This window comes from Gordonia spumicola, assembly GCF_009932475.1.
In the GTDB taxonomy this organism is placed as follows: Bacteria; Actinomycetota; Actinomycetes; order Mycobacteriales; family Mycobacteriaceae; genus Gordonia; species Gordonia spumicola.
Window position 1 is genome coordinate 1836181 of record NZ_BJOV01000005.1, and the last position, 228596, is coordinate 2064776.

General features: G+C 68.9%; 225 protein-coding genes, 2 tRNA genes and 2 pseudogenes (2 of these 229 only partly in view). 84 read left to right on the top strand and 145 right to left on the bottom strand.

Going from position 1 to position 228596, the window contains the following annotated elements; translation table 11 throughout:
* The 4 genes from GYB83_RS19775 to GYB83_RS19790 form a co-directional block, all read left to right on the top strand.
* Positions 1 to 2301, top strand: partial view of a hypothetical protein gene (locus GYB83_RS19775; protein WP_161897018.1) — the 3' portion only. It extends 120 nt beyond the left edge of the window; the window shows 2301 of its 2421 coding nt (coding positions 121-2421); the start codon falls outside the window, past its left edge; it ends in the stop codon at positions 2299 to 2301.
* 25 nt (positions 2302 to 2326) lie between these two features.
* Entirely contained in the window at positions 2327 to 2656 is a 330-nt protein-coding gene (locus GYB83_RS19780) for an ArsR/SmtB family transcription factor (protein ID WP_161897019.1), read from the top strand.
* On the top strand, positions 2653 to 3060 hold the full coding sequence (locus GYB83_RS19785) for a Fur family transcriptional regulator (RefSeq protein ID WP_161897020.1): 408 nt from the start codon (positions 2653 to 2655) through the stop codon (positions 3058 to 3060). Before GYB83_RS19780 ends, GYB83_RS19785 begins: the two co-directional genes overlap by 4 nt.
* Positions 3061 to 3181: 121 nt before the next feature.
* Positions 3182 to 4093: a type IV toxin-antitoxin system AbiEi family antitoxin domain-containing protein gene (locus GYB83_RS19790; RefSeq protein WP_228461645.1), complete on the top strand. Its 912-nt coding sequence runs from the start codon at positions 3182 to 3184 to the stop codon at positions 4091 to 4093.
* Here the strand turns inward: GYB83_RS19790 and GYB83_RS19795 are convergent.
* From GYB83_RS19795 to hrcA, 12 genes are all read right to left on the bottom strand, one after another.
* Entirely contained in the window at positions 4090 to 4800 is a 711-nt protein-coding gene (locus GYB83_RS19795; protein WP_161897021.1) for a Clp protease N-terminal domain-containing protein, read from the bottom strand. The genes GYB83_RS19790 and GYB83_RS19795 overlap by 4 nt on opposite strands.
* A gap of 51 nt (positions 4801 to 4851) precedes the next feature.
* Positions 4852 to 5649 (bottom strand): isoprenyl transferase, encoded by a 798-nt coding sequence (locus GYB83_RS19800; RefSeq protein WP_161897022.1) that lies wholly within the window; start codon positions 5647 to 5649, stop codon positions 4852 to 4854.
* A complete protein-coding gene (gene recO / locus GYB83_RS19805) occupies positions 5649 to 6431 on the bottom strand; it encodes a DNA repair protein RecO (protein ID WP_161897023.1) in 783 nt (260 codons plus the stop codon). The genes GYB83_RS19800 and recO overlap by 1 nt, the downstream gene beginning before the upstream one ends.
* 62 nt (positions 6432 to 6493) lie before the next feature.
* Positions 6494 to 6934, bottom strand: coding sequence for a phage holin family protein (locus tag GYB83_RS19810; RefSeq protein WP_161897024.1), 441 nt, complete (start codon positions 6932 to 6934; stop codon positions 6494 to 6496).
* A gap of 23 nt (positions 6935 to 6957) precedes the next feature.
* Complete coding sequence (gene era, locus GYB83_RS19815; protein WP_161897025.1) at positions 6958 to 7875, bottom strand: GTPase Era; 918 nt, start codon at positions 7873 to 7875, stop codon at positions 6958 to 6960.
* Positions 7872 to 9248, bottom strand: coding sequence for a hemolysin family protein (locus tag GYB83_RS19820; RefSeq protein WP_161897026.1), 1377 nt, complete (start codon positions 9246 to 9248; stop codon positions 7872 to 7874). Before GYB83_RS19820 ends, era begins: the two co-directional genes overlap by 4 nt.
* A gap of 4 nt (positions 9249 to 9252) precedes the next feature.
* Positions 9253 to 9798, bottom strand: a complete 546-nt coding sequence (gene ybeY, locus GYB83_RS19825; RefSeq protein WP_161897027.1) for an rRNA maturation RNase YbeY — start codon at positions 9796 to 9798, stop codon at positions 9253 to 9255.
* On the bottom strand, positions 9795 to 10826 hold the full coding sequence (locus GYB83_RS19830) for a PhoH family protein (RefSeq protein ID WP_371865347.1): 1032 nt from the start codon (positions 10824 to 10826) through the stop codon (positions 9795 to 9797). Before GYB83_RS19830 ends, ybeY begins: the two co-directional genes overlap by 4 nt.
* A gap of 109 nt (positions 10827 to 10935) precedes the next feature.
* Positions 10936 to 11709, bottom strand: coding sequence for an alpha/beta hydrolase family protein (locus GYB83_RS19835; RefSeq protein ID WP_308469691.1), 774 nt, complete (start codon positions 11707 to 11709; stop codon positions 10936 to 10938).
* Positions 11706 to 12458, bottom strand: coding sequence for a 16S rRNA (uracil(1498)-N(3))-methyltransferase (locus GYB83_RS19840; RefSeq protein ID WP_161897029.1), 753 nt, complete (start codon positions 12456 to 12458; stop codon positions 11706 to 11708). The genes GYB83_RS19835 and GYB83_RS19840 overlap by 4 nt, the downstream gene beginning before the upstream one ends.
* Positions 12455 to 13612 (bottom strand): molecular chaperone DnaJ, encoded by a 1158-nt coding sequence (gene dnaJ, locus GYB83_RS19845; RefSeq protein WP_161897030.1) that lies wholly within the window; start codon positions 13610 to 13612, stop codon positions 12455 to 12457. The genes GYB83_RS19840 and dnaJ overlap by 4 nt, the downstream gene beginning before the upstream one ends.
* A gap of 25 nt (positions 13613 to 13637) precedes the next feature.
* Positions 13638 to 14672: a heat-inducible transcriptional repressor HrcA gene (gene hrcA, locus GYB83_RS19850; protein ID WP_161897031.1), complete on the bottom strand. Its 1035-nt coding sequence runs from the start codon at positions 14670 to 14672 to the stop codon at positions 13638 to 13640.
* A gap of 76 nt (positions 14673 to 14748) precedes the next feature.
* Between hrcA and GYB83_RS19855 the strand changes: the two genes are divergently transcribed.
* Complete coding sequence (locus tag GYB83_RS19855; protein WP_161897032.1) at positions 14749 to 15183, top strand: type II toxin-antitoxin system VapB family antitoxin; 435 nt, start codon at positions 14749 to 14751, stop codon at positions 15181 to 15183.
* Positions 15184 to 15419: 236 nt separating this feature from the next.
* Here the strand turns inward: GYB83_RS19855 and hemW are convergent, their stop codons facing one another.
* A complete protein-coding gene (gene hemW / locus GYB83_RS19860) occupies positions 15420 to 16640 on the bottom strand; it encodes a radical SAM family heme chaperone HemW (RefSeq protein WP_371865261.1) in 1221 nt (406 codons plus the stop codon).
* A gap of 324 nt (positions 16641 to 16964) precedes the next feature.
* Between hemW and GYB83_RS19865 the strand changes: the two genes are divergently transcribed.
* The 5 genes from GYB83_RS19865 to GYB83_RS19885 are packed head-to-tail and all read left to right on the top strand — an operon-like array spanning position 16965 to position 22389.
* Positions 16965 to 18695: a nitrite/sulfite reductase gene (locus tag GYB83_RS19865; protein WP_161897034.1), complete on the top strand. Its 1731-nt coding sequence runs from the start codon at positions 16965 to 16967 to the stop codon at positions 18693 to 18695.
* On the top strand, positions 18692 to 19432 hold the full coding sequence (locus GYB83_RS19870; RefSeq protein WP_161897035.1) for a phosphoadenylyl-sulfate reductase: 741 nt from the start codon (positions 18692 to 18694) through the stop codon (positions 19430 to 19432). The genes GYB83_RS19865 and GYB83_RS19870 overlap by 4 nt, the downstream gene beginning before the upstream one ends.
* On the top strand, positions 19429 to 20367 hold the full coding sequence (gene cysD, locus GYB83_RS19875; RefSeq protein WP_161897036.1) for a sulfate adenylyltransferase subunit CysD: 939 nt from the start codon (positions 19429 to 19431) through the stop codon (positions 20365 to 20367). Before GYB83_RS19870 ends, cysD begins: the two co-directional genes overlap by 4 nt.
* A gap of 1 nt (position 20368) precedes the next feature.
* Positions 20369 to 21670 (top strand): sulfate adenylyltransferase subunit 1, encoded by a 1302-nt coding sequence (locus tag GYB83_RS19880; RefSeq protein WP_161897037.1) that lies wholly within the window; start codon positions 20369 to 20371, stop codon positions 21668 to 21670.
* Positions 21670 to 22389 carry a sirohydrochlorin chelatase gene (locus tag GYB83_RS19885; protein WP_161897038.1) on the top strand — a complete coding sequence of 240 codons (720 nt, stop codon included), beginning with the start codon at positions 21670 to 21672 and terminating at the stop codon, positions 22387 to 22389. The genes GYB83_RS19880 and GYB83_RS19885 overlap by 1 nt, the downstream gene beginning before the upstream one ends.
* Positions 22390 to 22447: 58 nt before the next feature.
* On the opposite strand, the gene GYB83_RS19890 is transcribed toward GYB83_RS19885, so the two are convergent.
* Positions 22448 to 23371, bottom strand: coding sequence for an alpha/beta hydrolase (locus GYB83_RS19890; protein WP_161897039.1), 924 nt, complete (start codon positions 23369 to 23371; stop codon positions 22448 to 22450).
* Between the two features lie 181 nt (positions 23372 to 23552).
* Here GYB83_RS19890 and GYB83_RS19895 point away from each other — a divergent pair, with 181 nt between their 5' ends.
* The gene (locus tag GYB83_RS19895) at positions 23553 to 23948 is read left to right on the top strand and encodes a DUF4189 domain-containing protein (RefSeq protein ID WP_161897040.1); all 396 of its coding nucleotides are present in this window, start codon (positions 23553 to 23555) and stop codon (positions 23946 to 23948) included.
* 82 nt (positions 23949 to 24030) lie between these two features.
* Here GYB83_RS19895 and GYB83_RS19900 read toward each other — a convergent pair whose 3' ends face one another.
* The 8 genes from GYB83_RS19900 to GYB83_RS19935 form a co-directional block, all read right to left on the bottom strand.
* Positions 24031 to 25026: a sulfate/molybdate ABC transporter ATP-binding protein gene (locus GYB83_RS19900; RefSeq protein WP_161897041.1), complete on the bottom strand. Its 996-nt coding sequence runs from the start codon at positions 25024 to 25026 to the stop codon at positions 24031 to 24033.
* Between the two features lies 1 nt (position 25027).
* Positions 25028 to 25897 (bottom strand): sulfate ABC transporter permease subunit CysW, encoded by an 870-nt coding sequence (gene cysW, locus GYB83_RS19905; protein ID WP_161897042.1) that lies wholly within the window; start codon positions 25895 to 25897, stop codon positions 25028 to 25030.
* A complete protein-coding gene (cysT, locus tag GYB83_RS19910; protein WP_371865263.1) occupies positions 25894 to 26733 on the bottom strand; it encodes a sulfate ABC transporter permease subunit CysT in 840 nt (279 codons plus the stop codon). Before cysT ends, cysW begins: the two co-directional genes overlap by 4 nt.
* The gene (locus GYB83_RS19915) at positions 26730 to 27746 is read right to left on the bottom strand and encodes a sulfate ABC transporter substrate-binding protein (protein WP_228461779.1); all 1017 of its coding nucleotides are present in this window, start codon (positions 27744 to 27746) and stop codon (positions 26730 to 26732) included. The genes cysT and GYB83_RS19915 overlap by 4 nt, the downstream gene beginning before the upstream one ends.
* Positions 27747 to 28070: 324 nt before the next feature.
* On the bottom strand, positions 28071 to 28271 hold the full coding sequence (locus tag GYB83_RS19920; RefSeq protein ID WP_161897044.1) for a hypothetical protein: 201 nt from the start codon (positions 28269 to 28271) through the stop codon (positions 28071 to 28073).
* A 56-nt stretch (positions 28272 to 28327) separates the two neighbouring features.
* Positions 28328 to 30367: a M3 family metallopeptidase gene (locus GYB83_RS19925; protein ID WP_161897045.1), complete on the bottom strand. Its 2040-nt coding sequence runs from the start codon at positions 30365 to 30367 to the stop codon at positions 28328 to 28330.
* Between the two features lie 49 nt (positions 30368 to 30416).
* Entirely contained in the window at positions 30417 to 32261 is a 1845-nt protein-coding gene (gene lepA, locus GYB83_RS19930; protein ID WP_161897620.1) for a translation elongation factor 4, read from the bottom strand.
* 116 nt (positions 32262 to 32377) lie between these two features.
* On the bottom strand, positions 32378 to 33148 hold the full coding sequence (locus GYB83_RS19935; protein WP_161897046.1) for a DUF3592 domain-containing protein: 771 nt from the start codon (positions 33146 to 33148) through the stop codon (positions 32378 to 32380).
* Positions 33149 to 33183: 35 nt separating this feature from the next.
* Between GYB83_RS19935 and GYB83_RS19940 the strand changes: the two genes are divergently transcribed.
* Both GYB83_RS19940 and GYB83_RS19945 read left to right on the top strand, forming a co-directional pair.
* On the top strand, positions 33184 to 33843 hold the full coding sequence (locus tag GYB83_RS19940; protein WP_161897047.1) for an alpha/beta hydrolase family protein: 660 nt from the start codon (positions 33184 to 33186) through the stop codon (positions 33841 to 33843).
* Positions 33810 to 34232, top strand: a complete 423-nt coding sequence (locus GYB83_RS19945) for a type II toxin-antitoxin system PemK/MazF family toxin (protein WP_161897048.1) — start codon at positions 33810 to 33812, stop codon at positions 34230 to 34232. The genes GYB83_RS19940 and GYB83_RS19945 overlap by 34 nt, the downstream gene beginning before the upstream one ends.
* Before the next feature lie 49 nt (positions 34233 to 34281).
* Here the strand turns inward: GYB83_RS19945 and GYB83_RS19950 are convergent, their stop codons facing one another.
* Positions 34282 to 35370, bottom strand: coding sequence for a sulfotransferase (locus GYB83_RS19950; protein WP_161897049.1), 1089 nt, complete (start codon positions 35368 to 35370; stop codon positions 34282 to 34284).
* Positions 35371 to 35552: 182 nt separating this feature from the next.
* Here GYB83_RS19950 and rpsT point away from each other — a divergent pair, with 182 nt between their 5' ends.
* A complete protein-coding gene (rpsT, locus tag GYB83_RS19955) occupies positions 35553 to 35813 on the top strand; it encodes a 30S ribosomal protein S20 (RefSeq protein WP_161897050.1) in 261 nt (86 codons plus the stop codon).
* Between the two features lie 156 nt (positions 35814 to 35969).
* On the opposite strand, the gene holA is transcribed toward rpsT, so the two are convergent.
* The 5 genes from holA to GYB83_RS19980 form a co-directional block, all read right to left on the bottom strand.
* Positions 35970 to 36929: a DNA polymerase III subunit delta gene (gene holA / locus GYB83_RS19960; RefSeq protein WP_161897051.1), complete on the bottom strand. Its 960-nt coding sequence runs from the start codon at positions 36927 to 36929 to the stop codon at positions 35970 to 35972.
* Positions 36898 to 38412: a ComEC/Rec2 family competence protein gene (locus GYB83_RS19965; RefSeq protein WP_161897052.1), complete on the bottom strand. Its 1515-nt coding sequence runs from the start codon at positions 38410 to 38412 to the stop codon at positions 36898 to 36900. Before GYB83_RS19965 ends, holA begins: the two co-directional genes overlap by 32 nt.
* On the bottom strand, positions 38412 to 39344 hold the full coding sequence (locus GYB83_RS19970; protein ID WP_161897053.1) for a helix-hairpin-helix domain-containing protein: 933 nt from the start codon (positions 39342 to 39344) through the stop codon (positions 38412 to 38414). Before GYB83_RS19970 ends, GYB83_RS19965 begins: the two co-directional genes overlap by 1 nt.
* A 98-nt stretch (positions 39345 to 39442) precedes the next feature.
* On the bottom strand, positions 39443 to 40294 hold the full coding sequence (locus GYB83_RS19975; RefSeq protein WP_161897054.1) for a DegV family protein: 852 nt from the start codon (positions 40292 to 40294) through the stop codon (positions 39443 to 39445).
* Positions 40295 to 40327: 33 nt separating this feature from the next.
* On the bottom strand, positions 40328 to 41197 hold the full coding sequence (locus tag GYB83_RS19980) for a TetR/AcrR family transcriptional regulator C-terminal domain-containing protein (RefSeq protein ID WP_161897055.1): 870 nt from the start codon (positions 41195 to 41197) through the stop codon (positions 40328 to 40330).
* A gap of 96 nt (positions 41198 to 41293) precedes the next feature.
* On the opposite strand from GYB83_RS19980, the gene GYB83_RS19985 reads away from it, so the two are divergent.
* Positions 41294 to 42508, top strand: a complete 1215-nt coding sequence (locus tag GYB83_RS19985) for an FAD-dependent monooxygenase (protein WP_161897056.1) — start codon at positions 41294 to 41296, stop codon at positions 42506 to 42508.
* Here GYB83_RS19985 and octT read toward each other — a convergent pair.
* From octT to GYB83_RS20030, 9 genes are read right to left on the bottom strand one after another with little or no spacing between them, the layout of a single operon-like run.
* Positions 42489 to 43199, bottom strand: a complete 711-nt coding sequence (gene octT / locus GYB83_RS19990; RefSeq protein ID WP_161897057.1) for a diglucosylglycerate octanoyltransferase — start codon at positions 43197 to 43199, stop codon at positions 42489 to 42491. The two genes, GYB83_RS19985 and octT, sit on opposite strands and share 20 nt — an antisense overlap.
* Before the next feature lie 17 nt (positions 43200 to 43216).
* The gene (locus tag GYB83_RS19995) at positions 43217 to 43933 is read right to left on the bottom strand and encodes a histidine phosphatase family protein (RefSeq protein WP_161897058.1); all 717 of its coding nucleotides are present in this window, start codon (positions 43931 to 43933) and stop codon (positions 43217 to 43219) included.
* A complete protein-coding gene (gene rsfS / locus GYB83_RS20000; protein ID WP_161897059.1) occupies positions 43930 to 44346 on the bottom strand; it encodes a ribosome silencing factor in 417 nt (138 codons plus the stop codon). The genes GYB83_RS19995 and rsfS overlap by 4 nt, the downstream gene beginning before the upstream one ends.
* A complete protein-coding gene (nadD, locus tag GYB83_RS20005) occupies positions 44343 to 44996 on the bottom strand; it encodes a nicotinate-nucleotide adenylyltransferase (protein WP_161897060.1) in 654 nt (217 codons plus the stop codon). The genes rsfS and nadD overlap by 4 nt, the downstream gene beginning before the upstream one ends.
* 33 nt (positions 44997 to 45029) lie before the next feature.
* Positions 45030 to 46445: a vWA domain-containing protein gene (locus tag GYB83_RS20010; protein ID WP_161897061.1), complete on the bottom strand. Its 1416-nt coding sequence runs from the start codon at positions 46443 to 46445 to the stop codon at positions 45030 to 45032.
* Between the two features lies 1 nt (position 46446).
* Positions 46447 to 47343 carry an AAA family ATPase gene (locus GYB83_RS20015; protein ID WP_161897062.1) on the bottom strand — a complete coding sequence of 299 codons (897 nt, stop codon included), beginning with the start codon at positions 47341 to 47343 and terminating at the stop codon, positions 46447 to 46449.
* Entirely contained in the window at positions 47340 to 48599 is a 1260-nt protein-coding gene (locus GYB83_RS20020) for a glutamate-5-semialdehyde dehydrogenase (protein ID WP_161897063.1), read from the bottom strand. The genes GYB83_RS20015 and GYB83_RS20020 overlap by 4 nt, the downstream gene beginning before the upstream one ends.
* The gene (locus GYB83_RS20025; RefSeq protein ID WP_161897064.1) at positions 48596 to 49735 is read right to left on the bottom strand and encodes a sensor histidine kinase; all 1140 of its coding nucleotides are present in this window, start codon (positions 49733 to 49735) and stop codon (positions 48596 to 48598) included. Before GYB83_RS20025 ends, GYB83_RS20020 begins: the two co-directional genes overlap by 4 nt.
* Positions 49732 to 50424 carry a response regulator gene (locus GYB83_RS20030; protein ID WP_161897621.1) on the bottom strand — a complete coding sequence of 231 codons (693 nt, stop codon included), beginning with the start codon at positions 50422 to 50424 and terminating at the stop codon, positions 49732 to 49734. Before GYB83_RS20030 ends, GYB83_RS20025 begins: the two co-directional genes overlap by 4 nt.
* Positions 50425 to 50594: 170 nt before the next feature.
* On the opposite strand from GYB83_RS20030, the gene GYB83_RS20035 reads away from it, so the two are divergent.
* Complete coding sequence (locus tag GYB83_RS20035; protein ID WP_161897065.1) at positions 50595 to 51206, top strand: DUF305 domain-containing protein; 612 nt, start codon at positions 50595 to 50597, stop codon at positions 51204 to 51206.
* An 8-nt stretch (positions 51207 to 51214) separates the two neighbouring features.
* On the opposite strand, the gene GYB83_RS20040 is transcribed toward GYB83_RS20035, so the two are convergent.
* The 3 genes from GYB83_RS20040 to GYB83_RS20050 all read right to left on the bottom strand — a co-directional run bounded on the left by GYB83_RS20040 (position 51215) and on the right by GYB83_RS20050 (position 55934).
* Positions 51215 to 51946, bottom strand: coding sequence for an HNH endonuclease family protein (locus GYB83_RS20040; protein WP_161897066.1), 732 nt, complete (start codon positions 51944 to 51946; stop codon positions 51215 to 51217).
* An 83-nt stretch (positions 51947 to 52029) separates the two neighbouring features.
* Positions 52030 to 54291: an ATP-dependent DNA helicase RecG gene (recG, locus tag GYB83_RS20045; protein WP_228461781.1), complete on the bottom strand. Its 2262-nt coding sequence runs from the start codon at positions 54289 to 54291 to the stop codon at positions 52030 to 52032.
* A complete protein-coding gene (locus tag GYB83_RS20050; RefSeq protein WP_161897068.1) occupies positions 54291 to 55934 on the bottom strand; it encodes a DAK2 domain-containing protein in 1644 nt (547 codons plus the stop codon). The genes recG and GYB83_RS20050 overlap by 1 nt, the downstream gene beginning before the upstream one ends.
* A 253-nt stretch (positions 55935 to 56187) precedes the next feature.
* Between GYB83_RS20050 and rpmB the strand changes: the two genes are divergently transcribed.
* Entirely contained in the window at positions 56188 to 56376 is a 189-nt protein-coding gene (gene rpmB / locus GYB83_RS20055; protein WP_161897069.1) for a 50S ribosomal protein L28, read from the top strand.
* An 88-nt stretch (positions 56377 to 56464) separates the two neighbouring features.
* Entirely contained in the window at positions 56465 to 57262 is a 798-nt protein-coding gene (locus tag GYB83_RS20060; RefSeq protein WP_161897070.1) for an enoyl-CoA hydratase/isomerase family protein, read from the top strand.
* Positions 57263 to 57316: 54 nt separating this feature from the next.
* Here GYB83_RS20060 and GYB83_RS20065 read toward each other — a convergent pair whose 3' ends face one another.
* From GYB83_RS20065 to thiL, 3 genes are read right to left on the bottom strand one after another with little or no spacing between them, the layout of a single operon-like run.
* Positions 57317 to 57994: a uracil-DNA glycosylase gene (locus tag GYB83_RS20065; RefSeq protein WP_161897071.1), complete on the bottom strand. Its 678-nt coding sequence runs from the start codon at positions 57992 to 57994 to the stop codon at positions 57317 to 57319.
* On the bottom strand, positions 57994 to 58515 hold the full coding sequence (locus tag GYB83_RS20070) for a gamma carbonic anhydrase family protein (protein WP_161897072.1): 522 nt from the start codon (positions 58513 to 58515) through the stop codon (positions 57994 to 57996). The genes GYB83_RS20065 and GYB83_RS20070 overlap by 1 nt, the downstream gene beginning before the upstream one ends.
* A 20-nt stretch (positions 58516 to 58535) precedes the next feature.
* Positions 58536 to 59507: a thiamine-phosphate kinase gene (gene thiL / locus GYB83_RS20075; RefSeq protein WP_161897073.1), complete on the bottom strand. Its 972-nt coding sequence runs from the start codon at positions 59505 to 59507 to the stop codon at positions 58536 to 58538.
* Positions 59508 to 59551: 44 nt separating this feature from the next.
* On the opposite strand from thiL, the gene GYB83_RS20080 reads away from it, so the two are divergent.
* Both GYB83_RS20080 and GYB83_RS20085 read left to right on the top strand, forming a co-directional pair.
* Positions 59552 to 60103: a DUF3515 domain-containing protein gene (locus GYB83_RS20080; RefSeq protein WP_161897074.1), complete on the top strand. Its 552-nt coding sequence runs from the start codon at positions 59552 to 59554 to the stop codon at positions 60101 to 60103.
* A 4-nt stretch (positions 60104 to 60107) separates the two neighbouring features.
* Complete coding sequence (locus GYB83_RS20085; RefSeq protein ID WP_161897075.1) at positions 60108 to 61394, top strand: vWA domain-containing protein; 1287 nt, start codon at positions 60108 to 60110, stop codon at positions 61392 to 61394.
* Positions 61395 to 61476: 82 nt separating this feature from the next.
* Here the strand turns inward: GYB83_RS20085 and GYB83_RS20090 are convergent, their stop codons facing one another.
* A complete protein-coding gene (locus GYB83_RS20090; RefSeq protein ID WP_161897076.1) occupies positions 61477 to 62490 on the bottom strand; it encodes an NAD(P)H-dependent glycerol-3-phosphate dehydrogenase in 1014 nt (337 codons plus the stop codon).
* A gap of 118 nt (positions 62491 to 62608) precedes the next feature.
* Here GYB83_RS20090 and cofC point away from each other — a divergent pair, with 118 nt between their 5' ends.
* From cofC to GYB83_RS20105, 3 genes are read left to right on the top strand one after another with little or no spacing between them, the layout of a single operon-like run.
* Entirely contained in the window at positions 62609 to 63262 is a 654-nt protein-coding gene (cofC, locus tag GYB83_RS20095; protein ID WP_228461651.1) for a 2-phospho-L-lactate guanylyltransferase, read from the top strand.
* 47 nt (positions 63263 to 63309) lie between these two features.
* On the top strand, positions 63310 to 65505 hold the full coding sequence (locus tag GYB83_RS20100) for an RNA degradosome polyphosphate kinase (RefSeq protein ID WP_371865269.1): 2196 nt from the start codon (positions 63310 to 63312) through the stop codon (positions 65503 to 65505).
* A complete protein-coding gene (locus GYB83_RS20105) occupies positions 65502 to 66428 on the top strand; it encodes an NUDIX hydrolase (protein WP_161897079.1) in 927 nt (308 codons plus the stop codon). Before GYB83_RS20100 ends, GYB83_RS20105 begins: the two co-directional genes overlap by 4 nt.
* A 309-nt stretch (positions 66429 to 66737) precedes the next feature.
* Here the strand turns inward: GYB83_RS20105 and GYB83_RS20110 are convergent, their stop codons facing one another.
* The 4 genes from GYB83_RS20110 to leuC all read right to left on the bottom strand — a co-directional run bounded on the left by GYB83_RS20110 (position 66738) and on the right by leuC (position 70708).
* Positions 66738 to 67937: an alpha/beta fold hydrolase gene (locus tag GYB83_RS20110; RefSeq protein ID WP_228461653.1), complete on the bottom strand. Its 1200-nt coding sequence runs from the start codon at positions 67935 to 67937 to the stop codon at positions 66738 to 66740.
* Positions 67938 to 67975: 38 nt separating this feature from the next.
* Positions 67976 to 68491 carry an HU family DNA-binding protein gene (locus tag GYB83_RS20115; protein ID WP_161897080.1) on the bottom strand — a complete coding sequence of 172 codons (516 nt, stop codon included), beginning with the start codon at positions 68489 to 68491 and terminating at the stop codon, positions 67976 to 67978.
* A gap of 181 nt (positions 68492 to 68672) precedes the next feature.
* A complete protein-coding gene (gene leuD / locus GYB83_RS20120; protein ID WP_161897081.1) occupies positions 68673 to 69260 on the bottom strand; it encodes a 3-isopropylmalate dehydratase small subunit in 588 nt (195 codons plus the stop codon).
* Between the two features lie 11 nt (positions 69261 to 69271).
* Complete coding sequence (leuC, locus tag GYB83_RS20125; RefSeq protein WP_161897082.1) at positions 69272 to 70708, bottom strand: 3-isopropylmalate dehydratase large subunit; 1437 nt, start codon at positions 70706 to 70708, stop codon at positions 69272 to 69274.
* 79 nt (positions 70709 to 70787) lie between these two features.
* Here leuC and GYB83_RS20130 point away from each other — a divergent pair, with 79 nt between their 5' ends.
* Positions 70788 to 71489: an IclR family transcriptional regulator gene (locus GYB83_RS20130; RefSeq protein ID WP_161897083.1), complete on the top strand. Its 702-nt coding sequence runs from the start codon at positions 70788 to 70790 to the stop codon at positions 71487 to 71489.
* Between the two features lie 19 nt (positions 71490 to 71508).
* Positions 71509 to 72006 (top strand): pyridoxamine 5'-phosphate oxidase family protein, encoded by a 498-nt coding sequence (locus GYB83_RS20135; protein WP_161897084.1) that lies wholly within the window; start codon positions 71509 to 71511, stop codon positions 72004 to 72006.
* Between the two features lie 137 nt (positions 72007 to 72143).
* Here the strand turns inward: GYB83_RS20135 and GYB83_RS20140 are convergent.
* The 3 genes from GYB83_RS20140 to gltX form a co-directional block, all read right to left on the bottom strand.
* Positions 72144 to 72216, bottom strand: a tRNA-Glu gene (locus tag GYB83_RS20140).
* Between the two features lie 69 nt (positions 72217 to 72285).
* Positions 72286 to 72357 (bottom strand) — tRNA-Gln (locus tag GYB83_RS20145).
* Between the two features lie 99 nt (positions 72358 to 72456).
* Positions 72457 to 73941, bottom strand: coding sequence for a glutamate--tRNA ligase (gene gltX / locus GYB83_RS20150; protein ID WP_161897085.1), 1485 nt, complete (start codon positions 73939 to 73941; stop codon positions 72457 to 72459).
* Between the two features lie 90 nt (positions 73942 to 74031).
* On the opposite strand from gltX, the gene GYB83_RS20155 reads away from it, so the two are divergent.
* Both GYB83_RS20155 and GYB83_RS20160 read left to right on the top strand, forming a co-directional pair.
* Positions 74032 to 74391, top strand: coding sequence for a GntR family transcriptional regulator (locus tag GYB83_RS20155; RefSeq protein WP_161897086.1), 360 nt, complete (start codon positions 74032 to 74034; stop codon positions 74389 to 74391).
* Complete coding sequence (locus tag GYB83_RS20160; RefSeq protein WP_161897087.1) at positions 74378 to 75364, top strand: hypothetical protein; 987 nt, start codon at positions 74378 to 74380, stop codon at positions 75362 to 75364. The genes GYB83_RS20155 and GYB83_RS20160 overlap by 14 nt, the downstream gene beginning before the upstream one ends.
* 5 nt (positions 75365 to 75369) lie before the next feature.
* Here the strand turns inward: GYB83_RS20160 and GYB83_RS20165 are convergent, their stop codons facing one another.
* Entirely contained in the window at positions 75370 to 76203 is an 834-nt protein-coding gene (locus tag GYB83_RS20165) for an alpha/beta fold hydrolase (protein ID WP_371865272.1), read from the bottom strand.
* Complete coding sequence (locus GYB83_RS20170; protein ID WP_161897088.1) at positions 76200 to 76970, bottom strand: fumarylacetoacetate hydrolase family protein; 771 nt, start codon at positions 76968 to 76970, stop codon at positions 76200 to 76202. The genes GYB83_RS20165 and GYB83_RS20170 overlap by 4 nt, the downstream gene beginning before the upstream one ends.
* An 85-nt stretch (positions 76971 to 77055) precedes the next feature.
* Here GYB83_RS20170 and GYB83_RS20175 point away from each other — a divergent pair, with 85 nt between their 5' ends.
* Positions 77056 to 78273, top strand: coding sequence for an MFS transporter (locus GYB83_RS20175; protein ID WP_161897089.1), 1218 nt, complete (start codon positions 77056 to 77058; stop codon positions 78271 to 78273).
* A gap of 195 nt (positions 78274 to 78468) precedes the next feature.
* On the opposite strand, the gene GYB83_RS20180 is transcribed toward GYB83_RS20175, so the two are convergent.
* Complete coding sequence (locus GYB83_RS20180; protein WP_161897624.1) at positions 78469 to 79479, bottom strand: 3-isopropylmalate dehydrogenase; 1011 nt, start codon at positions 79477 to 79479, stop codon at positions 78469 to 78471.
* A 26-nt stretch (positions 79480 to 79505) separates the two neighbouring features.
* On the bottom strand, positions 79506 to 81101 hold the full coding sequence (gene serA / locus GYB83_RS20185) for a phosphoglycerate dehydrogenase (RefSeq protein ID WP_161897090.1): 1596 nt from the start codon (positions 81099 to 81101) through the stop codon (positions 79506 to 79508).
* A gap of 300 nt (positions 81102 to 81401) precedes the next feature.
* Between serA and GYB83_RS20190 the strand changes: the two genes are divergently transcribed.
* Positions 81402 to 82070, top strand: coding sequence for a trypsin-like serine protease (locus tag GYB83_RS20190; protein WP_161897091.1), 669 nt, complete (start codon positions 81402 to 81404; stop codon positions 82068 to 82070).
* A 63-nt stretch (positions 82071 to 82133) separates the two neighbouring features.
* Here GYB83_RS20190 and GYB83_RS20195 read toward each other — a convergent pair whose 3' ends face one another.
* Complete coding sequence (locus tag GYB83_RS20195) at positions 82134 to 82580, bottom strand: SRPBCC family protein (protein WP_161897092.1); 447 nt, start codon at positions 82578 to 82580, stop codon at positions 82134 to 82136.
* Between the two features lie 139 nt (positions 82581 to 82719).
* Entirely contained in the window at positions 82720 to 83550 is an 831-nt protein-coding gene (locus GYB83_RS20200) for a hypothetical protein (RefSeq protein WP_161897093.1), read from the bottom strand.
* Positions 83551 to 83704: 154 nt separating this feature from the next.
* Between GYB83_RS20200 and GYB83_RS23420 the strand changes: the two genes are divergently transcribed.
* Both GYB83_RS23420 and GYB83_RS20210 read left to right on the top strand, forming a co-directional pair.
* The gene (locus tag GYB83_RS23420; RefSeq protein WP_186349817.1) at positions 83705 to 84055 is read left to right on the top strand and encodes a hypothetical protein; all 351 of its coding nucleotides are present in this window, start codon (positions 83705 to 83707) and stop codon (positions 84053 to 84055) included.
* A 57-nt stretch (positions 84056 to 84112) separates the two neighbouring features.
* Complete coding sequence (locus GYB83_RS20210) at positions 84113 to 84613, top strand: hypothetical protein (RefSeq protein ID WP_161897094.1); 501 nt, start codon at positions 84113 to 84115, stop codon at positions 84611 to 84613.
* A gap of 56 nt (positions 84614 to 84669) precedes the next feature.
* Here the strand turns inward: GYB83_RS20210 and GYB83_RS20215 are convergent, their stop codons facing one another.
* From GYB83_RS20215 to GYB83_RS20230, 4 genes are all read right to left on the bottom strand, one after another.
* Positions 84670 to 85107, bottom strand: coding sequence for an SRPBCC family protein (locus GYB83_RS20215; RefSeq protein ID WP_161897095.1), 438 nt, complete (start codon positions 85105 to 85107; stop codon positions 84670 to 84672).
* Between the two features lie 101 nt (positions 85108 to 85208).
* Positions 85209 to 86210 carry a ketol-acid reductoisomerase gene (ilvC, locus tag GYB83_RS20220; protein ID WP_186349872.1) on the bottom strand — a complete coding sequence of 334 codons (1002 nt, stop codon included), beginning with the start codon at positions 86208 to 86210 and terminating at the stop codon, positions 85209 to 85211.
* A 67-nt stretch (positions 86211 to 86277) separates the two neighbouring features.
* Positions 86278 to 86781: an acetolactate synthase small subunit gene (gene ilvN, locus GYB83_RS20225; RefSeq protein WP_161897097.1), complete on the bottom strand. Its 504-nt coding sequence runs from the start codon at positions 86779 to 86781 to the stop codon at positions 86278 to 86280.
* Positions 86778 to 88664, bottom strand: coding sequence for an acetolactate synthase large subunit (locus tag GYB83_RS20230; RefSeq protein WP_161897098.1), 1887 nt, complete (start codon positions 88662 to 88664; stop codon positions 86778 to 86780). The genes ilvN and GYB83_RS20230 overlap by 4 nt, the downstream gene beginning before the upstream one ends.
* Before the next feature lie 296 nt (positions 88665 to 88960).
* Between GYB83_RS20230 and GYB83_RS20235 the strand changes: the two genes are divergently transcribed.
* Both GYB83_RS20235 and ilvD read left to right on the top strand, forming a co-directional pair.
* Complete coding sequence (locus GYB83_RS20235; RefSeq protein WP_161897099.1) at positions 88961 to 89377, top strand: PH domain-containing protein; 417 nt, start codon at positions 88961 to 88963, stop codon at positions 89375 to 89377.
* A 174-nt stretch (positions 89378 to 89551) separates the two neighbouring features.
* Positions 89552 to 91396 carry a dihydroxy-acid dehydratase gene (ilvD, locus tag GYB83_RS20240; RefSeq protein ID WP_161897100.1) on the top strand — a complete coding sequence of 615 codons (1845 nt, stop codon included), beginning with the start codon at positions 89552 to 89554 and terminating at the stop codon, positions 91394 to 91396.
* A 74-nt stretch (positions 91397 to 91470) separates the two neighbouring features.
* On the opposite strand, the gene GYB83_RS20245 is transcribed toward ilvD, so the two are convergent.
* On the bottom strand, positions 91471 to 92592 hold the full coding sequence (locus GYB83_RS20245) for a DoxX family protein (protein ID WP_228461655.1): 1122 nt from the start codon (positions 92590 to 92592) through the stop codon (positions 91471 to 91473).
* An 82-nt stretch (positions 92593 to 92674) separates the two neighbouring features.
* Here GYB83_RS20245 and GYB83_RS20250 point away from each other — a divergent pair, with 82 nt between their 5' ends.
* Together GYB83_RS20250 and GYB83_RS23725 are read left to right on the top strand one after the other, a co-directional pair.
* The gene (locus GYB83_RS20250; protein ID WP_161897102.1) at positions 92675 to 93808 is read left to right on the top strand and encodes a PQQ-dependent sugar dehydrogenase; all 1134 of its coding nucleotides are present in this window, start codon (positions 92675 to 92677) and stop codon (positions 93806 to 93808) included.
* 514 nt (positions 93809 to 94322) lie between these two features.
* Positions 94323 to 94517 carry a hypothetical protein gene (locus GYB83_RS23725; RefSeq protein WP_267130344.1) on the top strand — a complete coding sequence of 65 codons (195 nt, stop codon included), beginning with the start codon at positions 94323 to 94325 and terminating at the stop codon, positions 94515 to 94517.
* A 47-nt stretch (positions 94518 to 94564) separates the two neighbouring features.
* Here the strand turns inward: GYB83_RS23725 and gatB are convergent, their stop codons facing one another.
* The gene (gene gatB / locus GYB83_RS20260; protein WP_161897103.1) at positions 94565 to 96073 is read right to left on the bottom strand and encodes an Asp-tRNA(Asn)/Glu-tRNA(Gln) amidotransferase subunit GatB; all 1509 of its coding nucleotides are present in this window, start codon (positions 96071 to 96073) and stop codon (positions 94565 to 94567) included.
* A 128-nt stretch (positions 96074 to 96201) separates the two neighbouring features.
* On the opposite strand from gatB, the gene GYB83_RS20265 reads away from it, so the two are divergent.
* Positions 96202 to 96393: a PspC domain-containing protein gene (locus GYB83_RS20265; protein WP_161897104.1), complete on the top strand. Its 192-nt coding sequence runs from the start codon at positions 96202 to 96204 to the stop codon at positions 96391 to 96393.
* A 15-nt stretch (positions 96394 to 96408) separates the two neighbouring features.
* Here the strand turns inward: GYB83_RS20265 and GYB83_RS20270 are convergent, their stop codons facing one another.
* The 3 genes from GYB83_RS20270 to GYB83_RS20280 all read right to left on the bottom strand — a co-directional run bounded on the left by GYB83_RS20270 (position 96409) and on the right by GYB83_RS20280 (position 99407).
* Complete coding sequence (locus GYB83_RS20270; RefSeq protein ID WP_161897105.1) at positions 96409 to 97440, bottom strand: ATP-dependent 6-phosphofructokinase; 1032 nt, start codon at positions 97438 to 97440, stop codon at positions 96409 to 96411.
* 88 nt (positions 97441 to 97528) lie between these two features.
* Positions 97529 to 98170 (bottom strand): LuxR C-terminal-related transcriptional regulator, encoded by a 642-nt coding sequence (locus tag GYB83_RS20275; RefSeq protein ID WP_161897106.1) that lies wholly within the window; start codon positions 98168 to 98170, stop codon positions 97529 to 97531.
* Between the two features lie 10 nt (positions 98171 to 98180).
* Positions 98181 to 99407 carry a sensor histidine kinase gene (locus tag GYB83_RS20280; protein ID WP_161897107.1) on the bottom strand — a complete coding sequence of 409 codons (1227 nt, stop codon included), beginning with the start codon at positions 99405 to 99407 and terminating at the stop codon, positions 98181 to 98183.
* A 166-nt stretch (positions 99408 to 99573) separates the two neighbouring features.
* On the opposite strand from GYB83_RS20280, the gene GYB83_RS20285 reads away from it, so the two are divergent.
* Positions 99574 to 100182 carry a phospholipase A2 family protein gene (locus GYB83_RS20285; protein ID WP_161897108.1) on the top strand — a complete coding sequence of 203 codons (609 nt, stop codon included), beginning with the start codon at positions 99574 to 99576 and terminating at the stop codon, positions 100180 to 100182.
* A complete protein-coding gene (locus GYB83_RS20290) occupies positions 100179 to 101348 on the top strand; it encodes an alpha/beta-hydrolase family protein (protein WP_161897109.1) in 1170 nt (389 codons plus the stop codon). Before GYB83_RS20285 ends, GYB83_RS20290 begins: the two co-directional genes overlap by 4 nt.
* Here GYB83_RS20290 and gatA read toward each other — a convergent pair.
* Together gatA and gatC are read right to left on the bottom strand one after the other, a co-directional pair.
* Positions 101318 to 102817 carry an Asp-tRNA(Asn)/Glu-tRNA(Gln) amidotransferase subunit GatA gene (gene gatA / locus GYB83_RS20295; protein ID WP_161897110.1) on the bottom strand — a complete coding sequence of 500 codons (1500 nt, stop codon included), beginning with the start codon at positions 102815 to 102817 and terminating at the stop codon, positions 101318 to 101320. The two genes, GYB83_RS20290 and gatA, sit on opposite strands and share 31 nt — an antisense overlap.
* Positions 102814 to 103128 carry an Asp-tRNA(Asn)/Glu-tRNA(Gln) amidotransferase subunit GatC gene (gene gatC / locus GYB83_RS20300; protein ID WP_161897111.1) on the bottom strand — a complete coding sequence of 105 codons (315 nt, stop codon included), beginning with the start codon at positions 103126 to 103128 and terminating at the stop codon, positions 102814 to 102816. The genes gatA and gatC overlap by 4 nt, the downstream gene beginning before the upstream one ends.
* A gap of 132 nt (positions 103129 to 103260) precedes the next feature.
* Here gatC and GYB83_RS20305 point away from each other — a divergent pair, with 132 nt between their 5' ends.
* Both GYB83_RS20305 and GYB83_RS20310 read left to right on the top strand, forming a co-directional pair.
* Complete coding sequence (locus GYB83_RS20305; protein ID WP_161897112.1) at positions 103261 to 103659, top strand: YbjQ family protein; 399 nt, start codon at positions 103261 to 103263, stop codon at positions 103657 to 103659.
* Positions 103660 to 103665: 6 nt separating this feature from the next.
* Complete coding sequence (locus tag GYB83_RS20310) at positions 103666 to 104322, top strand: ACT domain-containing protein (RefSeq protein ID WP_228461659.1); 657 nt, start codon at positions 103666 to 103668, stop codon at positions 104320 to 104322.
* A gap of 7 nt (positions 104323 to 104329) precedes the next feature.
* Here the strand turns inward: GYB83_RS20310 and ligA are convergent, their stop codons facing one another.
* Positions 104330 to 106426: an NAD-dependent DNA ligase LigA gene (gene ligA, locus GYB83_RS20315; RefSeq protein WP_161897113.1), complete on the bottom strand. Its 2097-nt coding sequence runs from the start codon at positions 106424 to 106426 to the stop codon at positions 104330 to 104332.
* Between the two features lie 106 nt (positions 106427 to 106532).
* Between ligA and GYB83_RS20320 the strand changes: the two genes are divergently transcribed.
* Complete coding sequence (locus GYB83_RS20320) at positions 106533 to 107843, top strand: hypothetical protein (RefSeq protein WP_161897114.1); 1311 nt, start codon at positions 106533 to 106535, stop codon at positions 107841 to 107843.
* Between the two features lie 21 nt (positions 107844 to 107864).
* Positions 107865 to 108251 (top strand): MmcQ/YjbR family DNA-binding protein, encoded by a 387-nt coding sequence (locus tag GYB83_RS20325; protein WP_161897115.1) that lies wholly within the window; start codon positions 107865 to 107867, stop codon positions 108249 to 108251.
* 80 nt (positions 108252 to 108331) lie between these two features.
* On the opposite strand, the gene GYB83_RS20330 is transcribed toward GYB83_RS20325, so the two are convergent.
* The 10 genes from GYB83_RS20330 to GYB83_RS20375 all read right to left on the bottom strand — a co-directional run bounded on the left by GYB83_RS20330 (position 108332) and on the right by GYB83_RS20375 (position 121949).
* Positions 108332 to 109357 (bottom strand): uroporphyrinogen decarboxylase/cobalamine-independent methonine synthase family protein, encoded by a 1026-nt coding sequence (locus GYB83_RS20330; RefSeq protein ID WP_228461661.1) that lies wholly within the window; start codon positions 109355 to 109357, stop codon positions 108332 to 108334.
* Entirely contained in the window at positions 109354 to 110457 is a 1104-nt protein-coding gene (gene mnmA / locus GYB83_RS20335) for a tRNA 2-thiouridine(34) synthase MnmA (protein WP_186349818.1), read from the bottom strand. Before mnmA ends, GYB83_RS20330 begins: the two co-directional genes overlap by 4 nt.
* Positions 110457 to 111680, bottom strand: coding sequence for a cysteine desulfurase family protein (locus GYB83_RS20340; protein WP_161897116.1), 1224 nt, complete (start codon positions 111678 to 111680; stop codon positions 110457 to 110459). The genes mnmA and GYB83_RS20340 overlap by 1 nt, the downstream gene beginning before the upstream one ends.
* A gap of 61 nt (positions 111681 to 111741) precedes the next feature.
* A complete protein-coding gene (locus GYB83_RS20345; RefSeq protein ID WP_186349819.1) occupies positions 111742 to 113121 on the bottom strand; it encodes an FAD-binding oxidoreductase in 1380 nt (459 codons plus the stop codon).
* 118 nt (positions 113122 to 113239) lie between these two features.
* The gene (locus GYB83_RS20350) at positions 113240 to 116689 is read right to left on the bottom strand and encodes an ATP-binding protein (RefSeq protein ID WP_228461663.1); all 3450 of its coding nucleotides are present in this window, start codon (positions 116687 to 116689) and stop codon (positions 113240 to 113242) included.
* A gap of 8 nt (positions 116690 to 116697) precedes the next feature.
* Positions 116698 to 118176, bottom strand: coding sequence for an MFS transporter (locus GYB83_RS20355; RefSeq protein ID WP_161897118.1), 1479 nt, complete (start codon positions 118174 to 118176; stop codon positions 116698 to 116700).
* Between the two features lie 81 nt (positions 118177 to 118257).
* Positions 118258 to 119127: a lysophospholipid acyltransferase family protein gene (locus GYB83_RS20360; RefSeq protein ID WP_161897119.1), complete on the bottom strand. Its 870-nt coding sequence runs from the start codon at positions 119125 to 119127 to the stop codon at positions 118258 to 118260.
* A 6-nt stretch (positions 119128 to 119133) separates the two neighbouring features.
* Complete coding sequence (locus GYB83_RS20365) at positions 119134 to 119955, bottom strand: GNAT family N-acetyltransferase (RefSeq protein WP_161897120.1); 822 nt, start codon at positions 119953 to 119955, stop codon at positions 119134 to 119136.
* A gap of 205 nt (positions 119956 to 120160) precedes the next feature.
* Positions 120161 to 121117, bottom strand: a complete 957-nt coding sequence (locus GYB83_RS20370) for an electron transfer flavoprotein subunit alpha/FixB family protein (protein ID WP_161897121.1) — start codon at positions 121115 to 121117, stop codon at positions 120161 to 120163.
* A gap of 46 nt (positions 121118 to 121163) precedes the next feature.
* The gene (locus GYB83_RS20375; protein WP_161897122.1) at positions 121164 to 121949 is read right to left on the bottom strand and encodes an electron transfer flavoprotein subunit beta/FixA family protein; all 786 of its coding nucleotides are present in this window, start codon (positions 121947 to 121949) and stop codon (positions 121164 to 121166) included.
* 166 nt (positions 121950 to 122115) lie between these two features.
* Here GYB83_RS20375 and GYB83_RS20380 point away from each other — a divergent pair, with 166 nt between their 5' ends.
* The 3 genes from GYB83_RS20380 to GYB83_RS20390 are packed head-to-tail and all read left to right on the top strand — an operon-like array spanning position 122116 to position 125700.
* Positions 122116 to 122892, top strand: a complete 777-nt coding sequence (locus GYB83_RS20380; protein ID WP_161897123.1) for a class I SAM-dependent methyltransferase — start codon at positions 122116 to 122118, stop codon at positions 122890 to 122892.
* A gap of 7 nt (positions 122893 to 122899) precedes the next feature.
* A complete protein-coding gene (locus GYB83_RS20385; RefSeq protein ID WP_161897124.1) occupies positions 122900 to 124444 on the top strand; it encodes a 1,4-alpha-glucan branching protein domain-containing protein in 1545 nt (514 codons plus the stop codon).
* Between the two features lie 11 nt (positions 124445 to 124455).
* Positions 124456 to 125700, top strand: coding sequence for a glycosyltransferase family 4 protein (locus tag GYB83_RS20390; RefSeq protein WP_161897630.1), 1245 nt, complete (start codon positions 124456 to 124458; stop codon positions 125698 to 125700).
* A 73-nt stretch (positions 125701 to 125773) separates the two neighbouring features.
* Here the strand turns inward: GYB83_RS20390 and GYB83_RS20395 are convergent, their stop codons facing one another.
* A complete protein-coding gene (locus tag GYB83_RS20395) occupies positions 125774 to 126532 on the bottom strand; it encodes an acyltransferase (RefSeq protein ID WP_161897125.1) in 759 nt (252 codons plus the stop codon).
* 116 nt (positions 126533 to 126648) lie between these two features.
* On the opposite strand from GYB83_RS20395, the gene GYB83_RS20400 reads away from it, so the two are divergent.
* Entirely contained in the window at positions 126649 to 127944 is a 1296-nt protein-coding gene (locus tag GYB83_RS20400) for an outer membrane protein assembly factor BamB family protein (protein WP_161897126.1), read from the top strand.
* Positions 127945 to 127950: 6 nt separating this feature from the next.
* Positions 127951 to 129171: a THUMP-like domain-containing protein gene (locus GYB83_RS20405; RefSeq protein ID WP_161897127.1), complete on the top strand. Its 1221-nt coding sequence runs from the start codon at positions 127951 to 127953 to the stop codon at positions 129169 to 129171.
* Here the strand turns inward: GYB83_RS20405 and GYB83_RS20410 are convergent.
* From GYB83_RS20410 to GYB83_RS20420, 3 genes are all read right to left on the bottom strand, one after another.
* On the bottom strand, positions 129158 to 129796 hold the full coding sequence (locus GYB83_RS20410) for a hypothetical protein (RefSeq protein ID WP_161897128.1): 639 nt from the start codon (positions 129794 to 129796) through the stop codon (positions 129158 to 129160). The genes GYB83_RS20405 and GYB83_RS20410 overlap by 14 nt on opposite strands.
* Positions 129797 to 129914: 118 nt before the next feature.
* A complete protein-coding gene (locus tag GYB83_RS20415) occupies positions 129915 to 130904 on the bottom strand; it encodes a class I SAM-dependent methyltransferase (protein WP_161897129.1) in 990 nt (329 codons plus the stop codon).
* A gap of 10 nt (positions 130905 to 130914) precedes the next feature.
* Positions 130915 to 131706, bottom strand: coding sequence for an enoyl-CoA hydratase/isomerase family protein (locus tag GYB83_RS20420; RefSeq protein WP_161897130.1), 792 nt, complete (start codon positions 131704 to 131706; stop codon positions 130915 to 130917).
* A 71-nt stretch (positions 131707 to 131777) separates the two neighbouring features.
* Here GYB83_RS20420 and ligD point away from each other — a divergent pair, with 71 nt between their 5' ends.
* Positions 131778 to 132737 (top strand): non-homologous end-joining DNA ligase, encoded by a 960-nt coding sequence (ligD, locus tag GYB83_RS20425; protein WP_161897131.1) that lies wholly within the window; start codon positions 131778 to 131780, stop codon positions 132735 to 132737.
* Positions 132738 to 133009: 272 nt separating this feature from the next.
* On the opposite strand, the gene GYB83_RS20430 is transcribed toward ligD, so the two are convergent.
* Positions 133010 to 133819 carry an NUDIX hydrolase gene (locus GYB83_RS20430; protein WP_161897132.1) on the bottom strand — a complete coding sequence of 270 codons (810 nt, stop codon included), beginning with the start codon at positions 133817 to 133819 and terminating at the stop codon, positions 133010 to 133012.
* A gap of 194 nt (positions 133820 to 134013) precedes the next feature.
* On the opposite strand from GYB83_RS20430, the gene GYB83_RS20435 reads away from it, so the two are divergent.
* The gene (locus GYB83_RS20435) at positions 134014 to 135480 is read left to right on the top strand and encodes an NAD-dependent succinate-semialdehyde dehydrogenase (protein ID WP_161897133.1); all 1467 of its coding nucleotides are present in this window, start codon (positions 134014 to 134016) and stop codon (positions 135478 to 135480) included.
* A 59-nt stretch (positions 135481 to 135539) separates the two neighbouring features.
* Here GYB83_RS20435 and GYB83_RS20440 read toward each other — a convergent pair whose 3' ends face one another.
* Positions 135540 to 136379, bottom strand: coding sequence for an HpcH/HpaI aldolase/citrate lyase family protein (locus GYB83_RS20440; protein WP_161897134.1), 840 nt, complete (start codon positions 136377 to 136379; stop codon positions 135540 to 135542).
* A gap of 217 nt (positions 136380 to 136596) precedes the next feature.
* Here GYB83_RS20440 and GYB83_RS20445 point away from each other — a divergent pair, with 217 nt between their 5' ends.
* Both GYB83_RS20445 and GYB83_RS20450 read left to right on the top strand, forming a co-directional pair.
* Entirely contained in the window at positions 136597 to 136986 is a 390-nt protein-coding gene (locus GYB83_RS20445) for an SRPBCC family protein (protein WP_161897135.1), read from the top strand.
* Positions 136987 to 137128: 142 nt separating this feature from the next.
* Positions 137129 to 138451 (top strand): purine-cytosine permease family protein, encoded by a 1323-nt coding sequence (locus GYB83_RS20450; protein ID WP_161897136.1) that lies wholly within the window; start codon positions 137129 to 137131, stop codon positions 138449 to 138451.
* Here the strand turns inward: GYB83_RS20450 and GYB83_RS20455 are convergent.
* Positions 138425 to 139987, bottom strand: a complete 1563-nt coding sequence (locus GYB83_RS20455) for a UbiD family decarboxylase (RefSeq protein WP_161897137.1) — start codon at positions 139985 to 139987, stop codon at positions 138425 to 138427. The two genes, GYB83_RS20450 and GYB83_RS20455, sit on opposite strands and share 27 nt — an antisense overlap.
* Before the next feature lie 14 nt (positions 139988 to 140001).
* Positions 140002 to 140592, bottom strand: coding sequence for a UbiX family flavin prenyltransferase (locus GYB83_RS20460; protein WP_161897138.1), 591 nt, complete (start codon positions 140590 to 140592; stop codon positions 140002 to 140004).
* Positions 140593 to 140660: 68 nt separating this feature from the next.
* On the opposite strand from GYB83_RS20460, the gene GYB83_RS20465 reads away from it, so the two are divergent.
* The gene (locus GYB83_RS20465; RefSeq protein ID WP_161897139.1) at positions 140661 to 141104 is read left to right on the top strand and encodes a MarR family winged helix-turn-helix transcriptional regulator; all 444 of its coding nucleotides are present in this window, start codon (positions 140661 to 140663) and stop codon (positions 141102 to 141104) included.
* Here GYB83_RS20465 and GYB83_RS20470 read toward each other — a convergent pair.
* The 3 genes from GYB83_RS20470 to GYB83_RS20480 all read right to left on the bottom strand — a co-directional run bounded on the left by GYB83_RS20470 (position 141057) and on the right by GYB83_RS20480 (position 144898).
* Positions 141057 to 142301, bottom strand: coding sequence for an MFS transporter (locus GYB83_RS20470; RefSeq protein WP_161897140.1), 1245 nt, complete (start codon positions 142299 to 142301; stop codon positions 141057 to 141059). The two genes, GYB83_RS20465 and GYB83_RS20470, sit on opposite strands and share 48 nt — an antisense overlap.
* An 84-nt stretch (positions 142302 to 142385) precedes the next feature.
* Positions 142386 to 144065 carry an amidohydrolase gene (locus GYB83_RS20475; RefSeq protein ID WP_161897141.1) on the bottom strand — a complete coding sequence of 560 codons (1680 nt, stop codon included), beginning with the start codon at positions 144063 to 144065 and terminating at the stop codon, positions 142386 to 142388.
* 89 nt (positions 144066 to 144154) lie between these two features.
* Complete coding sequence (locus tag GYB83_RS20480) at positions 144155 to 144898, bottom strand: sulfite exporter TauE/SafE family protein (protein ID WP_161897142.1); 744 nt, start codon at positions 144896 to 144898, stop codon at positions 144155 to 144157.
* Between the two features lie 227 nt (positions 144899 to 145125).
* On the opposite strand from GYB83_RS20480, the gene GYB83_RS20485 reads away from it, so the two are divergent.
* From GYB83_RS20485 to GYB83_RS20515, 7 genes are read left to right on the top strand one after another with little or no spacing between them, the layout of a single operon-like run.
* A complete protein-coding gene (locus tag GYB83_RS20485; RefSeq protein ID WP_228461665.1) occupies positions 145126 to 146463 on the top strand; it encodes an MFS transporter in 1338 nt (445 codons plus the stop codon).
* A gap of 27 nt (positions 146464 to 146490) precedes the next feature.
* The gene (locus tag GYB83_RS20490; RefSeq protein WP_161897144.1) at positions 146491 to 147141 is read left to right on the top strand and encodes a GntR family transcriptional regulator; all 651 of its coding nucleotides are present in this window, start codon (positions 146491 to 146493) and stop codon (positions 147139 to 147141) included.
* 14 nt (positions 147142 to 147155) lie between these two features.
* Complete coding sequence (locus GYB83_RS20495) at positions 147156 to 147971, top strand: carbon-nitrogen family hydrolase (protein ID WP_161897145.1); 816 nt, start codon at positions 147156 to 147158, stop codon at positions 147969 to 147971.
* Positions 147968 to 148651: a DUF2848 family protein gene (locus tag GYB83_RS20500; protein WP_161897146.1), complete on the top strand. Its 684-nt coding sequence runs from the start codon at positions 147968 to 147970 to the stop codon at positions 148649 to 148651. Before GYB83_RS20495 ends, GYB83_RS20500 begins: the two co-directional genes overlap by 4 nt.
* Positions 148652 to 148653: 2 nt before the next feature.
* Complete coding sequence (locus GYB83_RS20505) at positions 148654 to 150117, top strand: 4-hydroxyphenylacetate 3-hydroxylase family protein (protein WP_161897147.1); 1464 nt, start codon at positions 148654 to 148656, stop codon at positions 150115 to 150117.
* Positions 150118 to 150146: 29 nt separating this feature from the next.
* On the top strand, positions 150147 to 150494 hold the full coding sequence (locus tag GYB83_RS20510; RefSeq protein ID WP_161897148.1) for a cupin domain-containing protein: 348 nt from the start codon (positions 150147 to 150149) through the stop codon (positions 150492 to 150494).
* A 9-nt stretch (positions 150495 to 150503) separates the two neighbouring features.
* Complete coding sequence (locus tag GYB83_RS20515) at positions 150504 to 151025, top strand: flavin reductase family protein (protein WP_161897149.1); 522 nt, start codon at positions 150504 to 150506, stop codon at positions 151023 to 151025.
* Between the two features lie 85 nt (positions 151026 to 151110).
* On the opposite strand, the gene GYB83_RS20520 is transcribed toward GYB83_RS20515, so the two are convergent.
* A complete protein-coding gene (locus GYB83_RS20520; RefSeq protein WP_161897150.1) occupies positions 151111 to 152247 on the bottom strand; it encodes a PucR family transcriptional regulator in 1137 nt (378 codons plus the stop codon).
* Between the two features lie 133 nt (positions 152248 to 152380).
* On the opposite strand from GYB83_RS20520, the gene GYB83_RS20525 reads away from it, so the two are divergent.
* Together GYB83_RS20525 and GYB83_RS20530 are read left to right on the top strand one after the other, a co-directional pair.
* Complete coding sequence (locus GYB83_RS20525; RefSeq protein WP_228461667.1) at positions 152381 to 153358, top strand: 5-oxoprolinase subunit B family protein; 978 nt, start codon at positions 152381 to 152383, stop codon at positions 153356 to 153358.
* Positions 153355 to 154353 carry a 5-oxoprolinase subunit C family protein gene (locus GYB83_RS20530; protein ID WP_161897151.1) on the top strand — a complete coding sequence of 333 codons (999 nt, stop codon included), beginning with the start codon at positions 153355 to 153357 and terminating at the stop codon, positions 154351 to 154353. The genes GYB83_RS20525 and GYB83_RS20530 overlap by 4 nt, the downstream gene beginning before the upstream one ends.
* Positions 154354 to 154467: 114 nt before the next feature.
* Here GYB83_RS20530 and GYB83_RS20535 read toward each other — a convergent pair whose 3' ends face one another.
* The 15 genes and pseudogenes from GYB83_RS20535 to GYB83_RS20600 all read right to left on the bottom strand — a co-directional run bounded on the left by GYB83_RS20535 (position 154468) and on the right by GYB83_RS20600 (position 165406).
* The gene (locus GYB83_RS20535) at positions 154468 to 155442 is read right to left on the bottom strand and encodes a 5-oxoprolinase subunit C family protein (protein WP_161897152.1); all 975 of its coding nucleotides are present in this window, start codon (positions 155440 to 155442) and stop codon (positions 154468 to 154470) included.
* Positions 155435 to 156334, bottom strand: coding sequence for a 5-oxoprolinase subunit B family protein (locus tag GYB83_RS20540; protein ID WP_228461669.1), 900 nt, complete (start codon positions 156332 to 156334; stop codon positions 155435 to 155437). Before GYB83_RS20540 ends, GYB83_RS20535 begins: the two co-directional genes overlap by 8 nt.
* On the bottom strand, positions 156331 to 157575 hold the full coding sequence (locus GYB83_RS20545) for an acetyl-CoA carboxylase biotin carboxylase subunit (protein ID WP_267130336.1): 1245 nt from the start codon (positions 157573 to 157575) through the stop codon (positions 156331 to 156333). Before GYB83_RS20545 ends, GYB83_RS20540 begins: the two co-directional genes overlap by 4 nt.
* Before the next feature lie 13 nt (positions 157576 to 157588).
* Positions 157589 to 157693 (bottom strand): annotated as a pseudogene (locus GYB83_RS23920) (biotin carboxylase N-terminal domain-containing protein); the annotation flags it as partial.
* An 11-nt stretch (positions 157694 to 157704) separates the two neighbouring features.
* Positions 157705 to 157950 (bottom strand): acetyl-CoA carboxylase, encoded by a 246-nt coding sequence (locus GYB83_RS20550; RefSeq protein WP_161897154.1) that lies wholly within the window; start codon positions 157948 to 157950, stop codon positions 157705 to 157707.
* Positions 157951 to 158000: 50 nt separating this feature from the next.
* On the bottom strand, positions 158001 to 158729 hold the full coding sequence (locus GYB83_RS20555) for a 5-oxoprolinase subunit PxpA (protein WP_186349820.1): 729 nt from the start codon (positions 158727 to 158729) through the stop codon (positions 158001 to 158003).
* 54 nt (positions 158730 to 158783) lie between these two features.
* Positions 158784 to 158993, bottom strand: coding sequence for a tautomerase family protein (locus tag GYB83_RS20560; RefSeq protein ID WP_161897155.1), 210 nt, complete (start codon positions 158991 to 158993; stop codon positions 158784 to 158786).
* Between the two features lie 37 nt (positions 158994 to 159030).
* On the bottom strand, positions 159031 to 159366 hold the full coding sequence (locus GYB83_RS20565) for a Rieske 2Fe-2S domain-containing protein (RefSeq protein ID WP_161897156.1): 336 nt from the start codon (positions 159364 to 159366) through the stop codon (positions 159031 to 159033).
* 11 nt (positions 159367 to 159377) lie between these two features.
* Positions 159378 to 160457, bottom strand: coding sequence for a 2Fe-2S iron-sulfur cluster-binding protein (locus tag GYB83_RS20570; protein ID WP_161897157.1), 1080 nt, complete (start codon positions 160455 to 160457; stop codon positions 159378 to 159380).
* 2 nt (positions 160458 to 160459) lie between these two features.
* Entirely contained in the window at positions 160460 to 161452 is a 993-nt protein-coding gene (locus GYB83_RS20575) for an aromatic/alkene monooxygenase hydroxylase subunit beta (protein ID WP_161897158.1), read from the bottom strand.
* Between the two features lie 23 nt (positions 161453 to 161475).
* Positions 161476 to 161784, bottom strand: a complete 309-nt coding sequence (locus GYB83_RS20580; RefSeq protein ID WP_161897159.1) for an MmoB/DmpM family protein — start codon at positions 161782 to 161784, stop codon at positions 161476 to 161478.
* Between the two features lie 4 nt (positions 161785 to 161788).
* A complete protein-coding gene (locus GYB83_RS20585) occupies positions 161789 to 162049 on the bottom strand; it encodes a toluene-4-monooxygenase system B family protein (protein WP_161897160.1) in 261 nt (86 codons plus the stop codon).
* Positions 162050 to 162080: 31 nt separating this feature from the next.
* Complete coding sequence (locus GYB83_RS20590; RefSeq protein ID WP_161897161.1) at positions 162081 to 163574, bottom strand: ferritin family protein; 1494 nt, start codon at positions 163572 to 163574, stop codon at positions 162081 to 162083.
* 73 nt (positions 163575 to 163647) lie between these two features.
* Positions 163648 to 164373, bottom strand: a complete 726-nt coding sequence (locus tag GYB83_RS20595; RefSeq protein WP_161897162.1) for a hypothetical protein — start codon at positions 164371 to 164373, stop codon at positions 163648 to 163650.
* A gap of 256 nt (positions 164374 to 164629) precedes the next feature.
* On the bottom strand, positions 164630 to 165406 hold the full coding sequence (locus GYB83_RS20600; RefSeq protein ID WP_371865349.1) for an ABC transporter ATP-binding protein: 777 nt from the start codon (positions 165404 to 165406) through the stop codon (positions 164630 to 164632).
* A 131-nt stretch (positions 165407 to 165537) separates the two neighbouring features.
* Here GYB83_RS20600 and GYB83_RS20605 point away from each other — a divergent pair, with 131 nt between their 5' ends.
* Complete coding sequence (locus GYB83_RS20605) at positions 165538 to 166539, top strand: LLM class flavin-dependent oxidoreductase (RefSeq protein WP_186349821.1); 1002 nt, start codon at positions 165538 to 165540, stop codon at positions 166537 to 166539.
* Between the two features lie 12 nt (positions 166540 to 166551).
* Here the strand turns inward: GYB83_RS20605 and GYB83_RS20610 are convergent, their stop codons facing one another.
* Complete coding sequence (locus GYB83_RS20610; protein ID WP_161897164.1) at positions 166552 to 167283, bottom strand: peptidyl-tRNA hydrolase; 732 nt, start codon at positions 167281 to 167283, stop codon at positions 166552 to 166554.
* A 4-nt stretch (positions 167284 to 167287) separates the two neighbouring features.
* Complete coding sequence (gene serB / locus GYB83_RS20615) at positions 167288 to 168508, bottom strand: phosphoserine phosphatase SerB (protein WP_161897634.1); 1221 nt, start codon at positions 168506 to 168508, stop codon at positions 167288 to 167290.
* 145 nt (positions 168509 to 168653) lie between these two features.
* On the opposite strand from serB, the gene GYB83_RS20620 reads away from it, so the two are divergent.
* Positions 168654 to 169814: a polysaccharide deacetylase family protein gene (locus tag GYB83_RS20620; protein WP_186349823.1), complete on the top strand. Its 1161-nt coding sequence runs from the start codon at positions 168654 to 168656 to the stop codon at positions 169812 to 169814.
* 64 nt (positions 169815 to 169878) lie between these two features.
* Here the strand turns inward: GYB83_RS20620 and ctaD are convergent, their stop codons facing one another.
* Positions 169879 to 171591: an aa3-type cytochrome oxidase subunit I gene (ctaD, locus tag GYB83_RS20625; protein WP_161897165.1), complete on the bottom strand. Its 1713-nt coding sequence runs from the start codon at positions 171589 to 171591 to the stop codon at positions 169879 to 169881.
* A 338-nt stretch (positions 171592 to 171929) separates the two neighbouring features.
* Here ctaD and GYB83_RS20630 point away from each other — a divergent pair, with 338 nt between their 5' ends.
* From GYB83_RS20630 to GYB83_RS20645, 4 genes are all read left to right on the top strand, one after another.
* Positions 171930 to 172889: an ABC transporter substrate-binding protein gene (locus GYB83_RS20630; RefSeq protein WP_228461671.1), complete on the top strand. Its 960-nt coding sequence runs from the start codon at positions 171930 to 171932 to the stop codon at positions 172887 to 172889.
* A 57-nt stretch (positions 172890 to 172946) separates the two neighbouring features.
* Positions 172947 to 175784: a DEAD/DEAH box helicase gene (locus GYB83_RS20635; protein WP_161897637.1), complete on the top strand. Its 2838-nt coding sequence runs from the start codon at positions 172947 to 172949 to the stop codon at positions 175782 to 175784.
* Complete coding sequence (locus GYB83_RS20640) at positions 175781 to 176533, top strand: SWIM zinc finger family protein (RefSeq protein WP_161897166.1); 753 nt, start codon at positions 175781 to 175783, stop codon at positions 176531 to 176533. The genes GYB83_RS20635 and GYB83_RS20640 overlap by 4 nt, the downstream gene beginning before the upstream one ends.
* Before the next feature lie 70 nt (positions 176534 to 176603).
* Complete coding sequence (locus GYB83_RS20645) at positions 176604 to 177659, top strand: hypothetical protein (protein ID WP_161897167.1); 1056 nt, start codon at positions 176604 to 176606, stop codon at positions 177657 to 177659.
* Position 177660: 1 nt separating this feature from the next.
* On the opposite strand, the gene GYB83_RS20650 is transcribed toward GYB83_RS20645, so the two are convergent.
* Entirely contained in the window at positions 177661 to 178602 is a 942-nt protein-coding gene (locus tag GYB83_RS20650) for a hypothetical protein (RefSeq protein WP_161897168.1), read from the bottom strand.
* A gap of 92 nt (positions 178603 to 178694) precedes the next feature.
* Entirely contained in the window at positions 178695 to 179696 is a 1002-nt protein-coding gene (gene nrdF, locus GYB83_RS20655) for a class 1b ribonucleoside-diphosphate reductase subunit beta (protein WP_161897169.1), read from the bottom strand.
* A gap of 197 nt (positions 179697 to 179893) precedes the next feature.
* Here nrdF and GYB83_RS20660 point away from each other — a divergent pair, with 197 nt between their 5' ends.
* Entirely contained in the window at positions 179894 to 180292 is a 399-nt protein-coding gene (locus GYB83_RS20660) for a hypothetical protein (RefSeq protein ID WP_161897170.1), read from the top strand.
* Positions 180289 to 181032 (top strand): CPBP family intramembrane glutamic endopeptidase, encoded by a 744-nt coding sequence (locus GYB83_RS20665; protein WP_228461673.1) that lies wholly within the window; start codon positions 180289 to 180291, stop codon positions 181030 to 181032. Before GYB83_RS20660 ends, GYB83_RS20665 begins: the two co-directional genes overlap by 4 nt.
* A 127-nt stretch (positions 181033 to 181159) precedes the next feature.
* On the opposite strand, the gene GYB83_RS20670 is transcribed toward GYB83_RS20665, so the two are convergent.
* A complete protein-coding gene (locus GYB83_RS20670; protein WP_161897171.1) occupies positions 181160 to 182326 on the bottom strand; it encodes a zinc-binding dehydrogenase in 1167 nt (388 codons plus the stop codon).
* A gap of 93 nt (positions 182327 to 182419) precedes the next feature.
* On the opposite strand from GYB83_RS20670, the gene GYB83_RS20675 reads away from it, so the two are divergent.
* From GYB83_RS20675 to GYB83_RS20685, 3 genes are read left to right on the top strand one after another with little or no spacing between them, the layout of a single operon-like run.
* Positions 182420 to 183490 carry an alpha/beta hydrolase family protein gene (locus GYB83_RS20675; protein WP_161897172.1) on the top strand — a complete coding sequence of 357 codons (1071 nt, stop codon included), beginning with the start codon at positions 182420 to 182422 and terminating at the stop codon, positions 183488 to 183490.
* Positions 183487 to 184641 (top strand): saccharopine dehydrogenase family protein, encoded by a 1155-nt coding sequence (locus GYB83_RS20680; protein WP_161897173.1) that lies wholly within the window; start codon positions 183487 to 183489, stop codon positions 184639 to 184641. The genes GYB83_RS20675 and GYB83_RS20680 overlap by 4 nt, the downstream gene beginning before the upstream one ends.
* Positions 184626 to 185447, top strand: coding sequence for a PaaX family transcriptional regulator C-terminal domain-containing protein (locus GYB83_RS20685; RefSeq protein ID WP_161897174.1), 822 nt, complete (start codon positions 184626 to 184628; stop codon positions 185445 to 185447). Before GYB83_RS20680 ends, GYB83_RS20685 begins: the two co-directional genes overlap by 16 nt.
* Before the next feature lie 6 nt (positions 185448 to 185453).
* Here the strand turns inward: GYB83_RS20685 and GYB83_RS20690 are convergent, their stop codons facing one another.
* The 8 genes and pseudogenes from GYB83_RS20690 to GYB83_RS20720 all read right to left on the bottom strand — a co-directional run bounded on the left by GYB83_RS20690 (position 185454) and on the right by GYB83_RS20720 (position 193726).
* Positions 185454 to 185969: a TrmH family RNA methyltransferase gene (locus GYB83_RS20690; protein ID WP_161897175.1), complete on the bottom strand. Its 516-nt coding sequence runs from the start codon at positions 185967 to 185969 to the stop codon at positions 185454 to 185456.
* A gap of 111 nt (positions 185970 to 186080) precedes the next feature.
* On the bottom strand, positions 186081 to 186860 hold the full coding sequence (locus GYB83_RS23925) for an aromatic ring-hydroxylating oxygenase subunit alpha (RefSeq protein WP_308469732.1): 780 nt from the start codon (positions 186858 to 186860) through the stop codon (positions 186081 to 186083).
* A pseudogene (locus GYB83_RS23930) lies at positions 186849 to 187055 on the bottom strand (Rieske 2Fe-2S domain-containing protein); the annotation flags it as partial. The pseudogene GYB83_RS23930 and the gene GYB83_RS23925, both read right to left, overlap by 12 nt.
* A 71-nt stretch (positions 187056 to 187126) precedes the next feature.
* Positions 187127 to 189547 carry a cytochrome P450/oxidoreductase gene (locus GYB83_RS20700; protein WP_161897176.1) on the bottom strand — a complete coding sequence of 807 codons (2421 nt, stop codon included), beginning with the start codon at positions 189545 to 189547 and terminating at the stop codon, positions 187127 to 187129.
* A gap of 237 nt (positions 189548 to 189784) precedes the next feature.
* A complete protein-coding gene (gene nrdE / locus GYB83_RS20705; RefSeq protein WP_161897177.1) occupies positions 189785 to 192013 on the bottom strand; it encodes a class 1b ribonucleoside-diphosphate reductase subunit alpha in 2229 nt (742 codons plus the stop codon).
* A 16-nt stretch (positions 192014 to 192029) separates the two neighbouring features.
* On the bottom strand, positions 192030 to 192512 hold the full coding sequence (nrdI, locus tag GYB83_RS20710) for a class Ib ribonucleoside-diphosphate reductase assembly flavoprotein NrdI (RefSeq protein WP_161897178.1): 483 nt from the start codon (positions 192510 to 192512) through the stop codon (positions 192030 to 192032).
* A gap of 10 nt (positions 192513 to 192522) precedes the next feature.
* Complete coding sequence (gene nrdH, locus GYB83_RS20715; RefSeq protein ID WP_161897179.1) at positions 192523 to 192756, bottom strand: glutaredoxin-like protein NrdH; 234 nt, start codon at positions 192754 to 192756, stop codon at positions 192523 to 192525.
* A 412-nt stretch (positions 192757 to 193168) separates the two neighbouring features.
* Positions 193169 to 193726 carry an NAD(P)H-dependent oxidoreductase gene (locus GYB83_RS20720; RefSeq protein ID WP_161897180.1) on the bottom strand — a complete coding sequence of 186 codons (558 nt, stop codon included), beginning with the start codon at positions 193724 to 193726 and terminating at the stop codon, positions 193169 to 193171.
* 161 nt (positions 193727 to 193887) lie between these two features.
* Here GYB83_RS20720 and GYB83_RS20725 point away from each other — a divergent pair, with 161 nt between their 5' ends.
* Complete coding sequence (locus GYB83_RS20725) at positions 193888 to 194532, top strand: TetR/AcrR family transcriptional regulator (protein WP_443093434.1); 645 nt, start codon at positions 193888 to 193890, stop codon at positions 194530 to 194532.
* A 6-nt stretch (positions 194533 to 194538) separates the two neighbouring features.
* On the opposite strand, the gene eccB is transcribed toward GYB83_RS20725, so the two are convergent.
* Positions 194539 to 195891, bottom strand: a complete 1353-nt coding sequence (eccB, locus tag GYB83_RS20730; RefSeq protein WP_267130337.1) for a type VII secretion protein EccB — start codon at positions 195889 to 195891, stop codon at positions 194539 to 194541.
* A 121-nt stretch (positions 195892 to 196012) separates the two neighbouring features.
* Between eccB and GYB83_RS20735 the strand changes: the two genes are divergently transcribed.
* Positions 196013 to 197068, top strand: a complete 1056-nt coding sequence (locus tag GYB83_RS20735; protein WP_161897182.1) for a type VII secretion protein EccE — start codon at positions 196013 to 196015, stop codon at positions 197066 to 197068.
* A 4-nt stretch (positions 197069 to 197072) separates the two neighbouring features.
* Here GYB83_RS20735 and manA read toward each other — a convergent pair whose 3' ends face one another.
* Genes manA through GYB83_RS20750 form a run of 3 tightly spaced genes read right to left on the bottom strand, consistent with a single transcriptional unit; the run spans position 197073 to position 199915 of the window.
* Positions 197073 to 198317, bottom strand: a complete 1245-nt coding sequence (gene manA, locus GYB83_RS20740) for a mannose-6-phosphate isomerase, class I (protein WP_161897183.1) — start codon at positions 198315 to 198317, stop codon at positions 197073 to 197075.
* Positions 198317 to 199438, bottom strand: a complete 1122-nt coding sequence (locus tag GYB83_RS20745; protein WP_161897184.1) for a hypothetical protein — start codon at positions 199436 to 199438, stop codon at positions 198317 to 198319. The genes manA and GYB83_RS20745 overlap by 1 nt, the downstream gene beginning before the upstream one ends.
* 48 nt (positions 199439 to 199486) lie before the next feature.
* On the bottom strand, positions 199487 to 199915 hold the full coding sequence (locus tag GYB83_RS20750; RefSeq protein WP_161897185.1) for a DUF3499 domain-containing protein: 429 nt from the start codon (positions 199913 to 199915) through the stop codon (positions 199487 to 199489).
* Between the two features lie 60 nt (positions 199916 to 199975).
* On the opposite strand from GYB83_RS20750, the gene GYB83_RS20755 reads away from it, so the two are divergent.
* On the top strand, positions 199976 to 200494 hold the full coding sequence (locus GYB83_RS20755) for a metallopeptidase family protein (RefSeq protein WP_161897186.1): 519 nt from the start codon (positions 199976 to 199978) through the stop codon (positions 200492 to 200494).
* 107 nt (positions 200495 to 200601) lie between these two features.
* Here GYB83_RS20755 and GYB83_RS20760 read toward each other — a convergent pair whose 3' ends face one another.
* Positions 200602 to 200931, bottom strand: coding sequence for a WhiB family transcriptional regulator (locus GYB83_RS20760; RefSeq protein ID WP_161897187.1), 330 nt, complete (start codon positions 200929 to 200931; stop codon positions 200602 to 200604).
* 188 nt (positions 200932 to 201119) lie between these two features.
* Between GYB83_RS20760 and cofD the strand changes: the two genes are divergently transcribed.
* The 3 genes from cofD to GYB83_RS20775 are packed head-to-tail and all read left to right on the top strand — an operon-like array spanning position 201120 to position 204042.
* A complete protein-coding gene (gene cofD, locus GYB83_RS20765) occupies positions 201120 to 202136 on the top strand; it encodes a 2-phospho-L-lactate transferase (RefSeq protein ID WP_161897188.1) in 1017 nt (338 codons plus the stop codon).
* Positions 202133 to 203473, top strand: coding sequence for a coenzyme F420-0:L-glutamate ligase (locus tag GYB83_RS20770; RefSeq protein ID WP_161897189.1), 1341 nt, complete (start codon positions 202133 to 202135; stop codon positions 203471 to 203473). Before cofD ends, GYB83_RS20770 begins: the two co-directional genes overlap by 4 nt.
* A complete protein-coding gene (locus GYB83_RS20775; protein WP_161897190.1) occupies positions 203470 to 204042 on the top strand; it encodes an NUDIX hydrolase in 573 nt (190 codons plus the stop codon). The genes GYB83_RS20770 and GYB83_RS20775 overlap by 4 nt, the downstream gene beginning before the upstream one ends.
* Positions 204043 to 204054: 12 nt before the next feature.
* Here the strand turns inward: GYB83_RS20775 and glgC are convergent, their stop codons facing one another.
* The 11 genes from glgC to GYB83_RS20830 form a co-directional block, all read right to left on the bottom strand.
* On the bottom strand, positions 204055 to 205272 hold the full coding sequence (gene glgC / locus GYB83_RS20780; protein WP_161897191.1) for a glucose-1-phosphate adenylyltransferase: 1218 nt from the start codon (positions 205270 to 205272) through the stop codon (positions 204055 to 204057).
* Between the two features lie 43 nt (positions 205273 to 205315).
* Positions 205316 to 206158, bottom strand: coding sequence for a putative RNA methyltransferase (locus GYB83_RS20785; RefSeq protein ID WP_371865350.1), 843 nt, complete (start codon positions 206156 to 206158; stop codon positions 205316 to 205318).
* Positions 206155 to 206322, bottom strand: coding sequence for a DUF3117 domain-containing protein (locus tag GYB83_RS20790; RefSeq protein WP_161897192.1), 168 nt, complete (start codon positions 206320 to 206322; stop codon positions 206155 to 206157). The genes GYB83_RS20785 and GYB83_RS20790 overlap by 4 nt, the downstream gene beginning before the upstream one ends.
* Before the next feature lie 80 nt (positions 206323 to 206402).
* On the bottom strand, positions 206403 to 206747 hold the full coding sequence (locus GYB83_RS20795) for a DivIVA domain-containing protein (protein WP_161897193.1): 345 nt from the start codon (positions 206745 to 206747) through the stop codon (positions 206403 to 206405).
* A 14-nt stretch (positions 206748 to 206761) separates the two neighbouring features.
* A complete protein-coding gene (locus GYB83_RS20800; RefSeq protein WP_161897194.1) occupies positions 206762 to 207712 on the bottom strand; it encodes a glucosyl-3-phosphoglycerate synthase in 951 nt (316 codons plus the stop codon).
* Positions 207709 to 208521, bottom strand: a complete 813-nt coding sequence (gene folP / locus GYB83_RS20805; RefSeq protein ID WP_228461785.1) for a dihydropteroate synthase — start codon at positions 208519 to 208521, stop codon at positions 207709 to 207711. The genes GYB83_RS20800 and folP overlap by 4 nt, the downstream gene beginning before the upstream one ends.
* A 130-nt stretch (positions 208522 to 208651) precedes the next feature.
* Entirely contained in the window at positions 208652 to 210421 is a 1770-nt protein-coding gene (locus GYB83_RS20810; RefSeq protein WP_161897195.1) for a long-chain-acyl-CoA synthetase, read from the bottom strand.
* A gap of 41 nt (positions 210422 to 210462) precedes the next feature.
* Positions 210463 to 211011 carry an LOG family protein gene (locus tag GYB83_RS20815; protein WP_161897196.1) on the bottom strand — a complete coding sequence of 183 codons (549 nt, stop codon included), beginning with the start codon at positions 211009 to 211011 and terminating at the stop codon, positions 210463 to 210465.
* Positions 211008 to 211817 carry an LOG family protein gene (locus GYB83_RS20820; protein ID WP_161897197.1) on the bottom strand — a complete coding sequence of 270 codons (810 nt, stop codon included), beginning with the start codon at positions 211815 to 211817 and terminating at the stop codon, positions 211008 to 211010. The genes GYB83_RS20815 and GYB83_RS20820 overlap by 4 nt, the downstream gene beginning before the upstream one ends.
* Before the next feature lie 36 nt (positions 211818 to 211853).
* The gene (locus tag GYB83_RS20825; protein ID WP_161897198.1) at positions 211854 to 212300 is read right to left on the bottom strand and encodes a nitroreductase family deazaflavin-dependent oxidoreductase; all 447 of its coding nucleotides are present in this window, start codon (positions 212298 to 212300) and stop codon (positions 211854 to 211856) included.
* An 11-nt stretch (positions 212301 to 212311) separates the two neighbouring features.
* A complete protein-coding gene (locus GYB83_RS20830) occupies positions 212312 to 212662 on the bottom strand; it encodes a DUF2568 domain-containing protein (protein ID WP_161897199.1) in 351 nt (116 codons plus the stop codon).
* A gap of 113 nt (positions 212663 to 212775) precedes the next feature.
* On the opposite strand from GYB83_RS20830, the gene GYB83_RS20835 reads away from it, so the two are divergent.
* On the top strand, positions 212776 to 213477 hold the full coding sequence (locus tag GYB83_RS20835; protein ID WP_161897200.1) for a TetR/AcrR family transcriptional regulator: 702 nt from the start codon (positions 212776 to 212778) through the stop codon (positions 213475 to 213477).
* A gap of 1 nt (position 213478) precedes the next feature.
* Here the strand turns inward: GYB83_RS20835 and dapE are convergent, their stop codons facing one another.
* Positions 213479 to 214582 carry a succinyl-diaminopimelate desuccinylase gene (dapE, locus tag GYB83_RS20840; RefSeq protein ID WP_186349824.1) on the bottom strand — a complete coding sequence of 368 codons (1104 nt, stop codon included), beginning with the start codon at positions 214580 to 214582 and terminating at the stop codon, positions 213479 to 213481.
* 213 nt (positions 214583 to 214795) lie between these two features.
* On the opposite strand from dapE, the gene GYB83_RS20845 reads away from it, so the two are divergent.
* The 4 genes from GYB83_RS20845 to GYB83_RS20860 are packed head-to-tail and all read left to right on the top strand — an operon-like array spanning position 214796 to position 219553.
* The gene (locus tag GYB83_RS20845; protein ID WP_161897201.1) at positions 214796 to 216883 is read left to right on the top strand and encodes an MMPL family transporter; all 2088 of its coding nucleotides are present in this window, start codon (positions 214796 to 214798) and stop codon (positions 216881 to 216883) included.
* Positions 216880 to 217905, top strand: a complete 1026-nt coding sequence (locus GYB83_RS20850; protein WP_161897202.1) for a hypothetical protein — start codon at positions 216880 to 216882, stop codon at positions 217903 to 217905. The genes GYB83_RS20845 and GYB83_RS20850 overlap by 4 nt, the downstream gene beginning before the upstream one ends.
* Entirely contained in the window at positions 217902 to 218543 is a 642-nt protein-coding gene (locus GYB83_RS20855; RefSeq protein WP_161897203.1) for a hypothetical protein, read from the top strand. Before GYB83_RS20850 ends, GYB83_RS20855 begins: the two co-directional genes overlap by 4 nt.
* Positions 218540 to 219553 carry a hypothetical protein gene (locus GYB83_RS20860; protein ID WP_161897204.1) on the top strand — a complete coding sequence of 338 codons (1014 nt, stop codon included), beginning with the start codon at positions 218540 to 218542 and terminating at the stop codon, positions 219551 to 219553. Before GYB83_RS20855 ends, GYB83_RS20860 begins: the two co-directional genes overlap by 4 nt.
* Here GYB83_RS20860 and GYB83_RS20865 read toward each other — a convergent pair.
* From GYB83_RS20865 to GYB83_RS20875, 3 genes are all read right to left on the bottom strand, one after another.
* Positions 219536 to 221170 carry a sulfatase family protein gene (locus GYB83_RS20865; protein ID WP_161897205.1) on the bottom strand — a complete coding sequence of 545 codons (1635 nt, stop codon included), beginning with the start codon at positions 221168 to 221170 and terminating at the stop codon, positions 219536 to 219538. The two genes, GYB83_RS20860 and GYB83_RS20865, sit on opposite strands and share 18 nt — an antisense overlap.
* Before the next feature lie 159 nt (positions 221171 to 221329).
* Positions 221330 to 222019: a response regulator transcription factor gene (locus tag GYB83_RS20870; protein ID WP_161897206.1), complete on the bottom strand. Its 690-nt coding sequence runs from the start codon at positions 222017 to 222019 to the stop codon at positions 221330 to 221332.
* The gene (locus GYB83_RS20875) at positions 222016 to 223188 is read right to left on the bottom strand and encodes a sensor histidine kinase (protein ID WP_161897207.1); all 1173 of its coding nucleotides are present in this window, start codon (positions 223186 to 223188) and stop codon (positions 222016 to 222018) included. Before GYB83_RS20875 ends, GYB83_RS20870 begins: the two co-directional genes overlap by 4 nt.
* 97 nt (positions 223189 to 223285) lie before the next feature.
* On the opposite strand from GYB83_RS20875, the gene dapD reads away from it, so the two are divergent.
* Positions 223286 to 224251: a 2,3,4,5-tetrahydropyridine-2,6-dicarboxylate N-succinyltransferase gene (gene dapD, locus GYB83_RS20880; protein ID WP_161897208.1), complete on the top strand. Its 966-nt coding sequence runs from the start codon at positions 223286 to 223288 to the stop codon at positions 224249 to 224251.
* Positions 224252 to 224316: 65 nt separating this feature from the next.
* Here dapD and GYB83_RS20885 read toward each other — a convergent pair whose 3' ends face one another.
* The 5 genes from GYB83_RS20885 to dapC form a co-directional block, all read right to left on the bottom strand.
* The gene (locus tag GYB83_RS20885) at positions 224317 to 224976 is read right to left on the bottom strand and encodes an NUDIX domain-containing protein (protein WP_161897209.1); all 660 of its coding nucleotides are present in this window, start codon (positions 224974 to 224976) and stop codon (positions 224317 to 224319) included.
* Positions 224973 to 226295 (bottom strand): adenylosuccinate synthetase, encoded by a 1323-nt coding sequence (locus GYB83_RS20890; protein ID WP_228461678.1) that lies wholly within the window; start codon positions 226293 to 226295, stop codon positions 224973 to 224975. Before GYB83_RS20890 ends, GYB83_RS20885 begins: the two co-directional genes overlap by 4 nt.
* Complete coding sequence (locus GYB83_RS20895) at positions 226292 to 227266, bottom strand: hypothetical protein (protein ID WP_161897210.1); 975 nt, start codon at positions 227264 to 227266, stop codon at positions 226292 to 226294. Before GYB83_RS20895 ends, GYB83_RS20890 begins: the two co-directional genes overlap by 4 nt.
* Positions 227267 to 227301: 35 nt before the next feature.
* Positions 227302 to 228291, bottom strand: coding sequence for an adenylate cyclase (locus GYB83_RS20900; RefSeq protein ID WP_161897211.1), 990 nt, complete (start codon positions 228289 to 228291; stop codon positions 227302 to 227304).
* A 252-nt stretch (positions 228292 to 228543) separates the two neighbouring features.
* Positions 228544 to 228596, bottom strand: partial view of a succinyldiaminopimelate transaminase gene (gene dapC, locus GYB83_RS20905; protein WP_308469722.1) — the 3' end only. Its footprint extends 1051 nt past the window's final position; 53 of the gene's 1104 nt are visible here — the last part of the coding sequence; its start codon lies beyond the right edge, outside the window — the gene reads right to left on this strand; it ends in the stop codon at positions 228544 to 228546.

Here is a 228596-nt window from a genome sequence, read left to right on the forward strand (position 1 = left end):
GGACGGACCGCGGCACGCCGCCGATTCGAGGACCTGCAGTTCGGCGTCGCCTGGCCCGGCGCGCGGACCGTTCAACTCGTCCTGGCGAGCGGCCTGTCCGCGACTCCCGCCGACGCGGTCACCGCCTGTCGGTTCACCCGATCGTGGGTCAGCGAATGCGGACTCGCGGCACCGGTCGCCGAGGCAGTGATCGCCCGCGGCGAGGCGTGGGCGACGGAGTTCGTCGCACGCACGACCGCGCTCGCGTTCAACGACCCCGAACGCGGCAACCGCAGGGAGGCCGCCCAGATCATCAGCGGCGTCGTCGAGTGGTTCGGGCTTCCGCTGCCGTCGGCCCCGCTGTACGTCGAGGGCTGGGCCGCCGCGCTCACCCATGCCAAGCACCGCCTGTCCGGGACGTGGGGCCGCGACGCCGACCCGCCGGTCGGACTCCTGTCGGTGGTCGACGGGCGGCTCCGCAGCGTCCACCTGTCGTCGCGCCCCGACCTCGTCGGACTGCTGCGGTCCACGCCACGACTCCCGGAGATGCTCCTCGCGGCGGCCGCACATCCGGGAACGTTCACCGGCCTCACGTCGAGCCCGCGCGAGGGATGGCGACTCGACGAGGCGATCGCCGCGATCCTCGCCGACGGCGGGGTCGACAGGTCGGCCGTCGTGGCCGCCGCGCTCGGAGCACTCGCGCAACCGCAGCCGCCGTACGGTCAGCGCGCATCGGCGGCGATCCTCGCCGGCTGCTCGTTCGGACCCGGCGACGTCGCCGCGCACGAGCCCGAGGTGATCGGCCTCCTGTCGACCGTCCACGCGTACGCGCTGCCGGTGCTCGCCGCCGCCGCGACCGCGGCCGACCTCACCCCGGAAGCCCTGTTCGACACGGCGTCCGTCCTCCTAGTCCGCAAGGAGAAGGGCCCCAAGAAGGCGCTTGTCGACAGGCTTCTCGCACGATCGGCCGAGTCGAGAGACCTCCTCGAGCTGGCCGCCGACAATGTGGACGGCGCGCTCCGCGGCAGGGTGCTCGCCGCGCTCGGCGGCGCGGCCCCGAAGGACGATCCCGCCGACATCGGCGGATGGCTCCCGGCGACGCACAGCCGCGACGCCGGGCCGCTCGAACCCGTCACCGCCGACGTCGAGGGCCTCACCGCGCTGACCGCCGAGACCGACGTCTACGCGTCGATCACCGACGAATCCCGGACCCTCGACGCCGTGTCACGCCTCCTCGAGCGTGGACGGTCGCACGCCGAGTCGGTCCTCGCCCAGCTGCCGGCTGCGGGCGAGTACGGCAATCAGACGCGCTACGTCACCGATCAATGGCTGGCGGACGGGATCGTCACGCACTCGGCGACCTGGCGATCGTCCGCATATCAGTTCACGACCAGGCTCATCGATGAGACGCTCACTCGCGGGACCCGGCCGGTGTCGACGTCCACTCGCACCGACGGGACGCTCACCCTCGACGATCTGCGCGACCGCCTCACCTCCGAGCCGATCGGTCCGTACGACTTCGTCCAGGCCCTCCTACGTCTGCGACCGGGTGACACCGGCGCCGTCCGGCTGCACGTTGACGGCGTCCCGAATGCCGCCGACCTGCTGCGACGGTGGGTCGACGGCGGCGGGACCGCCCGATGGCGGGCGTCCGGTCAGTCGATCGCGGCGTACCTGCAGCTGCCCCCGCACGTCGCCGGACTCCCGCGCCTCGGCGCCGTCGGGCTCGACGCTCACAAAGTCCCCGACTACGAGCTGATCCCGTATCTCGGCGTCCTCCCGTTCGACGGCGACGCCCTCGCCGCACCCGACGGCCGCTCGGGGATGGCCGTCAATCGCCTGCTGCCGCACCTGGCTGCGGCGCCCGGTGTGGACGGCCACGGCGTACTGCCGTTGATCCTCAGCCACGTGAATCACACCCGCGCCGATTGCCGGCTGCGCGCGGGCGAAGCCCTGATCGAGATGTACCGGGTCGGACGGCTCGACCCGGCCGCGCTGGCACCGATCGTCACGGCGCGCGCCGCGGGGAGATCGCTCGCGCTGTCGCGATTCGCTCATGTCGCGGACGATGTCGCTCGAGCGGACGCGCTCGGCATCGTGTGGCCCGCCTGGTCCGCCCTCCTCGACTGGGCGTGCGGTGTTCCCCGGAAGCCTGCCGGACTGTCGACGCTGCTCGCCTCACTCGGGCCGCACCTGCCGACGGTCGTCGCCAACGTCGGGCCGAGCCCGCTGCCCGATGCGGTGCGTGCACTCGCCCGTGCCGCGGGCTCGACGGCCGCCGTCGCCGAAGCGCGGACGTTGGTCGCCGCCGAAGGCAAATGACAATCACTTCCTTTAGCATGGACGCATGGCGCATCCGATCCTCAGACCGTCGACGACGGACCATGCCGGGCACACCGCTGCCGCCGACCTGTTGCGGGCCCTCGCCGCTCCGGCACGCGTCGCGATCGTCCTGAGTCTGCGTGAACGGTCGATGTGCGTGCACGAACTGGTCGACGCCCTCCATCTCAATCAGCCCCAGGTCAGCCAGCACCTGAGCGTGCTCAAGAAGTCCGGTGTCGTCGTCGGCACCCGCCGCGGCCGCGAGATCGACTACGCGCTGGCGGACGATCACGTCGCCCACATCGTCGTCGACGCCCTGGTGCACGCCGCGGAACTGCGCGAGGCACGATCGTGACCGAGAAGCAGGCGAAGCCCGTCACCGGCCAGCGGTCGACGAAGCAGCGCGCCGCGATCGCCGAACTGCTGTCGGCGACGGACGACTTCCTGTCCGCACAGCAACTCCACGACAAGCTGCGCGAGCGCGGCGAGTCGATCGGACTGACGACCGTGTACCGGAATCTGACCGCCCTCACCGAGTCGAAACAGATCGACGCGATCTGGGACGGTTCGGGCGAGACCCGATACCGTCACTGCTCCACCGGACACCATCATCACCTCGTGTGTCGCGAATGCGGGACGACCGTCGAGGTCCAGGCCGATCCCGTCGAGCGATGGGCGTCGCGCATCGCCGCCGACAACGGGTTCACCGACATCACCCACACCGTCGAGATCTTCGGCACCTGCGCCGACTGCTCCTGACATCGGTCTGTCCATCGGGAATCGGCGACAATGTGCCGTCCGACCTCGATGATCGGACCGATCTTCGGAGTATCCACAGTCGGGGTGGAACCGAAAGCCCGGCACGTGCGTCCGACCTTGTATGAAGGACTCCGGGATCTACACCCGTGCCGAGCTGCTGGCGATGGACTACGACGACGAACGGCTCCGTCGCGCGGTGAAGGCGGGCGACCTCGTCCGACTGCGCCCCGGCTGGTACGCGGCGCGCGTTCACGACCCCGTCGTCGCGGCGGCGGTCCGAGACGGCGGAGTCTCGACATGCGTGGACGCCCTCACTTTCCATGACCTGTGGGTCCCTCCCGGCCACGACGGCCTCCATCTGCGCCGAAGTCCTCACCTGCACGGAAAGCATCCCGAGTGCAGGCCACTCATCGGACGCACGCGGATCGCGAACCGGGCCGTCGATCCGATCCCGATCGCGCTGAACCACGCGACGCGATGCCTGACGAACGACGAGTGGATCGCAGTCTGCGACGCGTACCGCAACACGACGGGCGCGAGCATCGGCGACATCGCGTCCGACATGGGACGCACCGGAGCGACGGTCCTCGAGATGCTGTCCAGGACGGACCGTCGTTCCCAGTCGGGCACCGAGAGCATCGCCCGTGTGCGGCTGCGGGCGGTCGGCTATGACGTCGTCGTGCAGCCATCGGTCGCAGGTGTCGGGCATGCCGATCTCCGGATCGGGAAGCTGCTCATCGAATGCGACAGCGTCCTCCATCATTCGTCCAAAGAGGACTACGAGCGCGACCACCACCGTGATCGACGCGCACTCGTCGACGGTTGGCTGACCCTGCGACTGACGTACGACGACATCCTGTACGACTGGGACGGCGTCCTCGAGGACATCCGATCGATCACTCGCGCAGGCCGACACCGCGCACGCGGAGCGAAGGACCGGGCGATGGTCCAAAGATCGGTTCAGTCATCGCTGTTCAACGGCGACGCGCCGCCCGAGTTCGATGACTGGACCGATCTTCGGGGAGTCAGCTAGGGGGTCATCGCGGCCAGCACGTCGCGGAGGTCCGATTCCAGCGCCGCGCGGTCGACGCCTGCCGCGGCGAGCGGGCCGTCGCCGTTCTCCACGTCGAGGAGGGCGAGCAGGATGTGCTCGGTGCCGATGTACGAGTGGTCGAGCCGCAGGGCGTGGCGGAAGGTCAGTTCCAACGCTTTTCGGGCGGTCGAGTCGTACGGAACCAGGTCGAGCGGCTCTCCGTCCACGACCGGCGACGCCTGCGCCACCGCACGGCGCACCTGCGCGGCGTCCACCCCCTGCCGGACCAACAGCAAGGTGGCGAGGGACGTCTCGTCGTCGAGCAGTGCGGCCGCGAGATGCGCGGCCGTCACCTCGGGGTTGCCCGCGGATGCGGCGTCGTTGTGAGCCGCCGCCAGCACGTTGCGGGCCCGTTCGGTGAATGCCGCGAAGCCCTTGGCCGGATCCAGTCGCGGCGCGCCAGGGGTGAATCGTTTCTGCGCGGCTTGTTTGGTGACACCGAGGCACTGCCCGATGTCCGTCCACGACGCTCCGGAATCACGCGCCGCGTCGACGAAATGGCCGATCAGATGGTCGACGAGGGCGTCCATGTGCGCGCCCGTCAACACCGCCGAGGTCAGACGCTCCAGCGGATCGTCGGAGGCGGCGTCGATGCCGCGGATCAGATCGTCGAGGTTGGCCGTGTCGAGGCGAGTCGGTTCCGTCATGCGTCAACCATAGGTTGACGAACACAGAATCGTCAACCCTTAGTTGACGATCTAGGCGCTGCCGAAACGGCGGTCCCGCTTCGCGTACTCAAGGCACGCGTCCCAGAGGTCGCGGCGGTCGAAGTCGGGGAACAGCTTCTCCTGGTAGACCATCTCGGCGTACGCCGACTGCCAGAGCAGGAAGTTCGAGAGTCGCTGTTCCCCCGACGGGCGGAGGAACAGGTCGACGTCGGGCATGTCGGGCTCATCGAGGTACTTCGCGAAACTCGACTCGGTGATGCGGTCCGGATCGATCTCGCCGCGGGCGGCTCGACGCGCGATCTCGCGGGCGGCGTCGGCGATCTCCGCGCGTCCGCCGTAGTTGACGCACATCGTGAGTGTCATGACCGTGTTGTTCTTCGTCAGTTCCTCGGCCGCTTCGAGTTCCTTGATGACGCTGCGCCACAGCCGGGGACGACGGCCCGCCCAGCGGACGCGGACGCCCATCTCGTTCATCTCGTCGCGTCGACGTCGGATCACGTCCCGGTTGAAACCCATCAGGAACTTCACCTCGTCCGGGCTGCGCGACCAGTTCTCGGTGGAGAACGCGTAGGCCGACAACCACTTGACGCCGATCTCGATGGATCCGCACACCGAGTCCATCAGGACGGCCTCACCGCGCTTGTGCCCTTCGGTGCGTGGCAGTCCGCGTTCCTGCGCCCACCGGCCGTTGCCGTCCATCACGAGCGCGACGTGGTTGGGCACGAACTCGGCGGGGATCGCGGGCGGCACGGCGCCCGACGGGTGCGGATCGGGCGGTCGGACGACCACCGGCTCCGTCGTCGCCGGACGTCGGGTGAAGCGTGCCATCAGCTGACCTGGCCTTCCATCGGATGTTCTGGGGCGGCGATCGCGTGCGGCGCTTGCCGTTCGATCAGGGGCAGGGTGCGCAACTGTCGTTCGAGGTGCCATTGGAGGTGCGCCGCAGTGAGTCCGGTGGCCTGCCTGCGCTGCGAATCGGTCGCGGCGGTGACATGGTCCCATTCACCGCGCGCGAGGGCGTCCATCACGTCGAGCACGCCCACCGACGGCGTCGCCGCTCCGGCCGGCCGACAGTGGACGCACACCGCTCCCCCGACCGCGACATGGAACGCTCGATGCGGACCCGGCTGCGCGCAACGTGCGCAGACGTCGAGCGCGGGCATCCACCCGGCGGACGACATCGCACGCAACAGGAACGCGTCGAGGATCCACTGACGGTCGCGGCGGTCCTCGGCCAAGGCCTGCAGGGCGCCGACGGTGAGCCGATGCAGCTGTTTCGCGGGTGCGCGCTCCTCGCCTGCCAGACGTTCCGCCGTCTCCAGGACCGCGCACGCGGTCGTGTAGCGACCGTAGTCGGAGGCTATGTCGTCGGAGAACGCGTGCAGACTGTGCACCTGCGTGATGACGTCCAGGTTGCGACCGGGATAGAAGTGGACGTCGACGTGTGCGAACGGTTCGAGCCTCGCGCCGAACTTGGAGCGGGTACGACGAATCCCCTTCGCGACCGCGCGCACGAGACCGTGCTCGGCGGTGAGGAAGGTGATGATGCGGTCGGCTTCGCCCAGCTTGTGCTGGCGCAGCACCACCGCTTCGTCGGAGTAGAACCTCACCGCGTCATCATCCCACCCGCCGCCGACATTCGACGTATCCGACCCGCTGGGGCCGCCGCGGGCTACTTTCCGGCGCGCCTGTCGAGGGCTGCCTCGATGGCCTGGTCCTTCGCCTGTGCCGTGCGTCGGCCGTCCCACCACTTGGTGATGATGAAGAATCCGATGCACCACGTGCCGAGGGCGGTGATCAGCCAGATCACGACGGTCGACGAGATCCACGCGGCCACGCCGGAGATGCTGAGCGAACTACCGACGATCGACGTGATGATCAATGACAGCAGTGTCGAGACGAGGCCGATGCCGCCGAGCACTGCCGACGCGTACTTGCGGGCCATGTTGAACACGAACGGACCGAGCACGGCCTGCAGGACCGTGAAGATCGCGACGGCGATGAAGAAGCCGCTCAGCCGCAGATCGAAGCCGTCGATCAGCCACTGCGCGACGAGCAGCGCGATGGCCGACGAGACGAGACTGACACCGGCGTTGAGGAGGAAACGCACCATCTGAGGAGACCTTTCGTCGGTGGTCAGAAGCCGAGACGGCCGAGCTGTTTGGGATCACGTTGCCAGTCCTTGGCGACTTTCACGTGGAGATCGAGATACACCTTGGTACCCAACAGGCGCTCGATCTGGCCGCGGGCGACGGTCCCGACCTCTTTGAGGCGGGCGCCCTTGCGGCCGATGATGATGCCCTTCTGGCTGTCGCGTTCCACGAACAGGTGCGCGTACACGTCGACGATCTCGGAACCGTCCCGCGGGACCACCTCCTCGATGACGACGGCCAGCGAATGCGGCAGTTCGTCGCGGACCCCTTCGAGGGCGGCTTCGCGGATGAACTCGGCCATCAGCACCTGCTCGGGTTCATCGGTCAGCTCGCCGTCCGGGTAGAACGCGGGACCCTCGTCGCACAGGGAGACGAGGACGTCCGACAGCGTGTCGAGCTGTCGGCCCGACTTGGCCGAACACGGCACCACTTCGGCGTCGGGGCCCATCAGCGCCGACAACGCCATCAACTGCGACGCGACCTTCTCCGGGCCGACGCGGTCGATCTTGGTGACGACGCCGACCTTGCGCGTCTTCGGCGCGATGGTCTGCACCTGTTCGACGATCCGCCGGTCGCCGGGACCGATCGCCTCGTCGGCGGGGATGCACACGCAGATCACGTCGACCTCCGAGTACGTGTCGCGGACGACGTCGTTGAGACGCTGCCCGAGGAGGGTGCGCGGACGGTGCAGGCCGGGTGTGTCGATCAGGATGAGCTGCGCGTCCGGCCGGTTGACGATCCCTCGGATCGCGTGACGCGTCGTCTGCGGCCGGTTGGACGTGATGGCGATCTTGTCGCCGACGAGCGCGTTCGTCAGCGTCGACTTGCCCGTGTTGGGCCGGCCCACGAAACAGACGAAGCCGGACCGGAACTCGGGGGTCTGCGACGACGGTGTGCTCAAGCGGATTCTCCGATCGGATCAGCGGGTGTTCCCGGTAGCCTATCGCCTGCCCGGGTGTCGGCGGGTTCGTCGTCCGCCCAATCGTCGCGAATCGACCCGTCGGTGTGCTTCTTCGCACGTCGGACGACGACCGTCGTGATCCGCTGCCTGCCGAGCCGGTTCGGTCCGCCCTCGGCCGTCATCTTGAGACCGTGCGACTTGACCTTGGCTCCGGGCAGCGGCACGCGACCGAGCCGCAGTCCGAGGAGACCGCCGACCGTCTCGACCTCGTCGTCGTCGATCTCGATGCCAAACAGTTCCCCGAGATCTTCGACGGGCAGTCGCGCCGACACCCGGTAGCGGTCCTCGCCGAGCTTCTGAATCGGAGCCACCTCGTCGACGTCGTACTCGTCGGAGATCTCGCCGACGATCTCCTCGAGGACGTCCTCGATGGTCACCAGACCCGCGATGCCGCCGTACTCGTCGACGAGCAGCGCCATGTGGTTGCGTTTGGCCTGCATGTCGGAGAGGACATCGTCGAGGGGCTTCGAATCGGGGACGAATTCGGCTCCGCGCATCACGTCTGCGACGGTGAACCCGGCGATCGGGAGCTTCGGGAGGATGCGTTCCACCAGGTCTTTCAGGTAGACGACGCCGACGATGTCGTCAGGGTTCTCGCCGATCACCGGGATGCGGGAATGCCCGGAACGGACGGCGAGGCTCATCGCCTGGGTCGCGGACTTGTCGTTCTCGATCCAGATCATCTCGGTCCGCGGGACCATCACCTCGCGGGCGTTGGTGTCGCCGAACTCGAAGACCGACTGGATCATCCGACGCTCGTCGTCGTCGACGACGCCGCGTTCCTGCGCGAGGTCCACCACTTCACGGACTTCGACTTCGGTGGCGAACGGCCCGTTGCGGTAGCCCTTGCCCGGCGTCAGGCCGTTGCCCACCAGGATCAACAGCCTGGTCACCGGGCGCAGCAGTACACCGATCGCGGTGAGCACCGGCGCGGCGACCAGGCCGATCGAGTACGCGTGCTGGCGGCCGAGCGTTCGCGGGCCGACCCCGACGGCGATGTACGAGACGAGGGTCATGCCGACGACTGTCGCGCCGAGTCCCCAGCCGACGTCGAGCGCGTCGACGGCGATGACGGCGACGAGTCCCGTCGCGGCCGTCTCGCAGACCACGCGCATCAGCACTGACAGTCCGACGTACGTGGCACGGTGGTCGAGCACCGTCCGCAGTCGTTTCGCTCCGGGACGAGACTCCTTCACCATGTCGTCGACTCGGGCCGTCGACACCGTCTGCACGGCGGTGTCGATGGCGGCGAAGAGTCCCGCGAGGACGGTGAGCGCGATGGCGGCACCGATGAACACGATGTCGCGAGTCATGTGATCAGCTCCCGGCCGGGTCTTCGGAGAAGCCGGTGTTGCGGAGCAGGCGAGTGTCGCGCTGTGCCTGCTCCTGCAGTCGAGCGCGGTCGTCGCGGGCCGAGTACCAGTCGACGATGATCTGCCCCTGCAGGCCGAACATCTCCTTCTCGTCCTCGGGTTCGGCGTGATCGAAGCCGAGGAGGTGCAGGACGCCGTGCACCGTGAGCACCGCGATCTCGTGTTCGAAGCTGTGCCGCTGACTCTTGGCCTGGTCGGCGGCGAACTCGGGGCACAGCACGATGTCGCCGAGCATGGCCGGTCCGGGGTCGGCCGCGTCGGGGCGCCCACCGGGCGTCAACTCGTCCATCGGGAAGCTCATGACATCGGTCGGCCCGGGCAGGTCCATCCATTGGACGTGCAGGTCGGTCATCGTCTGCAGGTCGACGAGCTGGATCGACAGCTCGGCGGCCGGGTGGACGTCCATCCGCGCCATCGCGAAGCGCGCCGCTTCGATGATCAGCTGCTCGGGGACGTCGACGCCCGACTCGTTGAACAGTTCGATGCTCATCGGCGTCGTCCTCCCTGTCGCAGACCCTCGCGACGCAGCGCACGATTGCCCTGTTCTTCCTCGGCCCGACCGTAGGCGTCGACGATGTCGGCGACGAGCTTGTGCCGGACCACGTCCGCGCTTGTCAGTTCCGCGAAATGGATGTCATCGATGCCGTCGAGGATGCGGGTCGCGACACGCAGCCCACTCGTCGCACCGCCCGGCAGATCCACCTGCGTGACGTCACCGGTGACGACCATCTTCGCGCCGAAACCGAGCCGCGTCAGGAACATCTTCATCTGCTCGCCGGTGGTGTTCTGCGCCTCGTCGAGGATGATGAACGCGTCATTGAGGGTCCGGCCCCGCATGTACGCCAGCGGCGCGACCTCAATGACGCCCGCCTCCATCAACTTCGGGATGGCCTCGGGGTCGATCATGTCGTGCAGGGCGTCGTACAGGGGACGCAGGTAGGGATCGATCTTCTCGCTGAGGGAGCCGGGCAGGAAGCCGAGCCGCTCGCCCGCCTCGACGGCCGGGCGGGTGAGGATGATCCGGCTGACATCCTTGGACTGCAGGGCCTGCACGGCCTTCGCCATCGCCAGATACGTCTTGCCGGTGCCCGCCGGACCGAGGCCGAACACGATCGTGTTCTTGTCGATGGCGTCGACGTAGTGCTTCTGGTTGAGCGTCTTCGGTCGAATCACCTTGCCGCGCCGCGACAGGATGTCGAGGCTGAGGACCTCGGCGGGCGACTGCGAGGTCTCGGTCCTCAGAATCGACATGCTCTGGCGGACGAGGTCGGGTGTCAGCTGCGTCCCGGTGCGGACGATCTTGATCAGTTCGGAGATCACCCGCTCGGATCCCGCGACGTCGGCGGGCGAACCGGTCAACGTGATCCGGCTGCCTCTGGCGTGGACATCGGCGGGAAGCTGCTGTTCCAGGGTCCGCAGGTTCACATCGGTCGGCCCGAACAGGCCGACCGCGAGATCCTGCGGAACATCGATACGGGACGTCGCCACGGCGTCGGCCTTCGCCTCTCCGCGGTCAATGTCACTCACTTATTTCGTCACTCCTCGACGTTCGTCTTCTCCCCGCGCGGGCGGGGGTGCTACCAGTCTATCGCCGACGCGCACGAGCGCATCCGACTTACCGCGCCGGTCAGACGCCCAGCACTCGGAAGGTCTGCCGGGTGGCGTCCGAGCGCGGGTCGACGAACGCGTCGTGCCCGCCGGTCTGGACTTCGTACAAGACCGCCGACTGTCCCCGCTCGACGGCGTCTGCGACGTACGCTCGGCTCGCCTCGATCGGGATGGAGGCGTCGTCGACGGTGTGGATCACGGCGACCGTCGAATCGAAGGGCTGTTGCTCCGACGGCGACGCTTCCCGGAAGCGGTCGCCGAACGTGTCGAACGTCCCGCCCATGAGGTCGACGACCGACGGCCTGTCGAACGCGCCGGTCTCGGTGAAGTCGAGCACCGGGGACTGCGCGATCACCGTCGGGAATCGGAAGCGCTTGGTGGCGCCGCCGAGGCGGGCCGCCGCGTAGACGGCGAGCTGTCCTCCTGCCGAATGGCCGACCATCGACGCGTTGGCGGCGTCGACGACGATCCCGGCGGTCGCGAGGGCCTCGCAGACGGGCCCGTCGAGGGCTCTCACCGCGGCGATCACATCGCGGCCCGTGGTCGGCCAGCCGCCGCCCGCCTCACCGAGCCTGCGGTACTCGACGTTCCACACGACGACGCCGCGATCGGCGAGCGCACGGGCGACTCCCGTGTAGACGACGAGCGAGAAGTCGACGGACCAGTAGCCGCCGTGCACCAGCACGACGAGCGGCGCGCGGCCGTCGACGCGCTTGTCGGCGTCGGGGAGGTACAGGTGACCGAATGTGCTCGGCGCGTCGCCGTACTGGATCTTGGTGCGGCGCACCGTCACCGGCTCCAACGATCGGTCGCGGCGCCGAGCGCTCCGAGCGCGACGGCTCCCGCGGCGGCGGTCCGCAGCACTTCCGGCCCGAGGACCACCGGTGTGCCGCCCAACGCGGTCAGGTCGGCGATCTCCGCGTCGTCGAGTCCGCCTTCCGGACCGATCACCAGCACCACCTCCGGCGCCGACGCGAAGTCGATCGAGCGGAACGACGTCGAACCCGCCTCGTGCAGGAGCGCGACGACGCCGCCCGCCGCTACGGTCCGCGAGCAGAGGTCGCGCACATCGGTGGTCGTCGCGAGGTCGGCGACGTCCGGTATCCACGGGCGACGAGCCTGCTTGGCCGCGGTCGCCGCCGTCGCACGCCACTTCTCGACACCGCGATCGGCCTTCGACCCGGCCCACCTGGCGACGCACCGCGACGCCTGCCACGGCACGACCGCGTCGACGCCCGCCTCGGTCATCAAATCGACGGCCAGTTCGCTGCGTTCGGACTTCGGCAGCGCCTGCACGACGGTCACCAGCGGCTTGGGTCGCGTGACGTATTGGACACGGCCGACACGCACCGTGAGGCGGTCCTTGCCGGACACGTCGGTCACCTCGCAGTCGGCGAGCGTTCCGCGACCGTCGCCGAGGATCACCGACTGTCCCGGACGGATCCGGGTGACAGTCACCGCATGCCTGCCCTCCGGGCCCGACACGGTCGCGGCGTCACCCGCGGCCGGGACGTCGTCCACCCAGAAGAGCGGCGGGGTCATCGGCCCACGAATGCGTTGCGCAGCTTGGAGAACAGTCCGCCCGACGCCGACTTCGACGACGCCGTCACCACTTCGATGCCGTCGTCGAGGGCACTGCGGAGCTTGCGGAGCAGATCTGTCTGCGCCGTGTCGACCTTGCGCGGCACCACCACTTCGAGGTGAGCGTGCAGATCGCCGCGCATACCCGTGTTCAGATGCGGCATGCCGTGGCCGCGCACGCGGACCACGGTCCCCGGCTGCGTGCCCGCTTCGATCGTGACGGTGGCCGTGCTGCCGAGGACAGTCTCCACCTCCACTTCGCCGCCGAGTGCCGCGTCGACCATCGGGACGCGGACAGTGCAGTGCAGATCGTCGCCGTCACGGACGAAGACGTCGTCGGCGGCCTCGCTGACCTCGACGTACAGGTCGCCTGCGGGACCGCCGCCCGGACCGACCTCACCCTGACCGGTCAGCCGGACGCGCATGCCGTCCTGCACTCCGGCCGGGATCTTCACCGTCATCGTGCGGCGCGAACGGACGCGTCCGTCGCCGCCGCACTTGAGGCACGGGTCGGGGATCGTCTCGCCCGCACCGCGACATTCGGGGCACTCGCGCACCGTCATCACCTGGCCGAGGAACGACCGCTGGACCGACTGGATCTCGCCAGCGCCCTTGCACGTTCCACATGTCACCGGCTTGGAGTCGTCGCGCGTGCCGGAACCGGTGCACGAGTCGCACAGGATCGCGGTGTCGACGGTGATCTCCTTGCGGGCGCCCTCGGCGACCTCGTCGAGGGTCAGCGTCACGCCGACGAGCGCGGGCTCGCCTGGACGCACTCGGCCGCGCGGGCCTCGGCCGCCTCCGCCGCCGAAACCTCCGCCTCCCCCGCCGAAGAACGTCTGGAAGATGTCACCGAGGCCGCCACCGCCGAACGGGTCGCCGCCGAAACCGCCGGCTCCGGGCCCGCTGAGCGGATCACCTCCCGCATCGACGATGCGACGCTTCTCCGGGTCGGACAGCACCTCGTACGCGGTGGTCACCTCTTTGAACTGGTCCTCGGCGTCGGGGTTGACGTCGGGGTGCAGTTCGCGCGCGAGTTTGCGGTATGCGCGCTTGATCTCCTGATCAGTCGCGCCCTGCGCCACGCCGAGAATGCCGTAGTAATCACGAGCCACGGTGGAAAACGTCCTTACACATCAACTATCGGTCGGCGAGCACTTCGCCGACGTACTTCGCAACCGCAGCGACCGACGCGATTGTTCCCGGATAGTCCATCCGAGTGGGGCCCACCACGCCGACGCTGCCGAATACGGTGCCCGAAGCACCGTACCCGGTGGAGACGACGGAGGTGCTGCGCAGGTTCTCGGTGTTGGTCTCCTCACCGATCTGCACTGTCACCGTCCCGGTCCGCTGCGTGTGCGCCAACAGTTTCAACACGACGACCTGTTCTTCGAGCGCCTCGAGCACCGTGTCCATGCCACCCGTCGCGGGCGTGAAGTCGGCGGCCGACCGCGCCAGATTCGACGTCCCGCCGAGGACGAGTCGGTCTTCGCCGCGTTCGACGAGCGTCTCGACCAGCACGGTCGCGATGGTGACGACCGGCTCCTGCAGTTCCCGCGGAGCATGAGTCGCGAGTTCGGCGACGGCCACCGACGCGTCTTCGAGCCGTTGACCGTCGAGCGCCTTCGAGAACATGTCGCGCAGCAGGGCGACGGTCTCCTCGTCGATCGGGTTCCGCAGCGTCGCCATCCGCTGCTCGACACGCCCGGTGTCGGTGATGACCACGAGGAGCAGACGCGACGGGCTGAGCGCCACCACTTCGAGGTGTCGGACGCTGGCCGTCGACAGCACCGGGTACTGGATGACGGCAACCTGGCGGGTGAGTTGCGCGAGCAGTTTCACCGATCGGCGGAGGACGTCGTCGAGGTCGACGCCCGAGTCGAGGACCGAGAGGATCGCACGCCGTTCCGCCGAGGAGAGCGGCTTGATCTCGCTGATCCGGTCCACGAACAGGCGATATCCCTTGTCCGTCGGCACACGTCCCGAACTCGTGTGCGGCTGAGTGATGTAGCCCTCGGCTTCGAGGAACGCCATGTCGTTGCGAACCGTCGCGCTCGACACGCCCAGTTGATGACGCTCCACGAGAGCCTTCGAACCGATCGGCTCCTGGGTGTCCACGAAGTCGGTGACGATGGCGTGCAATATCTCGAACCGACGGTCGTCTGCGGCCGACACCGGGCACCTCCTCGCGCGGTTGCATAGAGTGAACGTGACCATTCTACGAAACGGCAGAACAGAACCAGGGCGGGCGATGATCTTCAAGGGCGTTCACGACGGGAAGCCCTACCCCGATCATGGCCTCACCCCGCGCGAATGGGCGAAGATCCCGCCCCGCCAGTTCCGGTTGGACCAGCTCACGCCCGTCACCACGGTCCTCGCCCTCGACAAGCTCCTCTCGGAGGACTCGACGTTCTACGGCGATCTGTTCGCCCACATCGTGCAGTTCGAGAGCGTCATGTACCTGGAGGACGGCCTTCACCGAGCCGTCCGCTCGGCTCTGCGGAACCGTACGACGATCCACGCCCGCCTCTTCGATCTCGACGACCACCTCGAACGTCTCGGCACCGTCCCTGGTCAGGACGACTCCGGCCTCGAGACCACCGCTCCGCTGCGCCCGGTGCCGTCTCCCCTCCCCGTCCACCCTCGCCGCCGCGTCCGCACCGAAGGCGTTCATCGCCTCGACTGAGCGCCACCCGTTCGTCGAGCGCCACCCGTTCGTCGAGCGCCCCCGGCCGTCGAGCCCGCCCCCGGCCCGTCGAGCGCAGTCGAGACGAGGGTCCGCTCGCTTTCGCTGCCTCGTGCGGTCACTCCCCTGCCTCATCTCGCACTCCCCCGCTTCATTTCGTCTCCCCTGCCTGAGCTCAGGCAGGGGAGTCCAGTTGAGGCAGGGCGGTGCGAGATGAGGCAGAGCAATGGGCGCGGTCAGTCGAGAATGTCGCGGACAACGCCGTCCGCGAGGAGTCGGCCGCGGTCCGTGAGGACGTACGCGTCCGACGCGACGACGAGGAGTCCGGCCGCCACCGCGACGTCGGCACGTGCGCGCTCGGCATCGTCGAGCATGCTCACAGGCAGTCCCCCACGCATCCGGAGGCGCAGCATGACGGCTTCGGTGTGGACGTCGTCGGCGGTGAGCATCTCCTGGCCTGCGATCGGCAGCGCGCCGCCCGCGAGCGACGCCGAGTACGTCGCCGGATGTTTCTGATTCCAGAAGCGGACTCCGTTGACGTGCGAGTGGGCGCCGGGACCGATGCCCCACCAGTCGTCGCTACGCCAGTAGGCCTCGTTGTGCCTGCACACCGAATCCGTTTGCGGCAGAGCCCAGTTCGACACTTCGTACCAGGTTAGGCCCGCCGCGGACAGACGCGCGTCGAGCATCTCGTACCGTGCGGCGAGAACGTCGTCATCGGGCATCGGCACCTCGCCGCGACGGACCTTCCGAGCGAATGCCGTGCCGTCTTCGACGATCAGCGCATAGGCGGAGACGTGGTCGACCGGCACCGACAGCACAGCGTCGATGGAGGCGGCGAGATCGGCGTCCGACTCCCCTGGCGTCCCGTAGATCAGGTCGAGGTTCAGGTGCTCGAATCCCGCGGCCGCGGCTTCGCGGGCCGCATCCAGGGCCCGCCCCGGGGTGTGATTGCGTTCCAACACCGACAACACGTGCGTCGCCGCGGACTGCATGCCGAGCGAGATCCGTGTGTAGCCCGCACTGCGAAGCCTGTCGAAGAACTCGGGCGACGTCGACTCCGGATTCGACTCCGTCGTCACCTCGGCCCCCGGGGCCAAGGTGAACGAGTCGCGGACCGCGTCGAGCAGCTCGGCCAACCCGTCGCCGCCGAGCAGCGACGGAGTGCCCCCGCCGACGAAGACCGTCTCGACCGGACGCTCGGGGGCGAGCATCGACGCCGCCGCGTCCAACTCGCGGCGGACGCCCTCCATCCACGACTGCGGGGACGACGACGATCCCAGTTCGCCCGCCGTGTACGTGTTGAAGTCGCAGTAGCCGCAGCGCGTCGCGCAGAACGGGACATGCAGGTACAGGCCGAACGGACGATCGACGTCGACCGCCCCGAACGCCGCGAGCGCGTGATCGGAGAGTCGTTCCGGGGCCTGCCTGTTCACCACCGCCCCATCATCCCGCATCTGTCCATTGACCTGCGAATCACCGTCGACCGGTAATTAACATCACCCTGATCGAAAATAACCCCAAGTAGACGGCCCCACGCGCCGCGTGGCACTATGGACGACGTGACTTCCCCAGGAGTGTGGCTCGCCGAACGGCGACACATCGACCTCAAGCGCGTCTGCAGCGCTTTCTGTCGGCTCTAGCCGACGATTCCACCGTGCCGTCGGCACGGTCGTGAACGGTCCGCCGCAGCCCCGGCCCGACCGATTCCTCTCGTCACCGATGATCTTCAGCCCATCTCGTCGTGCCGCGATGCCCGCTGCACGCCACCAGGAGAGTTCATGACGCTCACGTCAACCGAGTCGGCCGACGCCGCACCCGCCGCAGAAGCTCCGCCCGCCCCCCGGAAGCGGGCCCGACCGGTCAAGCGCAAGTCCGAGGGCCAGTGGGCCCTCGGCTACCGCACGCCGCTCAATCCCAACGAGCAGACCAAGCGCGACGACAACCCGCTCAATGTGCGCGCCCGCATCGAGAACATCTACTCGAAGCAGGGATTCGACTCGATCGACAAGGCCGACCTTCGCGGCCGTATGCGCTGGTGGGGCCTGTACACACAGCGTGAACAGGGCTACGACGGCACGTACACCGGCGACGAGAACATCGACCTCCTCGAAGCGCCGTACTTCATGATGCGAGTGCGCTGCGACGGCGGAAAGCTCGACGCCGCACAGCTGCGGACCCTCGGCGGGATCTCGACCGAGTTCGGCCGCGACACGGCCGACATCTCCGACCGCGAGAACGTCCAGTACCACTGGATCGAGATCGAGAACGTCCCCGAGATCTGGAAGCGTCTGGAAGCCGTCGGGCTCAAGACCACCGAGGCGTGCGGCGACTGCCCGCGCGTGGTGCTCGGCTCGCCGCTCGCCGGCGAGTCGTTCGACGAGGTCCTCGACCCGACGCCCGCAATCGACGAGATCGTCCGCCGGTACATCGGCGATCCGGCGTACTCGAATCTCCCCCGCAAGTTCAAGACCGCGATCTCCGGACAGCAGGACGTCGTCCACGAGATCAACGACGTCGCGTTCATCGGCGTCGAGCACCCCGAGCACGGCCCCGGTCTCGACCTGTGGGTCGGCGGCGGCCTGTCGACCAACCCGATGCTCGCCAAGCGCGTCGGTGTCTGGGTTCCGCTCGACGAGGTGCCCGACGTGTGGGAAGGCGTCGTCTCGATCTTCCGCGACTACGGCTACCGGCGCCTCCGCGCCAAGGCGCGCCTGAAGTTCCTGATCAAGGACTGGGGCATCGAGAAGTTCCGGCAGGTCCTCGAGGACGAGTACCTCGGCCGCAAGCTGATCGACGGCCCCGCCCCCGAGCAGCCCGCCCGCCCCATCGACCACATCGGCGTGCAGAAGCTGCGCAACGGCCTCAACGCTGTCGGCTTCACCCCGATCGCTGGACGCGTCTCCGGCACGATCCTGACGAAGGTCGCCGACGCGATGGAGCGGGTCGGTTCCGACCGGGCGTCGTTCACCCCGTACCAGAAGCTGATCGTGCTCGACGTCCCCGACGACCAGGTCGAGTCGCTGATCGACGAGCTGGCCCCGCTCGGACTGCAGGCCCGCCCGTCGCACTGGCGGCGAAACCTGTTGGCGTGCAGCGGGATCGAGTTCTGCAAGCTGTCGTTCGTCGAGACCCGCAAGCGCTCTCAGGTGCTCGCCCCCGAGCTCGAGCAGCGTCTGGCCGACATCAACGCGCAGCTCGACGTGCCGATCACCATCAACATCAACGGCTGCCCGAACTCGTGCGGCCGCTCGCAGATCGCCGACATCGGGTTCAAAGGTCAGCTCGTGGACAACGACCTCGGCGAGCAGGTCGAGGGCTACCAGGTGCATCTGGGCGGCAGCCTCGGACTCGACTCCGGATTCGGCCGCAAGCTGCGCCAGCACAAGGTCCTCAGCGAGGACTTGGGCGACTACATCGAACGCGTCGTCCGCAACTTCGTCGACAACCGCGAGGACGGCGAACGATTCGCCGTCTGGGCCGTCCGAGCAGAAGAGGAGCATTTGCGATGACCGATCTCGACTACGCTCGGGAGACCGCCGAGGACCTCCGCGCGATCGCCGAGGCCGGAGCGGCACAGCTCGGCCCCGACGCGACCGCCGCCCAGCTCCTGGCCTGGACCGCCGAGACCTTCGGGTCCGACTTCCTGATCGCCGCGAACATGCAGGACGCCGTCCTCATCGACGTCGCCGACAAGGCGATCACCGACAAGGACGCCGTCGGCGGCAGGCTGAAGGCGCTGTTCCTCGACACCGGCTACCACTTCGCCGAGACCCTCGGCACGCGTGACGCCGTCGAGGCGGTCTACGACCTCGAACTGATCAACGTGACGCCGGAGCAGACCGTGGAGCAGCAGGACGAGCTCGTCGGACGCAACCTGTTCGCGTCCGATCCCGGCGAGTGCTGCCGACTCCGCAAAGTGGTTCCGCTCAAGGCGTCTCTCGCCCCGTACCGGGCGTGGGTCACGGGCATCCGCCGCGTCGAGTCGCCCACCCGCGCGAACGCGCCGCTCATCTCGTTCGACGACGGTTTCGGGCTGGTGAAGATCAACCCGCTCGCCGCGTGGACGGACGAGGAGTTCCAGGAGTACATCGACGCCAACGGCGTCCTCGTCAATCCGTTGGTCGACGAGGGCTACCCGTCGATCGGGTGCGAACCGTGCACCGTCAAACCGAAAGCCGGAGAAGATCCGCGCAGCGGCCGTTGGGCCGGGCGCGCCAAGACAGAATGCGGGCTGCACGCATCATGACCATTTCCGAGAATCCCACCCGGTCGATCGACCGCGACATCGATTCATTCGACACGTTGGATGCGCTGGAGTCGGAGTCGATCCACATCTTCCGCGAGGTCGCGGGCGAGTTCGACCGCCCGGTGATCCTGTTCTCCGGCGGCAAGGACTCCACCGTCCTGCTGCACCTGGCGTTGAAGGCGTTCTGGCCCGCGCCGCTCCCCTTCTCGCTGCTGCACGTGGACACCGGCCACAACCTGCCGGAGATCATCGAGTTCCGCGACGAGATCGTCGAGCGCCACAACCTGCGCCTGCACGTCGCGAAGGTCGAGGACTACATCGCGGACGGTCGCCTGACCGAACGCCCGGACGGCATCCGCAACCCGCTGCAGACCATTCCCCTCCTCGACGGAATCACCGAGAACCGGTTCGACGCCGTGTTCGGCGGAGCCCGACGCGACGAGGAGCGGGCCCGTGCCAAGGAGCGGATCTTCTCCCTGCGCAACGCGTTCGGCCAGTGGGATCCGAAGCGTCAGCGTCCCGAGCTGTGGAACTTGTACAACGGCCGCCACGCGCCGGGCGAACACGTCCGCGTGTTCCCGCTGAGCAACTGGACCGAGCTCGACATCTGGCGGTACATCGCCCGCGAGCAGGTGCTGCTCGCTCCCCTGTACTACGCGCACGAGCGTGAGGTGTACGAGCGCGACGGCATGTGGATGACGTCCGGACCGTGGGGCGGGCCGCGCGAAGGCGAGGACGTGCAGACCCGGACCGTGCGTTACCGCACCGTCGGCGACGGCTCCACGACGGGCGCCGTCCTGTCCGAGGCAGCCGACAACGAAGCCGTTCTGGCCGAGGTCGCGGCGTCGCGCCTCACCGAGCGCGGCGCCACCCGCGGAGACGACCGCGTCTCCGAAGCCGCCATGGAAGACCGCAAGCGCGAAGGATATTTCTGACATGAAGCACGCCCCCGACCTTCTGCGCATCGCGACGGCAGGTTCCGTCGACGACGGCAAGTCGACCCTCGTCGGCCGCCTCCTGTTCGACACCAAGTCGGTGCTCGCGGACCAGATCGACGCCGTCACCAAGGCGTCCGTCGACCGCGGTATGGACACTCCGGACCTGTCGCTGCTGGTGGACGGCCTGCGGGCCGAGCGCGAGCAGGGCATCACGATCGACGTGGCCTACCGCTACTTCGCGACGCCTGCGCGTTCGTTCGTCCTCGCCGACACTCCCGGTCACGTGCAGTACACCCGCAACACGGTGTCCGGCGCATCGACGGCCCAGCTGGTGATCCTGCTCGTCGACGCCCGCAGCGGCGTCGTCGCCCAGACCCGCAGGCATGCCGCGGTGATGGCACTCCTCGGCGTCACCCGCCTGGTCCTGGCCGTCAACAAGATCGACCTCGTCGACAACCCCGCCGAGGTGTTCGCCGCGATCTCCGCCGAGTTCAACGAGATCACCGCGTCTCTCGGGTACACGGCCGACCAGGTGCAGGAGATCCCCGTCTCCGCGCTGCACGGCGACAACGTGGCGATCCGCTCCGAGAACACCCCGTACTACGACGGTCCGACGCTCATCGAGCACCTCGAGACCGTGCCGAACGAGATCGACCGCGCGCCCGTCGGTCTGCGGTTCCCCGTCCAGTACGTGATCCGCCCGCGGACCGCCGAGTACCCCGACTACCGCGGATACGCCGGTCAGATCGCCGCCGGTCGAGTGTCGGTCGGCGACGAGATCATCGTCCAGCCGTCCGGGATCCGGTCGACGATCGCGAAGATCGACACCGCGGACGGCGAACTGCGGACGGCGCACACCGGCCGCAGCGTCACCCTGCTGCTGACCGACGACGTCGACATCTCGCGCGGCGACATCATCGCGTCGGTCGCCGACGCGCCCGAGCCCGCACAGCAGTTCACGGCCACCCTCTGCTGGCTGGCCGAGAAGGCACTGCGCCCCGGCGCACGCCTGCTGCTCAAGCACGGCGCCAAGACGACACAGGTGATCATCTCCTCGCTCGACGCCCTGTTCGACGAGCAGAACCTCGCCGTGCAGGACGCGCCGGAGTCGGTGGAGCTCAATCAGATCGGGCGGATCTCGCTGATGACGGCCGAGCCGATCGCCGCCGACGACTATCAGGTGAACCGCGAATCGGGCAGCTTCCTGATCATCGACCCGCAGGGCGGCAACACGCTCGGTGCGGGCCTGATCGGTGACGCCCTCGCTCCGCTGCACCTGTCCGAGGCCGCAGCGGTCTGATGACCGTCGTCCTCGTCGCGCACGGCAGTCGCGACGCCCGTTTCGCTCTCACCGCGCGCCGTGTCGCGGCCGCGGTGAGAGCGGAACTGTCCGGGGTGCGCGTCGAACTCGCGTACCTCGATCTGAACGAACCCCTCGTCGGCGACGTCCTCGCGGCCTTGTCCGACGACGTGACCGTCGTCCCGCTGCTGTTCGGCGACGGTTTCCACTCCAAGATCGACCTGCCGGCGATCATCGCCGACGCACGGCGGCGCAACCCCGCGGTGCGCCCGTTCCAATCGGCGGTCCTGGGTGTCCACTCGCCCGTGCTCGGCCTCGTCGACAGGCTCGTCGAGGCCGGTCTCCGCGACGACGACGGCGTCCTGATGTACGCCGTCGGATCGTCGGACGCATCGTCGGACGAGTCGATCCGCGCCCGCGGCCGCGAACTGTCCCGTGTGCTCGGTATGCCGGTCGAGACGGTGTTCGCGACACGACTCGGCCCCGAGGGCGCCGCGGTGCGCGGCGCCGTCGACCGACTCCACGAAGCAGGTGCTCGACGCATTGCCGCGTCTCCGCTGTTCCTGTCGGCGGGACTGCTGACCGACCGCGTTGAGGCCAGCCTCGACGCCTATGCTCCCGACTCGCTCGTCGCGGGCCCGATCGGCGCCCACCCCGCCCTCATCGCCGCCGTCCGCTCCCTCGCTGTTCCTCACCTCGCTCCCCTTCCCGCTCCCTGAGGGCCCTCAACCCGGTCCTCAGCCCAGTCTTTGAGCGGGTGGAGGAACCCCTCAGCCCTCAGCGGTCGAACACGCCGTCCAGGTACTCCCCGATGTCGTTGACAGCGGTCTTCCCGAGCCCGGTGACGGCGGCGATGTTGGCGACGAAACCGTGGACCTGACCGTCGTAGCGGCGAGCCTGGACGTCGACGCCCGCCTCGGCGAGGCGCTGCGCATACACCTCTCCCTGGTCGCGGAGCGGGTCGAACTCGGCCGTCACGACGAAGGCGGGCGGAAGCCCGGACAGATCGTCGACCAGCATCGGCGACGCACGCCAGTCGAGCGGGTCGGCCTTGTAGCCCTCGCCGAACCAGCGGAGGACGTCGACAGTGATGAAGTATCCGCGGCCGTTCTCGCGCAGTGACGGGTACGGCTTCGAGATGTCGGTGGCCGGGTAGATCAACACTTGCGCGGCGAGCGACGGGCCTCCGTTGTCGCGCGCATCGATCGCGACGACGGTCGCGAGGTTTCCACCGGCACTGTCACCCGCGACGGCGACGCGGGTCGGATCTCCACCGAGGTCGGCCGCGTGTTCGCCGACCCAACGGGTCACGGCGATCGCGTCGTCGACCGCGGCCGGGAACGGGTCCTCGGGCCCCTTCCGGTAGTCGACCGAGACGACGATCGCACCGATCTGCTTGCACCACACCGAAACCGGGCCGTGGACGGTCGACGGGTCGCCGACGACGAACCCGCCGCCCGGAAAGTAGATCAGCACCGGGAACGGACCGTCGCCCGCCGGCGTGTACACCCGGATTCCGATGTCGCCCGCCGGGCCCGGAACGGTGCGCTCACCGATGTCGGCGACGTCGACGGGCGGCAGTCCTGACCTGGTGCTCAGCTTGTCGAACGCGATCCGGGCGTCGTCGACGGTCATCTCGTGGAGCCCTCGTCCGTGCGCGATCGCGTCGAGGAACGCTTGGGTCTTCGGGTCGACTGGCACTGGATGATCTCCGATCGTCTCGACGTCGCTGTCTTCAGGTCAGTGTGCCCCACCGCCGTCCGCGACGATCGCGTCGAGTCGGTTTCCGCGGGAAGACGTACGCCACCAGCCATCATTCACACGATCGACGACGCGGCACACAGTGTGTGGATTCTGTGAATCCACTGAGTATGATCAGCGCATGAAACTTCGCCAGCTGTTTGCAGCCTTCGCGATCGTCGGGGCTCTCGCAACATCCGCAACATTCGTCCCCGCAGCCACCCCGGAGGCGGACGCCGCCCGCAGCGGCTACTGGGGAGCCGTCAGCTGGGCCTACAACGGGGCGACGGGCTACGCCGTCAACTACCCGACCCAGCAGTCGGCCATCCGGGCCGCCAAGGGCCGCTGCGGTTCGCGGTGCGGTTACATCAGCTTCTACCGCTCCTGCGGCGCGGTGGCCTACCGCTTCACGCCGTACCGCACCTACGTCGGCACGGCCCGCGGCTACCGCACTCGCGCAGGCGCCGAACGCGCGGCACGCGGCCAGGCCGGATACGGTTCGCACGTCCGCGGCTGGGCCTGCACCAGCGGCCGCTAGGAACCCCGAATACGACACTGACCTGTCGTTCACTGTCACCTGGTGACAGTGAACGACAGGTCAGTGTCGTATTCGGGGACGTTCAGTCGTTCGACAGCTGCGGGACCTTCGTGGCACGAGCGAAGATCGACTCCCCCGCCTGCAGGTGCAGGGCGTTCTGGTCGCCTCGCGTGATCTGGGCGACGAACTCTTCGCCCGTCGTCGCGGCCTTGAGCTCCACCCTGGTCTCGAAACCGAGGTTGACCACACGCTCGACTGTCGCTTTCACGACGCCGGTGTCGAGCGAGGTGTCGGGTCCGGGGAACACCATCTCGGCGGTGCGCCCCAGACGGATGTCGTGCGGGCGTACCAGTTCGCCGTTCAACCGCGACACCGAGCCGAGGAACGATGCGACGAACACGTTCTCCGGACGGTCGTACAGGTCGTCGGGGGCGCCGATCTGCTCGATGCGGCCCTTGTTGAGCACGGCGATCCGATCGGACACGTCGAGCGCCTCCTGCTGATCGTGCGTGACGAGCACCGTCGTCACGTTCACCTCGTCGTGCAGCTTGCGGAGCCACTTGCGCAGATCCTCGCGGACCTTCGCGTCCAAGGCGCCGAACGGCTCGTCGAGCAGCAGCACCTGCGGGTCGACGGCGAGGGCCCGGGCCAGCGCCATGCGCTGACGCTGGCCGCCCGACAGCTGGGCCGGGTACCGCTTCTGGAAGACGGTGAGGCCGACGATGTCGAGGAGCTCGTCCACCTTCTTCTTGATCTCGTCCTTCGGGCGCTTGCGGATCTTGAGGCCGAACGCGATGTTCTCACGCACCGTGAGGTGCTTGAACGCGGCGTAGTGCTGGAAGACGAAGCCGATGTCGCGCTGCTGAGGCGACGCCCCGGACACGTCGCGACCGTTGATCTTCACCGTGCCCGAATCGAGCTGGTCGAGGCCGGCTATCGCGCGCAGCAGCGTCGACTTGCCGGAGCCGGACGGGCCGAGCAGCGACGTCAGCGACCCTTCCGGGATGTCGATCGACACGTCGTCGAGGGCAGCGAACTCGCCGTAGCGCTTGTTCGCGCCGATCACCGAGATGGACATGTCAGATCTTCTCCTGCGCTTGGTTGTTGGCATCGGAATCGACGACGGTCGCGCTCGCATCGGCCACACGGCCCTGGACGCGTCGTTCGACGATGGTCATGACGACGAGGACGACGATGGCGACAAGCATCAGCAACGTCGCGGCCGCGTAGGCCCCGAACTCGTTGTAGTCGTCGGTGTAACGGGAGTGGACGAGCAGCGTGAGCGTCTGCGAGACACCCGGGAAGTTCGACGACACCATGGTGACGGCGCCGTACTCGCCGAGGGCTCGGGCGACCGTAAGCACCACACCGTAGGTGAGGCCCCAGCGTATCGCGGGGAGCGTGATCCGCCAGAAGGTCTGCCAGCCGGTCGCTCCGAGGGTGGACGCCGCCTCCTCCTGCTCGGTGCCGATCTCGCGGAGCACCGGCTCCACCTCGCGGACGACGAACGGCAGCGTGACGAAGATCGTCGCCAACACCATGCCGGGCAGCCCGAAGATGATCCGGAACCCGAGCGATTCGATCCCGCCGAACCAGCCGTCGACGCCCCACAGGGCGATCAGCGCGACGCCGACGACCACCGGGGAGACCGCGAACGGGAGGTCGACGACGGCCTGCAGCACGCCCTTGCCGCGGAAGCGTCCACGGGCCAGGGCGAGCGCGGTGACCACGCCGAATATCACGTTGAGCGGGACGACTATCACCACGATGAGCAATGACAACTGCAGCGCGGAGATCGCGGCCGGCGTTGTGATCCAGTCCCAGAACTGGCCGAAGCCGTGCTCGAACGACCGCCAGAAGATGAGTCCGACGGGGACGAGCAGCAGTACGAACAGGTAGACGAGGGCGACACTGCGCAGGCCGAGCCGCGTCCATTTCGACACGATCATTCTTCCGAGCCCTCTCGCGACGTCTGGATGCGCGAGACGACGCGCAGGATGAACAGCACCAAGAACGCGATGACGAGCAACGCCACCGACACGGCCGCGGCGTTGACCGGCTCGTCGACCTCGATCTGCTGCTGGATGTACTGCGAGGCGACCTGCGTCTTGCCCGGGATGTTCCCGCCGATCAGGACCACCGAGCCGAACTCGCCGATGGCCCTGGTGAAGGCCAGACCCGCGCCGGTGAGAATGGACGGGAGCAGGGCGGGCAGGACGATCTTGACCCAGATGGTTCGGTTGTTGGCGCCGAGGACCGCCGCCGCCTCCTCCACGCTGGTGTCCAGTTCCATGAGGACCGGCTGCACCTGGCGGACGACGAACGGCAGCGTCACGAACGTGAGCGCGATGATCACCGCAGGCTGCGTCGCCGACAGGTGGATGCCGACCGGGCTGTTCGGTCCGTACAGCGACAGCAGGACGAGGCTGGCGACGATCGTCGGCAGAGCGAACGGCAGGTCGATGATCGCATTGACGAAGCCCTTGCCGGGGAAGTCGTCGCGGACGAGGACCCACGCGATGATCGTGCCGAACACGACGTTGACGATCGACACCACCAGCGACACGAAGATCGTGATGCCGAGGGTGTCGAGCGCCGCGGAGTCGGTGATCGCGTCCCAGAAGCCGCCGAACCCGTCGTCGAACGACTGCGCGGCGATGGCCGCCAACGGCAGCAGGACGATGATGCTCAGCCACAGGCCCGCGACGCCGACCGTGAGGCCGGTGCCCGCGCGCCGACCGCGTCCGAGCGCGGTCGTGGGCGAGGCGATGGTGTCGGTGCTCAACTGCCCGCCTCCTTCTTGTAGATCGCGGTGATCTCACCTTCGGATCCGAACAGTTGCTTGTCGACGGCCTTCCAGCCGCCCAAGTCCTTGATGGTCCACAGTTTGCTGATGTCGCCGGGGAACAACGACGCGGTCTCCGCCTTGACGCCGTCGTCGACGGGCCGGAAGCCCGCCTGCGCCCACAGCCGCTGGGCGTCCGGCGTGAACAGGAACTTCACGAACGCGCGCGCCGCGTCGATGTCGTCGCTGGTGTTGACGACGGCGACCGGATTGTCGATGCGGAACGTCTCCGACGGCACGATGTAATCGACGCGCTCGTTCGGTTCGGCTTCGCCGTTCTTCCGCTTGAGCATGATCGCTTCGTTCTCGTAGCTGATCAGGACGTCGCCCTGGCCCTTCTCGAACGCGGTGGTCGCCTCGCGGCCCGACTTCGGCAGCACCTTGACGTGATCGCGCACGAGATCGGTGACGTACGCCAGGCCGGCCTCCGGGTTCTTCCCGCCGTCGCTCTTCGCGGCGTACGGCGCCAGGAGGTTCCACTTGGCCGACCCCGAGCTGCCCGGGTTCGGGGTGACGACCTCGATGCCGGGCTTGAGCAGGTCGTCCCACGAGTGGACGTTCTTCGGGTTGCCCTGTCGGACGACGAGCGCGACCACCGAGCCGAACGGCACCGACTTGTTCGGCTCCTGCGACTCCCAGTCCTCGTCGACGAGTCCGGCCTTGACCAGACGCGTCACGTCCGGAGCGACCGAGAAGTTGACGACGTCGGTCGGCAGGCCGCGCGCCACCTTGCGCGACTGGTCGCCGGACGCGCCGTACGACTGCGAGAAGCCGATGTCGCTGCCGACCTCGGTCTTTCGGAACGCCGGGATCAGCTTGTCGAAGCCGGTCTTCGGAGTCGCGTACGCGACGAGGTTGAGGTGCCGCGAGCCCGACGAGATGTCGACGCCCCCGGGCTTGTCGGTGGACCCGCCGCCGCACGCGGCCACCGATCCGACGAGTGCTGCGGCCATAGCCAGGCAGCCGATGATCCGGCGCGGACGCCGCACGCGCCGATAGGTCTTCTCCGTTTTCACGAGGTGAAACATAGCCGCGTTCGGACGGTCAGCTCAACGTCTGGATTCGCCGTGCGCCGAACATCGTGACCAGCACCGATGGGTGTGCTTGGCGACGCGGTTCCGCGTGAACTGCGGTTATCCGGCCGATCGGGGCCGACGACGCCCGTTCACGGTTTTTCGTTCACACTGATTGAAAGTCAGCGCATGAGGAACCAGGCGAGGATCACCAGGATCAGGAGGGCGACGAGCGCGAGCGTCACTTTGGAACGAAACATGAGTTCAGATACCCAATCCGTGATCGTCGCCCACGTCCCGACGGGCCAGGAGCGCGACGAGCTTTCGGACGAGGAAGTTGACGGCGACCGCGATGAGCGTGGCGAGCGGAATGACCACCAGCAGCGTCACGATGAGCTGCGGAACGAACGGAAGGCCCGTGAGCCACTCCTCCACCGAGTCCCACCATGACAGCAGACCGTCCACGCGCGCAGGTCACCTCGTCTCGTCGCCTGAGGACCCGGCCGGGCCCCTCGTGAACTCTACTCGCCCGCGCTGACCAGCCCTCGACGCGTGAGGAGTGGTGTGATCTGGGCTGCACGTCCGAGCATCGCGGCGTGCGCCCGCACCGGGTCGACGCTGTCGCCCTTCGACAGGACCGCGTCGGCGAACGCGCGCCCCAGCTCGCGGTCGAGGCCGCCGCCTGCCAGGAACCACTGCTGCGTCTCGGCGTCGAGCACCTCGGACCAGATGTACGAGTAGTACGCCGACGAGTAGCCGCCGCCGAACACGTGATTGAAGTAGGTGCTGCGGTAGCGCGGCGGGATCTGCGCTGACGCCAGCCCGGCGTCGGCCAGCGCCCGCGCCTCGAATGCCAGGATGTCGGTCGGGATCTCGTCGGGACCGAGGCGATGCCACGCGAGGTCGAGGGCCGCGGCGGCGAGGTATTCGATCGTCGAATGCGCAGTCTCGGTCGCCGTCGCCGCGAGCACGGCGTCGACGAGGCCCGCGGGTGCGGGTTCGCCGGTCCGATGGTGTCGCGCGTACCGCGAGACGACGTCCGGGTGCAGCGCCCACATCTCGTTGACCTGAGAGGGGAACTCGACGAAGTCGCGCGGCACCGACGTCCCCGACTGCGACACGTAGTCGACGTCGGACAGCAGCCCGTGGATCGCGTGGCCGAACTCGTGGAACACGGTGATCAACTGGTCGAGCGTGAGCAGGCACTTCTCGCCGGGCTCGGGTTTGGTCAGGTTCGACACGTTGACGATGATCGGCGACGTCCCCAACGTGCGGGACTGGTCGACGATGTTGTTCATCCAGGCTCCGCCCCGCTTGGACGGGCGTGCGTAGAAGTCGCCGAGGAACAGTCCGACGCCCTCCCCGTCCCTGGCGACCTCCCACACCCGCACGTCGGGGTGATAGCCGCGCAGATCCGGCCGCGGTGTCATGGTCAGGCCGTACAGCGCCTCGGCTGCCGCGAAGACACCGTCCTCCAGGACCGCCTCCAGTTCGCAGTACTGCTCGAAGTCATCGATGTCCACCTCACCGCCGGACGCCCGCTGGTCGGCGGCGAGCGCGTAGGTGACGTCCCACGGGTCGAGGCGGCGGCCGCCTGCGATCCGGTCGAGCTCCGCGGCACCCGCCGTCATGGCCGCCGTCCCGAGGTCCCGAAGCAGCTCGGCGACGGTCTGCGCGTCTGGTGCGGTCTCCTCGGCGATCGTGTAGTCCGCATGAGTGTCGTACCCGAGCAGTCGTGCGCGACGGGCGCGCAGTTCGACGATCTCGCGGATCATGTCCCGGGTGTCGTGCTCGCCTCCGCGTGCACAGCGGTTCACCGACGCGTCGAACACCCGGCGCCGGGTGGTCGGCGACGTCAGCTTCGCGACGCTCCCCTGGCTCGTCGGGAGTTCCAGCGCGATCAGCCAGCCCGCCTCGTGCCCGGCCGCCGCCGCGGCGCGTCGGGCCGCGGCGATCTCCCCGTCCGACAGTCCGGCGAGCTCGGCGACGTCGTCGAACAGCACCGCCGAGGCGTTCGTGTCGTCGAGCAGACGCTGCCCGAAATCGGTGGTGAGCGTCGCCAGGCGTGACGACCACTCGCGCATCCGAGCCTGCCCGTCTCCGTCGAGTGCGGCACCGGCCCGCACCGCGTCACGGTGGCGCTGTTCGACGAGCCTGCGCTGCGGCCCGGTGAGTCCGGACGTCTCCCGGGCCGCATGCACCGTCTCGATCCGGGCGAACAGTTCGGGATTCATCGCGATGGCGTTGCCGTGCTCGGTGAGGCGAACAGCCAGCGTCTGCGCGATCTGTGCTCGCTGCGGATTGCTGTCCGGTCCCTCGAGGTTGAAGAAGATCCCGTTCGCTCGCGCCAACGCGCGCCCCGAGTCCTCCAGGGCCTCGATCGTGTTCGCGAACGTCGCAGCCTCCGCGTTCGACGCGATCGCCTCGACCTCCGCGAGATGTGCGGCGAGCGCGACGTCGTACGCCGGCAGGAAGTCGTCGTCGGAGATCGCCGCGAAATCCGGCAACCCGTACGGGAGGTCCGAGTCGGCCAGGACCGGGTTCATCGAAGCGTTGGACATGCCGACCAGCGTGCCACAGCGCCGCAGAGGACGAATGAGGGCCGCGGCTCTACTTGCCCTTCGGCTTGTCGCCCGCCTCGTCGGTCGAGAGCGCGGCGACGAACGCCTCCTGGGGGACCTCGACGCGACCGATGGTCTTCATGCGCTTCTTGCCCTCCTTCTGCTTCTCGAGGAGCTTGCGCTTACGGCTGATGTCGCCGCCGTAGCACTTGGCGAGGACGTCCTTGCGGATGGCGCGGATGTTCTCGCGGGCGATGACCTTGGAACCGATCGCGGCCTGGATCGGCACCTCGAACTGCTGACGCGGAATCAGCTCCTTGAGCTTGTTCGTCATCTTGTTGCCGTAGCCGTACGCCGAATCCTTGTGGACGATCGCACTGAACGCGTCGACGGCCTCGCCCTGCAGCAGGATGTCGACCTTCACGAGGTCGGCCTCCTGCTCGCCCGCCTCCTCGTAGTCGAGGCTGGCGTAGCCGCGCGTGCGCGACTTGAGGGCGTCGAAGAAGTCGAAGATGATCTCCGCCATCGGCAACGTGTAGCGCATCTCGACGCGCGTCTCCGACAGGTAGTCCATCCCGCCGAGCTCACCGCGCCGCGACTGGCACAGCTCCATGATCGAACCGATGAACTCGCTCGGCGCGATGACCGTCGTCTTCACGATCGGCTCGTAGATGTTGCGGGTCTTGCCCTGCGGCCAGTCGGACGGGTTGGTGACGACCTGCTCGCTTCCGTCGTCCATCACCACCCGGTAGACCACGTTGGGCGCCGTCGAGATGAGATTCAGATCGAACTCGCGCTCGAGGCGCTCACGGGTGATCTCCATGTGCAGCAGACCGAGGAAGCCGCAGCGGAAGCCGAACCCGAGGGCCACCGAGGTCTCCGGTTCGAACGTGAGAGCGGCGTCGTTGAGCTGCAGTTTCTCGAGCGCCTCGCGCAGCACCGGGTAGTCCGAGCCGTCCACCGGGTACAGGCCCGAGTACACCATCGGCCGCGGTTCACGGTAGCCGGTGAGAGCCTCCGTCGCGCCCTTGCGCGCACTGGTGACGGTGTCGCCGACCTTCGATTGGCGCACGTCCTTCACACCGGTGATCAGATAGCCCACCTCGCCGACGCCGAGCCCCTTGCTGGCCTTCGGCTCCGGCGAGACGATACCGACCTCGAGCAGTTCGTGCTGGGCTCCGGTCGACATCATCGCGATCTTCTCGCGCGGGACGATCTTGCCGTCCACCACGCGGACGTAGGTGACGACACCGCGGTACGTGTCGTACACGGAGTCGAAGATCATGGCCCGAGCCGGGGCGTCCGGGTCGCCGACCGGGGCGGGCACCTGACGGATGACCTCGTCGATCAACGCGCCGACACCCTCGCCAGTCTTGCCCGAGACCCGCAGCACGTCGTCGGGTTCGCAGCCGATGATGTGCGCGATCTCCGCCGCGTAGCGGTCCGGATCGGCCGCGGGCAGATCGATCTTGTTGAGGACCGGGATGATCGTCAGATCGTTGTCCATCGCGAGATACAGGTTCGCGAGCGTCTGCGCCTCGATGCCCTGTGCCGCGTCGACCAGCAGGACCGCGCCCTCACACGCTTCGAGCGCACGCGACACCTCGTACGTGAAGTCGACGTGCCCGGGCGTGTCGATCAGGTGCAGGACGTAGTCCTCGCCGTCCTTGTTCCACGGGAGACGGACGTTCTGCGCCTTGATCGTGATGCCGCGTTCGCGCTCGATGTCCATGCGGTCGAGGTACTGGGCGCGCATCGCGCGCTCCTCGACCACGCCCGTGAGCTGCAGCATCCGGTCGGCGAGCGTCGACTTGCCGTGGTCGATGTGCGCGATGATGCAGAAGTTGCGGATCTTCGCGGGATCGGTGAACGTCGTATCAGCGAACGTGGAAATCTCTACTGCTCCTTGGCATGATCGTCGGCCCGGGTTCGGTCACTGCGTGAGCAGCCGACGACAGGGTTCACACCAGTCTCCCACGACTGCGCCCCGTGCTGCGATTCGCCGTGCGATCACGGAACCGCGACGACGTACTTCTCGCGGTCGGCGGGATCGACGAACACCACGATCCGATCGCCTTCCGGAGGAGTCACCGACGGCACTCCGCTGTACGCGTGCGTGAAGCGGTGGACCCGACCCGTCATCGGATCGTCGTACCGCGCGACGAGCGTCCACACCGTCCGCACCGATCCCTCGGAGTCGGTGCTCACCGACGACCGCACGGCCTCGACGACCGCGGTCAACCGGTCGCCCGTCTCGATGACGGCGATGTCGCGGCGCCGCGTGCGGACCCGCCAGATCCAGAAGCCGACGCCGAGCGCACCGAACACGACGCCGAGCAACGTCAACACGCCCGGCCCCACCCATTCGACGATGCCCGCCGTCCCGCCGAGGATCGCGTCCGACGGGTCGTCCGCTCGATAGTGGACGGTCACCGTGTCGCCGACGGACGGCGCCGGACTCTGCCCGCCCGACGGCGTGTACTCGTAGTCGTGCCCGTCGACGGTGTACCTCACCGTGATCACATAGGTGCGGTTGCTCGACTCACCGATGCTCTGGTCGGAACCGTGCGCGATCCGCCCGATCACCGTGCCCTGCGTCGTCTCCGACCCGACGAGCGACGACATCACGAACCCGCCCCACACCAGCCCCGCGATCAGCATCGGGAGCCCGACCGCGGTGAACACGATTCCGACGATCCCGTGCGCGCCCAGCTTGCGCGCCTGAACGAGCGCGGCCTGTTTGTCGTGATCGACCATCGGGTCGGCGGGAGAGTAGTCCACGGCGCTTCCTCTCGGTCGGCGATAGGCTCGGGCGCATGGAGCACACGACGTCGGAGATCGACGCGGACGGCGTCCGCGCAGACATCATCGCACCCGGCGAGCCTCGTGGAACGGTGATCCTGGCGCACGGCGCGGGCAGCGACCGCTCGTCGGCGCTTCTCCGGGTACTCACCGACGCACTGGTCTCGACGGGACTCGCGGTCGCGCGAATCGACCTCCCCTACCGACAGCAGCGCCCGAAAGGCCCTCCGTCACCGGCCCGCTCGGGAGCCGACCGCGACGGGATCCGTGCGGCGGTCGACGCCATCGGGGGACGGTTCGACGGTCCGCTGATCATCGGCGGGCAGTCGTACGGGGGACGACAGGCGTCGATGGTCGCCGCCGAGGATCCGTCGGTGTGCGACGGGCTGTTGCTGACGTCGTATCCGTTGCATCCACCGGGCAGACCGGAGAAGGCCAGGACGGAGCACCTGCCGCTGATCGCTGTGCCCACCCTGATCGTCCACGGTCGCAGCGACGTCTTCGGCACGTCCGACGAGTTCGCCGAGGCCATCGCCCTGATCGGCAGCCCCGTCCGGTTGCTCGAGATCGACAAGGCCGACCACAGCCTCAAACCGGATCGCAGTGGAGTCGGCGAGGCGACGGCCGCCGCCGTCGACGAATGGCTGCTGCCCGCGATCGAGGGCGCTCGGTGACCGGGCGACCGACCGCCGACTACGCGCGGACCGTCGTCTACGCGCCCGATCTCGACGGAGCCGCCGATCCAGGCGAGATCGTGTGGACGTGGGTGCCGTTCGAGGAGGACCCAGCGCAGGGCAAGGACCGCCCGGTCCTGGTGGTCGGGCGCGACGGCGATCACCTCCTCGGCCTCATGTTGTCCAGCAAGGACTACCACCGCGACGATCCCGACTGGCTGTCCATCGGGAGCGGATCGTGGGACGCCGATCGCCGCGAGAGCTTCGTCCGTCTCGATCGGGTGCTGCCGGTGGCCGAGCGGGGCATCCGACGCGAGGGGTCGGTCTGCGAACCCGACCGGTTCGAGGTCGTGGCGGACACGCTCCGCTCGCGCTTCGGCTGGCGCTGAACGTTGGTGACGTTTTCGGGTGCGGGCCCGGAAAACGTCACCAACGTTGTCAACGCTTGAGGGCGAGCGCGCGACGACGGACCGCTCGGACCACGTTTCCGACCCTGGTCTTGAACCTGATCGGCGGATCGACGATCTCCGACGTCTTCACCCACTGGGCGATCGCGTCGAGCGCGGACTCGAACGCCTCGTCACGGGTGACGGGCACCGCCGCGTCGTCGCCGACGGTCACCAACAGGTCGTCGAGACCGCCGTACACCCGATAGCCGCCCTCCAGAAGGGCGTCGACCATCCGCTTGGACCGGCTCACCGCCCATTCCTGCTGGTCCGGACCGAGCCCGATCGGCTCACCGCCGTCGATCGCGAGCATCACTTCGCTGATCAGCACGTTCTTGACGAGCCGCTCGTAGCGGTGCCAGGCGACGTCGTCGGGCTGCAGGCGGGTGTTGAGATTCCGCAGGAACTCGGTTTGGGCGGCCGACAGCGAGCTGTTGTCGCCCGCGGCCCGAGCCGGCAGCGCGGCCGGGTCGACGGAGAGCACCGCGAGGAATCGCTCCCACAGCCCGTCGCCCGGCGTCGACGCCCCCTTGGCAGGCACCGTGACGACGTGGACGTGATCGGGCCCGACCACGGATGCCCAGTCCGCCGCGATGCGGACGTAGTCCTGGAACTCCCAGAACGGTTCCTCGCCGTCGTCCGAGTCGATCGAGTCGACGAACTCGTCGAGCGTCGCCCGACGTTGGTTCTTCACGTTCTCCTGCCACACCGACGGGACCTGACGCCCGAGGTCGCGGACGGTCAGGATCACGTGCACGTTGGCGAACGACAGGTCGTCGACGAGACGCCTGACGTGCTCGGGTCCCGCGTTCGCGAACAATTCGTGGGAGACCACCGACCGCCCGGTCCACGACCGCATCTGGGCGATCATGGCAGGCCAGGCCCCTGCGTGTTCGGGAGCCGCCCAGTCGAGGTACCGCTCGGGCTGTAGGTGCGCGGCAGCGTGGAAGTGGTCGTCGATGCGCCGTCCCGGATACAGGAGGCCTTGGGCCATCGCGTGATCGCGGTTGCGCCAGAGTCTGCCCTGCAGATACGTGGTGCCGGTTTTGGGCAGACCCACGTGGATGAAAACTGTTGACATGATCCCTTGACGGTACTATCAGTCCATTCGGACACCCGACGATTTGGGCGCTCACCGTCCCGCTGGTAAAGTCGTCTGCTGTTGCGCTCAACGCCGACCGACAGGTGGTCGCGGAGTGCTGCCCGAAACCAGAAAACGCACGACCGACCCGGTCGCGGAGTTACGACGAGAAGGATAATCGCGTGGCAAACATCAAGTCGCAGATCAAGCGGAACAAGACCAACGAAGCACGCCGTCAGCGCAACCAGTCGATCAAGTCGGCCCTGCGCACCGCGATCCGCAACTTCCGCGAGACCGTCGCCTCGGGCGACAAGGACAAGTCGGCGGAGCTGCTCGTCAGCACCAGCCAGCAGCTCGACAAGGCTGTCACCAAGGGTGTCATCCACAAGAACCAGGCCGCCAACAAGAAGTCGGCCATGGCTCTCGCCGTCAACAAGCTCTGACGCGTCGCGGGGGTCGCCCCGCATGCGGACGGCATGTCCGCACCCATATCTGAACAGTTCGACGAGAACCCCGGTGGTGTCCACGCGACCATCGGGGTTTTCGTGTCCCCTCGACTCCGCTCGGGAGGCAGGGCTCCGCTCGGGAGCGTGGCTAGGTCAGCGGCGCCGGGGGCGGAGCTGTGCGACAGCCGAGACCGCATGCTCGAGGGCGTAGTCCATGTCGGCGGCCTGCCCCTTCACGTCGCCGTTGAGCTGCGCGACGATGAGCATCGCCGCGCCGATCGACTCCGAGTCCCACGCGCGGGCCTGGGCCTGGATCTTTCCGACACGGCCCGGCGGCATGCCCAGCTCGGACGCGACGGTGAACTTGTCCGCTCCGCCCATCGATCGGACTCGGGCGATCCCGAACACGGCTTCCGCCAGCGCGTCGGCCAGCAGCACGCGTGCCGTCCCCCGGTGCACGGCCCATGCGAGGGACTCCATGGCGCCGGCCACGTCGCCGGTGACGGCCTTGTCCGCCACTTCGAAGCCGGTGACCTCGGCGCGCCCCGTGTAGTAGGTGCGGACCGCATCGGCGTCGACCTTGCCGCCGGTGTCCGCAGCGAGTTGGTGGACCGCGGCGGACAGTTCGCGCAGATCGGATCCGACCATGTCGGTGACGAGTTCCACCACCTCCGCGCTCACCCTGACACCGATCTCACGGAACTCCGACCGGACGAAGTCGACTCGCTCGTTGGGCCACTTCGGCGCGACACACGCGAACTCCTGCGCACCGGCCTTCTGCAGCAGTCCGACCATCGACTTCTGGCGTCCGCCGCCGGAGTGAATGACGACCATCGTGATGCCCTCCGGGATCGAGGTCGCCGTCGCCGAGATCAATCCCGCCGGTTCCTTGCCCGCCGCGTCGGCCGCCTCGATCACCACGATCCGCTCGTCGGCGAACAATGACGGACTGAGGAGTTCGGCGAGCTCGGGCGCGGTGACCTCCCCGGCCCTGACTCGGGTGACCGGGACGTCGACGCCCGCCTCGCGTCGACGCTCGGCGGTGATCCGGGAGATCACTCGACCGGTCAGGAAGTCGTCGTCACCGAGGAGGAGGAACAGGCGGTCGCTCACGCGTCCATCCTTCCAGACCGCCGCCGTCGGCCGCCCGGCGCAGGGCCAGCCGCACCCCGATCGCTCCCCCGACCGCGACGAGCACCGACGCCGCGAGCGGCCCCGGGACCTCCGGAGCGACCCATCCCGGCCCGCCGAGTCGATCCGCGACGCCGAGCAGCCATCGCACCGGCGGCCCGGTCGCTCGGACGAGGAGCTCCGCGGGCACCTGCGCGGGACCGTGCCTCGGTCCGACGGCTCCGATCACCGCAGCCGCGGTCCCCGCGACCCCGATGAGCGGGATCACCGGTGCGACGAGCAGGTTCGCGAGCACCGCGAACACGCTGACGCGCCCGGTCGTGGCGATGACGATCGGCGTGGTCAGGATCTGCGCGGCCAGGGTCATCGCGGTCACCGACGCGAGCCAGTCGCCGACTCCGCGGTCGAGCAGCGCGAACCGGATGGGAGCCGACCACAGCACGAGTCCGAGCGTCGCCGCGACCGACAGCGCGAAGCCCGGAGCCAACGCCATCTGCGGCCACCACAGCAGGACGACGATCACCGCGGCCCCGAGCGCCGGCAGCGCCTGCGAGCGACGCGACGCCAGACCCGCGGCGAGGCCGACCGATCCCATGATCGCCGCCCGCAGCACGCTGTCCGTCGGGCGTACGAGGATGACGAACCCGACCACCGCGACGACTCCCGTTGCGAACACCGTCCGCGGCGACGCCCCGCACGCGCGCACGCCGAAGATCACCGCGCCGACGGTCAGCACCAGATTCGACCCGGAGACCGCCACCAGATGCGACAGTCCGGCGGCGCGGAACGTCTCCGTCGTCTGCTGATCGAGGCCGCCGGTGTCACCGAGGACCAGCCCGGGCAGCAGTCCGCCCTGGCGTCCGCCCAGTGCCCGAGCCGCGAGTTCGCGCAGTCGTAGACGCACGTGGCCCGCCGACCGCTGCCACCACGGCGCGTCCGCGGTTCGTCTGACGTCCCCGATCGCACTGAGTCGGGCGGCGATCAGCCGGTCGCGACCGGGGGCCGCGGCCGACCGCGCTTTCACCCGCGCCGTCAGACGTTCGCCCGGAAGCAGGTCGCCGATGTCTGCGTCGAGCGACAGCAGGGCCGCGACCGGCCGGATGCGGCGCTCGGCGAGTCGGTCCACCCGCACGGGCACCGTGATGCGTCGTCCGGCCGCCGATCCGACCGGGTCGCCGGTGACGACCACCTCGACGACCGGTTTCCCGCCCGCGATTCGGATCGGTGACGCGTCGACGGCCGCGATCCGCAACAGCACGATCACCCCGGCCGTGACCGACACCCCGCAGACCGCGGCCACCGTCACGGCGACGGCCGCACCGCGCCTCGCCCGGCGCACGACCGCGGTCGCGGCCGCCGCGAGCGAGACGACCACCGCGACGGTCACCGGTACCGGCGCGAGCAACGCGACGGCGGTGGTGAGCCAGCAGCCCGCGGCGGGTGCGGCGAGCCGCAGGTCGGCCATCAGCCGACGGTGACGAGCGGCCGGAGCTTGGCGAGACGGCCCGGACCGATCCCGTCGACCTCGGCCAACTGGTCGACGGACCCGAATCCGCCGTGAGCGTCCCGCCACGCGACGATCGCCTGCGCCGTCACCGGGCCGACTCCCGGCAGTTCGTCGAGTTGTTCCGGCGTCGCCGTGTTCAGATTCACCGGAGCGCCGTCGCTGTGCGGCCGGTCCGACCCCGTGCTCGTCGCACCTCCCGAACCGACGACGGCGCTGCGGACCTGATCACCGCCGCCGCGGCCGACGAGGACCTGATCGCCGTCGTTGACCACCTGGGCGAGGTTCAACGACAGCAGGTCGGCGCCCTCGCGCGCACCCCCGGCTCGCTCGACGGCGTCGGCGACCCGCGATCCGGCGGGCAGCCGGATCAGTCCCGGTCGGACGACCATTCCGACAACGCTCACGACCACCTCCGTCGGCGTCGGGTCCGTCGGGGGCGGTGTCGTCCCCGACGGGACGCCCGACCGCACCGGTTCGTCGAACGCCACGAGCGGCGCGACGGGTTCGTTGGCGCGCAGCAGGGAGTATCCCGCGACGCCGCATCCGACGAGTCCGACGAGCACCAGGCCGATCGCCGCGCGCGGCAGCATCGTCCATCGGTTGCGTGGGGCGACCCAGTCGTCGTCGTCCTCCTCGTCGGTGTGCCCGTGCGCGCGGTCGAGGTCGTCGTCCAGGCATTCGAACGACGCCGACTCGCGCTGCGACCAGCGCCGCCGCCCGGCGCCGGAGTCGAGCCAGTCGGGCATCGCGGTGACGCCCCAGCGTTCGACCGCGCCGTCGTCGTCCGGCTCGTCGTCCGGCTCCCCGGGTGGCTCCGGCGGACGCATCAAACGCGCCAGTCGATCCGATCCGGCCTCGCGGCTTCTGCCCGCCCGCACATCCATCCCCATGACCGCAACGGTAGGTCCAGAAACGGGCCGTCAGCCCGCCCTGGCGACGTTGTGGACAATTCCGGGCAGCGCCGGACGTTGTCCACAGCGGTGGGGCGTCAGAACTCGATAGGTTCGAGTCCGTGCGCGATGGCGACACCGACCGCGCCGGGACCGACGTGGGTGCCGAGGACTTGGCCCAGGTCGACGGTCAGCGTAGAAGGCACGTCCTCGAGACGCGCGACGACGGAGTCGAGCACTTCCGACGCCAGGCCGGGGTTCTGGCAGTGCTGCACTCCGACGGTCACCGATTCGCCCGCCGCGAGCTCGACGACGGTGTCGACCATCTTCGCGATCGCCTTCGTCATGGTCCGGTGACGCTCGCGCAGCGCGAGGACGCCGTCGGCCATGTGCAGGATCGGCTTGATCGACAGGGCCGAGCCCAGGATGTGACCGGTCGCGCTGAGTCGTCCGCTGCTGCGGAGGTTGTCGAGGTTCTGCACACACAGCAGCGACTCCGCGGTCGCGCCCGCGCGAACGGCGGCCTCGTACACGTCGTCGCGGGCGGCGCCCGCCTGTGACGCCTGCACCGCGGCCATCGTCGTGAGTCCGAGTGACACGCCGACCGATCGGGAGTCGACGACCCGGACCGCGCCGTCGAGTGCGTCGGATGCCAGTCGGGCGGCGCTCCACGTCCCCGAGAGCCTGCGAGACATGTGGACGGCCACGACGCCGTCGCCGTCGCTGAGCTCGAGCGCCTGCTCGTAGGCCCGGCGCAGATCGGCGAGGCTCGCGCCCGACGTCGTGACGCCGGGGGTCGACACGACGTCCGGCGGGATGTCGTCGACGCCTTCGAGGTACTCGGTTCCGTCGGCGAGGGTCACGTGGAGCGGGACCTGCAGTATCCCGAACGTGCTCATCAGTGACGCGGGCAACCGCGACGATGAATCGGTGACGATGACGACAGGCACCCCCATAGGTTAGCGGGTGCCCTCGGGCGTCGATCACACCAGGCGCGTCTGGATTCCGTCGAGAAACCTTCGCAACCCGGACTCGAGGAGGACGTCCACGTCGTACGGGTAGCCGACCTCCATGATCCGAGCCATGTTCGGGTGGGTCGACTCCGGTGCGATCCGGCGGAGCTCGCCCACCCTGGCGTCCATCCACTCGTCGTTGTCCAGCCCCGTCTCCGCGCGGTCGGCGAGCTCGGGTTCGAGCGTCGAGCCGAGCCCGCGGATGAGGTTGAGCAGGCAGAGATAGTCGGTGAACGCCTGCACCGGATCGAGCCCGGCGGCGTGCAGGCATCCGAGCATCCGCTCCGCGAGCGGCATCGCGTTCGGCATGGATGCGGGCCTCGTCATCGACAGGGCCCCGGCGAACCACGGATGCGCGACCATCGACCGCCACATCGCCATGCACGATCCGTGCAGATCGACGCGCCAGTCGCCGGTCTGTGGCCGCAGGTCGACCTCGCCCATGACGCTGTCGAGCATCGCCAGTTCGAGCTCCTCACGGCTCGGCACGTAGCGGTACAGCGCCATCGTCGGGATGTCGAGTGTCGACGCGAGACGGCGCATCGACACCGCGCCCAGCCCCTCGGCGTCGGCGATCGACATCGCCGTCGCGATGACGCGGTCACGGGTGAGGACTGCGGAGCCGACGCCGTCGGCGGCCCGGACGACGCTTCCCCGCCCCGGCGTGGACTCGATTAGCCCGTCGTCCTGCAGCAGCACGAGCACGCGGCTGGCGGTCGCCATCGCGACGTTGTGGTCGCGCATGATCGCCCGGGTCGACGGAACGGCGTCTCCCGGTCCCAGCCTGCCGGTCGCGATGCGCCCACGCAGGATGTCGGCGATCTGTTCGGCTCGGGTCATCGGCGACGCCCACCCAGGAGCGCACTAGTGCACTTTTGCGGAATACCCACGTGAACACCGTATCGCAGAGCACCATGTACGGCGTACGTTCGCACTATGAACAAGTCATTGAACGTCCTCGTCAGCGGCGCGTCGATCGCGAGACCCGCCACCGCACTCCTCCTCGCCCGCCTCGGCCACACCGTCACCGTCGTCGAACGAGCGCCTGCCCTCCGCACCGGCGGCCAGACCGTCGACCTCCGCGGCGCGGGGCGGACCGTCGTCGACCGCATGGGATTGACCGCGGTGACCGACGCCAAGCTCCTGCACCAGCGCGGCGTCGCGACAGTCGACACCCGTGGACGTCACTTCAGCGAGCTGTCCGTCGAGGCGTTCGACGGCAACGGCATCGTGTCCACCCACGAGATCCTTCGCGGCGACCTCGCCGAGAGCATCGTCGGCGCGGTCCCGTCCTCCGTCGAATGGATCTGGGACGACACCGTGACCGCCGTCGAGCGGGCCCGCGATCACGTCGACGTCTCGTTCGAGAAGACCGACGACCGCCGCTTCGATCTCGTGGTGGGCGCCGACGGACTCAACTCCGCTGTCCGACGGGCCTGCTTCGGCCCCGACGAGGCGTACCTCGACCCGATCGGACTCCGCTACGCGTGGTTCACGGCCACCATCGACCAACCGCTCGACGACTGGTACCTCATGCACAACCACGTCGGCGGACGCGTCGTCTCCTGCCGCCCGTCGCGGGTCGACGGCACCGTCAAGGCGTCCCTCGCGATCCGCGGAACCGACGAGACTCCCCTGCGTGACCGCGCCGCGCAGTGGGACATGTTCGACGACGCGTTCGCCGAGGTCGGATGGGTGGCGCCGCAGCTACTGGAGCAGATGCGGGACGCCGACGACTGGGCGTACGCGGACCTCGCCGCCGTGCGCATGGACTCGTTCGCCCGCGACCGCGTCGCCCTCGTCGGCGACGCCGGGTACTGCCCCACCCCGCTGACCGGTCTCGGCACCACTCTGGCGCTGGTGGGCGCGTACGTGCTCGCGGGCGAGATCGAACGGGCCGACGACCTCGACACCGCCCTGGCCGGCTACGAGACCGTGATGCGCCCGTTCATCGACCGCTGCCGACAACTGCCGCCCGGCGGCGCATCCGGATACGCGCCGTCGAGCCGACTCGCCGTCGTCCTCGGACGCTGGACGTACCGGTCGATGAACCGGTGGCCGATGCGGAACCTGCTCGCCCCGCAGTTCGCCAAGGCCGACGGGATCGACCTTCCCGACTACCGGCCCGCCGCTACAACGCCGCGCGTATGACGGGGGCGACGGCGTCCGCGATCGCGGCGTGCGCGTCGACACTCCAGTGGATCCCGTCGGGGTTCATGACTGCGTCCGGATCGTCGTACGCCGCCGAGGTGACCTCGTAGAAGCCGGTGGTGGTCGCGATGCCGTGCTCGTGCGCCCACCGCCCGATCGCCGACGTCAACGGAACCCGTCCGGGATGCGCGTGACCGTAGTACGGGCTGTCGTGCGTGGACGGCAGGCACACCACGATCGGCAGGTCGGGACGCAGATGCGCGACGGCTCCGCGGATCTTCTCGAAGTAGTCGACCGTGACCGCGACGGGCAGGGCCATCGGCCAACCGAGCGGCGACAGCCGGGGCTGCAGCCACGAGTAGCCGTCGCGCACCACCTGGCGCAGACGAGCGGGCCGCAGGTAGCGGATCTGCTCGCGCAGCGCGGTCGGCAGCGGCGACGGCAGCGAGTCCATGCCGCCGAACGCGAGTACCAAGACGTCGGCCTTCGGCAGCGCCGCCCAGATCCGCGGATCCTGCGTGATCGCCCACCACACGTCGCGGCTCGTCCAGCCGATGCGGGCGAACAGGTCCACCTCGCGTCCCACCTGCTCGCCGACGAGGTTCGGCCAGATCCTCGGATCGTCGGACGGCAGACCGCCCGTCTCGTCGTAGTACGACAGCGAGTCGCCCAGCACCATGATCGAACCCACGGAGGTCACAAACCTTTCTATTGAACGCCCAGGTCGGCCGATTCGGCCGACGCGTTCCACACGTCCAGACGCCACACCGGCGCTTCGTCGTCGCTCGCCGAATGGCCGGACAGCTGCACCCAGCTGGTGTTGGCGAGTCCCCCGAACACCGGCCAGTTCGCCACGGGCAGTCCGAGCAGGCCCGCGGTCAGCGCGGCGATGCAGCCACCGTGCGCGACGAGGACGACGGGAGCGTCGGCGACGTCGCCGCGTCCCCAGTCGTCGAGGCCCGCGACGAGTTCGTCGACGACCGGGAGCATGCGCTGCGCCACCTGCACGCGACTCTCGCCGTTCGGGGGCGTCCACGTCGAATCGTCGCGCCAGACCCGACGCGCACCCGGCATCTCGGCGTCGACCTCGTGGTGAGTCATGCCCTGCCAGTCGCCGAGATGAGTCTCGCGCAGGCGCACGTCGGTCGCCACGTCCTGACCGGTCACCGCGCCGATGGCCCGTGCCGTCTCGTGCGCGCGACGCAGATCAGACGACAGGATCACCAGCGGCGACCGCGTCGCGATCGCTCGCCCGGCGACCCTCGCCTGCTCGACGCCGACGTCGGAGAGGTCTGTGTCGAGCTGGCCCTGCATCCGCTGCGTCGCGTTGTACAGGGTCTGTCCGTGCCGGAGCAGGATCAACCGCCGGACGACCGGCGTCAACCGTTCGACGCTGGAGTCCCCCGGATCCGGTTCGCCGATCATTCCGCGGGGATGACGGCGTCGTCGTCCGTGTCGCCCTCGGGTCGCGTCGCGGGCTCCACGCCCTCGATGTCCAGGAGCGGGCAGTCCTTCCAGAGGCGTTCGAGGCCGTAGAAGTCGCGCTCGTCGTCGTGCTGCACGTGGACGACGATGTCGCCGTAGTCGAGCAGCGCCCAGCGTCCCTCACGGGTGCCTTCGCGACGCAACGGCTGGTGACCGCCTTCGCGGAGCTTGTCCTCGATCTCTTCGACGATCGAGTTCACCTGGCGCTCGTTGTCGGCCGAGCAGATCAGGAACACGTCGGTGATGACGAGATGCTCGGACACGTCGATCGCGGCCACGTTGGTCGCGAGTCGCTCGACCGCGGCGTGTGCGGCGATCGTCGTCATCTCGAGGGACTCGGCGGAGACGCTCACTGGGATTCCTTTCGGTACAGACCGTGCTTGTTGATGTACTGGACGACGCCGTCGGGCACGAGGTACCAGACGGGACGTCCAGCGCCCGCTCGCGCCCGGCAGTCCGTCGACGAGATCGCCAGGGCGGGGATCTCGATCAGCTGGAGCGCGTCGGCGGGCTTGGACGCCAGATGCTCGGTCAGATGGGTGGCATTGAGTTCGTATCCGGGCCGCGACACTCCGATGAAGCGCGCGAGCTCGAACAAGTCCTCCCAATCATGCCAGTTCAGAATCGTTTCGAGGGCATCGGCACCGGTGATGAAGAACAGGTCGTCACCCGGATACGCCCGCCTCAGGTCGCGCAGGGTGTCGACCGTGTAGGTGACGCCGGCCCGTTCGATGTCCACACGGCTCACCGTGAACTGCGGATTCGAGGCCGTCGCGATCACGGTCATCAGGTACCTGTGCTCGGCCGGGCTGACGTGCCGCGACGGGTCCGCCGCGTGCTCGCCCTCCTTCTGCCACGGCCGCCCGGTGGGCACGAAGATCACTCCGTCGAGCTTGAAGCGATGCGCCACCTCGCTCGCCGCGACGAGGTGCCCGTTGTGGATGGGATCGAAGGTTCCGCCCATCACGCCGATGCGGCGCGGCTTCGCGGTGCCGGGTGACATGTGTCCTGACATTACGCGTCGGCGTCAGTCGGGTTACACCGGCAGCAGGTCGGCGATCACCTTGCCGAGTTGATCGACGTTGCGGCACTCGAACATGTCGATCGCGTCGCCGTACGCCGAAGCCGCCGAGTCGCCCGAGTCCCAGTGCTCCTTGCGTTCCGGGTTCAGCCAGTACGCGTTGCGGACCTTGTCGCGGATCTTCGACAGCGAGTCGACGTGCGTCGGCCGGAAGTTGTTGCGGGCGTCGCCGAGGATCAACAGTGCGCTGCGATGCGTCAACGAGTCGAGGTAGAGGTCGGCGAACCCCTTCAGCATGTGCCCGTAGTCGGAGTGGCCGTCGCGCAGGCTGATCTGCGCCTGCGTGAGCATCGTCGTCATGCGTTCGCCGAACTGCGCGTCGTCGTTGCCGCGCGCGAAGAAGTCGGTCACCTCGTCGACCGTGTCGACGAACGCGAACACCCGCACGTTGGAGAACTGCTGACGCAACGCGTAGACCAGTTGCAACGTGAACTGGCTGAACCCGGACACCGAACCGGACACGTCGCAGATCACGATCAGCTCGGGCTTCCCCGGCCGCGGCTTGCGGCGACGCAGGTCGATCGGCACGCCGCCGGTCGACATCGACGCGCGCAGCGTGGCTCGCACGTCGACGGCCGCGTGCTTGTTCCGACGACGACGGAACTCGAGTTTGGACGCCAGGAGCCGCGCGATCGGGTCGATAGTGCGACGCATCTTGATCATGTCCTGCGGATTCGCCGAGAAGAAGTCGATGTTCTCCGGCAGCTTCGGAACCGCGTACTGGGCGACGGCGTCACGCCCGCGCACCTGTGCCATCCGACGCTGCGTCTCCGTCTCCACGGCCTGGCGCAGACGTGCGGTCGCATCGCGTGCGGCCTGGCGGTTGAGCGGGTCGGTGCCGGGACGTTCCCCGTCTCTCCCCTGGCCGCCGGCCATCGCCGCGGCGATCCGTGCGATCAGCGTCTGCGGGGAGATCACCGACATCGCCTGGTACACCGAGTACGACTCGCCCTGCGCCGACTCGTACCGCCCCATCTCGGCGACGATCAGCGCCACCATCTGGTCGAACCGGCCGTCGGCCATCGCTTCGGGATCGGCGAGGGTCTGCGTGACGAGTTCCCGGATCGCGTCGACGTCCACTTCGCCGTCGGCGTCGCGCTTGATCACGGTGCTGGCCACCCGTGCCTCGTTGCCGAGCGGGAACCACAGTTCGAAGCACCTGTCGAACGTGTCGCGATGCAGATGATCGGACAGGATCGTCGCCGCCAGCCCTTCCCGCAGCGCCTCGCGATCGAGCAGGTCGAGCACCGTCATCGCCTGTCCGGCGTCGATCAGGTTCGACGGGCCGACGGTGATCCCCCGGCCCCGCAGGTCCTCCACGAAACCGGTGAGCGTGTCGACGACCTTCTCGACTCCGGCGCCACTGCGCACGTCAGCCGAGTTTCAGTTCGCGGATCGCGGTGGTCACGTCGGGACGGTGCTTGAGCACCACCCCGAGGGTCTTCGCGATGAGCGACTCGTCGAGCCGGCCGCCCTTGACCGCGTCCTCGCCGGACGTCATCGCCAGGAGCGTATTGCCCCAGTCGATGGTCTCGGCGACCGACGGCTTCTTCTTGATGTCCAGGCCGCGCAGGACGCCGATCACCCGGACGATCTCGGTCGCGACCTTCTCCGGCAGATCGGGGACGCGCGACGCCAGGATCTGACGTTCGAGGGCGGCGTCCGGGAAATCGATGTAGAGGTACAGGCATCGACGCTTGAGGGCCTCGGACAGTTCCCGGTTGGCGTTCGAGGTGAGGAGCACGATCGGGCGTCGCTGGGCCGTGACGGTGCCCATCTCCGGGATCGTGATGGCGAAGTCGCTGAGCACTTCCAGGAGCAGTCCCTCGATGTCGACGTCGGCCTTGTCGATCTCGTCGATCAGCAGGACGGTCGGCTCCGTGCGGCTGATCGCCGTCAGCAGGGGCCTCGCCAGCAGGAACTCTTCGGAGAAGATGTCGTTCTTGGTCGCGTCCCAGTCACGGCTGCCCGCGGCCTGGATCGCGAGGATCTGCTTGGCGTGATTCCACTCGTACAGCGCGCGGGCCTCGTCGATGCCCTCATAGCACTGTAGTCGGATCAGTTCCGCTCCCGTCGCCTGCGCGATGGCCCGCGCCAGCTCGGTCTTGCCGACGCCCGCCGGGCCCTCGACGAGCAGCGGCTTGCCGAGACGATCGGCGAGGAACGTCGTCGTGGACGTGGCCGCGTCGGCGAGGTACCCGGTCTCCTTGAGGCGGGCGTTCACGTCCGCGGTGTCGATGAACGCGGGTGTCACGTCGGCCGCGATCATGCCGGACGCACCTGACCGTCGCCCCAGACCAGCCATTTCGTGGACGTGAGCTCGGTGAGTCCCATCGGACCGCGCGCGTGCAGCTTCTGCGTCGAGATGCCGATCTCCGCGCCGAACCCGAACTGCTCGCCGTCGGTGAACGCGGTGGAGGCGTTCACCATCACGGCGGCGGCGTCCACGCGGGCGGTGAACTCGTTGGCCGCGGTCAGCGAGCCGGTGACGATGGCCTCCGTGTGCCCGGTGCCGTACTCGGCGATGTGGTCGATCGCGGCGTCGAGTCCGTCGACCACCTTGAGGGCGATGTCGAGCGAGAGGTACTCGCGGTGCCAGTCGTCCTCGGTGGCGGGTTCGAAGCCTGGTTCGTCGCTGTGGATCACGACGCCCTGAGCCTGCAGAGCCGTGGTGATCGGGCCGAGTGCGGCGTCGGCCGCCGCCTTGTCGATCAGTACCGTCTCGACGGTGTTGCACACGCTCGGCCTGCGGGTCTTGGCGTTCATGATGATGCGGGTCGCGATGTCGACGTCGGCGTCGGCGTGCACGTAGATGTGGCAGTTCCCGGTGCCCGTCTCGATCGTCGGGACGGTCGCGTCGCGGACCACAGCCGAGATCAGCCCGGCACCGCCGCGCGGGATCACGACGTCGACCAGGCCGCGGGCGCGGATGAGCGCGGTGACGCTGTCTCTCGTCTCGCTCGGCAGCAGGGCGACGGCGTCAGCGTTCACCTTGTGCGTGGTCAGGACCTCACGGAGGATCGCCACGAGCGCGGCGTTCGAGTCGGCGGCCGACGACGAGCCGCGCAACAGCACCGCGTTGCCCGCCTTGAACGAGATGCCGAACCCGTCGACGGTCACGTTCGGGCGAGCCTCGTACACGAATCCGACCACTCCGAGCGGAACCCGCACCTGACGGAGGTCGAGGCCGTTGGGCAGCGTCTTGCCCGCCGTGACCTGTCCGACCGGGTCGGGCAGGGCGGCGACCTGACGCAGCCCGCCGGTGATGCCCGCGATGCGCTCGGGCGTCAACCGGAGTCGGTCGACGAGGGACGCCTCGGTGCCCGCCGCTTCGGCGCGTTCCACATCGGTCGCGTTGGCGGCGAGGACGGTGTCGGCGGCGGCGTCGATCGCGTCGGCCGCCGCCTCCAGCACCGAGTTCTTCTGGGCGGTGGTCAGTGTCGCGAGGCTGCGGGACGCCTGCTTGGCGGCGGTCGCGAGGTCGGTGACGACAGCGGTGACGTCCTCGAGGGTTGGTGCGCTCATGGGTCCAGGTTAGCGCTGCCCTCCGACATCCCCGACGCGGGCAGCGACACCGTGAACACGGCACCCGACGCGGGGCCGTCGCTCGTCGCCGAGATGTCGCCGCCGTGCGCGTCGACCAGGCTCCGAGCGATCGTCAGCCCGATTCCGCTGCCCCCGTCGGGCCCGCTCCCTTCCCGTCTGCCCCGCGCGGTGTCGGCACGGTAGAACCTGTCGAACACGTGCGGCAGGTGGTCGGCCGCGATGCCCTCCCCGGTGTCGGCGACGGTGAACACCGCGCGATCTCCGTCCCCGCGGGCGGCGATCGTCACCGTTCCACCCGACGGGGTGTGCCTGCGGGCGTTGTCGAGGAGGTTGCCGAGCACCTGACCGATGCGAGCGGGGTCCGCGTGCACCGCGACGGCCGGTCCGGCGTCGACGACCAGGGCGATCCCCGCGTCGGAGTACGCCTTCCCGGCAGCCGTGACGGCCGCGCGGACCAACTCGTCCGACGTCGTGGGTTCGGGCCGGACGGCGTCGAGCCCCTCCTGCACCCGCGACACCGCGTTGACGTCCTCGGCGAGTCGCGCCAGGCGCCGCGTCCCTGTCCGGAGCACGCGGATCAAGTCGGCGTCGGCCACCCGCACACCGTCCTCGAGGGCCTCGAGATGCGATTCGATGGTCGCGATCGGGGTCCGCATCTCGTGACCTAGATCGGCGAGCATGCGCCTCCGGGTGGTCTCGGTCTCGCCGAGCCGATGCGCGAGCCGATTGACGGCATCGGCCAAGTCGGCGAATTCGCGGCCGAGGCCGGCGTCGACGACAGTCGTGTCGTATCGTCCGCGCGCGATGTCACCCGCGGACTCGGCGAGCGCCGCGACCGACCGGTCGACGCGTCGTGCGAGCCACCAGCTGACGGCGAGCGCGATGAGCACGGCGACGACGGCCGCGATGCCCCATGCCGGGAACAGCGTGCCCCGGAAGGCCATCTCGATGTGCGCGGCCAGGTCCGAGTCCTCGGATATCCCCGCCTGCATCAGATGGTCGTGGAAGAGGCTCGGCGCGATCAGCACCGACATCACCGCGGCCGTCGCCAGGCACCCGATCAAGACGAGCGACGACGCCAGGAACAAGCGCGTGCCGAACCCGATGCGTCTCATCGGCCGTCGCCCATCCGGTAGCCGACGCCGCGGACGGTGACCACATAGCGCGGGTTGGACGCGTCGTCGCCGAGTTTGCGACGAAGATGGCCGACGTGGACGTCGACGAGGTGATCTGCGCCCTTCCATCCGGTCCGCCAGACGGCGTCGATCAACGCCGACCGGGTCACGACGACGCCGGGATCGGCCGACAGGACGGCGAGTACGTCGAACTCGGTGCGTGTGAGGTGAACCGGCTCGTCTGCCACCGTCACCTCGCGGGCCGCGACGTCGATCGTCAGGTCGCCTAACGTACGGAGCTCTCGGGGCGCGGTCCGCGCGGCCGGGCCGCCGAGCCCGCCGCGCGGGCGACGGATCCGGGCCTGGATGCGGGCCGACAGTTCGCGGGGACTGAACGGCTTCGTCATGTAGTCGTCGGCGCCGACCGACAGTCCGATCAGCGTGTCGACCTCGTCGCTGCGCGCGGTCAGGATCACCACGTACGCGTCGGAGAACTCCCGCACGCGCCTGCACACCTCGACTCCGTCCAGCCCGGGGAGACCGAGGTCGAGCACCATCACGTCCGGGTCGACGTCACGAGCCCGATCGACCGCCCGCATGCCGTCGCCCACCGTCGTCACGTCGAAACCGTCGCGTTCGAGATAGGAGGTGACGAGACTCGCGAGATCGGGCTCGTCCTCGACGACCATCGCTCTCAGTGCGTGTCGCACGGGTTGACTCATGCCGTCCATCATGGCGGTGCCGGACGCTCGCAGTCGAAGGGCTTGAGGAGATCTTGAGGCGAGCTACAGCCGAAACCCGGTGCGGGACGTGCACACTCGGTCGAGTACCCCGAACAGCCCTGGAAAGGTGATGTCCCATGAACACCCGTCCGATCGCCGCCGCCATCGCAGTCGTCGCCGCCGTCGCAGCCCTCAGCGCATGCTCGTCGTCCGACGACTCCACGTCCGGCCACGAAGGCCACGACATGGCATCGATGTCGACGTCCGCGGCGAACGCGTCGGCGTCCGACTCCGCGCACAACGCCGCCGACGTGATGTTCGCGCAGATGATGCTCCCCCACCACGAGCAGGCGTTGGAGATGAGCGACATCCTCCTCGCCAAGGACGGCGTCCCCACCGACGTCCGGGCCCTCGCCACGTCGATCAAACAAGCGCAGGGCCCCGAGATCACCCAGCTGACATCCTGGCTGACCGCGTGGGGCGAGCCGACGACCGCCGACATGTCGGGCCACACGATGGACGGCATGGTGTCGGCCGACGACATCGCGAAGCTCAAGGACGCCTCGGGACCCGACGCCGCGAAGCTGTATCTGACCCAGATGATCGCGCACCATGAAGGCGCCGTCAGCATGGCGCAGTCGCAGGTGACCGGGGGGAAGAACGCCGACGCCGTCGCGATGGCACGCAGCATCGTCGAGTCTCAGACCGCCGAGATCACCACGATGAAGGCGATGCTCGGAACGAGCTAGTGCCCTAGTCAACACGACTCGAGCGCCCGGCCGAGCGCGGTCTTCGACGGGGCGTCGACGGGCAGTCCGTACCGGGCCAGGACCGTCACGAACTGGACCGCGTACTGGCAGTGGAAACTGCGCAGGGTCGGCATCCAGCGTGCCGGTTCGGCGTCCGACTTCGTCTGATTGCTCGCCCCGTCGACGGCGACCAGGTTCGACGGGTCGTTGGCGAAGGTCGCACGGCGGTCCGCGTCCCACCGCGACGCGCCCATGTCCCACGCGTAGGAGAGCGGCACGATGTGATCGATCTGGATCGCGCTCGATCCGCGACCACGCTCGAAGACGACGGGCCTCCCCGTGTAAGGGCTGGTCAGGACTCCGGCGGCGACCGCGCGGGGACACGTGCTCGCCGACGTCAGGCCCGACACCCGCACGTCGCGCGCGAGGATGTCGTTTCGGGTGTCGCAGCCGTTGCCCGCGCCCGCGGCCTGCGTGTCGTCGGTCCACGCCGAACCGAACGCCTCACGCTGATATCCGGAGTCGTGCGGTGGACGCGCGCCGATCACCCGCAGACCGTCGAACGCCCGCCGCGCCGCGTCGACCTGAGCGGCGGGCACCGGGTGCGGTTCACGGACGGGTCCGACCCCGAACGCGACCACGACCGCCACCGCCGCGAACACCACGAGGCCGAGCCACTGCCTGCCGGTCAGGCGGACACGGTCGGTCCTCCTGTGCGCGTGCCGATCCGCCCACCGCATCGTGTCTCCCGTCCCCGAATCCGATCCTCACATAAGGTCAGACGCATAGAACGCACGTTCGGTTCCGCGACACGCGCAGGACGTCAGGACTTCTCCAAATACTGCGCACGGGACGGCAGGAGGACAGCGTCGACGAGATCGGCGAGCGCCGGATGATCCGCCAGGGCCCGGTCGGCCGCGACGATCGACTCCGACAACGCGCGGGCGTCGGCGATCACCTCGACGTCGTCGAGCAGGGACAGGAAGTGCAACGACGACTTCCCACCCGACTGCAATGACCCGAGCACGTCGCCTTCCCGGCGTTGCCGCAGGTCGACGAGCGCGAGTTCGAAACCGTCGTTCGACTTCTCGACCGCTCGCAGCCTCTCCATCGACTGCGACATCTCGTTCGCCGACGTCATCAGCAGACAGAGGCCCGCGTGTCCGCCTCGTCCGACACGACCGCGGAGCTGGTGCAGCTGACTCACGCCGAACCGCTCGGCGTTGACGATCGCCATCATCGTCGCATTGGGCACGTCGACGCCGACCTCGATGACCGTGGTCGCGACGAGGACGTCGATCTCACCGCGCGTGAACGCGTCCATCACGTCGTTCTTGTCGTCCGCGTGCATCCGGCCGTGCAGGACGCCGATCCGACGCCCGGGCAGCCACCGAGTCTCCAACAGTTCGGCCTGCTGGAGGACCGAGACCGTGTCGTCCTCCTTCTCCGGCTCGTCCTTCTTCGAGGACTTCTTCTTCGGCTTCGACTCCTCGTCGCCGATCCGGGTGCACACCACGTACACCTGCCGTCCGGCGTCGATCTCCTCGCCGGCCCGAGCCCACGCCCGGTCGATCCACCTGGCGTTGCTCATCGGCACCACGCTCGTCGTGATCGGCTGACGGCCGCGCGGGAGTTCGGTCATCACCGAGGTCTCGAGATCGCCGAACGTGGTCATCGCCACCGTCCGCGGGATCGGTGTCGCCGTCATCACCAAGAAATGCGGACGCTTGTCGTCGCGCCCCTTGGTGCGGAGGACGTCACGCTGTTCGACGCCGAACCGATGCTGCTCGTCGACCACGACCATGCCGAGGTCGAAGAACTCGACGTTCTCCTCCAGCAGTGCGTGCGTGCCGATCAGGATCCCGGCGTCGCCGGTCACCGCGTCGAGCAGGGTTGTCCGTTTCGCCGCGGTGTTCAACGACCCGGTCAGGAGTCCGACGCGGGTGGCCCCGTCCGCGGCGCCCAGTTCGCCGCCGCGCGCGAGATCGCCGAGCATCGTCATCACGGTCCGGTAGTGCTGTGCGGCGAGCACCTCGGTCGGCGCGAGGATCACGCACTGGTGGCCGTTGTCGACGACGCGCAGCATCGCCAGCAGCGACACCAGGGTCTTCCCCGAACCCACCTCGCCCTGCAGCAGGCGGTTCATCGGATGCGCGACGGCCAGGTCGGAGCCGATCTCCTCGATCACCGTCTTCTGTCCGTCGGTCAGCTCGAACGGCAGTCGGGCAAGCAACTGGTCCTCCAGGCCGCCCGGCACGTGAACGGACACCGTCGACTTTTCGGCGCCCTGATCGGCGCGCTTCTGCGCGAGCGCGGTCTGCACGGCGAGCGCCTCGTCGAACTTCAACCGCTCGCGCGCCCGATCGATCGACTCCATCGACTCCGGCAGGTGGACGTGGCGGATGGCCTCGTCGCTCGTGATCAGGCCGCGTCCGGTGCGCTGGGCCTCGGTGAGCGGGTCGGCGGCCGGCAGCGTGTCGCCGAGCACGTGCCGAACGGCCCGCCAGATCTCCCACGTCTGCACGTCGCGCGTGGCCGGGTACATCGGGATGATCGACCGACGGAAGCTCTCGACGTCGTCGGAGGTTCCCGTCGACACCTCTTGTTCCTTGTCTGAGTCGATCTCGTCGGCGAGGAGTTCCTCCATCATGCCGGTGCCTCGGACGTCGACGCCGTCGTCGGGCAGCACCAGCCAGTCCGGATGCGACAGTTGAACCTGATTGTTGAAGTACTTCACCTTGCCCGCGAGCGCCACCCGCACCCCGGGTTTGAGCACGTGTTTGATGTAGCCCGCGTTGAAGAAACTGGCCTCGTACTTCCGGTTGCTGTCCGCGACGACGATCTTGAGGAACTTCCCGTACCTCCGCTTCATCGTGATCATCTGGGCGTGTTCGACACGCCCGATGACGGTGATCCACTCGTCCGGCTCGGGCCGCTCGGCCGACGACGCCTGACCTTGCCGGATGTAGCGGCGCGGAACGTACCGCAGCAGTTCGCCGACGGTAGTCAGCTCGAGGCCTGCCAGCTTCTCGACCAGCTTCGTGTCGAGGTCGGTCTCGGCGAGCGGCGTCGTGTTGGTGAGCATCATTCGACGCCGACCTGCATCAGGTGCGAGGTCTGACCGGTCTCGTGCACTTCGAGTTCGATGCCGCTGTGGTGTTTGCGGATGTGCTCCTCGATGGCGGCGCGCGTGTCGTCGTCGAGGTTGCCGCCCGCAAGGACGCTGACCATCTCGCCGCCGGTGGCGAGCATCAGGTCGAGCAGGGCGGTCGCGGCGTCGGACGGCTCCTTGCCGATGACGAGCACGTCCGACCCGATGAGCCCGAGGGTGTCGCCGACGTCGCAGGTGCCCGCGAGCGTGGTGATCCTGCTCGGCGAGATCACCAGCGATCCCCACCTGGTGGCAGCGGCCGCCTCGGCCATCGCGAAGGCGTCGACGTCGGGCTCCTCGCCCGGATCGTGGACGGCCATCGCCGACAGGCACTGCACCATCGACAAGGTCGGGAGGAACACGACCGACCGCTGCGTCGACCGGGCGTCGGCTCCGACCGCGACCAGGTCTTGCGACGACATCATCCCGTTTCCCATGACGATCACGTGTGCGCTGTCCGTGGCCCGGATGGCCTCGGCCAGCGTCGCCGAATGGACTCCGTGGTCGGCACGCACGACGGAGGCCCCTGCGGCGGCGAACAGTTCCTCCGCGCCGTCGCCCGTGACGAGCACGACGACGGCGCGTTTGAATCGCGGCGGCGGCTCGTTCGCTCCGGGAGCGGCCTTCAGCGCGTCGAGCACGAAGCAGCTGATCCGGATGTCCCGGATGTCGCCGAGTGCCAGTCCGGCCTCGACCGCCGCCCCCGGCTCGTCGGTGTGCACGTGCACCGAGAAGCGTTCCGACACATCGGAGCTGTCACCGACGATCACGATCGAGTCGCCCAGTTCACCGAGCCTGTCGCGCAGGCCCGCGATCTGCTTCGCGTCCGCGCCCTCCAGCAGGTACATCACCTCGAAAGCGGTGTCGCCGTCGGCCGAGCACGACTGATCCACCAATCCGCCGGGGCCGACGGTCGACCCGCGGTAGACGCGCCGTTTGTTGGCGACGCCGGTGACGACCGAGACCATGGCGTCGACGATGGCGAGGAATCCACGCGCACCCGCGTCGACGACGCCTGCGTTCGCGAGTTCGGGCATCTGCTCGGTCGTCAGGTCCAGGGCCTCGGCCGAGTCGTCGGCGATGGCGCGGACGAGGTCGGCCGGCGACTGGGCGATGTGCGCCGAGGCCGTCGCCGCGGCGACCTTCAGCAGGGTGAGGACGGTGCCCTCCCGCGGTTCGCTGACCGCGCGTCGCGCGGACAGCGCCGCGAGCCGGAGACCGTTGGTGCAGAGTCTGTTGAAGCTCAGATCGTCTTCGGCGATGCCGAGGTCGGCGGCGTCGGCGAGTCCGACGAAGAGCTGCGCGAGGATCACGCCCGAATTGCCCCGTGCGTTGGACACGCAGCCGTCGGCGAGCGCGCGGGTGACCGTCGAGAGGTCGGCGTCGGACGCCGTCTCATCGAGCACCGCGACCGCCCCGGCCATCGTGTTCGCCATGTTGCTTCCGGTGTCCGAATCGGGAATCGGGAACACGTTGAGATCGTTGATCTCCCCGCGGATGGCGGAGAGTCCCGCCGCGCACGCGTGCGCCCAGTCCCGGATCAGCTGCGGGTTGACCGCGTTCGCACTCTTCGTCATACGTCCACCAGCACTCTCTCGCGCACACGACCACGTCTGCCATCGGCGCCTGCGGCCGATGCGAGTTGTGCCTGAAAGGGTACCGTCGACCCCCGACACTCCCGTGGATCACCGGCGGTCCACGGACCGATTTGGCCCCGACAGGTCGAACCGGTTACTCTTGTCGGGTTGCCCGTCGGCGGTGAGGGACATCCATGTCTCCGCGATCGACCGGGCAAGACCACGATCAAAGATTTCTACCAAGGAGTTCGCTATGGCTGCCGTTTGTGACGTTTGCGCCAAGGGCCCCGGCTTCGGCAAGTCGGTCTCGCACTCGCACCGCCGCACCAACCGCCGCTGGAACCCGAACATCCAGTCCGTGCGCGTCGAGGTCGCTCCGGGCAACAAGAAGCGCAAGAACGTGTGCACCTCGTGCCTGAAGGCCGGCAAGGTCAACGCCTGATTCGCTCAGCCTTTCGACTTTCGAGAACGCCGTCCGGGTTCGCCCGGGCGGCGTTCTCGTCGTCTGCCGTCCACCGTAGACTCCGGGAATGACCTCTCCCGCTTCGGAACTCATCACGCTCGACGCCGACGGCGTCCTCACGCTGCCCGTCTCGACCGCCGACAACGGCACGGCACTCGACCACGACTTGATCCTCGCCGGAACGCGGGCCCTCCTCGAGGTGACGCGCGGCGTACGGGAGGCGGGCGCGATACTCCTGACCGGCACGGGCAAGAACTTCTGCGCGGGCGGCAACGTCGCACGGTTCGCCGCCGCGGACGATCGCGGCGAGTACCTTCGCGGGCTGGCCGACGACCTGCACTACTTCATCAAGGTGCTCTATCAGACGCGGGTGCCCGTCGTGGCCGCCGTCAGCGGTTGGGCCGCCGGCGCGGGTATGAGTCTGGTCCTGCACGCCGACATCGCGATCGGCGGAACCGGCACCCGACTGCGTCCGGCCTACCCCGGCATCGGGCTCTCGCCCGACGGCGGAATGTCATGGGCGCTCCCCCGCACCGTCGGCGCGGCCCGCGCTCGGCACATCATCATGACCGATCAGATCCTCGATGCTCAGCGCGCACTCGACCTCGGCATCCTGGCCGAGGTGGTCGACGACGCCGATGTCGCCTCCACCGCACAGGCGACCGCGGCGACACTCGCCGCGGGTCCGCGCGGATCGTTCGCCGCCGTCCGCGACCTCGTCCACGCGTCCGCGGGCCGGACTCTCACCGATCAGATGGACGCCGAGTCGGCGTCCATCGCGGGCCTGTCGGTGACGTCCGAGGGCGTCGAGGGCGTCGACGCGTTCCTTGCCAAGCGCGCTCCCGACTTCCGCGGGGTGCGCTGACCACGTCTCGACTGCGCTCGACGGACCGGCGGTCGCGTCTCGAGGAACGCGACACTACGGAAGGCGCCAGTCGACGGGGTCGGCTCCGAGGTCGAGGAGCTCCTCGTTGGCGCGGCTGAACGGCTTGGAGCCGAAGAAGCCGCGGGATGCCGACAGCGGCGACGGGTGCACCGACTCGATGGTCGGCACGTCGGGCAGCCACTCGGTGAGACTGCGGGCGTCGTTGCCCCACAGGATCGCCACCAGCGGCTCATCGCGAGACGCCAACGCCCGGATGGCGCACTCGGTGACCGCCTCCCAGCCCTTGCGGCGGTGCGAACCGGCGTCGCCCGGCGCGACCGTGAGCACCCGGTTGAGCAGTAGGACACCCGCGTCCGCCCACGGGGTGAGGTCGCCGTTGGTCGGCTGCGGATAGCCGAGGTCGGAGCAGTACTCGGCGTAGATGTTCTGCAACGACCGCGGGATGGGCCGGACCTCGGGCGCGACGGAGAAGCTCAGCCCGACGGCGTGCCCCGGCGTCGGATACGGGTCCTGTCCGACGATGAGGACGCGGACGTCGTCGAACGGCTGCGTGAACGCCCGCAGGACGTTCTTGCCCGCGGGCAGGTATCCGCGTCCGGCCGCGTTCTCCGCGCGCAGGAAGTCGCCCATCGCGGCGATCACGTCCTCCACGGGTGCGAGCGCCCGCGCCCATCCCGGGTCGAGGAGGTCGATGAGCGGGGTGCGTGCCATCAGTCGATCCTTCGCAGGTTGTCGCGGTAGAACTGGGCGTTCTGGAAGTACAGCTCGGTGTTCTGAGCGACGTGTCCCTCGGGGACGACGTGTCCTTCCCGGATCTTCGCGGGGACGCCGAGGGCCATCGACCGGTCGGGCATCGTGAAGCCGTACGGGACCACCGCGCCCGCGCCGACGACCGAACCGGCTCCGATCGTCGACCCGTTGAGGACCACCGAGCCGGACGCGATCAGACAGTCGTCGCCGATCGTCGCACCCTCGATGTGCGCGTTGTGGCCGACGACGCATCCGGCCCCGATGACGGTCGCGTCGACGAACGTGCAGTGGATGACGGTGCCGTCCTGGATGTTGGTGCGGGCGCCGATCGAAATGGTCCCGTAGTCGCCGCGGAGCACGGCTCCGGGCCACACGGACACACCGTCGCCGAGCGTCACCGCGCCGATCACCGTCGCGTCTGGATGGATGAACACGTCGTCACCGAGAGTCGGCTCGCGATCGCCGAGCGCATAGACAGCCATGCGTCGATCTAAGCACTCGATCAGGTCTCGGTGAACGACTGCCAGCCCCGAACGGCGCCGACGGGCTCGCCGTCCACGTGGGCTCCGCTCCCCTCGGACACCGCTCCGATCACGACCCAGCCGGCCGGCACGGCTCCGGCGGTGAACGTCGCCAGCAGGACGTGGTCCTCGCCGCCGCCGAGCGCCCACCGCACCGGGTCGACGCCGAGTGCCGCGCCCGCGGCGTCCAACCAGTCGGCCCGGGGGACGGCTGCCGAGTCGACGTCGAGCCGGACGCCCGACGACGCGGCCACCGTGACGATCTCCTCCACGAGGCCGTCGGACACGTCCGTCATCGCGGAGACGCCGGTGCGGGCCGCGGTGGGACCCGCGGTGAGATCGGGCTGTGGGAGCCGGTACGCGGCGACGGCCTCGGCGTGATCGACGACGAGCGACGGGTCGGCCCCGTGCTCGGTTGCGGCGAGGACAGCGAGCCCGGCCGCCGCGCCCCCGAGCGGGCCGCTGACCGCGAGCACGTCGCCCGGCCGCGCCCCGGCGAGGGTCGCGGGCGCGACGTCGTCGAGGACGCCGATCGCGGTGACCGTGATGACGACCGTCGGCGACGACACCAGGTCGCCGCCGAGCACCCGTGCGTCGTACGCGTGGGTCTGTCCGACGATGCCCGCGTTGAGGGCGAGGAGACGGTCGACGGCCGTCTCCGGGGGGCAGCCGATCGACACTGTCACGCCGGTGAGTCGTCCGCCCATGGCGGCGATGTCGGCCGCGCTCTGGACCACGGCGCGGGCGCCGATCTGATCGGGCGTCGACCAGTCGAACCGGAAGTGCCTGCCCGCGACGGCGGTGTCGGTGCTGACCACGACCGGGCCCTGCGCGAGGAACACCGCGGCATCGTCGCCCGACCCGATCACCACGTCGTCCGTCCGCGTGCGGGTCGCGGCCCGCGTGAACCGCGCGATCAGTTCGCGTTCGCCGATCTCGCCCACAGTCGTCACGGCCCGATCCTACGGGCCCGCACCGGCAGTCCTACGCTGGACGCATGGCGACTACCCCCGATGACGACGACGTCCGCGCGGACGCACGACTGAGCCCGGCGCTGATCGCGACGCTCGTGGCCGTTCCGGTCGCGGTGATCGCCCTCTTCATCACCTTCGCGGCGATCAAGGGTTCGCGGCACGCCGACCCCGATCCGATCCCCGTCGACAGCTATTCGACGACAGGCGCCGAGGGGGCGGACAAGTGTCCGGCATTCATCGACCTGCTGCCGGACGCCCTCGGCGATTTCGGCGGCAAGACCGTCGACGGGACGACCGTTCGGTGGACGAAGGACGACTCCGAACCGATCGTGCTTCGGTGCGGCGTCACCCGGCCCGGCGAACTCGCCCCGACGAGTTCATTGCAGGTGATCGATCCGGTGCAGTGGTTCATGACCGACACCATCGAGGGTCGCGGCCAGGTGTACGTGTGCGTCGATCATCGCCCGTACATCGCGATGTGGGTCCCCGCCGGGGCGGGCAACGCGCCGATCACCGACGTGTCGAACCTGATAGCGAAGCATCTCGTCCGTGCCCCTCTCGACTTCGGAAAGTAGCGCCATGCCTGCACCGCTCGCTCGCGGCCAGAACGTCACCTTGCCCGCCGCCGCCGGTCGACTCACGATCACGGTGAGCGGCGCGAACGCCGACATCCTCGCCTTCGCCCTGCGCGAGGATCGGCGGGTCCGGTCGGACGCCGACTTCGTGTTCTTCAATCAACCGCGGTCGCCCGAGGGCTCGATCACGTTGGACGGCCCGTCTCAGGTCACCGTTCATCTCGGCGCGATTCCCGCCGATGTCGAGCGCGTCGCGATCGCCGTCGCTGCCGACACGCCGTTGTCGTCGTCGCCCGTGACGACCACGATCGCCTGCGACGACGGGTCGGTGATCGTCGCCCCGGCCGAGGGACTCACGACCGAGCAGGCGGCGATCCTCGTCGAGGTGTACCGCCGGAACGGCCAGTGGAAGGTCCGCAGCGAGTCCGCCGGTTGGACCGCGGGTTTCGCGGCCCTCGTCCGCGAACTCGGTGTCACGGTCGACGAGGAGCCCGCCCCGTCAGCGCCCGCCCCCGCGCCTGCGGCCCCGCAGCCGCCTGCCGCCCCGACCGTCCGCATGGTCAAGGGCGAGGAGAAACTGTCGCTCGAGAAGCGGCAGACGCTGAACCTGCGCAAGGAGGCCGTCCACAAAGTCCTGCTGACCAAGGGCGCGGCGGGTGCGACGGCCCGCGTGATCATGGTGATCGACAAGACCGGATCGATGTCGTCGCTGTATCGGCGGGGCACGGTCCGCCGGGCCGTCGAGCGCATGGTTCCGGTGGCGACGCAGCTCGACAGCGACGGCGCTCTCGAGGCCTACCTGTACGCGAAGTCGTACGTGAAGCTACCGGACGTGACGGTCGCCGAGGCCGATCTGTGGATCGACACGTTCGTCCACCTCAACGGCACGCACGGCGCCCCGTTGTCCGCACCGATCGAGTACAAGCGCATCGGCGCGGTCAACGAGGAACTGCCGATCATGCAGGCGATCCTCAACGATCTGCCCGACCGCCAGCCCGTCCTGGTGCTGTTCTTCACCGACGGCGGCTTCTACTCGAAGGTCCCGCTGATCAGGAGTCTCATCGGCGACGCCGCGCGCCTCCCGGTGTTCTGGCAGTTCATCGGGCTCGGGAAGAACAACTTCGGCGTCCTCACCGAGCTCGACACCCTGGCCGGACGCGTCGTCGACAACGCGGGATTCTTCCAGATCGACGACCTCGACCGCATCAGCGACGCCGATCTCTACGCCCGTCTCCTCGGCGAGTTCCCCGACTGGCTCCGCGCCGCCCGCGCGCAACGGATCATCGACTGACTCACGCCCCGAGCATCGCTTCCCGCTCACGGACTGTCCGTGGTCGGGAAGCGAGAGCAGGAGCGGGAAGGAACCGACGGCGTCAGCCGCGTCCTTCGTACACTTCCGGTTTGGGGCTGCGGCCGAGGAGTGCGACGGCCATCTCCTGGACCGTCATGCCTTCGTTGCAGACCTGGTAGACGGCTTCGGTGAGGGGCATCTCGACGCCGTGCTGCTGCCCGAGAGCACGGACCGAGCGGCACGACTTCACGCCCTCGGCGACCTGGCCGTTGGTCGCGGCCTGCGCTTCGTCGAGGGTGGCGCCTTCGCCGAGGCGTGCGCCGAACGTCCGGTTGCGCGACAGCGGCGACGAGCAGGTCGCGACGAGGTCGCCGATGCCCGCGAGGCCCGCGAGGGTCGTGATGTCGGCGCCGAGCGCGGCGCCCAGGCGGATCGTCTCGGCGAGGCCTCGGGTGATGATGGTGGCGATCGTGTTCTGGCCGTAGCCCATGCCCGCCGCGATTCCGCAGGCCAACGCGATGACGTTCTTCGCGGCGCCGCCGATCTCGGTGCCGACGACGTCGGTGTTGGTGTACGGGCGGAAGTAGCCCGTCGCGAACGCCTCCTGCACGCGTTTGGCCTGATCCTCGTCGACGCACGCGATGACCGTCGCCGCGGGCTGCTCCTGAGCGACCTCCTTCGCGAGGTTCGGGCCCGACAGCACCGCGATCTGACGCGCCGGGAATCCGCTGACCTCGGCGATCACCTCGCTCATCCGCTTCCCGGTGCTCACCTCGACACCCTTCGCCAGCGACAGCAGGATCGCGTCGGGCGACAGGTGCTCGAGCCACTGCGCGAGGTTGTCGCGCAACGACTGCGACGGCACCGCGCACACGACGAGCTCGCGGTCGGCGAGGGCGGCCGCCGGATCGCTGACCGCGGTCAGGTTCGCGGGCAGGGTGACGCCGGGCAGGTAGTCGCCGTTCTCGTGACCGGTGGTGATCTGTTCGGCCAGTTCGGGGCGCCGCGCCCACATGACGACGTCGTTGCCCGCATCGGCGAGGACTTTCGCCACCGCCGTGCCCCACGATCCGGAACCCATCACCACAGCACGCACACGCACTCCTCTGCCGATCCTCGTTGCAAGTGGTGACCAGCCTAGTCGGACGCCACCGGCCGATCGGGAGAATCACCCGAGCCGACGTCGGCCGAACACATGCTGCACCATGGTCGACATGCGAGTTCCATCCACGCTCGACGACGCGGCGGTCGTGCTCGCGGTGAAGGCGCTCGACGACGCCAAGAGCAGACTGCGCCCGCTTCCGCGCGCGCACGACGACCGTCCGACGCTGGTCGCGGCCATGCTGGCCGACACGTTGGACGCGGTCACCGCGATCGGGCCACGACGAGTCGTCGTCGTCAGCCCGGACGCCAGGGTCCACGAGATCGCCGCCGGTGCCGGGGCCACCGCCGTCGACGAGCCGGTCGACGCGCCCGCGGGGTGGACGCCGCTGAACGCCGCCCTCGCCCGCGGCGCGGCGGCGACCGACGCCTCGGTGATCGTCTACCTGCAGGCCGACCTGCCCGCCCTCGGTCCGGACTCGCTGCGCGCCGCGCTGGACGCCGCGGCCAGCCTCGACGACGCGCCCGCCGCGTTCGTCGCCGACCGCGACGGATCGGGCACCGCGATGCTCGTCGCCGTCCGCGGGTTCGCGCCGCTGTTCGGCGGCGGTTCGGCACGGGCGCACCGCGCCGCCGGCGCCGTCGAACTCGACCCCGACCGTCTCCGATGGCCCGACCTGCGGACCGACATCGACACCCCCGCCGACCTCGCCGCGGCCCGGTCGCTCGGCCTCGGTCCACGGACCCGACACGCCCTCGGCGGCTGACCCGCCGTCGGCGAGACAACCCGCGAACCATGCGGCACAATGATCCGGTGAGCCCAGCTGACGACATCGACGACGAGTCCCTCGCCGACCTGCCCGCGGCACTCCCCGCGGAGACCGTGGTCCCCGATCTCGACGCGGACCTCCCCGAGGACCGCTACCTGAACCGCGAGCTGAGTTGGCTCGACTTCAACTCGCGGGTCCTCGCGCTGGCCGAGGACGTGTCGATGCCGCTCCTCGAACGGGCCAAGTTCCTGGCGATCTTCGCGTCCAACCTCGACGAGTTCTTCATGGTCCGAGTCGCCGGACTCAAACGCCGCGACGAGACCGGCCTGTCGGTCCGTTCCGCCGACGGACGGTCGCCGCGGGAGCAGCTGCAGATGATCGCCGCCCGGTCGCAGAAGATCGCCGCCCGACACGCAGGCGTGTTCCTCGAGTCGGTGACCCCGGCGTTGGCCGCCGAGAACATCCACATCGTCGAATGGGCCGATCTCACCGACGACCAGCGCAGGCGACTGCGCGAGCACTTCCACAACGAACTGTTCCCGGTCCTGACCCCGCTCGCGGTCGACCCCGCGCACCCGTTCCCCTACATCTCCGGCCTGAGCCTGAATCTCGCGGTGACGGTCCGCGACAGCGGCGACGCGGGCGAACACTTCGCCCGCGTCAAGGTTCCCGACAACGTGAGCCGCTTCATCCGCGTCGACTCCCTCACCGGCGAAGCGGACCGCATCGGCGAGGACGGAACCACTGCCGCCGCCCTGTTCCTGCCGCTGGAGAAGCTCATCGCGGCGAATCTGCAGGAGCTGTTCCCCGGCATGCAGATCGTCGACCACCACGTGTTCCGGGTGACGCGCAACGCCGACTTCGAGGTCGACGAGGACCGCGACGAGGATCTCCTGCAGGCCCTCGAGCGGGAACTCGCCCGGCGTCGTTTCGGTTCGCCGGTGCGCCTCGAGGTCGGCGAGGACATGAGCGAGCACATGCTCGAGATGCTCTTGCGCGAGCTCGACGTCGACCCGGCCGACGTCATCACCCTGCCCGGCCTGCTCGATCTGACCGGCCTGTGGCAGATCTACGGCATCGACCGTCCCGTCCTGAAGGAACGCCCGTTCGTCCCGAAGACGCACCCCGCGTTCGGTGAGCGTGAGACGCCCAAGAGCGTCTTCTCCACGCTCCGTGACGGCGACGTCCTCGTCCATCACCCGTACGACTCGTTCTCCACCAGTGTGGTCCGGTTCATCGAGCAGTCGGCCGCCGACCCGCAGGTCCTCGCCATCAAGCAGACGCTGTACCGCACGTCGGGCGACTCCCCCATCGTCAACGCGTTGATCGACGCGGCGGCCGCGGGAAAGCAGGTCGTCGCCCTCGTCGAGCTCAAGGCCCGTTTCGACGAGCAGGCGAACATCAAGTGGGCACGCAAACTCGAGCAGGCGGGTGTGCACGTGGTGTACGGCCTCGTCGGCCTCAAGACGCACTGCAAGACCTGCCTCGTGGTCCGGCGCGAAGGGTCGACGATCCGCCGCTACTGCCACATCGGCACCGGCAACTACAATCCCAAGACCGCGCGACTCTACGAAGACGTCGGCCTGTTCACCGCGGCGCCCGAGATCGGCGCCGACCTCACCGACCTGTTCAACACCCTCACCGGGTACTCCCGCAAACAGGACTACCGCAATCTGCTGGTGGCGCCCGCGGGCATCCGCAAGGGCATCGTCGAACGGATCAACGGTGAGATCGCGGCCCGTCAGGCCGGCGATGAGAACGCTCGCGTGCAGCTGAAGGCGAACGCGCTCGTCGACGAGAAGGTGATCGACGCCCTGTACCGCGCGTCGCAGGCAGGCGTCCCGGTGGACGTCATGGTCCGCGGCATCTGCGCCCTCAAGCCGGGCGTTCCGGGGATCAGCGACAACATCGTCGTCCGGTCGATCCTCGGCCAGTTCCTCGAACACTCGCGCATCCTGCACTTCGGATCGCAGGACGAGTACTGGATCGGCAGCGCCGACATGATGCACCGCAACCTGGACCGCCGGGTGGAGGTGATGGTGCAGGTTCGCGACCAGCGTCTGGTCGCCGATCTCCAGGACATCTTCGACTCGGCGATGGACCCGCGGACCCGCTGCTGGGAGCTGCGGGCCGACGGCGCGTGGGAGGCACTGCCCGCGGTCGGCGAGGAGGTCAGGGACCACCAACGGCGGATGGCGCAGCGCACGCGCCACCACCTGGAGCCGAACCCGGCCGGATGAGTTCGCCGCGGAGAGTCGTGTGGGCCGCCGGAGGCGTTCTCTGGCGGCACGGGGCCGTCGGCGTCGAGGTGGCGATCGTGCATCGTCCCCGCTACGACGACTGGTCGTTGCCCAAGGGCAAGGCCGAGCCCGGCGAGCTGCTGGTGGCGACCGCGGCCCGCGAGATCGTCGAGGAGACGGGGTACGAGGTTCGGATGGGCCATCGACTCTGCACCGTCGAGTACCGCCTCCACTCCGGCGCGCAGAAGAAGGTCGGGTATTGGGCGGTCGCGGCCGTGGGCGGCGACTTCGTGCCGAATCACGAGTGCGACGAACTGCGGTGGGTCGGGGTGGAGCAGGCGACCGCTCTCGTCAGCTACTCCGCCGACCGCCGTGTGCTGCACGACTTCGCGTCGGTGGACATCGTCGGTCTCCGCACGTTGATCCTGGTCCGCCACGCGAAAGCGGGCCGCAAGGCTCGGTACCGCGGCGACGACCGGCAGCGCCCGCTGGACGCCGAGGGACGACGCCAGGCCTCGGCCCTCGTCGACGTGCTCGGCCTGTACGGTGTGCACCGTCTCCACGCCGCCGACCGGCTGCGGTGCATTCAGACGCTCGAGCCGATGGCCGACGCGCTCCGCACGGACATCGTCACCGAACCGCTGTTGTCCGAGGAGGCCTACGCCGACGATCCGGACGCGGCGTTCGGACGGCTCCTCGCCATCGCCTCCCGCAGCGGCGGGGCCCTGCCCGAGTCGAAGGGCCCGGTGCACGCCGTCTGCAGTCAGGGCGGGGTCATCCCGCCCGTGCTCACTCGGTGGGCCGAACGCGACGGGGTGGACCTGCCCGCCTCGCGCAACCGGAAGGGCAGCGTGTGGGTGCTGACCTCGACCGGCGACGCCCTGATCTCGGTCGATCACATCCCGAGCCCGTTCGCCGACTAGTGTCCCGAACCATTAATCCGTTGCATAAATAGTCGTACCTTCATGCTGGTTGAGCCGGACCGGAGCGATAGCGGAGGGCCGAGTCGAAACCTGGTGAGGTCGGCTCGAACTCGGTGACATCGCTCAATGAATTCAATGGTCACGCCTGTTTCGTCGTGACGATTCAGCGTAGTCGGACTGCAGCTACAGCGAATGTCACCGGGTTTCGACACGACCCTCCGCTATCGCTCCGGCCCGGCTCAACCACCATTGGACTATGAATACTTATTCAACGGATTAACGGTTCGGCATACTAGGGCGCCCTGACTCTCAGGCTCCGACGGAGTTCAGCCACGCCGTCAACGCGGGCAGCGACAGGTACGCGACGGTGCCGTGATCGCCGTCGGCGGCCGAGTGGTAGGTGACGTTCATACCCTGCTGCTTCTCGTGCGCGACGAACCGCTCGGTGTCGGCGGGGAGCACGAGTTTGTCCTTCGCGCCCTGGGCGACGAAGAGCGGCGCGGTGAACGTCCGACCGCCCGCGGAGTTCTCTCGCAGGAGCGTCGCCCACGGTTCGACGCTCTCCGGGTTGTGGGCGAAGAACGTGCCGACGACCGGCGCGGCGATCCGGTGCAGCTCCTTGTTCTGGGTGAGCAGGCAGAGTGCGTTCATCTGCGGGAGTATCCCGATCGCCGCGGGCGTCAGGACGGTGTCGAGTCGTGCGCCTCGTCCCGCGTAGACCTGCGAGTACGCCGAGAACGCGTACGAGCCGATGGTGGTTCCGGACAGATCGTCGAGGTGACTGCCGAGCAGGGCGGTCAGATCGGCGGCGGGAGCGGCTACGGCGGCCGCCAGCACGGTCAGTTCTGGCGCGTAGGTCTTCGCGCGTTCGGCGGCGAACAGCACGGCCTGGCCGCCCTGCGAATGACCCCACAGGACGGTCTTCGAGCCCGCGTGCGCACCGTCGAGGGCACGCGCGGCACGGACGGAGTCGAGCACGCTGTTCCCCGCGGTCACGCCGACCAGATAGGAGTCGGGCCCTTCGGTCCCCATCCCGACGTAGTCGGTGGCGACGACGGTGTATCCACGGTCCAGCATCACGCGGATGCCTTCGACGTCGAGGTAGGGATCGAACATGCGCGACGGCGTGCATGCGTCGGCGACACCGGTCGTCGGGTGCGCCCACGCCAACACCGTCCGCCCGTCGTGCGGCGCGGTCCCGTCCGGCGTCGCGACGATGCCGGTCGCGACCACCGGTCGGCCGTCGACGTCTCGGGTGCGGTACATGATCCGCCACGCGGTGGTGCCGAGCAGCGCGCCGTCGAGCCGCTCACTGCGCACGAGGGTGCCGGGCGCGCCGTCGGCGGCGCCCTCCGGCTGGGTGTAGAACTCGGCGACGTGGTCGCGTTCCGCCTCGTCGCCGATGAGGCGGGGTCCGAGCATCACGGCGGCGATCGCCACGAGGGCGACGACCGCACCGAGGGCGGCCAGCAGCGTCGCCCGACCGAATCTGCGGGTCCGACCGAGCACCGGCACTCAGCTCCCCGACCGGAACGACGCGGTCACGTTCATTTCGAGGCGGCCTTCTTGGCCGCGCTCTTCGTGGCCGGAGCCTTCTTCGCTGCCGTCTTCTTGGCTGCCGTCTTCTTGGCTGCGGTCTTCTTGGCTGCGGTCTTCTTGGCTGCGGTCTTCTTCGCCGGACTCTTCTTCGCTGCGCTCTTCTTCGCGGGGGCCCGCTTCGCCGCCGCGGGCGCCTCTGGCTCCGGTGTCGCACGTTTGACGGCCGGCTGGTCGTCGGAGATCTCCTGATCCCCGGCGATGATCGCCTTGAACTGGGCTCCGGGCCGGAACGACGGGACGTCGGTCGCCTCCACGCGAACCGTCTCACCCGTCCGCGGATTCCGCGCGACGCGAGCCGCGCGCGACCGCTTCTCGAACACCCCGAATCCGGTGATCGTCACGCTCTCTCCACGGTGGACAGCCCGGACGATGGTGTCGATCAGCTGCTCGACCGCCGCCGTCGCGGTCTTGCGATCGGCGTCGAGGCGCTTGGTGAGTTCCTCGACGAGCTCTGCCTTGTTCATCCAAACCTCCGCGGATCACGCCGACCGGCCGGCCCAGTCATGACGGCTACGTCACACCGTAGAGAGTTCTTGTGTTGTGTCAGAGCGACTTCGGGAAATTTGATGCACTCGCCCGAACGCACGAACACCCGCCACGACACCGGGATTCGGCGTCGGGCGGGTGTTCGCAGCTATCGCGAGGCTACAGTGTGACCGGCTTGAACGACGGCCGCTTCGCCTCGTACGCGTCGATCGCATCCGTCTGCCGCAGGGTGAGACCGATGTCGTCGAGGCCTTCCATCAGCCGCCAGCGTGTGTAGTCGTCCACCTGGATCGGGACCACGAGGTCGCCCGCGGTGGCCGTCATGTCCTCGAGACTGACGGTCACCTCGAGGCCCGGTTCGGCGTCGAGACGCTTCCACAGCAGTTCGACGTCGGCCTGCTCCACCTGCGCGGCGACGAGTCCGGCCTTGCCCGAGTTGCCGCGGAAGATGTCGGCGAAACGCGACGAGACGACCACGCGGAAGCCGAAGTCCATGAGTGCCCAGACTGCGTGCTCGCGGGAGCTGCCGGTGCCGAAGTCGGGTCCGGCCACCAGGACCGACCCGTTCGACCACGGCTCGTTGTTCAGGATGAATCCGGGATCGGCGCGCCATCCGGCGAACAGTCCGTCCTCGAAGCCCGTGCGGGTGACGCGCTTGAGGTAGACGGCGGGGATGATCTGATCGGTGTCGACGTTGCTGCGCTGCAGCGGGACGCCGACGCCGGTGTGGGTGATGAACGGTTCCATGTCAGTCCTCCTCAGACCAGATCCGCGGGAGCGGCCAGGGTGCCGCGCACGGCGGTCGCCGCGGCGACGGCGGGCGACACCAGGTGGGTGCGTCCGCCCTTGCCCTGACGCCCCTCGAAGTTGCGGTTGGACGTCGACGCGCAGCGCTCGCCCGCCGACAGTTGGTCGGGGTTCATGCCGAGGCACATCGAGCAGCCCGCCATCCGCCATTCCGCGCCGGCCTTGGTGAAGATCTCGCCGAGCCCCTCGTCGTCGGCCTGCGCCCGCACCTTCATCGAGCCGGGGACGATGAGCATGCGCATGCCCTCGGCCACGGTGCGTCCGTCGAGGATCTCGGCGACCGCGCGCAGGTCCTCGATGCGACCGTTGGTGCACGAGCCGACGAACACGGTGTCGACCTTGACCTCGCGCAGCGGAGTGCCGGGCGTCAGGCCCATGTACTCGATGGCGCGGGCCGCGGCCAGCGACTCCGTCTCGTCGACGATGTCGGCGGGATCCGGGATGCTGGCGCCGAGCGGCAGGCCCTGACCCGGGTTGGTCCCCCACGTCACGAACGGGGTGAGTTCGGACGCGTTGATGTGGACCTCGCGGTCGAAGACGGCGTCGTCGTCGGTCCGCAGGCCGCGCCAGTACTCGACCGCGGCGTCCCAGTCGTCGCCCTGCGGCGCGTGCGGGCGACCCTTCAGGTAGTCGAAGGTGATGTCGTCGGGGGCGATCATGCCCGCGCGGGCTCCCGCTTCGATGGACATGTTGCACATGGTCATGCGCGCTTCCATCGACAGCTTCTCGATCGCCGGTCCTCGATACTCCAGGACGTGCCCCTGGCCGCCGCCGGTGCCGATCTCGGCGATGACCGCCAGGATCAGATCCTTGCTCGTCACACCGTCGGGCAGCTCGCCGTCGACGGTGATCGCCATCGTCCGGAACGGTCGCAGCGACAGCGTCTGCGTCGCCATCACATGCTCAACCTCGGAGGTGCCGATGCCCATCGCGAGCGCGCCGAACGCGCCGTGTGTGGAGGTGTGGCTGTCGCCGCAGACCACCGTCATGCCGGGCTGCGTGAGGCCCAGCTGCGGTCCGACGACGTGCACGATGCCCTGTTCGGCGTCGCCCATCGGGTGCAGGCGGACACCGAACTCCTCGCAGTTGCGGCGCAGCGTCTCCACCTGCAGCGCCGACACCTGATCGGCGATCGGGCTGAAGATGTCGACCGTGGGGACGTTGTGGTCCTCGGTCGCGATCGTCAGGTCGGGGCGACGGAGCTTGCGTCCGGCCACCCGGAGCCCGTCGAAGGCCTGCGGGCTCGTCACCTCGTGCACCAGGTGCAGATCGATGTAGATCAGATCGGGGTTGGTGTTGCCGCTCGCGTCGACCTCGCCCGGGACGACGACGTGGTCGTCCCACACCTTCTCGGCCAGGGTCCGCGGCTTGGCAGTCGTGTCATTCATGCGCCACTTGCCTCTCCAAACGCCTCCGGGGGCTGCCGTCAGCATTTGATCTCAGTATTTGGACAGCTAGTATCGTCCTATGGGAAAGGATAGCGGAATCGGCGTGCTCGACAAATCTGTCGCGGTCCTGACGACCGTCGCGGCCGCGCCACGCAATCTCAACGAGCTCTGCGAGGCCACCGGACTGCCGCGCGCAACGGCGCACCGCCTCGCCGTCGGACTCGAAGTACACGAGCTGCTGACCCGCGACGACACGGGTCGCTGGACGCCGGGACCTGCGCTGGCCCGGCTCGCCGCGACGGCCCGAGACGACGTCCGTGAGGCGGCGCTCCTCGTCCTGCCTCGGCTGCAGGAGGCCACCGGCGAGTCGGTCCAGTTGTACCGCAGGGAGGGTTCCGAACGAGTCTGCATCGCGGCGTCCGAGCCGCCGACCGGCCTGCGCGACACCGTCCCGGTCGGCACGCGCTTCACGATGGCCGCGGGATCGGCGGCGAAGGTCCTCGCGGCCTGGGCCGAACCCGACCTCCGGGCGGCGTTGGTCCCCGATTCCGCGTACACCGAGCGATCGCTCGCGGAGATCCGACGCCGAGGCTGGGCGCAGAGCGCGGCCGAACGCATCGAGGGGGTCGCCAGTGCGTCCGCTCCCGTCCGTGACTCGTCCGGCGCCGTCGTCGCCGCCGTCTCCATCTCCGGTCCCATCGGACGGCTCGGGCGTCGGCCCGGCGAGCGTTTCGCGCCCGAGTTGATCCGAGCGGCGGACGCCATCAGCGCCCGACTGTGACGTCCGCTACGGTTCGAGAATGGGAACAAAGCAGCGCTCACAGATCGTGATGAGCGACGACGAGATCGCCTCGTTCATCGCGCAGCACCGCACCGCCAACCTCGCCACCCACGGCCGAGACGGCATCCACCTCCTCGCGATGTGGTACGCCGTGATCGACGGTGAACTCTGGTTCGAGACCAAGGCCAAGTCGCAGAAGATCGTCAATCTCCGCCGTGATCCGCGCGCGACCGCCCTCATCGAGGACGGTCTCACCTACGACGCGTTGCGCGGCGTCAGCATCGAGGGCGCCGTCGAGATCCACGACGACCCCGACACCTGCCTGAAGGTCGGCATCAACGTCTGGGAACGCTACAACGGCCCGTACACCGACGATCTCAAGCCAGCCGTCGAAGCCATGATGAACAAGCGCGTCGCCGTCCGCCTCGTGCCCACCCGCATCCGCTCCTGGGATCACGGCAAACTCGGTCTCCCCGCCCTCCCCCTCGGCGGCACCACCGCGGAGTTCTACAGCTGACCCATCCCAAACGCGAGTCCGCTCCCCTCGTCGACATCCGCTCCCCTCCCGAAGTGAGCGGATGTCGACGAAGTGAGCGAACTGCTCCACATACGAATGAAGACCCGGACCAAATGGTCCGGGTCTTCATTTCTCTGTAGCCCCGACGGGATTCGAACCCGCGCTACCGCCTTGAGAGGGCGGCGTCCTAGGCCGCTAGACGACGGGGCCCTAGAACAACATTTTCAGTTGTGACACACGCTGATCCACTATACACGATCGTGAACTTTGCGAATATCGCTGGGGTACCAGGACTCGAACCTAGAATGGCGGTACCAGAAACCGCTGTGTTGCCAATTACACCATACCCCAAGGGTTTGATCCGATCGTCGCCGGGCGCTTGGCGTCCGGCTCCTCTCGGGCCGTGGAGTACATTACCAACAACCCCACCCCAAACCACAAATCGACTGGTCAGACGGCCTTTTCGGCGACCTGTCGGGCGAGCGTCAGGCGTGCGAGGGTCTTCTCGCGGCCGAGCAGCTCCATCGACTCGTACAGCGGCGGGCTCACCGCGGCGCCCGTGACGCCCACGCGGACCGGTCCGAACGCCTTGCGCGGCTTGAGCTCCAGACCGTCGATCAGAGCGGCCTTGAGCGCACCCTCCAGCGTCGGGGTGTCCCACTGCTCCACGGACTCACAGGCGGCGATCGTCGCGTCGAGGACGGCCACCGCGTCGGCGCCGAGATTCTTGGCCGCGGCCTTCTCGTCGAACGCGAAATCGGCGTCGTCGATGTACAGGAACTCGATCAGACCCCACGCATCGCCGAGCACCTGGATTCGCGTCTGCACGAGATCGGCGACGACGGCGAACTGCGCGTCGTCGATCGGCTCGACCAGGTCGCCGCGGGCGACGAGGAAGGCGCGCAGGCGCGCCGCGAAATCGGCGGGCTCGAGACGACGGATGTGCTCGGCGTTGATCGAGTCGGCCTTCTTCTGGTCGAAGCGCGCCGGATTCGAGTTGACGTTGGCGACGTCGAACGCCTCGGTCATCTGATCGAGGGTGAAGATGTCCTCGTCGCTCGAGAAGCCCCAGCCGAGCAGTGCGAGGTAGTTCAGCAGCCCCTCGGGGATGAAGCCGCGGTCCCGGTGATGGAAGAGGTTCGACTCCGGGTCGCGCTTGGACAGCTTCTTGTTGCCCTCGCCCATCACGAACGGCAGGTGCGCGAACTCGGGCACGAGGTCGGCCACGCCGAGGCGGATCAGGGCCTGGTACAGGGCGATCTGACGCGGCGTCGACGACAGCAGATCCTCACCACGCAGCACGTGTGTGATCTTCATCAGCGCGTCGTCGACCGGGTTGACCAGCGTGTACAGCGGGTCTCCGTTCGCTCGGGTGAGCGCGAAGTCGGGCACCGTCCCGGCCTTGATCGTGGTGGTGCCGCGGACCAGGTCGTCCCATGCGATGTCCTCGTCGGGCATCCGGAGGCGGACGACGGGACTGCGACCCTCCGCGACGTAGGCGGCGCGCTGCTCATCGGTCAGGTCGCGGTCGAAGTTGTCGTAGCCGAGCTTCGGGTTGCGTCCCGCCGCGAGGTGGCGCGCCTCCACCTCCTCGGGAGTCGAGAACGCCTCGTACGCCTCACCCGCCTCCAGGAGCTTCGCGACGACGTCGAGGTGCAGCTGCTTGCGCTCGGACTGCCGGTACGGCGCGTACGGGCCGCCGACCTCGGGGCCCTCGTCCCATTCGAGCCCGAGCCAGCGCAGGGCGTCCAGGATCGCGTCGTACGACTCCTGGCTGTCCCGCGCGGCGTCGGTGTCCTCGATGCGGAAGACGAACGTGCCGCCCGTGTGACGGGCCTGCGCGAAGTTGAAGAGCGCCGTCCGAGCGAGCCCGACATGCGGGGTTCCGGTGGGTGACGGACAGAATCGGACGCGAACGTTTTCACCGGTGGTCATGCAGGTCAGCCTATGTCATCAGGCCGCGGGCCCGCTTACCAGGTCGCCGGATCATTGACTTAGTTGTTCTAGTTGAACTAGAACTATCTCATGCTCGTCCACATCGACCCCGCCAGCGACGCACCGATCTTCGAACAGATCGCGGCGAGCATCCGCGCCGACGTCGTGAGCGGACGCTCCCACCCCGGGGACCGCCTGCCCGCCGCCCGACAGCTCGCCGACGCCCTCGACGTGAACACCCACACCGTGCTGCACGCCTACCAGGCGTTGCGGGACGAAGGGCTCGTCGAACTGCGACGGGGCCGCGGGGCCGTCCTCACCGACGCCGCGGGAGCCCTCGGCGACGTCCGCGAGGACATCGTGGCTCTCGCCGCCAAGGCCGCGGCCGCCGGAATCACCCCCGAGACCCTGTCCGCGCTCATCAAGGAGGCCATCCATGCCCAGTACTGACCATGCCCGCCGCACCCGCGCCTATCTCGCCGGCGGCCTCGGCGTCCCGATCGTCGCGACCCTCGCGGCGATCGCCGTCCAGACACTGTCGACGCCGCCGTCGACGCGGATCGGCGTCCATTGGAATCTGCACGGCGACGTCGACCGATGGGCGGCGGCGTGGACCGTCCTCGTCGCCACCCTCATCGCCGGGCTGGCGCCCGCGGGTCTCGCCGTCGCCAACTACCTGCCGCTGCGCGACGGCACCCCCGGACAGTTCTTCCGCTGGGTGTCGACGACGGCCGCGAGCCTGTCCGTCTCCCTCACGGTCCTGCTGACGGGCGTGGTGATCGCGCAGACAGACGGCGCGGCGCCGTCGCCGATGGTCCTCGTCGCCGTCGCCGCCGCCTGCGGGTCGATCACCGCCGCGATCGCCTGGACACTCCAGCCGAACGACCTCGCCCCCGCCGAAGCTCCCCGCCACGTCGAGCCGATCGCGATCGGAGCCGGAGACCGAGTGGCGTGGCTGCGCACGCAGACCTCGAGTCGCGGGCTCCTCGCGCTCACCTGGCTGATCGCCGGACTCTCGATCGGGACCGCAGTCGTCGGCTGGGCCTGCGGACTCCCCATGACCGCCGTGTGGGCGAGCGCCGTCGCATCGCTCATCGTGGTCCTCGCCCTGACCTCGTCACTGTCGTTCCACGTCCGGGTCGACGCGTCGGGATTGACGATCCGGTCGATCGCCGGATTCCCGCGGTGGCACGTCGCGGCGGCCGACATCACCGACGTGCGAGTGATCTCGGTGCGGGCCATCGGTCAGTTCGGCGGCTACGGCGTCCGGCTGGCGAATGGGCGGACCGGCGTGATCCTCCGCTCCGGCGAGGCACTGGAGGTGCACCGTCGCACGGGTCGATCGATCGTCCTCACCGTCGACGATGCGGCCACCGCCGCCGCCGTGCTCACGGCAGTCGGCTCGGCCGGCTCTCGGCCCTGAGAGTGTCAGCGCTGAGAGTCGAGATACCCGACGAGGAGCGCGTTCACCGCGTCCGGCCGTTCCAGGTAGCCGAAGTGACCGGCATCCGGGATCTCCTCGTACCGCGATCCGGGAATCGCATCGGCCACCTCACGAGCCAGGTGGACCGGCAGCGTCCGGTCGTCGGCGAACCCGACGACCAGCGACGGCCGAGAGATCGCCCGATAGGCGGCCAGGCGGTTCTCGTCCCGCTCGGGGAGGCTCAGCTGCGCCCGCACGCCCGGCGTGGACGACTGGCCGCCGAACCCGATGATGTCGAGCCAGTCACGCGCGGACCGGTCGTCGGCCAGCGTCGTCGGCGACAGGTTCATATGCGCCGTGACGGCGGCGAAGAACGGCGCGGGCAGGTCCCGACCGGCGTCCAACAGCGCGATCTCGCCCTCGTTGTACGCCTTGAGCAGCGGCGTGGTCCGGCCGTACGTTCCGAGCATCACCGCGGCGCGAACGAGGTCGGGCCGCGCCAGCGTCAACTCCTGCGTTATTCGGCCGCCGAGCGACGTCCCGACCACGAAGGCCGGTCCGCCGAAGTGCTCGATGACGGCCGCGGTGTCGGCGACCATGTCGGCGAGGGTGAAACCCGATGCGCACTCGCTCGACGGAGCGATGCCCCGGTTGTCGAAGGTGACGACCCGGTACCCGGCCTTGATCAGGGCGGGCTGCTGGTTGGCGTGCCACACACGGCCGGGGCTTCCGGTGCCCATCACCATGACGACGAGCGGGCCGTCGCCCGCGGCCGTGCACGACAGGATCGCGTCGCCGTTGCGGACCTCGACCGGTGCGACGCGACCGGGGCGGGTCACTTGTCGATCACCGGGTTGCTGAGCGTGCCGATACCCTCGACCGTCACCGACACCGTCTGCCCTGCGGTCATCGGGCCGATGCCCTCGGGCGTGCCGGTCAGGATCACGTCGCCCGGCAGCAGGGTCATCACGCGCGAGACCCATTCGACGATCTCACCGACGGAATGCAGCATCGACGACGTGCGGCTCGACTGCTTGGTCTGGCCGTCGAGTTCGGTGCGGATCGCGACGTCGGACGGGTCGAAGTCGGTGACGATCCACGGGCCGAGCGGGCAGAACGTGTCGTACCCCTTGGCTCGCGCCCACTGGCCGTCGATCGCCTGCTGATCCCGTGCGGTCACGTCGTTGGCGACCGTGTAGCCGAGGATCACGTCCTTCGCCTTGGCGGCGGGCACGTCCTTGCAGGGGCGGCCGATCACGATGGCGAGTTCGCCCTCGAAGTCGACGCGGTCGGACGACGGCGGCCGCACGATCGGCACGTTCGGACCGATGATCGACGTGTTGGGCTTGATGAAGATCACCGGGTCCGCGGGAGCCTCCGACCCCATCTCGGCCGCGTGCGCCGCGTAGTTCTTGCCGATCGCGATGATCTTCGACGCCAGGATCGGCGCGAGGACGCGCGTGTCCGAGAGCTTCCACGTGCGCCCGGTGAACGTGGGATCGCCGAACGGGTGCTCCGCGATCTCCCGGGCCGTCTCCTGGCCCTCTTCTCCTTCGATGGCGACGAATGCGACGCCGTCCGGACTTGCGACACGACCCAGTTTCATACCCCGAAGGTTAACGCACCCGATTTCGTGTTCTAGAATATGAAACGATAGTTCCACTATTTGAGATTCAGAGCGAGGTGTTCAGATGACCGAGACCATGTCAGCGACCCGACGGTGGACGATGCTCGTCTGTTCGCTCGTCGCCGCAATGACGACCACCTGCGCCACCGCCGGAGTCGCGTACGTGATCCCCGTCCTGCACCGGGACCACGGGATGTCGCTGACCGACGCGGCCACCCTCGCCGCCGTGCCGACCATCGGCCTGACGTTGACGATCATCGCCTGGGGGGCCGCGCTCGACAGGTTCGGCGAGCGGCGCGTTCTGCTCGCGTCGTTGGCCGTGACACTGGCCGGCACCGCCGGAGCCCTGATCGTCGCCGCCGTCGGCGGCGGGTTCTCGGCCCTCGTGATCCCACTGCTGATCGGGGGTCTGGGATCGGGCGCCGCGAACGGCGCGAGCGGGCGGATCGTCGTCGGATGGTTCCCCGCCGATCAACGCGGAACCGCGATGGGCGTGCGGCAGATGGCCCAGCCGCTCGGCATCGGCGTGTGTGCGTTGACGATGCCCGTCTTCGCCGACAGGTGGGGCCTGGCCGCCGCCTTCACGGTACCCGTCGCGGTGACCGTCGTCGGGTTCGTCGCGGTGGCCGCGGCGGTCGTCGATCCGCCCCACCCGGCGAGCTCGGCAGCGGCGATCTCGGGGAACCCGTACCGCGGGTCCCGCTTCCTGCAGCGCGTCCACGCCGTCAGCGTTCTGCTCGTGATCCCGCAGTCGATGCTGTGGACGTTCGTCCCGGCGTGGCTGATCGTCGGACACGGCTGGTCGGCGTTCGGCGCGGGCGCACTCGTCACGGCGACACAGGTGACCGGCGCATTCGGCCGGATCGCCGCCGGTCGCCTGTCCGACGTCATGGGATCCCGCATGCGACCCGTCCGCTGGATCGCCGTCGCCGCGGGAGCGACCACCGCACTGCTCGCGTTGACCGATTGGATCGGCAGCCCGGTCGCGGCTGCCGTCATGGTGGTCGCGTCCATCAGCACCGTCGCCGACAACGGTCTGGCGTTCACCGCGATCGCCGAGTTCGCCGGACCGTCGTGGAGCGGCCGCAGCCTCGGTGTCCAGAACACCGCGCAATACGTCACCACCGCGGCCACCACTCCCCTGTTCGGCGGCGTCATCGAGGCCGCGGGCTATCCGGCGGCCTTCGCCGTCGCCGCCGTCGCGCCACTGATCGCCATCGGGCTGGTTCCACGCGACGCCGTGCGCGGCCGCGAGGAGCCGGTTGCCGTCGACGAGCCTTAGGTTGGCCTGCGACTCAGCTTCAAAGACGCTCGGACAGCACGAGGAACTCGACCCCGCGTCGTTCCCTTGCGTCTCGCTGAGTGGACTCCCCTGGCAGTCGACAATGTTCGCGTCTCAATGAGGCACCTGCCAAAGCACGAACAAACAAAAGGACCGCACCGACAGCAAACCGGTGCGGTCCTTCGTTGAATCCGATCAGACGAGCGCGAGGATGCGGTCGCCCACCTCGGTGGTGGAACCGCGCGTCTCACCGCGGGAGGCGACGTCGGACGCGACGGCCGCCTCGACGCGAGCGGCGCCCTCGTCGTCGCCGAGGTGACGCAGGAGCAGCGCGACGGACAGGATGGCCGCGGTCGGGTCGGCGATGTTCTGGCCCGCGATGTCCGGGGCGCTGCCGTGGACCGGTTCGAACATCGACGGGTTGACGCGATTCGCGTCGATGTTGCCCGATGCCGCGAGTCCGATGCCGCCCGACACCGCTGCCGCGAGGTCGGTGATGATGTCGCCGAAGAGGTTGTCGGTGACGATCACGTCGAAGCGGCCCGGGTCGGTGACCATGAAGATCGTCGCCGCATCGATGTGCAGGTAGTCGGTGACGACGTCGGGGAACTCCCGACCGACCTCATCGACGGTCCGCGCCCACATGGAACCGGCGAACGTCAGCACGTTGGTCTTGTGGACCAGCGTGAGCTTCTTGCCGCGAGCCTGAGCACGGGCGAAGGCGTCGCGGACGACGCGCTCGATGCCGAAGCGGGTGTTGACGCTGACCTCGGTGGCGACCTCGTTCGGCGTGCCGACGCGGATCGCGCCGCCGTTGCCGGTGTACGGGCCCTCGGTGCCTTCGCGGACGACGATGAAGTCGATCGTCGGGTCGCCCGCCAGCGGGGATTTCACACCGTCGAAGAGGATCGACGGCCGCAGGTTCACGTGGTGATCCAGGATGAAGCGGAGCTTCAGCAGGAACCCGCGCTCGAGGACGCCCGACGGGACCGACGGGTCGCCGATCGCTCCGAGGAGGATCGCGTCGTGCTCACGGAGCGAGGCGACGTCCTCGTCCGTGAGGAGTTCGCCGGTCGCGTGGTAGCGGCGGGCGCCGAAGTCGTACTCGGTTGTCGTCACGTCGGGATGCAGCTTACGCAGCACCTTCAGCGCCTGTGCGGTGACCTCGGGGCCGATTCCGTCACCGCCGATGACTGCCAGTTTCAGGGGCGAGCGAAGCGACGGGGAATTGCTCACGAGAGGTCCACCTGCTTGATGAGGGTCGCGGAGACGGCGTCGCCGATGGAGGCGAGGAGCGCGTCGTCGAGCTCGCGGTCCACGCGGAGGAGCATGGTCGCCCCCTCACCGTCGGCGTCCTGTGCGAGTGCCGCGGCGACGATGTCGACGCCGCCGTCGCCCAGGAGCGAACCGATCTTGCCGAGCGAGCCCGGCTGATCCGCGTAGCTGACAAGCAGGTTGCGGCCTTCGGCACGCAGGTCGAGGTTGCGACCGTTGACGTTGACGATCTTCTGGACCTGACGCGGGCCGGTCAGGGTGCCCGCGACGTTGACGGTGCTGCCGTCGGCGAACACGGCCTTCACGTCCACCTGACTGCGGTGGTTGGGGCTCTCCGACTCGGTGATCACCTCGTGGCTGACGCCGCGCTCGCTCGCCACGGCGGGCGCGTTGACGAAGGTGACCGGCTCGTCGACGACTGCGGAGAAGAGGCCGCGGACGGCCGAGAGGCCGAGGACGTCGACGGGGCTCGCGGCGAGTTCGCCGCGGACCTCGACGGTCAGGTTGGTGGGCATGCCGCCCGCGACGACGCCCGCGAGGACGCCGAGCTTGCGGGACAGTTCCAGCCACGGGGCGACCTCGTCGTCGACCGGTCCGCCGGTGATGTTGACGGCGTCGGGGACGAAGTGGCCCGCGAGCGCGAGCTGGACGCTCTTGGCGACGTCGGTGCCCGCGCGGTCCTGGGCCTCGGCGGTCGATGCGCCCAGGTGCGGGGTGACGACGACCTGGGGCAGCTCGAACAGCGGCGAGTCGGTGCACGGCTCGGTGTCGAAGACGTCGAGGCCCGCGCCGCGGACGCGGCCTTCGGTGATGGCGTCGGCGAGCGCCTGCTCGTCGATCAGTCCGCCACGCGCGGCGTTGACGATGATGACGTCCTTCTTCACCTTCGCGAGCTGCTCGGCGCCGATGAGACCCGCGGTCTCCTTAGTCTTCGGCAGATGGATGGTGATGAAGTCGGCGCGCTCGAGGAGTTCGTCGAGGGTGACCAGTTCGATGCCGAGCTGTGCGGCGCGGGCAGCGGACACGTAGGGGTCGTACGCGATGATGTGCGTCTCGAACGCGGCGAGGCGGGCGGCCGCGAGCTGACCGATGCGGCCGAGGCCGACGACGCCGACGGTCTTGTCGAAGAGTTCGACGCCGGAGAACGACGAACGCTTCCAGGTGTGCTCGCGCAGCGTCGCGTCGGCCGCGGGCACCTGACGTGCGGTCGACATGAGCAGCGCGACGGCGTGCTCGGCTGCCGAGTGGATGTTGGAGGTCGGCGCGTTGACGACCATGACGCCGCGCGCGGTGGCGGCGGGGACGTCGACGTTGTCGAGGCCGACGCCCGCGCGGGCGATGATCTTCAGCTTCTTGCCCGCGTCGAGGACCTCGGCGTCGACGGTCGTCGCCGAGCGGACCAGGATGGCGTCGGCGTCGACGACGGCCTCGAGGAGCTTCGGGCGGTCCGGGCCGTCGACCCAGCGGACCTCGACGTCGCCGCCGAGTGCTTCCACGGTCGAGGGGGCGAGCTTGTCGGCGATCAGGACGACTGGGCGGCCGGCATCGGTCACAGTGTTCTCCAGAGTGTCGGGGTGCGGCATCGTCGATCCGATGTCACGCGTCGGTTCAGCAGTCCCGATTCTAGAGGCCGAGGGCGGTGTGCTCACACCCGCCCATCTGCGATTGTGGCGGCGGCCACGCCGCACAGGTACATTGCGATCGGCGTATCGATTTTGTCACGACCAACCCGCTGTCCGTTTCTGGCCTGGGGTTATGTCGGTGGGTGTGCCTATTGTGGGGAGGGTCTGCGGCGCGCCGTGGGGATCTTTCGTTTCAAGGACGTGCGTTTCAAGAACGTGAGTGGAGTGAAAATGAAGAAGCTGATGGTGGTTCTCGCCGTCGTGGCGGCGATGGTGTCGTCACTCATCGGTGTCGGCGCTGCCGACGCCGCGCCCCGTGTGCCGCTTGGTGGCGGCTCGGGCATCTTGGTCTTGAAGGGCGGCAATACCGCTGCGGCGTGCACGGTGACGATGGTGGGTCGTCCGACGTCGGGCGCGCATCGCGGTGAGCTCATCGCGGTGACCGCCGGTCATTGCGGCAAGCCGGGTCAGCGGGTGTTCTCGGAGCGTTTCCAGCAGCGCGGTCAGATCGGCACGATCGTGTACAGCGCGTCCGACGTCGACGTCGCGATCATCCGTCTCGACGCGTCGAAGGTCGCTCCGACGCGCACGGTCGACGGTGTGACGATCCGTTCGATCGACACCCGTCCGGTGGCATTCCCGACCGTTCTGTGCAAGACCGGTCGTACGACGGGCAAGACGTGCGGCGTCACCTGGTTCTCGGATGGTCAGAGCCACTTCAGCCAGATGTGCGTGATCGAAGGCGATTCGGGCAGCCCGGTCGTCGTCGGCAACCGCCTGGTCGGCATGGTGAACGCGTACTACTTCCTCTCGTGCGTCGGTCCGGAGACCGGTACGAGCAGCAAGACGATCCTGACCCGCCTGACCCGCCAGGGCTACGGCAACGTCAAGGTCGCGTAGCACCCAGCGAATGCGAAAGCGGGCGGGCCCTCGACACGAGGACCCGCCCGCTTTTCTCGTCTCTCAGGCCGAGGCCCCTTCGACGGCCGCGCGGAGCGCGGTCTCCGTCTGACGCACGGCACCGCCGACGACGGGTTCGATGAGGGAGCCGAGGGCGCGGCCCGCCAGTCCTCCGGGGAGTTGGTAGTCGAAGTTGACGTCGACGGTGGTGGTTCCGTCGTCGGCGTCGGCGAATCGCCAGCCGGTCTGGACGTCGAACCCTGCGATGGAGGTGAGGACGACGACGCGTCCCGCTTCCCATTCGGTGACGCGGAGGGTCGATTTGAGGTTCTTGGGTCCGATCTTCATGGTGGCGTCGTAGGTCGCGCCGAGGCCGGAGGTCTGGTCGGTGACGGGTTCGAAGCGGGTGACGCCGAACATCCATTGGGGGACGTTGCGGTAGTCGTCGACGTAGGCGAAGACGTCGTCGCGCGGAGTGTCGGTCGTGACGGTGTGGCGGACGCCGGGCATGTGGTCTCCTGGTTCGGGCGGTCGTCGATCAGGAAAGCTCTTGTTCCTGATGTTATGCAGACCACAATGCCATGACTCGATGGCACAGTCGACGTCGGGGTGCAGTCACCCGGCGAATCTCCAGCCACCTCGGGCGCGGTCAGATGCACCGACCGTCGCGCTCGACGAGCGATCCGTCGCGGAGCCGGGCGAGCACTCGATCGTCCGACAGTTCGGAGCGCGCTTCCGGGTGACGCCAGTAGAAGTCGACGAGCCAGAACGTAGCGCGGGCGCCGATCGTGAGATCGTCGGGGAAGATCACCAGACTCGGCTCGGCGCGGGATCCGGTCACGATGATCTTGAGTCGCCGCGCCCTGTCGCCTCGTCCGTCGTCGGGTGTCACACTGGTGATGTCGTCCCAGCGGATGTCCTGGACGCTTGTGAACGACTTGTCGACCGAGATCCTGGTCGGGGTGAGTCCCACCGTCCCACTGTCGAGGACCGAGAGGCGGAAGGCGACGTCGCGCACGATGGCGATCGCCGTCACCGTGCCGACCGCAGGGAACAGCATCCTTCGCCACACGTTCATGTCCGACCCGCCGGTGCGAAGCCATGCCTCGACGGACAGGGAAAGCGTCGCCGCCGCCACCAGCGCCGACATGACCGTTGCGGCCAGCGCCCACCCCCTAGGTGTGGCGAGGCGCAGTCCGTCCCGGCCTGGTGACGACGGAAGTCCGGCCGGAATGCCCGTCCCCTTCCTCGACGCCGAACGACGCACTATCGCCGCGACGGCGATGAGGATCGCCGGCCCTGCGAGCAGTCCGGCTCCGGCCTGGAACCAGCGGCCGATCACGACCCCTTCGACGCCGAGGACGATGCACGCAACTCCCACGGCGAAGGACACGACCCCGGCCGCCACGACACCCACACGAGCCGGCCTCGACCACGCGATCGGGTTCGGATAGTGGACCTGCGGATCCGCAGCCGTCACGATTCCCTCCATTTCAGGTTTGTCGGAATCATCCTCGCACCACCCATCGTGCCGGTCGGGGCCAGACGGTCGTTCGATGGAACGACGTCGTCGCCCGGCCGGGATACCGTTGCGCAGTCCACGGCTGTACGTCCGTCCGAAGAGAGCGATCCCGATGACCTACCCGTCGAACCCGAGCCCGTACGGCAATCCGCAGGCGAATCCGTTCCCCTACGGTGCCCCGGCGCCCCAGTGGCAGGGCGGGTACTCCCCCGGACCGCCGGTGTACACGGCCGTGTTCCGGAAGCAGACGGGCATGGTCATCATGGCGCAGACCACGCCGGTCCAGACGACGGGCACATATGCCGACATCCGGGCGGCCTTCTGGCGTGCGCAGACGCATTGCCTGATCTTCGGCTGGTGGGGAGTGTTGTCGCTGCTGGTCTACAACTGGGTGTCGTTGATCCAGAACACGAGTGAGCTGTCGCGGATCAAGCGCGCCGCACGTATGAACGGCGACGCCTGACCGATCAGGCCACCTCCACCGCCTCCGCGGCCCACCGTCATTGGATAGGCTCACCCGATGACAGCGATGTACGAGCGCACATCCGGTCGGATCACCATGGCAGAGCTTCCCGAACAGATGCGATCAGCGATCGCCGCGCACGCGGACGGACGCCAACTCGTCATCGATCCCGCATCACCCGTCTGGCTACATCACAGCGTGAACCGTCCGTCCTCGTCGGCTGTCGGACGGCTCCTCGGACGACGCGCGAACAGCGCCGACCCCGACGCCGAGCACGACGTCGCCGTGGTGCTGCATCGGACACATGTGCTGATCACGACGGCAGGCGCTCGACGCGGGGTCGCAGTCCTGTCGCTGCCACTCGTCCAGGCCTCCGTGTCGCCCGGTACCCGCGTGCAACTCCCCGGCGCCGACGTCGATGCCGGATTCTCGATCTCAGGCTTCCCCGGAGACGAGGGCCGCCCCGGCAGCTTCTTCATCGGCGTCGGCCCGGAGCCCGCAGGAACCGAATGTCAGGAAGCGATCCGGACGGCCGTCACCGCCGCCAAGAATCCCTGACCCGCTCCGCTCGACGGGGGCCTTTCCCCGTCGACCCCCGGATACGGAGGGCGCGATCACTCGACGGCGGCGCGGATCTTCGACTCGACGTGCTTGACCGCCTGATCGGCGAAGGGACCGATGAGACCGCCGAGGATCTTGCCTCCGAGGCCGCCGGGCAGGGTGAAGTCGAAGACGACGCTGAGCACCGAGGTGCCCGGCTCGTCACCGTCGCGGAACGACCATTCCGTGTTCGCGCCGAAACCGGAGACGGACTCGAGCTTGATCAACTCGTTCTCGACCCACTCGGTGCATTCGACCGTCGACTTGAGCTCCTTGGGACCGATCTTCAACGCCGCGGCGAACACCGACCCCTTACCGTGGTCGACATCGGTCGTCGGCTCGAAACTGGTGATGCCGAGCATGTACTCGGGGACGTTCTTGTAGTCGTCGACGTACGCGAACAGCTTGTCGCGGGGCGCTGTGGTGACGGCTTCGTGCCGGACTTCGGTCATCGCGATATCCCTCTTCCTCCAGTAGACGAGAGGATAGTAGCGAGAACGACGAACGGCCCCGCGTCCAGGAGTGGACGCGGGGCCGTTCGGGTCGTTCAGACTCAGGCGGTCTCGGTGATCGGGCGGTCGACCCAGCTCATCAGATCGCGGAGCTTCTTGCCGGTGACCTCGATCGGGTGCTCGGCGTTCGCCTTGCGGAGGCCCTCGAGTTCGGTGTTGCCGTTCTCGACGTTGGCGACGAGGCGACGGGTGAACTCGCCCGACTGGATGTCGGCGAGGATCGCCTTCATGCGCTCCTTGGTGTCGGCGTCGATGACGCGCGGGCCCGACAGGTAGCCGCCGAACTCAGCGGTGTCCGACACCGAGTAGTTCATGCGCGCGATGCCGCCCTCGTACATGAGGTCGACGATGAGCTTGAGCTCGTGCAGGACCTCGAAGTACGCCATCTCCGGCGCGTAGCCTGCCTCGACCATGACCTCGAAACCGGTCTTGACCAGTTCCTCGGTGCCGCCGCAGAGCACGGCCTGCTCGCCGAAGAGGTCCGTCTCGGTCTCTTCCTTGAACGTGGTCTTGATGATGCCCGCACGACCGCCGCCGATGGCGGAGGCGTAGCTCAGCGCGAGGGCCTGGCCCTCACCCGTCGGGTCCTGGTCGACGGCGATCAGGCAGGGCACGCCCTTGCCGTCGACGAACTGGCGGCGGACCAGGTGACCCGGGCCCTTCGGTGCGACCATCGCGACGGTGACGTCGGCCTGCGGCTTGATCAGGTCGAAGTGGATGTTCAGGCCGTGGCCGAAGAACAGCGCGTCGCCCGCCTTCAGGTTCGGCTCGATGTCGTTGGTGAAGATCGACGCCTGGCTGGTGTCGGGCGCCAGGACCATGATGACGTCGGCCCATGCGGACGCCTCGGCCGCGGTGAGGACCTTCAGGCCCTGCTCCTCTGCCTTGGCGCGCGAGGCCGAGCCCTCACGGAGGCCGAGGACGACGTCGACGCCCGAGTCGCGGAGCGACAGCGAGTGGGCGTGGCCCTGGCTGCCGTAGCCGATGACGGCGACCTTGCGGCCCTGGATGATCGACAGATCTGCGTCTGCGTCGTAGAACATCTCGACTGCCACAGTGTTTCCCTTCGAAAGGTGGTTGATAAGAAGTGGGTTGCTTGTAATTGTCGCGCTAGCGGTTCGCGGACATGCTCTTGGGTCCTCGTCCGAGCGTGACACCGCCCGACTGGGCGATCTCGCGGATGCCGTACGGGTCGAGCATCTTGAGGAGCGCTTCGAGCTTCTCGGACGTGCCGGTCGCCTCGACGGTGACCGATTCGGGCGAGACGTCGATGACCTTCGCGCGGAACAGGTTGACCACGTCGATGATCTCGCCGCGGTTGGCCGCGTCGGAGCGGACCTTGATCATCATCAGTTCGCGGGAGACCGAGTTCGACGGCTCCTGCTCGACGATCTTGATGACGTTGATCAGCTTGTTGAGCTGCTTCGTCACCTGTTCGAGGGGGAAGTCGTCGACGGTGACCATGATGGTCATGCGCGAGATCCCTTTGAGTTCGGTCGGGCCGACCGCGAGCGACTCGATGTTGAAGCCGCGGCGCGAGAACAGTCCGGACACGCGCGCGAGCACGCCCGGCCGGTCCTCGACCAGAACGCTCAGCGTATGGGTGGTGCTCACAGCGAATCCTTCCCGTTCATGACTTCGTGGACCTCGACGGGTCCGCCCGCCGACTCCTCGTCGTCGAACAGCGGCCGGATGTCCCTGGCCGCCATGATCTCGTCGTTGCCGGTGCCCGCGGCGACCATCGGCCACACCTGGGCGTCCTTGCCGACGATGAAGTCGATGAGGACGGGACGGTCGTTGATCTCGCGGGCCTTGGCGATGGCGGGCGCGACGTCCTCTTCCCGTTCGACACGCATCGACACGCAGCCGAGCGCCTCGCCGAGCTTGACGAAGTCGGGGATCATCCGCGAGTGCGTCGCCAGGTCGGTGTTGGAGTACCGCTCGTCGTAGAACAACGTCTGCCACTGGCGGACCATGCCGAGGTTGCCGTTGTTGATGAGGGCGACCTTGATCGGGATGCCCTCGATCGCGCAGGTCGCCAGCTCCTGGTTGGTCATCTGGAAGCAGCCGTCGCCGTCGATGGCCCAGACTTCCTTCTCCGGTGCGGCCGCCTTGGCGCCCATCGCGGCGGGAACCGAGTAGCCCATCGTGCCCAGGCCGCCCGAGTTGAGCCACGTGCGGGGCTTCTCGTACTTGACGAACTGCGCGGCCCACATCTGGTGCTGGCCGACGCCCGCGACGTACACGGCGTCCGGTCCGGCGATCTCACCGAGCTGCTGGATCACGAACTCGGGCGACAGCGAACCGTCCGACTGGCCGTCGTAGCTGAGCGGGAACCGCGAACGGATGTCGCTCAGGTACTCCCACCACGCGGCGAGGTCGGGCTTGGAACCGCCGGTGGCGTGCTCGGCGCGCAGGGCCTCGATGAGGTCGACGATCACGGCTTGCGCGTCACCGACGATCGGGACGTCGACGTCGCGGTTCTTGCCGATCTCGGCCGGGTCGATGTCGGCGTGGATCACCTTGGCGTCCGGGGCGAACGAGTCGAGCTGGCCGGTCACGCGGTCGTCGAAGCGCGCGCCGAGGGTGATCAGCAGGTCGCTGCGCTGCAGGGCGGCGACGGCTCCGACGGTGCCGTGCATGCCCGGCATGCCCATGTGTTGCGGGTGGCTGTCGGGGAACGCGCCGCGCGCCATCAGCGTGGTGACGACGGGGATCCCGGTGAGTTCGGCGAGCTCCATCAGCTCGGCGGACGCCTCCGACTTGATGACGCCGCCGCCGACGTACAGGACCGGCTGCTTGGCCTGCTGGATGAGGCGCGCGGCCTCCCGGATCTGCTTGCCGTGCGGCCGGGTGACCGGACGGTAGCCGGGCAGGTCGAACTGCGGCGGCCACGAGAACGTGGTCTGCGCCTGCAGGATGTCCTTGGGGATGTCGACGAGGACGGCGCCGGGGCGGCCGCTCTCGGCGATGTAGAAGGCCTCGGCGATGGTGCGCGGGATGTCCGCGGCCGAGCTGACCAGGAAGTTGTGCTTCGTGATCGGCATCGTGATGCCGCTGATGTCGGCCTCCTGGAAGCCGTCGGTGCCGATCAGCGCCCGACCGACCTGGCCGGTGATCGCGACGACCGGGACCGAGTCCATCTGCGCGTCGGCGAGCGGCGTGACGAGGTTCGTGGCGCCGGGGCCCGACGTCGCCATCATGACGCCTGCCTTGCCCGCGACCTGGGCGTAGCCGGTCGCGGCATGGCCCGCACCCTGCTCGTGACGGACCAGGACGTGACGGACCTTGGTCGAGTCGAGGAGCGGGTCGTACACCGGGAGGACGGCACCGCCCGGAATGCCGAAGACCACTTCGACGCCGAGCTCTTCGAGCGTGCGGACCACCGACTGTGCGCCGGTGACGCGCTCGGGTGCGACGCTCGCGCCGCCCGATCGCATGGATTCCGTCGACGGCGACTGCGGCCGCGGCGAACCGTGTGCTGTTGGATTACTCACTGCACGTTCCTCATCCTCGTGTGCCAGTAATGTGTCCGACACTCTCGCCCAAGATCGGCGACGCGGTGGTCACCGGGTCCTGGCAAGAAAAAACCCCCGACAGCGGGTGCTGGTCGAGGGGCGCGTCGTTGGTGTTTCGGAAGGGTCTACGAAGTGACCGATCAGGCGTTGACGCGCCGACCGAGTACTACGAGAATCTTCTGATCCATCACACGGAACAAAGTAGAGCAGCGCGACGGATCTAGTCAAATCCGCCCGCGACGCGTCCGCGTCCGCTATTCGGGCCACATGGAACAATGAGTGCCGTGACCGATTCGGCCTTCGACTTCAAGATCTCGCGGCTCGCGTACGCCGCCGTCCCCGTCACCTTGTTCGTGGTGGTGATTCTGATGGGCGGTTCCGTGTGGTTCGCGTTCGCCGCCGTCATCCCGTTCGCGATCGCGTGGTGGATCCATCACCTGCGCACGCACGTCGACTCCGACGGGATCATCGCCGTCGGAACCCTGCGGACCACCACCCTCGCGTGGGACGAGGTGGCGGGCCTCCGCTTCCGGAAATGGGGTTCGGTCCAGGCCGTCACCACCGACGGCCGCGAGATCCGCCTGCCCGCAGTCGGCTTCGGCGACATGCCGATCATCTCCGCGGCCAGCGGCGGGCGCGTCCCCGATCCCTTCGCCGCCGAACGCGAGGCGCGTCGAGCCGCGCGGGACTGACCAGGCGCGCCCAACCAGCTCGGCACGACGGCGTCGAATGGTCGGCGCACCTCGGCGACGTCGAAGACGGCGGGAATAGCCTGCATGCCACGCGCGTAAAGTAGAAGGACAGTCCCCGGCCGTCAGCCCGGCAGGGGCAGGGACAACTATTCAGCGATTCGTAGCGAGGAACTCATGCCAGCCCTTCGGTCTCGGACCACCACGGTCGGCCGCGAAGCAGCCGGCGCACGCGCCCTGTGGCGTGCCACCGGAATGACCGACGACGACTTCGGGAAGCCGATCGTCGCCATCGCCAACTCGTACACGCAGTTCGTGCCCGGTCACGTTCACCTCAAGAACGTGGGCGAGATCGTCGCCGAGGCCGTCGTCGCGGCGGGCGGCGTGGCGAAGGAGTTCCACACGATCGCCGTCGACGACGGCATCGCGATGGGCCACGGCGGCATGCTGTACTCGCTCCCCAGCCGCGAGATCATCGCCGACTCGGTCGAGTACATGGTCAACGCGCACACCGCCGACGCCCTCGTCTGCATCTCGAACTGCGACAAGATCACGCCCGGCATGCTGAACGCGGCGATGCGCCTGAACATCCCCACTGTGTTCGTCTCCGGCGGCCCGATGGAAGCCGGAACGTCGGTCGTCATCAACGGCGTCGTCCGACCGGGCACCGATCTGATCGACGCGATCGTCGCCTCCGCCGACAGCAACGTCAACGATCAGGAACTGCTCGAGGTCGAGCGGTCGGCGTGTCCGACGTGCGGCTCGTGTTCGGGCATGTTCACCGCCAACTCGATGAACTGCCTCACCGAGGCGCTCGGACTCTCGTTGCCCGGCAACGGTTCGACCCTCGCCACCCAGGTGGCCCGCCGCGACCTGTTCTCCCGCGCGGGAGAACTGGTCGTCGACATCGCCAAGCGGTACTACCAGGACGACGACGAGTCGGTCCTCCCCCGCAACGTCGCTACCCGCCAGGCCTTCGAGAACGCGATGGCGCTCGACGTCGCCATGGGCGGTTCGACCAACACCGTCCTGCACATCCTGGCCGCGGCGCAGGAGGGCGAGGTCCACTTCGACCTGCACGACATCGACCGCATCTCGCGCAACGTCCCGTGCCTGGCGAAGGTCGCACCGAACTCGCCGAACTACTACATGGAGCACGTGCACCGGGCGGGCGGCATCCCCGCCATCCTCGGCGAGCTGAACCGCGCCGGCCTGCTGAACCGCGACGTCCACCCCGTCCACGCCCCGTCGTTGGAGGCGTACCTCGCCGATTGGGACATCCGCAGCGGAACCGCGACAGACGAGGCGATCGAGCTCTTCCACGCGGCGCCGGGCGGCGTCCGGACCGTCGAACCGTTCTCCACGTCTAACCGGTGGGAGTCGCTCGACACCGACGCCGCCGACGGCTGCATCCGCGACAAGGAACACGCCTACACCGTCGAGGGCGGCCTCGCCGTTCTGCACGGCAACATCGCGCAGAACGGAGCCATCCTCAAGACGGCAGGCGTCGACGAGGCGCTGTGGCACTTCCAGGGCCCGGCGCGCGTCGTCGAGAGCCAGGAGGACGCCGTCCACGCCATCCTGTCGAAGGAACTGCAGGCAGGCGAAGTGCTCGTGATCCGCTACGAGGGCCCCGCCGGCGGCCCCGGCATGCAGGAGATGCTGCACCCGACGGCCTTCATGAAGGGCACCGGCATGGGCAAGAAGTGCGGCCTGGTCACCGACGGCCGGTTCTCGGGCGGCTCATCGGGCCTGGTCATCGGCCACGCCTCCCCCGAAGCGGCAGCAGGTGGCGACATCGGTCTGGTCGAGAACGGCGACGAGATCCTCATCGACGTCAAGACCCGCACGCTGAAGGTGCTCCTCGACGACGAGACGCTCGCCGAGCGTCGCGCCAAGATGGAGGCCTCCGAGCATCCGTGGCAGCCGAAGGAACGCCAGCGTCCCGTCACGAAGGCTCTGCGCGCCTACGCGAAGCTCGCGACGTCGGCCGACAAGGGCGCCGTCCGCGTCGTCGACTGACCTCGGCTCCGGCAACGACGAAGCCCCTGCACTCGACGGCGAGTGCAGGGGCTTCGTTCGGCAGACGGGGGTGATCAGTTCCGGACCAGCGGGTTGGCTCCGTTGAACACGACCCACACGGCGACCGCCGCGCCGACTCCGATGAGCAGCCACACGAACGATCCCCATGCCGGACGACGCGCCCATCCCCATCTGCGGTCGCCCGAGTAGAGACCGGGGCCGGTCAGGATGAGGGCCGCGGCGGCGGCCGCGAGCACGATCTCGAATTCGACGCCGTTTCCGCCGCCGTCGCTCGCGAAGAACCAGACGCCGCCCGCGAGGGTCGCCTTGTAGGTCATCGCGACGAGGATGCTGCCGAGGACGGCCGATCCGGCGATCGGGGTGAGCAGACCCAGCACGAGCAGGATGCCGCCCGCGGTCTCGCTGACCCCTGCCGTGAGGGCCAGCCACTTGGTCACGTCGGGGTCGAAGCCGCGGCTCGGATCGGCCGCGTTCTGCAGGAAGTCGGCGAATCCGTCGAGCCCCGGACCGTTCATCCAGCCCGTCAGCTTCTGCAGGCCGTGCACGGTGAACACTCCGCCTACGGCGAGCCGCAGGATCAGCAGGCCGAGGTCGAGGGTGCCGCGTCGCACCGGTGCGGGTTCGGCGACGCTCACCGCCACGGGTTCGTCGGACGGCTCGGGTTCAAAAGGCTCGGTCTCGTACTCGGGGATCTCGATCGGCGTGGTCGGCTGCGGTTCGATGTACGGCAGCGGATCCTGCGTCAGGTGCTCCGCGGTACGACGCTCACCGCGCGGGCGGTCGCTCTCGTCGTCGACCCCGGCGAACGGCTCGGTGGTGACGGGCTCATTCGACGAGGTCACCTCGACGTCGCTCAGCGGCAGTCGCGTCGTCGCCTCTGTCGGTTCGTCGTCGGACGTCGGCCGTTCGATGACCGCAGTGTCGTTCACGTCCGCGGGCGACGACGCCTGCTCGATCGCGACCGTGTCGTTCGCATCGGCCTCCGGTTCCGCGAGCGGTCGATCGTCGACGACGTCGGGCGCCTCCACGGCACGATCGTCGAGCGGCGCCGGGTCTGGTGCGGGGCGACGACCGTGCCGCTCGATGAAGCTGTCCCGGTCGGGCTGCGGTCGACGGGGCCGCCGCGGCACAGGTCCACGCGTCGGCGTCGGATCACTGTCGTCAAAGCTGTTCACACAACCGAGGTTATGCGCAGCCCCATGTGTACGGCCTGAGCGGCACCCGACGATTTGATAACGATCGTTTAGGGTGGACGGCATGCCCCTGCCTTCCGTCCTGTCGCGCCGCGCCGCCGCCGTGGCCGTCGCCGTCGTCACGACGGCGGGCGTCGCCGGATGCGCGAGCTTCCAGGATCAGGAGAAGACCGCGGCCGACGGCACGTTCAGCGACGTGCCCACCTACGTCTATCAGGTGCCGTCGACGACGCCGCAGAACCCGGCGGACGACGGACCCGTGGCGACCGGCCCGTGCGTCGACCCCAACCCGGCGGTGATCGCGACCTGCCTCGACTCGACCGCCGGACTGCGGCCCGCCGACGAACAAGGCGTGACGACGTACGTCGCCGAACGGACCACCGGCAAGATCATCCTGTCCAAGCGATACGGACCGCAGCGCGCGATCGCGAAGGTCGACGTCGACGCGTCCGGAGACGGCGGGCTCGTCGACTTCGAACTGTCGCCCACGTGGTCCGAGGACCAGATGATCTTCGCCCTCATCACCACACCGTCCGACAATCGGATCGTCCGGATCGCGTCGACCGGCTCGGTGAAACCCGTCCTGACCGGCATCCCGAAGGGCTCGACCGGCAACCTCGGCTCGATCGCGTTCACCGGCCCGAACGAGCTGACCGTCGCCACCGGCGACGCGGGAGACCCCGGTGCCGCGAACGACCGATCGTCGCTCGCAGGCAAGATCTTCACGATCGATCCCAATCAGTCGTCGCCGAAGCCGGTGATCGAGGCGTCCGGCCTGGGGTCGAACGTGGCCCTGTGCCGCGACAGCAGCGACGGCAGGCTCTACGTCGCCGACAGCGGCGCCGCGGGCGACCGACTGTCCCTCGTGACCCAGAACTCGTTGAAGACCCTCTGGACCTGGCCCGACCGTCCGGGCCTCACCGGCTGCGCGACCGGCACCGATTCGATCACGGTGTCGATCGCCTCCAAGAAGCGGCTCGACGTGTTCGGGAAGCCGTCGGCCAACAAGCCGACGGTGTCCGAACCGTCCAGCGAGGACATGTCCAAGACATTCGGCGCCGTCGGCCGACTGACCTCCCTCGGCGGCGCGTTCCAACTCGCCACCGTCAACAAGACCGCGTCGAACGCCAAACCCGTCGGCACCGACGACCGCGTCGCGATCTTCATGCCGAAACCGCCCGCCGACGACCGCACCTGACGGCTTCACTCCCCTCCGCTCGTTGAGCGGAGCGCCGTCCTGAGCGAGCGTGCGAGTCGAAGGGTCGAGACGTCGCACAGCGCACGTTCCTGCGGGAGCACAATCCCAGGTCACCCATCAATTCGATGTTCGTCCGTTCGGACTACACGTCGAACGTACGTATCTGTCAGAGGTGATTCATATCATGGATGTAGTTCTTCGGTAGCGCGAGGAGCTGCACGTTCATTGACAATTCGATAGCGCCCGGTCCGGGCGAACCGAACCACCGGTCCCCACAGGGGGAACCGAGCAGGCGGTGGACTTGGCGCAGCCGGGATGGCACCCGGCACATCCGGCACCTGTCGTGACCGTACCGTCGCCCACCGACAGTCGGCGACGGATCTTGTGCCTGCCGCGGAGCATTCGTCGCTGAACGAGATGACCCTGACCTCTGACGACGAAGGTCGGGTTGCCTCGACGATCTCGCTGGATAGTGGTGGCGGGGGAAGGATTGTCGGCGGCGCGCGATCCGTTGATGCGGCCGGTGCCGCTGCCGGACGGGTCACGCGATCCACGGTGCACGGCACAGCGCCGCGCGGATGCGTTCGGACAGATCATCCGGACGTACGTCGCGGGGTCGGAACGTCCGACGAGCGGCGGTGTTTGCCGCACGTGTTCATCGAACCCGGAGGTACGCACCCGATCCGGTCGCACGCAAGGAGAACGCTGACGATTCACAACGACGCGGCAGCGTGAACGCCGCTCGCGGCGCGCGAATCAGGCGCCGCAGGCGGCGAGGACGAGTTCCTTCACGCGCGCCGGATCGGCCTGGCCGCGAGTGGCCTTCATGACGTCGCCGACGATCTTGCCTGCGGCCTGGACCTTGCCGCTCCGGATCTTGTCGGCGATGTCGGGGTTGGCGGCGAGCGCCTCGTCGACGGCCTTCTGGAGGGCCGAGTCGTCGCGGACCACTTCGAGACCGCGGTCGGCGACGATCTGGGCCGGTTCGCCTTCACCGTCGAGGACGGCGACGACCACCTGCTGTGCGAGCTTGTTCGTCAACTTGCCGTCGGCGACGAGCCCGATCACCTCGGCGACCTGCTTCGGCGTGATCGACAGGTCAGCGAGCTCCACCTCGCGAGTGTTGGCCTGCTGCGCGAGGAACGACACCCACCAGCTGCGTGCGGCGTCGGCGGGAGCGCCGGCCTCGGCCGTCGCGATGATGAGGTCGACGGCCCCGACGTTCACGAGGTCGCGCATGACCTCGTCGGACACGCCCCACTCCGCCTGGATGCGCGCTCGGCGGACCCACGGCAGCTCCGGCAGCGTCGCACGGATCGACTCGACCCACTCGGGATCGGCGATCACCGGCGGCAGGTCGGGCTCGGGGAAGTACCGGTAGTCCTCGGCGGTCTCCTTGCGGCGACCGGCCGACGTGGTCCCGTCCGTCTCGTGGAAGTGGCGCGTCTCCTGGATGATCTCGCCGCCCGCCGACAGCACCGCGCCCTGGCGGCCCATCTCGAATCGGACCGCGACCTCGACGCTCTTGAGCGAGTTGACGTTCTTCGTCTCGGTGCGGGTGCCGAACTCGGTGGCATCCTTGTCCATCAACGACAGGTTCACGTCGCAGCGCATCGAGCCCTGGTCCATGCGGACGTCCGACACGTCGAGCGACTTCAGGAGGTCGCGCAGGGCCGTCACATATGCGCGCGCCACCTCGGGTGCCCGTTCGCCCGCGCCCTCGATGGGTCGGGTGACGATCTCGACAAGCGGCACACCCGCGCGGTTGTAGTCGAGCAGCGAGTGGCTGGCTCCGTGGATGCGGCCGGTGCTTCCGCCGATGTGCAGCGACTTCCCGGTGTCCTCCTCCATGTGCGCGCGCTCGATCTCCACCCGCCACACGGTGCCGTCGGCCAGGTTGACGTCGAGGTGGCCGTCGTAGGCGATTGGCTCGTCGTACTGGCTGATCTGGTAGTTCTTCGGCTGGTCCGGGTAGAAGTAGTTCTTCCGGGCGAACACGCTCGACTCACGGATCGAACAGTTCAACGCGAGACCGATCTTGACTGCTGACTCGATGGCCTTCGCGTTCGCGACAGGCAAAGCGCCCGGGAGCGCCAGGCACGACGGGCACACCTGGGCGTTCGGGTCGCCGCCGAAGGTCGTCGGGCAACCGCAGAACATCTTGGTCTCGGTGCCCAGTTCGACGTGGACCTCCATGCCCATGACCGGGTTGTACGCCGCGATGACGTCGTCGAAATCCATCAGGTCGTCGGTAGCCGCACTCATGGCGTCCATCGTATCTGGGGGTCGAGATCGGGGATTGTCCCGATGCCCGTTAACGCCTCGCGTCCATACCGTTGAGACATGGATCGACGGCGACCCGCCCGATCCGAACTCCCCCGAGAGGACACGCCATGACCACCGCAGCCAAGCGCCTGCACCGCTCCCGCACCGACAAGTGGATGGGCGGTGTCGCGGGCGGCATCGCCGACTACTTCGGCGTCGACTCCACCTGGGTGCGCATCGCCTTCGTCGCATCGATGCTGCTGCCCGGCCCCCAGGTGCTGCTCTACCTCGTCCTGTGGCTGGTCATCCCGCAGGACTGACCTGCGCGGCGACAGTCAGCCGAAGATGGCTCGGGCCCCGAGATACTGCTCGAGCGGGACGTTCTTGGTGTGGCCGACGGCCTCGGAGAACGGGACGCGTTCGACGCTCATTCCGCGGAGGGCGACCATCTGTCCCCAGGCCCCGTCGGCCACCATGTTGCTGACCGCCTGCCCGAAACGGGTTCCCAGCACCCGGTCCCACGCCGACGGGACGCCGCCCCGCTGAATGTGGCCGAGCACCGTCGCACGCGTCTCGATTCCGGTCTTCTCCTCGATGAGCGGGGCCAGGATCTCGGCGATGCCGCCGAGTCGGGGACGGTTGAAGCCGTCCAGCCCCTTGTGGGAATGCGCCTCGTCCATGTCGGGGAGAGTGAAGCCCTCCGCCACCACGACCATCGGTGAGCGGCCGCGGTCCTGGACGCTGCGCACCCACTCGCAGATCTGCTCGAGACTCTCCGGGTGCTCGGGGATCAGGATCGCGTGTGCGCCGCCTGCCGTGCCCGCGAACATCGCTATCCAGCCCGCATGCCTGCCCATCACCTCCAAGACCATGCAGCGCTTGTGGGAGTTGCCCGTGGTCCGGAGTCGGTCGACGGCCTCGGTCGCGATCTCGACGGCGGTGTTGAAACCGAACGTGTAGTCGGTGGCTTCGAGATCGTTGTCGATGGTCTTCGGCACACCGACCACCGGGATCCCGTCCTCGTACAGCCGATTCGCGGCGGCCATCGTGCCGTCGCCGCCGATCGCGATCACGCCGTCGACGCCGAGCCTGCGCATGTGGCTCTTGATGTTGTCCGGGGTGCCGTCCGGTTCGGTGTACGGACCGAAGCGGCTCGTCCCGAGGATCGTGCCGCCCTGCGACGAGATGCCGCGGACCACGCCGCGGTCGAGGGACATCACGTCGCCGTACACGAGGCCGCGGTATCCGCGGAGATAGCCGACGAACTCCTGGTCGTGCAGCGTCTCACCTTGAAGCACCGTCCCGCGGATCACCGCGTTGAGGCCGGGGCAGTCGCCTCCGGAGGTCAGGATGCCGAAACGGCCCATCGCGCAAGTCCTCTCACGTCGCCGCGGGGCGCCCATCGCGCCACCGTCGACCGGTTCCATGACAACACTTTTCGCGGCGACGCGGAGGCTACTTGAGTCCGTTCTCGTACGCGAAGACGACGGCCTGTGCCCGATCGCGCAGTCCGAGTTTGGCGAGCACGTTGCTGACGTGCGTCTTGACGGTCTGCTCGGACACGAACAGTTCGGTCGCGATCTCCGCGTTCGACTTCCCGTCCGCGACGCATCCGAGCACTTCCCGCTCGCGGGGCGTCAGGACATCGGCCGCCGCCGACGCCGGCCGCGTCGCACGCGAGGTGACCTCGGCTATGAGCCGTCGCGTCACAGACGGCGCCAACAGCGCGTCGCCGGCCGCGACGACGCGGACCGCGCGCACAAGTTCGTCCGCGGGCGCGTCTTTGAGCATGAATCCGGACGCACCGATCCGCAGGGCGGAGTACACGTAGTCGTCGATGTCGAACGTCGTCAGCATCAGCACGCGAGTGGGCGACCCGCTGGAGATGATCTGCTCGGCGGCCCACAGTCCGTCCCGCCGCGGCATCCGCACGTCCATCAGGACCACGTCTGGCCGCAGCCGGGTGCACACGTCGACCGCCGCGACACCGTCTTCCGCGTCCCCGAGCACCGAGATGTCGGGCGCCGCGTTCAAGAGAGCGGCGAAACCCGCTCGCACCATCGCCTGATCGTCGGCGATCACCACAGTCACAGCCACTCTGACGAGCCTATCGAGTGGGCAGCGGGATGCGGGCGGTGACCGCGAACCCGCCGTCCGACGTCGGACCGTGCGTCAGCTCGCCGCCCACGGCGGACGCCCGCTCGTTCATCCCGACCAGCCCGTGTCCACTGCCCGCACCGTCCGGCTCGGCGACGGCCGGACCGTTCACGATCGACACGATCACGTCGGCCCCGTCGCGGTCCAGGCGGACGACCACCTGGGCTCCGGGCGCGTGACGAGCGGCGTTGGTCACCGACTCCTGCACGATCCGGTACGCGGCGGCTCCCGCCGCGCCGGGGTCGCCCCATCGGTCGACGCGGTCGGCGAAGTCGATGTCGACTCCCGCGGCCCTGGCCGACGCGACCAGCTCCGGGAGGTCGTCGACGCCCTGCATCGGAGTCAGCTCGACGTCGGCGTCGCCGTCGGACGGCCGCAGCACGCCGAGGAGTTGTCGCACCTCGTCCAGCGACTGGCGGGCGGCGTCGGCGATCGCCGTGAACTCGGCGTCGGCCCCCGGGCCGATCGTCTCGGCGGGATCGGCCGCGGCGAGACGGTACTTCGCGGTCTGCGACATCACCACCACCATCGACATGCGATGGGCCACCACATCGTGCAGTTCGCGTGCGATCCGCGCCCGTTCAGCCAGCACCGCTTCCCTCGCCTGGGCGTGCTCGGCCACCACCGACCGTTCGGCGATCACCTTCTGCGCGGACATGCGGTAGCGCACGAACGACGTCCCGATGGCGACGACGACCAGCGCGAAGATCCACCCGATGCGCATGTCCGGGGTGAGCCCGACGACAAACGCCCCCGCGGTGATCAGCGTGAGGACCGGGACCTTGTCGAGCGGCTGTGTCAGCAGACCCGCGAAGGTCATGACGAGCAGCGTGATGAACATGGGGATCGGCATCGGCATCGGCGCGTTCGACGCCGGGAACAGGCTCGCGACCGCAGCCGTCACGGTCACCATCGCCCAGCCGACACGCACGGCTCTCGGTCCGGCGAACACGAACGCCAACGACCACGCCGACCCCGCGGCGAACACCGGCAGGAGGAAGGCGGCGATGTCGTGGGTCTCGGCCGTCGTCGGCCAGGTGATCGCGGTGAACGTCGCGGCGAGCAGCAGCCCGATCCAGTTCCGGCGACTGTCGAGGTATCGACGGACCGCCGGGTCGGGCACGGCGTCGAACGACACGCGTTCGATCGCGCGGCGAGCTCGGGACAACGTTTTCACCCCTCGACCGTAGATCGCCGACCGGGGCTGCCGCCTCCCCCGTGAGAGGGAGATCGGCCCTCGCCCGCGAGGGTGACGTCGACCGGTCGGGTCACCGGTGAGTACTGCGGCACAATCGCTTTCGCGGGCGATCCGCCGCGGTGCCCGCCGACGCGACCGTTGATCCATGACCGAGAAGCTGACCGTCCGCATCGTCGTCCGACGCATCGTCACCGCCGTCGCCGTCTCCGTGTTCGCCACCGTCGTCCTGGGTTCGGCCGCCGTCGCGTCCGCGTCGTCCGTGGCGCCTCCCGGTGTCGGACCGGTGACCAATCCGACCGAGCGCGCCGTCGCCGCCCTGGTGGGCGAGCACCCCGAAGACGCGCTGTACACGCTGCCCGACGATTTCGTCCGGGTGGTCGGCTACCGGCCCGTCATCGAGGCCGGGCGGCCCGCGAACCCGTGGGGCGGGTGCTCCAGTCCGATACCGCTGCCCGACCGTTTCGAGCCCGCGTGCCGCAGCCACGACTTCGGGTACGACCTGCTCCGGTACGGCGACCGCACCGGAGAGCCCGCCGCCGCGTGGGCGCGTCGCGCGCTCGACCAGATGCTGGTGAACGCCATGCACGCCGTGTGCACCGATCCGCTGTGCGACATGTCCGCGGGGCTCGCGGACGGCGGCCTGACCGTGAACTCGTGGCGGCAGGGCTGGTCGGCTCCGTCGTCGGAGTCCGCCGCGGATGTCGCGTCGACGACCGTCGTCCGCCTCACCGAGACGATGGCGGGACGACGATGACCGCGCGCACACCCGTCGTCGTCGGCGGTGTGGTCGGCTGGGCCCTCGCGCTCGCACCGGGCCAGCTCCCCCATCCCGCGCTCCTGACTGCAGCGGTCGGGACGGTGCTCATGCTCGTCGGGATGGGTGTCGGGGGCTGTTGCGCCCTGGTCGCCGGACGGCGAAGGCCGATCACGCGGCGGATGCTGCTGTGCTCCGCCGCGGTCTCCGTCCTGCTGGTCGTGGCGTCCCACCGATGGCAGGTGCGAGTGGCGGACGGCATCGGCGTCGCCGCGCCCGGCCCGGAGTGGATCGCCGCGTCCGCCGGGATCCCGCTCGCCGTCGCGGCCGCGGTCGCGGTGGTCCCCGGTCGGGTGTGGGCGGTCGGCGCGGTCGTCGCCGCCCTCATCGGAGCCCCCGCCGCCCGGGCACACGCCGCCGAACCCGACGTCCCGGCCGACCCGGCGATCACCTACTCGCGCCTCGACCGCTCGTCGGACGTCGACGCCCGAGCCCGCGACCTCGTGGCACGGTGGGCTCGCAAGCCCGCAACGAGCGCGGTCGTCGTCATCGTCCCGACCGGTTCGGGGTGGGTCGACACGAGCGCGGTCACCGGTTTCGAGGAACGGTTCCACGGCGACGTCGCGTTCGTGGCGATGCAGTACTCGGCGGTCCCGTCCTGGCAGGCGTATCTGACGTCGCCGGACGCGGCGACCGACTCGGCGATCGCCGTCGTCCGGGCGCTCGACCAGCGTCTCCGCACGCTGCCGACACGACCCGATGTGTACGTCTTCGGCCAGAGCCTCGGCGCGATCGGCGCCGACGCGGCCCGGGGATGGGCCGACCGGGCGGGGGTCCGCCTCACCGGCACGGTGCTGTCGGGGCCGCCCGCGGGCACCGTCGAGCCCCTTCCCGACTGCGCTCGACGCACGGTCCTGGCGAACGCGACGGATCCCGTCGTCGACGCCGACGCGTCACTGCTGTGGCGCCCGCCCACGCGGGACGTGACGACGATCGGGGCCCCGCGCGCAGCCGCGCCGTGGATTCCGGGCGTCTCGTTTGTCGGGACGGCCCTCGACCTGGCCGTCTCCCTGGACGGCCCGGTCGGCACCGGCCACCACTACGGCGTCGAGCAGGGGCTCGCCGCCGCTCCGTGTCAGGCGATCGGTCCGCGAGCCGCCTCGTAGGCCGCACCGATGCGGTACAGGCGGTCGTCGGCCAGCGCGGGCGCCATGATCTGCAGGCCGACCGGCAGGACGGCTCCGCCGTCGGACGCCGTGCCCGACGGCACCGACATCGCGGCGGTGCCCGCCAGGTTCACCGGCAACGTGCACAGGTCGAACAGGTACATCGCGAGCGGATCGTCGACCTTCTCCCCGAGCTTGAACGCGGTGGTCGGCGTGGTCGGCGAGATCAGGACGTCGACGTCGGCGTAGGCCTTCGCGAAGTCCTGTGCGATGAGCGTGCGGACCTTCTGGGCCTGACCGTAGTAGGCGTCGTAGTAGCCGGAGCTGAGCGCGTAGGTGCCGATCATGATGCGGCGCTTGACCTCGGGGCCGAAGCCCGCGGCGCGGGTGAGCGCCATGACCTCGTCTGCACTGTGCGTGCCGTCGTCGCCGACGCGCAGGCCGTATCGCATCGCGTCGAACCGGGCGAGGTTGCTCGACACCTCCGACGGCAGGATCAGGTAGTAGGCGCCGAGGGCGTACGAGAAGTTCGGGCAGTCGACCTCGACGATCGTCGCGCCGAGCGAGGTGAGCGTCGCGCACGCCTGCTGGAACGACTCCAGGACACCCGCCTGATAGCCCTCGCCCTGCAGCTGTTTGACGACGCCGATCCGGACACCGGTCAGGTCGCCCGTCGCGCCGGCACGGGCTGCACCGACAACGTCGGGCACCGGCACGTCGATCGACGTGGAGTCGCGGGGATCGTGACCGGCGATCACCTCGTGCAGCATCGCGGTGTCGAGCACGGTACGACCGCACGGGCCGCCCTGGTCGAGCGACGACGCGCACGCGACGAGCCCGTAGCGGGAGACGGTGCCGTAGGTCGGCTTCACCCCGACCGTCGCGGTCACGGCCGCGGGCTGCCGGATCGAACCGCCGGTGTCGGTGCCTATGGCGAGCGGGGCCTGGAACGACGCGAGCGCGGCCGCGCTGCCGCCGCCCGAACCGCCGGGGATGCGGTCGACGTCCCACGGGTTGCGCGTGATCTGGTACGCCGAGTTCTCGGTCGACGAGCCCATCGCGAACTCGTCCATGTTGGTCTTGCCGAGGATCGGGATGCCCGCCGCGCGCAGACGCTGCGTCAGCGTCGCGTCGTACGGCGACACCCAGCCCTCGAGGATCTTCGAACCGCAGGTGGTCGGCGCGTCGACGGTGGTGAACACGTCCTTCAACGCGATCGGCACACCGGCGAGGGCGCTCGGAGCCTGACCCGCGGCGATCGCCTCGTCGGCGGACTTCGCGGCGGCCAACGCCTCCGCGGCTCCGACGTGCAGAAATGCGCCGAGTTCAGAGTCGATCTCGGCGATCCGGTCGAGATGAGCCTGCGTGACCTCGACGGACGACAGTTCACGCGCGGCGATCTTTCCGGCGAGTTCGGCCGCGGTCAGACCGGTGATCTCACCGGCGGTGCGAGTGCTGGTCTCGGTCACTGTTCCTCCCCGAGGATCTGCGGGACGGCGAATCGGTCCTGTTCGACGGCGGGCGCTCCCGACAGCGCCTCGTCCGGCGTCAACGACGGCGCGACGACGTCCGGGCGGAGGACGTTCCGCAGGTCGGCGGGGTGCGCCGTCGGCGGGACGTCGTCTGCGGCAACCTCGGCGACCTGCGCGACGTGTGTGAGGATCGAATTCAGCTGGCCTGCGTACTGGTCGAGCTCGGCGTCGCTCAACGCCAGCCGCGACAGGCGGGCCAGATGCGCGACCTCGTCACGACTGATTGCGGACTCGGGTTGCGATGACATAGCTCAAGGATATGGGACCGCCGTCGCCCGTCCGCACGCGCCTCCGCCACCCCGCGACATGTCCTCTGTTCGAATGAACGCTCGTCCGGTGCCGCGGTGGCCGTCCGCTCCGGAGGGCCGTAGCCTGAGTACATGATCATCGTCACGACGAATGAACTTCCCGGCTACCGGATCGAGCATGTCTTCGGCGAGTGCTTCGGCCTCACCGTGCGGTCTCGCCACATCGGATCGAACATCGGCGCCGGCCTGAAGTCGCTCGCGGGCGGTGAGCTCAAGGGCATCACCCAACTGCTCCACGAGTGCCGCCAGGAGGCGCTGAGCCGCCTGTCCGAGGAGGCGCAGGGACGCGGAGCGAACGCCGTCGTCGCGTTCCGCTTCGAGACCACCGAATACGCCGGTGGCGGCGGGGTGGAAGTCTGCGCCTACGGCACCGCCGTCGGCGTCCGACCGGTCGACGGCCCGCATGCCGCTCAGCAGCACGCGCCGCAGGGCCAGCAGTTCGCGCCCGGCCAGCCCGCGCCGCAGCAGTAGTCCACGGTGTCGTACCTACTGCGCCTTCGTCTGTCCGACCGCCCCGGCAGCCTCGGGATGCTCGCCGTGGAACTCGGCGCCGTCGGAGCGGACATCCAGTCCCTCGAAGTGGTCGAGCGGGGTGAGGGGTACGCGGTCGACGACATCGTCGTCGAACTGCCCCCCAACGCCTTGCCGGACACGCTGATCACCGCGGCCGAGAACGTCCACGACGTGCACGTCGAATCGTTGCGCCCCTTCTCCGACGTCCTCGACACTCATCAGGAGCTCGAGCTGATCGACGACGTCGCCACCGCGGAGACCGACCGACTCCAGGTGCTCGTCGACCGCGCTCCCCGCGTGCTGCGCGCATCGTGGGCGATGATCGTGGCACGCCCCGGAGCCGACGTGCTCACCCTGTTCGGTAGCCCGGGGGCTCCCGAGACGCCGCTCGAGCACGCCGACTGGCTTCCGTTGACGGCCGCGACCAGCTTCGACGACCTGTCGTGGGCTCCGCAGATCTGGCGTGACATGGACACCACCCTGGTGGCGGCGCCGCTCGGCGGCGGCGCGAAGGCCCTGCTGCTCGGCCGTACCGGCGGACCCGAGTTCCGCCCGTCCGAGGTGGCGCGTCTGGGCTATCTGACCGGCATCATCGGGACGGTCGTCGACCACGGCCGCTGAGCGCCCGTCACTCGATGGGCGGGGCTCCGGTCTCGAGGAGCACCTTGAAGGCGTCTTCGTCGAGGATCGGGACGCCGAGGTCCTCGGCCTTCGCCGCTTTGCTGCCCGGTGAGTCGCCGATGACGACGTAGTCGGTCTTCTTCGAGACCGAGCCCGACGCCTTGCCGCCGCGAGCGATGATCGCCTCCTTCGCGCCGTCGCGGGTGAAGTCGACGAGCGAGCCGGTCACGACCAGCGTCTTGCCTTCCAGCGTGCGTTCGACGGTGTCGTCTCGCTCGTCTTCCATCGACACGCCCGCGGCCCGCCATTTGGCGACGATGTCGTGGTGCCAGTCCACGGCGAACCAGTCGTGGACGCTGGCGGCGCGCGTCGGGCCGAGCCCGTCGACCTGTGCCAGCTCCTCCACCGACGCGTTCTCGATCGCCTCGAGCGAACCGAAGTGGGTGGCGAGCGCGCGCGACGGCGTCGGCCCGCAGTGACGGATCGACAACGCCACGAGCACCCGCCACAGCGGGACGTCTTTCGCCTTGTCCAGATTGTCGAGCAGGCGACGCCCGTTGGCCGAGAGCGCCCCGTCCTTCGTGGTGTACAGCCCGGTGGTGAGGAGGTCGTCCTCGGTCAGGGAGAAGAGGTCGCCCTCGTCGACGAGGACACCGCTGGACAGGAGCGCCTGCGCGCCTTCGTAGCCGAGCGCTTCGACGTCGAACGCTCCGCGTCCGGCCAGGTAGAACAGCCGTTCACGGAGCTGGCCCGGGCAAGTGCGCTGGTTGGGGCACCGGATGTCCTTGTCCCCTTCCTTAGCCGGGGCGAGCGCGGTCCCGCATTCGGGGCAGTCGACGGGCATCACGAACTCGCGTTCGGTTCCGTCGCGCAGTTCGACGACCGGTCCCAGCACCTCCGGGATCACGTCGCCCGCCTTGCGGATGGTGATCGTGTCGCCGATCAGCACGCCCTTACGCTGCACTTCGAAACCGTTGTGCAGGGTGGCGCGCGCGACGGTCGAACCCGCGACGGTCACCGGCTCCATCAGTGCCCACGGCGTGACGCGGCCGGTGCGTCCGACTCCGACCATGATGTCGAGGAGCTTGGTCGTGACCTCCTCCGGCGGGTACTTGTAGGCGATGGCCCATCGCGGCGCGCGCGAGGTGGCTCCGAGCCTGCGCTGCAGGGTGACGTCGTCGACTTTGACGACGAGGCCGTCGATCTCGTGGTCGAGTTCGGGCGAGTGTCGGTTCTCGCCCCAGTACGCGACGGCCTCCAGCACCGCGTCGGCTCCGACGACTTTGCGCGTGTGCGATGACACCGGCAGTCCCCAGTCGGCCAGGGCCGTGTACGCGTCGTGCAGCGACTCCGGGCGCCAGCCGTCGATGCGACCGATGCCGTGGCAGATCATCCGCAGATTTCGACGGGCGGTGACCTGCGGGTTCTTCTGTCGCAGCGAGCCCGCCGCCGAGTTTCGGGGATTAGCGAACGGGGCCTTCCCGTCGGCGACGAGGGAGGCGTTCAACGCGGCGAAGTCGTCGAGGCGGAAGTACACCTCGCCTCGCACCTCGAGCAGTTCGGGAACCGGGCGCGCGTCGGACGACAACTGGTGCGGCACACCGACGATCGTCCGCGCGTTGAGGGTGACGTCCTCACCGGTCCGGCCGTCGCCGCGCGTTACGCCCCGGATGAGCGTCCCGTTCTCGTAGGTGAGGGCGAGCGCCACACCGTCGATCTTCAATTCGCAGAGGAAGTCGATGCCCTGGCCCGCGTCGGCCTCGGTGCGCGACACCCAGGCCCGCATCTCGTCGGCGTCGAAGACGTTGTCGAGCGACATCATCCGTTCGAGGTGGTCGACGGAGGCGAAGTCCGTCGAGAATCCCCCGCCGACGAGCTTGGTCGGCGAGTCGGCGACGGCCAGCTCCGGGTGGGCTTCTTCGAGTGCCTCGAGACGCCGAAGGAGCGTGTCGAACTCGCCGTCGCTGATGGTCGGCGCGTCCTGCACGTAGTAGCGGAACTGGTGTCCACGGACCTCGTCCGCGAGCTCGGCCCACTCGCGCTCCGCGCTCGCACTGTCCCTGCGTGCGTCGGTTTCGACGGCCTGCCCATCCGATTTCGTCACGAACACAGGGTATCGAAGCCCTACGACAACACATCGCTTCCACGTCGGTCGCAATCGATCGATCGGTTGATTGCCCGCGCCGACCGAGGCGAACTAGGTTTGCCCGGTGTTCACGTACTCGCGCGGAGCGATCGCAATCGTCACCATCTCTGCAGTCCTCGCCGTGTCGTCATGTTCGGCCCGATCGACAGGGCCCGACGACCCCGTCCCCGCCACCACGTCGAGCGACCATGTCAGCTCGACCGCCCCGTCCACGACGACCGCCGACAGCACGACAGTCGACCTGTCGTCCGACGCGTGGATCACGAATCAGACGATCGCGAACACGTGCAACAACCCGGGGAATGCGGGATATCCGGTGCCGGGGAGCCGTGGAGCCGACACCGATCACACAGTGTTCGACGTGACGTCGGGCACGTGGCTGCCGGTCCCGCTGCCCCGAACCGATCGGGCCGGTGAGAAGTCCGAACACCTCGAATGCGTGATCACCGGTGATCCGAAGGATCCCGTCGTCGTCTATGCGTCGACGATAGTCACCTCGGCCCAGGGTCGATCCGGCGAGAAACGCCGCGGTGAGGTGTACGCGATCAAAGTGCGCGGCGGTTCAGCCGACGACGCCGTCGACCTGTCCAGCATCCTCACGCCCGGAACCGGGCCGGACTACATCGACTTCAAGTCGTTTCCCGGAGGCTTCTTCCTGGGCGAAGTCGGCATCGACGTCGGCGGAGGACGCGTCGCACCGGGCCGTGGCCTCAAGCTCGTCACCTTGGACGACCACCTGAAGCCGACGGTCACCAATGTCTTCCCGTTCTCGCCCCGCAACGTGAACGACATCGACGGCGTGGACATGTCGGTGAACGGCGACGTCACCCGCGTCGTCCTCGACAAGCCCGACGCGGTTCTGAAGATCGGACGATTGGACTGGATCCGCACTACTCCGCGAGGATCGACGCCGCTCCCCGACAATCCGTCCATCTACGCCGCGGTCGGTCGGTTCGTCGTCTACCGGGTCAGTTCGACCAACGGGATCGTATTGATGGACACCGTCAGCGGCAAGAAGATCACCACCCCCTTCAAAGACTCGCTGCCTGGGGATCCGCGGGTGTGGGGCAGCGTGGTGAAGATCGGCAACAGCTGGGTGGTCGACATGTCCACCGGCACCGTTCTGCTCGACTCGACGAAGGAGACGTCCCCCGCCAAGAACGCGCTGGCCGACCACTACCTCTACGTCGACGACGGCGCCGACAACCCGGTCATCGACCTGCGGACGGGACGGACAGTGTCGAAGGGCTGGACCGTGAGGCCGGTCGGTCGAATCGAAGGATGGACGATCGTCAGCCACTCCGGCACCCTCGAACCGGACCGTCTTGAGCTCGTGAAGGACACGAACGGAACTTATCCTGGCCCCTGGTGGTGATCCACGCATACGGTGTAGCTCATGCCGCATCCGATCATGTTCGACGACGACGATCCCGTTCTGGCGATGCTGCGCGAACGCGCTCTCGCGCTGCCCGAGGCCACCGAGAAGGTGGCGCACGGGCGTCCGACATTCCGCTGCGGCAAGATGTTCGCGATGTACGGCGGCTCGCGGAAGGGTGAGACGAAGACTCCCCTGCCCAACGCGTTGCTCTTCATCCCCGACCCGGCCGAACACGAGGCGCTCACCCAGGACGACCGCTTCTTCGTCCCCGCCTACGTCGGCGCGTACGGCTGGCTCGGCATCGACCTCGCGGCCGCCCCGGACTGGGACGAGGTGGCCGAGCTCCTCGACGCGTCGTTCCGTCAGATCGCCCCGAAGCGCGCGATCGCCGTCCTCGACGGCTGACACCCGGTCGCTCCTCTCGGCTACATCCGCGGCATTCGGGAGAGGAGCGGATGTAGCCGACGGGAGCGGGCAGACGATCGTCAGAGCGCAGACGGATCGGTGGCGAGGAGTTCGGCGGTGCGGGAGGCCAGGCGGAGGCCCGCGGCGGCCCACGCGGGGGTGGTGCCTGCGAATCCGCCGGTCGGGGTGACGACCACGTTGTCGCGCAGGACCCCGCGGTCGAGGCCGATCTCGTCGATCAGCGCGGCGAGACGCTGCGCGAGCTGGTCCGCGGTGACCGGAACCGCGGGCGGCGAGGCGGGGACGACAGCCGCGAGCATCACGCCGCCGCCGTCGAGGAACTCCGCCATCTTGTCCTTCTGCTCGTCCGGGAGCGGCCGCGACAGGTCGACTGTCACCGAGTACGACGACAGCAGCGGGCACAGGTCCGACTGCGGGGTCGCTCCGCCGTTGAGGATCATCGGCGCACCGATCGTCGCGGCCATCTCCTCCAGACGTTGCGCCACCAGCGACACCGGGACGGGCGGGATGGCGTCCAGCCTGGTCAGCGGTTGCACGCTGCCGTTGAGGACGGCGTCGACCTGCGGCTCGTCGAGTTGGACGACGACCTCGGCCCCGAGTCGGCGCCGCAGTTCGCGGACGTGTTCGGCGAGCCCGTCGGACATCGACGCGACGACGTCCATGCGCGCACCGCGATCGCGCACGAGCTTGTGGCCGTTGCGCAACTCAACCTGCGCGGAGAAGGTGAACGGACCGCACGACTGGACTTTGAGCAGTCGCCCGGTGTCGATGAGGCCGCTCGAGTCCCAGTGCTCTTCGAGGGCGTCGAGGTCGCGCGCCAACAGGTCGCGGGCGCGCCTGGTGACCGAACCGGGCCGCGAGGTGAGTCGGTACGCGTCGTGGACCATCTCGAACGGCAGGTCGATGAGGATGGCGCCCGCGCGTCCGACCGAGTCGGCGCCCACCCCGCGCGCCGGGAGTTCGGGAACGAACGCGAAGTCCGTCTCGCCCGAGACGATCGCGACGGCCTCGGCCGGGTCGACGCCGGGCATCGGTCCGAGGCCGGTGCCGAGCCCGGTGGGCAGGCGCGGCGCGACGTCGTTCACGCAGTGGCCTCGACGGTGGTCGCGATGCGACCGCAGCCGAGGACGAGGTCGCCGTTCGCGTCGTCGGCCGCGTACAGGACCGCGGCCTGCCCGCGGGCGACTCCGCGCAGCGGCGTCCGCAGGTCGATCCGGACGGCCGGACCGCCGTCCACCTCGATCGGGGTCGCGACGGCGGGTGCGAGCCCGCCGTGCGCGCGCACCTGGACGGTGCATTCGATCGGCCCGTCGGGGGTGACGCCGCTCGTCCAGATCGCTCGGACCGCGGTGATCGAGGTGACGTCGAGGTCGGTCGCCGATCCCACCGTGACGGTGCCCGACTCCGGGTCGATCCCGGTCACGTACCTGGGGCTGCCGTCCGCGCCGGGCCCGGCGATGCCGAGTCCCTTGCGCTGACCGATCGTGAAACCGTGGACGCCGTCGTGGTCGGCGAGCTTGCGCCCGGTCGCCTTCTCGATCACCGCACCCGGGCGGATGCCGATACGCGCGCCGAGGAACGCACGCGTGTCGCCGGTCGGGATGAAGCAGATGTCGTGCGAGTCGGGCTTGTTCGCGACGGCGAGCCCGCGGCGCTCCGCCTCCTCGCGGATCTGCGGCTTCGGCGTGTCGCCGACCGGGAACATCGCCCGCGACAACTGGTCGTGGTCGAGGACCGCGAGCACGTACGACTGGTCCTTGTCGGCGTCGACCGCGCGACGCAGCTCGCCGTTCTCCAGTCGTGCGTAGTGGCCGGTCGCGAGCGCGTCGAACCCGAGAGCCTCCGCGCGCTCGGCGAGCGCCGAGAACTTGATCTTCTCATTGCACGACAGGCACGGATTGGGTGTCTCACCGGCGGCGTAGGACGCGACGAACTCGTCGATCACGTCCTCCTTGAACCGGTCGGCGAAGTCCCACACGTAGAACGGGATGCCGAGGACGTCGGCCGCGCGGCGCGCGTCGTCGGCGTCCTCCCGCGAACAGCAGCCCCGAGACCCGGTGCGCAGGGCCCCGGGCGCCATCGACAACGCGAGATGCACGCCGACCACGTCGTGACCTGCCTCGACCGCCCTGGCGGCGGCGACCGCCGAATCGACCCCACCGCTCATCGCTGCGAGCACGCGCATCAGCGTCTCCCTCCCGTTCGCGACCCCGCGCTGAGCAGTCCTGCCGCCCGCGCGCGGTTCACCACCTCGCCGATCGCGTCGGCGACAGCGGTCACATCGTCATCGTCATTGTCGTGGGCGAGCGAGAAGCGGAGCGATCCGCGCGCCGTCGCCATGTCCAGGCCCATCGCCAGCAGCACGTGGCTGGCTGCGGCCACTCCGGCCGTGCAGGCCGAGCCCGTCGAGCACTCGACGCCCTTCGCGTCGAGGAGCATCAGCAGGGAGTCGCCCTCGCATCCCTCGAACGACACGTGGACGATCCCCGGCAGCGCATCCGCCGCGTCCGGGCGTCCGACGGCGCCGTTCACCCGGACGCCGCCGACGTCGACGAGCACATCGCGCAGCCGTTCCCGCAGTGCGACGACGCGCGCCGCGTGCTCGTCCCGGTTCTCGACGGACCACCGCAGCGCGGCGGCCATGCCCGCCGCAGCGGGCACGTCCTGAGTGCCCGACCGCAGGTCTCGTTCGTGGCCGCCACCGTGCAGCAGCGGTGTGCAGGCGACGTCGCGACGCAGGAGCAGCGCGCCGATCCCCTGAGGTCCGCCGAACTTGTGGCCCGCGATGCTCAACGCCGCGAGTCCGCTCGCCGCGAAGTCGACGGACAGGTGTCCGGCCGCCGCGATGGCGTCCGAGTGCACGGGGATCCCGTGGTCCGCGCCGAGACGGGCGACCTCGGCGACCGGCTGCACCGTGCCGACCTCGTTGTTCGCCCACATCACCGAGATCACGGCGACCGAGTCGGCGTCGGCCGCCAGCAGATCGCGCAGGGCGTCGACGTCGACGACTCCGATCTCGTCGACCGGGAGGACGACGAGTTCGGCTCCGGCCTCGTCGACGAGCCACTGCGCCGGGTCGAGGATCGCGTGATGTTCGACGGCCGAGATCACGATCTTCCGACGGCGGTCGTCGTCGCGGCGTCGGGCCGCATAGACGCCCTTGAGCGCGAGATTGTCGGCTTCGGTGCCTCCGCTGGTGAAGATCACCTCGGAGGGTCGAGCCCCCAGATCGCGGGCGATCGACTCGCGCGCCTCTTCGAGGATGCGCCTGGCCCTGCGGCCGGAGCCGTGGAGCGACGACGAGTTGCCCGGGCGAGCCCATGCGGCCTCCATCGCCGCACGTGCCTGACCGACGAGTGCGGTGGACGCTGCGTTGTCGAGGTAGGCGGGGTGCGAAGGCGTGGACATGACCCCACCACGATAGCCGCGCCCGGTGACCAGGGGAAAATCACCGACCGGACGCCGCCGGTCAACGCACTGTCTGTCCGACCGCGAGGACTCCCGCCGGATCGTGCTGCCGCGCCAGCGCCGCCAGCCACACCCTGGTGTCGTCGTCGTAGCAGCGCCCGATCGTCTCGGGATCGGACGAGGCGGTGAAGTTGGGCAGCCGCGCACCGTCGCTGAACGGTGCGAGCGCCGCAAGCACGGCCCGCGTCGCGTCGGGCACGACGTCGGCGATCGGCGGCGCGAGCACTCCGACGATCTGCACGTTGGCCGCCGCGCCGCGATGACAGAGCGCGCTGCGCGTGGCGCCCTCGCGGGCGAACGCACCGCCGAGCAGGCGCAACTCCACGAGCAGCAGTGGGCTCCCACTGGTCGGGCCCGCCTTGTCGACGAGCGCGGCGATCGTCTCCGGCGTGACCTCGCGGAGCAGGACCGAGTCTTCGAACACCGGCATCGGATCGGTCGGATCTGCGTGGATCCCGCCGATCGCCGCGTACGGCATCGGAGCCACGGCGTCGAGGATCGGCGGGGCCGCGGTGCGCATCGGCGCGAGGACTGTCGCGGCGGCCGCCGGATCGGCGAGGCTCGCGAAACGCACGGCGACGGTGAATCGTCCGGCGAGCATCGGCGGAACGCCCGGCAGGTCCGGGAGTCGCAGCAGCGCGACCGACGTGTCGGCGTCGTCGGGCAGCGTCCGCGTCCACGCCTGCCACGCGTGCAGGACGGCGGCGGCGTCGTCGCCGTCGAAGTAGAGTGCGCCGCCGTAGAAGCCGGTCAGCGGCAGCAGGTCGATCACCGTGTCGACGACGACGCCAAGCGTCGCCTTGCCGCCGCGCAGTCCCCAGAACAGTTCCGCGTTCTCGTCCGGCGCCGCGCGCCGCACGCGGCCGTCGCCGGTGACGACCGTGAACTCGCGAACATAGTCGGCCGCACTGCCGAGAGCCCGGACCATCGGACCGATGCCGCCACCGGTCAGCATGCCGATCACACCGACGCCAGGGGCACTGCCGCAGACCGGGGCCAGACCGAGCGGCGTCGCCGCGTCGATGACCGCCTGCCAGCGCAGACCCGCTCCGACCGTCGCCGACCGCGTCACCGAGTCGACGTGCAGTCGGTCCAGTCGGCCGGTGCGGACCAGCAGCGTGTTCCCGTCGAGTTCGGTGGCGCCGTGCCCGGTCGCGTGGACGGCGACGGTCATCGCGTTCGCCGCCGCGAATGCGACGACGGCGGCCACGTCGTCGGCGTCGATGACGTCGATCACCGCCCACGGCCGGCGGGACACCACCACGTTGAACGGGATCGTCGCGTATCCCGGGTCGCTGGGGCGATGCACGTCGCCGCGGACGGCTTCGCGCAGTTCGGCGATGTCCGCGCGGTCGATGCCTCGGTCGGTCTCGATGGTCATGGCACTTCCTCCTGTCGACGGCGGCGACCCGGTGATCGCCGCGGTGACAACAGCGTCTCCGGCCCCGCTTGTCGCGCACTTGGAGCGGGCTTGGAGAGCTCGCCGGGACGGCCGGAGGTCAGAGGAGGGCGCGCGCGGCGGACTCGACGCGAGGGAGGCCGAGGAGCCGGGCGTCGGACGCGATCACCGAGACCGCGGCGGAGCGCGGACCGCCGACGGGGAGGCGGGACGCGGCCAGGAGGCGGCAGCGCAGCAGCCCGGACGGGCTGTCGCCCTTCTCGCAGAGGGCCCGCGCCCGGAGCAGGGCGGCGTCGCCCGCCGCATCGTCGCCGAGCAGGAAGTGCAGTCGCGCGAGTGCGAGGTCGACCGGACCGACGCAGCCGACCTGACCGACCGTGGCGATGCATCCCCGGAACGGCGTCAGATACTCCAGGAACGACTGCGCGCGGTCGGCCAGACCGAGCTCGGCGACGAGGTCGGCGAGCACCGTCGCCTGCGCGAGCGACGTCCAGAACATCGGATGATCGTCCCGCGACCACAGGTCGATCATCGTGCGGACCGTCGCCTCGTCGCCCTGCGTCCACGCGACGGTCGCGACGCCCGCCGCCATCAGCCGCGCCACCTGGTCGTCGGGGGCCTGCGCGACGACCGACGCCGCCCAGTCCATGCGGCCGGACTCGTCGGTGCCGACGACGTCGTCGATCAACTCGCCGACGCCCTGCTGTCCGGCGAGCGCCATCAGCGCGAGCATTCCCGAGCCCGCGACGTACAGTTCGGTCTGCTGGTGCACGGTCATCGCGACCCGGAAGTGGTCGCGGGCCACGTCGAAGTCGGCGTGCCACACCGCGAGCGCCATCTCCATCCACCGCAACTGTGCACGCAGCACGGGAAGTCGCATGCGTTCGCTCCCGGAGATCGCCCGCCGGAGATGGCCGACCGTCGAGGGCAGATCGCCGAGGGTCAGCGCGGCCATCGTGACCACCGAGTCGGTGATGACCGAGTCGAGTTCGCGGTCGGCGTGCGTCATGCCCGAGATCCGCCCGGCGAGTGCGATCTGCTCCTGCGCATGCGATGCGACGCCGGAGTAGGTGATGAATCGAGCGAGCGCCGCATCGGCGGCGGCGTCCTCGTCGCCGACCTGCCCGGCCGCCTCATCGGCCCGCCGGAGCAGTTCCGCCGGTACGTCGGCGTCGCGGTGATAGCAGTGCCCCACGGCGAGCGCCCCGAGGATTCCGACGAGCGCGCGCGGTCGGTCCGCGAACGCCTCCGACGCCTCCTGAAGCACCGCGTGCAGGCCGGCGGGCACCGCGGTCGGCGACATCCACGGCCAGCCGCCGCCCGCGCGCAGCAGGGTCCGTGCGAGCCGACCCGCGGTGTCCGCGGCGCCGTCGACGACCGCGTCGCGCAGCCGCGTCTCGACGGTGTCGAGGACGAGTTGGGCGCGGCCCGCCCTGGCGTTGGCTCCGAGCATCGCGACGAGCAGTTCGTCGCGTCGGGCGACGTCGGCGTCGCCGCTCACGGCCGACTCGTACGTCGCGAGCGCACGCCCGTACCAGTACGCGGCGTTCTCCGAGTCCCACCGTCTCGTCGCGTCGTCGGCCGCCGCCCGGCAGGCCGTGACGATCTCGTCGATCTCGGCCACCGGGAGCGCCTCCAACAGATGGGCGGCTCTGGCCTGGATCGCGCCCGCGCCGTGCACGTCGGCGAGGACGTCCGCGATCCGCTTGTGCATCCGGCAGCGCCGCAGCGGCGCGAGCGCCGCCGACGCCTGCTCGCGCAGCAGGGCGTGGGCGAACGCGGGCCGCCCGCTCGACGACGTCCAGACCACGATCGCATCGTCCGCCGCTTCATCGAGGCAGTCGGCGACGTCGGCCGTCGGCCGGTCCATCACCCGCGCCAGCAGGGTGACGTCGATGTCGTCGCCGAGAAGCGCCGCGTACCCGATCACCTCGCGCACCGGCGGGTCGAGCGTGTCGAGCCGTCGTTCCAGCACCGACCGCACCGCGTCGGGCATCCGCCCCGCGCGCCGACTCGCGGGGAGCCGCGCGTACTCGGTGACGAACAGCGGGTTGCCGCCGGTCCTCGCGGTGATCTCGAGCGCGTCGCCGGTGGACAGTCGTTCGCCCGCCACGAACCGGACGAGATCGCTCACCTCGTCCCGCGTCAGTCTCGGCACCGTCAGCACGTCGCCGCCCGCTCGGATCAGGGCGTCCCGCAGGCGCGAGGTCGCCGGGCCGATCTCCTCCTCCCGCACCGTCAGGACGACGCTCACACGCGGTCGGGTGAGGACCGAGGCGAGATAGCCGAGCAGACCCGACGTCATCGGGTCCGCCCACTGGACGTCGTCGACGACGAGTGTCACGGGTGCGGCGGCCTGCAGCAGGCCCTGGACGCGTTCGTAGACGACGAACCGCGCCGTGTCGGCGTCGACTCCGGAGGGGATCGAGAGCACCTCGTCGGGGTCGGCCCCCAGTTCCCGGCACAGGTGACGCAGCGGCCACCACGCGGGGATGCCCTCGGCGTCCGGGCACCGCACCCACACCGTCGTCTCGCCGCGCAGCCCGGCCAACCGGGTCGCCTCCTGTGCGAGACGCGTCTTGCCTATTCCGGCCGGTCCGACGAGCGCGAGCCATGCGGTGCCCGAACGGTCCGGGGCGTACAGTTCCGCGATCGACTCGACGAGCGCGGTCCGTCCGATGATCGGAGCCGCGGCCTCCGTGTTCGGGTCGACGTCGACCCGAACGCTCCGCGGGACGTCCGCGGGTTCCCTCGCCTGCTCGGCTCCCGCCCAGTGCGGCGGGCGAGGCCACGCCGCGATCTCCGGGTCGTGCCGCAGGATCGCGCCCTGCAGTTCGCCGAGTTCCACACCGGGGTCGAGGCCGAGCTCGTCGCCGATCGCCCGCGAATGCTCGCCGAACAGCGCCAACGCCTCCGCGGCCCGACCCGCCCGGTACAGCGTGATCATGTGCAGCCAGACGCCGCGCTCGCGGAGCGGATCGCTCGCCCGGAGCGCCGTCACCTCGGTCGCCGCGGCCGCGATGTCGCCTGTCGCCAACAATGCGGTCACGTGGATCTCGGCGACGCCGAGCCGCGTCTCGGTCAGCGACGCCGCGGGCACCGACACCCAGTCGTGGTCGCCGAACTCGGCGAGCAGTTCACCCCGCCACCGATTCGCGAACTCCGCCGACAGCGCCAGCGCGTCGTCCCACCGCCGGTCGCGGCGCGCGTCGTGGGCGTCACGGGCGAGTCGTTCGACGTCGGCGACGTCGAACGAGTCGGACCCGAGATCCAGGCGGTATCCGGGATTCACACGCTGGATGGGCGACGCCTCGCCGTCCGCGTCGCGCAGCAGTCGGCGCAGGTTGGAGATGTACGCCTGCAGGCTCGTCCCCGCCGCGGCGGGCTGATTCTCGCCCCACACCGAATCCATGATGCGGTCGCGGGACACGACGGCCCCGCGACCGAGGAGGAGTGCGGCCAGCACGGCCCGCTGCTTCGGAGACCCCAGGTCGACCGCGACACCGTCACGGATCACGGCCAGCGGACCGAGGGCTCGATACTCACGCATCGGCTCGCTCATTCACCAGGCGATCCTACGGTGGACGCGACGGCGATCGTTCCCGTTCGCGAGGAACGTCCGTCCGCGCGGTCCGGTTCGGCGTCCAGGCGTGCCCGGCCGAGCGTCGCCGCGGCGACCGCCGCCCCGGCCATCGCGATGCCGCAGCCGATCCACAGCGCGACGACCAGCGCTTCGGTGAACGCCTCCGCCGCATCGGGTGCGAACGCCGACTGTGCGGGGAACACCGCACCGAGGGCGGCGACGCCGAGCGCGATGCCCGACTGCCGGAACACGTCGTTCACTCCGGCCGCGAGTCCGACGTCGTCGCTGCCGCTCTCGGCGAGGACGATCGCCGACAGCACCGGATTGAACACGCCCGCCCCCACGCATGCGAGCAGGAAGCCGGGGACGAGATTCCAGCCGCTGCTGTCGACGGTCGCGATCGTCATCCACGCGAGCCCGCAGGCGACCGCCACCAGCGACACCGAGATCAGGATGCGCGGCGCGACCACCCGCATCAGCTTGTCCGTGGCGCCTGCGACGACGAACATCACGACGGTCCCCGGCAGGTACACGAGACCGGCCTCGATCGGCGACAACCCGACGACACCCTGCAGGTACAGGGTCACGTAGACGAACACGGCGAACATCGACGCGGAGATCGCGAACGTCGCCGCCTGGGCTCCGGCGAAGACCCTGGTCGCGAACAACCCCAGCGGGAGCATCGGCTCGGCCACCTTGCTCTCGATCAGCAGGAACAGGCCGAACGCGACGGCGGCGATCAGGAACATCAGCAGCGTGCGGTCGGCCGACCAGCCTCGCTCGGACGCCTGGAAGAAGCCGTCGGTCAATGCCCCGAGCGCGATGACCGCGGCCACCTGGCCGGCCCAGTCACCGCGACGCGGCTCCGCGCTCGCCGACTCGTCGATCCACCGCACGCCCGCCAGCATCGCGAGACCGACGGGCACGTTGATCACGAAGATCGCGCGCCAGTCGAACCACTCGGTGAGCATCCCGCCGAGCAGCGGACCGACGGCGAACGCCCCGCCGATGGTCGCGCCGTACGCGGCCAGGGCGCTCGCGCGGGCCTTGGTCCCGTGCCCGAATGTCGCCGCCAGCAGGGCGAGCGACGTCGCGAACAGCAGCGAGGCTCCGAGTCCCTGGACCACGCGCGCCGCGTTGAGGATCACGAGCCGGTCGGCGCTCGCGCACAGCACCGACGACACGGTGAACACGACGGCTCCGATGACGAAGACGCGTCGTCGTCCGACGCGGTCGGCCCAGGCGCCCGCGCTCAGCACCGTCGCGGCCAACGCCAGCGTGTACCCGTCGACCACCCACTTCAGTCCGCTCAGATCGGCCGAGAAGTCCTTGGAGATCGCGGGCAGCGCGGTGTTGACCACCGCGATGTCGAGCATCAGCATCGCCGTCGCCGCGCACACCACGGCGAGGGTGATCCGGCGGCGTCCGTCCCACCGGTCTGTCGTATCGGTCATGATCGTCCTCTCGAATAGTCGATGAGGACGACTGTCGCGACCGGCGCTTGGAAACCCCTTGCCGCGGGCTTGGCTCGCCGGTCAGGCCACCGATGTCAGCGACGACGTGGGCCGCGCGTCGAGGGTCACGATGCTCTCGGACAGGTCTGGAGCCGGTGCGATCAGCCGCTGCGCGGCGTCGGCGAGCTCACGCCGATCCGGCACGGGCAACTGCAGGTCGAAGACGGTGACGGTGACCGTCAGCTCGCGCGCGGTGACGATCCGCAAGAAGGTCGATCCGATGGTGTCGTCGCCGATGAAGCCCGCCAGCGCTGTCGGACGACCAGCGTCGCGGTACGTCAGACGCATCGGGAGCACCGGCGCGCCGGCGTCGACCGCGGCTTGGAAGAACGCGGGCCGGAATCGCCCCGACGCCGCACCGCACCACGTGGTGCCCTCCGGGAACACGGCGACCGCCCGTCCCCGATCGAGGATGCCGGTGACCCGCTCGACCATCGGGACCAGCAGGCGCAGATCCCCTCGCACGTGTGAGAGCACCCCGAACGCCTTGGCGACGACGCCGAAGCCCGGCATCTGCGCCACCTCGCGCTTGGCGACGAAGCGGGCGGGCGCCACGGACGCCATCGCGACGATGTCCAGGAACGACACGTGATTGGCTACGATCAGCGCGCCGCGTACATCGCGGGCCCGGCTCGGACGATGATCGTCGACGGTGAGCCGGACGCCCATCGACCGCAGGCAGACGCGTGCGCTGCCCCTCCAGTACCCGTGGCGGGCGCGACGAGGCACGAGCACCGTCACCGTCCCCGCCGCCAACAGGACGATCGCGGCGCACGCGAACCCGGCCATCCGCAGTGCCGACGTGAGCCGTGACGCCCGGTCGGTCTCCGGCACGCACGCCGTGCCGCAGGGACTGTGCGGCAGCCACTGGTTCACTGTCGTGTCCGCCATCGTGTTCTAGTCCGTGCTCTTCATGCGGGCCATCGCACCGCGAAGGCGGTCGACGTACCGCTGTTCGCCTCGGTGCCGGTCCAGGACCGTCAGGAAGTCGCCTACATCGAAGACCTCGTCGAACGCGGGCTCACCGCAGACGCGCGCCCCGAGCCGGGTGTACCCCTTGAGCAGAGCGGGCAGTCGAAGCGTCTCCGGCGGATCCAGCTCGTCGAGGGTGCGTCCGTCGACGGTGACCGGGATGTGCGGGAACGCCTGCCAGTCGCCCCGGTACGCCTCTCGGGCCAGATCGCGGATGCCGCGGAGTTCGCGTCCCCTGCCGAGCGGCGACTCGAGCGGCACCGACACGCAACCCATCATGTACCGGTAGCCGCCGTCCTCCAGGTATCCGAGGAGCGCCGCCCACAGCATCGCCGTGACGGATCCGCTGCGGTGATCGGGGGCGACGACGGCGCGTCCCATCTCGACGGTCTCGCCGCGGATCGCGTCGAGTTCGGTGAGATCGAACTCGCCCGCCGAGTACCAGCCGCCCGCGGCGATGGCGCGCGGCGGCGGGAGCACCCTGGCGCAGCCGACGAGCGCGTCGGTCGGCACGTGGCGCACGAGCAGGTGTTCGCAGTGGTCGTCGAAGCCGTCCGCGTCGCGCCCCGATTCGGCGTCGCCGATCGAGTCGGAGTAGCCGGGCTCGTTGTTGAAGACCTCGAATCGGAGGCGCTGCGCCGCGTCCACGTCGACCGCGTCCTCGGTGATCGTCACCTCGTAGTCGCCGCCCGCCAGGAGCACCCGGCGCGTGCGTGCGTTGATCGCTGCAACTTCAATCACTGTCATGAGTGCAGTCAATGGCACGCGATCGGCCGGGCGGGCACGACGACGTGACCGGTTCGCACACGTCCCGTGAACACCTCGACGACGGGTTTCCCGTCTCGCAACCCGCCCGTATCGCCGATGTCGCGTTGCCCGTCGGTCCTCTACGACAGCAGAACACCCCGCCGCGATGCGACGGGGTGTTCGTCAGATGACTCGACGAGTCAGCTCACTTGCGCTTGTTCACTTCCTCGGTCAGCTGCGGGGCGACGTTGAAGAGGTCGCCGACGATGCCGAAGTCGCTGATCTCGAAGATCGGGGCCTCTTCGTCCTTGTTGACGGCCACGATGGTCTTCGAGGTCTGCATGCCCGCACGGTGCTGGATGGCGCCCGAGATGCCCAGGGCGATGTACAGCTGCGGCGAGACGGTCTTGCCCGTCTGACCGACCTGGAACTGGCCCGGGTAGTAACCCGAGTCGACAGCGGCGCGCGACGCGCCGACGGCAGCGCCGAGCGAGTCGGCGAGAGCCTCGACGACCTCGAATTTCTCCGCCGAGCCGACGCCGCGGCCACCCGAGACGACGATCGACGCCTCGGTCAGCTCGGGGCGGTCGCCGCCGACGTTCGGTGCGAAGCCGGTGATCTTGACGGCGTTCTCGGCCTGAGCCGGGACCTCGACGTTGACGACCTCGCCCGCGCCTGCGGCCGGAGCCGCCTCGACGCCGCCGGGGCGGACCGAGATGACCGGCGTGTCGCCGCCGGCCTGGGCGTCGACGGTGAACGCGCCACCGAAGATCGAGTGGACGCCGGCACCGCCTTCCTTCACCTCGATGACGTCGGTCAGCAGACCCGAGCCGAGACGCACGGCGAGACGACCGGCGATCTCCTTGCCGTCCGCGGTGGCGGCGACGAGGACGCCCGCGGCTCCGACCTGCTCGGCGAGAGTCGACAGGACGTCGACCTTCGGCGAGATGAGGTAGCCCGCGACGTCGTCCGATTCGGCGACGTAGATCTTCTCGGCGCCTGCCTCGGTGAGACCTGCGGTGACGCCCGCGGCCGAGCCGGGGCCCGCCACGACGACGGCCGCCGGGGTGCCGAGCGCACGGGCGGCGGTGATGAGTTCGCTGGTGACCTTCTTCAGCCCACCCTCGGCATCCTGCTCAACGAGCACGAGTACTTCAGCCATGAATTTTCTCCTGAATGTCTTTGGTAATCGCCGGAATGGGGCGGGATCAGATGATCTTCTGGCCGACCAGGTACTCGGCGACCTTGGTGCCGCCGTCGCCCTCGTCGACGACTCGCTCGCCCGCGGTCTTCTCGGCCTTCGGGGTGACGCCGGTGACGGTGCTGCCCGCGTTGGCGAGGCCGACGACCTCGGGCTCGATGCCAAGCTCGGCGAGGGTCAGGACGAGGACTTCCTTCTTCTTCGCGGCCATGATGCCCTTGAAGGACGGGAAGCGGGGCTCGTTGATCTTCTCGTTGACCGAGACGATCGCCGGGATGGAGGCCTCGACGGTGAAGATGCCGTCATCGGTCTCGCGCTCGCCCTTGAGGCTCTCGCCCTCGACCTCGAGCTTGCGCAGGTGCGTCAGGTGCGGGAGTTCCAGGTACTCGGCGATCATGGCGGGGACGGCGCCGCTGCGACCGTCGGTCGCCTCGTTGCCCGCGATGACCAGCTCGACGCCTTCGACCGTGCCGAGCGCGGTGGCGATGACGTAGGCGGTCTGGACGGCGTCGCTGCCGTGCATCGCCGGGTCGTTGATGTGGATCGCCTTGTCGGCGCCCATCGAGAGAGCCTTGCGGATGGCGTCGGTCGCGCGGTCGGGACCGGCGCAGAGCACGGTCACCTCGCCACCGTCGCGCTCCTTGATCTGCAGCGCTTCCTCGACTGCACGCTCGTTGATCTCGTCGAGAACGGCGTCGGCAGCCTCACGGTCCAGCGTGTAGTCGCCATCGGCGAGCTTGCGCTCGGACCAGGTATCGGGAACCTGCTTGATCAGAACGACAGTATTCGTCATGGGTCTTCGTCGACCTCCTGCTCGGGTTCGGCAACTTACCAGCCGGTAAGGCCCTGGGTCATCTCTCACTGTAGCGGCTGACCTCGCCAGCGAGAACGTGGCGTCTCTCATAAATCGCGACGACACGATGCGGATCGGGCGAACCTGTTCCACTAAGGTTCTGGAAATGACCGAACCGCAGGCCGGAACTGGAGAAGATCAGCTCGCCCTCACCGGCGAACGCACCGTCCCGGGCATCCCCGCCGAGAACTACTGGTTCCGCAGGCACGAGGTGGCATACGACTACATCCTGCGCCGATGCTCGGGCCGCGACGTCCTCGAAGCGGGCTCCGGCGAGGGCTACGGCGCGTCCATGCTGGCCCGGACCGCGCGGTCGGTCACCTGCGTCGACTACGACGAGCAGGCCGTCGACCACACACGCCGCCGCTATCCCGAACTGACCGTCCACCGCGGCAACCTGATCGACCTTCCGCTCGACGACACCAGCGTCGACACGATCGTCAACTTCCAGGTGATCGAACACCTGTGGGATCAGAGCGAGTTCGTGCGCGAATGCCACCGCGTACTGCGCGGCGGCGGCGAACTGCTGATGAGCACCCCGAACCGCATCACCTTCTCCCCCGGCCGCGACACGCCGCTCAATCCGTTCCACACGCGGGAACTGTCGGCCACCGAGCTCACCGAACTGCTGTCGGACGACGGTTTCGACGTCGTCGACATGCTCGGCGTCTACCACGGCGTGCGCCTGGTGGAACTCGACGAGAAGTGGGGCGGTTCGATCATCGACGCCCAGATCGAGCGGGCGCTCGCCGGACAGCCGTGGCCGGACGAACTGGTCGACGACGTCGCAGGCATCACGATCGCCGATTTCGACATTCGCCGTGCGTCCGAGGCCGACATCGATGCGAGCCTCGACCTGCTCGCGGTCGCCGCGCGCTTCTAGTCGCGACATGACCGATCGCGTTCCCGGGCAGTTCGCCCTCGTCCTGCACTCCCATCTGCCCTGGCTGCCGAACCACGGCCGCTGGCCCGTCGGCGAGGAGTGGCTGTACCAGTCGTGGGCCGACTGCTATCTGCCGATGTTCGCGATGCTGCGCAGGCTCGCCGACGACGGCCTGCGCGACCAGCTGACCCTCGGGATCACGCCGATCCTCGCCGCCCAGTTGGACGACCCGTACGCGAGCTCGTCCATGTACGAGTGGCTCGCCGACTGGCAGCTGCGCGCGATGGAGGCCGCACTGTCGCGCGACCCGCACCGCGCCGACGCCGGGACCCGCGAGTTCCGCGCCGCGGCGGCGGCTCTGACCGACTTCGAGACCCAGTGGCGGCACGGCGGCAGCCCGCAGATCCGGCCGCTCGTGGAGTCGGGCGTCATCGAGCTCCTCGGCGGCCCGCTCGCCCACCCGTTCCAGCCGCTCCTGGACCCGCGACTGCGTCGCCTGTCACTGCGGGAAGGCCTCGCCGACGCTGAGCTCCGGTGGGGTTCGCGGCCGTCCGGGATCTGGGCGCCCGAATGCGCGTACACGCCCGGGATGGAACGCGAGTACCACGCGGCGGGCGTCAAACACTTCATGGTCGACGGCCCTACGCTGCACGGCGACACCGCACTCGGCAGGCCCGTCGCCGACAGCGACGTCGTCGCGTTCGGCCGTGACCTGACGGTCAGCTACCGCGTCTGGTCGCCGAAGTCCGGCTACCCGGGGCACGCCGACTACCGCGACTTCCACACCTACGATCACGAGACCGGATTCAAATCCGTGCGCGTCACCGGCAAGACCGTGCCCGCTCACGAGAAGAAGCCGTACGACCCGTCGCGCGTCGACCCCGCGATCGACGCGCACGTCGACGACTTCATCGGCGCCGTCCGCGACCGCCTGATCTCCGAGTCGGACCGCATCGGACGCGACGCGCTCGTCGTCGCCGCCTTCGACACCGAGTTGTACGGACACTGGTGGCACGAGGGGCCGGTCTGGCTCGAACGCCTCCTGCGCCGCCTGCCCGAGGTCGGGATCACCGTCGGCACCCTCGACACCGCCCGCCGCGCCGGGTACGTCGGCGAGCCGGTGGAACTGGCCGACTCGTCGTGGGGCTCGGGCAAAGACTGGCGCGTGTGGGAGGGTCCGCAGGTCCAGCACCTCGTCCAGCTGAACTCCGAGGTCACCGCCACCGCGCTGGACTCGCTCGACAAGCGCCTCTCCTCGGCTCCCCGAGGGCAGTCAAGGGGACGCGATGACGTGGCCGATCAGATCCTTCGGGAGACGCTGATGACCGTGCAGTCGGACTGGCCGTTCATGGTGTCCAAGGACACCGCCGCCGGATACGCGCAGGACCGCGCCTACAAGCACGCGCACGCCACCCGCGAGATCTGTGCCGCGTCCGACGCCGGACGCGAAGACGCGGCCGCCCGCCTGGCCCGCGGATGGCGGACGGCGGACAACATGTTCGGTGCGCTCGACGCGCGCCGCCTGCCCAGCCGTGACGGAGGCTACCTGTGACGACTGCAGCGGTGAAGGTCCTGATGGTGTCGTGGGAGTACCCGCCCGTCGTCGTCGGCGGACTGGGACGCCACGTCCACCATCTCGCGGAGGCGCTCGCCGAACTGGGCGTCGACGTGACCGTCCTGACCAGACAGCCGTCGGGGACCGACGAGTCGACCCACCCGACCACCGACACGGTCGTCAACGGGGTCCGGGTGATCGCCGTCGCCGAGGACCAGCCGATGTTCGACTTCGGCGTCGACATGATGGCGTGGACGCTCGCGATGGGTCACGGATTCATCCGCGCAGGCCTGCGCCTGCTCGGCCGAGGGTGGACACCCGACGTGGTCCACGCGCACGACTGGCTGGTCGCGCACCCGTCGATCGCCCTCGCCGAGCACTTCGGCGTGCCGCTCGTCGCCACGCTCCACGCGACGGAGGCCGGCAGGCACAGCGGCTGGGTCGCGGGACACGTCAACCGCCAGGTGCACTCGGTGGAGTCGTGGCTCGCGAACCGGGCCGACGCGCTCATCACCTGCTCGGCGTCGATGCGCGACGAGGTGACCGAACTGTTCGGCCCCGCGCTGTCCCCGATCACCGTGATCCACAACGGGATCGACGTGAGCGCGTGGACGTTCGCGCCGCGCCGCGCGCGGTCGGGCGCGCCGCGACTGCTGTTCGCGGGCAGACTCGAGTACGAGAAGGGCGTTCAGGACCTGATCGCGGCACTCCCCTCGATCCGCGCCGAGCATCCGGGGACCACCGTGACGATCGCGGGCGAGGGCACCCAGACCGACTGGCTGCACGAACTGACCCGCACCCACGACGTCGTCGACTCCGTGCGGTTCGCGGGCCGCCAGGACCACGACGGGTTGGTCGGCCTGATGCACTCCTGCGATCTGATCGTGCTGCCCAGCCGCTACGAACCGTTCGGCATCGTCGCGCTCGAGGCCGCGGCCACCGGCATCCCACTCGTCACATCGACGGCGGGCGGCCTCGGCGAGGCCGTCACCGACGGCGACACCGGCTGGACGTTCGAGCCGTTCGACCCCGTCGGGCTGTCCGTCGCCGTCCGCGACGCCTTGGCCGACCCGAGCATCGCGTCGGCGCGCGCCCTGCGCGCGGCGGAGCGTCTCACGGAGGAGTTCACGTGGCGGGTCGTCGCCCAGCGCACGGCCGCCGTCTACAGCTCGGCGCAGCGTCGCCGAATCGTCGCCCGCCCACGCCCGGAGATCCCGCTGCGGCCCATGCCCGAACGCGATCCCGCGAACTGACGGCCCGACCCGCGAACCGACAGCACGAGCATCCCGCACCCGATCCGTGAGCGGGAAGCCGCCAGGGGAACGCCTAGTCGGACGTCTGCTTCGCTTCGGCTTGCGCCTTCTTCCGTTCGATGTCGGCGAGGGCGCGTTCGATCTCGGCGCGCTGCTCGGCACCCGCCTCCCACATGTCGACACGGTTCTTGACCGCGCGGGCGGGCGCGCCGACGGCGATCGAGTAGTCGGGGATCTCGCCGCGGACCACTGCGTGGGCGCCGAGGACGCTGCCGCGGCCGACAATCGTGTTGCGCAGGACGGTCACCTTGGCCGCGACCCAGGTGTCGGGGCCGATGCGGACCGGGCCCTTCACGATGCCCTGGTCTTTGATCGGCATGTCGATGTTGTCGGTCACGTGGTCGAAGTCGCAGATGTAGCACCAGTCCGCGACCAGCGTCGACCCGCCGACCTCGATGTCGAGGTACGCGTTGACGACGTTGTTGCAGCCGAAGACGGCCTTGTCGCCGATCCGCAGGCTGCCCTCGTGGCATCGGATCGAGTTGCCGTCGCCGATGTGCACCCAGCGGCCGATCTCCATGCGCGCCAACTGGGGCGTCGAGTGGATCTCCACGTTCTTGCCGAGGAACACCATGCCGCGCAGCACGATGTGCGGGTTCGCCATCCGGAAACGCGCGAGCCGGTAGTACCGGACCAGGTACCAGGGCGTCCACGCCTTGTTGCGTTTGATCCAGCGAAGCGAGTCGAGCGTCAGGAAGCGTGCCTGCTCGGGGTCGCGGTTCCGGCCCGCGCGCCAGCGCGAGCGGTAGGACGCGTTCCACATGGTGGTCATGACGTCAAACCCTAATCGAGGAGCGCCCGGCCGCGGAATCAGGCCGAGGCGATAGAGTCGTGCGCGAACCTTCCACGCCCGACGGACTCGTCGACGGGCCGACCCCAGGAGCGACGATGACCCGCGCAGCCCGCCGACGACGCGGTTCACGACTCTTCGTCGCCGCAGCTCTCGCGGCGGTCGTCGCGCTGGTCGCCACCGCGTGCTCGGACGGTCACACCGACGTCCGGCTCAGCGCGCCGTACGGCTGGCCGATGTACGGCGGCGGACCGTCGAACGCGTCGTTCACGTACGCGCAGATCCCGTCCGACCTCGAGCCGGTGTGGAATCGCGACGTCGGCGGCCCCATCGGAGCGCCGTTCGCGATCAACGGCAGCGGCGACGTCTCGACCACCTCGGCCACACCGAGCGGCTGCAACTTCAACGTCTTCGACCAGCGCTCCGGCCGGAAGAACTACTGCAAGCGGCTCCACGACGGTTCGACGAACAACACGGCCCTGTTCGACCAGATCGGTCAGCCGTACATCGGCGAAGCCGGCATGTTCTACGCGTTCAACGGCGGGGGCGCCGTGCGATGGAGGTACCCGACGTACGGTTCCGCGTTGTCGGCCAAGTTCGGCGCACCCGGTCGCGTGCTGGTCGCGACCACGCAGGGCCAGGTGCTCCTGTTGAACGCCCAGACCGGCGATCTCACCGCTCCGGAGAGGCTCCTGCGCACGGACACGAAGGTCGACGCGACGGCGGGCCTGAACGACTGCGCGACCGGCGGTGCGGGATGCGCGATCTCCGCGGCGCCCGCCGTGGATCTCGGCACGAGACGAGCGTTCCTCAACTTCTTCCCGCAGGGGGCGCGCGCCTCGCAGGTCAAGGCCCTCTCGTACCAGGACGGGGCGATCACCGACCTGTGGTCCACCGACATCGGCGGCGGAGTGGTCGGCGCGGTCACTCTCTCGGCGGACGGCCGGACCGCGTACGCGTTCGGCCGCGACGGCAAACTGTACGCGTTGAACGCCGCGGACGGGGCCGTCCGCTGGTCGCACGATCTCGGTCGGCGCGGGCACACCTCGCTGTCGGTGTCGCCCGACGGCGTGCTGGTGCCCGGTTCGGACGCCCCCGGACCCCTGCTCATCCTGCGCGACAAGGGCGACAGCGTCGAACAGGTCGCCCGCAAGGACGACAGCATGGTCGTCGGCCCGACGACGCAGACGGCGGCCGGCACCGTGTGGTCGGTCACCCGCAGCCCCGACTCGCTCGACCTGACGGAGTTCGACGTCGCCACCGGCTCCGTCGAACGCACCCTCCCGATGCCGGGGGCCACGGGATCGTCGGCCGGCATCGCGGTGTCGGCCTGGGGATCGATCGCGGTGGCGACGACCGGCGGAGCCGTGTACTTCTTCTATCACCAGTTCTGACCCGCCATGACGTTCACGTTCAGCCTCGATGACGTGGCGTTCCTGTCCTCGTCCGACGGCGCCGAGGCGCTCTCCCGCGCGTCTGCCATGACGCTCACCGACTCCTCGCTCCTCAAGGACCTGCCCGAGTTGCGGACCCGATACGGCCCGCACGAGGCGGCGCTCGTGGAGACCGTGCGGTGCCGACGCCGCGCCGTCGGCAAGCTCGCCGCCCCCGACTCCCTGCTCCTGTCGGACACGGCGCTGCAGCAGGCCACGCCGACGGCCGTCGCCGCGCATCGGGCCGCCGACCTCGCGGCACGGCATCCCGGCGCGGTCGTCCACGATGTGACGTGCTCGATCGGTGCGGAGCTGATGTCGCTGGCCGATGCGGACGGCGTGGCGGGCGTCATCGGCAGCGACCTCGACGAGGTCCGTCTCGCGATGGCATCGCACAATCTGACGGGGCGGGGCGGCGTCCAGCTGATGCGCGCCGACGCATTGTCTCCCGCGTCGACGGCCGACGTCGTCATCGCCGACCCCGGCCGCCGCAACGCACGCGGACGCACCTTCCGCCTCGACGACCTCGATCCCCCGCTGCTCGAACTGCTGTCCGTCTACGCCGGACGACCCCTCGTCGTCAAGTGCTCCCCCGGCCTCGACTACCAGATGCTTCGCGATCGTTTCGGGATCGACTGCCGCGTCCAGGTGACCTCGCTCGACGGCGGCGTCCGCGAGGCGTGCCTGTGGACCGAGGCCGACGACCTCCCGCAGCGCCGGGCGACCGTCCTGCGGACCGCCGACGGCGTGGTCCGCGCGCAGGAGCTGACCTCCGACGATCCCGACGACGTCGACGACCCTGGGGTGGACGAGTGGATCGTCGATCCGGACGGCGCCGTCGTCCGGGCCGGCCTGGTGCGGCACTACGGGCACCGGCACGGACTCCGCCAACTCGACCCGCAGATCGCCTACCTGACCGGGCCGACCGTCCCCGCGGGGGAACGCGGGTTCCGGGTGATCGAGAAGGTCGGCGTCACCGAGAAGACCCTGCGCGGGGCCCTCGCCGCGCACGACTGCGGGAGCCTGGAGATCCTGGTCCGCGGGCTCGACGTCGACCCCGACCGCCTGCGCCGCAGACTCAAGCTCAAGGGATCGACGCCGCTGGCGTTGATCCTCACTCGGATCGGACGCACCGGGGTCGGATTCCTGTGCGAACCCGCGGTCCGCGCGCCGTTCAGTTCTTCCTAGCCACGAACCAGCCCTCCGCCTTCACCAGCTTCTTCGCCGTCGACGGTGTCGCCGGTGCGTTCTCGGTGAACGGGCCGTCGGTCATCGCCTCGATGTCGGCGCACCGGAATCCCGCCGACACGAGGTCGGCGGACAGCGCGGTCACCGTCACCGTGCATTGGGTGTGGAAGCCGTCCGGGAAGTAGACCCCGTTGGTCTGGATGCCGACGAAGGCATCGGGGAACACACCCGGCAGCGTCGACGGGAAGTCGTCGTCGGTGTCGTCCGAGTCGTCCTTGATCGTGACGATCAGACCGGCTTTCGCGTCGCCGCTGTTGAACTCGAACTCCCGCTCGTCCGACGAGACGTCCCATTCGCCCGGCTCCGATCCGGGTCTCGGGGTGACCGACACGCACGTCGTCGTGCCGTCGTCGAGGGTCGTGGTGAAGTGCGCTTCGCCTGCCGCCATCGTGACGTCGTCCGTCGGCACCGCGACCGGGCCCGCGGTGGCGGCCCCGTCGCACAGGGAAGCGGGCGACGCGGCAGTCGTCGCCGTGCCCTCGTCGCCGGAGCCGCAGGCGAGCACCGTCATCATCACCGCCGCGCCGGACATCGCGGCGGCGGCACCTCGGATCATCCTGTTCATGTCGTCTATGAAACGCCGCGGCGACGTCCGCGTCCGGCATTTCGCCGATGCGCGTCGAATGTTCGAATGAGAACGGCCCGCCTCCCGTAGAAGGGAGACGGGCCGTCGGGTCCCGCGATCAGGCTTCCGGCTTCACACCGGTGATCAGGACGTTGTAGAAGAACTGCGGCGGCACGATCTTGCGGAGGACGTTCTCGTCGAGCCACGTCATCCTCTTCCATCCGCCGTAGGCGAATCCGGCCCAGCCCCAACCGAGCTTCTCCTGCGGGACGGCGGCCTCGAAGGTGCGGACCGGCCAGCCGAGCATGGCCGCGGCGAGTTCCTCCGCCTCCGAACGGACCTGTACGGCGCCTGCCGCGGTCGCGATGCGCTCCAGGTCTTCGGGTGCGAAGGTGTGGATGTCGACGACGGCCTCGAGGGCCGCGGCACGCGAACTCTCGTCGAGCTCGGCCTGCGGGCGACGCCACTCCTTGAGCGGGCCGAACTTGGTGATGTTCGTGGTGGCCCACCAGGTGGCGCGGCTCATCCAACGGGCGTAGAAGTCGCCGTAGGTCGACGGCTCGCCCGCGAAGACGAAACGACCGCCCGGCTTGAGGACGCGCAGCACCTCGCGCAACGACTTCTCGACGTCCGGGATGTGATGCAGCACCGCGTGGCCCACGACGAGGTCGAAGGTGTTGTCCTCGTAGGGGATGCTCTCGGCGTCGGCGACACGGCCGTCGACGTCCAGGCCCAGGTTCTCGGCGTTGCGGAGCGCGACCTTCACCATGCCGGGCGACAGGTCGGTGACCGAGCCCTTCTCCGCGACGCCCGACTGCATCAGGTTGAGCAGGAAGAAGCCGGTGCCGCAGCCCAACTCCATCGCGCGGCCGTACGGCAGCGTCGCGTCGGGGACGATGCGGTCGAAGCGTCCGCGGGCGAAGTCGATGAGGCGCTGATCGAACGAGATGGACCACTTCTCGTCGTACGTCTCGGCCTCCCAGTCGTGGTACAGCACCTGGGCGAGCTTGGTGTCCTTCATCGCCGCCTCGACCTGCTCGGCGGTGGCGTGCGGATTGGGCGCCGGGTCGACGGTGTCGTCGGCGGAGTTCTTGTCGATCGTCGTCATGCGGGTGGTCCTACTTTCCGGTGAACTTCGCTTTGCCGGGACCGTTGGCGACGAACGACTCCATGCCGATCGTGCGGTCGTCGGTCGCGAACAGCGAAGCGAACAGCTGGGCCTCGATCTTGAGGCCGGTGGTGAGGTCGGTGTCCAGACCGGCGTCGATCGCGGTCTTGGCCGCGGCGAGCGCGACCGATGCGGCGCCGGCGAACTGGCCCGCCCACTTCAGGGCCGCGTCGTACACGTCGTCGGGGGCGACGACCTCGTCGACCAGACCGATCGCGAGGGCCTCCTCCGCGCCGACGAAACGGCCGCTGAACACCATGTCCTTGGCGCGCGACGGTCCGATCAGGCGGGCGAGACGCTGGGTTCCGCCGCCGCCGGGGATCACGCCAAGGAGCACCTCGGGGACGCCGAGCTTGGCGTTGTCGCCCGCGATCCGGCGGTCCGCGCCGAGCGCGACTTCCAGGCCGCCGCCGAGCGCGTAGCCGGTGACGGCCGCGACGGTCGGCTTCGGGATCGACGCGATCGCGCCGAGTCCGTCCTGCAGCTTGCCCGCGACCTTCGACATGTCGGCGAACGACATGTCGTTCATCTCCTTGATATCGGCGCCCGCGGCGAGGACCTTGGGTCCGCCGTAGACGACGACGGCCTTGATGTCGTCACGAACGGACGCCTCTTCCGCCGCGGCCACGAGCTCGGCCTGGACCTGGCGGTTCAGTGCGTTCATCGGCGGACGGTTCAACCGGATGGTGCCGACGCCGGGATGCTCCGGCGATGTCTCAAGAGTCACGAACTCAGCAGTCATAAGGGCAGGCTACCGGGTGACACCTGTTCTAGACGAACCCGGTACGGGACGCATGTGACTACTGTTGTCTCATGGGCGCAGATGCTGTCGAGTTGCACGTTCCCGGACCCGGCGGGGTCACCCGGACGGTGCGTCTGAGCAGCCCGGATCGCGTCTACTTCCCCGAGGCGGGGCTCACCAAACTCGACCTCGCGCGCTACTACGAATCCGTCGCGGACGGCATCACCCGGGCGCTCGACCGTCGACCGTGCATGCTGCACCGATTTCCCAAAGGCACCGCGGAGAAGAAGGTGCACCAGAAGAAGCTCCCCGCGGGCGCGCCCGACTGGATCGAGACCGTCGAAATCTTCTTCCCCAGGTACAAGCGGATCGTCGGGGAGCTGTGCGTCACCGAACCTGCCGCCGTCCTGTGGGCGGTGCAGATGGCGACCGTCGAGTTCCATCCCTGGAACTCGCGCCGCGGGCACGTCGAGGAGCCCGACGAGTGGCGCATCGACCTCGACCCGATGCCCGACTGCGATTTCGCCAAGGTCCGTCGCGTCGCCGCGATCGCACACGAAGTGCTCGACGAACTCGGCATCGTCGGCTACCCCAAGACCTCGGGCGGGCACGGCCTCCACATCTACGTCCGCATCGCTCCCGAGTGGGGCTTCTCCGACGTCCGACGCGCCGCGCACGCCTTCGGCGCCGAGGTCGCCCGCCGAGCGGCCGGCGACGCGACCGTCACCTGGTGGCGCAAGGACCGCGACCCGTCGGCGGTGTTCGTCGACTTCAACCAGAACGCCCGAGACCACACGATCGCCGCGGCCTACTCGGTCCGCGCCACACCCCGGGCGACGGTCTCCGCTCCGATCACCTGGGACGAGCTGCCCGACGTCGAACCGGACGACTTCACGGTCGCCACGATGCCCGCGAGGTTCGGGCGTCTGGGCGATCTCCATGCGGGCATCGACGATGTGGCGCACCGCCTCGACACCCTGCTCGAATGGGCCGACCGCGACGACGCCGACCTCCCCGACGCTCCCGAGTAGATCATTCATTCCTGGTGATGAGGCTCCGCACAGGTGGTTGAGCCGCGGCGCAGCGCTAGTAGTTCCCGGTGATGTGGACATGGCGGCCGGGTGTCAGAACTTCGGCGCCCGAGATCCTGCACATTGCGCAGCCGCGGCTAAGGTTCCCCGATTCCGGCGGATCGTCGAGGTTTTGGCCTCGATCGGCTGAATCCGGGGAACCTTAAGCGCGCAGTCAGGTGTGCAGCGGGGCGCCGCTAACCATCAAAGAATTCTCAACACGCACACTAGGGTCAGCCTGCCGCGCCCTTGAGGCGATCGAGGCGCCCGTCGCCGAGAGCGGCGAGGTAGCTGTCCGAGTCGGCGAAACCGAGGCCAAGGATGCCCTCTCCGTCGCTGACCGACGGCTGGATCGGCGTGATGGTCCGCGGGGCGGCGATCAGGTCGGCGACGGTGTCGAACCCGGCGATGTACTTGAGTTGGGTCCACGTCGGGGGGAGCAGGAAATGGCCGCCGGACGTCCAATCGGCGACGGCGTCGGCGGCCGTCTGCCACTTGGTCTCGGCGGCCTCGCTCGTCTCACCGTCGGCCCGATGCCCGGCGGGCAGCACCGCGAGGAAGAACCGGGTGTCGTAGCGGCGCCTCTCATTGGTCGGCGTGATCCAGTGCGCGAGCGGCGAAAGCAGGTCGGCGCGAAGCACGAGTCCCTCGTCGGCCAGGAACTGCGCGAACGACAATTCCTTCGCGACGAGCCCGGCCCGCGCCTCGAACAGCGACGACGGGTCGGGATGGACGTCGTCGGCCGTCCCGGCCAGCAGAACGCCGCATTCCTCGAACGTCTCGCGCACGGCCGCGCAGACGAGCGCCCGCGCCGACGCGGCGTCGGTCGCGAAGACGTCCGCCCAGAAGTCGACGTCCGGCCCGACCCAGGCGATGTCGGCGTCGCGGTCGCGCGGATCGACGCCGCCGCCGGGGAACACCGTCATCCCGCCGGCGAAGGCCATCTGCTCGACGCGGCGCTGGAGGAACACCTCGATGCCAGCATCGGAGTCACGGACGAGGACCACCGTCGACGCGTCGCGCAGGGGAACGGGTGCTGACATGTGGACTCCTTCGACCATGCTGGACCGAGCAGACGCTCGGTTTTCTCATCGTCGCACACGCCCCCGCACCGATCGAGAGGAGGACAGAACGGCCTACCGGCGACGGCCGATTGTCCACACTGGCAGTCGCGACGCCGCGTTGGACATCAGGAGAATGGGTCGGTAGAAGACCGCCTCGACCCACAAGGAGCCCCATGCCCGCCGCATTCGACGACCTGCTCGCCACCGTCCCATTGGGCGCCTGGATCAACGGGCGGTCGCGCCCCGCGTCGTCGGGCGCGACGTTCGACGTTCGGAATCCGGCCACCGGTGACGTCCTCGCCGCGGTCGCCGATTCGACCGTCGACGACGTGACCGCGGCGATCGACACCGCGAACGCCGTCGCCGACGAGTGGGCGGCCACCCCGCCCCGGGTGCGCGCCGACGTCCTGCGCCGCGCCTTCGACCTCGTCACCGAGCGCCGCGACCAGTTCGCGCTGCTCATCACCCTCGAGATGGGCAAGCCCGTCGCCGAGAGCCTCGGTGAGGTGACCTACGGCGCCGAGTTCCTCCGCTGGTTCTCCGAGGAGGCCGTCCGCATCAACGGTCGCGTGACGACGGCGCCCTCGGGCAACGGGCAGATCGTCGTCACCAAGGAGCCGGTCGGCCTGTGCCTGGCGGTGACGCCGTGGAACTTCCCGCTCGCCATGGGCACCCGCAAGATCGGACCGGCGCTGGCCGCCGGCTGCACGATGATCGTCAAACCGTCCGAGGACACCCCGCTGACCATGCTTCTGTTGGCGAAGACGTTCGCGGACGCGGGCCTGCCCGCCGGTGTCCTTTCGGTGCTGCCGACGATGAACGCCGTGGACGTGGTCGACTCCCTCATGCACCATCCGACGATGCGGAAGGTGTCGTTCACCGGTTCGACGCAGGTCGGCAAGATCCTGCTCGCGCAGGCCTCCGACCAGGTCCTGCGCACCTCGATGGAGTTGGGCGGCAACGCGCCGTTCCTGGTCTTCGACGACGCCGACCTCGACGCGGCCGTCGACGGCGCGGTCGCCGCGAAGATGCGCAACGGCGGCGAGGCGTGCACCGCGGCCAATCGCATTCTCGTGCAGAACAGTGTCCGTGAGGAGTTCACGTCGCGACTCGCGGCTCGTATCGGCGCGATGGACGTCGGTCCCGGCTGGGAGGAGGGCACCGCCGTCGGCCCGATCGTCAACGACCGGCAGCGCGAGCGGATCGCGGCCCTGGTCGACGAGGCCGCCGGCAACGGGGCACGGGTCCGGACCGGTGGTGCGAGCCTGGACGGCCCCGGATCGTTCTACGCGCCCACCGTGATCGACAACATCCCCGCGGGCAGCGCCATCCTCACCGAGGAGATCTTCGGGCCCGTCGCGGCCGTCGTCGGCTTCGAGACCGAGGACGACGGCGTCGCCTTGGCGAACAGCACCGACTACGGTCTCGCGTCGTACTTCTACGCGACCGACATCGCGCGCATCCAGCGCGTGGCGCGGCGCATCCAGGCGGGCATGGTCGGCGTCAACCGCGGCGTGATCTCCGACCCGGCCGCCCCGTTCGGCGGGATCAAGCAGTCCGGTCTCGGTTCCGAGGGCGGGTCGGAAGGCATCGGTGAATATCTCGACACCAAGTACGTGGCGCTGCCTCCGTCCGTCTGATCCGGCGCACCACGTCGGCCCGGCACCCGAGAGTCGGGCGCCGGGCCGACGGGAGCCGATCAGTTGTACACGTCGGCGAGCGTGACGACCTTGAGGGCGGCCGCGCGACGCGGAACGTCGGACGGGTCGCCCGCCACCGGTTCGCCCGCGAGGATCTCCCGAGCGGCGGCGACAGCGTCGGCCCCCGGGGTGAACGCGGCGTTGACCTCGGCGGTCTGCTCCGCACGCAGACACAGCCTGCCCGTCATGCCCGCGGTGATCGCGTCGCGGGTCTGCGCGAGCAGCGTCTCACCGTCGAACGCCCTGGTCGGACCGTCGACGGGGCCCGGCAGTCGTGCGGCTCGGCTGGCGACGGTCAGGCGGGTCCGCGGATACGCCAGGCCGATCGCTTCGTCGGCGATGCCGGTGTCGCGCCGGAAGTCGCCGCTCCCGAACGCCAGTCGCGACGTGCCCGCGCGGCGGGCGATCGACGTCGCCGCCTCGATGCCGACGGCCGACTCGATGAGCGCGACGATCGGCGCACGAGCGGGCAGGCGGGCCGACGTCGCGTCCACGTGGTCACCGTCCTCGACCTTCGCGAGCATCACGCCCGCCAGTCCGGGCAGTCCGCCGAGGACGGCGACGTCGTCGGCCCATCCGACGGTCGTCGCGTCGTTCACCCGCACCCACGCCCGAACGTCGCCGGACGACAAGAGTTCGGCGACCGCATCGCGCGCCGACGACTTCGCCTCCGGCGCCACCGCGTCCTCCAGGTCGATGACGACGGCGTCGGCGTCCGACTCCAATGCGGCCCGAACACGTTCGGGGCGGTCGGCGGGCACGAGAAGCCAGCTGCGGGCGTGTTCGAACGGGACGGTACGGGGTCGAAGCTTCACGGTGTCGATGTCGAGCGATGTCATGGCGTCCATGCTTCCCCGTCCCGGACGGGCGCGGTATGGCCGTCGCGTACAACTCGACCCCCGCCGATTCACCGAAATGCACACTCGTACGCGGTGGCGAAGTCACCGCGACCGGTTATCCGGACTGCGCAGTTCCGCCGAGTGCGACGCGGGCCACAGTTGTCTCACTGTCCGCCTGGACACGATCGTCCGATCCGAAGAAAGCACGGTTGACCCGATGACTCCGCTCCGCTCCTCCGTCCTGATGAACCATCCCGCGTACACCGTGTGGCAGGTGATCCGCGACGTGCCGAACATCAGCCGGTGGTTCCCAGGAATGGTGTCGTCCACCGGTGACATGAAGAAACGCACGGTCGTCCTCACCGACGGCAGCACCCTGATCGAGGAGATCGTGACCCTCGACGACAGGCTGCGCCGGATGCAGTATCGCGCCGTCGACGGCGACCTTCCCATCACGCAACATCTCGGGACGGTCGACGTCTTCGACATCGACGCCGACCGGTCGCTCGTCGCCTACAGCACCGAGATCGAGCCGCCCGAGCTCGCCGAGGCCTTCCACACCGCGATCGAGGAGGCCGTGCAGAACCTGCCGTCGTACATCGACTGACGCACGCGCGACGCGGTGGTCGTGATGTACACGCCGCCGGATGAATTTGTACAGAACGGCGAATTACGTGGCGGCGCGCACACCGTCATCCTTCTCCTACTCCCCCGGCGAACGTCGCCGGCCTCACGGAAGGACAACCGACATGGCTGACACCGAGCTTCAGGAACAGGAGGCGGCCGAGCCGATCGGCAAGTGGTCGCTGTCGATGGCGTGGTGGTCGCTCTTCAGCGCGATGTTCTGGCTCTACCTGTCGGCAGCGTCCGCCGCCGCGTACGGCCCGAAGACCACGGTCGTCGGCCTGATCCTCACCATCGTGTCGTACGGCGCCGTCAACGCGGTCCTCGCGACATACTCGCTGCGGACCGGGAACACCGTGAAGTCGGTGTCGCAACTGCTGTTCGGCAGGGCGGGGGCCGTGATCGCGTCCCTCCTCCTCGCGGTGACCGCGCTCTACTACGGCGTCTTCGAAGGCTCGGTGATCGCCCACACCCTGCAGATTCAGTTCGGCGGCGACGTGAAGATCTGGTACGCGGTCTGTGTCGCCTACGCGGTGCCGCTCGCATTCGGCGGAGTCCGCGACTGGCTCGATCGCCTCAACGGGTTCCTGTTGCCGTTCTACGTCGTCGGCCTGGTGGCCCTCGTCGTGTTCGCAACCGTCAAACAGGGCTACCCGACCGGGTGGCTCAGCGCCGCGGGACCGGCGTCGCCGATCCCGGGGTGGCTCGGCTCGTACGCGATCTTCATGGGCGTGTGGGTGATGATGATGTTCACCATGGACTTCGCGTCGATGGGACGTCCGGCCGACGCCGGCTTCCACCGGCGCGCGACGTTCGGCCCCTTGTTCTACGCCTGCACCTTCGGCGTCAACGGCCTGATCGGCATCTACATCGTCACCGCGTTCGGCAAGGGCGGAACCGAGGGCGGCGTGGTCGAGGCGGTCCTCGGCTCGCTCGGCCTCGTCGGCGTCGTCCTGATCGTCATCTCGCAGACGCGTATCAACACCGCGAACTACTACCTCGCGTCGAGCAACTTCGAGAACGTCGTGAGGTCGGTGTTCGGCATCGATCTGCCCCGCATCGTGTGGGTGGTGATCTGCGGCGTCGCGGCGTTCTCCCTGATGCTCACCGACGTGCTCAGCTACCTGCTCACGGCGATGGCATGGCAGGCGGTCCTCATCGTCGCGTGGGTGTCGGTCGTGCTCGTCCGCATCCTCCTGCGTCGCGACTGGCGATCCGACGCCCCCACCGGTGACGAACCGACCCTGCGTCCGCTCGCCGCGGCCTGGTTCATCGCGTCAGCCGTCGGTGTCACACTGCATCAGCAGACCGAGTTCCCCGGACTGTCCGCGGCGGCCCCGGTCGTGACGTTCGCGGTCGGCGCCGGTCTCGGCTGGCTTCTGGTGAGCATGGACCGCAGTCCGGCCGCGGGCGGGACCGCGTCACGCGAGCCGCTCACCACCGCCTGACCGAGACGTCTCCGGCCCGGCCGGAGACGTCTCGTCGTCGCGCGAGTCCCGGTCGAAGCCGTACTCGGTCCACCGCGCGACGACGCGGTCCTGCACCTCCGGCGGATAGGACGTGGTGAACCGCGCGGGCAGACCGTCGGTGGTTCCCGCCGCCAGCTGACTCGGCTGCAACAGGCTCATCACCGACTTGCCACCACGACCGGCGGCCCTGTCGGCCTCGGTCAGGTAGGGGACGAGCGGAATGCCCGGCGCGTCGTCGAACACGTACTCCGTCCCCGGGCGATATCTGGTGGCGAACGCCCAGGTGAGAGCACTGCTGTCGGTGACGTCGACGTCGTCGCCGACGAGCAGGACCTTCGGCACCAGCCATCCCACGTGCGAGGTGAACAACACGTCGGCGACCGATCGGACCAGATCGGCCTCGGCCATCGGGCGCCGGGCGAACTCGTCGAGCCGCATCGACACCGCGATCTGGCAGACCGCGGCCTCGAACGGGCACCACGCCAGGTCGACGGGCAGCCCGGCTCGGCGCAGGAGATCGACGGCCGACGCCGCGATCATGGTTCCCCAGATGGTGTGGTTCTCCTCCGGTGGCATGCCCGCCACACAGAACGGGAGGATCGGCCGCTCGCGGTGGGTGATCGCCTCGACGTGGAACAACGGCTTCGGCGATCCCTCGTCGAACTGGTAGCCGTGATACTCCCCCATCGGCCCCTCCATCCCGGTGCCGTCGGGATCGATCCAGCCTTCCACGACGATCTCGGCGGTCGCGGGGACCATCAGTCCCCGGTGCAGCTCGGTGGCGACGACGCCGACGCCCTCGCCGACGAGTGCGCCGACGTAGCCGTCTTCGCTCACGTTCTCCGGGAGCGGCATGCCCGCCGCGGCGATCGCGGCGGGCGGAGCCCCGAGGACGAACGCCCACGGAGTGCGCTCTCCGCGCGCCTTCCACTGTTCGTGGATCATGCCGATGTGCTGCATCGGCATGGCGGGGCCGACGAGTGTCCGAGAGTCGTGGACCATCAGCCTGCTGATCGACCAGCTGGTCCACTCGCCGTCGGGCGTCCGCACCACGTGCATGCCGTATGTGCCGAAGTACCGGCCGCCGTCCTGCATGTGCAGCAGCGGGCTTCCGAACCGCTCGAGGTCGACGTCGTCGCCGGTCAGGACCACGTCCTTCACGGGGCCGGTCGCCACCTCGCGCGGCGGGATCGGTTCGGCGGACATCGCCTCCACCAGTCGTTCGACGATGTCGCGGGCGGTCGCCGACCTGTCCAGCCCGACGTGCGCGGCGATGCGGCCGAATCCGCCGCCGACCGACGACATGCCGGCGGGCGCACCGAGCAGGCGGTACCCCGGCGCGGCTCCGACGACCGACTCGAACAGCGGCGCGGGACCGCTCGTCTCGTATACGCGGCGGGTGATCGCGGCGGCCTCGAGGTCGCGGTCGACGGGCGTCCCGATCGCGACGGCGTCACCGCCTGCCAGGAGCTCGTCGACGAAGTCTCGGAAGTTGAGTGAACTGCCTCGTTGCATTGCGTCTCCTTCTGTCATGCGAGGGTCCGGTCGGTAGTCGCGCGGGAGGCCATGCCCGTCCACCGACGCGCTCCGGTCCAGTCGAGTCGGAACTGGTCGAGGATGCGCGCGACGAGGTGGTCGACGAGATCGGCCACGGTGTGCGGATCGTTGTAGAACGCCGGGACGGGCGGGAACACGGTGGCGCCGGCCTTGGTCACCTCGAGCATGTTCTCGAGGTGGATCGTCGACAGCGGCATCTCCCGGGCGACGAGGAGCAGCGGCCTGCGTTCCTTGAGCGTCACATCGGCGGCCCGGCTGATCAGGGACTCCCCGAACCCGATCCGGACCGCGGCCAGGGTCTTCATGCTGCACGGCACGATGATCATGCCGTCGACGGGAAACGATCCGCTGGATATCGCGGCGCCCTGGTCGTCCAGCTTGTAGACGTGGGCAGCCAGCGCGGACAGTTCGGCGACCGACATCCCCGTCTCGTCGGTGAGCGTCGCACGCGCCCACCGGCTGATGACCAGATGCACCTCGACGTCCATCTCGGCGAGCACCTGCAGCAGCCGGACGGCGATCGGCGCACCCGTCGCTCCCGTCACTCCGACGACGATCCTCATGTCATCCTCCCACCATATAGTTTGTGTACGTCCTAATTAGTTCGTGTACGTACTATACACTCGACCGAGTGACCCCCCGTCCCCGCTCCGATGTGCTCGACGGCATCGCGCCCCTCGCCCGCCGCCTGCATCAACGTCACACCCGCCTGTGGCGCGACGCCGTCGGCTCCGACCTCACCGGGCCCCAGTACACGGTCCTCGCACTCCTCGCCGGGACGGACGAGCTCGATCACGCGAGTCTCGGACAGGCCGCCCACCTCGACAAATCGACACTCACTCCGCTCCTGAACCGACTCGGCGCACGCGGCCTGATCACCGAACGACGCGACGAGTCGGACCGTCGACGCCGGTTGATCGCGATCAGCGACGCCGGACGCGACGAACTGACGAGTGCGACCCCGGCCGCCGTCGCCGCGGGCGACGAACTCGTCGAACGGCTCACCGCGCACGAGCGGGCGCAGCTCTCAGCCCTCCTCCTCCGCGCATTGGGATCGAGCGAGGACGACCGGTGACGAGACGATCGCCGCGACGATGACGGCCACCGAGAACACGATCGCGGCGGTCGGCAGTCCGGCGACGAGGGTGAGCGCCCCGATCCCGACCACCGGCACCGACAGTCCGGCGTAGGCCGCCGCGAAGTACATCGACACCACGCCGGCCACCCGATCCGGCGGCGCCTGCTGAGACACCGTCGTCAACCCGCTCCGGAACAGGCCGCCCGCGCCGAGACCGCCGACGATCACGCCCGCGCCGAGAGCCGCGGCGGTCGATGTGGCGGCTCCGATCGCGATCCCGCAGGCCCCCGCGGCCAACAGGACTCGGCTCGTCGACGCCCCGCGTCGCGGCCCGATCACCGTCGCCGACAGCTGCCCGACCGCCGCGGCGCCGAACGATGCGCAGACGGCCGCCCCGACGATGGTGAGACTGTGCACGTGGAGCACCGCGGGGACGAACGTAGAGGTCAACGCCGCCACGATGCCGAGCTGAGCGAAGGCCGTGAACACTCCGAGCGCCGCCGTCGCGAACGACGGCCCGAGCGGCGATCGGCCCGCGCCCGACGGCCGTCCACCGTCGACGATCTCGACGCGAGGCCGTGTCTCGCGGACCGCGATGAGCATCGCCGCCGGCACGAGCGACGCCGCCATCACCAGGTACGGAGTCCGCAACGGGTCGTCGACGCGGTCGGCGACCACGCCGCCGAGGAGCGCACCGGCGCCGAGGCCGAGCATGTTCGCGAGTCCGGCGATCAATGCGGCTCGTCGCCGATCGCCGGACGCGTCGCCGAGGTAGGCGGTCGCGACCCCGGTCATCAGACCGACCGACACGCCGCTGAGCACCCGGCCGATCAGCAGCGGCGCCAGTGCGGCACCCGATGCGAAGACGCCGACCGCCGCCAGCGACACCGCGGCGGCCACCGCGATGACGGGCACCCGACCCCACCGGTCCGACAGTCGTCCGCCGCGGGTGAGGGTCACGAGGATCGCGATCGCGTACACCGCGAACACGACGGTCACCGTCACCGACGACAGACCGTCGCGCGCGGCATAGGTGGACAGCAACGGCGTCGGCACCGTCCCGATCATCATCACGACGAACAGGAGGTAGACGACGAGGACCGCCTCCGCCGTCCGCCGTGTCGCCGCCCGCCCAGTCGTGTCGATCACCATGCCTCGACCCTCGTCGACGCCGAGGCCGCGCAGACTCCGCACAGTGGAGCATTCACCACCACACACTTGTACACAACGACGACAGCCGCCGGATCGGACGATCCGGCGGCCGCTCCGAAGAAGTCGTCAGCCCTGGTAGGTGACGTTTCCTTCGAAGTAGGTCGCGTCGACCTTCACCTGACCGACGTCGGTCGGAGCCACGTCGAACAGGTTCTTGTCCAGAACCGTGAGGTCCGCGTACTTGCCGACCTTGATCGAGCCGCGCTCGTCCTCGGTGAACGTCAGCTTGGCTCCGTTGATCGTGTACGAGGTCAGCAGCTGAGCCAACGTCCCCTGCTCCGCCGGGTTCAGCGGCTTCTGACCGGGCTTGCCGGTCACCGGGTCGAGGCGGGTGACGCCGACTTCGAGACCGGTCGGGACGTACATGTCGGTGGCGAAGGTGGCGTCGGACGGGAAGTCGCTCGAACCGACCACGGTCAGCCCGGCGTCGACCAGCGACCGGTACCGCATCGCGTTCACGTACTCGGGCAGCGTCTTGTACTTGTCGTACCAGTCCTTGCCGAACCACGGCGGCTGCGGAACCATCAGGATCCCGAGTCGTTTGGCGCGCTCGATGTCGGCGGCCTTGAACCAGTCCGCGTGGGTGATCGCGTGGCGCTTGGTGGCGAACTCCGGGTCGGTCTTCGACGCGAACTCGTACGCGTCGAGGATCGCGGCCGTCGGGTAGAAGCCGGGCGACCCGATGGCGTGGGTATAGATGCGGAACCCCTGCTTGTCGAGGGCGGCGACCGTCTCGTTGAGAACCTTCTGGTCCCACACGAGCTTCGGTGCGCCGACGCCGTCGGCGAAGATCTTCACCGAGTCGAGCGCGAAGTGATCACCCTTGTAGGTGTCGCGCATCTTGACCAGGTGATCGATCTGCGAGGTTCCCTTCGTCTCGTCGACCCACTGCGCGAGGTCGAACCGGACGGTGAGCTTGTTCTCCTCGTCGAGGGCCGAGAAGGCCTGCAGGAGCGTCTCGGTCGGGTAGTGGATCGGCACGAAGGTCGACGTGATGCCGTCCTTCGCGGCGACCTTCTGCCATTCGAGGATCGTCTGCTTGTACTCGTCGACGGTGAAGTCCGACTGCGGCAGCTTCGAGATGACGAGGTTCTGCGCGCCGAACTCCTGCAGGACGCCGTTGGGCTCGCCCTTGGCGTCGCGGACCACGGTGCCGCCCGCGGGCTGCGGCGTGTCCTTGGTCAGGCCGGCCCGTTGCAGCGCCGCGGTGTTCGCGAAGAGGGTGTGGTGATCGTTGCTGATGATCGCGACCGGAATGTCCTTGATTCCACCGTCGATCAGTTCTCGAGGAGTGGTGCCGGCGGCCTTCGCGTCGTCGGCGATCGTGTCCCAGCCGACGGCGCGGATCTGCTCGGCGTCCGGATGCTCGGCCCGGAAGTCGCGGAGCGCCTGCTGCTTGGCCTTGACGTCGCCGTCGGTGACATTGGCCCAGAAGATGCTCTCGGCCTTGAGGTACGCGTGATTGTGTCCGTCGACGAAGCCGGGAGTGAGCATGCGGCCCTTGAGGTCGACGACCTCGGCTCCGTCCTCGTACTCGCGAGCACCCGCGTCATCGCCGACGTAGACGATCTTGCCGTCGCGCACGGCGACCGCCTGCGCCCAGGGCTGTCCCGGTTCGACCGTGTAGACCTTGCCGCCGGTGAACACGATGTCGGCCGCCTTGTCGTCGTCCGAGGACGATGAGCAGGCGGTCAGCGACAGTGCGAGGACCGCCGCCATCGCGCCGACCTTCGTTCCGATCCGCATGAGTGGCTCCTAATACATGAGGGAGAGGATGTGACTCGAACCACCGTATACCTACTGTCGACAGGTTGTATACAAAAATCTCGAATTCGTCAGACCCAGCCGCGCGCCAACCAGGCCGCCAGACCCAGCCCACACACGGAGACGACGACCCGCAGCAGCGTGGGATTGATCCGCTCCACCACCGGCGGTCCGACGTATCCGCCCGCGAAACCGCCGATCGCCATCGCCAGCGCGGCCGTCCAGTGCACGGGGCCGAAGAAGGCGAATCCGATCGCGGCGACCAGATTCGCGATGCTCAGCACGTAGCTCTTGAGCATGGCGGCGCGCCACAGGGGCTCGGCGCTCATCGTCAGCGTGACCGCCAGGATCATCACTCCCGCACCCGCACCGAAATAGCCGCCGTACACCGCCACGACGAACACCGCGATCGGATAGAGGACCGGGAATCGACGCCCGCCCGCGAGGCCGCGGACGAACGGCTGACACAGCAGGGAGACCGAGGCGATCGCGATCAGGACCGGGACCACCGCTTCGAACGACTCACCCGGCGCGACGAGCAGCGCGATCGCGCCGACGACGCCGCCGAGCACACCCATGAGACCGAGCACACGCATCTGCGACGGCTTCTTCGCCAGCTCGGGCGCGGATTTGGCGACGGCCCCGCCTCCGACGGCCACCATCGCGACGGTGTTGGTGACATTCGCGGACACCGGCGAGAGCCCGATCGCGAGGAGCGCCGGATAGGAGACGAGCGACGCGAGGCCCGTCAGGTATCCGATCAGGCCCGCCGCGAAGCCGGCTCCGATCAGCAGAACGAACTGCGCAACGGACATTTCCACTCCTCACCGTCGGCCAGAAACACAACCTGACCTGCTATTTCAAGAAACTCCTTGCAACTTTGCACACAGGTCGTATACAACTTTGGTAGCCGAAGTGGTCCCCATCACAAGGCGCCGGGCGAGGTAGTTGCGCCACAACTACCCGCCCGACTTCACACACCAACTCGTCGACCTGGAGCCGAGACATGGCGAATGCAAGTCCTAACACTAACAAGAAGAGGGTGGGCGAAAGCCTGCCAGTCGTCGCCGGCTCGAGCCTCGCGGGCACCGCGGTCGAGTGGTACGACTTCTTCCTCTACGGAACCGCGGCGACGCTCGTCTTCAACGACGTCTTCTTCCCGTCGTTCGATCCGCTCGTGGGCACCATGCTCGCGTTCGCCACCTACGCCGTCGGCTTCATCGCCCGCCCGCTCGGCGCCGCGGTCCTCGGACACCTCGGCGACGTCAAGGGCCGTCGTTCCACCCTGATCGCCAGCCTGATGCTGATGGGCGTCTCCACGTTCCTCATCGCGCTCCTGCCGAGCTACGCGTCCATCGGCGTCGCCGCACCGATCATCCTGATCGTCCTCCGCCTCGTCCAAGGGTTCGCCCTCGGCGGCGAATGGGGCGGAGCCGTCCTGCTCGTCTCCGAGCACGGCGGAGCCGAACGACGCGCCTTCTGGTCGGCGTGGCCGAACCTCGGCCCGCCGCTCGGCAACCTGATGGCCGCGGGCGTCCTCGCCGTGCTCGGCCACGTCATGAGCGAAGACTCCTTCAACTCGTACGGCTGGCGCATCGCCTTCGCCCTGTCGGCGCTGCTCGTGATCATCGGCCTCGTCCTCCGCCTGTTCGTCCACGAGACCCCGCTCTACAAAGAGGCCCAGGAGGCGTCCGAGTCGGCCCACGGCGAACGGCGTGCACCCCTCAAGGAGGCCGTCACCGGCCACTGGCGCCTGATCCTGCTCGCCGCCGCGACCCGATTCGGCGAGAACGCCGGCTTCTACATCTTCGCGCTGTTCGTGATCACCTACGTCAGCAACAAGAAGATGCTGCACCTGGACAAGTCGATCGCGTTGAACGCGGTGATGATCGGCATGGTCGTCGCGATCGTCGCGATCCCAGCCATCGCCATCCTCGCCGATCGGATCGGACGCAAGCCGATCTACATCACGGCGTCCGTCGCGACCATCGTCTGGGCGTTCGTCTTCTTCTTCCTGCTCGACACCAAGAACACCGCCGCGATCTACATCGCCGTCGCGGGCGGCCTCCTGATCTTCGCCGCGTACAGCGCCGTCATCGGCGCGTTCTTCTCCGAGCTGTTCCCGACCGAGATCCGCTACTCCGCGGTGTCGCTCGCCTACAACCTCGCATCCGTCGTCGCGGGCTCCGTCGCCCCGCTGCTCGCCGTCGCCCTCTACAAGTGGTTCGGCACCGGCTACGCGATCGCGACGTACCTGGCGCTCATGGGCGTCATCTCGTTGATCGCCACACTGAACACGAAAGAGACGATGTCCGTGGATATGGCGACCATCGGCGCCACCGACGAGGAAGCATCGGACCTAGTCGACACCATCGCATAACCGACCAACCGAGAACGAGGAGACGACATGTCACGCAACGACCAGCGGGTGCTGGCCCCCGAACGGGCATACCAGTGGCTGCATTCGACCATCGTGACCACGCCCCGCGAGCAGGAACTGTTCCTGACCGAGGCGGAGATCGCCGAACAGTCCGGCCTGTCCCGGACGCCCGTGCGCGAAGCTCTCCTCCGACTCGAGTCCGAGGGGTTCGTACGCAGAGTCCCCCACAAGGGCGCGTACGTCCCCGCGGTCACCGACCGCGACGTCGAGGACATCATGGCGGCGCGACTGCTCGTCGAGGAGAACGCGATGCGCGAGGTCGCCCAGTCCGGAACGGCCCACACCCTCGGCCTGCACGAACTGATCGCTCGGCAGTCCGACGAGACCGACCCGGTCCGCTTCATCGAGCTCGACCTGGCGTTCCACACCTCGATCCTCGAAGCCGCGGGCAACGGAGTCCTCGTCGACTTCTACCGTTCGCTCCGGGATCGACAGACCCGGATGGGCATCCGCGCCGTCTCGGTCCTCGCTCAACGGCGCGTCCAGGTGCTCGCCGAACATCAGGCCATCGTCGACGCCCTGGAGGCTCAGGACTCGGCAGCCGCCGAGCGCGCCGTCCGCAGCCACCTGCACGCCACGCTCACATCGATCATCAATCCCGCCCACCTGCCCGACTGAGGAGAAGTACGACAATGCGGATCGCAATGGTCCAGATCGCCAGCGCCGACGAGGAGACCCCCGACGCGCGCCTGGCACGAGTGACGGAGATGGTGCGCGGCGTCCCGACCGACGTCGACCTGATCGTCCTCCCCGAACTGTGGAAGGTCGGCTTCTGCCACTTCGACGAGTACGCCGCGGCGGCCGAGCCGCTCGACGGGCCGACCGTCACCGCGATGTCGGCGATCGCCGCCGAACGCGGATGTCTCGTCCACATGGGTTCGATCGTGCGCCGCGCCGACGACGGCGCGCTCTACAACACGTCGGTGCTGCTCGGCGCCGACGGCTCGATCGTCCACACCTACGACAAGGTCCATCTCTTCGGATACAAGTCCGTCGAACCGGAGATCCTGACCCCGGGGACCCACGTCGACGCCGTCGACACCGAGTTCGGCGCACTCGCCGCAGCGACCTGCTACGACCTGCGCTTCCCACCGCTGTGGGCGAGCCTCGGCGAGACCGGCGCGGACATCGTGATCGTCCCCGCCGCCTGGCCCGCCCGCCGACGCACCCACTGGCAGCTGCTGACCGGCGCCCGCGCCGTCGACAACCAGGTGTACGTCGTCGCGGTGAACGCCGTCGGCACGCACGCGGGCGTCGAACTCGGCGGCCACAGCCGGGTCGTCGACCCGTGGGGCGAGGTCGTCGCCGAAGGAGGCGTCGACGAAGGCGTCACCGTCGTGCAGATCGACCCGAGCGTCGTCACCGCGACGCGCACCGAGTTCCCGGTCCTGCGCGACCGGTTGACCGACTACACCACCATCGAGATCCGGAAGGCTGTTCACGCATGACCACCGCGACCACGTCACTCACCCTGCGGGTCGAGGGCACCGACGAGACGATCGAATTGACCGACTTCCGGTCGATCGTCGCAGGCTACACCGGGCGCGACGCCCAGAAGGTGCAGCACCACATCGACGAGCTCGCCGCGATCGGCGTCGCACCGCCGCCGCAGATCCCCATGATCTACCCGATGCCCGACGGCGCCGTCACCTCGACCGCGGACCTGACGGTCGCGGGCGACAACACCTCGGGCGAGGTGGAGCCCGTGCTGATCCGGCACCACGGCACGTTCTACCTCGGCGTCGGATCGGACCACACCGACCGGACCCTGGAGACCGTCGACATCGGCGACTCGAAGGCCGCGTGCCCCAAACCGATCAGCGACACGGTCGTCCCCGTCGACGACTGGGCGGCCTTCGATTGGGACGCCTGCGCCATGCGCAGCACCGTCGACGGCGTGATCTACCAGTCGGGCGGACTGTCGGGACTGCGTCGCCCGGACGACCTGTGGGCCATCGTCGCCGAACGCCTCGAGCTGCGCGACGACGAAGACGTCGTCTGCTTCGCCGGCACCCTGCCACTGCTCAACGGGGAGTTCGTTCCCGGCACCGCCTGGAATGTCGAACTCACCACGCCCTCGGGCGAATCCATCGGACACAGCTACACCATCACCACCAAGGAGAACTGATCATGCGCACCGGAGCCGAATACCTCGCCTCGCTCAACGACGGCCGTACCGTCATCGTCGACGGCCAGGTCGTCGAGAACGTCGGAGAGCACCCCGCGTTCGCCCCGATGGCGAAGACCATTTCCGAACTGATCGACATCGTCCACGAGCAGCCCGACGTGATGCAGTACGTGGCGCCGGAGACCGGTGAGCCCGCGAACCGCACGTTCTCGATCCCGCGCTCGCGCGAGGACCTCGCCGCTCGCCGCAAGGCCATCGAGACCTGGGCGAATCACACTCACGGCTGGGTCGGCCGCAGCCCCGATCACGTCGGCACCTTCCTGGCGTCGTTCGCCGCGAACACCCAGGTGTTCGAGGTCGAGGGCGGCAGCCACGACTTCGCGGCCAACGTCAGCGCCTTCTACAAGCGTCTGCTGAACGAGAACCTGTACGTCTCGTACGCGATCATCCCGCCGCAGGTCTCGCGCGCCACCACCGCATCGGGTTGGGAGGGCGAGTTCCTGCAGGCAGGCGTGGTCGAGGAGACCGAGGAAGGCCTCGTCATCCGCGGCTCGCAGATGCTCGCCACCGGCGGAGCCGTCGCCGACGAGATCTTCGTGTCGTGCATCAAGCCGCTCGGCCCGGACGACAAGGACTTCGCCGTCGGCTTCGTGGTCCCCGCTAACGCCGAGGGCCTCAAGCAGTACTGCCGCCGCCCGTACATCACCGGGGCGACGAGCTCCTTCGACTACCCGCTGACCAGCCGCTACGACGAGTCCGACTCGCTCCTGGTGTTCGACGACGTCCTCGTGCCGTGGGACCGCGTGTTCGTCGACCGCGACACCACCGGCGTCCGCCGCCAGTTCTTCGAGACCGGCTCGCACGTGCTCGGCAACTGGCAGGCCCAGATCCGCTTCGCCGCCAAGCTGCGCTTCATCGCCGGCGTGGCCCGCCGCGTGACCCAGGTCAACGGCGTCGACAAGATCCCGTCGGTGCAGGAGAAGCTCGGCGAGCTCGCCGCCCTCGTCAGCGGTGTGCAGTCGTCGGTCCTGGCCGCCGAATACACGGCCGAGCCCGACGCCAACGGGCAGTGGCTGCCCGGCCGCCAGGCCCTGTACGGCTCGATGGGCCTGCAGTCGGAGACCTACCCGCGCGTTCTGGCGATCCTGCGCGACCTCGTCGGCGGCGGCGTCCTGCAGCTCCCGTCGAGCGTCAAGGATCTGACCAGCGACGTGTCGAAGGACGACATCGCCCGCTACGTCCAGTCGCCCGGCGTTCCGTCCGAGGAGCGCGTGAAGCTGTTCAAACTCGCATGGGACATCGTCGGTTCGGAGTTCGCCGGTCGCCACCAGCAGTACGAGATGTTCTACGCCGGAGCCCCTTTCGTCGTGAAGGGCGCCTACACCTTCCGCAACTACGACTACGACGGCGCGCTCGCCTCGGTCCAGGACTTCCTGGACGGCTACAGCGTCGCCGACAGCCAGTAGTCCAACCGATCTCGAAAAGGAGACCGATCATGGCTAAGCCAGAACACGAATTCCACCCGATCACCGACATCGAGTACACCGAGTGCCCCGGCGGGAACCCGCTCATCAAGGAGCGCATTCTCGCCAAAGACGAGGAGACCGGCGTCGCCACTCGCATCCTCCGCTACGAGCCGGGCGCCGACTCGTTGCCGATGGGCCAGCTCACCCACGATTTCTGGGAGGAGGTCTACATCATCGAGGGATCGTTCGTCGATCTCTCCCTGAACCAGACCTTCAGTGCGGGCGACTTCGCGATCCGCCCGCCGGGGATGCCGCACGGTCCGTGGAAGACCGACGAGGGCGTCCTGACCTTCGAATCCCGCTACTACTCGAGGTAGGTCGAGATCATGGCACTCCCAGCCTTCAGCCAGGCGCAACCGCTCGAGATGCGCAACGCCATGGGCCGCTTCATGACAGGCGTCGCCATCGTCAGCACCGGTTCGGGCGACGACGTCTGCGGTATGACGATCAGCTCGCTGACGTCGATCAGCCTCGACCCGGCGATCCTGATGGTGTCGCTGAATCACGGTTCGCGGACCACCGACATGATCTCGGAGACCCGCAGGTTCACGGTGTCGATCTTGAACTCACGGCAGGAGGCCGTCGCCCGCCATTTCGCGACGCGCGGCGGATCCCGCTTCGAGACCATCGAATGCGACACCGGCGAGTACGGTCTCCCGATGATCAAGAACGCGTTGGTCCAGGCTGAATGCTCGGTGGTGCAGGATCCCGACGTCGGCGATCACCAGGTCTTCTTCGGTCAGGTGGAGAATCTCCGCTACCGCGACGGCAGCGGACTCGTCTTCAACGCGGGCCGCTTCGGCGACTTCCACGACTTCGGTCACGACGAGATCCCGTGGTGGTTCTGATCTGACGCTCCCCTCCCGGGCGCCCCGACGGCCGAGCCCCTCACCCCGACGGTGAGGGGCTCGGCCCGTCCGTTCGCCGGGCGCGTCAGTAGTGACCGGTCATCTGGAAGGCGAGCCACAGCTCCGCCCGAACGGTCGGGTCGTCGAGTTCACGGCGGATCGTCTCCTCGATCCGGTTGATCCGGTAACGCAGCGTGTGCCGGTGGATGCCGAGTTGTTTGGCCGACGCGTCGGCCTGGCCGTTGTTCGACAGGTACGCGACCAGCGTCTTCGCGAAGTCGACCCGCGACCCCTCCCCCAATGCGACGATCGGCGCGATCGCCGACTGCGACCAGGCGACGACGTCGTCGCCGGTCAGATGCCTCAACAAACCGGCCTCCACCACATCCCGGGCCACCACCAGGTGGCGGGTGCGGCCGGACGACGCGTGGAACACGTCCTGCACACGCCCCCACGCCCCGGGCAGTTCGGCGAGCGGCACCACCTCGCTCGCGGAGCCGCGGCAATGGGGAACCCGCCGCAGAACCGCTTCCAACGTGCGCAGATCGCCCTCGGCGGTCGGCAGCACCACGGCGACTCGCCCGGGCGACAACTCCGCGCACAGCGTGTCGATGCGTCGCAGCGCACGATCGGACTCGGCGGCCTCGAGCAGGTCCGCCGCGTGTTCGGGAAGAGTCACGAGCATCGCGGCACGCACATCGCCGTCCGGGACGGTCACGCCGAGGGCCTCCGCCGTCGACGTCGCCAACTGATCGTGGCCCGCCAACAGCAGGTTCAGCACGGCGAGTCGGCTGCTCCGGGCCACCCGATGCAGCGCGTCGGTCCGACGGACGTCCTCCGCGAGCAGATGGGTCGCGGTCTCGACGAGCAGGTTCTCGTCGGGTGTCAACGCCGTCGCACGCCCCACCGCGAGGTGGCCCCTGACCTTCCCCGACACGATCACCGACCGGATCGACACCGACTCGACCGGGAGCGAGATCGCGACGGCCGTCGGTCCGCCCGGACCGCGGTCGGGCATCTCGGCGAGGACGCGTGCCAGGTAGGCTCGCGCGCTCTCGGGAACCGCTGCGCGCGGGGATCCGTCCGCGTCGATCAGCAGCAGCCATCCGCCGAGGGCCGCCGCGAGCCGTTCGGCGATCGATCTGGCTCCGGCCGAGTTGACGGCGGACCGCACCAGGTCGCGCTGCACACGCGCGAATGCTCCCGGTGTCGTATCGACCATTTCACTACTCCCGACTCGGGCAGGGACACATACTTGGCATGATCAATATACGCAGCGCGCGACGCCGACGTAGCATGAAGTGACACCGCCGCACTCGGATCGGTGCGAACCCCGATTATTCACGTGGAGAGAAGTGCCGACCAATCCCGCCATTCTGAGCGGACTGCAACCGTCCCCGCATCGACCGGCCGTCGCGATACGCCAGGCCGGCGACCGGCAGCTGCTCGTCGAATACGGTCCGATGAAAGCCGATCTGCACCTGAATTTCCGCGTCCAGGCGTTGTGGCAGATATTGAAGGACTCGCCCATCGACGGGGTCGTCGACTCGGCGCCCGGATTCCGATCGCTGCTGATCACGTTCGACCCGGCGCGCACGTCCCGATCCCGGGTCATCGCCGAGATCGCGGCCCGCGAGCAGTCGGCTCCGGACATCATCCACCTCACCCTTCCGAGCCGAGAAGTGGTGCTGCCCATCGCCTTCGACGACTCCCGCACACGCGAGGCCGTCTCCCGGTACCGGACCGACACGCGCGACGACGCCCCCAATGTGTCCGGCGGAGACAACATCGACTACATCGTCCGCTACAACGGGTTCGACGACCGCGAAGAATTCATCTCGACATTTCTCGCCACTACCTGGTGGAACGGCCTGATGGGCTATTTCCCCGGCCTTCCGTCATTGTTCTCGATGGACCCTCGGACGCAATTGACGGTGCCGAAATACAATCCGGCGAGAATGTGGACTCCGGAAGGCGCCGTCGCTCTCGGAGGTCCGTGCGTCGTCATGTACCCGATGGAGGCTCCGGGCAGTTATCAACTGTTCGGAAGATCTATTCCGATGCGCGCCACATTCGATTCGCCCAGAGCGGGAGAAAGCGCCGAAGAACGGAATCTGCTGCGTGTCGGCGACCGTGTGCGCTTCCGCAGAGTCACCGAAGAGGAACTGTTCGAATTGCGACTGGAAGTGTTCGAGAACCGCTATCGGTACGACATCGTCGACTCGGAGTTCGCCGTGTCCGAATACGCCGCCGACGTGAAACGGCATCGGGGCGAGATCGAGACCGTGGCCCGTCGACGGGCCGACGCCGCGGCCCTTGTGGAGGTGCCGTGAACGCCGTCCCCGTGTTCGAGGTCCTCGCCCCCGGCCTGGAGACCACCGTCCAGTCGTATCCGGGCAGAGTCGGTCTCACCGCTCTCGGATACTCGCCGAGCGGCCCGATGGACTCGCGGTCGTTCCGGACGGCGAACGGCCTGGTCGGCAATCCGCTGTCGGCCGCGGCCCTCGAGATCCCGAAGATCGCGATCACCCTCGTCGCCCTCCACGACACCCAGATCGCGGTGTGCGCACCGGACGGCGTCACCGTGAGCCTGGACGACCGACCGGCTCCGACGTGGCAGACCCTCGACGTGAAGGCAGGCAATCAGGTCCGGGTCGGCGGATCGGTGTCGGCCGGGTACCGCGCCTACCTCGCCGTCCGCGGCGGAGTCGACGTCCCGGCCGTCTACGGTTCGACGGCCACCTCGCTCATCGCAGGCATCGGCGGCATCGAGGGTCGCGCGCTGCTGCGCGGCGACGTGCTGTCCGCGGCGAACGTGCGTCCCGTCGCCCGCCGGAGCGTTCCCGAGACGATCCGACCCCGCTTCACCACCGAGTGGGAGATCGAGATCATCCCCGGCCCGCACTGCCACCCGGACTTCCTGACCGCCTCCGACTGGTCCGATCTTCTCGACATCGGCTGGCACGTCGACCTCAACTCCGACCGCGTCGCGACCCGCGTGCGGCCGCACCGCTTCGCGTGGACGGCCGGACTGTCGAACGACGCCGTGGCAGGAGGTCATCCGTCCAACGTCCTCGACCAGGCGTATCCGGAGGGCGCCGTCATCGCGACCGGCGACGTGCTCACGATCTCCGGCCCCGAGGCCAACACCTCGGGCGGTTTCGCCGTCGTCGCCACCGTCGCGCGCTGTGCGCGATGGAAGCTCGGACAGGTCCGGCCCGGCCGTGACGTGATCCGGTTCCGGGAGATCTCGCACGCCGAGGCCCTGGCGCTCGACGAACGCCTCGAGTTCACCGTCGATCCGCGACGCGCGGCCCCCGTCCGCTGAGCGGGCGGCTCGACGACCCACCGTTCGACACCGGCTCGCTCAAGGAGCACCGCGCTCGCTCATCCCGGACCGTCCGGTCCGGGTGAGCGAGCGCGATGAGTCGATCGGCAGCGGTCAGGCGAGACTTTCGGCGAGCGCGGCGAGACGGGCTGCCCGGTCGCGGCGGGCCTGGACGGCCTCGTCCAACGTCACCGTCGTCAGGGTGGTGACCGTCGCCGGAGCCGACTGCCCGACGATGTCCATGTCGGTGCTGATGACGGTGCCGACCATCGCGTAGCCGCCACCGGACACCGCGTCGCGGTGCAGGATGATCGGCTCGGAACCGGACGGGACCTGGATGGATCCGATCGGGTATCCGGCGTCGACGATGTTCGACGGGTCCGACCCCGCGCCGAACGGCTGGGTGCGCGGCACGAAGTCGAGCTGTGCACCCGCGTACCGGAAGCCGGTGCGGTCGGCGACCGGGGTCAACTGCCACGGGGTGTCGAGCAACGTCGACAGGCCCGACTCGGACAGCCGGTAGTCGTACAGTCCGAGAACGATCCGCAGTTCGACCTCCCGCGACAACACCGGGCGGTCGGCGTCGGCGATGCGCCGGGCGACGAACGGCGTCGCCTCCCCGACCGGCACCACGTCGCCCTTGGCGAGGGCACGGCCGCCGAAGCCGCCGAGCGCGCCGAGCGTGTACGTCGACCGCGAGCCGAGGATCTCGGGGACGTCGAAGCCGCCCGCGACGGCGATGTACAGCCGTGCGCCCGCCTCGATGAACCCGAACGACAGGACGTCGCCGTCGGCGACCTCGAGCGACTCCCACTGGTCGCGTTCCTCGCCGTTGATCAGGACCTTCGCACGGCCTCCGGTCACGGCCACCGCGCCGGTGCCGCGGAACGCCAGCTTCGGGCCCATGTAGGGGGCTTCGAGGACTGCCGCGCCCGCCGGATTGCCGACGAGGAGGTTGGCCAGGATCGCCGACGACTGGTCGAGCGCACCCGACGGCGGGATGCCGACGTTGTACGCGCCGCTGCGTCCACGGTCCTGAATTGTCGTCGCGAGGCCGGGTTCGACGACCTCGACAGCTGCGTCAGTCATGGAGCGCTCCCAGGAGATTCGTGTTGTATGCGACCGGGTCGGCGAGGAACTCGTCGAGCTCGAAGTCGACGGGCACGATGCGGTATACGTCGTCTCCGCGTTCGGCCGCCGCCTCGAGTTCGCGGTACTCGGCCTCGTCGACCGGCCGGAACTTCACGATGTCGCCGGGACGGAACAGCACCATCGAGTCACTGAACACCTCGTGACCCTGCGACGGGTCGAAGATCGGCAGTGGCGTGACGCCGAACATCTGATAGCCGCCCGCGCCCTTCACCGAGTAGATGCAGGCGAAGCAGCCGCCGTGGCCGACGGTCAGCTTGGGCGTCTCTGTTCGCGGGCGCAGATACTTGGGCAGTTCGAACGCGTAGTCGGCCTGATCGACCATCTGGAACATGAACGGCAGTCCGGCGACGAAGCCGACCATCGACACCATCCACGGTGTGGAACTGTGCTTCTCGATGAACTCGTCCACCGACGAGAGTCCGAGCTCGACCATGCCGTACTCGAGGTCGGTGCCCTCCGGTCGTTGATGGCGGTCGCGGAACTTGGCTCCGACCTCGCGCGTGTACGGGTCGTCGTACCAGACGGGGATCTCCAGGATCCGGGTGGAGATGCTCGGGCGCTCCTGCCGGGCGACGTCGGCCTCGATCTCGCGGACCGCGGCCTCGAGGTCGGCGGGGGCCAGCACCTCGGGGTCGAACCGGATCAGCAGCGACGCGTTCGCCGGACAGATGTCGAGGACCCCGTCGATGTCGCGCTCCGCGAGCCGCGAACTGATCGCACCCGCCCGGAAGAACGCCGACAGCGACATGTCCTCGGCGATCTGCACCACGAGATGTTCGTCCGCGCCCCACGAGTAGCGGGCCTGATCGGGCAGTGCCGTCGTGGTCACGCCGCGCCCGCCTCGGCTCGATCTGCCATCCATCTCTCCAGCCAGGTGGTGTGGAACGCGCCGGACGCGAACTCGGCCGACCGCAGGATCGTCTCGACGAACGGAGCGGTCGTCACGATCCCCTCGACCTCCAGCTCGCCGAGCGCGCGGAGCATGCGGGCCCTGGCGATGTCGCGGGTCGCGCCCCACACGATGATCTTCGCGAGCATCGAGTCGTAGTACGGGCTGATCACCGAGCCGGTGATGACGCCGCTGTCCAGGCGCACGAACGGGCCGCCGGGCAGGGCGAACTTCTCGAGCGTGCCCGGGCTCGGCAGGAAGTTCATGTCGGCGTTCTCGGCGTTGAGACGGATCTCGATCGCGTGACCGCGCGGCACCAGGTTCTCCTGGACGAACGACAGCGGCTGACCGGACGCGACGCGCAGCTGTTCGGCGACCAGGTCCTCGCCGAACACCATCTCGGTGACGGGATGCTCCACCTGGATGCGCGTGTTCATCTCGAGGAAGTAGTAGTCGTTGCGCTGCTCGTCGTACAGGAACTCGACGGTGCCCGCGCCCTGGTACTGGACGGCTTCGGCGAGACGCACGGCGGCATCGCACATCCGCTGCCCCACCTCGGGGGTGACGAACAGCTGCCCCGCCTCCTCGACGACTTTCTGCCTGCGGCGCTGCACCGAACAGTCGCGCATGCCGAGATGGACGGCGCGCACTCCGTCGCCGAACACCTGGACCTCGATGTGGCGGGCCCGCGGGATGAACCGCTCGATGTAGACGGCGTCGCTGCCGAACGCCGCGCGCGCCTCGGCCTTCGCCGTCTTGATGGCCCCGACGAGGTCGCTCTCCTGTTCGACGATGCGGATGCCTCGACCGCCGCCGCCCGCCGACGCCTTGATGGCGAGCGGGAAGCCGATCTCGGCGGCCACCGCGACCGCTTCGTCCGGGTCGGTGAGCTCACCGGCCGAACCGGGGACGGTGTTCACGTCGGCGGCCTTGGCCGAGCGACGGGCCGACACCTTGTCGCCCATGTCGCGGATGGCCTGCGCCGCCGGGCCCACCCACACCGCTCCGGCGTCGACGACGGCCTGCGCGAAGTCGGCGTTCTCCGACATGAACCCGTATCCGGGATGCACCGCGTCGGCTCCGCTCGACTCGATCGCCGCGAGCACGTTGGGGATGTTCAGGTAGCTCGCGGTGGCCTGCGCCGGGCCGAACGCACACGGCCTCGTCGGCCAGACGCACATGCTCCGCGTGCTCGTCGGCCTCGCTGTAGATCGCGACCGTCGTGATGTCGAGCTCTCGCGCGGCCCGGATGATCCGCACCGCGATCTCGCCTCGATTGGCGATCAGTAGTTTCTGCATCGGTCCTGGTCCTATTCGGTGTCGACGGTCGCGACGACGTCGCCGGGAGCGAGGGTCGCACCGTCGTCGACGGCGAACGACGCGAGCGTTCCGGCGGCGCCCGCCTTGACCTCGCTGAACTGCTTCATGATCTCGACGAGACCGATGGTGGTGTCCGCGGTGACCGCGTCGCCCTCGTTGAGGAAGGCGGGCTCGCCGGGGGCCGGGGAACGGTAGAAGACACCGGGGAGCGGTGAAGCGACGTTGTGCTGCGCCATGATGAACGCCTTTCGGGAAATGGAGAGTGGGGGCTGTGGCGACCGGACCGTCAGGCGGCCAGTCTCAACTCTGTCAGGACCTCGCGGACCGTGGTCGCGATCTCGACGGCGTTCGGTGTGTCCGAGTGGACGCAGACCGAGTCGACGCGGATCGGGAACTCGGTGCCGTCGTCGGCGATGGCGACGCCGTCGCGGAGGGCGCGGACCGCACGTTCGCGGGCCTCGTCCACCGGGGTGGCGTGCGGGCGGCGGGCGACGATCAGCGAACCGTCGTTGCGGTAATTGAGGTCGACGTAGAACTCGGCGACGAACGGGACGCCGATCTTGTTCGCGGCCCTCTCATGCTCCGAGTTGGGGATGCCGAAGATCGGCACGCCGTACTCGGCCGCGACGGCCGCGACGGCCTCGGCCATCTCCGCGTCCTTCGACGTCATGCCGTACAGCGAGCCGTGCGTCTTGATGTGATCGAGGGAGCCGCCCTCGGCCTTCAGGAACGCGACGAGCGCACCCGTCTGGTAGCGCACGATGTCGGCCGCCTCGTCGGGGAACAGCTTCATCTCACGACGACCGAAGCCGACGAGGTCGGGGAGTCCGGGGTGCGAACCGATCGTGACGCCGCCGGCCAGCACGTTCGTGACCGTCTCGTGCATTCCGGTCGGGTCGCCTGCGTGGAAGCCGCATGCGACGTTGACCGTGTCGACGAGCGGGATCAGCGCATCGTCGTTGCCGAACGAGTGGATGCCGAAGTTCTCGCCCATGTCGGAGTTGAGGGAAACCATGATTCCTGCCTTTTCAGTAGTGATGTCGCGGCGCCGTCGGCGGCGCGCGCGGTGCTATTCGGGGTCGTTCTCGTACTCGTAGAAGTCGGTGAACAGCTTCCCGTTACGTCCCCAGTCCTCGCGGGTCACGTCGGTGAAGATGAACTGGATCGTCTCCGTCTTGCACTTGGCGATGCGGGCGATCTCGGGGGTGAGGACCTCGACCATCTCGCGCTTCTGCTCGAGGGTGCGGCCGGGGAACCAGTCGATGCGGACGAACGGCATGTGAGCCTCCTGCTGATGGAATTGGATGCAGTGCTGGTCAGGAGTGCGCGACCCGGGGGTCATCGCCCGCGGGATCGACGTAGATCTCCTCGCCGCGGACCTCGACGGGGAACTTCGCGAGTTCCGCATGCGCCGGATTGATGCCCTTGCACGTCCCGAGGTCGAACTGCCACAGATGCAGTCGGCACGTCAGCTTCGCTCCGTCGAGTTCCCCTTCGACGAGCTCGACCTGCTGGTGCGGGCAGATCGCCTGGGTGGCGATGACGTCTCCGCCGTCGAGGACGGCGATCAGGATCTCCTTGCCGCCGACGGTGAACGACTCCATGTCGCCCTCCCAGATGTCGTCGAGCGTGGTGACGAGTTCGAATGCCATGTCGCGTGTTCCTAAAAGAATCGGTCGTAGTGGATGTTGTCTGTGGAGACGCCGAGTTCGAGCACGAGCTTGCGGACCACCGCGTCGGTCATCATCGGCGGTCCGGCGATGTAGATGTCGCGGTCGGCGAGGCCGTCGACGGTGTCGTGGTCGATCAGGGCGTGGATGAATCCGCGCGGCCCGGTCCAGCCGTCGTCGGCGTCGTCCATCGACACCGCCTCGACGAGTTCGACGCGAGCCACCCGATCGCGGACCTCGTCGACGAACTCGATCGCGCACATGTCGACCGGGGTCCGGCCGCCGTAGTAGAAGTCGATGCGGCGGTCCACGGCGTCCGCCCGCTCGGCGAGGCCCCGGACCACCGAGACCATCGGAGCGAGTCCCGATCCGCCCGCGACGACGACGATGTCCCGGCCCGAGTCCTTCAGGTGCGCGTGACCGTACGGACCGTCGATCAGCACCTCGTCACCGATGTCGAGGTCGTCGACGACGATGCCGGAGACCGCTCCGCCGGGCACCCGCTTGATCTGGAACTGCCATTGGCCGTCGTCGTTGGGGAGATTCGACATCGAGTAGGCGCGTTCGAGGCCGCGGGGCGCACCGTCCGGCGACCCGCGGTGGATCGGCGCTCCCGGAACGGTCAGCATCGCGAACTGCCCCGGCAGGAACTCGGCCGCGCCGGGTGCGGTCAACGTCATCTCACGCAGATCGTGCGTGAGGTGACGGACCCGCGTCACACGCCCGGACCGAACGCCGGGGGTGGACTGGTCGGCGAACCAGGCGTCGCCCGCCTGGAGCGCCACCTCGCAGTCGGTGAGCGGCACCGACTGGCATGCGAGCATCTTGCCCTTGCGCTTGTCGCGCGGGGTCAGGCCCGCCGCATCGGGGTCGAGCTGGTGCATCTCCCCCGAGGTGAGAGTGAACTTGCACGTGCCGCACCCGCCGCTGTTGCACTCGTAGGTTGCGGCGACACCGGCCCGGAGGGCGGCACGGAGCAGAGTGTCGGTCGAACCGCACTCGAAGCTCCGACCGTCGCCAGTCGAGATCGCATGTGTGGGGAGCGTCGCCGCGCCCGCCTCCGGACCGGTCACGGTCAGCTCCCGAGGGGGAGCTGGGCGCGGAACGCCGCGGCGTTCGCGATCGCGCGGGCCGACGCGTCCGGGTTGTCCGGTAGCTCGGTGCAGAACGCGTCGATCGCGGCGTCGCCGAGCGGGACCCACCGGTCCAGCCAGCCCTTGATGACCGGCACGTTGCTCGGGTTCTGCGCCATGTGGCCGATCAGCTCCGTCGTCCAGCGGCGCGAACGGTCACTGTCGCGCAGGCCCGCCTCGGCGACGAGCGCGAACAGCGTGTCGCCCTGCCTGCGGGCGCTGACCGCCTGCTGACGGAAGAAGGCCTCGTCGATGGCGGGCTTCGCGACCACGTTCAGCGCGACGAACGCCTCGGCCCAGTCGCGGGTCGCGAGGATGCACTCCATCAGTTCACGGAAACGCTGCCACGCCGGATCGTCCTCCCAGATGCGACGCTCGTTCTCGCCGAGGCCAGCGCCCGGGTGGCTCTTCGCCATCTCAGCGGTGCGGTAGGCGACGTGCGACAGCAGACGCAGCTGGTCTGCGGCCTGGAATGCGGCGCAGTTGGCGATCGTCGACGCCTGCGCCATGTGGACCAGGTACGCCGACGCCATCTGCACCGTGTGCAGCAGGTAGCGGCCGGGTGCGTACAGGCGGGCGAGGGACGCGACCCACTCCGGGTCCAGGCCCGCGTCGTGCTCCTCCAGGTTGTGCTGATCGAACAGGCCCTCGACGTACGTCTCCTGACCGTCCTGCAGGATGTTGTACGTGCGGTAGACGAGCTCATCGGGATCGCGGAACGAGTCCCAGTCCTCGTGGGTGATCGGCGAGCCGTTGCGGTACTTGCGGTACCAGTCGGCCATGAAGCCCTCGTGTCCGACGTCCCACGGCTGCTCCTGGTCACGGGTGTGCCAGAGGAGTTTGGTTGAGACGATCTCGTATTCGGACGGACGACGACGGCGCTTGGCGAGGTGATCCCAGGTCTTCTGGGGACGCAGTGCGTTGGGGGTGCTCATGGGTGTGATTCCTCAGATCTGGCTCACGCGCGGTGAGCGAGGTAGAAGCGGATCTGCTCGGTGCCGGTCTCGATGCGGCCGACGAAGGAGGGCATGCTCACTTCGAGTTCGCGCATGAGGAACGGGCGTCCGAGTTCCTCTTCGATGGTCTCGCGGCGAAGGATGCATTCGCCCCCGTCGACCTCGACGCGGACGTACGACCCGCGGTTGCGGATGTCGACGCGCTGACCGTCGTTGTCGATGACGGCCGCTGCGGCCACGGCGTCGGCGATCTCGCCGACCTGGATGACGGGTCCGACGGGATCGACGATGGTTCCGGTGGTGTCAGTCATGTGATCAGGCCTCGCTGAAGTAGAACTCGACGGTGTCGGTGGGTTCGAGGCCTGCGTCGGCCAACAGCAGGTCGCGCGGGTACGGGTCGTTCGAGCCCTGCTTGCGGGCACGGATCACCTTGCCCGGCTGGTCGGGGACGTGGATGCCGACGGAGTGTTCGGCCGCGGCGGCCGCGACCTCGTCCATCGTGTTCTCGGTGTCGACCGGGACCAGCTTGAGGACGAAGTCGCCGTGGAAGTGCGACGAGATCGGAAAGAGCGCCATTGTTCTTCGTTCCTGTTCTCTTCGGGCGGCCTCAGCCGGCCAGCTCGGTGTTGCGGTAACGGTCGACCCACGCGTAGTCGTGGACGTCGTCACCGCCGGGTCCGACCACGCCGAGTCCCATGTACTCCAGGACGCCGTCGAGGTTCGCGGGCTGGATCTCGCCGCCGAGGAACCGGTCGATGAGGTTCTTGTGGTGGCGGTACCGCTCCGGATCCTGCTGGAAGATCCACTTGTCGACCTCGGACGCGAAGTGGTACTTGCGGTCACCGTGGACGATGCTGATGTCCTTGAGCGTCTTGCCCGGGGTGCCGACGATCGGCAGCTGCGACAGGTTGCACACCATCGGCAGGGTGCCGGGGACGGTCTTGTCCATGCGCCCGGACACCATGTTGTCGATGATGACGTCCCACACCTTGCCGAAGGTGTCGTTCCATCCGGGGTACTTCTCCTCCAGCCAGTCGCGTTCCTCGGGGCTGACGCCCGCCGCCGGATCCCACCACAGGGTCGGGCGCCACGAGTACGTGCCGAGGTGCTGGCCGTGGTGGTGCTCGTCGAGGTCGGCCATGAAGATGTCCCAGTACCACGGCTTCTCGAGACCGAGGTCCTCGATGGACTTGATGAACTGGGTGACGATCCACTCCTCCATGAACTCCTTGAAGGAGCTCTCGCGGACGTCCAGCGGGACGTAGTAGTCCATCGGGATGCCGGAGAGGATGGTGAACAGTCGGTACGAGCGCCAGAACGAGACGTCGATGTGGTTCTGCGCCTTGTCCTTCTGCCCGTTCTCGATCAGCATCTGCAGGAGCGGAGTGCCGAGCTGCGCATGTCGGGCCTCGTCGGACTGGATCGACTGGATGAGCTTGGAGAACGTGAAGTCGCCCGCGTTCGCCGCGTCGCCGGACAGGCCGATGAACTGCAGGTTGGTGAAACCCGTCTCGAACGCGAAGTTCGCATAGATCGAGGTCTCGACCGAGTCGCGGGTCATCATGATGTCGTCGAAGTAGTGGCGGGCGCCGAGCGCCACCCAGTTGTTGCTCCACATGGTCTGGTGCGACCACTCGAACTGACGGTCCTTGTTGATGTACTCGTGCGGGAAGTACAGCTGGATCTGGCCGTGGCGCATCTCGTCGAGCATCCCGAAGGTCGCCATGTTGCGCATGCCGGGAGCCTTGTTCCAGCGGGCGAAGCGCGACTCCTGCAGCGCGGCGCCGTACTCGACGAGCGCGACCGCCGCGTAGTGCTCCTTGAGGATGGAGATCCAGCCCGGGTCGGCCTTGTTGTACAGGTCGGACCGTTCGAGAGCGGCCTTCACCGAGTACGCGCCCTCGTCCTTCTGACGCTGGACGTCGACGTACTCGCGGAACGAGACCTTGTACGGCTCGTCGTACTTGGCCCACACGTCGTCGGGCAGGCCGACGCCGCCGCTGTGCTCCGGCGGGAAGAGTTCGTCCATCGTGATGTACGTGGGCGTCCATTCGGTGGCGCGAGCGAGGTCGTACCACTCGCTGCGTTCGAGCAGTGCCATGGGAACTTGCCTTTCATTTCGGGGCTGAGAGCGCGGCGGACCGCCGGCTCCGATCGATGTCGTTGGGGACGGGTCAGCTGCCGTGGAACGAGCCGAGCGGGCCCTCGCCGCCCGGGTAGCAGAACGTGATGTCCGGCGAGTAGAAGCCGAAGGTCACCTCGAGCGGGCTCGCCGGGCGGAGGGCGTAGACGTCGTGCTCGGGATCGAGGAATTCGAGGGACTCGACGACGAATCCGCCGCGGCTGTCCATGACGAACGGGTAGCGGCCACTGACGAACTCCGAGGTCTTCGGGTCACGCGTGATGTAGCGGAGCTGGCCGGTCCCCCGTGTGAGCGGAGAGTCGTCGACGCGGGCCGTGGTCCGGATGATCGGCTTTCCGTCGATGCTGGTCGTGGCGATCACCTTGTTGTCGGCGGTCACCTCGATCTCGGTGTGGCCGCCGACGGTGGCCGGTACCCCGCGTTCGGCGGCGTAGCGGACCATCGGCTCCGAGCTGTTGAAGTAGTGGGTCCACCAGCGGGCGGGGACGCCGGCTTCGGTGTCGAGCCCGTCGAGGTCGACACCGAGGTAGGTGAGCGAGTACGCGCCGAAACCGTCGACGTCCTCCGCACCGTTCGAGGTCTGGTTCGCATTCGGGACCAGGTACTGGTTCATGTAGACGGCCCTGTCCGAGCGCGGGGACAGCCCCTCGGGCACGAGCGCCGCGACGGCGTCCTCGTCCTCGGGGATCCAGACCAGGTACAGCATCTCGCTGTTCGCGATCAGCTGCGGTGCGTGCAGGGCGCTCGTTGCGGTCATCGACAACTCCTTCTGGTGGGTCACATCTCTTGGGGACCAATGATGTGAGTCACGCCACCGAAAAGGAGTGCGCATGTTGTCCAAGTCTTGTCGTCATGTTGTCCACACCGTCGAACCCGCAGGTCTGCGGCTCCCTCGTGCGCATGACGCGGCAGGATTCTCCTCGACGGAACGTCGAAAACCACCACGTATACGAACAGACACCGCCCGACTGGGCGGTGTCTGTTCGTATACGTGGTGGTTCTCCGAGCGCCTGTCAGGCCCGGCGGTGACCCCCGGCGCGGCGTGCCCGACGGGCGAAGTAGCGGCCGTCGTCGTACGTGAGGACGATGTTCTGCCGGAAGGTCCGCGACAAGTTCTCCGCGGTGAGCGTGTCCTCGATCGCACCCTGCGCGACGACACCGCCCTCCGACAGCATCATCACGTTGGTGAAGCCCGGCGGGATCTCCTCGACGTGATGGGTGATCAAGACCATCGCCGGCGCATCCGGATCCGACGCCAGCGCGCCGAGCCGGTCGACGAGTTCCTCTCGTCCGCCCAGGTCGAGGCCCGCGGCGGGCTCGTCGAGGAGGAGGAGTTCCGGATCGGTCATCAGGCCACGGGCGATCAGGACCCGCTTGCGTTCGCCCTCGCTCAACGTGCCGAACGTACGGTCGGCGAGGTGTTCGGCCCCCATCGACTCCAGGATGTCGGAGGCCTGCGCGCGGTCCATCGCGTCGTAGTCCTCCCGCCACCGTCCGAGGACCGCGTAGCCCGCCGAGATCACCAGGTCGGACACCTTCTCGTCGGCGGGGACGCGCCCGGCGAACGCCGAGCTGACCAGGCCGATCCGCGTCGTCAACTCGCGGACGTCGGTGCGGCCGAGCTTCTCGCCGACGACGAAGGCGTCACCGCGGGTCGGATGGTCCAGGGCCGCGGCCATCCGCATGAGCGACGTCTTCCCTGCCCCGTTCGGGCCGATGATCACCCATCGTTCGTCCAACTCCACCCGCCAGTCGACGGGACCGATGAGGGTCTTTCCTCCACGGACCATCGAGACGTCGTGGAACTCGATGAGCAGGTCGGGATCAGCGCTGAGTTCGGTCACCACACCATCGTGCATGATGACTGCCGCCGTCACGCCGCGGGGGAATATTTTCACCGTCCGACTCGCTGCACTCCGGTGTGACCGACACGCCGCGCACCAGCATCCCCCTGTCCCTCCTCGACCTCGCACAGGTCGGTCCCGGCGAGAACGTCGCCGAGTCGCTCGCGCACTCCCTCGAACTCGCCCGCTACGCGGACCAGCACGGATACACGCGCTTGTGGTACGCCGAGCACCACAACATGTCGGCGATCGCGTCGGCCGCACCCGCCGTCCTGGTGGCTCACATGGCCGCCCACACCTCGCGGATCCGACTCGGCGCGGGCGGAGTCATGCTGCCCAACCATTCGCCGCTCGCGATCGCCGAGCAGTACGGCACGCTCGCCGAACTGCATCCCGGCCGCATCGACCTCGGGCTCGGCCGCGCCCCCGGCGGCGACCAGGCCGTCTTCCACGCGTTGCGCCGCAGCCCCGCCGCGTCCGAGCACTTCCCCGGCGACGTCGTCGAACTCCTGCGCTACTTCTCCGGCGTGGGTGTGGACGGTGTCCGCGCCACACCGGGCAGCGGTACGAACGTCCCGCTGTACATCCTCGGATCGTCCCTGTTCGGCGCGCAGCTCGCCGCCGCCGTCGGACTCCCCTTCGCCTTCGCGTCGCATTTCGCCCCGCAGGCGTTGGAGCGGGCCGTCGACATCTACCTGCGCGACTTCCGCCCGTCCGACCTGCCCGACGGCGGACAGTCCGAACCGTACGTGATGGCCGCGACCACCGTCATCGCCGACGACGACCCCGACCGCGCCGCGGCCGAACTCCACAAGGCGAAGGTCCACCGCATCCGACTGCTGTTCAACCGCGGCCGCAACCTCACGAACGCCGAAGCGGAGATGCTCCTCGACGGCACGCAAGGCGCCCAGGTCGACGAAATGCTCCGCTACGCCGCCGTCGGCACCCCGGACCAGGTCCGCGATCAGTTGGCGTCGTTCGCCGCTCACGCGCGCGCAGACGAACTGATCCTCGCCCCTCTGGCCTCCGACCGCGACGTCTGGTTCGGCACCGTCCGTCACCTTGCTCCGCAGCCCTGAGCGGGGGCGAGCCTAGACTCGTGCGCGTTCGGCGATGACCGTCGTCGATCCGGGCGCGACCTCGGTGAAGCCCGCGTCGCGCACGGCCGCGGCCGCGCCCCGCTCGGCGGCCGAGAGCAGGGCGGCCCAACGGTCGGGCGTCGCGAGTCGGACGTCGATCGGGCAGCCGGCGTCGTACCAGGTCCGGGCCTGGGCCGGTGGGAACAGCGCGACGCCGAGCATCGACGCGTGACCGACCTGTGCGGCCGCCTTGCCCACGGTCATGTCCAGGCCGGGGTTGAGCCACAGGCACAGGCCGTCGGCGTCACCGGTCGGCTCGTCGGACGCGAGGTCGCCGTGGACGTCGGCGCCGCCGATCTGCAGCTTCTTAATCCGCTTGTCCACGTCGGCGACACGGCCGGGGACGAACGCCCGCGCCTGGCAGCCGTCGTGCTCGGCCGTCACACCCCACAACGCCTGGACGTCGTCCCACTGCTTGCCGCGGGCGCGTCGGGCGATCTTCCGGATCCGCGCGCCGCACCAGGCGTCGAGGCGGTCCGCCCACGGTCCGCCGGTCTCGGCGCGCTCGTCGAGGCAGACGAGGGCGCTGGCGCGCGCCGCCGCGACCAGCAGGCCGTGGCGGTTCGGCGGATCGGACTTCTCGATCCGCAGCACCATCGCCATCGCGAGGACGTCTGCGGGGTCGGCCGGATCATCGCCGCCACCGGCGTAGCCGACGAGGCGGTCGTAGGCGTCGGAGAACACCGGCCTACGACTCCAGGGGCACGCGACGCAGGGTGCCGTCCTCGATGTCGGCGGCCTCGATCTCGTCGCGCGTCACGCCGAGCATGAAGAGGACGGCGTCCAGGAACGGGTGGTCGAGTGTCGTGTCGGCCACCTCGCGCAGTGCGGGCTTGGCGTTGAACGCGATGCCGAGACCGGCCGCGGCGAGCATGTCGATGTCGTTGGCTCCGTCGCCGACGGCGATCGTCTGCTCCATCGGCACGCCGACCTGATCGGCGAACGCGCGCAACGCACGCGCCTTGCCCGGACGGTCGACGACCTCGTCGATCACGCGACCGGTCAACGTCCCGTCGACGATCTCCAGCGTGTTCGCGCGCACGAAGTCGAGTTCGAGATCCCTGGCGAGCGGTTCGATCACCTGGCGGAATCCGCCGGACACGACACCGCAGTGGTAGCCGAGGCGATGCAGCGTGCGGATCGTCGTCCGCGCGCCCGGCGTCAACTCCAGTGCCGACGCGACCCGGTCGATGACCTCGGCGTCGAGTCCTTCGAGCGCCTTGACCCGCTCGTGAAGCGATTCGGCGAAGTCGAGCTCACCGCGCATCGCGGCCTCGGTGACGGCCGCCACCTCGGCCTCGCGGCCCGCCTCGGCCGCCAGCATCTCGATCACCTCGCCCTGGATGAGCGTCGAGTCGACGTCGAAGACGATGACGCGTTTGGCGCGGCGCGCGAGGCCGCCCCGTTCCACTGCGATGTCGATCGGGAAACGTGACGCGACGGTCACCAGTCCGGCGCGCAGCGCGGTGTCGGACGGTTCGTCGTCGACGACGGTCACCATCAGTTCGAGTCCGGTGAGCGGGTAGTCGGCGATGCCGCGGATCGAGTCGATGTTGCCGCCGCAGCCCGCGACCTCGGCCGCGACCGCCTGGAACGACTCCGCCGACACCGGCTGACCCAGGATGACGATCGCGTGCGTCGACGGGCGGTGACCGTTGCTCGTCGCGTCCACCGCGATCTCGACCGACATGCCACGCGAGTGCATCGGCAGGTCGACGGCGTCGAGCACGGCCGCGGCCGAGCCGGTCGTCGAGACCAGCACTCCGAGCGTCAGGTGATTGTGGATGACGACCTGCTCGACGTCGAGCAGGTCCACTCCGACGCTGGCGAGGGCGCCCATCAACGACGATGTGACGCCGGGACGATCCGGTCCGCTGACGGTGAGGAGAATGGTCCGCTTGGTCTGCACAGTGTCCACCCCAGAATTATGAGGCCTCGGGTCCCGAGGCGCCGCATCGGCCCGCCCGCGACGCGTCGACCGTCCGACCGATTGAAGCCGGACGCACGGGGCCTTACAGTCGAGTGATTCACGGTCGCAATCGAAGCGAGGTCGAGTGACGCCGAGCCTGACCGTCCGCGCGGTGACCGTCATCGCCGCCGTCACGACCGCGTTCATGTCGGTCTCCGGTTGCTCGTCGACGCCGTCGACGAGGGTCGCGAGCACGACTCGACCCCGATCGGCCGCTCCCGACACTCCCCTGCGCGCACCGTCGAATGTGCCGATCCGCCGCCTCGCCGTCGGCGAGAAGCCCCCGCAGTTCGTGCTGTTCTCCTTCGACGGGGTCGGCGCCAACGCACACTTCGACAGCTTCCTCGACGCGGCGGACCGCAGCGGAGCCCGGTTCTCGGCGCTGATGACGGGCCTGTACTTCCTCACCGACGCCGCGCGGAACCACTATCAGGCGCCCGGTCACGAGCCGGGGCAGGCCGCGATCGGCTTCGGCGGCAGCAAGGCCGAGGTCAAGTCGGAGATCGCCTACCTCAACCGCGCCTGGTACGCCGGCCACGAGCTCGGCACCCACTACGTCGGCCACTTCTGCCAGGGGACGTCGTACCCCGGGCAGGCGTGGACGTCGGCGGACTGGAACCACGAACTCGACCAGTTCTTCTCACTGATGGCGAACTGGCGGGCCAACACCGGCATCACCGACGGCCCGGACCTCGCCTTCGGGAGCGACGCCGTCCGCGGCGGTCGGACCCAGTGTTTGGAGGGCAGTCCCGCGACCGTCTTCCCCGCACTGCGAAAGCACTCGATGACGTGGGATTCGTCGATGGCGGGCGACGGACCCGGCATCTCCTGGCCGAAGAAGATCGGCGGGATCTGGGAGTTCCCCATCCCATACGTCTACTCGCCGCCGCTGCGCCGCAGGCAGACCGCGCTGGACTACAACTTCTGGTATACGATCAACGGTGCGCGGAACCGCCCGTCCGACGCTCCCCGCATCCGCCGGATCGTCCGCGAGACGTACCGGTCCATGTACGACCGCGCGTTCGCCGGGAACCGCGCGCCGATCGTGATCGCCAATCACTTCAATTCATGGAGCGGCGACGCGTTCAACCCGGCCACCCGCGACTTCATGACCGACGTCTGCGGTCGGCCCGAGACGATCTGCGCGACGTACAGCGACGTCATCGCGTGGATGCAGGCGCAGGATCCCGCGGTCCTCGAGCGCCTCCAGGAGATGCCGGCCGTCGCCGTCGACGCACGCCACTAGGGCACCACGGCAGAAAGGCCCGCCCGAGATGTTCTCGGACGGGCCTCGCTGTCGGATCAGTGCGTCAGTGCTCGGCGTGCTTGTCGCTGCCCCAGCCGACATGGGCTTCGGCGCGCATGCGCTCCACCATGTGCGGGTAGTGCAGTTCGAAGGCCGGGCGCTCCGAGCGGATGCGGGGCAGCTCGGTGAAGTTGTGACGCGGCGGCGGGCAGCTGGTGGCCCATTCGAGCGAGTTGCCGAAGCCCCACGGATCGTCGACGGTCACGACCTCGCCGTAGCGGTAGCTCTTGAAGACGTTCCACAGGAACGGCAGCGTCGACAGGCCCAGGACCAGGGCGCCCGCGGTGGACACCATGTTCAGCTCGGTGAATCCGTCGGACGGCAGGTAGTCCGCGTAGCGACGCGGCATGCCCTCGTTGCCCAGCCAGTGCTGCACCAGGAACGTGAGGTGGAAGCCGATGAACGTCAGCCAGAAGTGCCACTTGCCGAGCGTCTCGTCGAGCAGACGCCCCGTCATCTTCGGGAACCAGAAGTAGATGCCCGCGTAGGTGGCGAACACGATGGTGCCGAAGAGGACGTAGTGGAAGTGCGCGACCACGAAGTACGAGTCGGAGACGTGGAAGTCGATCGGCGGTGCGGCCAGCAGGACGCCGGTGAGGCCACCGAAGAGGAAGGTCACGATGAAGCCGATCGAGAACAGCATCGGCGTCTCGAACGTTATGCGGCCCTTCCACATCGTTCCGATCCAGTTGAAGAACTTCACACCGGTCGGGACCGCGATGAGGAACGTCATGAACGAGAAGAACGGCAGCAGGACCGAACCGGTGACGTACATGTGGTGCGCCCACACCGCGACCGACAGGGCCGCGATGGCGAGGGTCGCGTAGACCAGGCCCGAGTAGCCGAACAGCGGCTTACGCGAGAACACCGGGAACACCTCGGACACGATGCCGAAGAACGGCAGGGCGATGACGTACACCTCGGGGTGGCCGAAGAACCAGAACAGGTGCTGCCACAGGATGACGCCGCCGTTGGCGGGGTCGTACAGGTGTGCGCCGAACTGGCGGTCGACTTCGAGGCCCATGAGGGCCGCGGTCAGCAGCGGGAAGATCAGCAGGATCAGGACGCTGGTCACGAGGATGTTCCAGGTGAAGATCGGCATGCGGAACATGGTCATGCCCGGGGCGCGGAGGCACACCACGGTGGTGATCATGTTGACCGCGCCGAGGATGGTGCCCAGACCGGCGACGCCGAGGCCCATGATCCAGAAGTCGGCTCCGACGCCCGGCGAGTGGACCATGTCGGTGAGCGGCGTGTACGCCGTCCAACCGAAGTCGGCCGCGCCGCCCGGGGTCAGGAAGCCGCCGAGGGCGATCAGGTTGCCGAACAGGAACAGCCAGTAGCCCAGCGAGTTCAGACGCGGGAACGCCACGTCGGGCGAACCGATCTGAAGCGGGAGGACGAAGTTGGCGAAGCCGATGACGATCGGCGTCGCGTACATCAGCAGCATCACGGTGCCGTGCATCGTGAAGAGCTGGTTGAACTGCTCATTCGACAGGAACTGGAGTCCCGGATGAGCAAGCTCGGCACGCATCAGAAGCGCCATCAGTCCGCCGACGAGGAAGAAGGCGAAACAGGTGACGATGTACATCTGACCGATCAGCTTGTGATCGGTGGTGGTGATGAGCTTGTAGAAGAAAGAGCCCTTGGGCTGGTAACGCTCCGGGTAGGGGCGCTGAGCCTCCACCTGGGTCGTCGGCTGATCTACCGCGGTCACAGATTCCTCCTCGTGAGCACCATCGACGCCGGTCTCCCGGTCGGCGGCACTGGACCTTCGTCCGTCCTAACTGCTGTGGCGCCGACCGAAGACAGCGCGCTGCACATCTGATCGTAGACCAGAGTCGGGCCGGATTCCGACCGGGTCCTACGAACTGTCGTAATACGCGAGTCATCGTGTGCGCCAGGCCTGGTCGCGCGGCGGGTTCGCCGCGCTCACGGTGCTAGCGTAGGCCCGTGCGAACAGACTTCCGACGACCTCCCGGTGGTATTGCGCCCCGTGGCCGAACACACCGTGGCCGATCGGCGTTCGCCGTCGCATGCGTCGTCACACTCACGGTGGGCCTGTCCGCCTGCACCGCCGACGACGACGTGCTCCGTACCCCGGACGGCTCGATCATCTCGACCACGACGACGAAGTTCGCGGAGGCGAACATCGTCAACGCGGGTCGTGACTACGGCCGCACCTGCCTGGCCCCGACCCCTGTCGACGCGGGACGCCAGGACGTGACGCGGATCGTCGTCACCGATCCGGCCCTCCTCGACGCCCTGTGCGCACTCGGCCTCGGCCCCAGCGTCCGCGCCGTCGCGGCGCCGCAGGGATCGGTCCCCGCCTATCTCGGACCGCAACTGGCGTCGGTGCCTGCGATCGGCGACGCCCCGACCGCAGACCAGGTCACGCAGGCCAGACCCGACCTGGTGTTGACGACGTCCGCGACGTCGGCCCGCGCCGACGCCCTCACGGCGACCGGCGCCCTCGGTTCGGCGCGGGTGACGCGAGTCGAGACGAGCCCCGACTGGCAGAAGACGTTCCAGGCCGTCGCGACCGCGACCAATCGGTCGACCGCGGGCCGGGACCGCCTCGCGGAGTTCGTCGCCGAGGCGACGCGGGTCGGTCGGGTCATGGACGCGCCGCACACCCAGGTCTCGCTGGTCCGGTTCACACCCGACGACACGATGATCGAGGGAACGTCGTCGTTCGGCGCGCAGATCATGTCGATCGTCGGTGTCGGCAGGCCCGCGGCGCAGCGAGTCCCGGACGCCGTCGCGCAGACCTCGGCGAACTTCACCGACGCCGACGCCGACCTCATCCTCGTCAGTCACGAGGGCGACGGCGGCTTCTCCCGCGGCCACGACGTGATGTCCACCGACGAATGGCTCAACATGGGCGCTCCGACGTGGAAGCGGGTGGAGGCCGTCGACGACTCCGTCTGGTACACCCAGCCGGGTCTGGCCTCGGCGTGGCTGGTGCTCAACGACATCAAGGTGTGCCTGAACAGCAGCTCCGCCGGCGAGTGACCCGGATTGTCGCCGGCCGCGGGTACAACGGTGAGCGTGAACGCCCCGCCGATCCGAATGCTCTGGCGGCCCGGCCTCGGCCTGGCCGTCTGGCCGTGGGCGGGACCGGACGCGGAGCCTGCCCAGCCCGGGACCACGCTCGACGATCTGCCGCCGTCGTTGACCGATCTGCTCGGCGGCAGGCGACTGCGTCAGAGCGTCGAGCTCCGCACGCCTGACGGCGCCCGGACGTTCGTCGCGACCACCGCGCTCGGCGTGCCGACCGCGGCCGCACTCCTCGACCGTTTCGACCACCTCCCGACCGGCGGCGACACCTCCTTCTACCGGCACGTGCTCGCCGGAGTGCGCGCGTTCGTCGACGCCGGGGCGGTCGCGCCCGGTGTGATCGAGGTGGCAGGCCTGCCCGAGGCTCGCTGGCTGCCGCTGCCAACCGGCGCATGGAAGGCGTGGCTGACCGTGATCCACGGCAGCGCTCCGCCGTCGATCGCCGACAACGGCGGAGCGACGGCGATCACCGACTTCGCCACCGAATTCCTCGACCACGAGGTGCGCCGCCGACTCGCCGACCGCGTCGCCTCGCACGTCGACCTGATCGCGGGCCTGGCCGCGGCGGCGCCCGTGCCGGCGGCCGCGGGGGCACGCGGCGCGTGGGGCGACTGGCTGTCGACGGCCGGACCCGAGGCGGCGACCGTCATCCTTCGGCTGCACGAACCGCCGGACGATCCGGAGTCGCCCACGCCGCCGGTCGACGCACGGTGGCGGCTCGAAGTGTGCCGCCACAACGCGACCGGCGACATCACTCCGGTGATCCCCCACCGGCTCGACCCTCACGACCTGGAGGCGGTCACCGCCGACCTCGCGTCCGCCGTCCGCGCTTTCGGCGAACTCGCGCGCGCCGACACCGATCCCCACACCCTCGACTTCCTCCTGCCCACCGGCGCGGTCGAAGAACTCCTGACGTCGGGTGCGGCCGCGATCGCCGACGCCGGTGTCACCGTGCTCCTGCCGCGCACCATCGCCGACGTCGCCCCGAGCCTGGCGTTGCGGGCGGCGACAGTGCCCGACGGCGGCAGCAGGCCCGGATTCGTGGGCCTCGACGAGATCTCCGACTTCGAATGGCAGCTCGCGCTCGGCGACACGCCAGACTCCCCCGCGCTCACCCAGTCCGACCTGGACGAACTCGCCCACCAACACGGCGATCTGGTGCGGATCCGCGGACGGTGGTGCAGGGCCGAGGGCGCCGCGCTGACGCGGGCCGCCGCATTCCTCGCCGCGCAGAAGGCCGTCGGGACCGAGTCGTCGACCATGGCCGACCTGTTGAGCCTGGTCACGGACCCGCAGGACCGTCTACCCGTGCCGGTGTCCCGCGTCGACGGACTCGGCTGGCTCGACGACATCGCCCGCGACGGCGTGATCGTCCCGGACCCGGTCGTCCCACCCGACACACTGCACGCCACCCTGCGGCCCTATCAGCAGCGCGGGCTCGACTGGTTGATGTCGCTCGGCCGGATCGGCGCGGGAGCCGTCCTCGCCGACGACATGGGCCTGGGCAAGACCGTGCAGGTGATCGCCCTTCTCACCGCGATGCGCACAGCGGACCGCGCCCGTCCCCCCGCGCTCGTCGTCTGCCCCATGTCGGTGATCGGCAACTGGAACCGCGAGCTCGCCACCTTCGCACCGAGCCTGCGGGTGATCGTCCACCACGGCGCGGGCCGGTCGATGGACGCGATCGCACCCGGTGAGGTCGACGTCGTGCTGACGACGTTCGCGACCCTGTCCCGAGACCGCGCGGCGATGGCCCACGTGCAGTGGAGCGAGCTCGTCGTCGACGAGGCCCAGCATGTCAAGAACGTTCACACGGCGGCGGCGAAGGCGTTGCGCGCCATGCCCGCTCGGCTCCGCATCGCCCTCACCGGGACGCCCGTCGAGAATCGTCTCGAAGATCTGCGGGCGGTCGTCGACCTGGTGAATCCGGGCATGCTGGGGTCGGCGTCCATGTTCCGCGCACGGTTCGCCGAGCCCATCGAACGGGACCGCGACAAGGGCGCGCTGCGCAGGCTCAACTCGCTGACCGGCCCGTTCATCCTGCGTCGCACCAAGACCGACCCCGACGTCGCCCCCGACCTGCCCGCGAAGACCGAGCTGACCGTGCGCACCAACCTGACGAGCGAGCAGGCCGGGCTGTATCAAGCGGTCCTGAACGATCTGCACGAGGCGCTGGGCGATCCCAATCATCGTGGTGAGGTGCGGCGACGCAGCGTGCTCGCCGCGTTGACCAGGCTCAAGCAGGTCTGCAATCATCCGACGCACTACCTGGCCGACGGCTCGCCGTTGATGCGCAAGCGCAGGCACCGGTCGGGCAAGGTGGAACTGCTCATCGACATCCTGACCACCCTGATCGCCGAGGGCGACCGCGCGCTGGTGTTCACCCAGTTCGCGGCGTACGCCGAGCTCCTCGCCGAATGGTTGACGCCGATCCTCGGCGTCGACGTCCCCGTCCTGCACGGCGGGCGCTCCCGCGGGGACCGCGACGCGATGGCGGCGGCGTTCGGATCGGCCGACGGTCCGCCCGTCCTCATCGCGACGTTGAAGGCCGGTGGCACCGGGCTCAACCTCGTCGGCGCGAATCACGTGATCCACGCCGACCGGTGGTGGAATCCCGCCGTCGAGGACCAGGCGACCGACCGCGCCTACCGGATCGGTCAGACGAAGAACGTGCAGGTCCGCAAGTTCGTGTGCGTCGGAACCCTCGAGGAGCGGATCGACGAGATGGTCACGGCCAAACGTGAACTGTCACAGCTGACGGTCCGCACCGGCGAGAGCTGGCTCACCGATCTCGACAACGCCGCGCTCTTCGACCTGTTGGCCCTGCGCGACGAGGCGGTGGGCGAATGAGCGGGCGGTCGAAGCGCGCACCCGTACGCGGCTACGGCATCACCCGGTGGGGACGGTCGTTCGTCGACGTCGTCGAGGCCGGGGCGGACCACCGCCACATCACCGGCGCACGCCGGTATTTCCGCGATCGGCACGTCGACGACCTGTCGATCGGCGACGGACGCATCACATCGTCCGTGCGGGGCAGCCAGCTCGACCCGTTCGACGTGATCCTGCGGACCAGGCCCGTCGACCCGGCCACCGTCATCGCGCTGCTGCGCGCCGAGGGATCGGTGGACGATCTGCTCGCCCTGGCTCGGGGCGAACAGCCGAACACGCTCGGCGGGTTGATCGCGCCGACCGAGTCGGCCGACGTCGAATCGAGCTGTTCCTGTCCCGACGACGCCCCGCGCTGCATCCACGTGCTGGCGACGGCGTTCGAGGTGTCGGCCGAGATCGACCGACGTCCCACCGCCCTGCTGCAGGTGATGGGCACCGACCTTCCGGAACTGCTGGCCGTGGCCGGCGCGGACCGGGACGACGGGGCCGCCGCACCCGCAGTCGACGGCGAGGTGATCCCGACGGACTTCTACGGCGACGGGATCACCTACCCTCCCCCGCCCGCGGTCCCTCCCGTCGACGCCCTCGCCGACCTCGACGCCGCCGCGCTGCGCGTGGCCCTGCGCGCGTCCGGTGTGCCGGCCACCCAGGTGGCCGAGGCCGTCGACGACCTCGCGACCTTCTACGCTGAACTCCGCCGACGCGGCTGACGCGCCGCCGGAGTCGACATGCCGTGCCTATGCGGCCCGTTCGGCCATCGGGTGGGCCGCTCATGACACCATGATCGGCGTGGCTGACGACTCCGCGCTGCACCGACTCCGCGTGCACCTCGACCGCTCCGACGACGCCTACGCGCACGCGCTGTGGGTCGGCGGAGACTCGTCGCAGCCGTGGGCCGCCGCCGTAGCCGAGGCGCGGGCGGATCTCGACGCCGCCGACGACGTCCTCGACGCCGATCCCGTCTCCCTGGCCGCCACCAGGGCTCGGCACTCGATCTCCGAGATCGTCCTCGCACAGAACGACGCGCTGCCGACGACGCCCAAGTACCAGGACGGTGGACACTCGGACGTGCTTCTCGCGATGCGCGACGCGGTCCGGTCGACGGCGACGCTCCCCCGAATGGTCCGCGAAGAGATCGCGCACATCTTCGCCGACCGCCCCCGCGCCATCCTGATCCGCCTCGCGATAACCATCGCCATGGCGCTCTCGTTCGTCGTCACATACGAGGTGATCGGGTGGTCGAACTACGACGCGAAGTCGCTGTCGATCTACCTGTTCTCGGCCGTCGCCGGCAGTGTCGTCTGCACCAATGCGCTGTGCTTCGACGCGCAACGGGTCCGCCAGGCGCTCGCGGCCCAGGTCCCGCTGTGGCGGGTGCTGATCGTGAAGAACATCGCGATAGCCGTCATGATCGTCGCCGCCGCGGTGCCCGTCGTCGTTCTCATCTCGACCGGCACGGACCACCCGAACGCGCTCGTCATCGTCGATCAGCTGATCGCGATGCTGTTCATCTGGCTGGGTGTCGCCAACGTGCTGTCGGTGGTCTCCCCATTGCGCCGCGAGCCGTTCACCGACCGACTGTCCGACGGCACCTGGCTTCCGTTCCTGCTCTCGTTCGGGATCTCGTACGGTGTCGGACTCACCGTCAACCTGATGATCTACTGGCGCATGTGGGCCCGCCACGCGGCCGCCCACGAGATCGCGGGCGGAGCCTGGTCGGCGTTCTTCCTGGTCCTGCTGTCGTCCATGGTCGTGTGGATCCTGCTGACCGTCCTGGCCGTCACCTCGGCGCATCACCCCATCGTCCGCAGGGTCCTGATCCGCGAGATGCGCTGAATCAACCGAGCGACCGGCGTTTATCGGTGATCGACAACGACGGCAGGATGCCCTGGAGGACGGGCACGAGCTGCTCGAGCGGCGGGACGTAGTCGGACGCGTATTCCGGCCTCAGCGTCACGTTCCGACCCTTCCGGTCGACCTCGGTCGACACGATCACCAGTCGGTGGGTATACGTGGTGCCCGTCGAGACGCCGTTCATCTTGGTCGTGTGGCTGTCGGTGACCGCGCCGAGTGCCGCGACGGACCCCCACGCGATCGTGTCGCGGCCCGCCCGGATCCCGGCGCCGTCGAAGAGCAGCTTCTCCTTTCCTCGTCGGTTCGTCACCGTCAGTCGACCTTCCGCGGCCCACTGCGCCACAAGCCTGCCGTTCACCGCGGGGTCGACGACGTAGTCCCTTGTCGAGCGGCCGAACTGGTCGTCCGACGACGGTGCGTAGCGGCGGACCGCGGCGAGGAACTCGTCGAGATTGTCGGTGTGGTGCTCGTAGAGCGTGTAGCCGACCTGGATCTGGCGGCCGTTGTCGTCCGCCGTCCGTCGGGTGACGATCAACGACGTGGCGTCGGACCGCTCGGTCTCGTACATCTGCGGGTTGAGCAGTTTGTACCGCCACGGTCCCGTGACGAAACCACACGAGCGGACGTCGTCCCACGGGATGGTCCACGATCCCGCGGTCAGCCCGTCCGGTCCGGCCGTGACATCGGGCTTGCCGACGATGTGGTGTTCGGCCCACACGTTGGCCGCGAACAGGACGGTCCCGATGCCCGCGATCACGGCTACCGCGACCGCCGCCCAGGTCGGCCCCATCACCGCGCAGACGGCGGCCCCGATCCACAGAGCCAGTACGATCCCGCCGTACACGAATCGCCAGGTCACCGTCGGCGGTGCGGCTCCCGCCACCACCACGTCGGCCGGTCGATTCTCGAACTGTTCTTGCGCCACTGACGCAGCTTAGACCTGAGATCGGTCCCATGAACGAGGTCCGCAGGCAATGTGCCCGCGGACCTCGATGCGTGTACCGATCGTCGGAGCGGTCAGAAGTCCCAGTCGTCGTCTTCGGTGTTGACCGCCTTGCCGATGACGTACGAGCTGCCCGAACCGGAGAAGAAGTCGTGGTTCTCGTCGGCGTTCGGCGACAGCGCCGACAGGATGGCCGGGTTCACGTCCGTCTCGTCCTTCGGGAACATCGCCTCGTAGCCCAGGTTCATGAGGGCCTTGTTGGCGTTGTAGCGAAGGAACTTCTTGACGTCCTCGGACAGTCCGACCTCGTCGTAGAGGGCCTCCGTGTAGTCGGTCTCGTTGTCGTACAGCTCGAAGAGCAGGTCGAACGTGTACGCCTTGAGCTCTTCGCGACGCTCGGGCGTCTGCGTCTCGAGGGCACGCTGATACTTGTAGCCGATGTAGTAGCCGTGAACGGCCTCGTCGCGGATGATCAGGCGGATCATGTCGGCGGTGTTCGTGAGCTTGGCGCGCGAGCTCCAGTACATCGGCAGGTAGAAGCCCGAGTAGAACAGGAACGACTCCAGGAGGGTCGACGCGATCTTCCGCTTGAGCGGGTCGTCACCACGGTAGTAGTCCATGATGATCTGCGCTTTGCGCTGGAGTTGCTCGTTCTCCTCCGACCAGCGAAAGGCCTCGTCGATCTCTTTCGTCGAGCAGAGCGTCGAGAAGATCGAACTGTAGCTCTTCGCGTGGACCGACTCCATGAAGGCGATGTTCGTCATCACGGCCTCTTCGTGGGGCGTGACGGCGTCAGGGATCAGCGAGATCGCGCCGACCGTGCCCTGAATGGTGTCGAGCAGCGTGAGTCCGGTGAACACGCGCATCGTGAGCGTCTTCTCGTATTCGGTGAGCGTGCCCCAGGACGGGATGTCGTTCGACACCGGAACCTTCTCCGGCAGCCAGAAGTTGCCGGTCAGACGGTCCCAGACCTCCGCGTCCTTGTCGTCGACAACACGATTCCAGTTGATGGCCGAGACGCGGCTCACCAACTTCACGGGAGCTCCGTCGGCAGGACTGTGAGCGGACTCAGACATGACACCTCGCGTCGTGAGAAGGGGTGGTGAACAAGAACGAGCCCAACCCTACCTGTTGGGTCCGACAGCGCCGCGGAGCACAAGATCGTGTGTCTTGCACGAGTCGGCGTGTCGCCCGTGCGTGTCGCGGCTTACCATGTCTGGACGCACTCAGCGACCCACTGCGGACCTGGCAAACAGACGGAGGCGACCCAGGGATGACGATGCCACAGCTCCCTCCGGTCTATGTGACGCCGCCACCTGCGTTGAAGCCCGTCCGACGGCTGCGCAACGGTGTGGTCGACGCTGTGCTCGGTGTCGTGTCGTGGCTCGTGTTCATCGTCGTGAGCGGCGGTTCGGTGTTCTTCAGTTTCTTCTTCGCGATGGCGACCGACAGTTGCTACGGCGGCCGCGAGTGCGACGAGGATCTCGTCGCAAGCGGAATGTTCACCGTGTGGGCGGGAGTCGGCGCCGGGTTCGTCATCGCGATCGTCGGCGCCATCGTCTGCGTCGCGACGAAGCGGTACTCGTTCTACTGGCCGCTGATCGGTCTGATGTTCGCCGTCGGCGGGCTGTTCGCTGGAGTCCAGATGGCCGACGCCGGAGTCCCCGGATGACCGACCATGCACCGTCGTCGCTCGCGGGGCGGCTCGTCGCACGTCGCGTCCGGTACTACTACGCGCTGATCGGCCTGATCGCGGTGATGTTCGCGGCCGAGTCGGTGATGCACTTCACCTACTACACGTGGTCGCGCTGGATCGTGACCGGGACTGCGTTAGTCGCGACCGGGCTCGCCGTCGGATCCGGCCTGCGCGCCGCCGATCTCGGCCTGTCCCGCGACACGTGGGCTCGGGGCGCCCGCTGGGCCGGTGTCATCATCGTCGCGGTGATCGTGGTGATCGGCGTGGCGTTGGCGATCCCGCCGCTGCGCGAGTTGTTCCGCAACGAGGCGTTCCAGGACCTGCCGTGGGCGCTGTGGTCGGCGTTCGTGCTGATCCCGGCGTTGACGGTGATTCCGGAGGAGCTCCTGTTCCGCGGAGTCGTGACCGGCGCACTTCTGCGCAGACATTCACCGCGGGTGGCGATCGCACTGCAGGCGGCCCTGTTCGGCCTGTGGCACATCGAGTCGTCGCTCGGCCTGACGACGGGCAACGAGGGGGTCGGTGACGTCGTCGGCACCGGCTCGACCGGCGCCGTCCTCGGCGTCCTCGGAGCGGTCGCCTTCACCGGCGGGTCCGGCGTCGTCTTCGGTTGGCTGCGGGTGAAGACCGGCAGCCTGCTCCCCTGCCTGGCGTTGCACTGGGCGGCGAACGGCGTGGGCGCCGTCGCCGCAGCCCTGGCGTGGCAGCTGGCTTAGCCGCCTATCAACCGTGCGGCCTCGCCGAGCCAGTACATCCAGTTCCCGCCCATCATGAATTGGGCGACCGCGTTCGACAATGCGTTGAAGACGGGCATGATCGACCTCCTGGGAGCGTGCTCTGAGTCTACGGCGCGACGGCGTCGCTCGACGGGTCGATGAGGATCTTGGCGTGGACCTCCGGGTCGCCGAGCGCGGTGAATGCGGCGTCGACGCCGTCGAGGCCCACGGTGCCCGTGATCAGCGGTGTCACGTCGACCTTGCCGTCGGCCATCATGTGCAGGGTGTCGCGGAACTCGCCCGGGTCGTAGCCGAACACGAACCGGAGGTCGATCTCCTTCGTCCCGGCCATCGACGGCCGGAACGTGTCGGGCTCCATGCACACCCCGACGACGACCACGCGTGACCGCAGCGGCGCCGTCGTGACGATCTGGTCGATCATGCCGGGAACGCCGACGCATTCGAAGACGACCGGACCGGCCGGGACTTCGCCGAGCTTCTCTGCGAGCCGGAACACGTGCCACCACGGCACCGGGCCGGGGACCATCCTGAGCTTGCCCATGGTGTCGAGTGCGACGCCGACGAGGTCGCTCACCGAACGAATCTCGTTACGACCGGGCGTGTAGGCATCGAACGGGTCGGTCTCGCGCGGATCGACGACGACGTGCGCTCCCACCTGTCGGGCGAGGTCGCGGCGCCGCGGCGACAGGTCGCTCGCGACGATCTTCTTGACGCCCGACGCCTTCAGCATGGCGATCACGGCGAGTCCGATCGGTCCGCAGCCGATGACGACGGCGGCCTGTCCACGGCCGATCTCTGCGCGGCGGACCGCGTGCCATGCGACGGCCATCGGCTCGGTGAGCGCCGCCTCGTCGTCCGACAGACTGTCGGGGACGGGCATCGTCATCGACTCCTGGACGAGCACCTTCTCCGCGTACGCGCCGGGGGCCTTCTCCGACAGTCCCAGCAGGTGCGGGCCGGTGTCGCTGTCGATCATCGGCAGCGCAACGACGCGCGTCCCCGGCTTCCACCGCTTGTGGCAGCCCGGACCGTACTCGGCGACGGTGCCGACGAACTCGTGTCCCATGACGATCTTCTGATCCATGCGCATCAGATGCGGATAGCCCGCCTGCTCGGCGACGTCGGCCACCAGATCGGCGTGATGTCGGCCGTGCAGGTCCGACCCGCAGATCCCGGTCCGCGTCACAGACAGGAGCACCTGCCCCTTCCCCGGCGTCGGCTCGGGGACGTCGTCGACTGTCAGCTCGCCCTGCTCACACACCACAGCTCTCATGGCGTCGAGGACAGGCAGTCCGCGTCGGCGTGCCGCACACCGGTCACCATTATATATTGTCTTCTAAACTATCGTCTGAGTTATGATCGTTTTATGAGCAAGAAGAAATGGATGGTGACCTGTACCGCGCTCGTCGTCGCACTCGTCGCCGGATGCGCCGCCTGGATCGCGACGGCGCAGTCGTACGCGTTCGACGAGAAGCGGGTCGACATCCCGGTCACCAACGGACTCACCGACGGTGGCGGTACGCCCGACGCCGGCACCGGCGGACGCCTACAGGCCGTCCTGACCACACCCCGCGACTCCGGCGCGAAACACCCGCTGGTGATCTTCGTTCACGGCGACGGCCCAGCCACGGCATCGCGGGACGACGCGTACAAGCCGATCTGGGAGTCGCTCAGCGACGCGGGCTTCGCGACGTTGTCCTGGGACAAGGCGGGTGTGAACGGGGCGCCGGGCGACTGGCTGGCGCAGTCGCTCGCCGACCGCGGAGCCGAGGTCGGCGCAGCGCTCGACTGGGCACGGACCCGCCCCGACATCGACGCCGATCGCATCGGCGCCTGGGGCGTCAGCCAGGCCGGCTGGGTGCTGCCCGCCATTTCCGCCCGACGCGGCGACCTCAAGTTCCTGATGATCGTCGGCGGCGCGGTCGACTGGCTCCGACAGGGCGAGTTCAACACGCGAGCCGAGCTCGCGGCCGACGGGGCGTCCGACGCCGACCGTCGAGCAGCCCTGGACCGACGCGCGCGGAACGTGGCGATGTTCGAGCGCGGCGCGCCGTACTCGGAGTACCTGGCCTCGGGTGTCGACGCCGAACCGATGACGAGGGCGCGCTACGGATTCGTGATGCGCAACTTCCACACCGACGTGACCAGCGACCTCGATCGGATCTCCTCCCCGACGCTGCTCGTCCTTGGCAGCGCGGACCGCAACGTAGACGTCGTCGAATCCGCCCGTGTCTACCGCGAACGCGTCCGGTCGGACCTGCTCACCGTCCGGATGTTCGACGGCGCCTCGCACAGCTTGACGCGCGACGACATCGAGTACCGACCCGACGACATCGGGGTGATCGCGCGTGCGGTCTTCGCGCCACGTTCGATCTACGCGCCCGGCTACCTCGACGCGCTCGCCGCCTTCGCGACCGCACACGGGTCCACGGCATGAGGGTCGCCGTACTGGGCGCGGGCACGACGGGGTCGCGCGTCGCGGCAGTTCTCGCCGACATGCCGCAGGTCGAATCGCTGACAGTCGCAGACGCCGATCAGGCCGCGGCCGCGTGCGCAGCGGGCCCGACGTGCGTGGCGACCACCCTGGACGTGGCCGACGGGATGGGTCTGCGACGACTTCTCGACAACGTCGACGTCGTGGTGTCGACAGTCGGACCGTTCTACAGCTTCGGCACCACTGTCCTCCAGGCCGCGATCGACGTCGGCGTCGACTATGTCGACATATGTGACGACTGGGAGCCGACGGTCGACATGCTCGCCCTCGACGATGCTGCGTGCGCCGCCGGCATCTGCGCGGTGATCGGCGCCGGTGCGAGCCCCGGACTGAGCACCCTGCTGGCCGCGGAGGCTCTCGATCGGCTCGACTCGGTGCGCGACGCCTACACCGCGTGGCCGCTCGACGCGCACCCGACTGCGACACGAGTCGACTCTCCCTCGTCGGCGGCGCCTGTGCACTGGATGCATCAGTGCAGCGGCGCGGTGGCGGAGGTCTGCGCCGGTGCCGTCGTCGAACGCGAGCCGCTCCGGCCGATCACCCTCACCCTGCCCGGCGGCCGCCGCGGAACCGCGTACACGGTGGGTCACCCCGAACCGGTGACTCTCCATCGCACAGTCCGACCAGCGGGCGACTCCGCCTGCCTCATGCTGCTGCGTCGGTCCACGGCCGCATATCTCGACATTCTCCGTTCCGACATCGACGCGGGCAGGCTCACACCAGACTCGGCCGCCGCACTGCTCGAGCCGCCGTCGCTGTGGCATGTGGCGCGCGGGCTGCCTCGGGCGGTGCGCCGACGGGGCGCGGGCACGCTTCCCGGCTTCTTCGCCGCTGCCGACGGCCTCGTCGACGGCCGCCCGACACGGGTCTGCGCAACGTGGACGGCGAGTTCCGCGCTGCTCGGCGACATGGCCGCGGTCACCGGAGTGCCCGCCGCACTCGCCACAGCCCAGATCGGGAGCGGCCGAGGTCGTCCGGGGGTCCATCCGCCAGACGCGATTCTCGACCGCGCGTCACTGTTCGACGACCTTGCGGTAGCGTTTCCGGGCACGCGTGTGATTGTCGAGGAGGCCGCCGGATGGTTGACGACGTGATCTCCACACGTGTTCTCGTCGAGGCAATGCTCGACGAGAACGCGACAATCGACGCCGGCGACCTGTATGCGGTCGGCAACGCTCTGGGCATGAGCGACCAGCAGATCCGGCTGACCGTCAAGCGGCTGGTCGCCGAAGGTCAGTTCACCGTGGCGGGCCGCGGCCGGACAGCCGTTCTGACTGCGACCGGGGCCGTCATCGGCGCGGTCGAACCGGACCGGGAGCTTGTGCGGCTCATGTACGCCCAGGATCGCGGCGAGGCTCCGTGGGACGGCATCTGGCATCTCGCCGGGTTCGCCGTCCCGGAGTCCGAGCGCGAGTCCCGAGCAGTCCTGCGCGAGGCGATGCTCGCGCTCGGCGGCGCACCCGTGCAGGGCGGACTGTACGTCTCTCCGCATGCGTGGGAGGACGACCTGCATGCCGCGGCCGGCGACGCCGGACGCTTCCTGACCACTCTGACGTGTACGGATCTGACCGTGGGTGGTCGGACCGGGGCGGACGTGGCCGCGCATCTGTGGCCCCTCGACGCAGTCGCCGCCGGACACGACCGCCTCACCGACCGCGCGCGCCAGACCCTCGACCGGACCGCCGAGGCGACCCGCACCGAGCGTCTGGCGCTGACTGTCGTCCTCGTGGCCGAGTTCGCCCGCGCCCATGAGGACGATCCCCTGCTCCCCCGTGAACTCCTGCCGGCTGAATGGGTCGGCGCGCGGGCGCGCGGGCTCGCCGACCGTGCCTTGCGCGCCCTCGCGTCCGCCGAGCCGGACTCCCCGCTCCGGCTCCTGCGTTGGTACGACGCCCTCTGACGCCGGTCACAGCAGTCCGGCCAGTCGATAGAGTACGAGTGATCCGGACACCGCCACGTTGAGGCTCGCTCCCCTGCCGATCATCGGGATCTCGACCGCTTCATCGACCAGTTCGAGCATCGATTCGGGGATCCCGGTTCGTTCGTGGCCGAGAAGGATCACCGTCCGCTGACGTGCGGCTGAGAGGTCGGCGAGACGGGTGGCCCCTTCGACGAGTTCGACGCCGACGATCCGCGCGCCTTTCTCCCTTTCCCGTTCGATCCACCGCTCGGGGTTCCCCGTCCGATGGACGCAGGAACGGCCGGGGAGGGTGTTTCCTCGTCGAAGCGCTTCCGGAACCCAGTCGTGCGGCGGGACCGCCATGCACGCGCCGACAGCGTCGCATGTCCGCAGCAACGTCCCCAGGTTCGCGCCGTGCTGCGCCCACAGCGGTGCGACGATCAGATGTCCCCAACAGGAATGGCTCCGCCTACGACGGTTCTCACGGATCTCGTCCGGTCTACGGACGCGCATCCCGGCCATCAGTGACAGTGAGGCTCAATGCCCCTTTCACATGTACGCATCCGGCAACCGTAGTCGCCGGTCGAGTGCAGATCAACAAGGGCTGTCGGACCCCGAGATCAGCCACCCCCGCTAGATTCCCCGCTCGTCGTCCACCATCGCCGTCAGGATCCGACGCGCGCGAACAGCAGCCCGGTCCGCCTTGACGTTGACGTAACGTCGTGAGGCCGGGTCTTCGTCGAGGCACCGCTGCACGGTCTCGAGGACGGCGGCGTCCCGGTCTGCCATCGCGTGGAAGACCTCGATCAACTGCTCGCCGATGTCGGGTGAGACCGAAGCGCCCCGCCACGAGATCTGCAAGAAGACATGGGTGACGCCGGAAGACTGGGGTGTGAAACCGTGAGTCCGCACGAGCTCCAGCTCCGGACCGGTCGCGCCGATGATGGTGTACGTCTGCTTGTGCAGACCCGGCGTCACGAACGTGCCCGTCTCCGTCCGGCCGAAGGACGCGGACACGGCGGCGTTGTCCAGCCCGGTGACCTCGGCTTCCCACGGAGCCAGCGGAGCCTCGGGCAGTTCTCGCCGGTAGGAGACCGAGACCTCGGAGACCTCGACGTCCTCCAGTGGCGGCAGCGCCTCGATGCCGGGCGGCACCATCTCCGGGTGCATCGCGAGGACGTTGGAGAGGTCGAGATAGTGCTCGTGCAGCACTTGCAGGTTGGCGGCCACCTCGCGCCGGTCCCCGACGCTCGTCCAGCCGTCGCGGTGCAGCCACGGTGTCGCAGGCGGTGGCCGCAGCCGTTCGCCGCCGGGCGTCCCCGCCCAGATCCAGACGAAGGGTCCGCGCTCGACAACCGGGAAGGCCCGCACCCGCACGTTCGCGGGCGGGTTGTCCTGGGACGGCACACTCACCCAACGGCCGGTCGCGTCGTATGTGCAGCCGTGGTACCCGCACACGATGTAGTCGTCCTCGCGGTGTCCCTCCGACAGCGGGTAGGGCCGATGCGCGCAGCGGTCCTCCAGCGCGGCAACGGTGCCGTCGGACAGGCGGAACAGCACGACCGAGGTGTCGAGGACGCGCCGCGCAGTGAATCCGTATCCGACTTCGGCGACGGTGGCGACGAACTACCAGCAGTCCCTCGGATAGTCAACGGCGGGATGATTCCGAGCGACGTCGTTCATACGTCCAGCACCAGCTTCTTCGACAGGGAACGGGAGACGCAGAGCATGATCGTGTCACCACGTTCCTTCTCCGCCTTGGACAGGATCGAGTCACGGTGCTCGGGCGTGCCCTCGAGCACGTCGGCCTCACAGGTGCCGCAGATGCCTTCCATGCAGGATCCGAGGACGTCGACGCCGGCCTTCTCGACCGCGTCGAAGATCGTGGTGCCTTCCGGAACCGTCACGCTCACGCCCGAACGCGAGCACACGACCTCGAACGAGTCGAGCGCATCCTCGGACGCCGCGACCTCCTTGGCCGCGAAGCGCTCTATGTGCAGGCTGCCGTCAGGCCACGGCGCGCACGCCTCCTCCACTGCGTCGAGGAAGGCGCTGGGACCGCAACAGTAGACCGCCGTGTCCGGCGTGGGCGTTCCGAGCGTCGCCGCCAGATCGATCCGACCGTTCTCGCTGCTCGGCCAGATCGTGACGCGCTCGGCGTCCGTGAACTGGTCCAGGAACGCCATCGACTCGCGCGAGCGGCCGCAGTAGAGCAGGCTCCACGTCGCCCCGCGTGCCCGGGCCGCCTCGATCATCGGGAGGATCGGCGTGATCCCGATGCCGCCCGCGACGAATTGGTAGTTCGCGGAGGCGACCAGAGGGAAATGATTGCGCGGGCCACGCACGCGGACGGTCGCACCCCCCGTCAGCTTCTCGTGGACGTACGCCGAGCCGCCCCGGCTGTCCGGATCGCGGAGGACGCCGATCTTCCACGACGACTCGTCCGAGGCGCTGCCGCACAGCGAGTACTGGCGCGTCAGCGACGGCTCCAGGAGGAGGTCGATGTGGGCCCCGGCGGTCCACGGAGGAAGCGGTGCACCCGTCGGGTCGCTGAGGGTCAGCTCGACGACCCCGTCCGCCACCTCGCGCCGGCCCGCCACCTGGACGTCGATCTCCGTCTCGGTGGTGGTGGTCACCTCGCGGGAACGACGAATCGGTTGACGAGCGGGAGTCCGTGCCGCGGCTGGCCGCAGAGTCCGTTGGTCGCGGGGGCGAGGCTTCTGCCCGATCGGCGTCAACGTGACCATCATCTTCGTGTAGCCGCGGACGAAGTTCGACTGGAGGTATTCCGGCTCCTCCACCACTTCGATGTCCTCGAACCGCGTGAGCAGTTCCTCCCAGAGGATCCTCAGCTGCATCTCGGCCACACGACTGCCCATGCAGCGGTGGACGCCGATGCCGAACGAGAGATGGTGGCGGGCGTTGTGCCTGTCGATGATCAGGTCGTCCGGATTCTCGAAGGTGCGCTCGTCCCGGTTCGCCGAGGCGTACCACATGACGACCTTGTCGCCCTTGCGAATGAACTGACCGCCCAGGACGGTGTCCTTCTTCGCGACGCGCCGCATGTAGGCCAACGGTGTCTGCCAGCGGATGTTCTCGTTGACGAACTTCGGGATCAGACTGTGATCGGCCTTGAGGCGATCGAATTGGTCGGGGAACAGGTTGAGGGCGTACACGCCGCCCGACATCGAGTTGCGGGTGGTGTCGTTGCCACCCACGACGAGCAGGATCAGGTTGCCGAGGAACTCCATCGGCCTGTTGATCAGGTCCTTGGTGTCCTCCGACATCTGCATCAGAGTGATCAAGTCGTATCCCGGCTTCTCACCGGCCTTGAGGCGTGCCGCCTTGTCGTGCCACAGGTCGCTGAAGCTCTTCGCCATCTCGGCGACGCCTTTGTACAGCTCGTCCATGTCGACGTCGCCGCCGGTGGCCGACGCGCTGGCGCCGGCCAACTCCGTCCAATGCACGAGCTTGCGCCGTTCCTCGTAGGGGAAGTCGAGGAGGGTGGCGAGCATGCGGGACGTCAACTCGATGCTGACCTTGTCCACCCAGTCGAAGGGTTCATTGACAGGCAGGTCGTCGAGGACTTCCTGGACGCGCGACCGGATCAGGCCCTGCATCTCCTCGAGATTCTGCGGCGCCACGACTCCCTGAACCGCTGCTCGCTGCTGGTCATGCCGTGGCGGGTCCATCGCGATGAACATCTCGATGTCCAGACCGTCCGGCGGTACGCCGATGACGATCTGCGGCTCGGCCGAGTAAGTCTCGAAGTCACGGTCCACCGTGACGATGTCGTCGTATCGCGTGACCGACCAGTACGGCCCGAACTCGCTCGACGCCCGGAAATGAACCGGGGCCTCGTTGCGCAGGCGCTCGAAGTACGGGAGCCACTGACCTTGCCGCCACATGAACGGGTTGCTCATGTCGATCTCGGTCAGCGTCACCGCGTCGACGTCGGGGATCTCCTCCTCGACGAACTTCGGCTGCCGGTCGCCCAGCGCGAACGTCTTCGCCTTCTGGAATGCGTGGAGGCCCTGGACTTGCCGCTCCATCGGAATGGTTGCCTGGGCCTTGTTGACGACCCGCTCGAGAAAGCTCATCCAACCGCCTTGCGAACGAAGAATGTGGACGTGTCCAAACTATGCCGTCCATCACATCGCGCGGCTGAATTCTCGCTTTTCGATCGGCCACCGGCCGTTTGGTCTGATTCGGATCATCACAGGTGTCCGCGTGAGGACCACCCGGTGACTTCGACGCTACCGACAGGGTCCGACAGAACAGCCGGCCCATTCCTCATGCGAGGAATGGGCCGACCGAGTACTAACTGAAACTGCAGGTCACAGCATGCAACTGACGCAGCCTTCCACCTCGGTACCCTCGAGCGCCATCTGGCGGAGGCGGATGTAGTAGAGCGTCTTGATGCCCTTGCGCCACGCGTAGATCTGCGCCTTGTTGACGTCGCGGGTGGTGGCGGTGTCCTTGAAGAACAGGGTCAGGCTCAGGCCCTGGTCGACGTGCTGGGTGGCGGCCGCGTAGGTGTCGATGATCTTCTCGTACCCGATCTCGTACGCGTCCTGGTAGTACTCCAGATTGTCGTTGGTGAGGTACGGCGCCGGGTAGTAGACGCGGCCGATCTTGCCTTCCTTGCGGATCTCGATCTTCGACGCCACCGGGTGGATCGAGCTCGTCGAGTGGTTGATGTAGCTGATCGACCCGGTCGGCGGGACGGCCTGCAGGTTCTGGTTGTAGATGCCGTCGCGCTGGACGGCGGCCTTCAGCTCACGCCAGTCGTCCTGCGTCGGGATCGCGATGCCCGACGTCTCGAACAGACTGCCGTCCGGGGTGCCCGCGTTGGCGAACAGGTCGCGCACCTTCTGGGTGGCGGGCTCCCACACCTGATCGGTGTACTTGTCGAAGAACTCACCGGACGCGTACGTGCTGTCCTCGAACCCGGCGAACGGGCGTCCCTTCTCCTTCGCGAGCTTGTTGGACGCGCGGAGAGCATGGAACAGCACCGTGTAGAAGTACATGTTCGTGAAGTCGATGCCCTCCTCGCTGCCGTAGAAGATCCGCTCGCGGGCGAGGTAGCCGTGCAAGTTCATCTGGCCGAGGCCGATCGCGTGGCCCTCGTCGTTGGCTCGCTTGATCGACGGAACCGAGTCGATGGCGGTCTGGTCGGCGACAGCCGTCAGCCCGCGGATCGCGGTCTCGATGGTCTGCCCGATGTCCGGCGAGTCCATCGTCTTGGCGATGTTGAGCGACCCCAGGTTGCAGGAGATGTCCTTGCCGACGTGCGAGTACGAGAGGTCGTCGTTGAACGTCGACGGCGTCGACACCTGCAGGATCTCCGAGCACAGGTTCGAGTGAGTGATCTTTCCTGCGACCGGGTTGGCCCGGTTCACCGTGTCCTCGAACATGATGTACGGGTAGCCCGACTCGAACTGCAGCTCGGCGAGCGTCTGGAAGAACTCGCGGGCCTTGATCTTGGTCTTGCGGATCCGCTTGTCCTCGACCATCTCGTGGTACTTCTCGGACACGTTGACGTCGGCGAACGGCACCCCGTAGATGCGTTCGACGTCGTACGGGCTGAACAGGTACATGTCGTCGTTGTTCTTGGCGAGCTGGAAGGTGATGTCGGGGATCACCACGCCGAGCGACAGGGTCTTGATGCGGATCTTCTCGTCCGCGTTCTCCCGCTTGGTGTCGAGGAACCGGTAGATGTCCGGGTGGTGCGCATGCAGGTACACCGCGCCCGCGCCCTGACGTGCGCCGAGCTGGTTGGCGTAGCTGAACGAGTCCTCGAGCAGCTTCATGATCGGGATGACGCCCGAGCTCTGATTCTCGATCTGCTTGATCGGCGCGCCGTGCTCGCGGACGTTCGACAGCAGCAGGGCGACGCCGCCGCCGCGCTTGGACAGCTGCAGCGCCGAGTTGATCGACCGGCCGATCGACTCCATGTTGTCCTCGATGCGCAGCAGGAAGCACGAGACGGGTTCGCCGCGCTGCTTCTTGCCCGAGTTGAGGAACGTCGGGGTGGCCGGCTGGAACCGGCCGTCCATGATCTCGTCGACGAGGCCGCGGGCGAGAGAAGTGTCGCCCGCGGCGAGGGTCAGCGCGACCATGCAGACGCGGTCCTCGAAACGCTCCAGGTAGCGCTTGCCGTCGAACGTCTTGAGCGTGTAGCTCGTGTAGTACTTGAACGCCCCGAGGAACGTCGGGAAGCGGAACTTCTTGCTGTAGGCGTGGCCGAACAGCAACTTCACGAACTCGCGGTCGTACGCGTCGAGCACCTCGGGCTCGTAGTAGTTCTCCTTGACCAGGTAGTCGAGCTTCTCGTCGAGGTCGTGGAAGAACACCGTGTTCTGGTTGACGTGCTGCAGGAAGTACTGCCGCGCGGCCTCGCGATCCTTGTCGAACTGAATCTTGCCGTCGGCGTCGTACAGGTTGAGCATCGCGTTGAGCGCGTGGAAGTCCAACTCGCCCGGCTCGTGGCCGGACGGGCTGGCATGCACCCCCGACACACTTGCCGAGACGGTCGAATCGGTGGCGGTGGCGGTGGGTGACACTTTTCTAGCTCCTGGTTCAGTGCGCGTGCGCGTAGTGTGCTCTGGCGAACTCGGACAGGCCGACCCGGCAGGCGGAAACGTCCTCGACGGTTCCCATCAACTCGAAGCGATACAGGTACGGGACCTTGCATTTGGCTGCAACGATCTCGCCGGCCATGGCGAACTCCGCACCGAAGTTCGTGTTGCCCGCGGCGATCACTCCGCGAATCAGTGAACGATTGTGTTCGACGTTGAGAAATCTGATGACTTGCTTGGGGACGTAGCCTCCGCCCGCGTGGGCGGTGACCTTCCCAGCCTGGCTGATCTTCCCTCCCCCGTAGGTCGGGAGGATCAGCACATACGGTTCGTGGACCCGGAACTCACCCGTACGGTCGAGGAGCGGGATCCGCTCCGACCGACCCCCGAGCTTCTCGACGAAGCGATGGGTGTTCTCCGAGACCGACGAGAAGTAGACGATCAGCGGCAGGTCCGCGCTCTCGCCGGCCCCGCCCGATGACATCGACTCGGACTCAGGCCACGCGGGCGGCGAGCGCCCTGATGCGGTCCGGACGGAAACCCGACCAGTGCTCGTCACCGTCGACGACGACGGGTGCCTGAAGGTAACCGAGCGCCATGACGTAGTCGCGGGCCTCATCGTCCTGGCTGATGTCGACGACGTCGTACGACAGGCCGAGCTTGTCGAGCGCCTTGTAGGTGGCGTTGCACTGGACGCATGCCGGCTTGGTGTAGACGGTGATTGCCATCGGTGTGATCCCCTCATCTGGCGGCGTGCGCCGCTCCGTGCGACTGATTGAACGTTGTCGGTGTGCGGGAGGCCTTCCCTGCGAATGACGTCGATGTGATTCGATCGCCGTTTGTCCGCCCCCCGGACACTCCAAACACTACACCTAGTGGGTAGCTTTTCAACTGACCACAAGAAGTTGTGAATAACATTCATGAAAGTCCCAGGTCGCGCACCACGCATCCACAAGCGCTCCGGCGTGTCCGGCACCGCTCGGCGTGTCGTGCACAGCGGTGTGCATCGACCGTCAACAGTTGTGGATGGACCCATGAGACGAGTGAACCCCATGGGTACGACAATGTCGTTCCCATGGGGTTCACGCATGTCTCGTCGGGATCGCCGGCGCGACACGTCAGTCGCGGTTCACGTCCGTGTCAGACGGAGACCGCGACCGAGCCTGCGAGCACGCGGACCGCGTCGGCGACTTGCTCGACGATCGCCTCGGTGCGTACGCCCGCCGCGTCGAGCTTGCCGGTGGCGACACCGATCTCGATGTCCTCGATTACCCGTCCACCCGCGATGCCGACCGACTTGCGCGTGTCCTCACGCGACCACACGCCCCCGTACTGGCCGAGCGCGGCGCCGATCACACCGATCGGCTTGCCGACGAACGCGCCGGCTCCGTAGGGGCGCGAGAGCCAGTCGATGGCGTTCTTCAAGACCGCCGGGAGAGTGCCGTTGTACTCCGGCGTGACGAGCAGGACGGCGTCCGCGTCGACGACGGCCGCGCGCAGTTCGGCGACACCGGCCGGCAGCGTCTCGGGCGTGTCGACGTCCTCGTTGTAGAAGGCGATCCCGCCCAGACCGTCGACGATCGACGCCTGAACGCCTTCGGGAAGGTTCTCGAGGGCGATTTCGGCAAGCTCGCGGTTAACCGAGGCGGCGCGAAGGCTGCCGACGAGCACTGCGATCTTCACTGCGTTGTCCGACATGTGATGCACTCCTGAGTGTTTTCGTATCCGACGACCGGTCTCGTCGCCCTGTCACGAGGGTAAACGGACCGCGGTCCGGAATGCTTCCCGCGGTGCCGGTGATCTCGGTCACCTGATGCCGACGGCCCAGGTGAGAGGCACGATCGGCTAGTCTGGCTTCCATGACCTCCCCCGATGGACCGACCGTCGGCCTGCCCGTCGTCGGACTTCCCGTGGTCGGCGGTCCGACGATGTCGTCCGAACGCGCCGACGCCGCCCGCAACCGGCGGCTCCTGCTGGCCGCCGCACAGTCGCTGATCGACGATCAAGGCGCGGCCGCCGTCACGATGGACGCCGTCGCCAGGGCCGCCGGTGTCGGCAAGGGCACCGTCTTCCGCCGGTTCGGCAACCGCACCGGGCTCATGCACGCACTGCTCGACCACTCCGAGTCGGATCTCCAGCAGGCGCTGTTGTCCGGGCCCGAGCCCCTCGGACCGGGCGCCCACCCGCTCGACCGGCTGATCGCGTATGGCCGGGCCCGTCTCAAGATGACCGTCGATCACCTGGACATCCTCCTGGAGGCCGGGGCCGACGACCCCGACCGGCTGTCGCACCCGGTGTGGGCCATGTCGACGCAGCACGTCAAGATCCTGCTCCGCGAACTCGGCTTCACCGACCGTCTCGACGTCCTCGCCCACACCGTGCAGGCGCCCTTGGACGCGATCACTGTCCGACACCTGCTCGACGTCATCGGCTTGACCCGCCACGAGATCGCCGACGACTGGGAGCGGATCATCCGCACCCTCGTCGCCGGCGCACGGCACTGAGAGCGTTCATCCGTCGCGGGCGACGAGCGCGGCGGAACGGCTGAGTTCGGGTCCCTCGGGCAGGAGCGACAGGACGGTCCACGGGATGCGGGACGGTTCGTCGTCGAGACCGAGGCTGGTCGCCGCGTCGTCTCCGGCGACGCGGTACCGCACGCCCGTGTCGGCGACGATGAACCGCTGCGTGGCGAGGGCGCTGTCCGGCCGCGAGCCGGTCACGACGACGTGTTCGGCGGTCCCCGGCTCCACGTACACGGCGTCGGCGGCCGGACCGAGCCCGTCCGCCGAGGCCAGGATCACCGGCGCCCCGGCGGACGGAAGCGCGTCGACCGCGGTCAGTGATTCGACGGCCGACCGGTCGCCACGAGCCCGCGACCACGATCGGCACAGCACGGACCGATCCGTCAGCACGGGAGCCGCGGTCGGGAACCGGCCGAGCGGGAGTCGGTCGACGACCGGCACCGTCGTCAGCTCGCCCGGCGCCACGTCGCGGATCTCCGCGCTCCCCGTCGGGTCGGCCGCGAGCAGCATGTCGGCCGCGGTCGCCGGGATCTGTTGGACGCCGTCGCCCAGGACCACCCGGTAGACGACGCTCCGGTCGACGGTCGACGTCCGGATCACCGATCCGACGGGCAGGCCGAGCGGGCCCGTGCCGCGCCGGTCGATGTCGGGGACCGTCAACGCGGGGCGTTCCGGGAAGGTGTCGAGCAGGGCGGCCGACACCGTTCGCGCGCCGGCGTTCTCGAGCCCGAGAGCGCGCAGCACTTCGACGCGCGCGAGGTCGATGCGGGCACGGACGGGGACGCCGTGATCGTCGTAGAGCAGCCACATCCGGTTCCCTCGGGCGACGACCGCCCCGACGTTCGGTGCGGCGGGCGACGACGTCGGCTCCCCCGCGAGGATCGTCGTGCCGTCGGGTCCGTCGCACACCGTCCACGCCGATGCGCCGTCGCTCCCCGGCTCGGGGAGTGAGGCGGGCGCACCGACGATGCCGAGCGTCGCACCGCGCGGGTACTCGCGCAGCGACCGCGCGCTCACCGATTTCACCGCCGCGGGACCGCCGACCACGAGCCGGGCCGACGCGACGTTGAGCACCGGGTGCATCGTCCCGTCGATCGGCACGAACAGTCCGCCGTCCGGACCCGCGACGATCCGCGCGTCGCCGACCGTCGGCGCGGGACGGATCAGCCCGTACACGCCCGCCCCGGCGACGACGAGTACCGCGAGCACGGCGCCCGCGACCAGGGCCCGGACCTGCGAACGCATCGGATCGTGCACCATGCGCGCATCCCGCCGCACGAGGGCGTGCTCGGCGCGCGCCAACCCGAAGCGGTACCCGCTGACCTGCGCACGCGTCGTCATTCGTCGCGACATTGATGTTCCCCCCGAAACCGATCGCCGTTCCCCTGCCAGGCACGCTAGTCGCGTTGTACCGTGTCTCCACGCGATTCGGGGGAATCGACGATTTCAGGGGGATTGCCAGATGCGTCTGTTCGTCGGCACCGCACGCGACCGACTCCGCACCGTCGAGCCGTTCGACGTGCCCGACGGCGACGGCTGCATCGGACTGCGACGGGACGGTCCGCATCTGACGGCTGTGCTCACCCTCGCGCCCGGTCCGCCTTCGCCGATCACGCTGCCGGACGGTCCCCGGACACGGGTGCCGCTCGACGACATCGCCTGCGCCATGGTTCGCCGCGACGCTCATCCGCTGCGCGTCGACGTGGCGACCCGGACCCTCACCTCGTGGGGTGACGGTCCCGCGGCCCGTGCCTACCGCGGTCTGCTCGGGCCGCTCGCTCCCGCGTCTCACCGGACGGTCGCGCTGGTGGTCCACCTCGACCCGGCCCGATTCCCGGACGCCGTCGCACTGCGCGGCGGCGGTTCCGTCGGCGCGCTCCGCACGGCGATCTGGTGTGTGCATCGGGTGATCGCGGCGTGTGCGGCCGCGGGCGTGCGCACCCGCGTCCTCACCGCGGCCGAACTGTCGGCCGACGCGGCGTGGACCCTCGACGACGCGGCCGTCGCCGCCAGGATCACACCCGACGGGTCGGAGGGCACGGCTCCCCCGCTGGCGGCCGACGGCCAGTTGATCGGCGCCGACGACGGGACGCCCGTGGCCCTGCGAGTCGCCGGTCCGTCGATCCCGAGGGTCGCGGTCGCCGCCGACGCGAGGACCGTGCGCCAGACGGTGGTCCGCAGCATGGCTCTCGGCGTCCGCACACACGTCGTCACCGACCGCCCCGACCAGTGGGGTCCGCTCGTCGACGCCATCGGCGATCCGGTCCTGCTGTCGCACGGGCAGGCGATACCGCAGACGGCTCAGCTCGTCGTCGGCGACACTGGGGAGGCGATACGCGCGCGGCCGGGTCTCACGGTGCTCGACGTCCACCGCGCCGACCCGCCGCCGACCGCATCGGGCTGCCTGCTGCACCAGGATCCGTCCGACTCCGCGGTGCTGCACCTGGTCACCCCCGGCGGGCTCCGCACGACGGTCCGCACCGTGACGACACCGGCCGAACGCGAACTCACCGGGTGAGCGGTCAGCGGTGCGCCAAGGGGACGAGCGCTCGCACGAACACGGCGTTCGACGACGCCGCGTGCACCACGACGTCGGGATCGGAGTCGGCGAGCCACACCGCGTCGCAGGCCGATGCGGTGAGCGTGTCGCCGTCGGCTCCGGTCACGGTGATCCGGCCCGACAGGACCGCGAGCATCTGAGGCCCCGGCAGGTCGAAGCTGATCGACGACGGCCGGTACAGTCCGGTGCCCTCCAGTTCGATCCGCGACAGTTGGAACTCCGGCGCGGGCGTCAGATACACCCGTTCGGCTCCGACGAGCTTCGACGACGGCATCAGGGCGTCGAGGTCGACGGGCGTGAAGTCGAGGACGCGCAGCAGCTCCGGGACGTCGATGTGCTTGGGCGTGAGGCCGCCGCGGAGCACGTTGTCGGAGTTCGCCATCAACTCGACGGCGGTGCCGTGCAGGTAGGCGTGCAGATTGCCCGCCGACAGATACAGCGCCTCGCCGGGGGCCAGGCTGATCCGGTTGAGCAGGGTCGACGCGAGGACGCCCGGATCGCCGGGGTACGCCTCGCCGAGTTCCAGGAGGGACCGCAGTTCGGCCGAGAACCTGGTGTCGCCGCGCCCGAGGGCGGCGACGGCCCCGTCGAGGACCGCGGGCACGAGGCCGCCGATCACCGACTCCGGCAGGGTCAGCCAGGTGGTGAACACGGCCCGCAGACCCGTCTCGTCCGGCTCGGCGACCAGCATGCCGAGGTACGGGTCGAGGGCAGGCACCTCGAGGCTGCTCAGCAGGTCGACGGTGACGGACGGGTCGCGGAATCCGGCGAGCGCGTCGAAGTCGGTCAGGGCGACGACGAGTTCCGGCTTGTGCCAGCCGTCGCGGTAGTTCCGTTCGGGATCGTCGAACCGGAGCCCGGCCGCGTTCTCCCGCGCGAAGCCCTCCTGCGCCTGCGAGGCGCTCGGATGCGCCTGCAACGACAGCGGCTCCTGCGCGGCGAGGATCTTCAACAGGTAGGGCAGCCGCTCGCCGAACTCCGCGATCACCGCGTCGCCGAGTTGCGCGCGCGGATCGGCCTCGATGAGACCGAGCAGGGTCTGATCTGCGGCGTCGTCGGACAGGACGGTGGCGGGCGACGCCGCGTGGGCGCCGAACCACAGTTCGGCCTCGGGGTGGGCGGACGGCGACTGCGCGCCCCGCATCTGGGCCAGGGCGGTGCGCGATCCCCACGCGTACGGCCGGATGACTCCTGCGAGCAGCTTCATCAGGCGCTCGCCCCGGCGAGTTCGAGGTAGGCGGCCGCCAGGTCCGCACGAACCACCACGGTCAGATGCGCCGCGAGGTCGGCGGGGGCGTCGGCGTGGTCTGGTTCCACGCGCGGCCGCATCAGGCCCGCCGGGCTGTCGGGCGCGTCGACCTGTTCGGTGATCACGTCGACGTCTCCGAGCCCGACGATCCGCTGATGTGCGCCCCAACTCCGCTCCGCGGTGGTCAGCAGCATCACCCTGGCCTGCTCCGCGGGCGGAGCGTCGTCGAAGTCGGGATCGTAGAAGATCGAGTCGGTCGCCGTCCCGGCGCTGTGCACCCGGACCCGCAGTCGTGCCAGCGCCGACTGCTCGTCGCCGGACGACGACGCGGCGCCCGCGACGGCCGCCATCGTGGCCGACACATGCTCGGCGACGACGGTGGACGCCGCGGTGTCGCCCGCCCACACCACCGTTCGACCGGCCACCCGGTACGCGAGGAGCTTGGCCTGATTGTGGAAGCTCTCGTGATCGGGATGGTCGGCCACGGCCTCCGCGTCGAGCAGGTCGGCGATGTCGGCGAGCGTCGGCGGAGCCGGGTGCAGTCGCACCGCGTCGAATGCGCCGCACACGGCGACCAACGCCGCGACGAGTCGGACGAACGAGAACCGCGGGTCGACGGGCAGCCGCGGCGACAGATCCGCGACGTGATCGGCCCCGACGGCGTCCGCGACGGGTCCTTCGAGCGGGACCGCGGCGACCAGTTCGGCCCGACGCCGCAGCGCCCGATGAGCGGCGTCGGAGTACGTGCGGTCGCCGGGGTCGTCGCCCGCGACGACGACGACGTCCAGCGGACCGATCCAGCCGGGCAGGGTCGGTGCGACGACGACCGGTGCGTCGAACCGCGACGCGAGGAGGGCGACCGCGAGGCGGGCGGCCCGATCCGCGATGCTCGAGCGTCCGGTGACGATCACGACGGCGCGGGGACGGAGGTCGGTGAGCCGGTCCAGTGCGCCTTCGGCGACGGCGTGCGCGACGGCCCGGACGTGTGCTCCCGACATCGCCGCCGAACGGAGCAGACCGTCGTGATCGGCGGCGACGAGATCCTCGGTGTCGTCGAGGTCGCGCAAATGGGCAGACATGGAGTTAAGACTAATCAGCGTGACGCACCCGGGTATTCGAGACCGCGCTCAATCGACGGGATCTGGTAATACCCGCAGGTGGCCGCGCCTGCCCGGACGAGGGGTAGGCGCCGCGGTGCGCGCGGACGCCTCGGTCGCGCGGTGACGTCCGCGCGGGGCGTCGTCGAAGTCGGGCAGTGTCCGGAACGACGGACGGCCGACCGGCGTGGCCGATCCGACCTCGCGGACCGAGTCGGCGAGCGCGGTCAGGTCCCGGTCGTCGGAGGCCTCGGCGAATCCGCTGCCGCTGCGCAGCATCTCCCACCCGCGGGGCACGGTGATGCGCTCGGCGTGCTCGGCGCACAGATCCCACGAATGCGGCTCGTCCGAGCTCGCGAGGGGGCCGACGACGGCCGTCGACTCGGCGTACACGAAGGTCAGCGTCGCGACGGCTTGTCGCGAGCAGCCGGGCCTGCAGCACTGACGGGGAAGACTCACACCGCCAGCCTATAGGGCGCTCCGGCGGGAGCCGCGATCAACACACCCTAAACTGTGAGCATGGGTTTCCCACTCGCGCCGCTCACCTCGGGCTCCCGGCTCCTCGCTCCGCCGTCGCGTCGCACGCGGGACCGTCACGGTCGCGGACTGCGCGGGCCGTTCCTTCCGCCGGGGGTCCCGGCTCGCAAGACGCGGTCCGACGAGTTCGATCGCGCGGCGGTCGACGCGTTCGCCGAACTCGACGCCAAGTGGCATCAGGCGTTGAAGGGCCTTGACGTCGCCGTCGACGACATCCCGCGGATGCTTCCGCGCGGCTCGACGCCGCAGGAGTGGGAGTCGGTGCAGTGGCCCGACGAGGTGACGGCCGACGGCCCAGTCCCGCTCGCTCGACTGATGCGCGCGGGCACCGACACCGACGGGAAGGCGACGCGGGCGCAGATCATCCTGTTCCGCCGTCCGCTGGAACTCCGGGCGCTCGACGACGATCTCGCCGAACTGCTCCGCGAGGTGCTCATCCAGCAGGTCGCGACATACCTCGGGATCGACGAGGAGACCGTCGAAGGCGGCCCGACGGACTGACGTCGCCGCGAGGATCGCCTCGGAAACAAGACTACGAGGGCATATTGCCCTCGTAGTCCGATTGGTGAAGCGATCTTTGCGCCGTGCCGAGGGCGACTCGGCCGGCGTCAGATGATGCCGCGCTTGAGGCGCCGGCGTTCGCGCTCGGACATCCCACCCCAGATGCCGAAACGTTCGTCGTTGTGCAGTGCGTACTCGAGGCAGTCGGCCTTCACTTCGCAGCCCGAGCAGATCCGCTTGGCTTCGCGAGTGGACCCGCCCTTCTCCGGGAAGAAGGCCTCGGGGTCGGTCTGCGCGCACAGCGCGCGGTCCTGCCACTCGTCTTCGACGGCGTCGAACAACGCCTCGAAATCGCTGGCTACTGCAGTGAGCTGCCCGAATCCGTTCGCCGTGGTCCGACTCGCCGGACCAGCCGGTTCACCTTGGTCAAGAGTCATAGTCGGCGCCCTCCCTGCATCCGCTCCACCCGTAATGACATTGATGTGATTACACACGTCGAAGACGGCTGAGGTCAAGCCGAACAGCAAGATTCATTTTTAACATCGACCCCCGACAATTTCGCCGCGCGCGCACGTTTACCGACGCCCCTCGGCGTGTCGCGGAGCGCTGACTAACATGACTCGCTGTGAAGGTGACCGTACTCGTCGGGGGCGTCGGCGGCGCTCGTTTCCTACAAGGTGTTCGAGAGCTGCTCGGCGTCACGCCGTTCCCCGAGGGGACCGGCCCCGCTGCCGACCGTTCCTCGTCAGACCACTCCGTGACCGCGATCGTCAACGTCGGCGACGACGCGTGGATGCACGGCGTGCGCATCTGCCCCGACCTCGACACCTGCATGTACACGCTCGGCGGAGGCATCGACACCGAGCGGGGATGGGGTCGCGAGGCCGAGACCTGGCACGCCAAGGAAGAGCTCGCCGCGTACGGCGCCGACCCCGACTGGTTCGGGCTCGGCGACCGGGACCTGGCGACCCACCTCATCCGCACCCAGATGCTCGACGCGGGCTTCGCGCTCAGCGACATCACCGCCGCTCTGTGCAGACGATGGCAGCCCGGCGTCCGACTGCTGCCCGCGACCGACGACCGCCACGAGACGCACGTCGTCATCGACCGCCCCGAGGGCGAGCCCGGCGAGAAGGTCGCCATCCACTTCCAGGAGTGGTGGGTCCGCCACCGCGCGCAGGTGCCCACCCACGGATTCGCGCAGGTCGGAGCGGATGAGGCGAAGCCCGCACCCGGTGTCGTCGAGGCCGTCGCCGACGCCGACATCGTGCTGTTCGCGCCGTCCAACCCGGTCGTCAGCATCGGCGCGATCACCAGCGTCCCCGGACTCCGGGCCGCGCTGCGCACCACGAAGGCTCCGGTGGTCGGGGTGAGCCCGGTGATCGACAACAAGCCCCTGCGCGGGATGGCCGACGAATGCCTGTCGGTGATCGGCGTGGAGACGTCGGCGCAGGCGATCGCGGCGCACTACGGCTCGCGCTCGGGCAACGGCCTGCTCGACGGCTGGCTGATCGCCGACGGCAACGTCGCGTCCGTCGACGGCGTCTCGATCGGCTCCGCTCCCCTGCTGATGACCGACCCGGCGACGACCGCCGACATGGTCCGCGCGGCGTGCGCGCTCGTCGGGGTGGACACGCCGTGACCGACCACCGCGCCCGAGGCGGTCTGGAGATCCTGCCGGTGACCGGACTCGGCGAGTTCGGCCCGGGCAGCGACGTCGCCGCCGAGATCACCGGGGCCGCACCGTGGCTCCGCGACGGCGACGTCCTCGTCGTGACGAGCAAGATCTTCTCCAAGTCGGAGGGTCGGATGGTCGACGCACCGACCGATCCGGAGGCGCGCGACGCGTTCCGCCGCCGACTGATCGACGACGAGACCGTCCGGGTCGTCGCCCGCCGGAACCGGACGTTGATCACCGCGAACCGCAACGGCCTCGTCCAGGCCGCGGCGGGCGTCGACGGGTCGAACGTCCGCACCGACCAGATCGCGCTGCTGCCGCTCGACCCGGACGCCAGCGCCGCGGGACTGCGTGAGGCGCTCAGGACCGGCCACGGCCTGGACGTGGCCGTGATCGTCACCGACACGATGGGGCGCGCCTGGCGCACCGGACAGACCGACGTCGCGATCGGGGCCGCGGGCATCGCCGTCAGCCACGCGTACGACGGTGTCGACGACGCGTACGGCAACACCCTCGTCGTCACCGACATCGCCGTCGCCGACGAACTCGCGGCCGCCGCGGACCTCGTCAAAGGCAAGCTCGACGGCGTGCCGGTGGCCGTGGTCCGCGGATTCGCACCCGTCGACGACGGTTCGCGAGCCGCCGACCTGGTCCGCGACCTCGACGACGACCTGTTCCGTCTCGGCGTGGAGGAGGCGATCGACCAGGGACGACGCGAGGCGCTGTTGACGCGGCGTTCGGTGCGGTCGTTCATCGACGAACCGGTGCCGGCCGACGTCATGAACGCCGCCTTCGCCGAAGCGCTGACCGCTCCCGCCCCGCATCACACGCATCCCATCCGTTTCCTGTGGATCCGCGACCTCGCCCGTCGTCACCGACTGCTCGACGCGATGGCGCTCGCGTGGCGCACCGACCTCGCCGCCGACGCGAAGACGCCCGAATCGATAGCCAGGCGTGTGGCGCGCGGCGCGATCCTGTACGACGCACCGGAGATCGTGATCCCCGTGCTCACCGGCGACGGCATGCACACCTATTCCGACGATCGGCGCAACGCCTGCGAGAACACCATGTTCACCGTCGCGGGCGGGGCGGCCGTCGCGGGTCTGCTCGTGGCCCTGTCGGTGCGCGGGGTCGGAAGCTGCTGGGTCGGGTCGACGATCTTCGCCGCCGATACCGTCCGCACCGAACTCGACCTGCCCGCGCACTGGCAGCCGCTGGGGGCCGTCGCCGTCGGACGGCCCGCCGACGACGCGGGTCTGCGGCCCGCCGCGTCGACCGACGGTCTGGTGATCGAACTGTGAGCATCACCGACGCCACCCGCGACCTCCTCGCGCGATGGGACGCGCCGGACACCGACCAGGACTCGGTCCGGCACACCTTCCTGGCGTTCCTCGACGCCGCGCCGAACCCGTGCGAGCGCGCCTGCGTGCCGGGGCACCTCACCGGGTCGGTGATCGTCTTCGACGCGGGTCTCACCCATGTGCTGCTCACGCTGCATCCGCGCGTCGGGAAATGGATTCAGCTCGGCGGCCATTGCGAACCGGGTGACGGCAGCGTCGCGGCAACCGCGCTCCGCGAGGGTCTCGAGGAGTCCGGGCTGCCGTCGTTGCGCCTGACCGACGACCCGGTGCACCTGCACACGCATCCCATCACGTGCTCACTCGGGCGGCCGACGCGTCACCTCGACGTGCGGTTCGCGGCCGTCGCCGAACCGACGTCCGACGGCTCGCTCCCGCCGATCGTCCGCAGCGACGAGTCGACCGATCTCGCATGGTGGCCGGTCGACGCCCTCCCCGCGTCCGTCGACACCGAGACCATCCCGATCCTGATCACGCGGGGTCTGGCCGCGCTGCGGCCCCGAACCGGCTGACGCGGCCCGGCGTCAGCCGACGGTGACGTTCTTGCCCACGCAGACGATGCCGCCGGTGCTGACTTGGAACAGTTCCCGGTCGTGGGCGAGGTCGACGCCGAGCTGGCCGTCGTCGGCGACGACGACGTTCTTGTCGAGGATCGCGTTCCGGACCACCGCGTTGCGCCCGATCCGGACGCCCGGCATCAGGACGCAACCCTGGACGACCGAGCCCTCCCCGATCTCCACGTCGTTCGACAGCACCGAATTGCGGACCGTGGCTCCGGAGACGATGCAGCCCGCGCCGATCATCGAATCGCTCGCCGACCCGCCGCGGATGAACTTGGCGGGCGGAAGGTGGCTGGTGGCCCCGCGGATCGGCCAGCTCTGGTTGTACAGGTTGAACCGCGGGTTCGCCGAGATCAAGTCCATGTGGGCGTCGTAGAAGGCGTCGATGGTTCCGACGTCGCGCCAGTAGCCCTTGTCGCGCTCGGTCTCGCCGGGGATGACGTTGGAGTTGAAGTCGTAGACGTACGCCTCGCCGCGTTCGACGAACGCCGGGATGATGTCGCCGCCCATGTCGTGGTCGGAGTCGGAGTCGGCGGCGTCCCGTTTGAGCATGTCGACGATCGCCGACGTCGTGAACACGTAGTTGCCCATCGACGCATAGGTGACGTCGGGGTCGTCGGGCGTGCCGGGCGGGTCGCTCGGCTTCTCGACGAACGCGGTGATCCGGTCGTCGTCACCCGATTCGATGCAGCCGAACGCGAACGCCTCCGAGCGGGGGACGCGGATGCCCGCGACGGTCGCGGCGGCTCCGCTCGCGATGTGCGCCTCCACCATCTGCGACGGATCCATGCGGTACACGTGGTCGGCGCCGAGGACGACGATGTAGTCGGGCTTCTCGTCGTCGATCAGGTTCATCGACTGGAAGATCGCGTCGGCGCTGCCGGTGTACCAGCGCGGCCCGAGACGCTGTTGCGCCGGGACCGGCGTGATGTACTCGCCGTGGAATCCGGACGTCCACCAGTTCTGTGAGATGTGCCGGTCGAGCGAATGCGACTTGTACTGGGTGAGGACGCACACCCGCTCGTAGCCGCCGTTGACGAGGTTCGACAGGACGAAGTCGATCAGGCGGTACGACCCGCCGAACGGGACGGCCGGCTTCGCGCGGTCGCTCGTCAACGGGTAGAGACGTCGCCCCTCTCCGCCTGCCAGGACGATTCCGAGGACGTGCGGTTGTGATCTCACGGTTCCAACATATCGGCAGCCACGTCAGCCGACCACCGGACGGTCATACCGCGCGGCGGGCGACCGTCAGCGTCACGTCGAGAGTCGCGATGACGGACGCGTCGCCCGCGAGGTCGCCGGCGGCGGACTCGAGTTCGGTGCGCGAGCGGTGGAACCCGGCCGGTCCCATCCCGGCGACGTCCGCCAACCGCTCCGCGGTCAGCTCACGAACGGCCGTGACCCGCCGCGTGGAGACGATGTCGAATGCCCCGTCGAGGTCTGCCGCCAGCCGCCGCGCCTTGGCGTCGCCGACGCGCAGCATGCCCATCGGTTCGACGATCTCGGCGAGGTGGCCCGGATTCGGCGTGACGATCACCCAGCGTCCGCCGGGCGCGAGGATGCGCGCGGTCTCCGCCGCGTTGCGCGGCGCGAAGACCGACAGCACGGCTCCGGCCGACCCGTCGGCGACGGGGATCTGCGACCACAGGTCGGCGACCACGGAGACGACACGCGGATGGCATCGTGCGGCGACGCGCGCGCACGATTTCGACAGGTCGACGGCGACGCCGACACGGTCGCCGCGCAGGGCCGCGGACAGATAGGCCCCGGTGCCGGCGGCGGCGTCGACCACCGTTCCGGGTCCGTCCGGGACGCTGTCGGCGACGGCGGAGACGACCGGCTCGTAGAGACCCGCGTCGAACACGGCGACTCGGGCCGCGACCATCTCCGCGGTGTCGGAGCGGTGCGCGGTCCCCTTTCCGCTCAGCAGGGACACGTAGCCCGCTCTCGCGAGGTCGAAGCGATGACCGTTCGGGCAGCCGATCGTGCGGTCGACTCGAGCGAGCGGCTCGGCGCAGACGGGGCAGATCAGTCCCGCGGCCGCGAACAGGTCGGAGTCACGCGTCAGGCGGTGACCTCGCGCAGCGCCTCACCGAGCGCGCTGGCCTCGGCGTCGTTCAGTTCGACCACCAGTCGTCCGCCGCCGTCGATCGGGATGCGCACGACGATGCCGCGCCCTTCCTTGACCGCCTCCATCGGACCGTCACCCATACGTGGCTTCATCGCCGCCATCGACCGTGCTCCCTCTAACGATTCACTGGACTCGTCCAATGATACGTGGACCACACGACACAGTTACGCGCGCGTCGGGCTCACTCGTCTTTCGACGGCGTCACCCGAACTGTCGGAATGGCCCCGGTGTCGGCGACGTCGCGACCCGATAGTTCCTGGACGACGTCGCGGAGTTCGTCGATCTCCCGCGCCAACTTCTCCAGCGCCCAGTCGACCTCGGAGGTGTCGTACCCGCGGATCGTCTGCCCGAACACGAGGTGCCGGACGTCGTCGCCGCTGATCCCGGCGCGCGGGAGCCGGGTGAGGGTGGTGCCCCGGTCGACGGGCGGCAGGTCCTCGCCGCGTCCGAACGCGAACCAGACGACGGCGAACAACAGCGCGACCAGCAGGGCCACGCCGATCACGTACAGTCCGATGATCACCATCGCACCAGCCTACGTCAGAACAGTCGGGGATCCAGACCGGCGATCGGCGGGCGTTCGTCGGTGCGGAGTTCGACGGTGTGCGGCGAGAACGCCCCGGTCGCATCGGGGACGAACTGGGTGAGGCCGACGCCCGAGTCGTCGATGCCGCACCGGTCGAGGAGAGTCGCGACGATCTGGCGGCTCATGACGGCGAGGTCGCGCAGCGGCCGGTTGCGGTGCTGGCGCACGCCGAGGTTCACCTGCCCGATCCCCGGCAGCCCGAATCGGTCGTAGGTGTCGACCAGCAGGCCGATCTCGACACCGTAGCCGGGCGCGAAACGAACCGACGTCAACAGCTCGCGGGTGCCCGCGTACTCGCCGCCGAGCGGCTGCAGCACCTCCCCCAGCTCGGGCTTCAACGCGGTGAGCAGGGGTCGCGCGAGGAGTTCGGTGACGCGGCCGCCGCCGGACGCCTCCCGCCTGTCGCCGGTCAGCAGCGGGCGACGGTAGTAGCCCTTGACCAGGTGGATTCCCGGGTCGGCCAGCAGCGGACCGAGCATCCTCGGCACGAACATCGGGTCCGGCTCGATGAGGTCGGCGTCGACGAACGCCACCAGATCACCGGTCGTCGCGGCGAGTGACCGCCACAACGCCTCGCCCTTGCCCGGCATCGGCTCGAGCCCGGGGACGGCCTCCTCGCGGGTGACGACGCGCGCCCCCGACTCCCGCGCGCGCTGTGCCGTGCGGTCCGTGCACCCGGAGTCGAGGACGATCAGTTCGTCCACCAGCGTGCCGACGAGCGGGCGGATGGACGCGATGACACCGGCGACGGTGTCCTCCTCGTTCAACGCGGGCAGGACCACGGACACCGTCCGCCCGTCCTTGGCCGCGACCAGGTCGTCGACGCTCCACTCGGGATGATCCCAGGTGTGGGTGTGCGACCAGCGCGCCTCGCCTTCGCCGCGGTCGGTCCACACGGCGTTCACGCGAGCCCCCGAACGGTGCGGGCCGGACGCCGCGTGCCGTTGATGGACGCCACCATGTCGACGGCGCGCCGGGTGTCCGCCACTTCGTGGACACGGAACACCCGCGCACCGGCCGCGGCGGCGAGCGCCGTCGCCGCGAGGGTGCCCGCCACCCGATCGGCGAGGTCGGCGTTCAACGTCTCCCCGATGAAGTCCTTGTTCGACAACGCCATCAGCACCGGCCATCCGGTGTCGACGAGTCTGTCGAGTTCGCGCAGCAGTGCCAGCCCGTGGTGCGTGTTCTTGCCGAAGTCGTGCGTCGGGTCGATGAGGATCCCGTCGGCGCGGATCCCGGCGTCGCGGGCCCTGGCCGCGGACGCGGTCAGCTCGTCGACCACGTCGGCGATCACGTCGTCATAGGCCACACGGTGCGGCCGGGTCCGGACCACGGCTCCGCCGGTGTGCGAACAGACGATGCCCGCCCCGGCCTGCGCGGCGACGTCGACCAGTCGTGGATCGGCTCCGGCCCACGTGTCGTTGACGATGTCCGCGCCCGCGTCGCACGCGGCCGCCGCCACCTCGCTGCGCCAGGTGTCGACGCTGATCAGGAGGTCGGGATGCCGCTGCCGGATCCACGCGATCAGCGGGACCACGCGCTGTGCCTCCGCGACGGCGTCGACCTCTTCACCCGGCCCGGCCTTGACGCCGCCGATGTCGACGATGTCGGCGCCCTGCGACACCACGAGGTCGACTCGAGCCTTCGCGGCGTCGTCGGAGAACGTCGCGCCCCGGTCGTAGAACGAGTCGGGCGTCCGGTTCACGATCGCCATCACGAGTGCGCGGTCGACGGCGACCGGGCGGCCGCACAGGGTGGGAGACACGGGGGTCGCGCCCGGCGGGTTCGACCCGGCCGAGGGGGCAGAGATCACCCTGCCACCCTACGGCCCTGGTGTGCGTCGATCAGCGCGGGGCCTTGGCCGCCGCGACGTCCGCCGGGTACTCGTCGTAGAACGGCACGTAGCCGTCCGAGCGCCCCTTGAGGACCCACACGTCGTCGCCGCCGACGTCGGCGAAGCCCTCATTGCGCAGCTCCACCTTGCGGTTCTTGAACGTGGACGTCACCTCGAGCTCCCCGACGAACCGCACGAACAGCGGCACCGCGTATGCGGGCAGCGCCGCGTACAGGGTGTCCGCGAGCGTCTTCGGGTCCGGGCGCGAGTCGCCGGTGACGGTGACCGACACCATGCCGGCCTTGCCGTCGCATCCGGGCACCTCGACGCCGTAGGCGACGGCTCCGTCGACCGCGCCGTCCTGCGCCACGGCGCCCTCCACCTGGGTGGTCGCCACGTTCTCACCCTTCCAGCGGAACGTGTCGCCGAGGCGGTCGACGAAGGTGATGTGCGAGAAGCCGATGTCGCGGACCAGGTCGCCCGAGTTGAAGTAGGCGTCGCCCTTCTTGAACGCGTCGCGGACGATCTTCTTCTCCGTCTCGCGGGCGTCGGTGTACCCGTCGACGGGCACGCGGTCGCTGATCTCGGCGATCAGCAGGCCCGGCTCCCCCTTGGGCACCGCGGTCAGCCGTCCGGCCCCGTCACGCTTGGGTTCGCCGTCGGCGTCGTACTCGACGAGTTTGAACGGCAGCGGGCAGAAGCCGACGGTCCGCTTGACGCCGAACACGTTGACGAATGCGAGGTTCAGTTCGCTCGCGCCGTAGAACTCGACCACGCGGTCGATGCCGAAGCGGTCGACGAACTCGTCCCAGATCTCCGGGCGCAGGCCGTTGCCGACGACGAGCCTGATCGAATGCGCGCGGTCGGTCGGCTTGGGCGGCTGGGCGAGCAGGTAGCGGCACAGTTCGCCGATGTACGAGAAGGCCGTCGCGCGGTTCTCGATCACCTCGTCCCAGAAGCGCGACGCCGAGAACTGCGGGCTCAACGCCATGCACGCGCCGCCCGCGAGGACCGCGCCGAGCGACACCGACACCGCGTTGTTGTGGTACAGCGGCAGCGCGACGTACATCGTGTCGGACGGGCGCAGGCGCACCGCGAGTCCACCGATACCCGTGAAGTTCGCCAACCACCGGTTGTGGCTCATCACGCTGGCCTTGGGCAGGCCCGTGGTCCCCGACGTGAAGATGTAGAACGCCAGCGTGGACGCGGGCAGCGTCGCCGTGACCGCGGGATCGGCCTCCGACTTGTCCGCCGCGGCCTCGTCGAGCGCCGCGAAGTCGAGAATGTGCTCGGGGTGACGGTCCCGGCTCATCGAGTCGAACGCCTCGTCGCAGTCAGGGTCGCGGATCAGCACGTTCGCGTTCAACAGCGACACGCTGTGGTCGATGACCTCGCCGCGCTGGTTGTAGTTCAGCATGCCCGCGACCGCACCCAGCTTGAGGACCGCGAGGATCACGAACAGATCGGTCGGGTTGTTCTTCGACAGGATGCCGACCACGTCGCCGACCGTCACACCGCGTTCGGTGAGCACCGCCGCGTACCGGTTGACGATCCGGTTGGCCTCGCCGTACGACGTCGACTCGCCGTGCCAGCGGACGAACGGCCGGTCCGGGTGATCGGCCGCGAGCTGCGCGAAGATCTGGCCGATGGTGTTCTTCTTGTCGGGCGACCGGAACACCAGATTCGGTGCGTGGCGCGCCATCGACGGCAGATCGGGCGCCATCTTGGCGACACCCTTGAGAATGTCGGTGATCCCGACCTTGGTTGGCACGGTGCTCATGGTTGCTTCACTCCTCACACGGGGCGGCGAACGCCGTCACCCTACCGCCGAGTCAGTCCGTCGATCGCGGCGGCCACCGTGTCGACGACGATCAGACGTTCCAGCGCCGACTCGGACACGAATCCACGTGCGCGGAGATCGTCCAGCCAGCCGAGCAGCGGATCGTAGAATCCGTCGTGGTTGATCATCACGATCGGCTTGTCGTGGACGCCGAGGTAGGCTCCCGTCCACGTCTCGAACAGCTCCTCGAAGGTCCCGATGCCGCCGGGCAGCGTGATGAAGCCGTCCGCCATCTCGTCCATCAGACGCTTGCGCTCACGCATCGTCTCGGTGACGATCAGCTCGTCGGAGTCGAGATCGGCGACCTCTTTCGCCATCAAATGCTCGGGGATGATGCCGATCGTCCGACCGCCCGCCCCGCGCGCTGCCCGCACCAGGCTGCCCATCATCGAGATGTTGCCGCCGCCGGAGACCACGGTGGCTCCGGCCGCGGCGATCGCCGCTCCCGTGTCCGCGGCCAACCGCAGGTACTCCTCGTCGACCGGGCCGGACGCGCAGTAGACGCAGATCGCCGGACCGTCGGCGCTCACGGGCGGACCGCCTTCTCGCAGACGACCCGAACAGCGTCCTCCGGCGTGTCGACGACGGTGAGCAGATCGAGGTCCTCGGGCGAGATCTTCCCGTCCGCGGCCAGCGTGTTCTTGATCCAGTCGACGAGCGGTCCCCAGAAGTCCCTGCCGACCAGCACGATCGGGAAGCGCAGCACCTTGCGCGTCTGCACGAGGGTCAGCGCCTCGAACAGTTCGTCGAGGGTGCCGATGCCGCCCGGCAGGCAGACGAAGGCCTGCGAGTACTTGACGAACATCGTCTTGCGGACGAAGAAGTAGCGGAAGTTGATCGCGAGGGTCACGTACGGGTTGATGTGCTGCTCGAACGGCAGCTCGATGTTGAGGCCGATGGACTGCGCGCCGACCTCGAAGGCGCCCTTGTTGGTGGCCTCCATCGCGCCCGGACCACCGCCGGTGATGACGGCGAACCCAGCCTCACCGAGCCCTCGTCCCAGATCGACGCCCATCTGGTATTCGGGCGTTCCGGGCGCGACCCGCGCCGACCCGAACACCGTCACAGCCTCGGCGACTCCGCTCAGCGCGTCGAACCCGGCCACGAACTCCGACTGGATGCGGAGCACCCGCCACGAGTCCCTGACGCGCCTGCGATCGGCGAGTTCGGGATCGCGCGGATCCACCCATTGCAGCAGCGCCCGGTCGGTCGTGGTCCGCTCCGCGTCGCCGGACACCCGCACCTGCGTGGCGCCGATGTGCCGCAGCGGGGCCGCGTCCAGTATCGGCTCGTCGTTCGTCGACTGCTCGTTCGCGCCGGATTCGCCATCAGCCATGCCGAGACCGTATCAACCCCCGCGCCGTCGCACCGGTCAGGCGCGCACCTCGAAGACCGGGAATCCCGGTGCGACGGCGAGGATGTCGGCGTCGGACGAGTCCGCGGCGAGGCCGTCGACGAAGTCCGCGACCTGCCATCCCCACCTGTCGAGGTAGGCCCGGACGATGCGCGGCTTCACGGCGTCGTCGAGTTCGGCCAGCGTCACCGACTCCACCCGTCGGCCTCGGCGGAGCCCCACCGCTCCCCCGGCGCGCACATTGCGGACCCACTGGGTGTGACCGCGCGGCGAGAACAGGTAGCGCACGCCGTCGAGTTCGAGGACGTTGACCGGGGTGGTTCGGACCGCGCCGGTCCGGCGTCCCACCGTCTGCAGTTCGTGAACGCTCCTCGGCGCCGCGCCGAGTCGGGCGAGGGCCCCGACGACGGCGTTGGACGCGGCGAACGCGGCTCCGGCCGGTTCGCGGTATCGGTTCTTCGACATGGTCGTCTCCTTCAGAAGTCTCGGTAGGGCGGCAGGACCGCCGCGATGTTGAGGACGAGAGAGGCCGCGGCGAAGGTCCACACCCAGCCGCCGCGGGCACCGCTCGCCGCGAGCAAGCCCGTCGCCGCGGCGAACAGGCCGATCTTGACCGCGTACTTCGCGACCGCGAGATCGACGGCCGCTCGCGGTGACGCGAACAGGCCCCACAGGACGACCGCGAGCACGACCGCCGCGACACCGGCGGCCACACCGACCCAGCCGCGTCCGGCGACCGCCCACACGGCTCCGCCGAGCACGCCGAGCATGACGATCTCGACGGCGAACAGCAGACCCGCGAGGGTCCAGAGATATGCGGTGACCATCGATGAGCCCTCCACTAAATGCGAACAGTGTTCTCGTTATTGAGAGTAGGCTCCACACTTCCAGAAATCAAGAACACCGTTCACGCTTTGGTGGTCATGCGACGATGGACGGGATGACGACCGACACCGGAACCCGTGCCCGCAACCGCGCAGCCGTCGAAGCCAGCCTGCGCGAGGTGGGAAGCCGTCACCTGGCCGAACACGGCGCGGCAGCGCTCTCCCTCCGAGCCGTCGCACGTGACATGGGACGCACCCCGTCGTCGCTGTACCGCTATGTCCGCGACCGCGACGACCTGCTCACGATGCTCATCGTCGACGCCTATGACGACCTCGGCGACGCCATCGACACCGCGGTGGGCGACCACCCGAATCGACGCCACGCGTTCACCGCCTTCGCACACGCGCTGCGGGCATGGAGTCTGGGCCACCCGAGCGAATACGCGCTGCTGTACGGCTCACCGGTCCCCGGCTATCACGCCCCCGCGGACGCGACCGGTCGCGCGGGAAACCGCCCGATCCTCGCGCTGGCTCGGATCGTCGCCCCCGCCACGGCGGTCCCGGCAGTCGACGGCGTCGACAGGACCGTCCAGGCCGGCGCCGCCGACGCCCTGGCGGCCACGACCAGGGAAGACGGCGTCGCCGACATCGGCCTGTCCCCGGACACACTCGCCAGGGCGCTCGTCGTGTGGAACCTGATGCTGGGCGCCATCACCGCCGAACTCTTCGAACAACTCGGCCCTATCACCGACCGCCCGGACGACGTCTGGGCCGGCACGGTCGATCTGGCCGCGGCGCTGCTCTTCGGTCGCGATTGAGCTACGACGAGAGGTACGTGCGGAGGATGTCGGCGACCTGAGTGATCTGCTCGACCGGGACGCGCTCGTCGACGCGGTGCGCGAGGCTCGGATCACCGGGGCCGAGGTTGACGGCGGGAATGCCGAGGGCCGAGAACCGCGAGACGTCGGTCCAGCCGTACTTGGCACGGAACTTCCCGTCCGCGGCCGCGACCAGTGCCGCGGCCGCGGGATGAGCGAGGCCCGGCAGTGCGCCCGAGGCCGAGTCGGTCACCTCGGCCGTCACCAGTCCGGCGGACAGTTCGGCCGCGAACACCTCCCGGACATGGTCGAAAGCCTGTTCCACACTGCGGTCGGGCGCGAAGCGGAAGTTCACGTCCACGTACACCTCGTCGGGGATCACATTGCCCGCCACACCGCCGCGGATCCCGACCGCGGACAGTCCCTCGCGGTATTCGCAGCCGTCGATGTCGACGCGGCGCGGCCGGTACGCGGCGAGCGTCGTCAGCAAGCCGCCCAGCTTGTGGATCGCGTTGTCGCCCATCCATGCCCGCGCCGAATGCGCACGCGTGCCGGTCGCCGTGAAGCGGACGCGGAGCGTGCCCTGACACCCCGCCTCGATGAGTCCCGCGGTCGGCTCGCCGAGGATCGCGACGTCGCCGTGGAGCCAGTCCGGCAGTTCCCGCTCGATGGTTCCGAGCCCGTTGAACTCGGCCGCGATCTCCTCGCAGTCGTAGAAGATCAACGTCAGATCGTGGGCGGGCTCGTCGAGCGTGGCCGCCAGGTGCAGGAAGACCGCGTCGCCCGACTTCATGTCGACGGTGCCGCAACCGTGCAGAACGTCGCCCTCCTCATCGGTGACAGTGCGCCGCGACGGGACGTTGTCGACGATCGGCACCGTGTCGAGATGCCCGGCGAGGATCACCCGCGTCGCCTTGCCTCGGTCGGTCCGCGCCAGGACGCAGTTGCCGTGTCGAATCACCTCGAAGCCCGTCAACTGCTCTCGCAGCGCCCGCTCGACGGCGTCGGCGATCGTCGTCTCGTCGCGACTCACGCTCGCGATGTCGACGAGCGCGGCCGTCAGATCGATGGGATCGGCGGACAGGTCCAGTGCGGGGATGCTCACGAGAACCCATCGTAGGCATGTCGGCGCGCGGTAGCTGCGTCGTACCGCAACCGCGGTACCGGGCCCCGCGCGCCCGCCCGTCCGATCCGGCCGGTACGCCACGAAGCCGCTGCTCACGGGCACACTTCGCGCACGGTGGCCGATTCAAGGGATTCACCCGGTCGCCCGACGCGACACGCCGCCGGGCGCCGGGCTCGGCGCGACGATCGTCGCATGCTTGCGCGCATCTCCGCGGCCGTCGCCGCCCGTCCCTGGCAGGTGATCGTCGGCTGGGTGATCGCGACCGCCGCGATCGTCCTCCTGTCGCCGAACCTCGACGACTACGTCGACGGCAACCAGCAGAACTTCCTGCCCGACACGTTCGAGTCGGTGACCGCGCAGAGCATCGGCGACCGGTACTTCCCGGAGTCGTCCGGTGCGGGCGGGACCATCGTCATCACCCGCGACGACGGCGCCACGCTCACCGACGCCGACCAACAGACAGCGCTCGGACTCGCGCAGCGGCTCGACGCCGACTCCACGCCCGGAGTCGCCGCGATCACGGCGAGTCCGCGGTCGCTGTCGCCGGACCACAAGGTCGTCGCGCTCGGCGTCTCCTTCACCGGTCAGCCCGGGGACGACGCCGTGAACGCCGCCGTCGACACCCTGCGCGATGACGCGTCGCGGGCCTTGGACGGCACCGGACTGCACGCCGGTCTCACCGGCAACGCCGCGATCCTCGTCGACACGCAGGAGGCCTATCACGGTGCCGAGACGATCATCTCGATCGCGACGGTCGCGATAATCGTGATCCTGCTCGGCCTCGTGTTCCGGTCGGTGATCATCGCGGTGGCCCCGATCGTGCTGATCGGCGCGGTCTTCGCCGCCGCGCAGGGCCTGACCGCCTGGGCGGCGCAACTGTTCGACTTCCACGTGTCGACGTCGCTGGCGTCGATCATGATCGTGGTCCTGTTCGGCGTCGGCGCCGACTACATCGTGTTCCTGCTGTTCCGCTACCGGGAACGACTCCGTGACGGACTGGACCACCGCACCGCCCTCCTCGACGCGAGCACCGCGGTCGGACGCGTGATCGCCTCGTCGGCCCTCACGGTGATCGGCGCGTTCGCGGCCCTGTTCCTGGCCCGGCTGGGATCGCTGACGTCGCTCGCTCCCGGCCTGATCCTGTCGGTCGCGTACATGCTGTTCACCGCGATGACGGTGGTCCCGGCGTCGATCTCGCTGCTCGGCAGCCGACGACTGCTGTGGCCCGGCGGGCCGGGAGCGCACCGCGAGACGTCGTCGATGGCGGCCGTCGCGGGGGTGGTGGCTCGTCGACCCGTCGTGGTGATCGCCGTGATCGTCGGCGTGCTGGCGGTCGGAGCCGTATTCTCCGGCGGCTACCGGGCGACGTACGACACGCTCGGCGAACTGCCGCCGGACACGCCGTCCCAACAGGCGTACACCGACCTGTCCACGTCGTTGCCTGCGGGAGCATTGAGCCCGACACAGGTGTACGCGACCGCGGCCGACACCCTGACACCCGACGGTCTGCAGTCGTTGACGGCCGCTCTCGGCGCCGTGCACGGCGTCGCATCGGTCGCACCCCCGCAGGCCTCCCCGACCGGCGAGGCCGCGGTGATCTCGGTGATCCTCGCCGACAACCCGTACTCGTCGGGTGCGCTCGACACCATCGCCGACCTGCGCTCCGCGGTGCCGGACGGGGTGCTGGTCGGCGGTCAGACCGCGGTGCTCGCCGACGTCAGATCGCAGCTCGACGACGACACCGCGCTCGTCTTCCCGGTCGCCGCGGCGATCGTGGCGGCGATCCTGTGCCTGCTCCTGCGGTCGCTGCTCGCGCCGCTCGCGCTCATCGTCGCCGTGGGGCTGACGTTCGCCGCCACTCTGGGAGTCCTCACGCTGGTGTTCCTGCACGGCGTCGACGTGTCGGGCATCGATTTCACGACGCCGATCGTGCTGTACCTCTTCGTCGTCGCGATCGGCACCGACTACAACATCCTGATGGCCGAACGGGTCCGCCACGAGTTCGCCTCGGGGCGTCCACCGCGAGAGGCGTCGCGGACGGCCGTGGCGATGGACGCGCCGACCGTCGTCGTCGCCGGCGCGATCCTCGCCCTGACGTTCGCGTCGCTGACTCTCACGGGCATGGACAATCTCGTCGAACTGGGCACCGGAGTCGCCGTCGGTGTCGCCGTGGCCGCATTCGGGATGGCTCCGATGCTCGTCCCCTCGCTCGCCGCGATCGGCGGACACGCGTTCTGGTGGCCCACCCGGGCGCCGACGAGGACAGGAGAACCCGAATGAGACGTCTCTGGATCGTCATCGCACTCGCGGCGGGCCTGACGGGCATCGTCGTGCCGCCCGCTCGGGCCGCCCTGCCCGACCTGCCGTCGAACCAGTTCACCGTCGTGAACTACGGCGTGTACGACCTGACGTACCTGTCGTACACGGACCCCGACGGCATGCTCGTGACCCGCCCCCGCAGCGGCTCGGTGTACACGCCCGGAGACGCCGGGACCTGGGCGTTCAAGAAGAACATCAAGAAGCACACGGCCACCCTGCAGTTCGTCGACGGCGACAGCCCGATCCGCGGCCAACGGTCGTCGACGATCACGCTGACCACGTCCGACGACTCCGGGAACAACATCGTGCACGTGGCGTGTGCGGGCACCGGATACCTCTGCCAGGTCCGCGGCGCCGCGATCTACCTCGTCGACGACATCACGAAGTTCCCGCAGCTCGAGGCCCGGTCCGAGGGCGACGCCCAGCAGCAGTACGACCTGCTGAAGAACCTGTGCGCCACCGCGGGCCCGGATTGCCTGTTCACCACGACGACCCGGAAGGCCACGTTCGGCGACGCCGCCCGGATCACACCCCGGACCTGGTCGAGCGACAACGGCATGCTGTACAGCCGGACGATCAGCTACACGACCGCGACGACGACGTCGTTCTCCACCACGTACAAGGTCGGTGCGTCGTACGACGTGTTCAGCGCCTCGGTCTATCGGAAGTACTCGACGACGGTCACCGAGTCGCGGACCGAGACCGACGACGTCTCGTTCAGCATCCCGCCCAGGCTGTGGTTCTGGCTCGAAGAGGAGGGCGCGGTGGTCCGATACACCGGCGAATTCACCCTCGAGGTCGGTTCCGGGACGATCACCCTGACCGGGGTGCACTACGACGTCCCCGACCCGTCCCGGACGTCCCTGGTCTCGGCGATCACGTCTCCGACCAACCCCGATCTCGATCCCGCCGACGACCCCGGCTACGGCCAGTCCCGCGGCTCACTCGGCTCCTTCGGATCGATCGGACGGTCGCTGTCATGATGAGACAGGCCCTCGCGGCCGCGCTCGGCGCCGCGGTCGTCCTCGCGGCCGGATCCGCGGTCGCCGACCCCGGCGATCCCGGCAAGCAGCCGAACGAGCGGAAGGCCGGCGACGTCGACCGCAGCCGCGAGTACAGCATCTGCAACCACACCGGGCTCGACCTCGACCTGGTGAACCTGTTCACCGATGCCGCGAACATGTTCTCCGACTATCCGCAGGCCCGCGGCGCGGCCGCCTACCCGGTCATCTCGACCCTGCGCGACAACACCTGCCAGCACTGGCAGTACGGCATCGCGATGCACAACACCCACAACACGTCGGCCGTCTACATGAACACGGCCCGGACCGTCGTCGTCAACCTCCGCGGGATGATCCTGCCGTCCAACGACGGCGACAACTGGCACACCAACACCGAGTTCCGCTATGTCGTCGACACCCGCGGCTACGCCGGTCCGGCTATCAGCGTGAAGGCCGATCAGTCCAGCAGGCGGGTCAATCTGACCGCGGGCGGTGTCGGAGACGCCCCCGGAGACGCCCCCGACCGAGGTTCCAGCACGGGCTCCGGCGACTGGGGCTCGATCGGTTCGGGGTCCCGCGACCGCGACCGCGGATCGCACGACCGAGGAGGACGATCATGAGACTCGCCCGCGCGATCACCGCGCTCGGCGCGGCGGCTCTCCTCGCGGGCGCCGCGGCCGCCTACGCCGACACCCCCGACTCCTCGGCGTCCCTGTCGTCGACGGTGATGAGGATCTACGACTTCACGACGTACGGGCTGCAGTTCACCCGGCCGGCGTGGGGCATGCCGAACCCGACCGATCCCGACGGGATCATCACCGCCCGCCCGACGGGCGGCGCCGTCATGGACCCCGGCGACTACCAGGAGGTGACGCTGACCCAGAACATCAAGATGCACGCTGTCGGCCTCCGATACACGTCGCAGGCGACACCCGGAAAGGGAGTGACGGTCCAGGTCATCACGTCCGACGATTCGTCGAACAACAAGGCGACGATCGAATGTCGCGGATCGGGCTATCTATGCCTGTCGGACGGCAGGAACACGGTGTTCGTCGTCGACGACGTCGACGGGTATCCGGCGTCGGCCACCCGGACGGTGCCCGCCGCCGACGACGAGACGCAGTTCGACATGCTTCGCCGACTCTGCACCGACACCTCCGCCGCATCGTGCTCGTTCAACGTCGGGAGCCGCAAGAGCATCCTGTCCGATCCGACGCGCGTCAGCAACGTGTACCGGTCCGACGTCGACTGGACGTATTCGAAGGCGACGACTGTCACCTCCGAGTACACGACATCGGTCACGAACGGCGTCGGCGCCGACCTCGACAAGGCGTGGGACGTGGTGAGCGCCTCGGTGGAGCACGAGTACGAGACGTCGACCACGAGGTCGTCGTCGTACACCGAGACGATCACCTACCAGGTGAGCCCCGGCGTCTACTTCTGGGTCGAGGCCCGCAATCCGATGATCCGCTACACCGGCGACTTCCGGTTCTCCCTGAAGGGCAAGGGCGAGATCGTGTTGAAGGACGTCTACTACGACGTCCCCGACCCGTCGCGGAAGGGGACGCTCGCCGGCATCACCTCGACGACGAAGCCGGTGTCGGCGCCCGTGTCACCACCGCCCGCGTGACGGGGCCGTTCGGGTTCGGCGCATGCGTTCGTCGAGCTTGCGCTGCATCTCGGACACCTTCTGCGGGCGGTAGCCCGGTGCCGCCGGACTAGCGAGATTGTGCAGCTCGAACGGGTCGGCCCGCAGGTCGTACAGTTCCCGCTGAGCGGGCGTCGCCCCCGTCGGGTCGAAGTACACCGTGTACTTGTACCGGTCGTCGCGGACGGCCCGGATGTGGTTGGGTTCGGTGACGATCTTCTGCCCGTCCGGCGACGCCGTGTTGACGTCGTCGAAGGTGAACAGCACGCTGTCCTGCACCGTGGCCGTCGGGTGGGCGGGCCGGGCGACGGCGTCGCGGATCACCGGCGTCAGGTCGGTGCCGCGGAAGGTGAACTGCGACCGGTCGGGCACGTCGGCGAGCGAGGCGAACGTCGGCATCAGGTCGACGAGCGAGGCGAGCGCCGTCGTCGTGACTCCGCGCGGGAACATCGTCGGGTTGCTGACGATCAGCGGGACGCGGAGGGTCTCCTCGTAGGCGTTGAACGTCTTCTGCCGCAGACCACCGTGCGACAACCCCATCTCGCCGTGGTCGGAGATCCGCACGACGACGGTGTTCCGGTGCAGGTCGGCGTCTTCCTCGAGGGCGTCGAGGACCTGCCCGAGCCGCTCGTCGACAACCTTGTGGAGGTACGCGTAGAAGTTCGCGTAGTCGCGGGCGTCGCGTTCGGTCGGGAGGACGCCGAGAGCGCCCGCGAGCAACAGCTGAGACTGCACCTGGGCCGTCGGCTTGTGGCCGAGGAGCAGGTTCTCGCGGTACGACGGCGGCAGGTCGATGCCCTGTCGGAACGCCTTCGGCGCGGCCGACGCGTAGTTGTCGCAGTTCCCGATGTGCTGATTCCAGCTCTTCGGGAACGACAGGATGTCGTGCGGATTCGCCAGGGACACGATGAGCGCGAACGGTCCGTCCTCGCGGGCGTCCGTGCGCAGGAAGTCGACTGCCTGCGCCGTGACCCGGCCGTCGTGGTCGGCGCATCCCCCGCCGAAGTTGGAGGGTTTCGTGTCGCCGCCGAAGTCGGGGCCGCGCCACCCGCCGAACCCGTACTCGGCGAGGTCGTCGGCGTCCGGCGATCCGCCGTCGGCTCCCTTGCTCATGTGCCACTTGCCGCGGTACTCGACGCGGTATCCGGCGGCCTTGAGGATGGTCGCCATGTTCTGTTCGGTCACCGGGAGGGTCCGCTCGGTCGGTGAGACGGTGCCGCCCTCGGTGAGCGTGGAGGTGACCCCGTGCTCGGCCGGATACTTGCCGGTGAAGAACGTCGACCGGCTCGGCGAACACATGGCGGCGGCACAGAACGCGTTCTCGAAGCTGAGACCGTGGTCGACGAGGCGCTGCCGGTTGGGCAGGTTCCGCGCGGCCCAGCCCGCGGGCCAGTGCATCGGTTTGCGTTCCTGATCGGTGATGAACAGGACGATGTTGGGCCGGTACGGCATCGACCCCGCGCTCGTCCCGTCGCCCGCGGCGGGTGCGGCCGTGCGCGTGGCCGCACCGAAGGCGAGTCCAGCGGCCGCGGCGCCCAACCCGGCCAGGACGGTGCGGCGGGCGACCGTCGAACGGTCCGGGATGGCGGTGTCGGGCATGGGGTTCCTCCTCGTCGAGACGTCCAGCCGACAGTAGGTCCGACGGACGGGCACGTCACGGCCATTCCGTGCCGTCTCGACGCCGCGGGGGCGACGACCTGCGCATAGTGTCGCCGACACCGCGTCTGCGGGCCGCGGCACGTACCGCGGTCGTAGTAGTCACCTGTGCCCGCGGCGCCCGCCCGGCGTCACCAGCCCCAACTCGTACGACCGCACGACGAGCTGCGCGCGGTCGCGTGCGTCGAGTTTCGCCATCGCCCGATTCACGTGGGTCTTCGCCGTCAGGACGGTGATCCCGAGGGCCCGCGCGATCTCGGCGTTGTCGGCGCCGCCCGCCACGAGGACCACGACCTCGCGCTCGCGCGGGGTCAGGTCGTGGAGCCGGTCCTCGCCGTGGATCGCCGAACCGACGGGTCTGGCGAGGAATTCGTCGACGAGCATCCGGGTGGCGCTCGCCGACATGCGCACCGAACCGTCGGCCACCGACCGGATCGATTCGAGGAGTTCGGCCGGCCGCGCGTCCTTGCCGAGGAAGCCCGACGCGCCCGCCCGCAACGCGCGCGCCACGTTGTCGTCGAACTCGAACGTCGTCAGGATCAGCACGCGGGTGCGCGCGAGCAACGGATCGGAGACGATCGCCCTGGTCGCGGCGATGCCGTCGACGCCGGGCATCCGGATGTCGAGGATCGCCACATCGGGGACTGTGCGCCGCACCGCCCGCACAGCCTCCGCGCCGTCGCGCGCCGAACCGACGACGGTCATGTCGGGTTCGGAGTCGATGAGGAGTTGCAGAGTGCTGCGGAACAGCGCCTGGTCGTCGGCGACGACGACACGCAGTGGTCGGGTCATGGTCGGTCTCCGTCGATGTCGAGGGGCAGTTCGGCGCGGACGGTGAACACGTCGCCGTCGTCGCCGAACTCGAGGCGGCCGCCCGCCGCGCCGAGCCGTTCGGCCATGCCGGGCAACCCGAACCCGCCCGGCTCGGTGGACGGCGTCGACGCGAGTCGGTTGCTCACCTCGATGCGCAGCGTGGACCGTCGGTACTCCATGACGACGAGCGCCGACTCCCCCGGCGCGTACTTGAGGGCGTTCGTCAACGCCTCCTGCACCATCCGGTAGGCGGCGAGTCCGACGTCGGCTCCGACCGTCCGCGGCGTCCCGCGGACGAGGATGCTCACGTCCAGCCCCGACTCGGCGACCGACCCGATGAGCGCGTCGACGTCGTCGAGGCCCGGCCCCGTCACGGCGCCGGGGTCGACGTCGGTGCGGAGCATGCCGACCATGCCCTTGATCTCGCGGAGGGCGCCTTCGGAGTTCTCGTGCATCCCTTCGAGCGCCGCGGCGGCGAGTTCGGGCCGGTCGAGCAGGTGCAGCGCCGTGCCGATCTGCAGGTTCAACGCGCTCAGATGGTGAGCGACCACGTCGTGGATGTCGCGGCTGATGCGGAGCCGCTCCTCCATGACACGCTGCTGCGCCTCGTACTCGTAGAGGGCCGTCGACACCCGGACACGCGTCTCCATGGCCGTCACATACCTGTTGCGGGCGCGCGTGACGCCGCCGATGCTCGCACCGAGGATCGGCCACCCGATGAGCCCGATCCGCTCCACCGGGAGCCAGTCCGGGCCGACGACGAGGGCGACGACGGTCAGTGCGCCGCACGCCGCGGCGGTGACCGCGACGGCGATCCTGGCACGGAACTGCGACGCGACCGTGCACAGGCACACCGACAACGGCAGCACCGCGGCGGCGTTGAACACCTCCGAATAGACGATGTATCCGGCGGCGCCCGCGGCCGTCCCGATCACCGCGAGCGCGGGATGCGTCCGTTTGACGACGAGGAACGCCGCGGACGCGACCACGATCAGCGCCGCGACCAGCGTCGCATCGCCCGGACGTCCGCCGCGCTGCTCGAATCGCATCGCGACGGCTCCGCACACGGCGACCAGGGCCGCCACCATGGACGCGGTCGCCATCGGACGCCGATACGACAGCTGCACCCAGCGTTCGACGATGTCCATCCCGCCACGATAGGAGCAGAACGGGCACGACGGCGCGGTTCTACTACGCCTGCGGTACGTCGGTCGCCCCGTCGGAGCCCGACGTTAGAATCATCGGGTGACTACTCAAGGTGCTGTTGCCATTGGAATCGCCACCGTCGTCGACAAGGACGGCGAGACCACCGTCCTCGACACGTGGTACCCGACCCCTGAACTGTCGTCGGACGCGGGCCCGACCGGCTCGACCGAACTGACCGGCGACGACGTCCCCGCCGACCTGCGCCCGCTCGTCGGAGCCGACGACGCCCGCGGCGTCCGCACGATCGCCGTGCGGACCGCCATCGCCGATCTGGCCGTCGCTCCCGTCGATGCGCACGACGTCTACCTGCGCCTGCACCTGCTGTCGCACCGCCTGGTGCAGCCGCACGGCGCGAACCTCGACGGCCAGTTCGGTCTGCTGGCGAACGTCGTGTGGACCAACTTCGGTCCGTGCGCCGTCGACGGCTTCGAGCAGACGCGCGTCCGGCTGCGCGCCCGCGGGCACGTGACCGTCACCTCGATCGACAAGTTCCCTCGCATGGTCGACTACGTGTCGCCGTCGGGCGTCCGCATCGGCGACGCCGACCGCGTCCGGCTCGGCGCACACCTCGCGCCCGGCACCACCGTCATGCACGAGGGCTTCGTCAACTTCAACGCGGGCACCCTCGGCACCTCGATGGTCGAGGGTCGCATCTCGGCGGGCGTCGTCATCGGCGACGGCTCCGACATCGGCGGCGGCGCGTCCACGATGGGCACCCTGTCGGGCGGCGGCAAGGAGATCATCACCATCGGCAAGCGTTGCCTGCTCGGCGCCAACGCCGGCTGCGGCATCCCGCTCGGCGACGACTGCGTCGTAGAGGCCGGCCTCTACGTGACCGCGGGCACCAAGGTGACCGGCCCCGACGGCACCGTCGTCAAGGCCCGCGAACTCGCAGGCCAGAGCAACCTGCTGTTCCGCCGCAACTCCGAGACCGGCGCCGTCGAGGTCCGGGCCAAGGAAGGCGACGGCATCGCCCTCAACGAGGCCCTGCACGCCAACAACTGACGCCGTACCTCCCTGTGCCGTAGATCGTGACCACTATGTGGTCACGATCTACGGCACAAGCGTTTTCAGGGCCAGGTCCACATCGCGCCGGGGCGCCCGACGCCGGACGGCCCGGGTACGTCCGAGCGGACGGCGATGCGCTTCAGGGTGCGGTTCAGATTGCCGCGGTCGACGTCGTCGCCGGTCAGCGACGCGGTGACGGCCAGTGCCGTCCGGACACTGAACTCGCGGCCGAGCAGGGACGCGGTGAACGTCAGGTCGCGCCAGAGCTTCTCGGCGAGGACCGGTCGCACGTCGGCCAGGATCCGCGCGTGGTCGAACGCCAACGGCGGCAGTGCATCCCACTCGACCCACCGCTCGGACTCCTCGCCGGCTGCTGATGCGCCGGCTTCCGATGCGCGGTGCTCGCCGACGGCGACCCACGCGCTGATCGACAGCGTCGGCCCGCGCGGATCGCGGTGCGGCTCGTCGAACACCACCAACTGGCCCACCCCGGTCACCTCCGCCGCCGTGACCCCGGCCTTGCCCGCGGCCCGGATCGCCGCGTCCGAGATCCGCTCCCCGGCCCCGAGCAGCACGCCCGGCAACGCCCACTCCCCGGTGAACGGCTCCGCCCCGCGACGGTGCACGAGGATCGCGGTCCCCTCCTCGCTCACGCGCAGGACGACGGCGTCGACAGACACCGCCGAGGAGACGATGCCTGTCGACGCCGTGGACTCAGTCACGCGAACAGTGTGTCACCGAATCCGGTCGCCGCCCGATCCGCCCTGTCCGGGCCGCGGCCTTCGACGGCGACCGGAACCCCGGCTGCGGCCGCGATCTCGGACGGGATCGCTTCGACGTCGATCGCGTCCAGGACCGGTGTCGCACCGCGTGCGAGCCCCGTCAAACCTTCTTGGAACCCGAGGTCCCGATACTCGCCCAGGCGGTACTCGGCGTACCCGCGGGCCACCCGGACACCGCCCGCGACGTCCATGTGGCTCACCGCCAGCGCGTCCAGGCCGCCGTGCCGCCGACAGACGTCGGCCGAGTACCGCAACAGCGGCAGGTCGAGGTGTCCGACGCGCCACGCCCCTTGATACTCGCCGGTCCCGTTGTGCGGCTCGTCGATCGACAGCCCCGCGTCCTCGGTCGGCAACGGACCGGCCCCGTGCCGGGTCGCGTACGCCCGCACCACCCCGACCACCAGCGCGGGCGGCTCCCCGGCGTCGGCGAGCAGTCGCTGCGCGACGCCGGGCAACGTGGTGCTCCAGGTCGTGTGCGGGTGCAGACCGCGCCACTCGTCGAGCAGCACTCCCTGTGCACCCTCGAACAGCAGCCGTCCCCGAGACGCCGCCTCCGCCAGCCGAGCCCGGTCGTCGGCGATCGTCACCGCCCGCCCGAACTCGACGAGCGCCGCCGCCATCACCCGCACCGACGGCGGTTCGTGCCGACCCGCATCGAGCAGCGGGCGGTAGAACTCCGACAACGCCATCAACCGCTGCCGGACCGTCTGCGGGTCCACGCAGTCGGCGACCGTCAACGCCGGGAAGAGAGCATCACCGCTCGCCTCGACGTCGAACAGCCGCTGTCCGCGCCGCAGTCGGGCCGCCGCGGCCAACGCGTACCACCGCGTCTCCCCGATGCCGAGGCCGCACGACCCGTGGCGGGCGTCCCCACGCAAGTCCTCCCGAATCCGGTTGACCGCGATGTGGATCGGCGTCACCACCAGGGCGTCCGGGCTCACCGAGGCCAGTCGCAACGGGTCGTCGACGCCGAGGTCCGCCAGATCGACGGCCTCGGCGGCCAGCCGCCACGGGTCCACCAGGACGTGCCTGCTCACGTGCGTCGGAACTCCGCTCAGCGTCCCGCTCCCGAACAGCCGGAACGTGTGGTGGACCCCGTCGGCGACCACGTTGTGCGCGGCCTGCGCACCCCCGTTGAACCGGACCACCGCGGTCGGATCCACGCGGTCCGACAACCAGTCGACCGTCGCGCCCTTCGTCTCGTCGCCGAAACCGAGGCCGATCACGGCGATGTGCCTGCCGGTCATGTCGTCTGTCACAGGAGGTCGTCGGGGCCGGAGAGGCCCGCGGGCGGGCGGGACGGGACCCGCGCGGCGCCGGTCGACAGCGGTGCGAGCGCCTTGCCGACCACGACGGACGTGCCGACCCCGAGGTCGTCCAGGTCCGTGAGGCCGTCCTCCAGATCGACGACGTCCTCCAGCATCCCCACGGTGACGGCGATCAGATCGCACACCGCGTTCGGATCCTCCAGGAACAGCACCCGTTCGCCGAGGATGTCCCGCCAGTGCCCGCGGACCTGCGGGTCGTCGTAGTAGCTCGTCTGCCGGGGCAGGATGTAGAAGACCTCCCACCGTTCCTGCAGCTCACGGTAGATGGACGCGAGGTCGAGATCCCGGTGCACCTCGTCGCCGATCACCTCACGGATGTGCCGCGAGCGGAGCTTCCGCTTGTTCATCTCATCGCCGATCAGGAACACGTAGCCTTTGCGCCCCCGCTTCTCCCAGGCGTCGGTCGCGGTGTGTCGGGCCAGGAAGTACGCGGCCAACTCGTACGACTCCGACTTCTGACCGCCGCCGTTGCCCTCCAGCAGGATGTTGCGGAGCTGATCGTCCATCCGGTTGTCCGACTCGAACTGTCCCACCTGCAGCGGGACGTAGTCGGTCTCGGCGTCGCCGATGGCGCCGAACATGATCTGCGGGTCGGTCGCGTAGTCCTTCCGCAGCAACAGACCGTGCAGCTGTGACAACTGCTTCTGCATGGCGACGGGAACCGACCCCATGGAGCCGGTCACATCGAACATGACGACGATCGGCGTCGACCGCGGGTGTTCGTCATTGTCCCGCGACTCTCGGACACCGACGCCTTTCGGGTCGAGGTCCGGGTGCGCCGTCCACTCGCTGACCGGACGGGCCTTGGTGGACGCGCTGTACGCGAAGTCCGCCGATCCGGTTCGCGCCCGGAAGGTGGCCGCGGCGCGGTAGGCGTCGTCGCTCCAGTATCCGCTTCCCATGATCCTTCTCCTTCTTCTCGGGGGATGCGAGCGCGTCACGCGCTCACCGTGTACGGGAACCGACGGAACGTCCGCGGTCCGTACAAGTCTTCGAGCAGGTCGTCGTACTCCTCCAGGAGGTCGACGGCGGCGGGCCGCATCCGTGGCGACGCCTGCATGCAGCCGGCCGCGAACATCCGCTGCCGGCGCTCACCGGACGCCAACATCTGCGCCATCGTGGCGTGCAGCATGTACACGTCGAGTGCCGGACCTGCGGGTTCCGCGCCCGGCGGGTACAGATCACGGCGAGAGGCGATGCGTCCGGCCGGTGCCTGTCCCGGCTCGGCGGCGAACGACCATCCGGCCAGCACCACGCCGTGCCCCTCCGGGTGGATGAGGATGTTCTCCGGAACGACGGCTCCGTGCACCAGACCGATTCGGTGTGCACCCGCTACCGCGCGAAGGAGTCGCCGGTGGATCCACGCCCAGTCGCGGCCGTCGAGCCCGTCGGCGGTCGCCACGGCCGCCGCGTCGACGAACCCCTGAGCCCGACCGTGCGCGGACACGACGTTCACGGGCCTGCCGCCGTCGACGTCGGCGGTGTCGAGCAGCCGCGGGAAGTAGGGCGCCAGCCAGGCGTTGGCCGGATCGTCGGTGAACTGCGCCAATCGTCGCAGTGCCGCGCGCTCCCGCTCGACGAAGGTAGCCGAAGCGGCCGACCGCGGGACCTTCACCGCGACGGGACGACCCGCGTCCGATGTCGCTTCGTAGACGACGCTGACGCTCCCCTGTCCGACGATCCGACCCAGCGTGTACGTTCCGCGTCGTCCGACGATCGCACCGGCGGGCGAACGCCATTCGTCGAACAGCGCGACGAGCCTCTCGAACACCTCGACGTCCCCGCCGCCGTCCGGATGCAGCAACGCCGCCAGCCGTCGATACTCGCGCCGTCCGGCGCGCTGCGATCCGTGGACCGGGCCGAACAGGTCCGTCGCCTCCCGGGCCGCTTCGACGGCCTCGCGGGCCTGTCGTCTCTCCGTGTTCATAGTTTTAGTCTAGTTGACTAATTTAAGAAGCGCAACGGGACTCGAAGTCACAGACGTCACCGTCATGCTGGTTGAGGAGCGTTAGCGAAGCAGCCTGTCGAAACCAGTGCCACCCAGGCTGAAACTCATTCAGTACCAATATGTTTCACCGGACTACCAGCCCGGGTGACGGTGGTTTCGACAGGCTGCTTCGCTAACGCTCCGGCCCAGCTCAACCACCATGACAGGCGCTTCCAGCCGTTGTGAAACTCGTCAGAGCAGGCGGGTGACGGCGGCGTCGACGCGTTCGTCGGTGGCGGTCATCG

Coding starts and splice junctions, on each gene's coding strand:
- GYB83_RS19780 (WP_161897019.1), top strand. CDS start 2,327: ATGGCGCATCCGATCCTCAGACCGTCGACGACGGACCATGCCGGGCAC.
- GYB83_RS19790 (WP_228461645.1), top strand. CDS start 3,182: ATGAAGGACTCCGGGATCTACACCCGTGCCGAGCTGCTGGCGATGGAC.
- GYB83_RS19795 (WP_161897021.1), bottom strand. CDS start 4,800: ATGACGGAACCGACTCGCCTCGACACGGCCAACCTCGACGATCTGATC.
- GYB83_RS19800 (WP_161897022.1), bottom strand. CDS start 5,649: ATGGCACGCTTCACCCGACGTCCGGCGACGACGGAGCCGGTGGTCGTC.
- GYB83_RS19810 (WP_161897024.1), bottom strand. CDS start 6,934: ATGGTGCGTTTCCTCCTCAACGCCGGTGTCAGTCTCGTCTCGTCGGCC.
- GYB83_RS19820 (WP_161897026.1), bottom strand. CDS start 9,248: ATGACTCGCGACATCGTGTTCATCGGTGCCGCCATCGCGCTCACCGTC.
- ybeY (WP_161897027.1), bottom strand. CDS start 9,798: ATGAGCATCGAACTGTTCAACGAGTCGGGCGTCGACGTCCCCGAGCAG.
- GYB83_RS19840 (WP_161897029.1), bottom strand. CDS start 12,458: ATGACCCCGCCGCTCTTCTGGGTGGACGACGTCCCGGCCGCGGGTGAC.
- GYB83_RS19855 (WP_161897032.1), top strand. CDS start 14,749: ATGATCTTCAAGGGCGTTCACGACGGGAAGCCCTACCCCGATCATGGC.
- hemW (WP_371865261.1), bottom strand. CDS start 16,640: ATGCGGGATGATGGGGCGGTGGTGAACAGGCAGGCCCCGGAACGACTC.
- GYB83_RS19865 (WP_161897034.1), top strand. CDS start 16,965: ATGACGCTCACGTCAACCGAGTCGGCCGACGCCGCACCCGCCGCAGAA.
- GYB83_RS19870 (WP_161897035.1), top strand. CDS start 18,692: ATGACCGATCTCGACTACGCTCGGGAGACCGCCGAGGACCTCCGCGCG.
- cysD (WP_161897036.1), top strand. CDS start 19,429: ATGACCATTTCCGAGAATCCCACCCGGTCGATCGACCGCGACATCGAT.
- GYB83_RS19880 (WP_161897037.1), top strand. CDS start 20,369: ATGAAGCACGCCCCCGACCTTCTGCGCATCGCGACGGCAGGTTCCGTC.
- GYB83_RS19885 (WP_161897038.1), top strand. CDS start 21,670: ATGACCGTCGTCCTCGTCGCGCACGGCAGTCGCGACGCCCGTTTCGCT.
- GYB83_RS19895 (WP_161897040.1), top strand. CDS start 23,553: ATGAAACTTCGCCAGCTGTTTGCAGCCTTCGCGATCGTCGGGGCTCTC.
- GYB83_RS19900 (WP_161897041.1), bottom strand. CDS start 25,026: ATGTCCATCTCGGTGATCGGCGCGAACAAGCGCTACGGCGAGTTCGCT.
- cysW (WP_161897042.1), bottom strand. CDS start 25,897: ATGATCGTGTCGAAATGGACGCGGCTCGGCCTGCGCAGTGTCGCCCTC.
- GYB83_RS19915 (WP_228461779.1), bottom strand. CDS start 27,746: ATGGCCGCAGCACTCGTCGGATCGGTGGCCGCGTGCGGCGGCGGGTCC.
- GYB83_RS19925 (WP_161897045.1), bottom strand. CDS start 30,367: ATGTCCAACGCTTCGATGAACCCGGTCCTGGCCGACTCGGACCTCCCG.
- GYB83_RS19940 (WP_161897047.1), top strand. CDS start 33,184: ATGGAGCACACGACGTCGGAGATCGACGCGGACGGCGTCCGCGCAGAC.
- GYB83_RS19945 (WP_161897048.1), top strand. CDS start 33,810: ATGGCTGCTGCCCGCGATCGAGGGCGCTCGGTGACCGGGCGACCGACC.
- GYB83_RS19950 (WP_161897049.1), bottom strand. CDS start 35,370: ATGTCAACAGTTTTCATCCACGTGGGTCTGCCCAAAACCGGCACCACG.
- GYB83_RS19965 (WP_161897052.1), bottom strand. CDS start 38,412: ATGGCCGACCTGCGGCTCGCCGCACCCGCCGCGGGCTGCTGGCTCACC.
- GYB83_RS19970 (WP_161897053.1), bottom strand. CDS start 39,344: ATGGGGATGGATGTGCGGGCGGGCAGAAGCCGCGAGGCCGGATCGGAT.
- GYB83_RS19980 (WP_161897055.1), bottom strand. CDS start 41,197: ATGACCCGAGCCGAACAGATCGCCGACATCCTGCGTGGGCGCATCGCG.
- GYB83_RS19985 (WP_161897056.1), top strand. CDS start 41,294: ATGAACAAGTCATTGAACGTCCTCGTCAGCGGCGCGTCGATCGCGAGA.
- GYB83_RS19995 (WP_161897058.1), bottom strand. CDS start 43,933: ATGATCGGCGAACCGGATCCGGGGGACTCCAGCGTCGAACGGTTGACG.
- nadD (WP_161897060.1), bottom strand. CDS start 44,996: ATGTCACCCGGCACCGCGAAGCCGCGCCGCATCGGCGTGATGGGCGGA.
- GYB83_RS20015 (WP_161897062.1), bottom strand. CDS start 47,343: ATGATCGCGGCCGACGTGACACCCGCGTTCATCGACACCGCGGACGTG.
- GYB83_RS20020 (WP_161897063.1), bottom strand. CDS start 48,599: ATGAGCGCACCAACCCTCGAGGACGTCACCGCTGTCGTCACCGACCTC.
- GYB83_RS20025 (WP_161897064.1), bottom strand. CDS start 49,735: ATGAGACGCATCGGGTTCGGCACGCGCTTGTTCCTGGCGTCGTCGCTC.
- GYB83_RS20030 (WP_161897621.1), bottom strand. CDS start 50,424: ATGGTCGTCGAGGACGAGCCCGATCTCGCGAGTCTCGTCACCTCCTAT.
- GYB83_RS20035 (WP_161897065.1), top strand. CDS start 50,595: ATGAACACCCGTCCGATCGCCGCCGCCATCGCAGTCGTCGCCGCCGTC.
- GYB83_RS20040 (WP_161897066.1), bottom strand. CDS start 51,946: ATGCGGTGGGCGGATCGGCACGCGCACAGGAGGACCGACCGTGTCCGC.
- recG (WP_228461781.1), bottom strand. CDS start 54,291: ATGCTCACCAACACGACGCCGCTCGCCGAGACCGACCTCGACACGAAG.
- GYB83_RS20050 (WP_161897068.1), bottom strand. CDS start 55,934: ATGACGAAGAGTGCGAACGCGGTCAACCCGCAGCTGATCCGGGACTGG.
- rpmB (WP_161897069.1), top strand. CDS start 56,188: ATGGCTGCCGTTTGTGACGTTTGCGCCAAGGGCCCCGGCTTCGGCAAG.
- GYB83_RS20060 (WP_161897070.1), top strand. CDS start 56,465: ATGACCTCTCCCGCTTCGGAACTCATCACGCTCGACGCCGACGGCGTC.
- GYB83_RS20065 (WP_161897071.1), bottom strand. CDS start 57,994: ATGGCACGCACCCCGCTCATCGACCTCCTCGACCCGGGATGGGCGCGG.
- GYB83_RS20070 (WP_161897072.1), bottom strand. CDS start 58,515: ATGGCTGTCTATGCGCTCGGCGATCGCGAGCCGACTCTCGGTGACGAC.
- GYB83_RS20080 (WP_161897074.1), top strand. CDS start 59,552: ATGGCGACTACCCCCGATGACGACGACGTCCGCGCGGACGCACGACTG.
- GYB83_RS20085 (WP_161897075.1), top strand. CDS start 60,108: ATGCCTGCACCGCTCGCTCGCGGCCAGAACGTCACCTTGCCCGCCGCC.
- cofC (WP_228461651.1), top strand. CDS start 62,609: ATGCGAGTTCCATCCACGCTCGACGACGCGGCGGTCGTGCTCGCGGTG.
- GYB83_RS20105 (WP_161897079.1), top strand. CDS start 65,502: ATGAGTTCGCCGCGGAGAGTCGTGTGGGCCGCCGGAGGCGTTCTCTGG.
- GYB83_RS20115 (WP_161897080.1), bottom strand. CDS start 68,491: ATGAACAAGGCAGAGCTCGTCGAGGAACTCACCAAGCGCCTCGACGCC.
- leuD (WP_161897081.1), bottom strand. CDS start 69,260: ATGGAACCGTTCATCACCCACACCGGCGTCGGCGTCCCGCTGCAGCGC.
- leuC (WP_161897082.1), bottom strand. CDS start 70,708: ATGAATGACACGACTGCCAAGCCGCGGACCCTGGCCGAGAAGGTGTGG.
- GYB83_RS20130 (WP_161897083.1), top strand. CDS start 70,788: ATGGGAAAGGATAGCGGAATCGGCGTGCTCGACAAATCTGTCGCGGTC.
- GYB83_RS20135 (WP_161897084.1), top strand. CDS start 71,509: ATGGGAACAAAGCAGCGCTCACAGATCGTGATGAGCGACGACGAGATC.
- gltX (WP_161897085.1), bottom strand. CDS start 73,941: ATGACCACCGGTGAAAACGTTCGCGTCCGATTCTGTCCGTCACCCACC.
- GYB83_RS20155 (WP_161897086.1), top strand. CDS start 74,032: ATGCTCGTCCACATCGACCCCGCCAGCGACGCACCGATCTTCGAACAG.
- GYB83_RS20160 (WP_161897087.1), top strand. CDS start 74,378: ATGCCCAGTACTGACCATGCCCGCCGCACCCGCGCCTATCTCGCCGGC.
- GYB83_RS20170 (WP_161897088.1), bottom strand. CDS start 76,970: ATGAAACTGGGTCGTGTCGCAAGTCCGGACGGCGTCGCATTCGTCGCC.
- GYB83_RS20175 (WP_161897089.1), top strand. CDS start 77,056: ATGACCGAGACCATGTCAGCGACCCGACGGTGGACGATGCTCGTCTGT.
- GYB83_RS20190 (WP_161897091.1), top strand. CDS start 81,402: ATGAAGAAGCTGATGGTGGTTCTCGCCGTCGTGGCGGCGATGGTGTCG.
- GYB83_RS20195 (WP_161897092.1), bottom strand. CDS start 82,580: ATGCCCGGCGTCCGCCACACCGTCACGACCGACACTCCGCGCGACGAC.
- GYB83_RS23420 (WP_186349817.1), top strand. CDS start 83,705: ATGACCTACCCGTCGAACCCGAGCCCGTACGGCAATCCGCAGGCGAAT.
- GYB83_RS20210 (WP_161897094.1), top strand. CDS start 84,113: ATGACAGCGATGTACGAGCGCACATCCGGTCGGATCACCATGGCAGAG.
- GYB83_RS20215 (WP_161897095.1), bottom strand. CDS start 85,107: ATGACCGAAGTCCGGCACGAAGCCGTCACCACAGCGCCCCGCGACAAG.
- ilvC (WP_186349872.1), bottom strand. CDS start 86,210: ATGTTCTACGACGCAGACGCAGATCTGTCGATCATCCAGGGCCGCAAG.
- GYB83_RS20235 (WP_161897099.1), top strand. CDS start 88,961: ATGAGTGCCGTGACCGATTCGGCCTTCGACTTCAAGATCTCGCGGCTC.
- ilvD (WP_161897100.1), top strand. CDS start 89,552: ATGCCAGCCCTTCGGTCTCGGACCACCACGGTCGGCCGCGAAGCAGCC.
- GYB83_RS20250 (WP_161897102.1), top strand. CDS start 92,675: ATGCCCCTGCCTTCCGTCCTGTCGCGCCGCGCCGCCGCCGTGGCCGTC.
- GYB83_RS23725 (WP_267130344.1), top strand. CDS start 94,323: ATGCGGCCGGTGCCGCTGCCGGACGGGTCACGCGATCCACGGTGCACG.
- gatB (WP_161897103.1), bottom strand. CDS start 96,073: ATGAGTGCGGCTACCGACGACCTGATGGATTTCGACGACGTCATCGCG.
- GYB83_RS20265 (WP_161897104.1), top strand. CDS start 96,202: ATGACCACCGCAGCCAAGCGCCTGCACCGCTCCCGCACCGACAAGTGG.
- GYB83_RS20270 (WP_161897105.1), bottom strand. CDS start 97,440: ATGGGCCGTTTCGGCATCCTGACCTCCGGAGGCGACTGCCCCGGCCTC.
- GYB83_RS20285 (WP_161897108.1), top strand. CDS start 99,574: ATGACCGAGAAGCTGACCGTCCGCATCGTCGTCCGACGCATCGTCACC.
- GYB83_RS20290 (WP_161897109.1), top strand. CDS start 100,179: ATGACCGCGCGCACACCCGTCGTCGTCGGCGGTGTGGTCGGCTGGGCC.
- gatC (WP_161897111.1), bottom strand. CDS start 103,128: ATGTCATCGCAACCCGAGTCCGCAATCAGTCGTGACGAGGTCGCGCAT.
- GYB83_RS20305 (WP_161897112.1), top strand. CDS start 103,261: ATGATCATCGTCACGACGAATGAACTTCCCGGCTACCGGATCGAGCAT.
- GYB83_RS20325 (WP_161897115.1), top strand. CDS start 107,865: ATGCCGCATCCGATCATGTTCGACGACGACGATCCCGTTCTGGCGATG.
- mnmA (WP_186349818.1), bottom strand. CDS start 110,457: ATGCGCGTGCTCGCAGCGATGAGCGGTGGGGTCGATTCGGCGGTCGCC.
- GYB83_RS20340 (WP_161897116.1), bottom strand. CDS start 111,680: ATGTCCACGCCTTCGCACCCCGCCTACCTCGACAACGCAGCGTCCACC.
- GYB83_RS20345 (WP_186349819.1), bottom strand. CDS start 113,121: ATGACCATCGAGACCGACCGAGGCATCGACCGCGCGGACATCGCCGAA.
- GYB83_RS20350 (WP_228461663.1), bottom strand. CDS start 116,689: ATGCGTGAGTATCGAGCCCTCGGTCCGCTGGCCGTGATCCGTGACGGT.
- GYB83_RS20355 (WP_161897118.1), bottom strand. CDS start 118,176: ATGACCGATACGACAGACCGGTGGGACGGACGCCGCCGGATCACCCTC.
- GYB83_RS20360 (WP_161897119.1), bottom strand. CDS start 119,127: ATGGCGGACACGACAGTGAACCAGTGGCTGCCGCACAGTCCCTGCGGC.
- GYB83_RS20365 (WP_161897120.1), bottom strand. CDS start 119,955: ATGACAGTGATTGAAGTTGCAGCGATCAACGCACGCACGCGCCGGGTG.
- GYB83_RS20370 (WP_161897121.1), bottom strand. CDS start 121,117: ATGGCTGAAGTACTCGTGCTCGTTGAGCAGGATGCCGAGGGTGGGCTG.
- GYB83_RS20375 (WP_161897122.1), bottom strand. CDS start 121,949: ATGACGAATACTGTCGTTCTGATCAAGCAGGTTCCCGATACCTGGTCC.
- GYB83_RS20380 (WP_161897123.1), top strand. CDS start 122,116: ATGACCGAACCGCAGGCCGGAACTGGAGAAGATCAGCTCGCCCTCACC.
- GYB83_RS20385 (WP_161897124.1), top strand. CDS start 122,900: ATGACCGATCGCGTTCCCGGGCAGTTCGCCCTCGTCCTGCACTCCCAT.
- GYB83_RS20395 (WP_161897125.1), bottom strand. CDS start 126,532: ATGACCACCATGTGGAACGCGTCCTACCGCTCGCGCTGGCGCGCGGGC.
- GYB83_RS20400 (WP_161897126.1), top strand. CDS start 126,649: ATGACCCGCGCAGCCCGCCGACGACGCGGTTCACGACTCTTCGTCGCC.
- GYB83_RS20405 (WP_161897127.1), top strand. CDS start 127,951: ATGACGTTCACGTTCAGCCTCGATGACGTGGCGTTCCTGTCCTCGTCC.
- GYB83_RS20410 (WP_161897128.1), bottom strand. CDS start 129,796: ATGAACAGGATGATCCGAGGTGCCGCCGCCGCGATGTCCGGCGCGGCG.
- GYB83_RS20415 (WP_161897129.1), bottom strand. CDS start 130,904: ATGACGACGATCGACAAGAACTCCGCCGACGACACCGTCGACCCGGCG.
- GYB83_RS20420 (WP_161897130.1), bottom strand. CDS start 131,706: ATGACTGCTGAGTTCGTGACTCTTGAGACATCGCCGGAGCATCCCGGC.
- ligD (WP_161897131.1), top strand. CDS start 131,778: ATGGGCGCAGATGCTGTCGAGTTGCACGTTCCCGGACCCGGCGGGGTC.
- GYB83_RS20430 (WP_161897132.1), bottom strand. CDS start 133,819: ATGTCAGCACCCGTTCCCCTGCGCGACGCGTCGACGGTGGTCCTCGTC.
- GYB83_RS20435 (WP_161897133.1), top strand. CDS start 134,014: ATGCCCGCCGCATTCGACGACCTGCTCGCCACCGTCCCATTGGGCGCC.
- GYB83_RS20440 (WP_161897134.1), bottom strand. CDS start 136,379: ATGACATCGCTCGACATCGACACCGTGAAGCTTCGACCCCGTACCGTC.
- GYB83_RS20445 (WP_161897135.1), top strand. CDS start 136,597: ATGACTCCGCTCCGCTCCTCCGTCCTGATGAACCATCCCGCGTACACC.
- GYB83_RS20450 (WP_161897136.1), top strand. CDS start 137,129: ATGGCTGACACCGAGCTTCAGGAACAGGAGGCGGCCGAGCCGATCGGC.
- GYB83_RS20455 (WP_161897137.1), bottom strand. CDS start 139,987: ATGCAACGAGGCAGTTCACTCAACTTCCGAGACTTCGTCGACGAGCTC.
- GYB83_RS20460 (WP_161897138.1), bottom strand. CDS start 140,592: ATGAGGATCGTCGTCGGAGTGACGGGAGCGACGGGTGCGCCGATCGCC.
- GYB83_RS20475 (WP_161897141.1), bottom strand. CDS start 144,065: ATGCGGATCGGAACGAAGGTCGGCGCGATGGCGGCGGTCCTCGCACTG.
- GYB83_RS20480 (WP_161897142.1), bottom strand. CDS start 144,898: ATGTCCGTTGCGCAGTTCGTTCTGCTGATCGGAGCCGGCTTCGCGGCG.
- GYB83_RS20490 (WP_161897144.1), top strand. CDS start 146,491: ATGTCACGCAACGACCAGCGGGTGCTGGCCCCCGAACGGGCATACCAG.
- GYB83_RS20495 (WP_161897145.1), top strand. CDS start 147,156: ATGCGGATCGCAATGGTCCAGATCGCCAGCGCCGACGAGGAGACCCCC.
- GYB83_RS20500 (WP_161897146.1), top strand. CDS start 147,968: ATGACCACCGCGACCACGTCACTCACCCTGCGGGTCGAGGGCACCGAC.
- GYB83_RS20505 (WP_161897147.1), top strand. CDS start 148,654: ATGCGCACCGGAGCCGAATACCTCGCCTCGCTCAACGACGGCCGTACC.
- GYB83_RS20510 (WP_161897148.1), top strand. CDS start 150,147: ATGGCTAAGCCAGAACACGAATTCCACCCGATCACCGACATCGAGTAC.
- GYB83_RS20515 (WP_161897149.1), top strand. CDS start 150,504: ATGGCACTCCCAGCCTTCAGCCAGGCGCAACCGCTCGAGATGCGCAAC.
- GYB83_RS20520 (WP_161897150.1), bottom strand. CDS start 152,247: ATGGTCGATACGACACCGGGAGCATTCGCGCGTGTGCAGCGCGACCTG.
- GYB83_RS20535 (WP_161897152.1), bottom strand. CDS start 155,442: ATGACTGACGCAGCTGTCGAGGTCGTCGAACCCGGCCTCGCGACGACA.
- GYB83_RS20545 (WP_267130336.1), bottom strand. CDS start 157,575: ATGTGCGTCTGGCCGACGAGGCCGTGTGCGTTCGGCCCGGCGCAGGCC.
- GYB83_RS20550 (WP_161897154.1), bottom strand. CDS start 157,950: ATGGCGCAGCACAACGTCGCTTCACCGCTCCCCGGTGTCTTCTACCGT.
- GYB83_RS20555 (WP_186349820.1), bottom strand. CDS start 158,729: ATGGTTTCCCTCAACTCCGACATGGGCGAGAACTTCGGCATCCACTCG.
- GYB83_RS20560 (WP_161897155.1), bottom strand. CDS start 158,993: ATGCCGTTCGTCCGCATCGACTGGTTCCCCGGCCGCACCCTCGAGCAG.
- GYB83_RS20565 (WP_161897156.1), bottom strand. CDS start 159,366: ATGGCATTCGAACTCGTCACCACGCTCGACGACATCTGGGAGGGCGAC.
- GYB83_RS20575 (WP_161897158.1), bottom strand. CDS start 161,452: ATGAGCACCCCCAACGCACTGCGTCCCCAGAAGACCTGGGATCACCTC.
- GYB83_RS20580 (WP_161897159.1), bottom strand. CDS start 161,784: ATGACTGACACCACCGGAACCATCGTCGATCCCGTCGGACCCGTCATC.
- GYB83_RS20585 (WP_161897160.1), bottom strand. CDS start 162,049: ATGGCGCTCTTTCCGATCTCGTCGCACTTCCACGGCGACTTCGTCCTC.
- GYB83_RS20590 (WP_161897161.1), bottom strand. CDS start 163,574: ATGGCACTGCTCGAACGCAGCGAGTGGTACGACCTCGCTCGCGCCACC.
- GYB83_RS20595 (WP_161897162.1), bottom strand. CDS start 164,373: ATGACCGCAACGAGCGCCCTGCACGCACCGCAGCTGATCGCGAACAGC.
- GYB83_RS20600 (WP_371865349.1), bottom strand. CDS start 165,406: ATGGTCCGTGGAGGAAAGACCCTCATCGGTCCCGTCGACTGGCGGGTG.
- GYB83_RS20635 (WP_161897637.1), top strand. CDS start 172,947: ATGCTCTGGCGGCCCGGCCTCGGCCTGGCCGTCTGGCCGTGGGCGGGA.
- GYB83_RS20640 (WP_161897166.1), top strand. CDS start 175,781: ATGAGCGGGCGGTCGAAGCGCGCACCCGTACGCGGCTACGGCATCACC.
- GYB83_RS20645 (WP_161897167.1), top strand. CDS start 176,604: ATGATCGGCGTGGCTGACGACTCCGCGCTGCACCGACTCCGCGTGCAC.
- nrdF (WP_161897169.1), bottom strand. CDS start 179,696: ATGTCTGAGTCCGCTCACAGTCCTGCCGACGGAGCTCCCGTGAAGTTG.
- GYB83_RS20660 (WP_161897170.1), top strand. CDS start 179,894: ATGACGATGCCACAGCTCCCTCCGGTCTATGTGACGCCGCCACCTGCG.
- GYB83_RS20665 (WP_228461673.1), top strand. CDS start 180,289: ATGACCGACCATGCACCGTCGTCGCTCGCGGGGCGGCTCGTCGCACGT.
- GYB83_RS20670 (WP_161897171.1), bottom strand. CDS start 182,326: ATGAGAGCTGTGGTGTGTGAGCAGGGCGAGCTGACAGTCGACGACGTC.
- GYB83_RS20675 (WP_161897172.1), top strand. CDS start 182,420: ATGAGCAAGAAGAAATGGATGGTGACCTGTACCGCGCTCGTCGTCGCA.
- GYB83_RS20680 (WP_161897173.1), top strand. CDS start 183,487: ATGAGGGTCGCCGTACTGGGCGCGGGCACGACGGGGTCGCGCGTCGCG.
- GYB83_RS20685 (WP_161897174.1), top strand. CDS start 184,626: ATGGTTGACGACGTGATCTCCACACGTGTTCTCGTCGAGGCAATGCTC.
- GYB83_RS20690 (WP_161897175.1), bottom strand. CDS start 185,969: ATGGCCGGGATGCGCGTCCGTAGACCGGACGAGATCCGTGAGAACCGT.
- GYB83_RS20700 (WP_161897176.1), bottom strand. CDS start 189,547: ATGAGCTTTCTCGAGCGGGTCGTCAACAAGGCCCAGGCAACCATTCCG.
- nrdI (WP_161897178.1), bottom strand. CDS start 192,512: ATGTCATCGGGCGGGGCCGGCGAGAGCGCGGACCTGCCGCTGATCGTC.
- nrdH (WP_161897179.1), bottom strand. CDS start 192,756: ATGGCAATCACCGTCTACACCAAGCCGGCATGCGTCCAGTGCAACGCC.
- GYB83_RS20720 (WP_161897180.1), bottom strand. CDS start 193,726: ATGTCGGACAACGCAGTGAAGATCGCAGTGCTCGTCGGCAGCCTTCGC.
- GYB83_RS20725 (WP_443093434.1), top strand. CDS start 193,888: ATGACCTCCCCCGATGGACCGACCGTCGGCCTGCCCGTCGTCGGACTT.
- eccB (WP_267130337.1), bottom strand. CDS start 195,891: ATGACGACGCGTGCGCAGGTCAGCGGGTACCGCTTCGGGTTGGCGCGC.
- GYB83_RS20735 (WP_161897182.1), top strand. CDS start 196,013: ATGCGTCTGTTCGTCGGCACCGCACGCGACCGACTCCGCACCGTCGAG.
- manA (WP_161897183.1), bottom strand. CDS start 198,317: ATGAAGCTGCTCGCAGGAGTCATCCGGCCGTACGCGTGGGGATCGCGC.
- GYB83_RS20745 (WP_161897184.1), bottom strand. CDS start 199,438: ATGTCTGCCCATTTGCGCGACCTCGACGACACCGAGGATCTCGTCGCC.
- GYB83_RS20755 (WP_161897186.1), top strand. CDS start 199,976: ATGGGTTTCCCACTCGCGCCGCTCACCTCGGGCTCCCGGCTCCTCGCT.
- GYB83_RS20760 (WP_161897187.1), bottom strand. CDS start 200,931: ATGACTCTTGACCAAGGTGAACCGGCTGGTCCGGCGAGTCGGACCACG.
- GYB83_RS20790 (WP_161897192.1), bottom strand. CDS start 206,322: ATGGCGGCGATGAAGCCACGTATGGGTGACGGTCCGATGGAGGCGGTC.
- GYB83_RS20795 (WP_161897193.1), bottom strand. CDS start 206,747: ATGGTGATCATCGGACTGTACGTGATCGGCGTGGCCCTGCTGGTCGCG.
- folP (WP_228461785.1), bottom strand. CDS start 208,521: ATGGCGATCGTGAACCGGACGCCCGACTCGTTCTACGACCGGGGCGCG.
- GYB83_RS20810 (WP_161897195.1), bottom strand. CDS start 210,421: ATGAGCACCGTGCCAACCAAGGTCGGGATCACCGACATTCTCAAGGGT.
- GYB83_RS20820 (WP_161897197.1), bottom strand. CDS start 211,817: ATGGCTGATGGCGAATCCGGCGCGAACGAGCAGTCGACGAACGACGAG.
- GYB83_RS20825 (WP_161897198.1), bottom strand. CDS start 212,300: ATGTCGAAGAACCGATACCGCGAACCGGCCGGAGCCGCGTTCGCCGCG.
- GYB83_RS20830 (WP_161897199.1), bottom strand. CDS start 212,662: ATGGTCACCGCATATCTCTGGACCCTCGCGGGTCTGCTGTTCGCCGTC.
- GYB83_RS20835 (WP_161897200.1), top strand. CDS start 212,776: ATGACGACCGACACCGGAACCCGTGCCCGCAACCGCGCAGCCGTCGAA.
- GYB83_RS20845 (WP_161897201.1), top strand. CDS start 214,796: ATGCTTGCGCGCATCTCCGCGGCCGTCGCCGCCCGTCCCTGGCAGGTG.
- GYB83_RS20850 (WP_161897202.1), top strand. CDS start 216,880: ATGAGACGTCTCTGGATCGTCATCGCACTCGCGGCGGGCCTGACGGGC.
- GYB83_RS20855 (WP_161897203.1), top strand. CDS start 217,902: ATGATGAGACAGGCCCTCGCGGCCGCGCTCGGCGCCGCGGTCGTCCTC.
- GYB83_RS20860 (WP_161897204.1), top strand. CDS start 218,540: ATGAGACTCGCCCGCGCGATCACCGCGCTCGGCGCGGCGGCTCTCCTC.
- GYB83_RS20865 (WP_161897205.1), bottom strand. CDS start 221,170: ATGCCCGACACCGCCATCCCGGACCGTTCGACGGTCGCCCGCCGCACC.
- GYB83_RS20870 (WP_161897206.1), bottom strand. CDS start 222,019: ATGACCCGACCACTGCGTGTCGTCGTCGCCGACGACCAGGCGCTGTTC.
- GYB83_RS20875 (WP_161897207.1), bottom strand. CDS start 223,188: ATGGACATCGTCGAACGCTGGGTGCAGCTGTCGTATCGGCGTCCGATG.
- GYB83_RS20895 (WP_161897210.1), bottom strand. CDS start 227,266: ATGGGAAGCGGATACTGGAGCGACGACGCCTACCGCGCCGCGGCCACC.
- GYB83_RS20900 (WP_161897211.1), bottom strand. CDS start 228,291: ATGAACACGGAGAGACGACAGGCCCGCGAGGCCGTCGAAGCGGCCCGG.